Genomic DNA, 230,686 nt, shown 5'->3' with positions numbered 1-230,686 from the left:
CAAGGATGGCGATGATGCGCGCATCCCGGTTATTGCGGTGAGCGGTACCAATGGCAAGACCACCACTGTGCGCCTGATCGCCAATATTCTGGGTTATCAAGGCCTGCGTGTCGGTATGACCAGCACTGATGGAGTTTACATCAATGGTCAGCGCATCGATACCGGGGATTGCAGTGGTCCGAAGAGTGCAAAAAAAGTGCTGCTGCACCCTGACGTTGATGCCGCCGTGTTCGAAACAGCGCGTGGCGGTTTGTTGCGCGAAGGACTGGGATTCGATCGCTGCGGTGTCGCGGTGGTCACCAACATCGGCATGGGCGATCATCTCGGTCTCTCGTATGTTAATACGGTGGAGGATCTAACCGCTGTCAAAAGAATCATTGTGCAAAACGTTACGCCCGGGACCGGAGTCGCCGTACTCAATGCGGCCGACCCACTTGTGGCGGGAATGGCAGTCCATTGCCCCGGGTCAGTAACTTTTTTTGCCCGCAACCCCGACAATCCGGTCATCGCGAAGCATCGCGCCCAAGGTAAGCGCGTCATCTACCTTGACGGCGACTCGATTGTTGCGTCGGACGCTGACGCCGAACAGCGGATACCGCTGGGTGGAGTTCCGCTCACGCAAAATGGCGCTATCGCATTTCAGATCGATAATGTGATGGCTGCCGCAGGAGCGGGGTGGGCACTGGGTCTTGATTGGGAAATCATTCGTGCCGGTTTGGCTACTTTTGTCAGTGACATGCAAACCGCGCCGGGGCGTTTTAATCTCTTCAACCACCGTGGCGCCACGCTGATTGCCGATTATGGTCATAATGCCGATGCCATCCAGGCATTAGTGCACGCGATTGACAATATGCCAGCTAAACGACGGTCAGTCGTCATTAGCGGGGCCGGCGACCGGCGCGATGACGATATTCGCCAACAGACCAAGATTCTCGGTGACGCTTTTGATGAGGTGGTGCTTTATCAGGACCAGTGCCAGCGAGGACGCGCCGATGGAGAAGTGCTTGGCCTGTTGCGGCAAGGCCTGGAGAATGCGAAACGCACGCGTGATGTCAAGGAAATCCGGGGTGAGTTCGTAGCCATCGATACCGCTTTCGCCAACCTGAAAGCGGGCGAACTGTGCCTTATTCTTGTCGATCAGGTAGAGGAAGCGCTCGGATACATCAATGAGCGGGTTGTCGCGGGCTAAATATCGCTTAATTTTTCCCTGTGGGTGTGTACCACCCACCTTGATTGCAATTTACCGGTGTTAATCTAAACTGATGGTGTGCCGGATGCATGTGTGTTGCACCTGGGGTGTATCTCGCGCTAACCAACAAGGAGAAACGTCATGGCAGGAGATAGTATTTATCGCATAACGGAAATAGTGGGAACCAGCAAGATATCCTGGGAAGATGCAGCCAAGAATGCCGTCAAGGCCGCGTCAAAAACCCTAAGAGATTTGCGGGTTGCCGAAATAGTAAAGCTTGATATGGTAATTGAGGATGGTAAAGTGACTGCGTATCGCGCCAGAGTGAATCTGTCTTTCAAGTACGAAACCAGCAGTAAAAAAACCGGTAAATAGCTGGACCGGCAATAATCCGGAATAAAAAAGGCGCGGATTACGCGCCTTTTTTATTCCTTGCTTCCTTTTTACAAAGCGATGGTCGCTTCTTCTTCAAACTCAAGTTTCACTTTGCTGTCGGCGTCTATATCTACAGTCACTCTGCCGCCGTTGGCAAGACGTCCGAACAGCAATTCATCCGCCAAGGCGCTGCGTATGGTGTCCTGGATGAGCCGTGCCATGGGGCGGGCGCCCATGAGGGGATCAACGCCATTCCTGGCGAGATACTCTCTTAAGGCATCGGTGAATATCGCCTCCACCTTCTTCTCATGCAACTGCGTTTCAAGTTGCATCAGGAACTTGTCCACTACGCGCAGAATCACGTCCCGGTCCAGAGCAGCGAAGGAAATGATCGCATCCAGCCGGTTGCGGAATTCCGGCGTAAACATGCGCTTGATATCCATCATCTCGTCACCCGCCTGCGTCGACTTGGTGAAGCCTATCGAGGCTTTACTAAGCGATTCGGCACCGGCATTGGTGGTCATGACAATGACCACGTTGCGGAAGTCCGCCTTGCGGCCATTATTGTCCGTCAAAGTACCGTGGTCCATTACTTGCAGCAGAATATTGAAAATATCCGGGTGAGCCTTTTCAATTTCATCCAGCAACAATACCGAGTAGGGCTGCTTGATAATGGCCTCGGTGAGCAGTCCGCCCTGGTCGAACCCCACATATCCAGGCGGCGCGCCAATCAGGCGTGACACCGCATGCCGCTCCATGTATTCAGACATGTCGAAACGATGCAGATGAATGCCTAATGCATAAGCGAGCTGCCGTGCCACCTCGGTTTTGCCGACACCGGTGGGGCCGGAGAAAAGGAACGAACCGACGGGTTTTTGCGGATTACCCAGGCCGCTCCGCGCCATTTTGATGGCCGTCGTCAATGCGTTGATGGCTTTATCTTGACCGAACACGACGGCCTTCAGGTCGCGATCCAGCGTCTTCAGCGTATTGCGGTCATCGCTGGAAACATTTTGCGGCGGAATGCGTGCAATCTTGGCGATGATATCCTCGATTTCATGCTTGCTGATCACTTTGCGCTGCCGTGATTTCGGCAGGATACGCTGTGCCGCGCCGGCCTCATCGATCACGTCTATTGCCTTATCAGGCAGATGACGATCATTGATGAAGCGTGCCGCCAATTCCGCGGCGGTGGTGAGCGCAATGGCGGTATATTTGACGCCATGATGGGCTTCGTAACGAGGTTTCAGGCCCCGCAGAATGGCCACGGTTTCTTCCACGCTCGGCTCATGCACATCGATTTTCTGAAAGCGACGGGATAGAGCGTGATCCTTTTCGAAGATCCCCCGATATTCGCTATAAGTGGTGGCTCCGATGCATTTCAGTTGACCGGTATTAAGTATTGGTTTGAGGAGGTTGGAGGCATCCAGCGTCCCTCCGGAAGCCGCCCCCGCACCGATCAGCGTGTGTATCTCATCAATGAAGAGAATGGCATTGGAACTGTCGAGCAACTGTTTCAGTACCGCTTTCAAGCGTTGCTCGAAATCCCCGCGATATTTGGTACCGGCAAGTAGCGCACCCATATCCAGAGCGTACACTTGGTGGTGTGCAAGCACATCGGGAACGTCATTTTCTATGATCCGGCGTGCCAGTCCCTCGGCGATAGCAGTTTTGCCCACTCCCGCCTCACCTACCAACAAGGGATTGTTCTTGCGGCGGCGGCACAGAGTCTGTATCAGACGCTCCAATTCCTTCTCGCGTCCGATCAACGGATCGATCTTGCCGGCGAGAGCCTGGGTGTTCAGATTCACGGCGTAGCTTTCCAGCGCACCACCCGCCCCCAATTCCTGTTCGGTATCGCCTTCACTTTCGGTTTTGGCGCTACTACCTTGAGGTACTTTGCTAATGCCATGCGAAATATAATTCACCACGTCGAGCCGCGTCACACCCTTCTGGTGCAGAAAATAAACTGCGTGAGAATCCTTCTCGCCGAATATGGCTACCAGTACATTGGCGCCGGTGACTTCCTTCTTTCCTGAAGACTGAACGTGCAGGATCGCGCGCTGGATGACGCGCTGGAAACCGAGGGTAGGTTGGGTGTCCACTTCACCGCTGCCACTCACTGTTGGCGTATTCTCGGTAACATGTTCCGCCAGCAGTCTGCGCAAATCATCGATGTCGACCGAACAAGCACGCAACACTTCGGCGGCGGTGGGATTGTCGAGCATGGCCAGCAACAAATGCTCCACCGTAATGAATTCGTGCCGCTTCTGCCGCGACTCGACAAACGCCATATGTAAACTGACTTCCAGCTCTTGAGCAATCATTTCATGTCTCCTCCATCACGCACCGTAGCGGATGTTGATGCTGCCTTGCAAATGTGACCACCTGCTCAACCTTGGTGATAGCGACATCATTGGGATAAACCCCGCAGACTCCTGCGCCGTCTATATGAACTTTGAGCATAATTTGTGTCGCCTGTTCTCGATTCATGGAAAAAAAAGTCTGCAACACAACCACCACAAAATCCATCGGCGTGAAATCATCATTCAGCAGTATCACTTTAAACATGGGTGGTGGCTTGAGTCTACTCTTTTCAACTTCGAGTACAACATCCCCATGATCTCTGGTTGCCATATCATGATTTCCTATCTTGTTAGCTTATCAGTTAGAGTGCAACTATAACCGAATGTGCTTCTACTAATATATTTGATGATTACACCGAAATATTCAAGTACCTTGAGAAAATTATTCTATTGCAATTCGATAAAATAAGTGTATGACTACTTGACTTGAACAACGGATTTGCGTAAAACGGCTCTTGGCGTTTGGCTTCAAGTTCTCTGCAGTACCGGTTACAGCCGTTTTGCGGTCTTGAAACTCAAACAGTGTTCGGGTTTCCGGCCCGGTTTTTTTATAGGAAGCAATAATGGCAACAGGTACAGTGAAATGGTTCAACGATTCCAAGGGTTTTGGTTTCATTACCCCGGATGATGGTAGCGAGGATTTATTTGCCCATTTCTCCGCAATCAATATGTCCGGGTTCAAAACGCTCAAGGAAGGTCAGAAAGTGAGCTTTGAAGTCACACAGGGTCCAAAGGGCAAACAAGCTTCAAACATTCAGTCTGCCTAGTGATCTCCTGCTGACGCGTAATATCGTGATCAGCTTGTAATTACAGGATTATACAAAACCCCTTGCCAGCTAAAGCGGCAAGGGGTTTTTTTCAACCCGGATAATCCATTAGTATTAGTACGTGAAATGATGGCAACCAGTTTGGCTGGTTGGAGATTCCATAGCGGGTCTGGGGATGCCCGGCAAGCGGCGAAATGGCCGCAAACTGGCCCCCCGCACCTGGGTGGGCGCGCGGAGCCGCTCATGGATTATCCGGGTTGAGACATGGATATGAAGAAAATATCAAGTCATTCTGTCAATCAATGCCTCGCCGAATGCCGAACATGAGACTTTTTGCGCATCGGACATTTGACGGGCAAAGTCATAAGTCACGATTTTATCCTGGATGGTTTTCTCCATTGCATGGACTACCAGATCAGCGGACTCGCCCCAGCCTATGTGCCGCAACATCATTTCCGCCGACAAGATGAGTGATCCCGGATTAACCTGATCCTTGCCGGCATACTTTGGCGCGGTGCCATGAGTTGCCTCGAACATCGCAATCGAGTCACTGAGGTTTGCACCCGGCGCTATGCCGATGCCCCCCACCTGTGCCGCCAACGCATCGGAAATATAATCACCGTTCAGATTCAGTGTGGCAATCACGTCGTATTCCTCCGGGCGCAACAGGATCTGTTGCAGAAAAGCATCCGCGATGACGTCCTTGATGACGATCCCGCCCTTGTCTCCGGGCAATTTCATCCATGGCCCGCCATCCAGCAGGCTTGCTCCGAACTCCCTCGCTGCCAAGGCGTAGCCCCAATTCTTGAATGCGCCTTCGGTAAATTTCATGATGTTGCCCTTGTGCACCAGAGTCACCGAGCGGCGCTTGTTATCTATCGCGTACTGTATTGCCTTACGCACCAAGCGTTCGGTGCCTTCGCTGGATACCGGTTTGATGCCGATGGCCGATGTTTGGGGGAAGCGTATCTTGGTGACACCCATGTCCGTTAATAAAAAATTGATGACCTTTTTCGCATCTTCCGATTCGGCTCCCCATTCAATACCGGCGTAAATATCTTCCGAATTCTCGCGAAAAATCACCATATCGGTTTTTTCCGGATTTTTTAGCGGGCTGGGTACGCCCTGAAAATAGCGCACAGGACGCAGGCACACATAGAGATCAAGTTTCTGGCGCAAGGCCACATTAATGGAACGGATGCCTCCACCGACCGGAGTGGTGAGCGGTCCCTTGATGGAAACCACATAGTCCCGTGCCGCCTCCAACGTCTCATCGGGCAGCCACACGTTTTCGCCGTATACATGGTTCGATTTCTCGCCGGCATAAATTTCCATCCAGGAAATTTTGCGCTTGCCGTCATAAGCCCGGTTCACCGCCGAATCCACCACTTTTTTCATTACTGGCGTAATGTCTATCCCGATCCCATCACCTTCGATGAATGGAATAACGGGGTTATCCGGCACACTCAAAGAGAAATCTGCGTTGACCCGGATTTTTTCGCCTTCCGCCGGCGTCTTGATGTGCTGGTACATGGTATCTCCGATAATTAATGATGAGTGAAAGTTGCGCGAGCAAAAACATGCAAACCGACCATTTTACTCGTGTTTTGGAAGGAAGCGCTAACGTGTATGGTGCAGTTTGAAGCTGTTCGCCTGAAAATCCGCGTCGCCATAGCGAATATAGCAAAGTGGGTGGTGGATTCGGGATCATGCATTCATCCCTGCAAATGGAGCTCCGCTCAGATTTTTTGCTTGCCTTCATCATTATTTCTTTCTGCCGGTCAGTGACGATAGAATGTGGGCTGGGGCGTAAACCCGCTTCGTTTTTTTAACAACATGAAGTTACCCGAGAACTTATGATTTGGAAGCCCAATGTCACGGTGGCGGCAGTCGTCGAGCGAGATGGAAAATACTTGCTGGTCGAGGAGCAAACCAGTAATGGGGTATTGTTCAATCAACCAGCGGGACATCTCGAGCCGGACGAATCCATCATGCAGGGCGCTGTCCGGGAAACTCTGGAGGAAACAGGTTATACTTTCGCCCCGCAATGGGTACTGGGTATTTATCGCTGGCACTCACGTTCCGACAATGTTACCTATCTGCGCTTTGCTTTTGCGGGTTCCGTCACCGACCATGATCCCGGTCGTCCGCTGGATGCGGGAATATTGCGCGCCGGATGGTTTCGCGTTGATGAGATCCGTGAAATGACCGATCGTCATCGCAGTCCGCTGGTGATGAGGTGTATCGAAGATCATTTGGCGGGTAAGCGCTACTCTCTGGATATCCTTACTCATTACGATTAAACCCAGATAATCGATTAGGACGCGAGATGATGGTGAAGCAGGTTGCGAGACAGGTTTGCCGGTTGGGGGAAGTCCATAGCCTGGTCGATGGACGCCGAACAAGTGGCGGAAATGGCCGCAAACCGACTGCCAGCACTCGCGTAGGCCCGGAGAGCCGCCTAATGGATTATCTGGGTTAAACCTGGATTCATCAGAACCAATGAGTAAACAGCGTGTGGTGATTGGTATGTCGGGCGGAGTGGATTCATCCGTCGCGGCGTTGTTGTTAAAACAACAAGGATACGATGTGATCGGCCTCTTCATGAAGAACTGGGAGGATGATGACACCGACGGTTATTGTTCATCCCGGCAGGATTTGATCGATGCCGCCTCGGTGGCGGACGTCATCGGAATTCCTTTGGAAGCGGTGAATTTCTCGGCCGAATACAAGGAACGTGTATTCAGTCAGTTTCTTACCGAATACAAAGCTGGGCGTACACCCAATCCGGATGTGCTGTGTAACGCCGAAATCAAGTTCAAGGCGTTTCTCGACCACGCGCTCGGGCTCGGCGCGGAGCATATTGCTACCGGTCATTATGCGCAAATACGCGAAATAGACGGGTCGTTCCAGTTGCTGAAAGGTGAGGATGGAACAAAGGATCAGAGTTATTTTCTCTATCGCTTGAACCAGCAACAACTCTCCAGAACACTGTTTCCGATTGGCCACCTTTATAAACGCGATGTACGTAAAATCGCCCGGGATCACGGATTGCCGAATTTTTCCAAGAAAGACAGCACCGGAATCTGTTTTATTGGGGAAAGGCCTTTTCGGGAATTTCTCAACCGTTACGTTCCGCACGAACCGGGAGAAATACAAACACCGGACGGTACCCTTTTGGGGAAGCATGTTGGGCTGATGTATTACACCATCGGCCAACGGCAGGGATTGGGCATTGGCGGCATAAGGGACGGCGATGGCGAGCCCTGGTTCGTTTCAGCCAAGGATATGGAGCGGAATATCTTGATTGTGGTACAGGGCCATGATCATCCGGATTTATTCCGCCCCGCGCTCAATGCTATTGACCTGACATGGATAAGCGGCCACGAGCCGCATTGCAACTGGGTTTATGCCGCCAAGACGCGTTATCGTCAACCGGATGCACCTTGTGCGATTGCGCATATCGGGCTGGACCAATGCAAAATTGAATTTGCCCAGCCGCAGTGGGCGGTGACGCCGGGACAGTCAGTGGTCGTTTACGAGAGCAAGGTATGTCTTGGAGGCGGGGTGATTTCGGATGAGTAGTTCGTTTTCAACCCGAATAAGCCATTAGGGGATGCCAGATGATGGCGAGGTGGGTTGCGAGACAGTGGTGCCGGTTGGGAGAAGTCCATGCTTTGGGTGATGGACGCCGGGCAAGATAATCCGGGTTCAACGCCTGCTGCTCATTCCTTTGGCGTCGTTTCCGTAAATGGCGTCCGCTTTTCCAGCCTGCCGAAGAGTTCCGCAAGATTGGGCGATGTATCGCGCCATTCAATTTCCGGAAAACGAAAAGCCAGATATCCCAGCATGCAGCCCAGCGCGATATCGGCCAGGGTGTAGGTATTGCCATCGCACCATTTTTTGTCACCCAAGTCCCGAGCGGCCCCTTCCAGGCCCTGGGTAACCTTCGTCAGTTGGCGCGAGATCCATTCCGCGCTTTGTTCGGTGGCAGGTCGTTTGCGTTCAAGGAATACGGTGGCGGCAGCGTCGCAGATACCGTCCGCCAACGCCTCCCAGCGTTTTACCATAATACGGTGCCGGTTTGATTCGGGAATCAGACGGGATACCGGATTGACGCTGTCAAGGTATTCGACGATCACACGTGAATCGAATAAAGTGGAGCCATCATCCAAGATGAGTATCGGTATTTTTCCAAGAGGATTGTGATTCGGCACATGACTGTCCGCATTCCATGGGCTATCCACCACAAAGTCGTAACCAATGCGCTTTTCCGCCAGAACAATACGCACCTTGCGCACATAAGGGCTCGTAAGTGATCCGATAAGCTTCATGACATCCCTTGGCGGCAATTTTATTCAGGTGCGTATTATATCGGCTTTCCATATCACATGGCGTAGCTGGGACGCTATGTTAAAATGCAGCGGCGGACGGTGAAATTCAAGGGACTCGTCGCGTTTATGTATCATGGTGCTAAACAGAAGGGTGAGTGGCCAACCGCCGCATTCAGGATAATATGAAACAGTCTTTTCTCACCGCACTCTCCCCCCTGGATGGACGCTATCACGGTAAGGTTGCAGATTTGCGACCTTATTTCAGTGAACTTGCGCTGATTCGATACCGCGTTGAGTTGGAAATCGAATGGCTCAAAGCATTAAGCCATGCCCCCGGCATTGCTGAAGTACCGGTTTTTTCCGCCGCTACGATTGCGCAACTCGACAGTCTTGTGGCTGATTTTTCCGAGGCTGACGGAGAAGCTGTCAAACTTATCGAAGCACGTACCAACCATGACGTCAAAGCCGTTGAATACTGGCTCAGGGAGCGTCTGGCGGAGAATACCGAGGTCGCGAGGATTGCGGAATTCATCCATTTTGCCTGCACTTCGGAGGACATTAACAATCTCTCTCATGGATTGATGCTGATGCACAGCCGTGACCGGGTGATGCTTCCAGCATTGGAGAATATCGTTGCCCAACTTATCCGGATGGCACATGAACTGTCTGACCTACCCATGCTTTCCCGCACGCATGGCCAACCCGCCACACCTACAACGACAGGCAAGGAACTTGCCAATGCCGCTCATCGTCTGCGGCGTGGGCGTGAACGGCTTGCCAAGGTGGCTATTCTTGGAAAAATCAATGGTGCAGTGGGTAATTACAATGCCCATCTGGCAGCTTATCCGGATTTTGATTGGGAAAACTTCGCGCGCGATTTTGTAGAGAGGCTGGGTCTGGAATTCAATCCTTATACCACCCAGATTGAACCGCATGATGCCATGACCGAACTGTTTGATGCTTATGCCAGAATCAACACCATATTGCTGGACTTTAACCGTGACGTGTGGGGATATATTTCATTAGGCTACTTCAAGCAGAAGACTCGGGAAGGTGAAGTGGGCTCATCAACCATGCCGCATAAGGTCAATCCGATCGATTTTGAAAATTCGGAAGGTAATCTTGGCATTGCCAATGCGCTGCTACGGCATTTGAGCGAGAAGCTGCCGGTATCCCGGTGGCAGCGCGATTTGACAGACTCCACCGTGCTTCGCAATATGGGTGTGGCATTGGGACATACGTTGCTGGCCTATGATTCTTGCGGCAAAGGTCTGGGCAAGCTGGAGGTCAATCCGGAGTGCCTCATGAAAGACCTGGAGGATGCCTGGGAGGTGTTGGCGGAGCCGATCCAGACGGTAATGCGCCGCCATGGGGTGCACAATTCTTATGAGCAGTTGAAGGAATTGACGCGAGGCAAAGATGGCATCAACAAGGATACCCTGCATAAGTTTATCCAAGGACTTGCCATTCCCGAAGCCGAAAAAAAACGCCTGCGGAAAATGACGCCGCAAAACTATATTGGTAATGCAGCCATACTAGCCCGAAGAATCGAGAATTAGAGAGTTCTGTCTGTTGTCATGCCCCGCTGATTTTACTCCAAGGGTTTTCAAGCTACCCATATTGCGCCGGCATCACCATACAAGCAAGGTTGGCTGTCGGACTGCGATCATGATCTTGAAATTGGAAAAACAATCCCGATATAGCTTAAATTGAAAGGAGAGGAGAGATTATGGCAGATACACAAAAACCCAACCCGGACCAGCCGGAATTGACTATTGCCACGGACCAGGCGAGCGGAGAGGCGAATGAAAACACGATAGCGGAACCCGCGGTGGAAACGATGCCGAGTCTGGAACAATTACTGAAGAAAGCCGAACTCGATGCGCAGGAACATCATGATGCGTGGCTGCGAGCCAAGGCGGATGCCGAAAATATACGGAAGCGTGCCCAGATTGACGTTACCAATGCTCATAAATATGCCATCGAAAATTTCTCCACGGAATTGCTGGCGGTAATGGATAGCCTGGAGGCGGCGCTTGCGGTGGAAAATGCAACGGTTGAGAATTTCAAAAGCGGCATGGAACTGACACTCAAGCAACTTACCACCGTTTTTGAAAGATTCAACGTCAAAGTGATCAATCCGGCGGGTGAGAAATTTGATCCGCATCTGCATCAGGCCATGTGTATGGTGGACTCTAAGCTTGCCCCCAATACGGTCGTGCAAGTAATGCAAAAAGGCTACGTTTTGAATGACAGGGTGATCCGGCCGGCGCTGGTATCGGTTTCGAAGACCAAATAGAAGACTTGAAATTCCGGGCTGAATCCCCATTTCACGCATTAGCGATTATTCTGCACCAACTACTACAAGGATCAAATCATGGCAAAAATTATCGGCATAGATCTCGGTACCACCAACTCATGTGTGGCTGTCATGGAAAATGGCAAGCCAAAGGTGATAGAGAACTCGGAAGGGGCGCGCACTACACCTTCAATCGTCGCCTATACGGAAGAAGGTGAGATTCTGGTGGGCGCTTCCGCCAAGCGTCAGGCGGTCACCAATCCAAAGAATACATTGTTTGCGGTGAAACGGTTGATTGGACGTCGTTTTAACGAGGACATGGTGCAAAGGGACATCAAAATGGTGCCCTACAGTATCATCAAGGCCGACAATAATGATGCCTGGGTAGAGGTGCGCGGCAAAAAAGTCGCGCCGCCGGAAATTTCCGCACAAGTGCTGAAGAAAATGAAAAAGACCGCAGAGGATTATCTGGGTGAAACGGTAAACGAAGCGGTCATCACTGTTCCCGCCTATTTCAACGATTCACAGCGCCAGGCGACCAAGGACGCGGGACGCATCGCCGGACTCGAAGTCAAGCGCATTATCAATGAGCCAACCGCGGCAGCCCTGGCTTTTGGCATGGATAAAAAAGAGGGTGACCGCAAGGTGGCGGTATATGACTTGGGTGGAGGTACGTTCGACATTTCCATTATCGAGATTGCGGAAGTGGAGGGCGAGCACCAGTTTGAAGTGCTGGCCACCAACGGTGATACCTTCCTTGGCGGTGAGGATTTCGACTCGCGCATCATCGAGTATCTTGTGGATGAGTTCAAAAAGGAAAGCGGCATAGACTTGAAAAAAGACATGCTAGCCCTGCAGCGCCTAAAAGATTCGGCGGAAAAGGCCAAAATCGAACTCTCTTCCAGCCAACAGACCGAAGTCAACCTGCCCTATATCACGGCGGATGCATCCGGCCCCAAACATCTGGCAGTGAGGATCACCCGGGCCAAGCTGGAGAGCCTTGTGGAAGAATTGATTGAGCGCACCGTGGAGCCCTGCCGCATCGCTATTAAGGATGCCGGCGTGAAGATTTCCGATATTGAGGATGTCATTCTGGTGGGTGGGCAAACCCGCATGCCCAAAGTGCAGGATAAAGTCAAAGAAATTTTCGGCAAGGAACCTCGTAAGGATGTGAATCCGGACGAAGCGGTTGCCGTGGGTGCAGCCATTCAGGGTGGCGTACTGCAGGGCGAGGTGAAGGACGTGCTGTTGCTGGATGTTACGCCATTGTCGCTGGGTATTGAAACGCTGGGTGGCGTAATGACCAAGCTCATTCAGAAGAACACGACTATCCCGACCAAGGCCCAGCAGGTATTTTCAACCGCCGAGGAAAATCAGACCGCCGTGACCATCCATGTACTGCAGGGTGAGCGGGAGCTGGCGTCCGGCAACAAGAGTCTGGGTCAATTCAATCTGAGCGACATTCCTCCCGCACCGCGCGGTATGCCGCAAATCGAAGTGGCATTCGATATTGACTCGAATGGCATACTCCACGTATCGGCCAAGGATAAGGCCACCGGCAAGGAAAATAAAATCAAGATCCAGGCAAGCTCAGGTCTGTCGGATGACGAGGTACAGCGCATGGTCAAGGATGCCGAAGCGCACGCCGCAGATGACCATAAGGCGCTCGAACTCGTGACCGCCCGCAACCAGTGCGACGCAATGATCCACTCGGTGAAAAAGACGTTGAAAGAACATGGCGACAAACTGGACGGCGAGGAGAAATCCAAGATCGAAGGGGCGCTGAAGGATGCGGAAGAAGCGATGAAATCCGACAGCAAGGACACTATTGAAGCCAAGACCCAGGCCCTGGCCGAGGTTTCGCATAAACTTGCGGAGAAAATGTATTCCCAAGAACAGGCCCAGCAAGCTCAACCTGGTGCGGAATCAGCGCCCCATGGGGGTGGGGGCGGCGGCGAGAAACCTGTGGAGGGTGAAGTGGTAGATGCCGAGTTCGAGGAAGTGAAAAACAAGAAATAAAGAGATACTGTACGTCCAGGCGCAGGGGCCGCGAAGAGAGATGAGCGTAACTCTTCTGCGTTCCCTGCGCTTGGCATTTATCGGAAGAAAGCAGTGCAAGTGAAACATGCCATAACATAGATTTCTGCTCTCTCAATTTTCAAGAAAACCTATATGAGCAAACGCGACTACTATGAAGTGCTGGGCCTTAACCGTGACGCCAGCGAAGATGAAATAAAGAAGGCTTATCGCAAGCTGGCGATGAAGTACCATCCGGATCGTAATCCGGATAACCCGAAATCGGACGAGCATTTCAAGGAAGCCAAGGAAGCCTATGAGATACTTTCCGATCCCCGGAAACGCGCAGCATACGACCAGCATGGTCATGCCGGCGTGGATCCGAGCATGGCTGGCGGCGGAGCTCAAGGATTTGCCGATGCGTTTGGCGATATCTTCGGCGATATCTTCGGCGGACGCGGCGGACACGCTAATGTCTATCGCGGTGCCGATCTGCGCTACAACCTGGAAATCTCGCTCGAACAGGCGGCGCGCGGAACGGAAACCAAGATTCGCATTCCCACCATGGAAGTTTGCGGGGCCTGCCATGGCAATGGCGCTAAGCCCGGCACCTCGCCCACTATGTGTCCGACCTGTAATGGGCATGGCCAGGTAAGAATGCAACAGGGATTTTTCTCCATCCAGCAAACATGCCCCAAATGCCATGGCAGCGGCAAGTTTATTTCGAACCCTTGCGTTACATGCAATGGTGCCGGACGCGTCAAACAACACAAAACGCTGTCGGTAAAGATTCCAGTGGGGGTGGATGAAGGCGATCGCATTCGTTTATCTGGAGAAGGCGAAGCCGGCGTCAACAATGGTCCACCGGGGGATTTGTATGTGGTTATCCATCTATCGCCACATTCCGTTTTCCAACGAGACCATAACGATTTGCATTGCGAAATGCCAATAAGTTTTACCACCGCTGCGCTGGGTGGCGAGATCGAGATCCCGACACTGGATGGCCACGCCAAAATCAAAGTACCGGCGGAAACCCAAAGCGGAAAGATCTTCCGCTTGCGTGGCAAGGGGATCAAAGGGGTGCGCAGCAGTACCCAAGGGGATTTATTGTGCCATGTGGTGGTTGAGACTCCGGTCAAGCTCACCACGCGTCAAAAAGAGCTATTGCAGGAACTGGAAGCGATTACCCAGGGAGATCATTCTCGTCATAGCCCCCGCGCCAAATCCTGGATGGATAAGGTGCGCGAGTTCTTTGCAGAGTAAGGCCTTCCGGTTGCAAGGAAACAGCTCGGATCCGCCAGTCGCGTGATGACCGGCTGCACTTTCCCCCTCTCGTAAATGACGTTTATACGGGAAGGAAATTCGCCAGCCAATTAGAGTTCGTCAGCTGTATGACGTCAGTGAAGTCACCCGAGGGCATGAACCATCACAGGTCTGCCCCATAGCGCTGATATCGTCGTGCGAGCCTGTTCTAGTGGCGCACTGGAGAAGAATCGTTCGTATCCTGCCTGGCTTTGTAGCGAAGTTGTACGATGGAAACCGAGCCGTCGTACGAGTTCACACGCTACTGCATCCGCTGAATCGATTATCGCAACATTCGGGCCAACGATTTCTCCGATGATCTGCCTGAGAAATAAATAGTGAGTGCACCCAAGTACAATCGTATCTGCCCCGGCTTCGAGAAGCGGTGAGATATACCGTAAAAGAAGCGATCGTGTGGTGTCGCTCGTGAGTTCGGTTCGCTCGACTTGTTCAACCAAGCCGGGGCATGACTGCAACAGAATCTGGGCATCATTACCGTAGCGTGCGCAGAGGCGTGCCACATTGGGACTTGCGAGCGTTTGGCTCGTGGCAAGCACGCCGACAACCCCAGACCTTGTACGACCCGATGCCGGCCGGATGGCGGGCTCCATCGCCACTATCGGAACAGGGCACCATGCCCGAAGCTTCTCAATGGCTACGACGGTCACCGTGTTGCAGGCGACAACGATCGCCTTAACGCCGGAGGCAAGCAGAAACTTGGTAATTTCTGTAGCTCTGTCTTCGATAAAGGCGGCATGCCGGTCGCCATATGGCGCATTGCCAGAATCTGCCACGTACGACAAATGCTCTGCCGGAAGTTCGCGCCGAATGCTCAGAAGGACGGATAGGCCTCCAACGCCGGAGTCAAAGACACCTATGGGGGCTTCGTTAGGGGGTATTCTCATGTCAAGTGCAGGCTCGGGGTGGCTGATCGACGGCTACCACTCGCCGCGCAATACTTTCTCTGCCCAGAATAGTCCGGAAACACTTTTATTATCCGTGATTTTCCCCGACTTCACCCATTCCAATGCCGTGGGCAGCGACAGCGTGAATACTTCCAGATGTTCGCCTTCATCAAGGTTCTCGCCTTGAAAGCTGAGTCCTTGGGCAAGATAATAAATTAACTTCTCATCGGAATACCCGATACACGGATGCAAGGTGGTGAGATACCGCCAACTTTCCGCGGTGTAGCCGGTTTCTTCCAGCAGCTCACGTTGCGCGCACGAGGGCGGATCTTCGCCGGGATCGATTTTTCCGGCAGGCAGCTCGAAAAAATCCTGATGCAGCGGATAGCGATGCTGACGCTCCAACACCAGTTCGCCATTGTCGAGCAGCGGAATGATGACGACCGCACCAGGATGGGTGATGTATTCGCGCACTCTCACTTTCCCGTCAGGTAGGCGAGCTTGATCCTGGTAAACGTGCAAAAGGTTCCCATCAAATACTTTCCGACTGCTGACCAATGTTTCGGTGAGATCCAGGGGGGGCGGTTTGGACATGAAGGTAGAGGACTCCAAAAAGTGGATCGTATAAGCGATCCACATTACGCTGAGGAGGAAAAGGAAAGCCAGCTCATCTAAAATGCTATCGTTGCATCGTAGACCGGGAATTATACAGCCCCCTATTGATCCGGCGAACAAACAATATAAGCGCATGCCGGTGGAAGCCGGTATCTAGTGGCGTTCAAAGCATGCCATTGCTGGTTTGGACTGGATTTAGGGTCAAGCCCGAATGACGAGATTCATGGTATTTTCTGGCGGGATCAATAAGTACGGCCACTCACTTGCTTTTGTGCGTTTTTGTTGTCAGCCGCGCTGCAGGGAACCAGGCACTAAAACAGCTACCTTTGCCGGGTTCGCTGACAATTTCCAACTTCGCCTGGTGACAAGTCAGAACATGCTTGACGATGGCAAGTCCCAGGCCAGTGCCACCGGTTTCACGTGAGCGGCCGCGATCCACGCGATAGAAGCGTTCCGTCAGGCGCGGGATATGCTCTGGCTCGATGCCGATGCCACTGTCCTGCACAGAGAAAACGCCTTGTCCGTCACGAATCTGCCAGTTCAATGTGATATTCCCGCCATCGGCGGTGTAGCGTATGGCATTACTGACAAGATTACTGAAAGCACTCCGCAAGTCGTCCATGCTACCCAGCAGCTTCGCTTCGGTATCGAGTTTGAGGCTGATCCGGTGGCGTCCCGTGCTCAGAGATTTCGCTTCATGAGAGAGCTCGCGCAACATTTCGGAGAGGTTGATATTGTCCTCCCGTACCAGATTTTCCGAATCTTCCAGCCGTGACAGCGTCAGCAAGTCTTCTACCAGGCGCTGCATGCGCCGGGTCTGATCGGTCATCAGCGAGAGCGCCAATTTAGTTGTTCCGGCGTCGGAACCGCCGTCTTCCGAGAGTGTTTCAAGGAATCCGCCAATGACTGTCAATGGGGTACGCAACTCATGTGAGACATTGGCGACAAAATCCCGCCGCATGGTATGGACTCTTTCAAGACGAGTAACATCACGGCTGATGAGCAATTTCTGTTTGTCGCCATACGGCACGAACTGTAGGGAGAGAATCAACCCCTGATTCCGGGATTGCTTGATGATCAGCGGTTCGTTGTAATTATGAGCATCCAGGTATTCGGCAAACTGGGTCTGGCGCACTAAATGGGTGATGGGCTGACCGGCATCGAGACTGGCGTCTATGCCCAGATGCTTTTCGGCTACCGGATTGCACCATTCGATACGGTCGATCTCATCCAGAATTATCACGCCTTCCGGCATAGCGGAGGTGGCGCGCCGCAGGCGCTCCAGCGCGGAGCTGAGTTGCTGATGATTTTTGTGCTGTTCACGCATGAGGCGTGCCAGGCGCGCAAACACGTCTCCCCATTTTCCCGAACCATCAGGCAATGGAACAGATGTAGATTCTTCGGTTTGCAGCCATCGGTCCAGGATAATCAAATGCCGCCGGTAATGAATGACCAGCAACAACAGGCCAACGCTACAAATGATCAATGTTGTGACCGCGCCGAGCGTAGCCCAAACTATGCCGGTCACAGCAGCAATAACGATGAATGTGGTAAGGCGCCCCCAGAAACCGGACACGAGTTATTTGGAAGAATGAAATTGACTCATTATATTCCCAGATAATCCATTACGATGCGAGATAATGGCGAAGCAGGCGGATAGACGGTCTTGCCGGTTGAGAGAAGTCCATCGCATGTCTATGGAAGCCGGGCAAAGCGGTGAATAGCCGCATGATGGGATGGACTATCTGCGTTCATATTATCCCCATGCTTGCCGCCGGCCCGGCGGACAGGCGATAGCCCGATCCTCGCACGGTCTGCACCAGCCCATCCTTGCTGACGTTTTCCAGGGCTTTTCGCAATCTGCGGATATGCACGTCCACGGTGCGGTCCTCCACAAATACATGGTCTCCCCATACCTGGTCGAGCAGGTGCGAGCGTGTATGCACCCGTTCGGAGTGGGTCATAAGGAAATGCAGCAAACGAAATTCGGTTGGCCCAAGCACCACTTCTTTATCACCTGCGGTTACGCGATGCGTTGCGGAGTCAAGGCGCAATCCGCCGATCTCAACAAGATCGTCTGCCGCTTCCGGTGCGCGCCGCCGCAGTACCGCTTTGATCCGTGCGAGCAATTCACGCGGCGAAAAAGGCTTGGTGATGTAATCGTCGGCACCAATTTCCAGTCCCGCTACCTTGTCACTTTCCTCGGCACGCGCGGTAAGCATGATAATAGGGATAGTCTTGGTGCGCGTTACACGCCGCAACACCCGTGCGAACTCGACACCGCTCATTCCCGGTAGCATCCAGTCAAGCAACACCAGGTCGGGTAAAGCATCGTTCACTATCTCCATGGCCTGTTCCGCGTTTCTTGCACCAAAAACGACATGCCGGGCTTGCCTCAAACTATACGAGATCAACTCCTGAATCGCGGGTTCATCTTCCACCACCAGTATGGTTGCCGCCATATGTTTTCCTTTATCGGTTATATTCCCTTCGATATTGCGATGATATGTAAGCAATATTGCGGTTTCGTGACATATTGTTGAATCAGGGGGCGACTCCTTCCATCATAATAGTTGAGTTCCACGCAGTCTTAGGGCTCATTTTTGGCTCTTAGTTCTCCAAAACCAGAATTACCCGGTAATCATTGACATTGGTCCGGGTCGGTCCCGTGAGTATCAGATCGTCAAGCAATTCGAAGAAAGTATATGCATCATGGCTGGCAAGCAAGGCTCGCGCGTTGATGCCGATTTGTTCCGCGCGCTGTATCGAATCCGATGCCATGATGGCGCCAGCGTTGTTTTCCGAACCGTCTATGCCGTCGGTATCGCAGGCGAGGGCGTGAATTCCCGCTACTCCATTGAGTTCAACGGCAAGCGACAGCAAGAATTCCGTGTTACGGCCCCCGCGCCCGCCAGGATTCATTCCGATGAGGCCATCCCGTTCACCATCGCCATTTTGCCTTAACGTAACCGTTGTCTCTCCCCCCGAGATTAGCGCCACCGGCGGCTTCCATGGCTGGCCATATCGACGGATATCCTTTACGAGCCCCGCGAAGACTTTGGCCACATCGTGTGCCTCGCCGGTTATGGTCTCACCCAGAATTACGGCGGGAATATCTTGATCATGAAAATATTTTGCCGCTGCCAGCAGCGAATCATGGGCGGTAGCGATCACCCGGTTTTCTACATTTCTGAAAACGGCGTCACCCGGTTTCGGTGTCTCGCCACGCTTGCCCTTTGCGCCTGTCAGCAATATTTCCCACACTGCGGCGGGCGCATTGATCCGGTAGCGTTTGAGTATCTCCAATGCGTCCGGGTAGGTGGAGGGGTCAGGCGCACATGGGCCGGAAGCGACATGTGTTGGATCATCCCCCGTCACGTCCGATATTATCAATGCCAATACCGGGGCACGGCATGAAGCGGCAAGTTTTCCGCCTTGAATAGCGGAGAGATGCTTGCGCACGGTATTGATTTCCTGAATCGAAGCGCCACTGCGCAGCAATCCCCGGGTGACATTTCTGAGGTCATTCAGCGATACGTCCGCCTCCGGCAGTGATAATAGGCTTGAGCCGCCGCCGCTCACCAGGCATAGCAGAAAATCATCCACGCCGAGTTTTTTCACTTCCGACAGGATATCCCGCGCAGCTTCCTCACCCTGTGCGTCCGGAAGCGGATGTCCCGCTTCGATCACCTTGATTCTTTCAAGCGGTAAGCCATGGCCATAACGGGTAAGGACAACACCATTCAGTACCGCATTCTTTGGCCAATGGTTCTCTACCGCCAATGCCATTGCCGCGGCGGCTTTTCCGACCCCGGCAACGAAAGTAGATCCCTTGGGTAACTTTGGTATGGGTACATGCCGCGGTACGATATGCAGCGGGTCAGCGGCAGCGATGGCGGCATTGAAACTATTGAGTAGAAGTTCGCGGGATTCCATTGCGGGGTTCCATTTCGCTGCTTTTGCCATGCTTTCCGCTCAGGAACCCGATAATAAGCCGAGCACGCTTTTCAAGTAATGGCCGGTAAAGCTGTTCTCGTTCATTGCTATTTTCTCCGGCGCACCTTCGGCGATGATCTGGCCGCCGCCTTCACCACCCTCCGGACCGAGGTCGATTACCCAGTCGGCAGTCTTGATCACATCCAGGTTGTGTTCAATTACCACCACGGTGTTGCCGTGGTCGCGTAGCCGGTGCAACACTTTCAGTAGCATGTCGATGTCCTGGAAATGAAGGCCGGTAGTGGGTTCGTCCAGGATGTAGAGCGTGCGGCCGGTATCGCGTTTGGAGAGTTCCAGCGAAAGTTTTACCCGTTGGGCTTCTCCGCCGGAGAGCGTAGTAGCGGATTGCCCCAGGGTAATGTAGCCTAGACCCACATCCAGCAGCGTTTGCAGCTTTCGAGCCACCACTGGCACAGCGCTAAAAAATTCATGTGCCTGTTCCACCGTCAGTTGCAGAATTTCGTTGATATTTTTTCCCTTGTATTGGATTTCCAGGGTTTCGCGGTTATAGCGCTTGCCATGGCAGACGTCGCATGACACATATATATCCGGAAGGAAATGCATTTCAACCTTGATCATGCCGTCGCCCTGACAGGCTTCGCAGCGTCCGCCCTTGACGTTGAACGAAAATCGTCCAGGACCATAGCCGCGTTCGCGCGCCTGGGGTACGCCCGAGAATAGTTCGCGAATGGGGGTGAACAGGCCGGTATAAGTGGCCGGATTGGAACGTGGCGTCCGTCCTATGGGGCTTTGGTCCATGTTGATGACTTTGTCGAAGAACGCCAGGCCATCCAGGCTCTGATGCGGAGCAGGTTCCGTGCTGCTGCCGTAAAGGTAACGTGCCGTTGCGAGGTAGAGCGTTTCATTGATAAGAGTGGATTTACCCGAGCCGGAAACCCCGGTGATACAAACAAACAATCCCACCGGCAGATTGAGGTTGACGTTTTTCAGATTGTTGCCGGATGCGCCCTCGATTCTGAGCCAGCGATCACTTTTTGGTTGGGTGCGTTTTTCCGGCAGCGCGATAGCGAGTTGACCGGAAAGATATTTCCCGGTCAGGGAGGCGGTACTTCGCCGAATGGCTGCCGGTGTGCCTTGCGCGATGACCGATCCCCCATGCTCGCCTGCGCCGGGACCCATGTCCACCACATGATCGGCGGAGAGTATGGCGTCCTGGTCATGCTCCACTACAATTACGCTGTTGCCAAGATCGCGCAGATTCTTGAGTGTCTCCAGCAATCGGCTATTGTCGCGCTGGTGCAGGCCAATGGAAGGTTCATCCAGCACATACATTACGCCAGTCAGTCCGGAGCCGATCTGGCTGGCGAGCCGAATACGCTGGGATTCTCCGCCGGACAAGGTGTCCGCGGAGCGATCCAGCGACAAGTAGTCCAGGCCTACGTTGTTGAGGAATAGCATACGGCTGGAAATTTCCCTGACGATTCTCTCCGCAATGGCATACTTTTGTCCTGTCAGCTCCATCTGATCGAAAAAAACCATGGCCTGTTTCAGAGGCAGCGCGTTAATTTCGAAAATAGCCTGGCCTCCCACCTGCACATGACGGGCCTCCCTTCGCAGACGGGTGCCCGCACATTCTGGGCAAGTCTGGGAATTCAGGTATTTTGCCAGCTCCTCGCGCACGGTCTGCGATTCGGTCTCCTTATAGCGCCGTTCCAGGTTGGGAATAATGCCTTCGAAGGTATGCGTCCGCTGGGTTCGGGCGCCACTTTCATTCAGATACGAAAACGCGATTTTTTCCCTGCCTGATCCTTTCAGGATGATGTCCTGAATATTTTCAGGCAATTGTTCGAAAGGTATCTCCAGGTCAAAATCATAGTGCTTGGCCAGACTCGTCAGCAACTGGTAATAAAACTGGTTGCGCCGATCCCAGCCTTTGATCGTGCCGGAAGCCAGCGATAAATGAGGAAAGGCGACGATGCGCTTGGGATCGAAGAATGTAATTTTCCCCAGGCCGTCACACTTTGGGCAGGCGCCCATCGGATTATTGAAGGAAAACAACCGTGGCTCAAGTTCGGGCAGCGAATAACTGCAAACGGGGCAACTGAACTTGGCGGAAAACAGATGCTCGTTGCCGGAATCCATTTCCACCGCCAAAGCGCGTCCATCGGCATGGCGCAGGGCGGTTTCAAATGACTCGGCCAACCGCTGCTTGGCATCGGGAGAAACTTTGAGCCTGTCCACCACCACTTCAATCGTGTGTTTTTTATTTTTCTGCAATTTTGGCAGCGCATCGATTTCATGTATCTTACCGTCGATGCGCAGCCGCACGAAACCCTGTGCACGCAACTCATCGATCAAATCCAGTTGCTCACCCTTGCGTCCAACCACCAGCGGCGCGAGTATCATCAGCCGGGTATCGGGCGGCAGCTTCAGAACGTGATCGACCATTTGTGAAACACTTTGCGCGATCAGCGTGATGCCGTGGTCAGGGCACTGGGGATCGCCCACGCGTGCAAATAGCAGGCGCATGTAATCATGTATTTCCGTGACGGTGCCGACGGTGGAACGCGGATTATGCGATGTCGCTTTTTGCTCGATGGCAATAGCGGGGGAAAGACCCTCGATCAGATCGACATCGGGTTTTTCCATCAATTGCAGGAATTGCCGCGCATATGCCGAGAGCGATTCCACGTAGCGCCGCTGACCTTCCGCATAGAGCGTGTCAAAGGCGAGTGAGGATTTGCCCGAACCGGACAAACCGGTGATGACGATCAGCTTGTTTCGCGGCAGATCAAGATTGATGTTTTTGAGGTTGTGCGTGCGTGCACCGCGAATTTTTATGAGTTCCATGGGCTACTGAGTGCGGTCAAACCTGTTAATATACTCAAGTTTCCCGCGTTTTCCCAATCTGATTCATGTCCGTATCATCACCCCCCGAAAAAATGTCGCCGATAGAGGTGCGCGCTACCGCCGGTTTGGCCGGTATCTATGGGTTGCGCATGTTTGGCATGTTCATCATTCTGCCCGTATTCGCGTTTTACGCCGAGCATTTGCCGGGCGGAAGCAACTATACGCTGGTCGGCATCGCTCTTGGCGCCTATGGGTTGACCCAGGCGATACTGCAAATACCTTTCGGCTGGTTGTCCGACCGGATCGGGCGCAAGCCGGTTATTTACATTGGTCTCATTCTGTTCGCCGCAGGCAGTTTCGTGGCCGCATCCGCCGCTGATATTTATTGGGTAATTTTTGGCCGCATCATTCAGGGTGCGGGAGCGATTTCTGCCGCGGTAATGGCGCTTGCCGCCGATCTTACCCGCGAAGAGCATCGCACCAAAGCGATGGCCGCGATTGGCATGACCATCGGTACGACCTTTGCGCTATCGTTGATCGTCGCACCGGCACTCAATCGTTTGATCGGCGTTCCCGGAATTTTCGCCATGACCGGGGTGCTGGCACTGCTGGCGATGGCGGTGGTGTATAAGATCATTCCCAATCCGCTCATCAGCCGTTTCCACTCGGATACCGAAGCATCGTCCGGACGTTTTGGTAACGTGCTGCATAATCCTGAATTGCTGCGCCTGGATTTCGGCGTATTTGCCCTGCACGCGGTGTTGATGGCGCTGTGGCTGGTGGTGCCGCTGTCGCTGCGCAAATCGGGGCTGGCGGTGGATTCTCACTGGCAGATATATTTTCCGGTATTGCTCTTTTCCATGGTTCTGATCGTTCCGGCGATCATCTATGCGGAAAAGAAAGCAAAACTCAAACCGGTTTTTGTCACTGCGGTGGCTGTATTGCTGGCAAGCCAGGTATTACTGGCGTTCACGTTCGAATCCCTATGGGGGACGGCGACGGCGCTGCTGGTTTTCTTTGCCGCGTTCAATCTGTTGGAAGCAACCTTACCCTCGCTTATTTCCAAGATAGCGCCGGTTGGCGCGAAGGGCACAGCCATCGGCGTCTATAGCAGTGTTCAATTTCTCGGCGCGTTTACCGGCGCAACCGCTGGCGGCTATTTATTTGAGCATCATGGCAGCTCCGCGCTGTTTGCATTTTGTGGCATCCTTCTGACGTTATGGCTGTTGTTTGCCGCCACCATGAAAGCGCCTGCCGCCGTACGTACCAGAATGTACCACGTGGAAGAAATGGAACCCGGCAAGGCCAGCGGGCTGTCGCGCCAGTTGGCGGCACTCCCCGGTGTGCATGAGGCGCTGGTGCTGGCAAGCGAAGGCGTGGCTTACCTGAAAGTGGATATGCGAGGCTTTGATGAAAAAGGGGTTGTTCAACTACTTGGGGGGGAAGCGTAAATGGCATCAGTCAACAAGGTCATACTCATCGGCAATCTCGGCAAAGACCCCGAGACCCGCTACATGCCAAATGGCGACGCGGTGACCAACATCACTTTGGCAACGACGGAAACCTGGAAAGACAAAAACGGTGAAAAGCAGGAAAAAACCGAATGGCATCGCGTTACGTTTTACCGCAAACTGGCAGAAATTGCCGGTGAATACCTGAAGAAGGGCCGTCCAGTATATGTCGAGGGGCGGCTGGAAACCCGTAAATGGACCGACAAGGCGGGCGCCGAACGCTATACCACCGAGATCATCGCCAGCGACATGAAAATGCTGGGCAGCAAACCGGGCAGCGGCAGCTACGAGGGGGGCGATAGGGACGAAAGCAGTTTTGCGCCGAGTACATCCGGCAGCAATAAACCTGCCCCAAGAAGCAGCACGGGGTTCGATGACATGGATGACGATATTCCGTTTTGATGTGATGCAATCGCGTGCCGTGTAGGGTTATGAGAAAACTTTTGTTTCTTATTGTCATGTTGTTCGCGCTTGCCGGGCCGGTCTACGCGGCTGTCAACATCAATACCGCCACTCAGGGCGAGCTGGAAACCCTTCAGGGAATCGGTCCGGCCAAAGCCAAGGCTATCGTCGATTATCGCAAGAAGAATGGTCTTTTCAAATCACCGGCTGACCTGGAAAAGGTCAATGGCATTGGCCCCGCCACCATGAAGAAACTTCGCAAGGATATTACGGTTGGCGGTGCCTCTATGGTCAAGAAGGAAAGTAAAGCTGCCGCCAAGTAATGAAGACCTGGCATTGGCAGAATAGGTAGAGGCGTTACGCTGTAACCCATCAATCGCCGATGGGTTGCGCTTTGCTTCACTAGCTTCGTCATTCCCGCTTTCGCGGGAATGACAGGGTAAAGGGGAAGTAGGTGTAGGGCAATGTGGCTGCATAAAAAATATCGTTGACAGCGAACAGAGTATCTACGAGAAACGGACACTCCGGCGTTTTTAGTCGTTACGTTTTATGTGTTTTGTAATGGGCCTTCTAGCGGCGCATATGCGATAATCCGGCACGATCTTTACGAATTCTCTGCGAATTGGACATGTACAAAACCATAGAAGACTTTGTCGGCAATACGCCCCTGGTGAAACTTAAACGCCTGCCGGGGAAAACCAGTAATGTCATCCTCGCCAAGCTGGAAGGGAATAATCCCGCAGGCTCGGTGAAAGATCGCCCCGCGTTATCGATGATCAGGCATGCGCAGGCGCGCGGGGAGATCAGGCCCGGAGATACGCTGATAGAAGCCACCAGCGGCAATACCGGCATTGCGCTGGCGATGGCGGCGGCAATCATGGGCTATCCTCTGATACTGGTGATGCCGGAGCACTTGAGCGTGGAGCGGCGGCAATCGATGAAGGCGTTCGGTGCGGAAATCGTGTTGACCTCAAAAGAGGGCAGCATGGAAGAAGCGCGGGACGTGGCTGAGCGGATGCGTGACGAGGGGCGCGGAATCATCCTGGATCAGTTTGCCAACCCCGATAATCCACGGGCACATTACGAAGACACCGCTCCCGAGATCTGGCGCGATACCGGAGGGGGAATTACCCATCTGGTGAGCAGCATGGGTACGACCGGTACGATCATGGGTTGCTCCGAATATTTCAAGGAAAGAAATCCGGAGATTCAGATCATCGGCGTACAGCCGGAAGAAGGCGCACAGATTCCGGGCATCCGGAAATGGCCGGAAGCCTATCTGCCAAAAATCTACGATGCCAATCGGGTAGATTGCATTATTCTGGTTTCCCAGGCTGAGGCCGAGGAAATGACCCGGCGGTTGGCGCGCGAGGAAGGGATTTTTGCCGGAATTTCGTCGGGAGGTGCTTTGGCGGCAGCACTCAAGATTTCCGCCGAAGTGCATAATGCGGTGATCGTTTCCATCGTTTGCGATCGCGGCGATCGCTACCTTTCCACGGGGGTTTTCCCGGCCTGAGTTACCAGTTCAGCGGCGGGGGAACCCTCCGTCATTTCTTTTGCGCTAATGGCCTGTCAGACTTGAGGATCGAAGTTTTTGCAGCCGATTTCCTTTGAGCCTACAGGCTGCTTGACTAGGCGCTACGCAGTGTGTGTTTGGCTGGACGATAATGGTTAAGCTGCTCGTCAAAATATTGTCAGCACTCTTCATCGCCATTTCTTCCGCCTACGCTGCGCCTCTCATTACCCTTTCTGTTGATGATGTTCATAGCCCTCTTTTAGATGCAAAGGGGATAAAGGCCAGCCTTACCGGCCCGCGGGCATCATTGCTTGAGATAACGTTGGGTGAAATTACGGTGCAGGGAAAGATCTGGCGTAATTTACGTTTTTCCTGTCATGCATTTCAGTTTTCCGGGGACCTGATCAGCTGCGATGATGGAGTATTGCGGCTATCCAAGTCAGCGCCGATACCCGCAACCTTTCATTATTCTTCTCGCGATAAAACGCTGGATGTAAAAATTCAGATGACTTCCGGTGAAGCCAGCGAAGGTTGGCGGTTTTCTGCCCACTGGGGAGGCGCGGCGTGGGAAGGCGTGCTGACCGTTACCAACGGACAAGTGACACGCATTGCCGAATTGCTGCCGGATAAAGAAAGAGAAATGCTTGCATCCGCCAACGGGAAAATCAATGGTATGGCCAAGTTGCGCGGCAATGCCGGCGGACTAGCTAATATAGAGGCCAATTTCGCAGTGGATGGATTGGCGTTTAGCGACGTTAGCGGTTTGCATGCGGGCGAGAATATCAGTGGGGAAATCACCGCCAAAGCTGAGCGTCAGAATCGCCAGCCGGGAAATTTATGGGAATGGCAGGCCGATATGACATGGCCGCTGGGGGAAATATTCTGGCAACCGATTTATTTTACAGGCCAAGGTCATCGCTTGCATGTCAGCGGCAGCCTGGATGACGATATCATTCGTCTGCTCAAGGGGAATCTCATGCTCGCGGGTATCGGCGAGGCGGATTTGTCGGGCGTGGTCGATCGATCCAGCAACACGCTGCGCGATCTTGATTTGCGTGCCGACAACCTGGAATTGTCCGCGTTATTCAGCCAAGTGCTGAAACCTTTTCTGGAGAATACTTCCCTTACCGGGTTAAAAGCAGCAGGGTATGCCGGAATTTACCTGCGCTACCGCAATGGCGCCAGCGAGTTACTCACTCTCAATTTGCGCGACGTGTCGGTGGAAGACGAACGCGAGCGCTTCACGTTTCGTGGCGTGAACGCCAACGTTCCCTGGCAGGCGCGAGGAGTGTCGGCAGCCGATATCAGTATCCGGAGCAGCCAGTTATTGCGGATACCACTAGGGGAATTCCGTATCCCGCTGGAAATTAACGGACAAGATCTCGCCATCTCGCGGATGACCATTCCGGTACTGGACGGCGAGTTCACCCTGGAGAATTTTCGCGCATCGAGGCAGGCGCAGGACTGGCACTGGCAATTCAGCGGCGGACTCTCGCCCGTGTCCATGCAGAAGTTGACAGAAGCGCTGAAAAGCCGCCCGATGCACGGTACGCTATCCGGGACGATTCCCAAAGTGAGTTACACGGGCCACACTCTCGAAATGGAGGGCGCTCTACTTTTCAAGGTATTCGATGGCACGGTGGAATTGAGAAACTTGATGGTGCTGGACCCAATGGGCCGGGCGCCGTCGCTGGTGGCAGATCTGGATATGCGCAATCTCGATCTCGATCTGCTGACCGGCGTGTTTTCATTCGGTAATATGCAAGGCCGCATTGATGTGGCGGTGCATGGCCTTGAGCTTTTTGACTGGAAACCAACAAAGTTTGACGCCAGCGTCATGAGCAGCCCCGGCAACTATCCGCGCCGTATCAGTCAGGCCGCTGTACAGAATATCTCTTCTCTGGGGGGATCGGGGGCGGCAGCCGCGATTCAGCGCAGTTTCCTGCACATTTTTGAGGAGTTCGGCTATTCAAAGATCGGCTGGAGCTGTTCATTGCGCAACGGAATTTGCCATATGGGCGGGATAGCGTCCGAGCATCCGGCGCAAGGTTATGTCATCGTCAAAGGCTGGGGAATTCCGGCGATCACGGTGATAGGCTATAATCGCAACGTCGACTGGTGGGAGCTGATTAACCGCCTGCAGCGGATCACTCAAGAAAACGTTAAGCCTATCTTTCAGTAGGGACGATATGAAAAACATCTTTTTTCGCGCAGGCTTGCTGACATTGACGGGTACATTGCTGTCGGGATGTGTCACCATTAATATTTATTTCCCCGCGGCCGCGGCCGAAAAAGCGGCGGACAAGATCATTGAGGAAGTGTGGCAGATCAAAAAACCCGAAGAGGGCGGGCAGGGTACGGATAAACCCGCTGTTTCCCCACCCCCTGTGCAACCATAGCAACCGCTTGCAAGCGTCACATTAAAGGTGAATCCCATGCGCAACTCAGTTTCCCGTTTGATATTGCTGGTGATATTGCTCTCGGCATCGTTTGCCGGCTACACGGCGGCCGATATCGAGATCAATACGCCGGCGATTGCGGCCCTCAAACAAAGCATGCAGCAACGGCACGGTCAATTGGAGCCTTACTATGCAAGGGGCGCAGTGGGACTTACGCGCGACGGACTTATCGCCATGCGGGATGCCAACGCGCTGCCATTGTCGGCACGCCAGCCGGTCAATGCCTTGATTGCGTCTGAGAACCAGGATAGAAATGCGCTTTATCGCGAAATAGCCCGTGCCAATAATCATCCCGAGTGGGAGGGGGACATCCGCTCCACTTTTGGTCAGCGCTGGATCGAATTAGCCAGGCCGGGGTGGTGGTATGAGGGGGCGGGCGGTGCCTGGGTCAGAAAATAAAGCCTGCGACTCATAATTGGCAAATTCAAAAAATCCGCCTGGGATTCCTTTAACGTGACACCGGTACTGGTTTTCGATATCGAGACGGTTCCCGATACAGAGGGATTGCGCAAGCTTCACGATCTTGGCCCGGAGCTTACCGCCGCCGATATCGCCGACATGGCGTTTCAATCGCGCCGCCAGGTCGTGGGAAATGATTTCCTGCAATTGCACATACAGAAGATTGTCGCCATCTCGTGTGCGCTGCGCGACAAGAATGATTTTCGTGTATGGTCGCTGGGAAGTGCGGCAGATCCCGAAGCGGAACTCATTCGCCGGTTCTTTGAAGGCATCGATAAATACAGTCCGCAACTGGTTTCCTGGAACGGCGGTGGGTTCGACCTGCCAGTACTTCATTACCGCAGCCTGATTCATGGATTGCAGGCACGGCGTTACTGGGAAATGGGCGATGATGACCGCGAGTTCAAGTGGAACAACTACCTCAGCCGCTACCATACGCGCCATCTCGATTTGATGGATTTACTTGCGCTGTATCAGCCGCGCGCCAATGCGCCGCTGGATGAATTGGCGAAGCTGATGGGTTTTCCCGGGAAGTTCGGCATGGATGGCTCTCAGGTCTGGAGCGCCTTCCAGAACGGAGAAATCGCCGCTATCCGCAACTACTGTGAGACCGATGTGGTGAATACCTATCTCGTCTTTTTGCGCTTCCAGCTTATGCGCGGTATTTTCGACGACGAGCATTATCAGCGTGAATGCGAGCTGGTGCGCTTCACCTTAAGCAAGTCTGCCGAACCTCATTGGCACGAATTCCTCGGTCAGTGGCCGTAGCGGCAACGACGACGCTTATTCCCTCACCTTACCCCGTTCAACTTCCAGATTTAGGATGATTGCTCCCGTCACCATCGAATCCCTGGATCAGGAAGGCCGTGGGGTTACGCACGCGGGAGGTAAAGTCATCTTTATTGAAGGCGCGTTGCCCGGTGAAGTGGTTACGTACAGCCCCTATCGCAAGAAATCCAGCTTCGAGATGGCGCAGGTAGGCCAGGTTCTCAAGCCGGGCTATGCGCGAGTAACGCCTCAATGCAGGCACTTCGGAATATGCGGCGGATGCAGCCTGCAACACATGGATGCACGCACCCAGGTGGCGGCGAAACAGCGTGTTCTGGAAGACAACCTCAAGCATATCGGCAAGGTCGAGCCTGAATTAATCCTGCCTGCTGTACATGGGACAGCCTGGGGTTACCGCTACCGCGCCCGGCTGTCAGTGCGCTACGTTGCCAAGAAAGGCGGAGTTCTCGTCGGCTTTCATGAGAAGCGCAGCAGCTTTGTCGCCGACATGCTAGCTTGCGAAGTCATGCCGCTGCGTATTTCCAAGCTCATCCTGCCGCTGCGGGAACTAGTGGGAAGTCTATCGATCCTCGACCGTATCCCGCAGATCGAGGTCTCGTTGGGGGAGGATGTGGATGTGCTGGTATTGCGTATCCTGGAATCGCTTACTTCCCAGGACGAAGCGTTACTCAAGGCTTTTGCCGACCAACATCACATTCAGTTTTTCCTGCAACCTGAAGGCAGCCCGCAGACAGCTTCTCCGTTTTATCCGGAAAATGCCCCGGAGCTGAATTACACCCTGCCGGAGTTCGATATTGTCATGCCGTTTCACCCGACCGAGTTTACCCAAGTCAATCCCGCCATGAACCGGATACTGGTGCGGCGTGCGCTGAACCTGCTCGACCCGCGGCCGGGAGAACGCATTGCGGATTTATTCTGCGGATTGGGAAATTTCACTCTGCCAATCGCGCGGCGTGGCGCGCATGTGGCGGGTTACGAAGGCAGCGTAGCCATGGTGAAGCGGGCGGAAAAGAATGCTAAGCGCAACGGACTTTTACGGAATACGCAATTTATTGAAGCCAACCTGTTTGAAATCGACGAAGCCTGGATGCGAGGCCAGGGATATTTTGACAAAATGCTGGTCGATCCACCGCGCGAGGGTGCAATCGCCGCGGTCAATGCCTTAGGTGAGGGAAGATCCATGCCCCCGCGCATCGTTTATGTATCCTGCAACCCGGCCACGCTGGCCCGCGATGCAGGCGTGCTGGTGCATAGGAAAGGATACCTGTTGAAGGCCGCAGGCGTGGTGAATATGTTTCCGCACACCGCACATGTCGAATCCATTGCCCTGTTTGAAAAAGCCGCCGTTTAGGAAGGATGATCCGAGAAATGGCGGGGCGCAAAAAAAGGGCGGCTGTAACAGCCACCCTTTTTGTTAGAGATTACCCAGATCGTCAGTCTCGTTCACCTGAGAATGCCAGCAACAGATGCAGCAGGCTGGTGAACAGATTATAGAGGCTAAGGTAGATACCCATCGTCGCCATCACGTAGTTGGTTTCTCCACCGTTAACGATACGGCTTACATCAAACAGAATGAAGCCAGAGAATAGCAGCACCGCAACAGCCGAGATGGCGAGCGAAGCTGCCGGCATGGCGAAGAACAGATTGGCGATGGACGCGATGATCAGCAGCACCAATCCCACAAACAGGAAGTTCTGCATGAAGCCGAAATCCTTTTTGGTCACTGTCGCGATCCCCGCCAGGGTGAAGAAGATCATTCCCGTTCCGGCGGCCGCGGTTCCCACCAGTTGCGCGCCATTCTTGAAATGAAGCGCATATTGCAGCATCGGTCCCAGCCACCAGCCCGCAACGAATGTAAACAGAAACAACAGCACAATCCCCATCATGCTATTGCGAGTGGCACTCACCCCAAACAACAGGCCCATCATCACGGCCAGCATCACCAGCGGCCCCATGATCGGCGCTTGCGCAAGGAATGAGAAATTGGTGCTCATCCCGATCATTGCGCCGAACATCGTCGGAATCATGGTCAGGCCGAGCATCCAGTAGGTATTGCGCAGGACCTTGTTACGAACAACAGCAACTCCGGTATGCGCAGTCGAGCCGGAATATCTCAGTTCAGGTTGCATGACGTCTCCTTGGTTGACGAACTTATACATGCATAAGACTACGCATGTTTATGGAAAGTTGCAATCAATATCAACATTCAAATAAGGGTCTTGCTGGCAAAACCGGCGTCAAAACGGTATGATTCTCCGCCCGGGAGTATAGAGGAAGGGAGGCGTGGCCGAGCGGTTTAAGGCAGCAGTCTTGAAAACTGCCGTAGGGGCAACTCTACCGTGAGTTCGAATCTCACCGCCTCCGCCAAAGATATTGTATATATCTATGTTTATAAAGTAATATTTATTATATTAGCTTTTGATACCCACGTTCTAACCCACGCGGCTTCCTCGTTTAATTCTCCCGCTGTAACTTGATCATCTAATTTCGAAAGTTGCCTCCAGCGGTGCCAGTCCCACGGCGGGACCTCTGGCGTTCGCCCAATATACTTTTGATTCGGGCCAACCCACCAGGGTTTCTTCATAATGATAGGGATGCAGCGAATGACTGAGTTGCGTGGTGATGGCATTTGGCAAGCGCTCGATGTTGCCTTCGAGGGTTCGCAAATACGTAACATGTTTGCCCATTTTCAAGTTCTCCTGTGGTTGCGTTTACGAAAGTACCTAAGAGGTGCCGCACCTTACTGGTGTACCCGTAAGACGATCATGGATAACTTTAGTTCACAAATAATTCACAATTTATTTATATTATCTTGACACCGATGTTCTCTTACGACGGCGATGCTCACTGTTGAACATTGGATGGGCGGACACCGCCTCCGCCACATACCAGATATAAGAATAAGACGCTGAAAATCAGCGGTTCCGTTGACTCACATTTATTTTGTGTGCTGTTGCCTGCATGTTTCGTCCAGCGACTACTCCCAACCAGATCAGACTGCCAGAAGCGGCTAGGTGATGAGAGAATCAAAAGGACAAATCAACACAAGACTTGCACAGTCACTTATTAAGAAGCAATCTAGTATCTAGAAATCTTTAAGCAGCTTTTCTTTTTACAAGACTTGCGAAACGGTTCGCCTGGTTCCCGACAACTTTCAATAAACGGCTTGGTGAATCTTTACTAAAGCGTTCAATATTTTTCATGCCATCAACAATACTGCAAGTACCGGAAGGAATAAAATCGGGGCTCAAGTAACTTGTAAGCACAAATCTGGCTATATTTTTGAATTCTGCCAAGTCTGGTTCTCGGCCATACATTTTGCCTTCTTCCATGAGCTTGAAGCTATTGATGACAAAGCCCTTGTAAGGCCCAAAGATATGAGAAAGGTCAGTTGTGCGCACAGCTTTAGCCGTGTTACCAAGCTCTTCATCAATATCTTCTGGTAGATGTTCGCCCATCTTTGTAAACATTATGCAGGTTTGAATGTCTCGAATACGTGATTCTTCAAACCCGTAATTTTGCAGGAGGACCTCCATTATATGGGCTGAATACCCCTCTTTACTGCCATACTTTTCCCAGATATCCGGCGTTATGAGGTCATGCGGGAAACCAGCGTCATGACCCATGTATGCAATCTTGGCCATGAAAGAATTGATTGGGTTGCCTTTGGCCTTTTCCTGCTCACAAAGGTTGTCGATGATATCAAGACCGTGCTCAATATGTTCATCCCAGTTGTGATAGGGTAAACGCGGCTCATAAAAGGACTTTAAATCACTCGAGAGCAGCTCCAAAAAGCCAGCTTCGTCTTGACGTTCATTATTTAATATAACGAATCCCATACAACTTGATTATACTCGCGTGTTGCCTCATAACCGGAGTGACCTAGCTTTACAATTGGCGATTCTATCTGATGCACAATGAATGGGAAATCAGAACAAAAGTCTAGAATTTGTCTATATCCTAAATTTCATATATACGACCTTTCTAGACATCTTCGGCGGAGGAATTCATGTTGCGCATTGGAATGGTAGTCGTTCCCGAATTTCAGATAATGTACTTCGCCGCCATATCCGAGTTGTCATTCGGCGGCGGCGCGGTGAACCAGGTCAATGTTCATTTGTTCATAGAGACTATGCCATTCGGGGGTGTGGGGCAGTCAGGCATGGGCCACTATTACGGTAAATATGGATTCGACCAGTTGACACACGCCAAGTCCATGCTGATTTCGCCACCGGATGTCGCCATCGATCATCTCTTTCTGCCTTATACGGAAGAAAAGGTTAAGGCATTGTCCATGTGGTTTGACTATTGAATAAGCTAGAAAATGAGGTAACAACAATGTCCCTTCCTCAGGACACACCCCCTATCCGTTATCTGGACGATATGAAAGTAGGGTTGCGCTTCACTGGAGAATCGCGTGTCGTGCAGGAACGGGAGATCATTGCGTTCGCCAGGCAATTCGATCCCCAACCCTTCCATATTGACGCCGGCCTGGCGAGTCAAACCTTGTTCGGCGGCCTGATCGCCAGCGGCTGGCACACTGCAGCCATGACGATGCGGTTGCTGCTTGACGCCTTCCCCATAGGGAACGGTACGATTGGTCTTGGCGGCGAAGCGGCGTGGCCCAATCCGGTGCGCGCCAATGACACCCTTCACATCGAAGGCGAAGTCACTGCCGTCGCACCTTCACGGTCTTATGATGATCGTGGCATTGTCACGGTCTGCACTGAAACCAAAAACCAAAATGGTGAAGTCGTACAGACCCTGACAGCCAATCTTCTTGTTTTTCGCCGCAAAAGTAACTCTGTATAAAATTATTTCTGAGCGCCGTGCCTGTCTGCTTGTGGAGCTATCACGTACAGTATTGCGCTATGTGCCCAAGGTGCGCCTGGAGAATGAACAATAGCAAGCCAGATTGGAATGATTGGGCTCGCAGCTGAGCGAGTTTGCTACATTTATGAAAAATTATCTGGAGAGTAATATCATACGGCGCGTGATGGTAGGCACTGATCGCTCCGAAACTGCCGACCGGGCTGTCCAGTGGGCCGCCGGGTTCGCCGACCGCTATGACGCAGAGCTGTTCGTGGTACAGGTGGTGGTGCCGCAGTATCCGTCCGCCATGGAATTCGGCGAAGCCGAACAAACGCGCGCTGCGGCTGCCAATAATGAACTGGCGCACTTCGCGCAGCAGATCGCCGGGGACCGCGCTCATGCCCAGGTTGTCATTGATGCTGATCCGGCATTGGCGATCGTCCGCGCCGCTGAGCAGGAGGCGGTCGATGTCCTTGTGGTCGGCAATTTTGGCATGGCGGGTCGAAAAGAGTTTTTGCTCGGTAACATACCGAACCGTATCAGTCACAGCGCCCACTGCACCGTGATTATTGTAAACACCGCGCACTCTATCGGTGGGCATGCCTCGGACTCGGTGCGAGCTGACCTATCCAAGGGTGAAGTCCCGCCTTTTGAGCCTCGACTGGTAGCACGTGCTACGCATATCGCAGCCGTGATGGCGAAACATGGCCTCACAAAGCTGTTCGGCCAATCCAACGAACCGGATACGTCCATCCGCCGTCAGCAGGCCAAGCGCTTACGTGCCGCCTTGGAAGAGCTGGGCCCGATATTCTCGAAACTCGGGCAAATGTTGTCAACTCGCCCGGATCTCCTTCCAGTCGAATACATTGAGGAGCTTGCCCTGTTGCAGTCCCGCGTGCCGCCAATGACCGAGAGTGAGGTCGTCCGGGTTTCCGAACAGGAATTGGGAGTCCCATGGGAGGATGTATTCAAGTCGATCGACCCGAAGCCGCTTGCCGCCGGCACAATCGCTCAGGTCCATCGTGCGACACTCGAAAGCGGTGATCGGGTCGTAGTCAAGGTTCAGCGACCCACCGCTCGTGCTGATATCGAACAGGATCTCGCCCTGCTCGAGGTATTTGCGGAGAAAGTCGGAAAGCGTCCTGCGCTCAACCAGGTGATCGATATGGAGGCAGTGTTCAAACACCTTTCCACCTCGCTCCATCGTGAACTTGACTTTCGTCAGGAGGCCGACAACATCGAGCGGATGCAGGCGGTGCTCGCAGACTATGATCGCCTTGCCGTTCCCAGCGTACACCGGGATCTGTCCACGTCCAGATTATTGGTGATGGAAGAGATCCAGGGCATACCGATCAGGCAGGCGCCAGCTGGTCCAGAGCGCATTCAGGCCGCTCGTCAATTGTTGGAGAGCTACTACAAACAGATTATCGTCGATGGCTTCTTTCATGCCGATCCCCACCCAGGCAATCTGATGTGGTGGAAGGACCGCATTTATTTTCTCGATTTCGGAATGGTTGGCGCGGTAGGAGCCGACCTCCGTGAGCATCTCCTGTTAATGTTGATGGCTCTGTGGCAGGAAGATGCCGGGTTTCTCACTGATGTCACATTGATGATGACGAGCGCCATCAATAGCAGCGATCTCGACGTGGCCCGATTCCAGAGCGAGATCGGGGAAGTGATGGCAAAATATCGCGCTGCCTCGCTTGCCGAGATGCAGATCGGGCCGCTTATGCAAGAAATGAGCGCGGTCTCGTTACGGCACGGGGTGCCGCTACCGTCTTCGCTCACGCTCGCAACCAAGGCACTCGCGCAGGTACAGCTGGCGACTGCCGAGCTTGATCCAGCACTCGATCCTTACGACGTGGCAGGCAAGTACTTGATGCGTTTGATGGTCAAACGCATGGGTACCGCGCTCAACCCAAAGACATTGGTGTATCAATCGCAGAAATTGAAGGTACGGGCTCTGCGCGTGGTCGAGGCGGCCGAAAACCTCGTCGGTGTCCGACCTGGCAGCCCAAAGCCTGTGGTGAACTTCCGGGCCATTTCACTGGAGGATATAGTGCGTCATACGGGACGACGGCTGGCGCTCGGCTTGACCGCTGCGGCAAGTGTCCTGGCTAGCGGACTCACGGTCACGTCGACGGTTGTGGCCGAGTGGGTACCGTTAACATTCGGGATCGTCGCAGCTCTGCTGACCCTGGGCCTGGTTATCGATCTGCTGCGAGGGCGTTGAGGGTAAAAATGATTTACGATGGAGGGCTGTTCAGCGCCGAAGATTTTGTGCCGCTTCGCTTGATCGAACGTAGCACGGCTTTCTCGATCAGGAAGGCGATGATCCCCATTGCCATACCTATGAGTCGACGTTCCATTTTTCGAGTGAAAGGCCCTTTAGGAATCGTATGCATGGAAGCATTGTTCATCATGGGTCTATTATCGATTAAAGGATTACGATCCGCAACGAGTAATTCCCTGCGTTTGACGCAGATAATCCTGCCATGAAGGGCCGGAATATCCACCATCCACGTTGCCATGATGAATGATCGTGTATCAGAATGGCTGGATAACCTTGGTCTTGGTATATATCGCGAGTCGTTTCAGCACAATGCGATCACTTGGGATGTCCTGCCCGAGCTGAATGATGGCGATCTGGAGGCGCTGGGTGTCTTGCTGGGACATCGGAAAAAAATCTTGCGCGCGATCGCTCAATTGTCACAGGGCGCTGAAGTTATGGGCCCGAGGCCTATACCTGTTGGCGTCATTCCGGAAGAACAGCCATTCCCTCCCGAAAGAGATCAAGCAGAACGTCGCCAGTTGACGGTGATGTTTTGTGATCTTGTGGATTCGACAGCACTGTCTAGCCGGTTGGACCCTGAAGACCTCCAGGATGTGATCCGACGGTTCCTGGACGCCTGTAGCCAGGCGATTGATCGGTTCAATGGCTATATCGCAAAATACATGGGGGATGGAATGCTGGTTTATTTCGGGTACCCCCACGCCCACGAAAACGATGCGGAACGAGCGGTACATGCTGGACTGGCTATTCTGGATGCAGTGAGGGGGTTTAATCGAGACAATCCCCATCTGCAGTTTGGTATTGCTGCACGAACCGGGATCGCTACCGGACAAGTCGTGGTCGGCGAACTAATGGGGCAGGACACTGCCAAGGAACGGTCAGTGTTCGGTGAAACCCCAAATCTCGCTGCCCGCCTCCAGGCACTGGCAGAACCCAATCAATTGATCATTGATTCGGCGACGAAACGGCTTGTCGGAAATGAATTCGAGCTTCTGGATCTTGGCGCCTTATCGCTGAAAGGGTTCGGCACACCTATCCAAGCCTGGCAGGTTCTGAGTATCAGGCTGTCGGCCAGCCGGTTTGAGTCCTATCGATCCAGCCACTTAGCCAAATTCGTGGGTAGAGAACAGGAGATCTCACTCCTGTTGGGTCGCTGGCGCGAGGCCCTCGAGGGCGAAGGACAGGTCGTGCTCCTATCCGGTGAGGCCGGCATCGGAAAATCGAGAATCGCCCGTAGTGTGTGTGACCGCCTCGAAGATGAACGATATCAGACGATTCAATTTCAGTGTTCACCGTACCATACCAATACGGTGCTCTATCCGGCCATAAATTTTCTGCGGCAGGCAGCGGGACTCGCAAGTCATGACAGTGCCCAGGCACAGCTGAACAAGCTCGATGCCATGGCTATCGAAAGCGGAATCGACAGCCAGGAAACGGTGTCATTATTGGCAGATCTGCTCTCGATCCAGGGAGATCATCGGTACCCGCTGCTCAATGTGTCATCCGAAAAACGCAAGGACATGACGCTGGAAGCACTCGTGCACCATCTACAAAGATTAGCCGCTCGCTGCCCATTGTTGTTCACCGTGGAAGATGCCCATTGGCTTGATCCAACGACACAGGAACTCATGACGCGAATCATTGGCCGCATCCGGCAGATGCGCGTGTTGTTGTTGATCACCTCTCGACCCGACTTCAAGCCGGTGTGGTCGGAATATAGTTATGTGACGTCCCTGATGCTCAGTCGGCTTTCACGCCGGCATAGCGCTGAACTCGTTGCGACGATGACAGGAGGAAAAGCGCTTCCGCCCGAGGTGCAGCAGGCGATTCTGGCTAAGGCCGATGGCATACCACTCTATATCGAAACGTTGACGGAAAATGTGCTGGGATCCGGGCTGCTGGTCGAGGGAAACGATGCATTTATCTTGAAGGGCCCATTAAGGGGATTGCCCATTCCGGACAGTCTGCAAGCGTTGCTCATGGAACGGGTGGACCGGTTGGGGTCGGCCAAGGAAATTGTTCAAACCGGTGCAGCAATAGGGCGTGAATTCACCTACGAGTTGCTGCGGGCCACTGTCGAAGTGCCGGACAGCGAGTTGAGGAATGCACTCGACCTGTTCGTCGCTTCCGGGCTCGTTCTTCAAGAGGGCGAGATACCTCTTGCGACATATTACTTCAAGCACGCGCTCGTCCAGGAAGCGGCCTACAGCACGCTGCCCAGGAAGCCCCGGCGAGTACTTCATGCCCGCATTGCCAAGGCCCTGGAGAGCCAGTTCTCCGAGCGGGTAAACATGGAACCGGAGCTCCTGGCTTATCACTTTGAACAGGCAGGATTGACGGGTCCGGCAGTTGATTATTGGCATCGTGCGGCTCGTCGCGATGCGGAACGATCGGCCAATATCGAAGCGCTCAATCATTTTAACAGGGCGTTGGATTTGCTCAAGGAACTGCCGCAAAGCCCGGAGCGGAATGCCTTGGAGCTGGAGCTCCTGCTTGCACGCGGAGCCCCACTGCTGTCCGTCAAGGGCTATGCATCCGACGAAATGGAACAGAATTGTCGAAGAGCGAAGGATTTGTTACAGGAACACAGCGGTTCCGTGGATCAGTTTATAGCCATTAGAGGGTTATGGGTATTTCATCTGGTCAGAGGGCACCTCGCCAATGCGCGCGGCCTGGCCGAAGATCTCCTTGTGCTGGCTCACCGTGAGCAAAGCCCGGATCTGCTGATTGAAGCTCACCTTGCTTTGGGTGTGACCTGTCTCTTTCTTGGCCGGTTTGACGAGGCCAGAACCCATTTGTCCGCCACAAAATCTCTTGATGATCCGAATCGACAGCGTTCACAGGGTTTTTTCTTCCAAGATCCCGGAATATCCGCGAGGTCTTTCCTGGCCAGGACATTCTGGATATTAGGTGAAATTGAGCACGTTGAACCGCTGGCGCTGGAGGCCATTGGTTTGGCGAGGGCGTTGGAACACCCATTCACCATGGTTTTTGCCTTAACGTCCCTCTCCTGGATCTATGCCGGCGCCCGCAACGCGAAGAGAACGCTGGAGCTCACCGATGAAGCAATTGCGGTTTCAACACAATACTCATTTGAATTGGGGTTGGCGTGGGCGACAGCCTCTCAAGGCTGGGCATTGACCGAAAGTGGGCAAAAGGAAGGCCTCGCCAAGTTGATTGACGGGCTTTCCGCCACCCGGGCCACAGGTGCAAATACCAACAATACGTTTATGTTGGCGTTGCTGGCAGAAGTGTATTTACGTAGGGATAGAATTGACGAAGGCTTAACCACAATCGAGGAAGCGCAGAAACTTGCTGTCGCCGTGGAAGAATTGTTTTGGCAAGCGGAATTGTTTCGACTGAAAGGCGAACTGCTGCTGAAACAGTCCGACGAATCGGTCCAGGAAGCGGAAGCGTGTTTGCGTACAGCCTTAAAGATCGCGCAGGATCAGCATGCAACAATGTTTGAACTCCGCGCCGCCACGAGCCTGGCCAAACTTTGGGGAAAACTCAATAAAGCGGATGATGCCAAACGCATCTTAAATGCTGTATGTTCCAGATTCAATGAACGCGTCGACAACCTCGACTTGATTGAAGCAAAAACAGTCCTTGAACAGCTTGGTGCATGAAGTCGTCGCTGTTGTAATCCGCCCCACTTAGACGAGTCAAAATCTGATTTGAGGCGGTCGATGCGTTGCTGTACTGGCGCACATTTTTCCTGGAAGGCATCGCGACTACCCGGTTTTGGCAGTACGTCAAAGAGGCTGCGTAGCAATTTTCGCCGCTTCGCCTAAACTGAATCTTGCACAGGTCTTTTCCTGACTGGCAATCAACGGCGGTGCTTGCGTCACTGAATTACCCAACTTATGCGGAGGGTCGATGAGTGATACCATGTACCATGCCCTCTTCCAACTCGATAATAAAGGTTGAGATGAAGCTCTTAATGATGACGGCAGCGTTAGTTCTTTCCGGCTGCGCAAACCTCACGGAAGTGAAAGAAGAACGGGAAACATTATTTGCTGGTGAGATAAAGGGAGATTACTCGGCTCTCGCTCACTGCGTCGCCGCTAAGATGCAGACCGATGAACGGAAGGACATCAGCGCTCTGCAATATAGCGTCCGGGTTTATCCTGATATAGGGAAATCAGAGGTCTTGGGGGCGTACGTTAATAATAAATATCATGGCGCGGCCTATGCATTCCATCTCGAATTGAAGAAAGCTGCGCCGAACGTTTCAGATGCCCTTCTCAAGGGCGGCAAGTATGAGGGTGTCGAGGCACTGAAAACCCTGCATACCTGCTCGACAGCATGAGCGGTTAAGAATTTCACGCTGCAGAGGAATTTGCCCGATGTGGCACTGGCGATCCCCATGTTGCCCACGCCAGCGGGAAAATGCCAGCAAGGTGGTGGCCTGATGAGCGATGCTATTCTGGTTATTAACGCTGGCTCTTCCAGCATCAAGTTCTCCTTGTTCCTGGAGCGCGGCGAGTCGCTCGAATTGTTCCTCGGTGGACAACTGGAAGAGCTGTATAACACGCCCCGGTTCAAGGCCAAGGATACGGCCGGTGCAATCGTCGGTGAAAAGCAGTGGGCGCGAGGCCAACCGCTTGGCCACGATGGCGCGATCGCTTATTTGGCGGACTTCCTGCGCGGGCATCTCGTGGAGCATCATCTGGCCGCCGTGGGGCACCGTATTGTGCATGGCGGTGTCGACTATACTGCCCCGGTGCGCCTGACGGCCGAGATCGTTGGGCATCTGGAACAATTGATTCCGCTGGCACCGTTGCACCAGCCCCATAACCTGACTCCGATCCGCTTGCTGATGGCCACCCGTCCGGAACTGCTTCAGGTGGCCTGCTTTGATACCGCCTTCCATTGCACTCAACCGGCAGTGGCGCAAGCCTTCGCGCTCCCTTTCGAGATTACCGGAAGGGGCGTGCGCCGCTATGGATTTCACGGGCTTTCCTACGAGTACATTGCTTCTGTTCTGCCGGAGTACGATCCCAGCGTTGCACTGGGACGTGTCATTGTGCTGCATCTGGGCAACGGCGCCAGCATGTGTGCTGTCGAGGACGGCAAAAGCATGGCCAGTACCATGGGATTCACTGCCGTCGATGGGTTGCCCATGGGTACACGTTGCGGCAGTCTTGATCCGGGTGTGGTTCTCTATTTGATGGATGAACTGAAGATGGATGCCCGGGCGATCGAGAAACTGCTCTACCAGCAGTCCGGGTTGCTCGGGGTTTCGGGTTTGTCCAGCGATATGCGCACCCTGATGGATTCTGCCGACCCGAGGGCGAAGTTTGCGGTGGAATTGTTTGTCTACCGCGTTGGCCGGGAGTTAGGGTCACTTGCGGCATCCCTGAGCGGACTCGATGCATTGGTGTTCACCGCCGGTATCGGCGAGCACGCTGCGCCAATCCGGGAGAGGATTTGCCAAGCTGCCGCCTGGTTTGGCCTGGCGTTGGATCCCGTCGCCAACGCCGCTGGCGGCCCACGCATCAGCAAGGCGGAGAGTCGGATTCCGGTCTGGGTTATCCCGGCCAACGAAGAATTGATGATCGCCCGGCATACCCGGCGCATTCTGAAGTCCATCTCTCCAGGAGAATCGCAATGATGCTGACCCCGCCGCTCATTGCCCAAGCATAAAAGCTGGTCGTTGCAGCACCAACAAAAACTCCATTGCTTAACCAGTCTCAAGTTTTACTGTTTCGACACGATGTCTTTACGCTCGATAATAGCGATTCATTAATGAGAATGAGGAGGAGTTGCCATGACTCAATCAGCCCGGATTCCCAATCCGTTGGGTGCCGAAGAGTTGCGCTTGATCAACGCCTGGTGGAGAGCATGCAATTACCTCTCCGTCGGGATGATTTATCTGCGCGACAATCCATTGCTCAAGGAACCCCTCAAGGTTGAGCACGTCAAGCATCGGCTGCTCGGGCATTGGGGAGCGAGCCCGGCGTTGTCCTTTACTTGGGTGCATCTCAATCGAATCATCAAGCGCGACAATCTGGATGTAATTTTCGTAGCCGGTCCTGGCCATGGTGCGCCGGGCGTGCTTGGTCCGACCTACCTGGAGGGCACCTATTCCGAGGTCTATCCTGACAAGAGCCAGGATATCGAGGGGTTACGGAAGTTTCTCAAACAATTCTCTTTCCCCGGACACATTGGCTCTCACGTTACTCCTGAGACTCCCGGTTCCATTCATGAGGGCGGTGAACTGGGATATAGCCTTTCGCATGCCTATGGCGCCTGCCTGGACAATCCAGACCTTATCGTTGCCTGCGTGGTGGGGGATGGAGAAGCCGAAACCGGGCCGCTTGCGACTTCCTGGCACTCCAATAAATTCGTCAATCCTATCCGTGATGGGGCGGTACTGCCAATATTGAACCTGAATGGCTACAAGATCGCCAATCCGACCCTCCTTGCGCGCATCAGCCGCGAGGAGCTCGATGCCTTGTTTCGCGGCTATGGTTACACTCCTTACTATGTCGAGGGCGACGACCCCGCGGACATGCATCAGAAAATGGCGGCTACTTTGGAACAAGCCATCGCCGATATTCGCGCCATCCAGAAAACGGCCCGGGACAGCGGCAAGGCGGAGCGTCCGCGCTGGCCGATGATCGTGCTGCGTTCGCCGAAGGGCTGGACCGGGCCGAAAGAGATCAATGGCCACAAACTGGAAGGAAGCTGGCGTTCCCACCAAGTGCCATTCTCGGATGTGCGTGAGAATCCAAAGAGCTTCAAGATGCTCGAGGATTGGCTGAAGAGCTACAAACCAGAAGAATTGTTTGATGCCGATGGACGTTTCTTGCCTGAATTGCGGGAACTGGCACCCAAGGGTCAGTTGCGCATGAGTGCAAACCTGCATGCCAATGGTGGTTTGCTACGCAAGGAACTTAAACTGCCCAACTTCCGCGACTATGCCGTCGGAGTGCCTCAAGCAGGCAAGGTGCTTTATGAAAATACCCGGCCGTTGGGCGAGTTCCTGCGCGATGTGATGCGGGACAACATGACTAATTTCCGCCTGTTTGGTCCCGACGAGACTGCCTCCAACCGCCTGCAGGCCATGTACAAAGTCTCGAAGAAAGTCTGGATGGCGGATCTGTTGCCGGAGGATGCCGATGGTAGCGAGCTGTCACGCGATGGCCGTGTGATGGAGATGCTTTCCGAGCATACCCTGATCGGCTGGCTCGAAGGCTACCTGCTGACCGGGCGTCACGGCTTCTTCCATACCTACGAAGCATTCGCCCATGTGGTGGACTCCATGTTCAACCAGTACGCCAAGTGGCTGGATATTTCGAAGAACCATGTCCCCTGGCGGGCCTCCGTGGCTTCGCAAAACATTCTCCTGTCCTCCACGGTCTGGCGGCAGGACCACAACGGCTTCTCCCACCAGGATCCGGGCTTCATCGACCTGGTAACCAACAAAAGCCCCACCGTTACGTGCATCTATCTGCCGCCCGATGCCAACACGCTGTTGGCGGTGGCGAATCAATGCCTGCGTTCGAGCGACTGCATCAATGTTATCGTCGCCGACAAACAGAAGCACCTGCAGTTCAGTAACATTGATGAAGCCATTGTGCATTGCGCCAAAGGCATCGGTATTTGGAGACACGCAAGCAACGACCAGGGCGTTGAACCGGATGTAGTGATGGCCTCCTGTGGCGATGTGGCAACTCAGGAGGCACTGGCGGCAACTGCCATCCTACGCGAGCATCTGCCGGACTTGAAGGTGCGCTTTGTCAATGTGGTTGATTTGTACAAGATGCAACCGGCGAGCGAGCATCCGCATGGTTCGACAGAGCGGGAATTCGATAGTTTGTTTACCACCGGCAAGCCGGTGATATTCAACTTCCACGGTTATCCGTGGTTGATACACAAGCTGGCCTATCGTTTCAAGAATCATGAAAATCTGCATGTCCGAGGTTACAAGGAGCGGGGCAACATCAATACGCCGTTGGAACTGGCGATTCTTAATCAGGCTGACCGTTTTACCCTGGTTATCGATGTCATCGATCGCGTGCCGACCCTTTCCGCCAGGGCTGCACATCTGAAAGAACAAATGAAGGACGAGATTATCCAGAACCTGGCATATGCCCATGAGCATGGCGCCGATAATGAAGTGATCAGCAACTGGGTCTGGCCATACTGAATGCAGTATTCTTACCTAAATTGGATACACTCATCATGAAAGCGAAATTTCTCCGAAGTTTTCTGGAAATGGGGCGAATAAGTCCGCGCTGCCCGTCACGGATTCTGATATCCACCTCGGGATGCTGACGCCGGCGCTCATGCCGATAACGACGTCCTTCAGCGCACCTGGCGGATCATGAAACTTGGCAGCAGGGAGCGCAGCTCCTCATGCGTCCGTGCGCAAACCGGCATCGAGATCGATCCCGGCCGGGTGCTTGATACCCAGGTGAAGCGTATCCAGGCTGCTAGAAATTGATCTTGGAGCCGACTACCTCATATACTTTGCTGCTAAATTCGGTGGCGTCATGAACAACATTTCCTTCCGCTTCATCGTGAATCTTCCCTGTTTTGGAGACGATTGCTCCGATCTTATGTGCGTTTCTCCATAGGGCGCCACATATGGGATCGTTGAGGATATTTCTCTTTTGCGCGATATGCGTAGCCAGCCCACTGAGAAACTTATCGTCAGCTCCGGCATAATAGCCCCCCGCGGTGCATATCTTGTAATTCTTCTCGGCGGCTATACCGGGGCTTGAAAAAGCAGCGAAAAACATAAGCGAAAACCATTTTATTCTCATGAGGATTCCTTCTAGTGTTTTGAATAACCGGAGGGCAAAGACGGCTTTTCGATGGCCAACTCGATGCCCCTATTAGAGCTGATCCAAGAAGGATATAGTTCCAAAGTATCCCGTATATTTTCTAAATTACTGTGCATCCAGCGGCAAGAAGTTCATGCGGCTATTCGAAAAGGATGCCTGCGTTTCAGAAATAAGGCTTCTTGGACGGTTGCAGCATGCGCTTTTTGTCGAAAGATGCAATACTTTCCCAATGGTTACCGCCACATTTCGCTTCTATGAAGAACTGAACGATTTTCTGGCGCCTGAACGGCAAAGGCAGGAGTTTGCCTGCCCCTGTTCAGAGTCGGCGACAACCAAGCATATGATCGAGGCGCTCGGCGTGCCTCATACCGAGGTTGAATTGGTGCTGGTCAACGGCGAGTCCGTGGGCTTCGACCGGTTGTTGAACGACGGCGATCGTGTAGCCATCTTTCCCCGGTTCGAGATGCTTGATATTACCCCCTTGCTGCGTGTGCGCGATCAACCTATGCGGGTGACGCGCTTTGTTGCTGATGCGCACCTGGGCGGGCTGGCGCACCTGCTGCGCATGGCTGGTTTCGATACACTCTACGACAATAACTTTCAGGATAGCGAAATCGAGATCATCGTCGCGCGGGACGAGCGCATTTTACTCACGCGCGATCGGGAACTGCTCAAGCGCCGTTCAATAACACATGGCTGCTACGTACGCGCGTTGAGATCGACACAACAGCTCTACGAGATATTCGATCGGCTGGATCTGGCGCGCAGCGCGCAGCCATTTACCTTGTGCCTGACTTGCAACGCACCGTTGCGCGCTGTCGCCAAAGCGGAAGTGCTGACGCGGCTTCCGCCCGCCGTGCGCGATCGTTTCGATCACTTCAGCACCTGCGACATTTGCCAACGCGTATTCTGGGAAGGCTCGCACTGGCGGCGGATGCGTGCGCTGCTGGATGGGATTATGCTGTCAAGCTAGCATCCATCGTCACATAACTAATTACCCAACAAGAAGGAGCAAACCATGTCAAGTGTCGGTTACCATGAGCCCATTGAGGAATTGTCCAATGAAACAAGGGATATGCACCGAGCAATCGTCTCGTTGATGGAAGAGCTGGAGGCTGTGGATTGGTACAACCAGCGTGTGGACGCATGCAAAGATGAGGAACTCAAGGCAATTCTTGCTCACAATCGCGATGAGGAGAAGGAACACGCATCCATGGTGCTCGAGTGGATTCGACGCAAGGATTCAGTCTTTTCCACTCAACTGAAGAGCTTCCTGTTCACCGATAAACCCATTACTCATAAGTAGGCGTTGCTGGCCGAGTGTGCTTATGCGAGCTGGATGGCGATAGGTGACGAGCCATCCCTCGGTGCTCAATACATCGCGTAGAACCGGTCACTGATGATTTTTCCATCTTTCCAGTGCTGAACAGCGACCTGGTCGAACTTCTTGTGCCCGAAGTCCTTATGCTTATATTCATAATGCCACTCGGTCATTGTGACGTCATCACCCACAGCGGTGGCTTTGATCTCTGACTTAAGCCAGGCCTCAACTCCTTCAAAAAGATCCGACTCCCGGTCTTTGGCTTTCTGAAGGCCTGTCGCCACCACGTCATTCTTTTCGATCACTATGCAATCAGGATGATAGTACTTGTCCATGGATTCCAGGATCTCGCCCTTCAGAATCATATTGTTCAAGTCGTCCAGCTTCTCTTTCAAGGTCATTTTTTCCTCCATTCAGGTTGGATGGTCGTTTGATTGGATGAGCCGTCATGAACTAACCCAGCGTAGCAGACCGCTCATGATAGCAATAGTGGCTCCCGTGAAATTTATCTCCTTGTGCGCCGGATAATGGATGCCTCATGAGTCGTGGATGTACCAAAGTCCAATTGTTTTCGTTATCCAAATTGATACGATGCCAACATGAAGTTTCAATTTCCCCAAGATGTTTATATATAAATTCGCGCTGATATTCAAATCGCCATTTATTGTGAGCCATGAAAAAAAATACCGAAGCCCAACGACGCCATAAAGCTTATCTTCGTGCCAAAAACGCCCTGCGCGATCAGCATCAGGATGATTATACCTTGATGCTTGAACGCCACGCACAGCAGCTGGATACACTATGGGCGGACTATAACCTTGCTGTAAAGAAGCTGGCTGAAGCACATAACAAGGCCATTAAATCCAAGATTGTGCCGATGACCAAAGGGCGGGCATTAAACGTCGAGCCGGAAGAACAGGCCGTTTATTCAACCTGAATCCGGCGGTCGGCCGCTTATTTCTGTTAAGCGGTGGCCGGATTTGAGTTCAAGACTTGTTCTCCAGCCATCGCCGCCGTGCTTCACGCGCACTGGTAAAAATGCGTTCCACCGCCTCGCTATCATCGCGCGCCAGCATCTCACGCAAAGCTGCCAGCTCCTTCTGATAAGCATCGATTTGCCTGGATAGCGCTTCGCGATTGGCAAGGCATATGTCGCGCCACATTTCCGGGGAACTGCCGGCGATGCGGGTAAAATCGCGGAATCCGCTGCCGGCAAAACGCAGTGGATCGTCCGGATGCAGCGGTTCATCCGGATCATGCTCGGTGCTGAATGAGACATGGTTCATCAGCAGAAATGCCAGCACATGGGGAAGATGGCTCACGGCAGCGAGGATTTTATCGTGCTGGGCGGCGTTCATTTGCGAGACGTGTGCGCCGCAAGCCTGCCATAATTCCGTTACTTGTCTCACCGCGTCGGCGCTGGTTTCATCCAGTGGAGTCAGCACCACATTCTTGCCGCGGTACAAATCGGCATCGGCGGCGCCCGCTCCGCTCAGCTCGGCCCCCGCAATCGGGTGGGCGGGCACAAAATTTTTCAGATATCCGGCCAAATGAGAATATGCTGACCTGACGACATCCTGTTTGGTACTGCCGGCGTCGGTGACGATTGTGCCGGGTTCAAGATATGGGGAGATTTGCGCCATGATGCCGCCGAGCTGTCCAACCGGTGTGGCGAGCAGTATGACATCCGCGTGCTTCAACGCTGATGGAAGGTCATCGGCGATTTCGTCGATCGCGCCCCGCTCGAGGGCCCGCTGCATATTTTCCCGGCTGCGGCCTACGCCAACAATATGCTTAACTTTGCCCGCCTTGCGGAGCGCGAGCGCAAATGAGCCGCCGATCAGGCCCACGCCGATAATCACCAGTTTATTGATCATGACATTCAGCCGGCGTTCAAAGTGTCTGGGCTGGATTCCGGGTCAAGCCCGGAATGACGAAACTCATAGTAGTTTCCCGCCAAATATACGCTACAGGCTACGTCCAATGACGCCTGCTATTCCTTTCAGCGAGCCCATGAGAGATTCGAATTCCTGCGGATTCAATGCCTGGTCGGCGTCGCACCAGGCCTCGCACGGGTTGGGATGCATCTCCACCAGCAGGCCGTCGGCACCGGCCGCAATGGCCGCGCGCGCCAGCGCGGGAACCATCCAAGCTTTGCCCCCGGCATGGGAGGGATCGACGATAACCGGTAAATGGGTTTCTTTTTTCAGCACCGGAATGCACGTCACATCCAGTACGTTGCGATAGGCTGTTTCGAAGGTGCGGATGCCGCGCTCACAGAAAATGATATTGTGATTGCCGCCCGCGGCGATGTATTCCGCCGCCATCAGCCACTCGGAAATCGTCGCCGACATGCCGCGCTTGAGTATCACCGGCTTGTTGATGCGCCCCACTTCCTTCAGTAGTTCGAAATTCTGCATGCTGCGGGTGCCGATCTGGATCACGTCTACATCGTACTTGAGAAATGTGTCAAGCATGCGTGCATCCATCAGTTCGGTGACGATGCGCAGATTGTATTTATCCGCTGCGTTGCGGAACATTTTCAACCCTTCTTCGCCGCTACCCTGGAAGGTATATGGACTCGTACGGGGCTTGAAGGCGCCGCCACGCATCAGCCGGCAGCCGGCAGTATAGACATGCTCCGCCGCCAAATCCATCTGTTCCTGCGTTTCCACCGAGCAGGGGCCGCCGATAACCTGCACCTGATTGCCGCCAATCAGCACTCCACCCACATCTATTACCGAATCATGCTTGTGCGATTCGCGCGATACAATCTTGTACTGCTTGACAATATGCATGGAATATTCGACCCCGCTCAGGGAATCGAACATTTCCGGATCAAGCTTGCGCTCATCGCCGATTGCGCCAATCACGGTGCGTTCTGTGCCGCGCGAAACGTTCGCATCGAGACCGAAACTTCTAATTTTATTGACCACCGTATCGATTTGTTCGTCGGTGGCGCCACTGTTCATAATGATGATCAAGCTGATTCTCCGATTGCTATTTCAAGTGATTTCAAAAATTTCTGGTTTTCCGATTCGAGGCCGATGGTGACGCGAAGGTGCTCAGGCATTTCATAGATACCGATGGGGCGCACGATCACACCCTGCCTCAGGAGGCTTTCGTTTACCGCCTTGACATCGTTCTTGTTCAGGCGAAAGCTCAGGAAATTGCCGTAGGATGGAATATATTCAATGCCAAGTTGTCGCAGTCCGGTAGTGATTTGCAGCATTCCCGCCTGATTGAGCGCATAAGTGCGCTTCACAAATTCCACGTCCTCCAGCGCGGCGACCGCGCCCGCGAGAGCAATACTGTTTACGTTGAATGGCTGGCGTACACGATTCATCAAGCCGCTCACATCCGGGTGCGCCAGCCCGAAGCCAACGCGTATGCCTGCCATGCCATAAGCTTTGGAAAAAGTGCGGGTAATGAGTAGATTGGGGAAGCGTTTCAGCCATGCAATGCTATCAGCCTTGACAGTGGAGGGTAAATATTCGTTGTAAGCTTCATCCAGCACTACCAGTACGTCCGGGGATACCCGTTCCAGAAAACGCAAAAGCGCTGAGGCAGCCAGCAACGTACCCGTCGGATTATTAGGGTTGGCGATAAATACGATACGTGTCTCGGGCGTGACCGCATCCAGCATGGCGTCGAGGTCGTGGCCATACTTTTTGGCGCGAACCGCTATGCCCGTTGCGCCGACCGCCTGCGTCACCAGCGGATAGACTGCAAAGGCGTGTTGCGAATAGATCGCAGCCGCGCCTGGTTTCAGGAATACTCGCGCCGCCAGTTCCAGAACATCATTGGAGCCGTTACCCAGTACAATTTGCTCACTGGTCACGCCGTACCGTTTCGACAATGCCGCTTTCAACTCGAAACCGCTGCCATCCGGATAAAGCGCCATCTCATCCAGGGCCTTGATCATTGCCTCCAGGGCTAATGGACTTGTGCCCAGAGGATTTTCGTTAGATGCAAGCTTGATGATGGTGCGTTCGTCCATGCCCATCTCCCGCGCCAGTTCGGAAATTGGCTTGCCAGGTTGATAGGGGCTGATGGCGCGGATGTATTCAGGGGCAAGATCGCAGAGATTCATAAAGTTAGGTCCATGAATTACAAAGACACAGAAAAACGTGAGGAAAACGAAATATGGTGCGAGAGGGTTTTATCGGATTGCTGTCCGAATAAGAAACAATATTTGGAAAATGCGGTCACACCGCCGGGTAAGAACCGAGTATTTTCAAGAATGCGGCTCTCTCCCGCAATTCCTGCAATGCCTTCGCAATTTTTGAATCTTGCTGGTGGCCTTCGATATCCACAAAAAATACGTATTCCCATAGACTGGCGCGGGAAGGCCGGGATTCCAGGCGGCTCATGCTTACGCCATGCTCGGCCAGCGGAGCCAGCAATTCATGTATTGCGCCGGGACGATTCTTGGCCGACATGACCAGCGACGTTTTGTCCTTGCCGGAGGCGGCGACTTCCTGCGCGCCAATTACCAGAAAGCGTGTCGTGTTGTTGGGATCATCCTCGATATTTTCAGCACAGATGGTTAATCCAAATACTTCTCCGGCTTTTTTGCCGGCTACCGCTGCCGCGTTTTCATCTGCCGCGGCCAATCTTGCCGCGTCCGCATTGCTCGCCGCGTTGATCCGCGCTGCTTCCGGCAAATGGGGCAGATGGGCGTTAAGCCATTCATGACACTGAGAGAATGACTGGGGATGCGAGTAAATTTTTTCTACGCGCGCGAGATCGGTTTGCAGCGCGAGCAGATGCTGATGTATTGGCAGTTTTATCTCTCCGCACACTTTTAGCGGAGTATGCAGCAGCAGATCCAGTGACCTGCCAACCGCGCCCTCAGTGGAGTTTTCCACCGGTACAACTCCATAACCGGCCGCTCCCGCCTCCACCTTGCGGAATACGTCATCTATCGAGTTGCATGCCAAGGTCGTGACCGTGCTGCCGAAGCGTTTTAATGCGGCTTCTTCCGAAAAGGTTCCTTGAGGGCCAAGGTATGCAATAGTCATGGGCTCTTCCAGGGATCGGCACAGCGACATGATTTCGGTGAATAACCGTGCAATATGTTCGTTCGTCAGCGGTCCCGGATTCAATTCGCATAGCCGTGCCAATACCTGGGCCTCGCGCTCGGGGCGGTATGCCATGCCGTTCTTGATTTTCCCGATCTCGCGCGCAAGGCCGGCGCGCGCGCTCATCAATTTGAGCAGCTCGCTGTCAATCGCATCGATCTTGTCGCGCAGTTGTTTGAGTTGGCCGGTCATCAATCTATTTATTCGGCGAGGATCAAGTGATAGAAAAGGTCTCTGTGGATCGTGGTGCTAGTCGACAAGTGAACGACAAACAAGCGGTCAACGGCTGGATTCAGGTTCAAGGATGCGTTCTCATTCCGCTATTCAGCCAATATCGGCAGGTAGCGCACCATTAACACGCCGTGGATGGCCGCGATCTCATCTATTGTTTTTTGCGGCACCGGGCTATCCACATCAACCAGGGTATAGGCCATTTCCCCCCGCGATTTATTGCCCATATTGTGAATATTAAGACCCGCCTGGGCCATGCTGGTGGAAATCTGCCCGACCATGTTGGGTACGTTGGAATTGGCCACGGCCAGCCGGTAAGGAGATTCGCGCTCCATCGTGATATTGGGGAAGTTGACCGCGTTGGTGATGTTGCCGTTTTCCAGATAATCCATCGTTTGCTTCACCACCATTACCGCGCAATTCTCTTCCGCTTCCAAGGTCGAAGCGCCTAGATGCGGCAGCGTGATGACGGCCGGGTGACGCTGAAATCTTTCGCTGGGGAAGTCACAAACATAATATTTGATTCTGCCGGATTCGATTCCCATGAGAACCGCATTCTCGTCGATGATTCCGTCGCGTGAGAAATTGAGCAGAATCGCACCCTTCTTCATGCTTTGCACGACTTCCTGATTAATCAGGCCGCGTGTCGTATCCAGCAAAGGCACGTGCAAGGTTATGAAATCGCTGTGGCGCAGAAGGTCTTCGATGCTTTGGGCACGCTTGACTTCCGAAGACAGATTCCAGGCCGCATCCACGGTTATATTCGGATCGTAGCCCATCACTTTCATGCCGAGCCGAAGCGCCGCATCCGCAACCAGCCGTCCTATCGCGCCCAGGCCAATGATGCCCAGCGTGCGTCCCGGCAACTCGATTCCGGCGAATTGCTTTTTGCTGTCTTCCGCCAGCTTGTGCAGGGTGGCGTTGTCGCCCTGTAGACCCTCGGTAAAGTGAATCGCCGGGATCAGGTTACGCGACGCGATCAGCAAACCGGCCAGTACCAGTTCCTTCACGGCATTGGCGTTTGCGCCGGGTGCGTTGAATACCGGCACGCCCCGCAGATTCATGCTTTTCACAGGAACGTTATTCGTACCCGCGCCCGCCCGGCCTATTGCTTTTACACTGGCTGGAATATCCATTTGCAGCATGTTATGCGAACGTACCAGGATCGCATCCGGATCGGTTAAATCGTGGCCAACCACGTAGTGACTTGCGGCAAAATGCTTCAGGCCCAGCGGTGAAATCTGGTTAAGCGTCAGTATCTGGAAAACCTTATTGGCGCGTTCAGGCATGATGGCTTGCAAATTCCTTCATGAATTCCACCAGAACCGCCACACCTTCGAGCGGCATGGCGTTATATATCGAAGCGCGCATCCCCCCCACCGAGCGATGCCCCTTCAACTGGATCAGACCCCGTGACTTGGCCTGTTTCAGGAATGCCTCATCCAGCGCGGCATCCTTCAACGTAAAAGGTACGTTCATGCGCGAGCGATCGGATTTGGCTACGGGGCAATGATAGAAATCGGTAGTGTCGAGAAAGTCATACAGTAGTTTGGCCTTGGCGATGTTGATCTTCTCCATCGCTGGCAATCCACCTTTTTTCTTCAACCATTCCAGCACCAGGCCGGCGATATACATAGGGTAGGTGGGCGGCGTGTTATACATGGAGTCGTTATCAGCGTGGATTTTGTAGTCGAACATGGTCGGGGTTCCGGCCAGGGGTGAGCCTAGCAAGTCTTCGCGCACGATAACGACGGTGAGTCCCGCCGGGCCGAAATTCTTTTGCGCACCGGCATAAATCAATCCGAACTTGGTGATATCCAGCGGGCGCGACATGAAGGTGGAGGAAATATCCGCTACCAGCGGCACATCAGCGTTCAGATAGGCCAAGTCCGGAATCCAGTTGAATTCGACCCCGCCGATGGTTTCATTGGGTGTGTAATGCAGATAGGCGGCATCCGGATCGATATTCCATGTGTCCTGTGGCGGCACATACGTGAAGTTCGCATCTTCGGATGAGGCCGCGATATCAACAGTGCAGTATCGCTTCGCTTCCTTGATGGCTTTCTTGGACCATTCACCGGTATTGACATAGCTGGCGCCTTTTTTACCGCGCAGCAGATTCATTGGCACCATGGTGAACTGACTGGAAGCGCCGCCGGATAGAAAAAGAACCTTGTAATTGCCCGGGATGCCTATCAATTCCCGCAAATCAGCGTCGACTTTCGCGGCAATTGACATGAATTCCTTGCCGCGATGGCTCATTTCCATTACCGACATGCCGCTGCCATGCCAGTCGAGCATTTCGTCACGCGCCTGTTGCAGCACTTCCACCGGCAGTACCGCGGGGCCCGCGCTGAAGTTAAATATATGTTCCATGAATCCCTTTCCCTATCTCTACACCTGCAAGACGTTTCAATCTTGAGATCATCTTAATTCCGGATCGCACGGCAGCCTACTATCAGATCACTTGCCCCGCTCCGGGCGCGAGAAGAAATTTTAGCAGGTTATTTGGATAGGCAAGTATTACAGCGAAGCGCGCCGGCAGGCGATCATGAATCAAGGCTCGGCCGGATTAAAAGAGCGATCCGTTATCCTCATCGGTTTCTACCACTCTTTCCAGTCCGGCCAGTTTTTCTCCATCATCAAGGTTAATCAATGTCACCCCCTGGGTGGCGCGGCTCATTTCACGAACTTCCTTGACGCGTGTACGGATCAATACGCCGCCGGTGGTGATCAGCATAATTTCATCATCCTCTCTCACCAGCCTCGCCGCAACAACCTTGCCATTCCGCAGGCTGGTCTTGATTGCGATCATGCCCTGGCTGCCGCGGCCGTGGCGGGTATATTCACTTATGGGCGTGCGTTTGCCGTAGCCATTTTCCGTGGCGGTCAGGACAGCCAGCTCCTCACTTTCGGCAACCAGCAGGGAGATAACCTTTTGCCCCTTGCCCAGTTTCATCCCCCGTACGCCCCGCGCGCCGCGTCCCATTGCGCGGACATCATTTTCATCGAAACGTACCGCCTTTCCACCATCGGAAAACAGCATGACATCATGCTTGCCTTCAGTCAGCCCGACCCCGATCAGATAATCGTCCTCGTCCAGCCCAACCGCAATGATGCCGCTGGCGCGGGGACGGGAAAATTCCGACAAGGGCGTTTTCTTCACGGTGCCGAAGGAAGTAGCCATGAATATATAGCGGTTCTCGTCGAACTCCTTTACCGGAAGAATGGCGTTGATTTTCTCGCCTTCCTCCAATTGCACCAGATTGACGATGGGTTTGCCGCGTGAGGCGCGTCCGCCCTGTGGTACCGTGTAGACCTTGATCCAATACACACGTCCTCGACTGGAGAAGCATAGGATATAGTCGTGGGTGTTGGCAATGAACAAGTTGTCGATGAAGTCGTCTTCTTTGGTGCCGGTTGCCTGCTTCCCGCGCCCTCCGCGTTTTTGCGCGCGGTAATCATCGAGCGGCTGCGACTTGATGTAGCCGCTATGCGATAGTGTCACCACCACATCCGCCGATGCGATCAGGTCTTCCATACTCAAATCCTGGGTATTGGTGACGATTTCGCTGCGGCGTTTGTCGCCAAACTGCTGCTTCATGGCGGCAAGTTCATCGGTGATGATGGTCGTGATACGTTCGGGCTTGGAGAGGATGTCGAGGAAATCGGCGATCTTGTCCATTACATCCTTGTATTCACTGACGATCTTGTCCTGCTCCAGTCCGGTCAGCCGCTGGAGGCGCAGCTCCAGTATGGCTTGCGCTTGAGCATCGGAGAGGCGATAGCCATTTCCGGACAAGCCGAATTCAGCCGCCAGGCCGTCGGGACGGAATGCCTTCGTATCAACCGAAGCACGGGCAAGCATTTCCTCCACCAGTCTGGAACGCCAGAGTTTCGACATCAATGCTTCTTTCGCCACCGCGGGAGTAAGCGCAGCCTTGATCAGGGCGATCACCTCATCCACGTTGGAAAGCGCCACCGCCAAGCCTTCCAGCAAATGGCCGCGCTCGCGCGCCTTCTTCAATTCAAATACCGTGCGCCTCGTCACCACTTCGCGGCGATGGCGCAAGAATGCATCCAGCATCTGCTTCAAATTCAGCAGCCTGGGTTGTCCATCCAGCAGGGCCACCATGTTCATGCCAAAGGTGTCCTGCATCTGTGTTTCTTTATACAGATTATTCAGCACTACTTCAGGCACTTCTCCGCGGCGGAGTTCGATTACCACGCGCATGCCGGATTTATCCGATTCGTCACGCAGATCGGAAATGCCTTCGATTTTCTTGTCGCGTACCAGTTCACCGATACGGATCAGCAAATTAGCCTTGTTTACCTGATACGGCAATTCATCGATGACGATGCTCTGGCGGCTGCCTTTTTCCATATCCTCGAAGTGAGTGCGCGCACGCATCACGACCCGGCCGCGTCCGGTCTGGTAACCCTCTTTGACGCCGGCGACGCCGTAGATAATGCCGGCGGTGGGAAAATCCGGTGCCGGGATGATCTCGATCAGTTCCTCGATGGTGGTACCCGGGTTTCTCAGCAGCGCGAGGCAGGCTTCCACCACTTCATTCAGATTATGCGGTGGAATGTTGGTCGCCATGCCTACGGCAATGCCGGAGGAGCCGTTAATGAGCAGGTTGGGGATTTTCGCGGGCAGAATCAGCGGTTCTTTTTCCGATCCGTCGTAATTCGGACCAAAATCCACCGTTTCCTTGTCGAGGTCAGCCAATAGCTCATGGGCGATGCGCGACATGCGGATTTCGGTATAGCGCATGGCCGCCGCGTTATCGCCATCCACCGATCCGAAATTGCCTTGCCCGTCCACCAGCATGTAACGCAAGGAAAAGTTCTGCGCCATGCGCACGATCGTGTCATATACGGCGGTATCGCCATGAGGGTGGTACTTGCCGATCACATCCCCGACGATACGTGCGGATTTCTTGTACGGGCGGTTCCAGTCATTGGAGAGTTCATGCATGGCGAATAGCACCCGCCGGTGCACAGGCTTCAAGCCATCGCGCACGTCCGGTAATGCACGCCCCACAATCACGCTCATGGCGTAATCAAGATAGGAGCGGCGCATCTCCTCTTCGAGGCTAATCGGCAGGGTTTCTTTCGCGAATTGATCCATTGTTATATTTCTCTATCAGAGACAATAAGTTACGATACGAATTCTGCCTCAGATACCAATACATAAAAACCGTTGATTTTAGCATGCCAGTCGTATTGAAGTCACTGGGGCATTCGAGTATTCATGCCGTCTGCAACAACATGATTTGACAAGGACAGATATATGACTAGATAATTGAACCGAGAATGTGCAATAATGTGCCATTGTCAAATAATGGCTTCGTTTGTATTTGCCTGAAATCAGGGATGGGCTCTGCTAGTATTTGCATGAATTAGGGATGATTTGATTTTGAATTGAAGTTTTTCTGAAAAAGGGGCGATAGCATGAAAAATATAGTAGCGAAAAAACTCTTGCTTGGAGCAGTTGTTCTGCCAGTGCTGTTTTCGGGAACCGCCATGGCGCAAGAGCAACCTGAAGCTTACGCAAGTGATGGCCGTGGTTCAGTGGCCAGAGATTCTTCCGGCGACTGTTGGCGCTCGGGCTATTGGACGCCTGCCATGGCGATATACGAATGCGATCCTGATCTGTTTCCAGAACCCGAGAAAAAAGCTGAAGCGCCTGCTCCTGTGGCTCCCGCGCCCGCTCCCGCTGCTGTAACGGAACCTGAGAAAGTGTCTTTGTCCGCTGATGAACTATTCGATTTCAATAAGGCCGTCCTGAAACCCGGGGGCAAGCAAGCTCTGGATGACCTCGTAAGCAAACTTGGGGGTATCAAATACGACACGATCGTTGCTATTGGTTATGCTGATCGTATTGGCTCCGATGACTACAACAAGAAACTCTCGCTGCGTCGCGCTGAAGCTGTCAAGGCATACCTGGTGAAAGAAAAAGGTATTCCCGCCGACAAAATCTTTACTGATGGCAAAGGCGAAGCCAATCCGGTAACCGGCGATACATGCAAGGGTACCAAGGCAACCAAAGCATTGATTGAATGCCTGCAACCTGACCGTCGCGTTGAAGTTGAAGTCGCTGGTACGCGGGAAACAGTGCAATAATCAAAAGATTCAAGCGTAAAAAATTAAAACCCTGCCGTCGTGCAGGGTTTTTTTTTGGTACGCTTGCTGGTCTGGATATCTCAATGAAGGCAGTACAAACTGGACTGCAATGCTATTAACCAAACGCCATTATTCATGCCGCTTACAATGGTTCTCCGGGCCGGTCTGGTGAAATATCCGGGTTAATGATGGACTATCCCCTAAAAATCGATACATTGCTGGAAGCACGCTGGATAATTCCCGTGGAGCCTCCTGGTGCGGTGTTGCACGATCATGCGATTGCGATCGATAAAGGGCTGATTCAGGCGATTTTGCCCATTGCTGAAGCCCAGACGCGATTTGCGCCCGGTGAACGCATCGTTCTTCGTCATCACGCGCTGATCCCGGGTCTGGTCAACCTCCATATTCATGCCGCCATGTCGCTGATGCGTGGCATGGCGGATGACCTGCCGTTGATGGAATGGCTCCACAACCATATATGGCCTGCTGAAACACGTCACGTTGATGCGGGATTTGTCTTCGATGGAACACGGCTGGCCTGCGCCGAGATGCTGCGCGGCGGAATCACCTGCTTCAACGACATGTATTTCTTCCCTGAGGCATCGATTCAGGCGGCGCTGGCATCCGGCATGCGCTCCGCCATGGGTATGATCATCATCGACTTTCCTACCGCCTATGCAAGCGACGCCGATGATTATCTAGCCAAAGGCCTGGCTTTGCGCGACAGATACAATCACCATCCGCTACTTTCATTCTGCTTTGCACCGCATGCGCCTTACACCGTAAGTGACAGGGTTTTTGCCAATGTCCTGACCTATGCCGAACAGCTTGATCTGCCCATCCATGTTCATTTGCACGAAACCGATGACGAAATAAGGAATAGTTTGAAAACCACCGGGGTGCGCCCGATAGAGCGTTTACATAAACTTGGCTTGCTGGGTCCCAATCTGATTGCCGTGCATATGGTCCATCTCAACAGTGACGAAATCGGACTGATGGCGCAGCAAGGCTGCTCCGTGGCACATTGCCCTTCTTCCAACCTGAAACTTGCCAGCGGGCTCGCGCCCATTGCTTCGATGCTGGAGAAAGGCATCAACATTGGCCTGGGAACGGATGGGGCTGCCAGCAATAACCGTCTCGACATGTTCGAGGAAATGCGGTTTGCCGCGCTGCTCGCCAAAGGCCAGAGCGGCAGGGCAGATACGCTGCCCGCATGGCAGGCGCTGCAAATGGCGACGCTCAACGGCGCCAAGGCACTAGGGCTGGGTGCGCTCACCGGGTCGCTGGTTGCGGGCAAAGCGGCCGACATTGCCGCGGTAGATTTCTCCAGTCTCGAACTGGCACCCTGTTATGACCCTGTTTCACATCTTGTCTATGCCGCCGGGCGCGAACATGTGAGTCATACGTGGGTAAATGGTAAAATGCTGTTGAATGATGGAGAATTGACTATGCTGAATGAGCAGGAACTATTGCTCAGGGCGCAATTCTGGCGGGAACGGATGACGGATGGGGTGCAGTTAAATGATCCTGAATCCGGTAATTGACCGCTCATATTGGATCTAGCATCATGATTTACAGTGATTCTTGCTACGGTTACCGGATTTAGGATGATAAAAGAAACGGAAGAAAAAAGCGTAAATGTTGACCCGCTGGAGTTGGAGAAATTCAACCAGTTGGCGCACCGCTGGTGGGACCCCAACAGTGAATTCAAGCCACTGCATGAAATTAATCCACTGCGGCTGGACTATATCGACCGGTTTGCCGGCTTGTCGGGCAAAACCGTGCTGGATGTAGGCTGTGGTGGCGGTATCCTGTCGGAAAGCATGGCGGAACGCGGTGCGCACGTGACGGGGATCGATCTCGGCGACAAACCCCTGAAAGTGGCAAAGCTGCATCTGTTGGAAACCGGCAAGAAAGTGAGTTACCGCAAGATGGCGGTGGAAGATCTTGCCCGGGAGCAGCCTCATCATTACGACGTGATTACCTGTATGGAAATGCTGGAACATGTGCCCAGTCCGGCAAGCATCGTGCGAAGTTGCGCTGAACTCGCCAAGCCGGGTGGCTGGATTTTCTTCTCAACCATCAACCGCAACCCGAAGTCATACCTGTTTGCCGTGATCGGTGCCGAATACGTATTGAACCTGCTGCCGCGAGGCACGCATGACTATGCAAAATTCATCAAACCCTCCGAGCTCGCCCGCATGGCTCGTGACGCCGGCCTCAATGTGGAAGATATCATCGGCATGACTTACAATCCCATCACCAAAGTCTACGCGCTGGAGGCGGATTCCGACGTGAACTACATCATGGCATACCGTGCCTGAAATCGTAAGTGCGGTGAAATAAGGCCATAAACCGGGAAACATAACCCAGTCCATTCAAATTCCTATTCATCCGGTGAAAGAAAATCCTGTAATTTCGTCATTCCGGGTTTGATCCGGAATCCAGCCAGAACGAGGATGGCATGCATGCCTTGCCCCATCACTCCCAAAGTAGCCATGACTCATGATTAGAGCTGTTCTCTTCGATCTCGACGGCACCCTCGCCAACACTGCCCCCGATCTGGGTCATGCTCTCAACCGGCAGCGCATCGCGCGTGGCCTCCCAGCCTTGCCAATAGCGCTCATCCGTACCGAAGCCTCAGCCGGGGCGCGCGGGCTGCTTGGGCTTGGGTTCAATATCAAGCCGGGTGATCCCAGTTATGATGCCATGCGCAGCGAGTTCCTCGATTTTTATGCTGAGCGCCTGTGCGATGAGACCCATTTGTTTCCAGGCGTGGCCGAACTGCTTGACCAGCTTGAGGCTCGCGGGCTTCCGTGGGGGATCGTGACCAATAAACCTGCGCGCTTCACGCTGCCGTTGATGCGGGAGCTGGGCTTAAACAACCGCGCCGCATGTATTGTCAGCGGCGGCGACACCCTGCACTCCAAACCGCATCCGGAGCCGCTGCTGACAGCTAGCGGCATGATGGCCATCGCGCCCGCCGAATGCGTCTACCTGGGTGACGATTTACGCGACGTGCAGGCAAGCCTGGCCGCTGGGATGGAGCCGGTCATCGCAAGGTATGGCTACCTGGGAAATGGGCATCCTCCTGAATCCTGGGGTGCAAGATATCTCATCGATCATCCCCAGGAGCTGCTGGGTTATCTCTAGTCTCCTGCAGATAAATCGTAGGGCGTAATAAGCGAAGTGCATTACGCCGCATGAGAATTCTTTACCGGCTGCACGCCTGATTTTGGCGGCGAATCAATAGAGAGTTCCCACATTTCTGTTATAGTATGGTTGGTAGTCAGGCTCGCAGTTCAGCGTTGAACTCTTCCGTCTCACTACTATCTAATAAGTTTAATACAGAATGCCGGGGGCGACCTGGCTTCGACGTGGGTTGCAAAGCAGCGCAGGGCATACCGAGGACCAGTCACCTCGTAAATACATCTGGAAAACCATAGTCGCAAACGACGAACGTTACGCTCTAGCCGCTTAAATCCGGCTGGACTCCGCACCGGTGGGCCTCAACGCCGGGTCTGGCAACAGACAGCGGAGCCATTAACGAGGATCGCGCTCCGCAGGGTTACTTTACAGAGCGTTAAACAATAGGTGACTCGCCTGTCATCAGCCCGCCGGTTGGCGGATGCCGGGTTAAACTAAATAACATGGCTAAGTATGTAGAACTGTCTGTAGAGGACTTGCGGACGCGGGTTCGATTCCCGCCGCCTCCACCAATTAAGCATCCTAAGTTGTCCAAAGAAATCCAGAAAACCCGCATGAATAGACGATTGCGGGTTTTTTGTTGTCTAACTCCACGCTCTAATATGATTATTACAATCTGACGGTAACTTGACGGTAACAGCAATATTATCAGAGAGAGTTCCCGTCATGATGCTGGCCATACAGCGGATGGCAAATAGCAAGACCTGACCCCATGATGTGCGTTGTCGCGGGCAATACGCGCCTTGTATTTGCGCTTTCTGTCGCGTTTGCAGGCGCTTTGGCTGAGATTGCAGGGGAAGATTCAGGAGGCTTTCATTTGCGCGGCGCTTCATCCTCTGGCATACCCACTGCATTGACGGTCTTGGGGATTCTCGCGCGAATAGCCGCTGTGTGGGGTAGGAGGCTGAACTTCAGCCGTTGTAAAAATCGATGCATGGAAAGGCAGAGCACAGACATTTCCGGACCACTCGACAAAAATCTCTATTTCGCTTTGAGTTTCGCCCCGTAGGCGTCGATTACAGCGACTATTCGCTCGAGGAGTGGCGCGAAGTTCTTAAAGTCGATAACATTCGCATTCTTTGCTACAACTTCATGTGCAAAGGTGGCCTTGCCATAATGCTTTGATCCATCGTAATTATTTTCTTTGCTGAATGTTCTGCCATTCACCACTGTTGCCAACGTTGGCGCATCAAAAAAATCTTCGATAGCTGTTTTTGACAAGCCTGGCAATTGAGGAGTTGGCACCACGTAGAGATTGCCAGTAACATGAATAGATGAAGCTTTTTTGTTCGGCTTTGGCTTCTTTGTAATTCCAGCTATTGCACCATAAACTGAGTCTGCTCCACCGTCGTTGTCGATAAGTACGATAACGGGATGTTTTGGTGCGGGCGCTCTAAATCTCGTTCCCAAATCCTCATGATAGTTCTTTAGCAGCTTGCATATTCCCCCCACCCCTCCCGTCAGCTGAGTTATCTCGCTAGTTCTTCTATCCGCATATTTTAGAAACCCAACCATCGGCTTAGGGGGCGCGCCAGCGGCGACAATCTTGGGATAGAGGGCGGCAAGACTTTTGATGGCGCAACGCAAATATACATTGTCCGTGACACCTTCGCAGACTATAAGAGGCTGATTTAAGGCATAAAATTTATCGAAGTAAAGAACCCTTCTGAACAACTTGATCCGCCCTAGAGTAGGATCAGGCTCCAGCCCATTTTCCACCCAGAGCTTCCGGTTAAATTGGTCAACTTGATCGATGTATGAGAGCATTCCAATTAACTGCTTTGGCTTGCCTTTCGACCTGTAGACCTGTTCTACTCCGCTGTCATCCAATTTTTTATAGATGAACTCAAAATTGCCTGTATTAAAAAGAGCATTCGCCATCGAGCGAACAGTGTAGCGATAAGTTGCGGTGACGTTTACTTTCCGATTAACGGTTAGGCCAGTGACCTCTTGGCGCGAATCTTGAAGCTGCATCCTTGTTTTTTTATCGTTAAAACTGAACCCGCTCCTTTGGACAATTCGCAGAAGTTGACGACCAAGCTCCCAAGTGTGATTACCAGACTTGTATGCGATTTTTTCAGGAAAGCTTGAATTATTTGTGCTGAAAGTCAGATCGTCTGCATATCGCGTATAAGTCACGCCTTCACTCGCCGCAAGTTGAGCGAGAGGAATGTCCATAGTGTGACCGATGAGATTGGACATCACCGGCGAACAAGGACTCCCTTGAGGCAGTTTATTCTCATAGCAAGCAATTTGTGCGATTCCTGTTGCAACGCTTTCATGCAGCTTAAAATTTTTGTCCTTTATGAAGAAGCCCCGGACGCGACCAAAATTCAAGCTACCAAAGAAATCATGCAAGTCGACGTTGAAGACGAAGCGTCGCGCCGTATGCGCTCGCCCATTAGTCATTATTGAATGATGGCGCTTAAAGCCATGTGCGATACCCCAGTGTTTTTCATCTTCGACGTGCCCATGCGACGCTTTGATCTCGTCAGCGCATTTTTGAAGAAGTACAGATAGGCGATATTGAAGCAGTTTGAGATCGCGCTCAGGAGCGTGAATTTCACGCATCCCGCCGTGTCTCTTTGGGATATCAAATTTTTTGTAAAGCTTTGATTTCGGTTTTTTGAACAATAGATACGAAAGCATCCCAAACTGAATATTTAGCAGCTTGGCCAGTTGGCGGAGCGATGTCGCATCTTGCAATTGTTTCAGATTCGACATACTTCAGAAGAAGGCTAGGGAGTAGGATTCACGGATACTCCTATGCGTTACACCAGGCGAACTGCGAGTATTACAGAGGGATACCGAGGAGCATATCCTGGAACATTTGTTTCACATACCATGATACATGGCAAAAAATCTATCCGTGAATCCGCATCGATTTTAACATAACATTTTACCGCGGCCTACGCATGAGTTAGGATACCTTGGATTGCCGTGTATTAAAGCGATTGTTAAAGATGAGCATCAACTTTTCTACATACATTCTCGATCGGCACATAGCTCCCGGTGTCTCTACCTTTATCCAGGCCGACATTCCAGACATGTCGACCTGGGCAAAGGAATCCCCATACTGGATCGCTAATTTCTTCCTGAACTCCGCATTTACGGGATCGTTTGCGCCGCAGATGAACGCTTACGCATACAACTTCTTGCGTCGCGCACAGTACGCTTTCTCTGAATACAACCTTGCCCGCCAAAGCACATATGATTTCCTCTGCAAGGATGGCGCCGCGCCAATGCGGTATGCAGAAGCGCTTTTTCATTGGGAATGTTTTCTTGGTCAAGCCTGGCATGCCTTCGCTTTGCTTGCGGCCGCCTGGGAGGGGACAGTATTTAGAAAGAATGACGGCTCAGTTGAAGAGCGACTCAACGCTCTGTATAACCAGATGAAACATGTTGAGTCTAGGATTGAAAATGGGCAAATGTTGGCTAACGCTACAGTACCAGTCTGGCTGGAAAACGAGGGCCTAAGAAGCACTGATACTACTATGACGTACGCTGAAGCCGCGGAAATACTTAAGGAACTCGCAAAGTACGCCGACATTCTTATGAATCCGAAGACTGCCAAAACCGCGCTCCAGGAACTCGACGGCTAGCTCATTTCCAATACAATAGGAAGGACATGGCAGTATCAATAATCTCATTAGTTCCAGAAGCCAAAAATTTATTAGCCTTAGAGCCAGAAGAGGTAGCTGGAGTCATTCTCACTTACATACACTCCCTTAGTCAGTCGGAAAAAACTCAGCTTAATAGACATAATTTTGGTCTTCGCCACACCTACGAGGAGTACCCAGAATCGTATCATGAGAAAATTGCCGAAGTTCTCATGGAAGGGTGGCTGTGGCTAGAGCGAGAAGGATTTATTGCACCTAAAGCGGGTGACTGGTACTTTCTCACCCGCCGCGGCGCAAAAGCCACTCAACCCGATAGCATAGACGCCTACATCAAATCAAATCTCTTACCAAAAAAGCAACTTCACCCCTTAATTTCACAGAAAGTTTGGGCTACTTTTTTACGCGGTGACTATGATACGGCAGTTTTTCAAACCTTCAAGGAAGTAGAAGTATCCGTAAGAAGTGCAGGAGGATTCAAGCCAGAAGAAGTTGGTACCGACTTAATGCGAAAGGCATTTGCTCCTCCGAATGGACCCTTGTCAGATAAAGATTCCCCAAAAGCAGAACAAGAAGCATTAGCTCATCTATTCGCGGGAGCAATAGGGTCGTATAAAAACCCTCATAGTCATCGGGCTGTTTCGATAGAAGCCGAGGAAGCCGTTGAAATGATAATGCTGGGAAGTCATCTACTAAAAATAGTTGATTCGAGAAAGATGAAAATTAATCTTGACCCATAATGACATGCAGCACCAAAAGTGGCGCTAGAGAGGGGACCGTTTCTGGTAAGAATAGTTGACACCACTATATATCAATATATCGGACATCATGCCAATTCCGCATCACGTTATGTCATCGGTATCCAATGACCGCTAATGGCACTATCAGCCACCGCCTCCTTCTCGCATTTCTCACTGTGGCAAAAGTAGCAAACCTATCCTTAGTGTCACATTGAGAATTCATTAAATCAAAACATGGTCCAATATTTTCCTCGGAGATCAAGTCGAAGTTTCCATAGGTAGGACCAATAACATGGCGGTTACTTTGACGGTAACTGTACTTCTTCGAACGAACACAACCCAGTATTAACGGGCATTTCAGAGGATTATTCAATTGACGCCGCCCAATTGATGATTCAAGGAAGTCCAAAGAAGGCCAAAAACCGAGTTAAAACAGGGTTTTTGGCCTTTTTCTTGTTCAAAGCGAACTGGAACAATCTACCCGGCGCCTCCAGCGTGCAGACCTTTTGCGATTCAGGCGAGCCGTTAAACTAACTGCGTACAAGTAATTAAGCTATAACTTATTTTCTTTCATCTTCCACAAATGATTTCAATCTGGACAATGCCTCATCCCATTGCTCCGATACAAATCTCAAGTACTCCTCAATATCTTTGAATGGCCGCAAGTCTAAATGATACAACTGCTCGCGGCCATTCCGAGTCGAGTGTGCCAAGCCAACCCCTTCCAATACCCGTAAGTGTTTTGTAACAGCTTGCCGGGTTATTTTTGAGCCTTCTGCTAATTGTGAGATTGAATGTGAACGACCACTCGTAAGCCTAGAAACTAAAGACAATCTGGTTTCGTCGCCCAGCGCTGCGAAGACCGACGCATAGTTTTGTAATTTCGCGATGTCGTTTTCAGCGTTTCTAGGAAACATATCGTTCAATGCGTTTCATTTGTTCAGTCCATCCGCCATCATTCATACGAAAAGCGGCTTCTCTACGATTACTAGGAATCTTATCGAAACCGGATTCAGTGACTGTAAGAAGTGTACCGCCAGGAATTTGTTTCAACTTAAACTCTACAAGCGTTGGAATTTCTTTAGAGTAGTCGTAGCCTATATCAATTGCATATGGATGCCATGTGTAAGAAAAATAATGCTCGGGTTCAATTTTTTGTACCGAAATCTTAAACTTAAGCGGTCCATTTTCAAGGTTATGTAAGTTTTCTTCCGACTCTTCTCCGTTATTCGCCGCACGCGCAGCTTTGAGGCAAGCAGGGTTAGTGATGTTTCCCTCTGATTCCTTTCCTTCAATAAAGGGATTTTGCAGATTAACCCCAAACCATTCTCCGAACTTTTTATAGTCAGTCAAAGCATGCCAGACTTTAGAAATTGGAGCGTTCAATTCAATATGTTTTTCAATGTAATTACTCATAAACATCTCCTTGTAACTTTAAAGGGCAACCCATAAGTTGCATATTATAGGTTATGCATGTAAAATGCAACCTAAAAGTTGCGTTATATTGTTTTTAAAAAAACAGGAGATAAACATGAAAAATCCGGTTGTTTCGCACGACGAATGGTTGAAAGCACGTATTGAATTGCTTGCCGCCGAAAAGGAATTCACGCATCAACGTGATCTACTGACGCAACGCCGAATGGCATTGCCTTGGGAACGTGTGGAAAAATCTTATCAATTTGAGGGGTCGCATGGGACTCTTTCACTTGCTGATCTTTTTGATGGACGTTCCCAGTTGATTATTTATCACTTCATGTTAGCTCCCGATTGGGAGGAAGGATGTAAATCATGTTCTTTCTGGGCCGATAATTTCAATGGAATTCCGATCCATCTCAATCACCGCGATGTAACATTTACCGCTGTTTCACGCGCACCATTAGCGGAGATTATCGCTTACAAGGAACGTATGAATTGGAGTTTTCCATGGGTTTCATCATATGGGAGCGATTTCAATTTCGATTATCGCGTGTCGTTTACACCCGAAGAGATTGCCGAAGGTAAGGCATATTATAACTACGCGATTCGACCCAATACATCGTCGGAAAAAGAAGGAATCAGCGTGTTCTATAAAAACGAAAAGAGCGAGATGTTCCACACATATTCCTGTTATTCTCGTGGCATCGACATGCTTAATGGCGCCTACCAATTTCTCGACCTCGTTCCCAAAGGACGCGATGAGGATAACTTCAAGTTTCCGATGGAATGGGTACGCCGGCGCGATCAATATTAAAGTACTATAAATGGATAACCGCATAGCCTAAAGCTTAGTGGCGAAGTAATCCGAAGGAATTCGCCATTCATATAGATATTGGCTACTTTACGTAGATACTTAATATAAAATTCTTAAATTCAGAAAATCAATCTATGAAAACCACGTGAAGAAGTATGTATTTAGCATCTGATGTTCATTCCCGATTGTTGCCATTTTCTTTTTGTAGTTTTTTATTTTAAGGGGGAAAATCTTCCCCCTGCTGCAACCGCTGCATAGCTACGTTTTCCGGCACCTCCATCAATGGGGGTATCCCGTATCTGCATTACTTTATTAATTCCTCCATTAATTCATATAAATCTATGACTGGAGTTGACGGAACTATTCAATAGACGTCGCTCCAATGAAATGTCCTAAGTACCAAAGAAATCCATAAAACTCGCATGAATAAACGCTTGCAGGTTTTGTTGTCCCATCACGTCCAAACATAGTTATTAACTTGACGGCAACAGCAACATTATCAGAGGAATTATCGTCATAACACTGGGCATGCAGCTCATGGCAATAACAAAACCTGACCTCGTGTATGTGTTGTCGATTATTTCTATTTTTAGCTTGGGCACTTCGCCACTTTCATACCGCTACACAGCGCCAAGCCAGGAATCAGGCAGGAATTTCTCCAGTCCAACCTTCAAGGCCGAGGATTGGCCAATCCAGAAAGACGTTTGGCATCATCCGGGTTTTGTGAGGAGAACTGGAACCAGTCGGTTCTGGTTCTCCGGTTCGTCACATAGTCTCGGTCCCGTTCTTCCGGGGTTTTTAGCGCATTGAGTTTGTCATACGCTCCCCTTGAAGCATCTACTATAGGCTTCCATTCTTTCAGGGCTCCCGGAACGATGGTGAAGCCAGAAACATTTAAAAAGACTTCATTATTTTTTGGAAACTTGATATTGGGAAGGGTTTCCCATCCGATGGACCAGCAAATGGGCTCTTTATTTAGTATCTTCCCTTCACTCGATTCCATTTTTGCCACAAACCAGGGAAGTTCGCAGACATCGCTATGCGTATTGGTAAGGTAGAAATAATTGGGTTTAACGTCGCCTTCATTGACAAACAAGGCATACCAAATGTTGGTGGCATGGGCCGAGCCGCATACCAAGGTTAACAAGAGTAGAAGATATTTCATGATAATCTCTTAAGTGGATTACATGGCCGGAAAGATTGGCTCAAATCAGTCCTTGCACCGGCGGTTTTTTTTGCTGTGCGGCAACGCTCCGATTGCGCGGACAGAGGTTATATTATATTCCCATGTCACCAAAACTATGGCCATCTGAGGATAAGAAGCGCAGGATACCCAGCGAGTAGTCCGTTCAGTCTATATCGCCTGCCAATCATTACTCTATACTGAATTTAGCTAGTCAGTGGGAGATCCTCTCTTGAGAAACGTAATAGAGAAATTCCTGCCGCAGGGACCAACGATGTCAAGTGTCCAGAATTCTAGCTCCTGAAAATGATCTGTGTTGAACGCTTGAGCGGGTCAGATTAAACAGGCAGGTATGTTGAATTCTTACCCTTTGGAGGTTCATGATGGAACTCAACAAGGCTGCATCTATTATACTCATTGGCGTAATCCTTTCTTCGCCTGCTTATGCCGAGCGTTTCGTTTTTGGTAGCAGCGGTTTCGAAGGTGATAGCAATGACAGCCCTGACAATGGGTTGAATATCACGACTACGGCCGGGAATTTTTTTGTCGCCACATCCTCAAGCGGCTGGTGGAACAGTGAAGGCGCTCACAAACAAATCAATACCAATTACATTGCTGGTGTGGCCCGAGGGTGCTGTGGTAGTGACGCCAATTTCAATAATTTCTTTACCTTTGACCTTTCGAATGTAACGGGCTCGGTTCTTTCCGCTTCGCTGACCCTGAATTCCTGGGATATTGTTGGCCCTGGCCCTCTGGATTATTCTCTGTTTGACATCACTTCACCATTGCCTGAAGTGCGCGCAACTGCAACTGGAAACGACCTGAGCATATACAACGACCTGATGTCTGGCTCTATTTATGGCTCATTTTCATATACCGAAGCTGACGAAAACAAACTCCGTTCAATAGTATTGAACAGTATCGGTATCAGCGCATTGAACGGTGCATTGGGAGGCGAATTTGGAATTGGCGGTTCGGTAGCACCCATTCCGGAGCCCGAGACCTATGCCATGCTACTGGCGGGCTTGGGTTTAATTGGCTGGGTGGCATACCGCCGCAAGTCCGCTTAACCTGAATCCGATATTGAACCACAAAGAGGCTGGATCTCTTTGTGGTTTTTCTGTTTCTGTAATCAATAGGGTCAGACTCGATTGATTAGTTGCCTCTGTTCAAAACAAAGTGACCGTGATCCTTGTAGGGCGGTTCAACCACCGACTACGCAAAGTGCTGGGATTTAGAACTCTTTATGAGGTATCCTTCGAAGTGCCGGTGAGCTATACCCAGCAACCAAGCCACCAGTTCTTGCGCGTCGGACTTGAATCCGCGCCATATTGATGATTTTTAAAGAGGAAGAGTTTAATGAGTTCTAAATATATTGCATTTGTCATTGTTCTTAGTGGTACCTTGATTAGTTGTGGTGGTGGCGGTGGCGGGGGACCTGAAGCAAATTCAACAAACTGTTCTGGCGCAGGAATGCAATCGATACTTCCAACTTTCGCCAACGAAGCCGACCGGCAAGCATTTATTGATAAATGCCAATCTTTGGCAGGAAAATAAAGCTTGAGATAAGCTGTCGGGCTGGGGACAGTTGTTATCATCGGATAAAGCACCAAATTGTGAGTTTTTTCCCCAGTCGATAGACGATCACGGCACGTTCCTGCTCGCGGATCAGCCTAGAATTCCAGCGGATAAGTTTCTTGGTCTTCATTGGATGCTCCCGACTGTTCATGGTAACAGTCGGAACTATCCGTTGGAATCAGGCTATCTTGGCCCACAACATACCACACCGCCTTCCAAGCCTTGTCCCATGTGGAGTTGCACAAGAAGTATCGGGCTGGCCGTGTTGCAAACGTTGGTCGCAGATTGAAAACCCGAAGTCAGGATATTCACGTAAAAAAATACCCGGTTCGGACTCATTAATCCACCCGAAGGTATTACGATACATGCATTCTCCATCCTTTGGTTTCGCTGTCCATGACCATGCAAACGAGCATAACTACGGCAGATAATTCACCCATCCGATTGGTGATTCACGGCGGCGCCGGTACCATCAAGCGCAACAAGCTGAAAATGGAACACGAGCGGGCTTATATGCAGGCGCTTGCGCAATCGCTGACCGCTGGCTATGCAGTGCTTGAAGCCGGCGGCAGCAGTATCGATGCCGTCACTGCGGCAATTGTAGTGATGGAGGATTCACCCTTGTTCAATGCTGGCAGAGGTTCAGTGTTCAGCCATGCTGGCCGCAATGAACTGGACGCGTCCATCATGGATGGTTCCACGCGCATGGCTGGCGCAGTTGCCGCGGTTACCACGATCCGCAACCCGATCCGTGCGGCGCACGCTGTGATGACGAAAAGCGCGCACGTGATGCTCATGGGCCATGGTGCCGAAATCTTTGCCGCCGAACAGGGTCTGGAGATCGTCGATCCCTCCTATTTCTACACACAGTATCGCTGGGATCAGTTGCAAAAAGCTATCGCTAAAGAACAGGTACTGCGCGATCACGATGTTGGGCCGGGTACACCAACGCTTAGCAAGGATGAAAAGCGCGGAACGGTCGGTGCTGTGGCACTGGATCGCTACGGCAATCTTGCTGCCGGTACATCGACTGGCGGGCTCACGAACAAACGTTTTGGGCGAGTGGGGGATTCGCCCATCATCGGCGCCGGAACCTACGCGGATAATCGCTCGGTTGCTGTATCCGCGACTGGTACCGGAGAAATTTTCATCCGCACTGCCGCCGCGTTCAATACGGCAGCACAGGTGCGTTTGCTACACACACCCATTGCCGATGCAGCCGATAACACGCTTGCGGAAATCGCCGCCATTGGCGGCGATGGCGGTTTGATCGTGTTGGATGCTCAAGGCAATTATGCGCTGCGTTTCAACACCGGCGGCATGTACCGCGGCACCATTGGCAGCGATGGCATCGCGTGGGCAGGTGTTTTTCCGGAGCCTGAAAAACCCGTTATAAATTCCCTTGCATCTTCCTCATGAGAATTGCATCAGGCTCCAGTTGCGGTACACTGGGGCGGGCTTCAGCAAAACCCTGGCGTTCATCGCCGTGGTGTGGAATTTTGGTAAAGGAGATCAAGAAATGAAAGAAGAAGAGAAGGACAAGGAGCCTGAGGATGGCAATGATGGCCTGGAAACAGGAAAGGTAGGCCGATTTCTATTTTGGACGCTTGTGTTTTCTCTTGTGGGAACGGTCGTAGTATCCGCTACAGGATTTCGCTTGGTGTTATAAGGCGAGATTGATCGTCAGAATATAGAACCCTTGCCGCAAATTGGTCAGCCCGCAGACAAAACATAATCCTTATCGGCACGGAAGCAGGCCTGGCAGCTGTCGCGCCGGCTGACATGCAGGAATGGGAAAAGCAAGGCAGGTGCGAATTACACGACTATACCCATTCAGGATGTTCTCTGCTTGACGAACAACGTTGCTGCAGATGCAAAGAGTGCAGCAAAGTCGTTCCATGTGTTCCGTCCATGAATACATCTTGATCATCGATCGCCAGGATCGTCTCCCCCTAAGCGTTTCCATTGAAAAACAACTCTCCGAACGATCCACCGCAAGCACTTGGATAACGTACTCCTCCTGATGGCGTCTCGCCAGTTGCGCAGGTAAAGAATGTTGACGCCCCCGGTCAGCCAACGGAAGTTTGGATCTCTGCCCGGTTTCCCGGACATGCCTGTGAGCGTACGAATAGCCGTCACGCTCCAAGGGAGCATGACAAGAGTGTCGCGCATATTTTTCCACATACGGTTCCCTTTCCGGAAACTATAATGGCGCAGTACTTCTTGGAATACTTCCGGGTACATTGGGTTTGGGCTGGCGCAATTCGGCGTATCAACTTTCCTGGTATTTCTCATGAGATGGGCTATATTGAAATTAACAAGCTCATACCGGGCTTTCGATGCTGGGAATGCATATTTGCGAGGGAGGAAAAATGGCGGAGCAACGTGAAACCTATAAGGGCCGGGAGGTTGTCCTTCGAACCGGAGCAGAAGCCTCTACCGCGAGAGCCACCGCAGGGATCAGTGAGGCCGAAGCCGGTGCGGACGGGTCCGAGCTGTACATCGATGGAGAGCGAATCTTCACCGTGCGCGATGCGGGCGGAGCATATATTGCATCTGGCTTCGCCTTCGACCCCCAACCTTCGCCGGCTGATTTAGCCAAGAAGATTATCGATTACAGAGAAGCGGGGGATTAACATGGGAATCCGAAAAAATCAGTCCAGCCTGACAACCTCCGAAAAAGCGGCGTTCGTCGCAGCGGTGAAAGCGCTGAAGGCAAATGGCGACTACGACGTATTCGTCGCTCAGCATCGCGCCGCCTTTATGGCCAGCCCCAATGATCCCGCGCATCGCGGCCCAGCTTTTTTGCCGTGGCACCGGGAGTATCTCCGCCGCTTTGAGCTCGCGCTCCAGCAGATCGACCCAAGTGTCTCCATCCCCTATTGGGACTGGACAGTCGACAGGACGGCCGGAGCCTCGCTTTGGGCTGCGAACTTCATGGGTGGCAATGGAGCGGGCGCCAGCCGGCAGGTTACCACCGGTCCCTTTGCCTTCTCGACCGGAGAATGGACTCTTACGGTCCTTGATCCGGGCGACACCATCACTTTTCTTACGCGCGCATTTGGCGCAATGGGATCACTGCCGACGCAGTCGGCAGTGGACGCCGCCAAGAATGTGGTTCCCTATGATTCATCACCGTGGAACTCAAATAGCAGCACGAGCACAAGTTTTCGCAACCGGCTGGAAGCGGTAATTCACAACCCGGGACATATGTGGGTGGGTGGGTCGATGATGGCCATGTCGTCTCCCAATGACCCCGTGTTCTGGCTGCACCATTGCAATATCGACCGGCTGTGGGCCGAATGGCAGAGGGAAAACCCTACGGAAAATTACTTGCCGCCCAGCGGCACTCCCGGAGTTGTGGCAGGTCATGGCCTGGATGATCCGATGCCCCCCTGGGACAATGAAACGTCGCCGCCAACTCCCAGGAGCGTTCTCGATCATCATGCGCTCGATTACACTTATGATAATGAGGAGGCGGTATCTCCGGAGGCCGTTCCACTTACTATCGATGCGCCCGCTGCTTCCGCTTCGATAGGCCAGGCGGGAGAGGTTGATGCATATAGTTTTGTGGTGTCCGCGGCGGGTAGTTATGTCGTTGAAACTCAGGGCTCGACGGATGTCGTAGTGGGGCTGTACGGCCCCAACGATATGGCGGTACTTATTACCGAAGACGATGATAGCGGAGCGGCGACGAATTCACGGATTGAAAGAAACTTGTCGGCCGGTACTTATTATGTGCGGGTGCGGCACTACAGCGGCACATCAGTCGGAAATTATAGTATCTCGGTGAGGGGATCGGCAGCACAACCCATTATCCCAACCATTCAGGTGAACGGTCCCGCAGTACAGGGAACGATCGCTGCTGCAAATGAGAGGGATATGTATACGTTCACAGTCACTAGCCCCGGCACCCATACCATCGAGACTGCCGGCAACACCGACTGCTTCCTGACATTATTGGGTCCCGGTAACCAGACCACATTAATCGCCCAGGATGATGATAGCGGTCCCGGAACCAACTCGAGGATTGCCGCCAATCTCGCGCCTGGCGTATATTTTGCCCAGATCAGGCATTACAGCCCAAGCGGCACAGGCCCCTACAGCATTTCGGTCAGAACCTGATACCGCATTTTGAGTATCCTGGATAAAACCTATCCGCTTTGCATCATGGCCGCGCGAACGTTGACTCTTCTTGCCTGTCTATTTGTATTCGTTTTGTTCCCGCCGTATGCGCTAGCCGCGGTGGACTGCGCAACACTACCTCGCTGGGTTACCCTCGATAACGGCTTGCAAATGAATCAGAAGCATGTTTTTTGCGGGGAATGGACAGATAGCCGTCCAAAGGGTTTTCATTCGCGCCCCGGTGGCGTCAATCCGGCAACGGTCCAGGATTTTACGGTACAGGATTTACCCAATTCAGCGGGAATATATACTGGCAGATGGTCACATAATAATAATCCCAATAGAAGTAAATTTTCTTCGATGTTTCCCGACAGTTGTTCAAGCGAGCAGGTTCTCAATTCCATTTCCCATGCATCGGCGCATCCGGATCGTAGTTGCCCGGCAGGCTCTCCCGGCTGGGTAAGATGTGGCAAAAATCGGCCGGCTCATGTCACCGAGAGGGAGCTGTCCGGCTATTGCAGCAGCAAGGAGGAGTTTTTCCTGATTGGCTTTGCCGCGTCTGGAAACAACAAAATCAACACAGCGTTTCCCATACGCCAATGAATGGCAATGGCTTTGATTGGCCGGGCCGTCTCGGTGGTAATCCCGCTCACGATCTCGTAATCGCTTACCTTACCATCGACATACAAAAAAATGCCCAATGGGCGGAAGAATTGTTGCAGAAAACCCGGGAAGTCAAATCAGGGCAGATTTCTTCATGGGAACGGATAGGCAACGCGTATTGGCTGCGCTTGTTTCCTGATCATGTGGAAATCGAGGAAGATTATACGGAGGAAACCGGGGAAGCCATCAAAATTGCCATCAATGATTTTGAAGCTGCGGCCGCAGCGTGGCAAGAATTTGTGAGGCAGCATACGTAAACCCATATGAGGCAGACATGGACGGGCACCATGCCCGGCAAATGATTGCTGTTACCCATTGATTATCTGAGTGAAAATGGGAATCGTCCATTATTTGCGGCCTTTGCCGCTTGAAATTGTAAGGCATCGTTGGTTGTCCTCATCCAGGATTGCTACCCTGCTTGCCCATGTCGATAACCCTCCGTGCGCTCGGTCCTCTTGACGTCCTTCTTGGCAACGCGCTGATACCCGGCAGCAAATGCTCGAAGCTTGGTCTATATTGATATCCATGGATTTCTTGATCAAGTGTTGGGCGGGACCCAAACAGATGAGCCGATACGATTGAGGAGGAAGCATGAAATTTGTTACTGCTATCATCAAACCCTTCAAGCTCGGAGAAGTGCGAGAGGCGCTGTCCGCCATTGGTGTGCAGGGCCTTACAGTCACCGAGGTTAAGGGCTTCGGCCGACAGAAGGGGCACACCGAGCTTTACCGTGGTGCCGAGTACGTCATTGACTTTGTGCCCAAGGTAAAGATCGAGGCCGCCGTACGAAGCGAGCTTCTCGTGCAGACGATCGAGGCCATCAGTAAGGCCGCCAATACCGGCAAGATCGGCGACGGCAAGATTTTTGTATTCGACCTGGAACAGGTCATCCGCATTCGCACCGGAGAAACCGATGCAAGCGCGCTTTAACAGGCAATGAAACTGTTTTCCGATCGGTTTTTTGACACAAGCGGCACACCATCCAGATTTACCACAGAATCGTCCCATTGCATGTAGATAAGCGGTTTGAGGGAATCTGATTCTCACTCCACCCCGTCATGGGAGCATGCGTCATGAAAACCAGCATGAAGCGTCTACTGAGTGTACTTTTAATGGGAGCAACGCTGTTTGGCAGCGGTGCAGTTCACGCTGAAGACAAGTCTGCCAAGGAGGCTCCTGTCGCTGCGGCTACGCAGGCAGATCTCCAGGCCTCGACTACCGAGCCCTCCATTATCACCAACGCACAGATCAATGCCGGCGATACCGCCTGGTTGATGACTTCCACCGCGCTGGTGCTGATGATGACGGTGCCGGGTTTGGCTCTGTTCTATAGCGGGATGGTACGAAGAAAGAATGTGCTGTCCACGCTGATGCAGAGCTTTGCGATTACGTGCCTGGTCACCATCCTTTGGTGGGCTGTTGGCTACAGTCTTGCCTTCACGCCGGGAGACAGCCCGTATCTTGGGGGCTTCAGCCGGTTATTCATGGACGGCGTTGTCTATATGAAGGATGTGGCAGCGGTCGCTGCCACCGGGGACGCACCCGCTGTGGCGGCGGTCGCCGGCAGAGTCTCAGTAAGTCATCTGGCCACGACCATTCCCGAGAGCGTTTACGCGATGTTTCAGCTTACCTTCGCCATCATCACGCCTGCCCTGATCTGCGGGGCCTTTGCCGAACGTATGAAGTTCTCCGCGATGCTTTGGTTCATGGGAATCTGGTCCATTGTCGTGTATGCGCCGGTTGCGCACTGGGTGTGGGAGCCGAGCGGTTGGCTCGCCTCCCGGGGTATACTCGATTTCGCAGGGGGCACGGTGGTGCACATCAATGCCGGCATTGCCGCACTTGCCTGCACCCTGGCGCTGGGCAAGCGCGTGGGCTTCAATAAGGAACCGATGGCCCCGCATAACCTGACGCTTACCGTGATTGGAGCATCACTGCTATGGGTGGGCTGGTTTGGATTCAATGCAGGCTCGGCGGTCGCGGCCGACGGGCGTGCCGGGATGGCCATGGCAGCTACTCAGATTGCCAGTGCCGCCGCCGCCCTGGGTTGGATGTTCACCGAATGGATCGTCAAGGGCAAGCCCAGCGTACTTGGCATCGCTTCCGGGGCCGTGGCCGGCTTGGTAGCGATCACGCCGGCATCGGGATTCGTCGCTCCCTCCGCCGCTGTCATTATTGGTGTTGTCGCCGGAGTCATCTGCTTTCTGGCGGCGACTTCGGTCAAGAGGGCGCTGGGCTATGACGATTCGCTCGATGCCTTTGGCGTGCACTGCGTTGGTGGGATTGTCGGTGCCCTGCTTACCGGCGTATTCGCGAGTACTGCCATCGGCGGCGGGCAACCGGGCAGTATCCTCACCCAGTCGATCGGGGTGGGCATCACCATTATCTACAGTTTCATCATGAGCTATGTCATTCTGAAGATCATTGATCTCGCGATGGGTTTGCGCGTTGGTGAGGAAGCGGAGCGGCAAGGCCTGGATGTGGCGCTCCACGGCGAGAGCATCGAGAATTCGTAGGGTATGTCAGCGATGGCGGGATTCGAGTTGTATGCTCTTGCGTCACCATCCCCATGACTATCGCTCTCCAATCCGAACTTCGCGCACCGCAATCGCCGCTGCGCGCCGCGATCACCGATGCCTACCGGCGCGACGAGGCGCAAAGCGTTAGTGAGCTGATGAGGCAGATCGATCTGCCGCGTGCGAGCCAGTACCAGGCGCGGGAACGCGCACGCAAGCTGGTAGCCACGGTGCGTGGCAAGCGCGCCCGCGCCAGCGGGGTTGACGCGTTGATGAACGAATTCTCGTTGTCGAGCCAGGAAGGCATTGCGCTGATGTGTCTGGCCGAAGCGCTTCTGCGTATCCCGGACCCTGAAACTGCCGGCCGCCTGATACGCGACAAGGTCAGCAGGGGCGACTGGGGTTCACATCTTGGGAAGAGCCCGTCGCTATTCGTGAATGCGGCTGCCTGGGGCCTGCTGATCACTGGCAGGCTGGTGTCGACCCATAGCGAAGATGGGCTGGCGTCCGCACTGACGCATCTGGCCGCAAAAGGCGGGGAGCCGCTGATTCGCAAGGGCATGGACCTTGCGATGCGTATGCTGGGTCAGCAGTTCGTGGCCGGTGAGACGATTCAGGAAGCCCTCGATCGCAGCCGCGAACACCAAGCGCGCGGCTACCGCTACTCCTATGACATGCTGGGTGAGGCCGCCATCACGATGGCCGAGGCCGATCGCTACTATGCGTCCTATGAGGCCGCGATCCACGCCATTGGCAGGGCGAGCGCCGGCGCCGGAATCTACGCCGGGCCTGGGATCTCGGTCAAGCTTTCCGCGTTGCATCCGCGCTACATGCATGCCCAGCGCGCGCGCGTTGTCGCCGAGCTGCTGCCGCGGCTGAAGTCGCTGCTACTGTTGGCGAAACGCCATGACATCGGGCTGGATATCGACGCCGAGGAAGCTGACCGCCTCGAGCTCTCGCTCGATCTGCTGGAAGCGCTCGCGTTCGACTCCGATCTGGCCGGCTGGAACGGCATCGGCTTCGTTGTCCAGGCCTATCAGAAGCGCTGTGCGTTCGTGATCGATTGGATCGTCGACCTTGCGCGCCGCAGCGGCCACCGCATCATGGTCCGGCTGGTCAAGGGCGCGTATTGGGATGTGGAAATCAAGCGTGCACAGGTCGACGGGCTGGAAGGCTATCCGGTCTATACGCGCAAGGTGCATACCGATGTCGCCTATCTTGCCTGCGCGCAAAGGTTGCTGCGCGCGCCGGACGCGGTATACCCGCAGTTTGCGACGCATAATGCCTATACGCTGTCAGCGGTCTATCAGATGGCGCAGGAGGCGTGGGTTGACGACTATGAATTCCAGTGCCTGCACGGAATGGGCGAGACCTTATATGATCAAGTGATTGGCGCGGATCAACTTGCCAAGCCGTGCCGGATCTATGCGCCGGTCGGCAGCCACGAGACATTGCTTGCCTATTTGGTGCGGCGCCTGCTCGAGAACGGCGCAAACTCGTCATTCGTCAACCGCATTCTCAACGAGAACGTGAGCGTGGACGAGCTGGTCGCCGATCCGGTCGCCCAGGTCGAACATGATGGTCCAATGCCGCATCCGGCGATTCCGTTGCCGCGCGACTTGTACGGCCAAGGGCGCAGGAATTCATCCGGCATCGATTTCAGCAACGAGCACGTGCTCGCCAAATTGAGTGCCGAGTTGACCGTGCTGGCAGGCCGGGATTGGCGGGCCATGCCGATGCTCGCCAGTGGCGATCGCACCGATGGTGAACAGCTACCCGTTTCCAATCCTGCCGATCGCGCGGATCGTGTCGGCACCGTGATCGAGGCGAGTGAAGGCGACATCGAAGCGGCGCTTGCAGCCGCGCAGGCGTTTGCGCCCGAATGGCAGGCGGTACCGCTGGAGTTCCGTGCAACGCTGCTCGAATGCGCAGGCGACGCACTTGAGAGGCACCGCGCGGCACTAGTCGGGCTCGCGGTGCGCGAGGCTGGCAAGTCGCTGCCGAATGCGCTCGCGGAGGTGCGCGAGGCGGTTGACTACTGCCGTTATTATGCGCAGCAGATGCGCAGCCAGTTCGCGAATGGCAACCAGCCAGGGGCGCTCGGGCCGGTGGCTTGCATCAGCCCATGGAATTTTCCGCTTGCGATCTTCGTCGGCCAGGTAAGCGCCGCGCTCGCCGCCGGCAACCCGGTGCTCGCGAAACCAGCCGGGCAGACGCCGCTGATCGCGGCAACCGCGGTAAGATTATTGCATGAGGCCGGTATTCCGCGCGCGGCACTGCAATTCTTGCCTGGAGGCGGTAAGTCGGTGGGTGAGCAGCTCACCGGCGACCCGCGCGTGCGCGGCGTTATCTTCACCGGCTCGACCGAGGTTGCCCAGATCATCCATCGCAAGCTTGCCAAGCGCTCGCAGGATGAGGAAATCCCCCTGATCGCCGAAACGGGGGGGCAGAATGCCATGGTGGTCGATTCATCGGCGCTGCCTGCACAGGTAGTGCAGGACATCCTGGTATCCGCTTTCGACAGCGCCGGCCAGCGCTGCTCGTCGCTGCGCGTGCTGTGCTTGCAGGAAGATATCGCCGGCCGTGTCCTGGAGATGCTGAAGGGTGCGATGCAGGAACTTGCGCTCGGCAACCCTGGGCGGCTGGCCACCGACGTCGGCCCGGTGATCGATGCCGGCGCGCGGCGTACATTGCTCAATCACATCGAGAAGATGCGCGGGGCCGGTCACGCGGTGTTCCAACTGCCACTGCCGCCCGTTTGTGTGAGCGGCACATTTGTCCCGCCGACCCTGATCGAGATCGGTGGCATCCATCAGCTGGAGCGAGAGGTGTTCGGTCCGGTGCTGCACGTGGTGCGCTTTGCACGCGACCAGCTGGACGAACTGGTCAGTTGCATCAACGCGAGCGGTTACGGCCTCACGTTCGGCGTGCACAGCCGGATAGACGAGACCATCGATTTCGTTGCCGCTCGCGTACATGCCGGCAACATCTACGTGAATCGCAACATGGTCGGGGCGGTGGTAGGGGTTCAGCCATTCGGCGGCGAGGGTAAATCCGGCACTGGCCCCAAGGCGGGCGGCCCCTTATACCTGCATCGCCTGCTGCGGCAAGCAGCAATGTCGCTTGCGCGCATGGGCGGTGTTCGCAAAAAGGATGAACCTGGGGAATCGGATGCGCTGGCGGCGCTGCAAGCACTTGCCGGCTGGGCGCGGCAGAACGGTCGCTCCGCATTCGCCAAACGTTGCACAGACTATGCGATATGCACGCCGCTGATGCATCGTATTCCGCTGCCGGGACCGACGGGGGAGAGCAACATGCTCGTGTTTGCGCCACGCGGCGAGGTTGCCTGCATTGCGAATGACGAGACCGCGCTGCTTGAGCAGATTGCCGCCGTGCTTGCAACGGGCAACCGCGTGTTGCTCGCGGATGAACCGATGCCGCGCGCGCTGGCCGCTATGCTGCCCCCACCAGTGTGCGAACAGTTGCGGGTTGAGCGCGGCTGGATGCGCGAGCCCATTGCCGCAGCACTCTACACGGGGCCAGCGGACGACGCCTATCAGCTACGCGGCGACCTCGCTGCGCGCGACGGTGCCCGGGTGCCGCTGATCGCAACCGATGGCTGCGATATTCCGCTATATCGGCTGGCCACCGAGCGCGTGGTGAGCGTGAATATGACTGCCGGCGGCGGCAATGCGAGCCTGATGACACTTGGTGCTTGAGCGCGGCGCGCATCAATGAGCATCGGAGAAGGGCGGGTAACTGAAAAGTAGCCATAACCGGCTTGGAGAGATCAGCGCTTCACCTTCCTTGTCACGAATGAAAAACGAGCATCGTTGCAATCAGGCTGTGACGGGATAATGGGAAATCCGCCGGGCGGCAAGATAACTCAACAGGATAGCCGGAATGAGCAGCCCGAGAAGAGTGCGCATCAAACGTGAATTCAGGTCGGAAAGTGGTTGCGGCTGGTATTGGAAACGAGGAAAATTATTGTAGTCTTCCGGTGTCAACGCAATATTTTTCAATGCCCTGGGTATAAAAAACCCCTGCCAATCAGTGTAAAACCGGTCAACCTGTTCCATAAAGAGTTGGTAACGGCTATTTCCAGTTCCTGCTATATCGTTCAACCCCCCCTGCATTACAATCGCGGGAGATGAGAAACCCAGCCAGTCTACGATGCGTTGCTGACGCATCAGTTGATCGTTATGCTGTGTCATGAGCTTCTCAGTCAAGCGGGCTGCGGTCTGTTGCACAAGAATTCTCTTGCGAGCAGTACCCAGGTCTTTTTTGTTCAGAACGCCATCACTGCCTGACATGGCGGAATGCTCCTCCTCGTAGCGAGCTACTGAAGCGTCATACTCCTTGCTGACATCTGTCTGTATGGCGCGCAAGCTGTTGATCATCTCTACTCTGGATGGAACTGGATACGCCACGTTCACGGCGACGCTAAGTAATGTTGGCACGATCAGTGAAAATCCTACCCATAGGCCTATCAGAACCAGCACATTATGTTCCGAGCTTTTGCCCCAAATGGAAACCACGGCGGTAACGGAAAACCAGAACAAGGCATAAGCGATGGCAAGTCCGACCCACCATGCGAGACGTACTGCAACATCGGTCGAAAATGACTGAAAAGTGTTCTCGAAAACAACAAATCCGACGGTTATCGTCGCCAGCGGCAGAATAAGCAACGCGGCCCTGCATGCAAGCTTGGCAAGAAGCACGATGCTTAGCTGGATAGGATTCGCCATGAGTATTGCCAGCGTACCTTGTTCGCGCTCGCCTGAAAGGGTGTTGTAGGACAACGCGATAATGAGCAATGGCAAGAGATAAACCATGAAAAATGCCAGATCGAAATGGCCGATGAGGAGATTGCCCGGATTCTCGATCTCCTCGTTGAAAGTAAACGTTTCCTTGCTGTCAGCGGATATCAAGATATAGGAAGGATTCAAGTCACTTTGACCGATAGCGGTCGAGGCAAGGGGGCCGGGAGGAAGAACCGCATAGGTGGCTGCATGGCGGTTTCCGATCCACAGGGGATTTGCCGGATTCCGGAAAGCGCTTGAGGCGATATACTCGCCTTTCTGCATTGCAACCAGCTTCTGGAGATTATCCTTCAATCTCAGCTGTTCCTCTTTTCCTGCTGCCTCCGTCGCATACCGCTGCTTCTCAACGGATGTCTTGCCGTTGACGAGGCCATACCCAGCGGCCAATGACAGCATGACCAAAATACTCCCGATCACCCTCTCCGCTTTGAAACTATGCCACTCGTGGCGAAAAACCTCGCGGAATGGAAAGAATGAGGACATGCGGGTTTCCGGCGTGCTCATACTGGCGACAAGCGGCGTGCGGCAAATATTGCGAGTGTTCCCATCACAAATGCCCAAGTTGCCAGTATCAGGAAATTGAAGTTTTGCCGGTCCCACACCCAGCGGGTACCGGGAATTTGATAGGTGAATGCCGGTATCTTTGCCCACAGCTCCGGGGCAGCTTTATACTCCTTGTCGCCATACTTCCGGTTTCTTACCAGATCGTCGCTCGTCATGTCCTGGATATGACGACGGTAAGTTTCCGCGGCGCGTGCGAAATCGTTATGGTGTTCGATATCCGCACCTGCCAGCCCCATCGAGATAGGTTGCATGGCCATCAACGGAAACACAAATCCCGCGAACGAACGTATCCTTTCCTGTTGCGCATAACTGTCCCACAACTTACCGTAGGCCCTGTCAAAAATACGGTAGCCGCGCATATCGTCCTCCTGTAGCGCCAATCCATCGAAATCCACGGGAAGCTCCTCAACTTTCGACACACCATACTGCTTCAATACATCATCGCGAAATTTGAGATAGGCAGGATGAGTATCGTCATGCCCGAAGGTAGCTTTGCGTGCCTCGGTGAGGGCAGTCTGAAATTCCACCGCGCTAGGTGTCGGGCTTGCGCCACGCGCAAGGTCGATCATCAGGCGCGGCACGACAAAACTGTTCAGCACCCAGAAAGCGAGCAATAACACCAGGGCCTTGCGGGAGGATTTCGCTAGGGCCGAGATACCGAGCGACAATGCGGTAAACCCCGCATGGTAAATCGCATAGCCCGCCATCATGAGGATCACGCGCTCGCGTATGTTATCGATGCTGACATGGTGCTCGGATGAAGGAAGCAGCATTATCAGGCTTCCCATTGCCAACGGCAGCATCAATGCACAGAGAGCAAGCGCGCTCGCCAGGGCTTTTCCGGCCAGCAACTGCAACGGGTGTACGCCAACGCTCAGCAATTGGCGCAGCGTACCGCGTTCCCGCTCCCCCGTAAAAGCGGAGAATGTCAGCAGGATGATTATCAGGGGCGCCAATACTTGCAATATGAAGGCAACGGATAGCTCGCCAAACCGCTGTAGCGATGTTGCATCGCGAGCCGGGCGGAACTTGAATTCATTCTGCTTGTGGGCCTCCATCCAGACGCTTACGCCCACAAACGGCGTAATACCAGGATCGACAAACAATAATGGACTGGAAGGCTTGAATGCATACTGCCCAAAATGGGCTGCACTATGCGGATTCTTTTCGCCTTGACCGAGCCACTGAGCGTACGAAACATCTTGCGCTGCGGCCCGTTCCACCCGTGTGTGCTGCATCTGCTGCCATCCCATCAGAAACGCGCCCAGCATCAGCAGTAAAAACGTTCCGGCCATCCAGGTGAGTCTCCTGTCGCGCAACAGCTCCAGGAACTCTTTCCTGGCCACGACCGCAATGACGCCGCCTCGGAGGACCGTCCCGGAGCGGACCCCAGCGTGTGGTTGAACTAGGTTACTCATGCCAATTGCCTGCTCCCGGAAATCTCCAGGTATATTCGTTCCAGATCCGTGGAATCCACGTCGGCTGTGGCGAGGGTAGATATCAGTTTTCCGCTGCGCATGATGCCTACGCGTGTTCCAGTTTGCTTGGCAAGAAAAAGATCGTGCGTGGTCATCAGGATAGCGATATTCTGGTGTTTCAATTTCTGGAGCAGGGAAGCAAATTCGTTTGCTGCCTGCGGATCGAGACCCGACGTGGGTTCATCGAGTAACAGCGCTCTCGCATTCTTGGCCATCGCAATCGCAATTCCCACCTTTTGGCGCATTCCCTTGGAATAGCCTCCGACGCGCTTGAATGCCACTTCTCGCGCCAGTCCCGCGTGATCCAGAAGTTCCAGCAATTCGTCGTCAGGCCGCTTCACTCCAAGTGCGAGCGCCGTAAAGTAGGAGATATTCTCAAGGCCGGATAAACTGCCATACAACATCACGGTTTCCGGGATATAGGCTATTTGCCGTTTGGCCTCAAGCGGATTCCTGGTGACGTCGATGTTGTCCACGAGAGCTCGTCCGCTGGACGGCCGGACGAAATTTAGAAACAGGTTGATGGTGGTGGTCTTGCCTGCTCCGTTTCCGCCCAACAAGCAAAAGATTTCTCCACCCGCCACGGTAAGATTCAACCGGTCCAACGCCAGTACGCCGTTATAGTGCTTGGTGAGATCCTGAGCGTGAAGCAATGTAGCTCTCCTTTGAAGACGAATTGGATTAAAATTTGAACGAAATTCCACCTAGCACCGTAAGGGGGGCCGCCGGATTATAGGTCCTCGAACCGCTTGTGATGCCGGCGGAAGATGCATAGCGTTCGTCCGTCAGGTTGAATACTTGGACGAAGTAACGCTGCCGCATATTCCAGGGTTGCGACTTTGGCTCGTAGCTCGCTATCAAATCCACCGTCTCGTATCCGTCATAATATGCTTGGGCTGCCGTGGCCGTTGGCAGGTTGATCGCATAACGGCCAAAGATCCTGCCTATGGCAGTAATCGACAAGCCTGGCATGGGTCGTACCGTACCGGTAAAAGTGGCCATGAATTTGGGTACCCCCGTGACGTTGGCACCCAGCAGGAAAGGCTGGGTGGGGAGGGCTTCGGTAACTCTCGAGTTGAATCTGGAAATCGCGGCTGTGGCTTCAAACCAGTCTGCCGGCATGAACCGGATTTCAGCCTCGGTGCCGATGCGCTTGGTTTTTCCGACATTGACATAATCGAGTAAGGCAGGGTTTGGCAGCGCCACCTCGTTCTTGCTCTCTATCTGGTAATGGGCGACATCGATCATCAACATCGATCCCGGCGTAAGCGTGAAACCCAGCTCGAGCTGTCTGAACGTGGTGGGCTGGACACGGATGCCGGCCGTGAATTTCGCCGCGTCGCTCGGTAGTGCAAAACCATCGGCCACGCTGAGCCGCGCTTCCAGGAGCCCCGGCCAAAGCGTGGAGCGGAAGCCGAACTTGGGGGTAGTAATGTCGAAATCCTCCATCTTGCCGCACTGGGCGCTGGCGCCTGTGCGTGTTTCGAGGCCGCGCCGGTCGCACCCCCCGTCGATAAGATCTTTGCGGATGCCGAAGGACGGCCTGAAATAGGGGCTAAGTACCCACTCGGTCTGGGCAAACAATGAAATATAATTGGTTTTGAGATTCCGGTTAAGGGTTCCGCTGCCGCCGTTGATCCCCGCAGTCAGGGTGGTGGGCGTGAACTGGCCATTATTCAGGGCATCGGCATACTTGTATAAGGTTTTTTCTTCATAGCGTTCCGCGCCTAGAACCCAAGTCAGTGGTTTTGACAGAAAGTTGTGCTTTCCGTTGACGTTGAGCCCGAATCCCAGCACATCGCGGTCGTAATCTTCCTGCCGTTGCTGCCAGGTAGTGGCATTGGTCAGCCGGGTAAAGGAACGGCGGAATGTCTGCGTGGTGGCGTAGCCAAAAAGCGCGGCTGTTATCTGCGGCGTGAACGCGTGGGAAAGGTCCCCTCTTATGGTATAAAGATCCTTGTCAGTGCTATCGTTCTGGACATTTGGATTTTTTGCGAAAAAGAAGTTGCGGTTGCTGCGATTATCGTATTGTTCCTGGGAGATCACGGAAGCGGTATTCGCCTCGCCGACGTGCGCCCGGCCTGCAATGGTGAAGCGCGTCTTGTCGGTAAAGCTATAGCCGGCGCTGAGCGATCCGGTATGACGCTCGTTATCCGATTGAGGACGAAAGCCGTCGCTGCGGAAGCTTTGCACCGCTGCATTCAAATCCACCCCATATAGATTGCCCCCCGCCGCCGCCTGCAAATCCACGGTTCCGAACGAACCACCGCGCAAATCCAGTTCGGCATATTTGCCGGATCGGCGGGTTTCCAGCGCCACCACCCCGGCCCGGTTGAAATTTCCATACAAGGCCGATACCGGGCCCTTGAAAATTCTCATGGCATTGATCTCCAGTGGAATGATCACGCTCATATCGGCGTAGCCGTCGGCATGGCTTGAGGCTTCATTCAATGGAATGCCATCGACGACGAAGCCTATATCACCACCGTGGCCGCCACCTGAAAAACCACGCAGGTTAATGGAGCTGGCAACGCTGCCATAACCTAGGCTTCGTACTTCCATGCCTGCGGTTTCACGGAAAAGCTGCTCCAAATTGGAAACCTGACGCTCCGCAATGAAATCCTTGTCGAACACATGCACGCTGAAAGGCTGATTCTTACTGATGGTAAGGGTCTGGCCCTTTATGACGAGGGGTTCGAGCCTGACGACCTTCAGATCATTGGCGGCCACCTGGAAAGGAGCTAAAGGCTGTGTCGAGGTTTCTGGCGCTTTCTCGATGTTCTTTTCAACATCATTTATTTTTTTGGGCTGCTGCGCTAGAGCAGGCAGGACGGAGAGGACCAAGGTCGCTACCATACACCTCGGCAGAATGAATTCTTGTCTCATGGTTTTCCCTCTTATATCCGGTCGACGGAGCCCAGTTATTGTTATCTTTATATTATTAAGAAGTATGATTATTTAATCATACGTATGAAATTTATCACAAAAACTTCACATGTCTGTCGGATAAAGCTGCGATATGAGGTAGGTGAAAATGAATGCCTTGTAAGGAATTCCCTACATGACTGGATTCATCTGGATTTTCGCGTTACGGTGGGCAGCAGGAAGAAGAGCAAATTAATATCCTGGGCAGGCCATGATTAAGAATTAAGTCTTATGATGCGGTAAAACATATTCTGAATCAGAAAAAGATGGCAATTGTCTAATTAAAATAGACGCTAACTTCATCGTGAAACACTTGCCGAAGGAATTTGAGCTAGAAAAGTTGCCCAGCACTATGGAAACAGTTGCGGATTGAGCAAGGCACGCATCAATGAGTCTCAAAGAGAGAAAGGACTGATACGTAAGTCGCCATTCGGCTTGGAGAAATCAGCTTTCACGCATCTTATTTGAGAAATCAGACGCGACAGCCAAACTGACAACATCGCCTGCCTGTTAGAGCGCGGGATTGTTTCCTGTTATTCTATGGATATAATTGACAGCGCTACATCGTTTCGCTGCGCTCGATGCGACCATTGTCCGGACTTTACCAAGGAAAGATATTAAATCCATGAAAAGCGTTTTGTTGATCCTTCCCTTTCTCGCGGGTTGTGCATCGATGCTGGCTGACGGTACGCCCACTACGGCGGATGACGGTTCAAGGATTTACTCCATTACAAGTTTATATGACGGAGAGTCGGGATCAAGAGAGCAGGCCATCAGATCCATGAACATCGATGCCACAAATCTGTGCATGACGGGATATACGCTTATCTCTGAAGAAGTTCGTCCAATCATGGGTCCAACTGGAGGGGTCACGTCCTCACGCCTCATTTGGGAAATCAAATGCGACAAAAAACCGGAAGAAACATCTTCCTAGCAGCTGTCGGGCTTAAAGGAAATCGGCTGCAAAAAGCATCTGGCCGGTCCCTATTTCACCGCTTTTTAGGCTAATAGAAATAGCTATTAGCCTCCAAAATCCTCAGAATCTCTCCTCGTCCAGTCACTTTCTTGCTGCAATTCTTTAAATCCGGCAGGTGCCGGCAGCCGTAAGCGCGTGTTTGGGTCCCGTGCGGTAGCGCACTGAAAGGACGGGGAATGTTTTGTATTATTCCTACACAGCACCATTGCTGGACAGATGAAAGGAACTCACCATGAATTATCCTGCAACAGCAAGAAACGAAGCGCCGCGATCCTTATGGCTCATTATCCAATCGGGTGTCAGCGCGCTAAGTATGATTCTTTTTATGTACGGTTCAGCTCAGGCACAGACCGGGCCCATGGATAGTCCTCCAATTGGACAATCCGGAGCCGAACAATATAAGCCGGGGAAGACTCCCACGGGGCAGGAGTATGGTGTCATTAAAAAGGGTGAACCTCACAAAAGCGAAGCTGCCAAGAAAAAATCGGATGGTTCAAGCGAGAAGCAGGAAACGAAGCCTGGCAGCGAGTCCATCATTGATCGTGACAAAAGAGAAAGTCACGAAGGGTCCGGTCCTGATCCGCTTGGTCGGTATTAGTATTGTTGGCTAAGTGGCTGCGGGAATTTTTCCGCAATCCGATCCGAGTAATGCGATTGCATACAACTTTCGAGTTCTTCCGGACTTTCTCAGGTCTCCGGAATACAGGGTACAGGGTTGCCGCGGTTTTACTCAATTGACGAGTAGATACGGAAGCCACAGCCACGGTTCCAGCACGCTCCGTCATGAAAAACGGCGTGGATCTTTGCAACCAGGTTTTTCCCCCATTTATATTTCCCGATTGGTAGATTGGAGTCTGGCGATAATAGTGTCTCTTGCTTTCCGCTAAATTCCCGCCGCTTCCCCAGCAAGCAATACGTCTCCCTTCAGGAGTTTCGTATGAATATCAAGCAAGTTTGGAGTCTGATCAAAGCTGCTTTTTCATCCTGGCTCGATGATTATGCACCTAGCATGGGAGCCGCCCTGGCTTACTACACCATGTTTTCTATAGCGCCGCTTTTATTGATCGTGATTTCAACAGCAGGTCTCGTCTTCGGCGAAGAAGCCGTGCGAGGGGAAATCTTTGGTCAATTGCAAGGCTTGATGGGCGATCGCGGCGCGGAGGCAGTGCAGGGCCTCCTGGAGAGTGTGAGCAAGCCGGAAGAGGGCATCGCCGGCACGCTCTTCGGAACCGTCTTACTGCTGATCGGTGCAACAACGGTATTTGGCGAACTGCAAAATGCGTTCGACCGCATTTGGCGTGTTCCAAGTAAAAGTAAGGATGAGGGAGTGTGGCGGCTGGTCCGCTCGCGGCTGCTATCCTTTGGAATAATACTGGGAATAGGTTTTCTGATGATGGTATCGCTCGTGTTCGGTGCTGCGATGGCTGCATTGGGAAAATGGTGGGGACCTTATTTTGCAAGTCTAGAAATATTGGTGACCGCGCTGAATTTCTTGGTCAGCTTTGCCTTAACGACGGTCATGTTTGCAATGCTTTATAAATTTATGCCGCGGGTCAAGATTCATTGGGAGGATGTTTGGGCTGGCGCAGCCGTTACCGCATTATTATTTACAGTGGGAAAGCTTCTCATCGGCATCTATATCGGGAAGAGTGCCATTAGCTCGGGATTTGGCGCAGCGGGTTCGCTGGTGGTTGTACTGGTATGGGTATATTACTCCGCCCAGATCTTTTTACTGGGAGCTGAATTTACCTGGATTTATGCGCGTATGCACGGGTCAAGAAAAGAATCGCCGCCATCTAAAATGCCAGGGCAAAAGGTCGGGTGAAAGCGGAGGTAAAGTAGCAGGAACATAGTGGCGCGGCCGGGGAATTCCCTGCCACAGGGAAGCAGCTGGAGGGACAATATTGCAGGCGGGCATCTATCCCGCCAGCAGTCTATCTTATCGTGGCAAGGGCGTCCCTGGCGGTATTCTGGAAGCCTCTTCCGGACTAATTCTGCCGTCGCGATCTATGTCGGCGGCTTCTCTGTTTGTCTGGTTCAGCTTGTCTCTCACGGGATCGCTACCGGTCATTGGACCGGCATTTGGATAATTGGGCTGTGGTGGCCGGGCGCCACTTTGCCCCGCGGGGGGCTGGCCAACAATGGAACCGCTCTGACCTGACGGAGGCTGGCCAATTATGGATCTGTTCTGCCCTGGAGCGGGCTGTCCTCCGACGAGCTGGGCATGAGTTGAGCCCGTTATTATGAGAATCAGTGCACCGGCAAATGCCAGTGATCGGGCCGGTAAGATTGAAGAGGGTTTCATGACGGTTTCTCCTTGGAGATGCAGAATTGCTATATGCTACGTAAGCACCTCGAGGATATCAGTGCGGAAACCCACTCAAGCGGAGATAAAGCCGCTATTTCTTAAATTGCCCTTATTCCGCTCTTCTTAGAAGGCGCTTTCCTGACTAGGGTTGCCGCAGCGGTTGGAGGTATCTGTTTCAATATACGTTTCGTAAATCGCTTGGGTTTGCGGTCGTAAAGTTTTTTCCCCAAACCGAACGCTTTTTTTTGTAGTTTTGTTCGACGCTGGTCAATTAATGCATGCAGTGTTTTTATCACCTCGGAATTAACGGGCACATAAGCGCCCCTGGCAATTTCCTGTGAAAGCATAACAAGGTCGTGATCGTTTCCCAGGTGGTCAGCCAATTGATCCATCCGTTTCAAGATTTTTACTATACCGCCCCTCTCTGAAGGATGAAGGCCCTCCATCGCATTCAGCAAATATTTCACCTGTTTTCGCCATTCATGGAGCGCTTCTGGCGTTCGGACCGTGTCAGCTTCGGCATGTGCTTTGCGGCCCTTCTGATAGATATGCCGTAATCCTGTCTCGATGGCTGCGGAATCAATGGATGAAAATTTCTCTTTTTTCGCCAGGGCGGTGCAGTCTTTAAGCAGCCGGATACAGTTCTTCAGTTCGGTTGGCGTGTGTAGAAAATGGCGTCGCGCCCTTGTCAGATTTGCGTGCAATATTTTCTGAAGGGGAGCAATTTTCACGCTTTTCAGCTTATCGCCATACCGCTCATGCAGCGAATCGAAGGCATCAATCAATGATTTGGCATCGCGGAACGGCGACAGGAAGCGGCCTGCATCCCTGAGCCCGGAGTTTTCCGTTTGATAGGTGCGCTTGCTCATCCCGTTTTGCAATAGACGCAGTGCCGCGCGTGCTTTTTTCAAGGCCTTGCGTGCATCGTGAATTGACTCGTCCGAAATAGGCTGCGGCGCCTTCATATGCTCCAAGGCTTCATCGATGGCCGCGTGCAGCATTCCGTAAGCTGGATTAACCGCTGTCATGGAGCGAGTGATCTGCATAGCCTTCATCGCTTGCGTTCACGCTTGTAGCGCCCGACGGCATCGGTCACCGCTTCTTCCGCTTCTTTTGGACCGCCGTGCTTGACGAGTTTGTATTTGCGCCCCTGCGCCTGATTGTACGAAACAAAGAAATGTACTATCTCGGTTAACAATGTGCCGGGCAAATCATCAATGCGTGCATACGAGGCTGGATTCACAGGCGTCACGGGTACGGCGAGGAGCCGATCATTGCGAAACGTCTTTTTCTTCTCGGTCTGCTCCCCGGATACCGTGCCGATCAACTTGCCGGTCACAAGACATCCCGGGAAGCTCGGCGCGTCACTGATCACAAGCACATCAAGTGCGTCGCCATCTTCCGCAAGCGTCATGGGAATTGAGCCAAAATCAAACGGGAAGAATGCCCCAGCCGGCAGAATCCGACTCAAGCGAAAGCAGCGCGTTTTGGCGTCATACTTGAATTTGTTGCGACTGCCTTTTGGCGTATCGATAATGATGTTGACCAGGCCCGGCCCGGCTCTGGGGATGAGATTATCCAACGGCTCCCTCATCTTTAGCGCTCCTTTAAAATTCATTTATCCATCAACATACTAAAATACTGGCGAGAATCATGGGCTAATGGCCGGTGGGACTTACAGGAAATGGGCTGCAAAAAGCGGGTGCAGAAGCATCGAGCCCCCGGTCCATACTTTGCCGCTTTTCTAGCCAATTGACCTTCAAAATTTATCATGCTCGCGCTGTCAATTTTTTAGCCTCGATTCTTAAGTCCACAGACTACTAGGCAATTGTTTTACCCCCGGCAGCAGCGGGAGATTGCCGCGACTCCTGGTTATCGCGCCGTAATACGCTGATTTCGCCATCTTCTTCAAGATGAGCAATTTTTATTTCATCGAGATTTTCGATACCTTGCTCTCGCAACTTGGACTTCAATTCGTCCATGGTGATCAATTCCCGCCTCATGGCTTTTCGCTGCATCTTGCCATCCCGTACAAGAACCTGCGGTGGCGGTTGCACCCAACGACGAACAGTGGGGAAATGAAAGCTCATCCAATCCAGAACATAATTCCATCCCGCAATGGTGGCAACGAGTATGCAGCCATCCGTGATGGAATCATAACCCCCCGACATGCCGTTGCTGGCCGCATCCGCGATGAGAACCAGCAACAGTATGTCCGCAACGGCGATAGCCCCGATGTCGCGGCGAAGCAGGAATCTGAAAAGTAAGAATATGAACCAATAAATAACCGTTCCTCGCACGACGATCTCGGCAGGACTGACTGAAAAGCTAAAAAGGCGAGCCCAATCCATCATCCTGCGTCCCGTAGTGGCCTCACCTGGAAGGTGAGCGTCAGATAATACGAAATATCATTACTAAACATACACTAATCTGTTAAATGAGCGCTCAACCACCGAATTCAGGATGATGTGTTGGTTTACTGGTAGTCTCAACACATTGCGTATGGCCGGGCACGCGGCTCTCGCTTCCAGGTGCCTCAATCCGAGCTGACATGATCCCTGGCCAAGCGAATGCCGGAGAATTGCCATCGGGTTCCGGCGGGGAAAAAATTGCGAAAACTGGAACGGATGCGCTCCCGCGGGGTGACGCATGAACCGCCACGCAACACGTACTGGTTCACCATGGATCTGCTGTTGTATTCCCCCACGGCCTTGTCCCAGACGGCCGATATCGGCCCCTCGGTATTTGCCTTTGCCGGACTGTAACCCGGATATGCGGAATAACTCGACTGCGTCCACTCCCATGCGTCCCCGTAAAACTGAACCCATTCCGCGATCTCAGGCATGGCTGGATGGAAGTTTCCTTTTTCGGCGAAATTTCCGTCAATTCGCTGCCGGGAAGCTGCACCTTCCCACTCGGCTTCCGTGGGTAACCGCGCGCCTGCCCATCGCGCGTAGGCATCGGCTTCATAATAGGAAACATGAATGACGGGTTGGCCGGGATGCAGCGGCAATACGCCGTTCAGGGTAAATTCTTGCCACTCGGCACCTTCGCGCAGCCAATAGAGGGGATGGCTGTATTGATTCGCCTGAAGCCAATCCCATCCTTCCGATAGCCATAACGTCGGGTCTTCATAGCCCCCCGCTTCTATAAAGCAGAGGTAATCACCGTTGGTGACAAGCCGCGAGGCCAATTGATAGGGCTGAAGATATTCCTTATGCCGAGGGGATTCGTTGTCGTAACAGAATCCTTCGCCAGCGTGACCTATCTCCCGTATTCCTTCCTCGAAGTCGTGCCATTTCAGCGTAGTGGCTGGGCTGGTGGATTGCATTCCCGACATTTGATAGCATGGTTTTAGAGGATTCTGTGAAAGCAGATGCTTGATATCGGTGAGAATGAGCTCCTGATGCTGCTGTTCGTGATTAAGACCCAAAACCGCCAGCATGGGAAGCATTTCATCTTTCTTGGGAGGTAAATTCAAAAGCCTATGCATGCGTTGATCCACGTTACGGCGGTAATCCAGAATCATGGAAAGAGGAGGCCGCGTAAATAGCCCCCGCTTGGGATCAGGATGCGTTACTCCATGGCCATTGTAAGAACTGAACATCGCGCGAAACGCCTCGTGAAACGGCTTGAATGGCACTTCATAAGGCTCAAGAACAAAAGTCTCAAAGAACCAGGTGGTGTGACCCAGATGCCATTTGACAGGGCTGGCATCCGGCATCGATTGGACGCAGCAGTCTTCCATGGACAGAGGCGCAATCAATGCCATGGTCCGCTCACGGATGCCCGCATACTTCAGCGCGCTTGGAGCGGGCATCACCTGGGGATTCCGGCGAACTGGAGCGAGTGTCATTACGTTACCCGGTCCAATTGCACCGCTTTTAGCGGCTGTGTCGCCGGTCCATGGAGAACCTGGCCACTCACGCTAAATCTCGATCCATGGCAGGGACAGTCCCAAGACTTCTCCGCGGCGTTCCACGAAACAACACATCCCAGGTGTGTACAGGCGGCCGACAGGGGATAAAGTTTGCCGTTGTCATCACGGTAGATCGCTATCTTCTTTTCCCCTTCACGCAGTATCGCGCCTTCCCCGGGGGGAATTTGCCGAGGGGAGTCAATATCTCCACTTTTCACCCAATCCCCATATTGGGCCAACGTGTTACCCAATTCTTTGAGAAATTCAGGCATGCCGTGGGTGGCTTTTCGCGCCGGGTCATAGATATCCAGCCAGGAATTGGTCCTCCCCATGATTAAATCAGTGATGAGTATTGCACCTATGGTGCAGTGGGTCATGCCATTGCCGGAATCTCCCGTGATGATGTAAACATTCTTGTCATCCATTGGATTGCGGCCCATATACCCGACGCCATCCGCCGGTTCCATGACTTGTCCCGACCATTTGAAAACGACTGGTCCCGCCATTGGGTAATGCTGGCGTACCCATTTTTCGATTTCATCATAACGATGCTGGGGGTGCTCATCCTGTCCTACCTTGTGGTCGGCTCCGCCGACGACCAGAATTTCATATTCGGCTTTTTCATCGGGTGTGGTCAACCGGATGTAGTAATAGGGATCCCCGTTGTCCCACAGCAAAATACGCGGCACCGACCCTTTGGGTACGCGGATTCCCAAAACGTAGGTGCGATAGCTGGCTTGTTTGGTATGCATGACCACACGGTCGTTAAACGGCGTATGCGTTGCCACTACAACCGCGTGGGCTGAAATTGCTCCATGTTCGGTCGTAACTGTCAAGATATCGTCATGACTACCGATATCCAGCGCGCGTGTCCGGGCATAAATAACTCCTCTGTTGCGCCGGAAGGCTTCGGCAAGCCCATAGAGATATTTGAGTGGATGAAATTGTGCTTGATTCGGGAATTCCAGACACGTGCCGGTATTAAAGCTCAAATCCGGCACACGTTCTTTCTTGTGGACTTCTATGCCGATCCGGCGCGCCGCATCGAATTCCTTATCCAGATCGGCGTAGCCCTCAAGGGTCAAGGAAAATAGATAGCCGTTCACCCGCTCGAATCCGCAATCTATCTTTTCGTTCTCGACAATTGATTCGACCAGCGCTATGCACCGCTGGAAACTTTCCCCCACCAGCCGCGCTTTGTTTACCCCAAAGGCATCTTCAATAACAAAATACCGGTTATCCGGAGGAAAAAAATGAGCGGTGGTTCGTCCCGTTTCTCCGCCGCCTATTTGCCCGGCGTCTAGGAGAACCACGTTCTTGCCTTCACGGGATAACAAGTAAGCCGTCGTGAGTCCGGCGATACCTCCCCCGATCACACAAACGTGGGTTTTGAGTTTTTCTCGCAAGACGGGAAATTGCGGTGGCAAAGCCGTGGTCATCCAGACCGATTCTGACCCATTGGAAAGATTATCCATTTTGAGATCCTCTTATGACAAATAATGGGCAGTGAAAAATGATTCTCTGGCACAAACGGAAATAAAGCGATGGGTAGCGGCGCGTGCATACCCCTATGCCACGTAGTTAACCCAAATGCGGTAGTTGAGTGCCCATTTAATAAACCAGTGTCATGATAAATAACATGTTTCGCGTTATTTGACCCCTGCCTTCCAGCGTAGGGCCGCCACCGGAATTAATTTAAAGAATAAAGGGCGGGATAAACAAATTCCGTGCGATAACGCACATTCAGCATCTTCCAGTTTCTATGAGGGTAGGCACTTTATGAGCGGGGTAGAGTGAGTCGATCAGCACCCGTATTTCGACTTTTGCGCCGCTTATGGGATGCGCGGAATAACGATCCACCCAAACCACTGCAGCCAATCCAAGTGCGAAAGTTCCATAAACCATAAGCAAGGAACGTTTCGACAGACGATGCTCGAAGCTGGGCGTCAACCGTTTTTGAAATAACATGAAAATCGACCACATAAGCAGTGGCGGTAGTCACGAAAGAATCCTTGTTTCCAGTCGCATGCTCCCGGGCAAATCCCGCAATTCACTGGAAATTCTTTTCTGTGCGCTGTCGCACAGCCTGGAAAGCAGAGACAGGATATCTTTATCGGATGAATCATCAATGCGTACTTCACGATTCTTGCGTCGCGCTTCTTCTGATCGACGTAATTAATGATCTGGAATTTGAGAAGGGAGAAAGACTCGTTGAATACGCTTTGCCCATGGCCCGGAATATCGCGCACCTTAAAGTCGAGGCAAAAACGCGTGGGATTCCGTGCTTGTACGTGAATGATAATTTTGGCCAATGGCAGTCGGATTTCAAACACTTGGTAAAGCGTTGCACAAAGCGCGGCGGGCGCGGAGCACTCATCGTCCGAGAGCTCTTACCTCAACGTGACGATTATTTTGTACTCAAACCCAGACATTCCGGTTTTTTCCAGACGCCGCTGGGTCTCCTGCTCCAGAATTTGCACGCCAAGAAATTGATTCTGTGCGGCCTTACCACTGATTCCTGCGTTTTATTTACCGCCAACGACGGATACTTGCGGGGTCTGGAAATTATTGTTCCATCGGATTGCTGTGCCGCCTTGGGCAAAGGCAGGCATATGGATGCGCTCGGACAAATGCGAAGGACATTAAAGGCAAATACAGCGGCATCGATTCAGATTGATCTTGCGCAGCTGCTGAAATAGTAAGCCCGGGAATCAAGAAGCGCGACCTGAACTATCCAACATTCCAGCGATCTGAGATAAAGACATGGCTATTCAGCAAAGTAAAAATCCACCCCGGCCCCAAACCAAGGGTGGCGTGAAGAAGAAAGAAAAGGTAATGCGTCAAAAGCCGCTCTCTCCAATACAGGAGAAGGAGGAATTATTGCTGCCGCACGACCGGGACGAGACGACCGGTTCGTCAAGTACCGCTTCAGCCACAATGCATCAGGAATCGCGGGACACGGTAAAGCAAGCTGTGGCAGACATTGAGCGTGGAGTGAGGGATACCGAGCGTCGCGGCATACCGTCGGATGTACCTCCCGGAACCAGCAAGAAGTAGGAATAAGCCGCAATTACGCCGGGATCTTTGGCGACTACGGCTGTGCTTGCGGAGGCTGGACAAGCGCTGCCTGGTTCACCGTTTTTTTTGCAACAAACGCGGATGTGCGGGCTTATTTATTTCATACATAATTTCTTGACTAAACGTTAGTTTCCCTTTAAATTGCCGTATCCCTTCTCTCCGGAAATTTTCTAAAAGGATTTTCAACTGTGACTGGTCTTATTGACTTACCGTGGTGGGGTTATATCGTAGTTATTCTGGCTCTCACTCATATCACTATTGCCAGCATCACAATATATCTTCATCGTCATCAGGCTCACCGTTCTCTAGAGTTGCATCCGCTGCCCAGCCATTTTTTCCGTTTCTGGCTATGGCTCACCACCGGCATGGTCACCAAGGAATGGACAGCAATACACCGTAAGCATCACGCCAAGTGCGAAACCGCTGACGATCCTCATAGTCCGCAAGTCCTTGGCATCAATAAAGTGCTGAGAGAAGGATCTGAGCTCTACCGGAAAGAAGCGAAGAATCTGGAAACTCTGGAAAGATACGGTCACGGTACGCCGGATGACTGGCTGGAGCACAATGTCTACTCTGGTCAAAGCCGCAAGGGTGTCGCGCTGATGCTGATCATCAACCTCATTCTGTTCGGAACCATGGGGCTTACGATCTGGGCGATACAGATGGCCTGGGCGCCGATCATGGCTGCCGGTATCATCAACGGAATTGGCCACTTCTGGGGGTATCGCACTTTCCAGGCAGAGGATGCCAGCCGCAATATTGTTCCCTGGGGTATCCTCATCGGCGGGGAGGAATTGCATAATAATCATCACGCTTATGCGACTTCCGCACGCCTCTCCAATAAATGGTACGAGTTTGACATCGGCTGGATGTACATATGTATCCTGGAATCGATGGGATTGGCTCAGGTGAAGAAAGTTGCTCCCAAACTGCGCCTTGATGCGGCCAAGACACAATGCGATCTCGATACACTGCAAGCGGTCATTTCTCATCGTTATGAAGTTCTCGCAAAGTATGCCCAATCGCTCAAGCACACGCTGGCCAAGGAAGTTGACCACCTGAAGGAAGCGGCTACGCATCTTGGCGTAGATCGGCCCACGCTTAAACGCTGGATACTTGCCGACTCCAAAACGCTGCATGAAGATGAGCGCGCCAAGCTGAGTCTGGTGCTGAGCAAAACCACGACGCTTGACAAGGTCTATACAATGCGTGAAGAGCTGATGGCGGTATGGCAACGCTCAACGACATCCAAGGATGAGCTGGTCAAGCAATTGGAGGACTGGTGTCACCGCGCCGAGGAAAGCGGCATCGAGGTGCTGCAAAACTTCTCCCGCAGGTTACGTTGCTACGCTTGAGAAACCAAGCAAGCAGGTGTTGATCCAATAAAAAACCCGCCACTGGCGGGTTTTTTATTGGAACTCAGAGCTTTTTACTGTAGGCATTATTAGCACGACCGCCAAGTCCCGCTGGTCATGAACACCCTACTTGAGTTTGATTTCCTTGTATTTGACGTGCTTGCGCGCTACCGGATCAAATTTAAGAATTTCCAGCTTCTCCGGCGTGGTGCGCTTATTCTTGGTGGTGGTGTAGAAATGGCCGGTACCAGCCGAAGATTCGAGTTTTATTTTTTCCCGCATGATGATGTCCTTAGATGCCGAAGCCTGAGCAGCGCTTCATGATGTTTTTAGATGCTGTCACCGCGTGCGCGCATATCGGCCAGCACCGTGTCAATACCGTTCTTGTCTATCGTCCGCAGTGCTACGGTAGACAAGCGTAGGCTGATCCAGCGATTCTCACTTTCCACCCAGAACCGGCGGCGCTGCAAGTTGGGTAGAAAGCGCCGCTTAGTCTTGTTGTTAGCATGGGAAACATGGTGGCCGGTCATCGGTTTCTTGCCGGTTACTTCACATACTCGTGCCATGATGAGCCACTCCAGAATTCGAGAAACGCCTATTATATCCCGATTTTTAGGATTTTCTCAAATCAAATCAATCCCCGCTCCGCGAATGACATGGCTGTTCCGCCACCAATGATAAAATGATCCAGGACTTTTACGTCCACCAGCGCAAGCGCTTGCTTGAGCGATTGGGTCAGTATCTCATCGGCCTGACTTGGTTCCGCTACGCCGGAAGGATGGTTGTGAGCAAAGATAATAGCGGCAGCATTATGGTGTAATGCCCGCTTCACCACCTCTCGCGGGTATACGCTGGTCTGGGTGAGCGTGCCATTGAACAGCTCCTCGGTTGCGACAGTGCGGTTCTGTGAGTCGAGAAAAATACCAATGAAGATTTCGTGTTTTCTGCCCTCGAGGCGGAGACGCAAATAGTCGCGCACCGCTGCTGGCGAGCTCATGGTATCGCCAGCTTTCAGTTTTTCTTCCAGAGCGCGCCGCGCCATTTCCAGCACCGCCTGTAGCTGGGCATATTTGGCTGGCCCCATTCCATGCACCTGACAAAAAATGCCTTGATTCGCGGCGAACAAACCTGTCAAACCACCAAAGTGCTTGAGTAGTTCACGCGCCAGATCCACCGCGCTTTTTCCCCTAATACCGGTTCGCAGGAATATCGCCAGAAGTTCGGCATCGGAAAGATTCGCTGCTCCGCTCTTCAGGAGCTTCTCGCGTGGGCGTTCCGATTCGGGCCAGTCTGGAATTGCCATGATGTCTCGATAACGACAGAAATAAGGCGAAGTTGAGGGGGAAAACGATCTTCTTGAAGAGGACGCCATTCCCTTTAATGAAGCGTCCCTTTTAGGTTAAACTTCTTTTTCTCCATCGAAACAGGCTCCATCCCCGCAATTATGACCGATGCTTCCTTATTCAATACCAGGCGCCTGCTGCTGGGGCTGACCGGCGGAGTGGCCGCATATAAAGCAGCTGAGCTCGCACGCTTTTTGATACAGGATGGCGTGGATGTGCAAACGGTAATGACCGAGTCAGCCTGTCATTTCGTGGGCACCGCCACGCTACAGGCGTTAACCGGTAAACCGGTATTCACGGATCTCTGGGACACCGGCATTGCCAGCAGCATGGCTCATATCGATCTTTCGCGCAACGTTGATGCCATTCTCGTCGCTCCCGCCAGTGCAGATTTTATCGCCAAGCTTGCCCATGGATCTGCCGATGATCTACTCTCGACATTATGCCTCGCGCGCGATTGCCCGTTGCTGATTGCCCCCGCCATGAATCGGCAAATGTGGGAAAATCCCGCGACTCAGCGTAATATCGTAGCGCTAGAGCGCGACGGGGTAACGATACTCGGTCCCGCCAGTGGCGTCCAGGCTTGTGGCGAGACCGGCATGGGCCGCATGCTGGAGGCATTTGAGCTTGCTGAAACGATATGTGCTTTTTTTCAGCCGAAACTGCTGCAAGGCAAGCGCGTGCTCGTTACCGCGGGACCCACCTATGAAGCCATTGACGCGGTAAGAGGCATTACCAATTTAAGCTCGGGAAAAATGGGTTACGCGGTAGCCCGCGCGGCACTCGAGGCGGGAGCGGAAGTCACGCTCATCTCCGGTCCCGTTTGCCTGGACGCTCCCATGACGGCCAGGCTCGTCAATGTGGTGAGCGCACGGGATATGCTGGCGGCGGTAAAAAAAGAGATCTCCCGTATCGATATCTTTGTCAGTGTCGCGGCGGTGGCGGATTACCGTGCCATCAGTACGAATAAACAGAAAACAAAAAAAACGGAGCACAGCATCACGCTGGAATTCATATCTAACCCTGATATCCTGGAGTATGTCGCAACCCTGTCCCGACCTCCTTTTTGCGTGGGCTTTGCGGCAGAGACTGAAAATCTCGAAAGAAATGCCGAAGCCAAGCGGCGCAAGAAGAAACTGCCGCTACTCGCCGCCAATCTGGCTCAGGATACCATCGGTTCGGATGAAAGTACGTTGACTCTGTTCGATAACGAGGGCAAGAATGATCTGCCGAAAGCACCGAAAATTGAGCAAGCGCGACGGTTGATTAAACATATTGCATCGTTATACGAGAAACAAACCAAAAAAATAAATCCGGACACGCTGACATGACAAAAATTGACATCAAAATTCTCGATCCACGTTTGAAAAATCAATTGCCGGCTTATGCGACCTCCGGCTCCGCAGGCCTGGACTTGCGGGCATGCATTGATCATGTAATGACCATTGTACCCGGGGAGGCCAATCTTATCCCTACCGGCATCGCCGTCCATCTCTCCGATCCTGGGCTTGCCGCGATGGTGCTTCCGCGTTCCGGGCTGGGTCACAAGCATGGTATTGTCCTGGGAAATCTGGTTGGTCTGATCGATTCGGATTACCAAGGGCAAATATTCGTATCCTGCTGGAATCGCGGACATAGCCCTTTTCCGCTGAACCCGCTGGAGCGGATCGCGCAACTCGTAGTAGTGCCAGTGGTGCAGGTGGACTTTAATGTGGTCGATGACTTTGAGCAGAGTCACCGGGGCGAGAATGGTTTTGGCAGTACCGGCAAACATTGAACCAACTTCGGTTGCAAGCCATGGCCCATCCACACTTCTTGTGCTACTTGACCTCTAATTTCCCGGAGAAACTTTCTACCGCCGCTCGATTAAGGTTCATGCGCATTCTTGCAATTTTCTTCCTTTTGCCGGCGCCGCTTCGGGCCGAGATGCCGGTAAGCCAGCTCAGGATTTCAGGTCATGCTATTTCCGCGGAGGTTGCGCACACGAACGATACTCGTTCACGGGGGCTGATGTTTCGACGATCAATGGGTGAAAATAACGGGATGTTGTTTGTGTTTTCCTATACCGGCCGGCAGAGTATGTGGATGATGAATACGGATATTCCGTTGAGCGTCGCTTTTCTCGACGAAGACGGGGTGATTCTTAACCTTGCAGATATGGTACCCAACACTAAAACACCCCATAGTTCCGCTGGTGCGGCAAAATATGCATTGGAAATGAATCGTGGCTGGTTCAAGACAAGAAATATCACAGCCGGCGTACGAGTTACGGGGCTCGAAAAGGTGCCGGCGGCGGAGTGACGAGACTCGTCCTTATCGCATTCCCGGTAGCATTCCCTTCATCCCTCGCAGCATTTTCGCCATACCGCCTTTATTCATCATTTTCATCATTTTCTGCGTTTGTTCGAATTGCGCCAGCAGACGGTTTACTTCCTGGACCGTGACGCCCGCACCCGTGGCGATGCGCCGCTTGCGCGAGGCCTTCAGAATTTCCGGTTTGAGGCGTTCTTGGGGCGTCATGGCATCAATGATGCCCTCGGTCCGCCCCATGACCTTGTCGTCCATCTTTACCTTCTGAGCGGCCTGGGTCAATTGTGCAGGCAGTTTATCCATCATGGCGCTCATGCCGCCCATATTTCTCATTTGTTGAAACTGCATTTTAAAATCGTTCAAATCGAAGCCTTTACCCGATTTTATCTTTTTGGCCAGTTTCTCAGCCTCTTGTTGATCCACGCCCCGCTGGGCTTCCTCAATCAACCCCAGCACGTCTCCCATCCCAAGGATGCGTGAAGCCATGCGATCTGGATGAAATGCCTCCAACCCGGTCATTTTTTCCGCTACGCCGGCAAATTTAATCGGCTTGCCGGTGACCTGAAGCACGGACAACGCGGCTCCGCCCCGGGAATCGCCATCAAGCTTGGTGAGGATGACGCCCGTCAAAGGCAGCGCCTCGGCAAATGCCTTTGCCGTATTGACCGCGTCCTGTCCTTGCATTGCATCCACCACGAAGAGGGTTTCGATAGGTTTCAGCAGCGCTTCCAGCTTTCTGATTTCCTCCATCATTGCCTCGTCGATAGCCAATCGCCCGGCGGTGTCCACAATCATCACATCATGGAAGTGTCTGCGGGCGAAATCCAGGGCGGCGGAGGCAATTTCTTTGGGTTGCTGCCCGGTTTGAACCGGAAAGAAGTCCGCGCCGGTTTGCTTTGCCAGCAGTTCCAGTTGCTGAATGGCGGCGGGACGATACGTATCGCAGGAAACCAGCAGTACTTTTTTCCTTTTCTGCTCCATCAGCCATTTCGCGAGTTTGCCGCTGCTGGTCGTCTTGCCGGCACCTTGCAGTCCCGCCATGAGGATAACCGCGGGCGGTACGGCCGCCAGGTTGATATCGGTTTTCTCCCCCCCCATGATGGCGATCAATTCCTGATGCACCACACCCACCAGCGCCTGGCCCGGTGAAAGGCTGCTCATCACTTCCTTGCCAACCGCTTTTTCCTTGACGCGTGCGATAAATTCCTTGACCACCGGTAAAGCCACGTCGGCTTCCAGTAGCGCCATGCGTACCTCACGCAAAGCGTCCTGAATATTGGCCTCAGTCAGCCGCGCTTCGCCCCGCAGGGTTTTGATAACAACGGAAAGCCGATTGGTGAGATTGTCAAACATGCTAAATGCCCCTCAAGAAAAATTGGTGTAGACTAGCCAGAATTCCGCTTTAGTCCGCAATATCAATGTCCGTTATTCTAGCCTATCTTGTTGCTTGTCTGCTTTATGGTCTGATTGGTTGGCATTTCTGGCGCACCCGATGGAATGCCCCCGCACGATTGCCCGGCGACGTTGTTGTGGGGGCGGGATGGGAACGTTATGCCATTCTCGCGCCCTTGCTGCTGCATGGCTATACGCTTTATCAGTCTGTATTCTCGGGCGCCGGATTGAATTTTGGCGTGGGTAGCGCGGTTTCATCCATCGTGTGGCTTACCGCCACGATTTATTGGTTGTCCGGTTTCTTCTACCGTCTGGAAGGATTGCAAACCCTGGTGGCGCCTGTCGCGGCGGTGGCGGTACTGCTACCCCTGGCGTTTCCTTCGTTGCGACCCCTGGCCAATACTGAATTACCCGCTTTCAAGGCGCATATTTCCATCGCCATGCTCGCTTACAGCCTGCTTACCATCGCCGCGCTCCACGCATTGCTGATGGCGGTGGTGGAACGCCGGCTGCATCATCCTTCCATGCCATCGGTGCTGACCAATTTGCCCCCGCTTCTTACGATGGAGAAATTGTTGTTCCGCGTTATCTGGGTGGGGTTCATACTGCTCACGCTGACGCTCCTCAGTGGCATCGTTTTCTCGGAGGAAGTGTTTGGTCAACCGCTCAAATTCACTCACAAGACCCTGTTCGGCATCATTTCCTGGGGTGTTTTCGCCGCACTGCTAACGGGCAGGCAGCTCTATGGCTGGCGCGGACGCATCGCAATCCGCTGGACACTGACTGGATTTGTTATTCTATTGCTGGCCTATCTCGGTAGTAAATTTGTACTGGAAGTAATACTTCAGCGCTAGCAGCCTGCCAGACTTGAACAATCGAAGCGAGAAAGTGATGGAATGAGGGCAGATTTTGACGATTTTAAGCGCCAATAAGTTATTTTATTGACTGAAAAAGCGACGAACTATGGACCGGCCAGATGCTTTAGGATCGGCTTTTGCAACCGGCTTTCTTTAAGTCCCGCAGGTTGCTAGGCACGCCGTGCGCCGGAAAACGGGTTCAAATGGATCCCACGATCGTCAGAAATTTCCGGCAGTCAGTGCTTTCCAATTCTGAATTTTTTCTACTTGCATAGAGGCGTTCTTTGGAAGACATGCCGTTGTATGTGCTACTGGTTGCACTGGTTGTTTTATTGGTCCTATCCGCATTTTTTTCACTTTCTGAAACCAGCATGATGGCTATCAACCGTTATCGGTTGAAGCATCTCGCCAAAGAGGGACATCACGGCGCCCGCCTCACCTCCCAACTATTGCTGAATACCGATAGGCTCCTGGGCGTGATTCTGCTTGGCAATAATTTGTTGAATGCCGCCGCTGCGACCCTGGTGGCGGTGATTATTTCGAATTTCTTCGGGCATAACGATCTGGCCCTGTTTATCGGAACGATATGTGTGACCTTCGCTATTCTGGTGTTCAGCGAAATTACCCCTAAGGTGATCGCCGCTGCCTATCCGGAGCGCATCGCGCTGGCTTCGAGTTATGTGCTGACACCGCTGCTGAAAGTTTTCTATCCCGTGGTATGGTTCGTCAACTTGTTCGTGCAGGCGCTGCTCACCCTTTTGCGCCTGAAACCCCGGGAGGATAGCGCCACACAGAAAATCAACCTGGAAGAGCTCAAAACTCTGGTATTGGAAGCGGGACACTTCATCCGTAAAAAACATCAAAGCATGCTGCTCAATCTGTTCGACCTTGAAACCGTCACTGTCGACGACGTCATGGTGCCGCGTGGCCAGATCGAAGCGATAGATCTGGATGCCGACGATGAAACCATTCATAATCAGTTATTAACCTGCCATCACACTCGTCTGCCGGTCTACCGGGGAACCCTGGACAACGTGACCGGCATCATTCATGTGCGCAAGGTGCTGAATCATATGAGAAGCGGCGAGGTCACTGCCGCGATACTGCAGAAAATCATGCGTGAGCCTTATTTTATTCCATCCGGCACGCCCCTGTTTTCGCAACTGCAATTATTCCAGGAGAATCGCGAACGGGTTGGCCTCATCGTGGACGAATACGGCGAATGGATGGGACTGGTGGCACTAGAGGATATCGTCGAAGAAATCATCGGCGAATTTACCACACACGCCCCAACGCAAGCGGGCATATTGGTGAAGCAGGAGGAGGATGGTAGCGTAATCGTGGAAGGCAGCAGTCTTCTGCGGGATCTTAATCGCAAACTTGGGCTGAGATTGCCGCTCGGTGGCCCCAAAACCCTTAATGGCCTCATTCTCGAGTATTTTCAGGATATTCCCGAAGCCGGCACGAGCCTGAAAATTGCGGGTTATCCGATGGAAATCGTCCAGACTCAGGATCGGGTGGTCAAGGTGGTTCGAATCTTTCCCAGTTTGGCGTCAACCGTAGGCTCTGCAGAGCCGGTCACGGATTAGCAACCCTGTATGCCGCATCTTGATGTCATTTAATTACCTATTGCAGCATTCCCCGGTTTTTTTCATTTCTCTTTGCTCCATCGCCGGTTTGTTGGCGGGCAGTTTCTTGAATGTCGTCATTTACCGGCTGCCAAAAATGATGGAGCGGGAATGGCGGCGCCAGTGTGCCGACTTGCGCGGGGAACCGGTCGAGAGGCAGCCGCCCTTCAATATTGTGATACCGCGTTCCGCCTGTCCTCATTGTGGACATAAAATAACCGCCCTGGAGAATATCCCGGTGGTGAGTTATGTGTTTTTAAGAGGACGCTGTTCTCAATGCCACGCACCCATTGCAACGCGTTATCCAGTTGTTGAAGTTCTGACCGGCCTGATCAGCGGCTTTATTGCCTGGTATTTCGGGTATGGCTTTGCTGCTTTCGCGGCGCTGGTCTTTGTCTGGACAATGATAGCACTGGCATTTATCGACATGGATACGCAGTTGCTGCCGGATGATATTACACTACCCCTGCTGTGGGGGGGGTTGCTGATCAATCTGGGCGATGGTTTCACCGATATTCGTTCCGCGATTATCGGTGCCGTTGCCGGTTACCTCGCACTGTGGTTGGTATACTGGTGCTACAGACTCCTTACCGGCAGGGAAGGCATGGGGTACGGTGATTTCAAATTACTTGCTGCGATCGGCGCATGGCTTGGGTGGCAAATGCTGCCGCTGGTGATCCTGTTTTCCTCTTTGACGGGAGCCGTAGCCGGTGTCGGACTGATGGTGATCGCAAAGCACGAGCGCCACGTTCCAATCCCATTCGGGCCGTATCTGGTCGGCGGCAGCTTTGTTGCCTTGTTCTGGGGAAATCAGATTAATCGTGCCTACCTTGATTTATTTTAAGCTATGTCCTTGAAAATCGGATTAACCGGCGGAATCGGAAGTGGCAAAACTACCGTGGCGAAATTTTTTGCCGCGCTGGGCGCCGATGTGGTTGATACCGATGTGATCGCGCATGAACTCACCCAGCCACAGGGTGCCGCTATTTCGACTATCCGAGAAATTTTTACGGAGAAGTTTATTACGGCGGAGGGTGCACTAAATCGAAAAGAAATGCGGGCACTGGTATTCTCCGACGAAAGCTCGCGGCGAAAGCTTGAGGCGATCCTTCATCCCCTTATCCGTATTGAAGTCGCTCGCCGTGCCGCATTCTTCACCGCTCCCTACGGAATAATCGTTGTGCCGCTTTTGCTTGAAACAGGCGGCTACCGTGGAATGATCGAGCGTATCCTAGTCGTGGATTGCAACGAACAAGACCAGATCACCCGTGCAATGGCCCGCACGGGCCTGGATGAACAGACTGCGCGGGCCATTGCAGCCACCCAGCTCCCACGTCAGGAACGGTTGCGGCGAGCGGATGATGTGATTGCCAATGATGTGGACATGTCGCATCTGCGGCAACAGGTGGATGCGTTGCACAAAAAGTATCTGGCTTTGACGAACAAAGACTGATTTTCCCGGGATTATTTCCTTTCATCGCGAAGCCATTTTAATGCCAAATTTTATTGTAAAATTCTGTTTTATAGGGCAATATTACATATCCCGTCTCGCACCAGTCCCGTCTTCCGGCTCACTATCGTGATTTGCTACGAACATCCGCTTAATGAACGCATTCGCACCTTGCTGCGGCTTGAGGACTTGTTTGACAAGGTGGCGTTCTTTTCCGCCAGGGACGAAGCCATTGAACACCACTCCGCACTTGTTACCCTATTTGAAATACTCGACGTAACGAGCCGCGCCGATATGAAATCGGAATTATTGCAAGAACTTGAGCGGCAAAAACAGGCATTGGAAACCCTGCGCAAAAGCCCGGATATTTCAGAGGGCGCGTTGAATGAGGTGTTGAGTAATATCCAGGCAGCATCTCAGAGCATGCTCAATATGGCAGGCAAAATCGGGGAACACATGCGCGAGGATGAATGGCTGATGAGTATCAAGCAGCGGATGGGAATACCCGGCGGGGCATGTGAATTCGATCTTCCATCTTATCACTATTGGTTGCATCTGGACCCGCTCCTGCGTCGCAACGATCTCAAGGAGTGGCTTGAGCCGCTGCTGCCGCTGGAGGAGGGCATCAACATTGTTTTGAACCTGCTCAGGCGCAGCGGCAAAACTTTCCCGCATACCGCCCGCCGTGGCGTATTCCAGCAAATGGGATCCGGACGGGTAGCGCATATGCTCTGCCTGAAGGTAGATGAGAGTCTGCCTTGCGTTCCTGAAATCAGCGCCAACAAGTATGCGCTTAATATTCGTTTTGTCATTTCCGGTTCGAGGCAAAAAACCAAAATATACGAAGATGATGTAGCGTTTGAGCTGACCTTTTGTAATTTATAAGATCTGCCGGGGTAGTCATCAACAATGCCGCCAGATGCGGAGGGTGATGCCTATTTCTATGATAAGTTGATTCCGCACTATTTTCTGATGCAATGCCAAATTTCTTTGCACTAATTCCGGCAGCGGGCTCCGGCTCCCGGATGGGAGACAAGCTTCCCAAACAGTATCTGTCATTGGCTGGCAAGCCGATGATTTATCATGCTTTAAGAAGGTTGTGTCATTCGCCGAGGATCAGTTGCGTATTTGTAGTCATTGCCTCAGGGGATGGGGAGTGGCTGCGGTATGACTGGTCTGAATTCTCAGGCAAGCTGGTTGTGCTCGAATGCGGAGGCGAAACTCGTGCCGAAAGTGTGCTTAATGGTCTGAAAGCGTCACAGGGCATTTCGTCCATTGGTGATGATGACTGGGTATTGGTACACGATGCGGCGCGGCCCTGCTTGAGCGAAAAGCAGCTCGACAAATTGATGGATGAGCTGGCTGAAGATGGGGTAGGCGGTTTACTCGCGGTGCCAGTTGCGGATACATTGAAGCGCAGTGATACCCATGGCCGGGTTGAGCACACAGAATCCCGGGAGAATCTATGGCAGGCGCAAACACCACAGATGTTTCGTTATAAATTGCTCAGGGAGGCCTTGAGCGGGGTGGGTGGCGTGACCATGACCGACGATGCCGGGGCGATCGAGGCGCTGGGTTTGCGCCCCAAGCTGGTCCTGAGCGATGCACGCAATCTGAAAGTTACTTATCCTCAGGATCTTGCCTTGGCGGAGCTGATCCTCGGAAATCCCTGAATGGCCATGCCACCGGCATGACTGATGCGGGACTACTTGCCCACTGGGCCAATAAGAGATGAAAAGAGAGAGAAAAGAGTAAGTATGGTTAGAATTGGACAGGGTTTTGATGTGCACCAGCTGGTCGAAGGCCGTAAACTTATCATCGGCGGCGTGACCATTCCCTACGAAAAAGGTCTGTTTGGGCATTCCGATGCCGACGTGTTACTGCATGCGATCTGCGACGCGTTGCTGGGGGCAGCGGCGTTGGGCGATATCGGCCGGCACTTTTCGGATACCGATCCACGTTATAAGAACATCGATAGCCGCGTGCTATTGCAAAATGTTTCCCGCTTGCTGGCGGAGCATCATTACAGGGTAATGAATATAGATGCCACAATCATAGCGCAGGCACCAAAAATGGCGCCGCATATTCCCGCTATGGTGACCCACATCGCACAGGATCTTCGCATGCGGACCGGCGATGTCAACGTCAAGGCCAAAACCGCTGAGCATCTGGGTCCTATTGGCAGAGGCGAGGGAATAGAGGCGGAGGTGGTATGCCTCATCACCCGCATGGATGATGCGGACCACTGAGGGGAATCCGGGTATCAAAACAGAAACACTCCGAGTTTTCTTTGCAATATGGCCGGATGATGGGGTGCGGAAGCAACTGGCAGGTTTGGCGGAGCAACTGCGAGAGGCGGCACTCTGTAGCGGGCGGGAAACCAAAGCAGAGAATATTCATCTTACACTGGTGTTTGTGGGGGAAGTGGATGCCAGCAAGCTGGGTGCGCTGTGCCGGGTGGCCGACGAAATTAAGGATTCCAGTGCGTGCGCATTTGATTTTGCCTTGGAAAAAATTCGCCACTGGAAACGCAACCGCATCGTTTATGCGTCAACAGTCGAGATTCCCCAGGGACTTATAAATCTGGTGAGCACTTTAACGGATGCGCTGTCCGCTGCTGGATTTTCGTTGGAGCAGCGCGCTTATAAACCCCATGTGACGTTAATGAGGGATGCTTTGTGCCAATCGTTACCCGAATTGGCGGAGCCCATAACCTGGCGGGTACGTGAGTGGATGCTGGTTAAATCGGAACAGACCGGCGACGGACCGGTTTATACACCGATGGGCCGCTGGCCGTTGAAAAGCTAGGAAACCTTGGAATAAGTCCTCTCTTGGTATGCTCTGTTAATCCATTTATTCTTTGTACGCGCATTGCCGGCAATCCGAGGACTTATTCAGCGGTTCTTTAGAATGGTGGCGGTATCAGAGATAAATACAGCTTTCCAGATGCCTGGTCAGGTTCTTTTCGCTGGCTCTGGTGTAATCCTTTTCGAAAGTGTCGCTTACCAGGGTACGCACATGGCTTCCCAGGCTCCCGTTGACGAGTCCAATAAATGGGGCTGATACCACTAGAATCAGACGCTGATAACTGTTGGTTGTACGCCCTTGCTCCAGTTCCCGCGCTAACTGAAGGGCAAAGTTCTGGGCCTGATTTTGTTTTGGATCCGTGGCGGGGATGTAGGCGCCCCGGCCATTGCCGTGACTTTTGTTGTGTCCGGGGCGGTCGGAAACCAGATCTTGTCCTTTTTCCCTGCTGGCATCATGCTTGAATTCTTTGAGCTTTTGCAGCCCTTTATTGGGTCCGTAATTTGCATAGAGATAGGCTGCGCTTGCGTTTGCAACGAGTATCCACGTGATGCTCATGACTCCTCCCTGAGATGATGTTAAAGTAACATTGCCGTAATAATGGACAATGTATTCTCGACATAAGTTTCTGCCGGAAAGGGTGTTGTTTCGGCCCTATTATAATCCTTCCTACTCATTCGATTCAGCTCCTTTGAAAATTCTCGCTCTTGATACTTCTACCGAGTACTGTTCGATTGCAGTCTTGCTGGATGGCGAAATACTCAGCCGGGAGGTTCTCGCGAAACAGCGGCATTCGGAACTGATTTTGCCGATGCTGAGGCAGATGCTGGGCGAAGCCGGGCTGACGCTGGCTCAATTGGATGGTATTGCCTTTGGTGCTGGACCAGGCTCTTTCACAGGTTTGCGCATTGCTTGCGGAGTGGCGCAAGGGTTGGCTTTTGGCGCGGATCTGCCGGTAATGGGTATATGCACATTGGAAGCAATGGCGGCGGCGGCGGGAGGAGATAATGTAATTGCGGCGCTCGATGCGCGCATGAGTGAGATTTATCATGCCGCCTATACAAAAATGGCCGATGAGTGGCAACCGGTTAGGGAGCCAACGCTATGTTCGCCACAGCAGGCGCCATTAGTGCGCGGAAGCGGCTGGATTGGTTGCGGCAGCGGTTTTTCCATATATGGCGAGGCGTTACGCAGCCGCTATGACGATTGTATCCATCGCATCATTGGCGATCTCCGGCCTCATGCGAGCTACATGATTCAACTGGCTGTGCCGAGATTTGCGAAGGGACTGGGTATTGATCCCGCTGATGCCGCGCCACTTTATGTGCGTAATAAAGTGGCTTTGAAGGAAAAGGAACGATGAGCGCTCAATTGCAGGAAATGCCCCAAATCAGGCGAATGTTTATGTCAGACCTGGACGAGGTTGTGGCAATCGAACGGGAAGTTTTTCTTTTCCCCTGGACGCGCGGCAATTTCGGTGATTCGATCGACTCCGGCTATCACTGCATGGTGCTGGAGCAGAATGGACATCTTTTTGGCTATGGTGTAATGATTATTGGACCCGAAGAAGCCCATTTACTGACGCTTAGCGTCGCCGCGGGCTCACAACGGAAGGGTTGGGGCGAGAGATTGCTGCGGCATTTTATCTGCATTGCCAGGGACCAGCGCGCGCGCTCGATGTTTCTGGATGTGCGAGAGTCCAATCGTGTGGCCGCTCGCCTGTATGAGCGGATGGGATTCAGGCAAATCGGCAAACGCCGGGATTACTATCCCGCGATGGGCGGACGTGAGGACTCCATAGTCATGGAGCTGATGTTGTGACTGCGGATGCCCGCTCCAGGCGTGCAAGGCGCAACGAAATACTCAAGGAGCTGGGTTTGACACCATTGTGGCGTGCTAGAACTTCCGGGGAAGATTCTGCTGCGCAGGTCGAGTTCAGCGAACAGGCTGTCAGCCACCCTGCCGACGCGGCGGAAGAGCGGCGTTCGAAAATCCTGCGGATGGGCTGGGATGAGCTTAAGACAAGCGTTGAGGGTTGCGTTGCGTGTCCGCTATGCCGGTCTCGTTCCCGCACGGTGTTTGGCGTGGGCGCCAAAAATGCCGACTGGCTATGCATAGGCGAAGGGCCGGGTGCCGAGGAGGACGCCAAGGGGGAGCCCTTCGTCGGGCCTTCCGGGAAATTATTGGATAATATGCTGGCGGCAATCAATCTGACGCGCGGCCGGGATGTTTATATCGCCAATATCGTGAAATGCCGTCCACCGGGCAACAGAAACCCCCATCCCGATGAGGCAGGGCAGTGCGCGCCTTATCTTGAGCGGCAAATCGAGTTGATCAAACCCAAGCTCATCATTGCGCTGGGAAAAGTCGCTGCGCAGAATCTGCTGCATACCGATGCGGCCATTGCCAGTTTGCGCGGGAGACTGCACGAGCATTCCGGCATTCCCGTTATCGTCACGTACCATCCAGCCTATCTGTTGCGAACGCTTGCGGACAAGGCGAAAGCTTGGGAAGATTTATGCTTTGCCAGAAGTATCATGCAAGGTTTGGAAAGCGCCCGCAGTGGGTGATTCCCGATTCCCTTGCAATTTGAGGTTTAACCCCAACATATCGTAAAGGGTCCCGGAATAGTTCCGTTTATGGGTCAAGCTGCTGGCAAACCCGGGGAACTTGATCGTAGATTCCTCAAATCAAATTCTTTCAGGAAGAATGCCATGCATAATTTGCTGTTGTCGCTGACGTTGCTCCTTACTCTTACCTTAAGTGGCTGTGGCTACAATACCTTGCAGTCCACCGATGAACAGATCAGGGCCGGCTGGTCGGAAGTTCTGAACCAGTATCAGCGCCGTGCCGATCTGGTTCCCAACCTTGTAAACGTGGTGAAGGGTTTTGCCGCACAGGAGAAAGATGTATTGTTGGGTGTGACCAATGCCCGCTCCAAAGTGGGTAGCATCCAGGCTACACCAGAGCTGATCAACGATCCGGAAGCATTAGCCAAATTTCAAAGTGCTCAGGGGGAATTGTCGAGCGCGCTGTCGCGTTTGCTGGTGGTGGCGGAGAATTATCCGCAACTTAAATCGGATGCTAATTTCCGTGAATTGCAGGCACAACTGGAAGGTACCGAAAACCGTATCACGGTGGCCCGCAACCGTTACATCAAGGCGGTCCAGGAATACAACGTGGTGGTGCGCTCATTTCCCAGCAATCTTACGGCAATGGTTTTCGGCTACCAGGTGAAGCCCGGCTTTGCCGTGGAGAATGAGAAAGAAATTTCCTCCGCCCCCAAGGTGGATTTCAGCACACCATCGCCAGCGAAATAGTGCCATTATCCTGAACCCAACAGTTGATCGCTCATCTTTCAGTTTTGCGCAATGATCCGCTAAGAGATTTGGGATTATGATTCGAGCTTGGGGAAGAGTTCTCACGTTAATTGTCTTGCTTCTTGCCGCCTCTTTATCGGCGGCGGAAGTAGCGGTTCCGCCTCTCAAGTCCCGTGTCACCGATCTGACCGGCACACTCACCGTGAATCAAACCGCGCGATTGGAACAGAAGCTGGCTGCGTTGGAGGCAGAGAGGGGGAGCCAGATCGCAGTGCTGATCATTCCCACTACGCATCCTGAAACTGTCGAGCAGTATTCGATTCGTGTTGCCGAGGCCTGGAAGCTTGGCCGCAAAGGCGTGGATGACGGCATTCTGCTGGTCATTGCGAAGCATGACAAAGCGTTGCGGATCGAGGTAGGCTATGGACTGGAGGGTGCGCTGCCGGATGCCGTGGCGAAGCGTATCATCGAAGAAATAATGCTTCCCAGGCTCCGACAGGGAGATTTCGCGGGGGGTATCGACGCGGGAATCGAGAAAATAACAGGGGTAATTGCAGGAGAATCGTTACCCCCGCCGCAATCCCGGCACGGCAATGGCGCTCCGGCGGGAATGGGCGGTGTTCTGGACAATATTTTCTTTATTCTTGTAGGACTTGTCGTAGCCGGCAGAATACTGCAATCCATGTTTGGACGTTTCATCGCCGCCGCCATAATGAGTGCAGCGGGAGGGTTCCTCGGCTGGCTCATTTTTTCTTCGATAATCGCTGCCTTGGTCATCGCTTTCCTCGCGTTCTTGATGAGCCTGTTTGGTAACGCGGGTGGGGGAATTGCCAGAGGAGGGCGGGGTGGCTGGCCTCCGGGCGGCGGATTTGGCGGGATGGGCGGCGGAGGCGGGTTTGGGGGTGGAGGCGGCTTTGGAGGAGGAGGGGGTGGATTTGGCGGTGGTGGCGCATCGGGGAGGTGGTAAATGAATTTCGCACGCATACTGCGGCATTTGCTTACGGGTCGTGCGGTGGTACGGCGTCTATTTTCGCATGCTTCCCTGGCAGCCATCGAACAAGCCATCAAGCGGTCGGAAATCGGCCATGAGGGCGAAGTCTGCTTTGCGGTGGAAGCAGCGTTGGATACCTTGCCCCTGCTTAGAGATCAGTCGGCGAGGGAGCGGGCGGTGGAGTTGTTTTCCCAACTCCGTGTGTGGGATACTGAACATAACAACGGTGTGCTGGTTTACCTGCTGCTGGCGGACCGCGACGTTGAGATCATTGCCGACCGAGGTATTAATGTCAAAGTCAGTGCTGAAGAGTGGGAAAAAATCTGCCGCGAAATGGAAACGGCTTTTCGTCAGGGTCATTTTGAATCAGGGGTGGTCGCTGGAATCGGCGCCGTAGGCAGCCACCTGCGAACGCATTTCCGGGCAGAGAAAGGACCGGAAGGAAGGGAAAATGAACTGCCCGATACACCGGTTATTTTGTAGCAGTATTTGGGTTAATGTCCCTTGTGAGCCCCGATCAGATGGAGCGAGTCTTCAATGCTCTGGTTATGCAGATGCCACTGACGTATCAGGGCCATGATCACCGCTACAAATAGACCGAACAGAATAATAACGGTGTAAACATGCACGTTGAAGCTTACCAGTACCGCATACACCGCCAGCATGGCGAGAATACTTAGGTTTTCATTGAAATTCTGGACCGCAATGGAGTGACCAGCCCCCATCAGGATGTGCCCGCGGTGCTGCAGCAGGGCGTTCATTGGGACCACAAAAAATCCCGCCAGTCCGCCTATCAGCATGAGAAGCACGATTGCAATCCACAGGTCACGCGCCAGAATCATGGCCATCACCACGACACCCATGGCGATCCCAAGGGGGATAACTTTCACGGACTGCCGCAGCGACACCAGCCGCGCCGCAACCACCGCACCTATCGCGATTCCCACGGCGACCACGCCTTGCAATTGTGCCGCTTTATTTAACGGATAGCCAAGTGCCGCGTCGGCCCATTTCAATACGATAAATTGCAGCGTTGCACCCGCGCCCCAGAACAAGGTGGTGACGGCGAGTGAAATCTGCCCGAGCTTGTCTGTCCATAGCAATTTCATACAGTGTCCAAACTCGTGCACCAGGAATATCGGATTCTTCTTGAGGATGCGGTGATCCACACCGGTGTTGGGTATGTATAGATTGAAGATGGCCGCGGTACTATAAAAAACGGCGACTAGTAGAATACCTGCTTCAGGTATGGTATCCACGCCGGTATCGATGAAGGGGAAGTCGAATCCTAGAAATATGGCGGAGATTGCAGGTGTTATCAATAGTCCGCCCAATACCGTGCCCAGCACAATGGAAGCTACGGTGAGTCCTTCGATCCAGCCATTGGCAATGACCAGCTTCTCGGGAGGAAGCAATTCGGTCAGTATCCCGTATTTTGCGGGGGAATATGCGGCGGCACCCAGCCCCACGATTGCATAGGCGGCGAGGGCAAAATACTGATGCGAAGCCAGGAAAAGCAGACTGCAGCCAACGATCTTGATTGAATTGCTAATGAGCATCACCCGTCCCTTGGGCATGGAATCGGCAAAAGCACCAACGAAAGGAGCGAGAATTACATAGAATAAAACGAATACAAACTTGAGCATCGGGGTGAGATATGCGGGCGCATGCAGTTCTATCAGAAGTGCAATGGCAATGACCAGCAGCGCATTGTCCGCGAGCGAAGAAAAGAACTGCGCTGCCATGATGGTATAAAATCCGCGTTTCACCCTACTCTCCCTCCCAAAACTTTCTCGTTGTTAGGCGTGAGATTATACAATGGTCATCCAGGCTTATTTTGGGGAAAAAGTTTATACCATGAAACCGTTTACGCAACCAATTGAAACCCACTGTTTCAGGATGATTAAATTTCCCTTGTATTCTGAAAACTGATGTCGCGTCCTATCCAGGCGCTGATCGATCTCGCCGCAATCGAACATAATCTATCTGTAGTTCGCCGTTATGCTCCTCGTTCGCGTGTCATGGCGGTCATCAAGGCTGATGCATATGGTCATGGGCTGCTGCGCGCGGCCGATGCGCTGAAGCGCGCGGAGGGCTTCGCGATGCTCGAGATTGACGCTGCCGTTCGTTTGCGGGAAGCGGGCTATCGCCAAACTATTCTGCTGCTCGAAGGCTTCTTTTCCATAGAGGAGCTGGCATGGATCGAACAATACCATTTAAGCACCGTAGTCCATCATCATGAGCAGCTGGCGATGTTATCAGCATACAGGCCGCGCGGCAGCCTGAATGTATTTCTGAAGCTTAATACCGGTATGAACCGCTTGGGCTTCACGCTTGATCAATTCCCCGCTGCGCTGGAAACATTGAAAGCCAATCCCGCTGTTGGCCAGATTACGCTCATGACCCATTTTGCCCGCGCGGATGAGTCCGGCGGAAAGGAGAGCGTTGCCGCGCAGTTACAACGCTTCAATGCTGTTGCCGAAGCGCGGAATCTGCCGCGCTCGCTGGCCAACTCCGCCGCTATCCTGCGTTATCCCGAAACGCATGCCGATTGGGTGCGGCCCGGTATCATGCTTTATGGAGCTTCGCCATTCCCCGATAAAACCGCTGGGGAACTGGATTTGCATCCGGCAATGACAATATCGAGCAAAATTATTGCCGTGCAAACCCTTAAGTCTGGAGAGGGAGTGGGGTATGGCCACATGTTTTGTGCCGACCGGCCGATGCGTACCGGTATTGTAGCCGGCGGCTATGCCGACGGCTACCCACGCCACGCCCCCGCCGGTACTCCGGTGCTGGTGCACGGCAGGCGTGCCCGGCTCATCGGGCGCGTATCCATGGATATGCTGAATGTGGATTTGAGTGGAATTGAAGATGCTGGCGTAGGCAGTCGGGTAACGCTCTGGGGAAAGGGGCTGCCCGTGGATGAGGTAGCCGAGTCGGCGGGTACGGTGAGTTATGAGTTGCTGTGCGCCCTGGCGTCGCGCATGCAAATAGTAACGTAGTAGCGTAACAAAAAAAGGCGGTCTGACCGACCGCCTTTTTTCCGGACTCCGAATTTAGAGCTATTCGATTTTCGCCTTGGCGCGGAGGTCGCCAACAAAAGTTGCAAACTGCCGTTGTAATACCCGCTGTGCCAGATTTTGCTTTATTTCTTCGAATGGCGGAATTTTCAATGGCCGTATGTCATCCAGGCGGATGACGTGCCAGCCAAAGGGAGTTTTCACGGGTTGCTCGGTAAGCTGACCCTTAGTCATTTTCGTCAAGGCTTCGGCAAAGGGTTGGACATAGCTGGCGGCGGGACTCCAGTCGAGCTCGCCACCTTTAGCTTTGCTGCCGGAATCAATAGATTTTTCCTGCGCAATCTTGTCAAACTTGCCGCCTTTCTTGATACGCGCGATGATATCCTTTGCTTCCGCCTCGGTAGCCACCAGGATGTGATGGGCCTTGTATTCTTTGTCGCCCATCTGGGTTTTCAGTGATTCATATTCTTGCTTCAGTTCTTCGTCGCTGACCGGGTGGCTCTTCACATAATCGATTTGATATGCCCTCACCAATGCGGTCAGACGGGCAATTTCAAGTTGAGAAACGAAATCCGGGTCTTTATCAAGACCTTTCTTTAATGCTTCCTGGGCTATGACTTCCTCGGTTATGAGATCCTCACGCAAGGTCTTCCTGGTTTCGGGACTATCGGCTTGACCTTGGGCGGCACGCGCCTTCACTATAAATTCAAGACGCGATTGGGGAATGGATACGCCATTTACCTTGGCCATGGGTGAGTTGGATTGGGCCTGAACAGCCGTTACGGCAATCAAACCGGAAATGCCAAGCACCGTCAGTTGAGCGAATTTCATAACACGCATAGGGTTTTCCTTGTCAGTGGATTGAATCGAATCAAATTTCTTCTGGAGTATACGCTTTTACGCTCAGCGCGTGAATATCCTTATGCATCATCTCTTTCAACACGGTATAGACCAAGCGGTGCCGGGCCAGAGTGGATTTGCCGAGAAATTCGCGTGAGACAATAGTGAGCAAGTAATGTCCGCCACCACTTTTAGCACCCTCATGTCCCGCATGCCTGGCGCTCTCATCCAGGATCTGAATCTGCTGCGGGTTAAGAACAGCCAGCTTTTGTCTGATTAACTCGATGGTGCTTACCATGCCTATGGCAAAACTTTCTTGAATGGCTTGACCGTCAGCTTTGCATATACACCCGACGTGGCATAAGGATCGGTTTCCGCCCAGGTGCGCGCTGCTTCGAGTGATTCGAATTCCGCTACGATGAGGCTGCCCGAGAACCCGGCGGGGCCGGGGTCGGGGCTATCAATCGCCGGGTATGGTCCCGCCAGAACAAGACGCCCCTCCCGCCGCAACTCATTGAGGCGTTCCAGGTGTGCGGTACGTACCAGCAATCGTTTTTCCAGGCTATCCGGAATATCTTCACCGCTTATCGCATAGAGCATCATGCTTCTTTATCCTCTTTGTCTTCCATATACTTTCCCAGCATCAATCCTTGTGCTACGACAAATACAAGCATCAGCCCCATGAATCCGAACAGCTTGAAATTGACCCAGGTTTCAGTGGAATAATTAAAAGCCACATAGAGATTGGCCCCACCCATCAATGCAAAAAATGCTGCCCAACTGGCATTGAGGCGGGCCCATATGGGTTCCGGAAGTGCAATTTGCTCTTTCATCATGACACGTATCAAATTCTTCTTGAAAACTGCGTGGGCCAGCAGCAGCGCACCCGCGAACAGCCAGTAGAGCACGGACGGTTTCCATTTGATGAATGTTTCATCCTGCAATATCAATGTCGCGCTGCCGAAGATCACGATGATAACGAGGCTTACCCAAAGCATGGTTTCAACCTTGCGATGGCGAAACCACACCCAGCCGATTTGTGCAAAAGTGGCGACAATGGCTACAGCAGTGGCGGCGTAGATTCCATAGATCTTGAAAGTGATAAAAAACAGAATAACCGGAAAGAGATCAAAAAGAAACTTCATAAAAATGTCGATACGGTTTACGGTTGATGATGAAACGATTATGTCGGTTAATGCTGCAAAAGGCTATTCAATTTCATGAATAACGCCCGATATGACAGATTAAAATAACTGTAATTCTATCTGGTGATAGTCGACCGCCTACTTAATAGATCAGAGTTAAGACTAATAGATCAGTGTTAAGATTGATAGCGATATTTCGGATTATTTGATCTCGCTTTTCAAGTGAGGCCGCTACGGGTGAATTGTACGGTTTTTGTGGTACATGCTTGTATTGCAACGCCTGGAATGGAACGATCATTCCGCGTCGTTGCACCTTGCCCTGCACTCAAAATACCGTATTCCGCCCAGCTACCGGATTTAGAATGATTGAACTGTTCCGCATTAGCCCGATTGCGGGGTTGTTTTTCACCTCTCCAGGTTTGTAATTCCGCCGCAGGTTTGGACATTGCCGTCCGGCAAGCCAATTAATGCTATTTCAGCAAACGTTTCAATGTAGATGTACTGGCGCAACTTCTCCTTCATCGGGAAATTCGGCATGTACCACTTCACCCTCCGGATTTGGAAACAACGGTGCGCCGCACTCCTCGCAATATTCCAGAAGGAAACGATTATCCAGCACTGTCGTATGCGTGATACCGCATTCCCTCAGCGTCGTTTCGATTTGCGTCACGGTGTCGCTGTTTTCGTCTTCGTCGCCCACGAGCGCCCAGACGATGCCATAGAGGACTTCATCGCGATCTTTGAGCATAAAGCTTATACGGTATTCTTCCAGCCATTGGTCGTAAAAGGGCGCGACCACCGCACGCAACCTGTTTGCGGAAACATTCAACGTTGATTGCAGAAAATCGATGGTGGCATGCGTGGAATAGGGCCGGGCAAGGCGATCCGCCATGCGCCATGCCGAAAAAAAGCCATCGGGTATTAATAGTTCGAACGCGCAACCTTGAAATAGCGGCCGAAGGGCTTCGGTACCATGAGTCTGCCATGCAAGCAGTATCTCCTGCTTGGAAAACTTTACACCAGGCGAATTGGCGTCGGTACTCTTGTCCATGCCGGCTCTTTCGGCTTCCTGCCACCGGAACATGGGTTTTCCTTGCTGAACCGCAATCGCACCAAGGAGGTAACGGGTATCGGACAGAAAACGCCCCGTTTCAGCCAGTTGGCGTGGATTCATATGCAGATCCCGTTCTCCCGCCATTGTGGCCGTCCACAGCTTGCTGGCAAGTTCATGCGTGAGGTGATAGCCGCGTGGAAGCTGGTCGGGGCTGAACAGGCAATCCGCCAACACGAATTGCACCTCTTTCGCCAGTACATGGGCCTGCAACTGCTCCCGGAGATTGGCAAGCACCGGCTCGGATATCAGGCCGGAAGGAATTGAGAAACGCGACCAGGTCAGCACAGGTGCTGCAAACATCAGCACGTCATGACCAACGCCTTCCCGCATCAATGTGCTGCATTCGATCGCTGCTTCGATGGCATAAATGAATTCGCCGTAACCTACAGCATTGGAGTCATAAAGTTGATCCAGCGCCGCTTCGAGGTTTTGATCGTCGCCGGTGCGTAATTGTGCGTTTATCTTTGCCGCAAGCCGATTCTCCCAGAACGCATCCTCAATGCGGCTGCCGGAAGCAGCAAGTCCCGATGCCAATCTGGAAAGCTCCTGAACCACGCGTGGGGATTTTGTGCGATGCGGAACGCGGGGTTTTTTCATGAAAAGATGTGCGAAAAAGTTGAAAAGATATTTTAACCCAAATCCAGGAGCGGGAAGGAGTAGAGTCCATTTCTAAGGAAGGAGGGGCGACGGGCTCGCACGCGAACGGCTCTTTGCCGAACTTATCGTACAATATAATATAGTTGCTAAGCGAGAATGCGACGGGGTGCGGGTAGATTTTTAGCGATTTTGAAGCCGGTTGCCGGCTGAAGGATTCAGGGCTGTCCGTTCTGCATACGCGACCCAAAGGTTTTCCAGCCGTGCTGTTATCCGTTGCCAGTTTCGCAACCGGATAGCCATCGTTACTACGCCACGTCGAGAGAAGAGATAATCCAAGTTATTTCAGGGCATCTCAGGAACCCCATTCTCATTCGCGCAATAGACTATCCGGTATTTGTAGCCAGTAAATTCCTAGCTGGCAAGTTTTGCGCCAAGTACATCCACATGCTCGATCTGTGGGGCTTCGGCGAATAGATCGGCCGCATTGGCCATCAATGCCGCAGCGATGGGGCCAGCCAAATGCGCTGATCGTCCGGCATCGTCGGTGAATGCGTCGAAAATACCGAAAGTCGAAGGGCCTAACTGTAGCGCGAACCAGACCGGTGTGGTAGTTTCCGCATTCGCCAGTGCAAGTCCCTGCTCGAGAAAACGGATGACATCCGCTTCTTTTCCTGGTTTGGCTTGTAATCGTACCAACAACGCAACTTTTACCATGATAGTTTCCTCCTTTTGAAGTTGAGCGACGAGGAGTAGACTTTAGAGAGGTCATAAGGTTTTGCCTAGTGGCAAGATTGACAAATTTGATATAATTCTCGCCATGCGTATCCACGTTCTCGCGCTTGATGAAGTGTTTGACATCGGCTTATCGACTATTCTCGATACCCTGAGCGTTGCGAATGACCTCGCGGGCGCCAACAATGCTTTTTCAACCCATTTCGAGATAACCATTATTGGTGTACGCCGCCACGTGCGGACCAGTCAGGGATTATCGGTGCCTGTGGTACCGGCCAGCCGATGCGCGTACCCGGACGCCGTATTGATTCCCGCACTCGGGGCAAAAATGCCTGAAACGCTGCGAGCGGCGCTTCAGCGCCGAGATGTGGCGGATGCCGGCAAGCTTTTGCGGCAGTGGTCTGACAGTGGTGTTCTGGTGGGGGCCGCATGCACTGGAACATTTGTTCTCGCAAACACTTTGCTTCTCAATGGGCAGAGCGCTACTACCTCATGGTGGCTTGCCCCCATGTTTCGAGAGCTTTATCCACTTGTAAGGCTGGAAGAGTCCCGCATGGTAGTAAACTCGTCCCGTTTTGTCACCGCCGGTGCCGCGCTTGCGCATATCGATCTCGCACTATGGCTTGTGAGGCGCAGCAGTCCGGCGCTCGCGGCATTAACAGCCCGCTTTCTCGTAATCGAACCACGCCCATCGCAGGCAATTTTTGCGATTCCCGACCATCTCGCGCATGAGGACCCTCTCGTTGAACGGTTCGAGCAGTGGGCGCGACTGAGATTAGCCGATGGCTTCTCACTCAGCGATGCAGCCAGCGCGGCGGGTACGAGCGAGAGAACGCTTTCCCGTCGCCTGCGGGCCGTACTGGGTAAAACTCCGCTTTCCTATTTTCAGGATCTTCGGGTCGAGCGTGCATTACATCTTTTGAGGACGAGCAGCGACAGCATTGATCTGATCGCAGCTCAGGTCGGTTATGCTGATGGCGCAACATTGCGTACTCTTCTGCGACGCAGGATTGGCCGCGCCGTGAGCGAGCTGCGCATATCCTGTTGATCACTCCGGCGATGAATGTTCAGGCGGGTGTGCCATTAAATTATCCTTGCCGGGGGTTCACCGGTACAGCACCGTTAACAAGCGGCACCAGCGGTGGATGAGAGGATGCTGCCAATCACCACTGTTGCCAGCAGATGTCGCACTTCCGCACCCGTGCGGGTGGCCAGGGTCATTGGAATGAATGAGCACTGACTGCAGCTGCGCAACCGCGTTGGGAGAACAAGGGTGGCCGAAACTATTCTAGGGGCTGAACCCGTTGTCAGGCTGGGCTTTTTTTTCGCGATCCTCGCCGCTGTCGGTCTGCTGGAAGCGTGGGTGCCGCGGCGTAAGCGGAGTTTTCCGCGGCTCAAGCGCTGGCCGAGCAATCTCGGCATTGCGGCGCTGAATACACTGGTGCTCCGAATCGTATTCCCAACAGCCGCCATCGGCGTTGCATTGTTGGGCGAAGAGGGCGGCTGGGGCCTGTTGAATGTTTTCGTCCTTCCAGAATGGATGACGGTGTTGATTGCTGTGGTGGTCCTCGACTTTGCCATTTACCTTCAGCATGTGTTATTCCACGCTGTACCCTCGCTCTGGCGGTTGCATCGGATGCATCATGCCGACCTCGATTTTGATGTGACCACTGGAGTACGTTTTCATCCGATCGAGATCGTACTCTCCATGGGCATCAAGCTGATGGTCGTAACCGCTCTCGGAGCGCCAGCGCTTGCAGTGCTGATTTTTGAGGTATTACTCAATGCAACCTCGTTGTTCAATCATGGCAATGTGCGCATCCCCCCACTCTTCGACAGAGTTCTGCGCTGGCTGGTGGTAACGCCTGACATGCACCGCGTCCACCATTCCTGGCACCCTAACGAGACAAACTCCAACTTCGGATTCAATCTGCCTTGGTGGGATCGGTTGCTGGGCACTTATAAAGACCAGCCCCGAGATGGCCATGAAGGGATGACCATTGGCATCAATCTGTTCCGTGAGCCGGCTTGGGAGCGGCTCGATCGCATGCTGATCCAGCCTTTCGTCGGCCCTGCCAATAGCTATCCCATCAACGGACGCGAGGTGGACCGGGTGTCTACCGAAGAATCCTCGGCAAAAGCCACGGAGGAACAGCACTGATCAGCATCCGGTGGTGACGTGCAGGCCAGGTTGCAGGCCAGCACTGCCCAAAGTACGACATGGATATTGTCATTACTATAGTATCTTCGTTGTTTCAGGACTTACCGATGTATCCTTATTCGAAGCATCTCGTCCATGAACCAGCCGGTACAGTACCGGCAATACCAGCAGCGTCAGTGCGGTGGAGGAAAGAATGCCGCCTATCACTACTGTTGCGAGCGGGCGTTGCACCTCCGCCCCCGTACTTGTGGCCAAGGCCATGGGGATGAAGCCGATTGCCGCTACCAATGCCGTCATCAGTACCGGCCGCAGCCGGGTGAGCGTGCCGGTTTGAATGGCGTCATCGAGCGTTAATCCTTTCTCCCGAAGATCACGGATAAATGCCAGCATCACCAAGCCATTCAACACTGCTACTCCCGATAGCGCGATAAATCCTACCGCGGCGGAAATAGAGAGGGGAATGTCGCGCAACCACAATGCCACAACCCCGCCGCTGAGGGCAAACGGAACGCCGGTAAACATCAGCAATCCGTCCCGGAAATTGCCGAACATCGTATAAAGCAGAACGAGAATCAGTCCCAGAGCGAGCGGAATGACAATCTTGAGGCGTTGTGCGGCGGAAATCAGCTGCTCAAATTGCCCTCCCCATGTTACCCAGTATCCGGAGGGAATTTGCACTTCTTCCGCGATGAGTGTTTCCGCTTCGTTGACGAAGGAACCAAGATCCCGGCCGCGCACGTTCGCGGTGACCACCACCCTGCGTTTGCCATTTTCGCGGCTTACCTGATTGGGAGCTTGGACAATTTCCAGATCAGCCACCTCGCTTAACAGGACATAACCAAAAACATTCGGAGCAGCTGCCGTGTTGCCCATGCTCGTATCGGGCAGTCGGATCGGCAAACGTCCCAGTGTCTCGATGTCGCCGCGCAGGGACTCGGGGAGCCGCACCTGTAACTCGAAACGGCGGTCACCCTCGTAAATAGTACCGGCGATTCTTCCACCAATACCGATGGTGATGGCGTCTTGCACATCCACTGCGTTCAGGCCATAGCGCGCCATCCTGGCGCGATCCATTTGTACGGAAAGTACCGGAAGTCCCGTAATCTGTTCGATTCGTACATCCGCGGCACCCGGGACGGTAGCGAGAATTTTCTCGATCTGCTCCGCTAAGGCGAGCAACGTATCCATGTCATCACCGAACACCTTTACCGCCACATCCGTGCGCACACCTGACAGCAGTTCGTTGAAGCGCATCTGTATTGGCTGGGTGAACTCGTAGTTGTTACCGGGTATCTGCCGCACAGCCTGTTCCATTGCAGCCACCAGCTCCGGCTTGGTATGGTGCGGCCCCGGCCATTCCGATTCTGGCTTAAGAATGACGAAGATATCCGCCACGCTTGGCGGCATGGGGTCTGTTGCAATCTGGGCGACGCCAATCTTGGAGAAGGTTCTGTCCACCTCTGGGAATGCCTTGATCTTTTTTTCCACTTCGTTCTGCATCTCGATGGACGTGGTCAGATTTGTGCCGACAATGCGTATCGCATGGAGCGCGATATCCCCCTCGTTCAGGCTGGGTACAAACTCGCTGCCCATGCGGGTCGTCAGCAGGCCGGACAGCACCACAATCACCACGGCAAGCGTGACGGTCAGCGCCTTGTTGCGCATGGCGGCGCCAAGTGCGGGCACGTAAACTTTTTTGGCCCATGTCACGGCGGAACTTTCTTTTTCCGCGACCTTCCCCGATAGAAAGAGCGCAATCGCGGCCGGAACAAACGTCACGGACAGAATCATCGCCCCCAGTAGCGCGATCACCACGGTGAAAGCCATGGGATGAAACATTTTTCCTTCCACTCCCGAGAGCGCGAAGATGGGGAGGTAGACCACCATGATAATCAGCTCCCCATAAATCAATACCTTCCGCGCTTCCCTGGATGCGTCGAAGACTACTGAAAAACGCTCAGCGGAGGTTAATTCCCGCCCCAGCCTTGCCTGCTCATGGGCGAGCCGCCGGATGCTGTTTTCAATAATGACGATGGCGCCATCCACGATGATGCCAAAATCGAGTGCCCCCAGGCTCATCAGGTTGGCGCTGACATGATTGGCGACCATGCCGCTGAAAGTGAACAGCATGGAAAGCGGGATGACCAGCGCGGCAATGAGCGCTGCGCGCAAATTACCCAGAAACAGGAACAACACCACGATGACCAGCGTGGCGCCTTCGAATAGATTGGTGGCAACGGTTCGAATGGATTTGTCGACCAGGCTGGTGCGATCATATACGGCAGTGGCCACCACCCCCTCGGGCAAGGTACGATTAATCTCCGTTAATTTGTCAGCGACGGCCCTGGACACGGCACGGCTGTTTTCACCGATCAGCATGTGTGCGGTGCCCAGTATGACTTCTTCGCCATTCTGCGTGGCGGCGCCGTTGCGCAGTTCCTTGCCGATAATTACGTCTGCAACATCCTTGACGCGTATGGGCACCCCTTGGCGATTCCCCAGAATGATGTCGGCAATCTCGTCCAGGTTCGTCACTTGTCCGGGTACCCGGACCAGATATTGCTCACCGCTTTTTTCGATGTAACCGGCACCGACATTCAGATTGTTGCGTTCTAGAGCGAGGACGACCTCTTGCAGTGTCAGACCGAACGAGAGCAGTTTCTCGGGATAAGGCGTCACGTGATATTGCTTAACGTAACCGCCGATCGCATTGATTTCGGTGACGCCTCTCACCATGCGTAGTTGGGGCCGGATGATCCAGTCTTGGATTTCACGCAGATCCGTGATGGTATACGCCGTGCCATCAGGCTTCTTCGCGTCTTCCGCGGCATCGACGGTCCACATGAAGATTTCCCCCAGGCCGGTGGAAATTGGGCCCATTGTGGGCACAATTCCGGCAGGCAGGCTACCCTGTGCTTCCTGAATCCGCTGATCCACCAATTGCCGGGCGAAATAAATATCCGTGCCGTCATCGAAAATGACAGTTACCTGGGACAGTCCGTAGCGCGAGATGGAGCGGGTGTGGTGGAGATGGGGAAGGCCGGCCATAACCGTTTCGATTGGAAAGGTTACGCGCTGCTCGGCTTCCACCGGCGAATAACCGGGCGCCTGTGTATTGATTTGCACTTGCACATTGGTAATATCCGGAACCGCGTCGATGGGCAGCCTGTGGTAACTGTAAACCCCCAATCCAGCCATCGCCAGCACCGCGCCCAGGACGAATCCGGGGCGCTGTATGGATATGCGTAAAATACGTTCTATCATGGTCTTCTCTTCGATGGACGCTTCATTGACGGGGATCTTTCGGATAGCCAGCATGATTCTCAATGATCATGGGATGCGCCGGCCTTGCCGAGTTCGGCTTTGATAGCAAAGCTGTTTCCTGCCGCGTACTGTTCCCCGGCGGAAAGTCCGTGGACCACTTCAACCAGTCTGCCATCACTGCGCCCCAGTTTTAGGGGGCGCGCTTCGAAGTATTGCCCGTAGCGGCCGAATACCACTGACCAATCATGCAATGTCTGTATCGCCTCCACGGAGACGGCAACCGGCACCTCAATTTCCTCCGTCACGAGCTCCGCAGTGACAAACATGCCGGGGCGCCATTGTCCATCCGGGTTATCGAGCACCACCCGTGCGGTGGCACTGCGAGTCTGTGCGCCGATAAGCGTGCTGATGTAGGAGATAGTGCCTTCGCCCTCGACATCAATTGCGGTTGCTCTGACAAGGGCCTTCTCCCCGAGCTTAAGCTTATCCAGATCTTTCGCATAAACTGTAATTTGTGCCCATACGGTCGATACATCGGCTATGGTAAAGATGGGCGCATCCTCTTTAAGCGTCTGGCCTTGGGCTATCGCTTTGGCAGTGATGAGTCCGGAAATCGGGGCGCGGATCTCATATCGGGCCAGGTCACCTCTTTGGCGAGTCGCCCCGGAGGGGACTCCAAGCGTGCGCAGTTTGACTAAAGCGAGATCCGAGGCGATGGCAGCTTCAGTCATGGCCTGCTGCGCTGCCAGATAGTCTTGTTTGGCGGAGATCTTTTCCTCCCACAGCTGCTTCTCTCGTTCAAAGGTAATCTGCGCCAAGGACAAGCGTTTTTGCGCTGCGAGGAACTGTGCGCGCATTTCAGCCAGTATTTGGCTATCGATGACAGCAAGGACCTCTCCTTCCTTTACGTGCTGGCCATGATGGCGATGGACAGAAGTCACTATCCCTGGTACACGCGGCACGACTTGGACGATGGTATGCTCGTCAAACCCGATCTCGCCTGGCAACTTGAGTGTGGGTCTGATCGTGGCTGGACTGGCAGTGCGTATTTCCACACCAATACCCTTCAGCACTTCATCAGGCATTTCCACGCGCGCCTCGATCTGGCTGTAACCCCAGCGAAAAGTTCTACTCTTGTGTTCGGCGGCAATTGCCATATCGAAAGAGTGAGGCTCCTCCACCACTTGGTCGCCGAGCAGATAGCCGGCCTCGGGTTTGAAACTAAATACCTGCGCCGGGGCACCGAGACGCGATAGTGTGACGGTGACTCTGGCGGCGGCGGGAGGAAGTGGCTTGCCATTTTCATAGAGGTAGAGCCGCAACTGGGGCGGTACCCCTTTCTCGAAGATAGTAATCTCTACGCCAAACCCGTCGGTAGTGAATAGTTTTCCCCCTTTAGGGCCTTTGCTTGGCTCACGCTCCATATTTTTATCCGCTGTTGGCGTATCCTCGGCTTCAGCATGTCCGTGCGCATGGCTGGATGAGTGAGCTTCGTCATGATCGTCGTGCGGCGCATGGGACGAGTCAGCCTTATCATGACCACTGTGCGTCGTTGCTGGTGGGGCAGCTTTATCCCAGGTAAGAATGAGCCCCCCCAGCACAACTCCAATTGTGATAACAATGATTATTAATATTGTTTGGCCTTTATTCCCTTTATTCACAATCCGCTCCTGAGATCGATATCCGCAGCATTGCCATTAATGACAGGAGGATTCAATACGCCATCGATGGGAGCTGCAATCAACCGTTCAATTTCGTTGACCAAGCGCTGATAATTTGCAAGCGCACGCACATATAAGATCTGGTTCTGAAATAGGGTACGCTGTCCGTCCAGCACTTCCAGAAAACCGAACCTGCCTAGCTCGTAGCCTTTGTTGGTGACTTCGAAGGCATTTCTCGCCTTGGGCAGTATGTTGTCTCGCAATATGCGAATTTCATTCTGTGCAGCCGATAAAGCTTCATAAGCCTGGGTCAGCTCGGTTTTGAGCCGCAACTCGGTGGCCATCTGTTCATCCATTGCCTTATCCATGCGTTCATGGGCTTCGCGCAGGTTGCCCTGATTACGGTCGAATATCTGTAGCGGTATGGAAATGCCAGCCACAGCGGTCGTACCTCCAGTTTGCGAGTGGTTCAGGACCCCGGCGACAACGGTGAGATTGGGTATGCGCCGAGTTTGTTCTACTTCCAGTAGTGCTTTACGCTGCTCTATATTTTTGATGGCGCGCAGCGCCATGGGACTGGCGAGTGCGCGTTCCGCAAGCACTTCAAAACTCGGTAGGGTAACTAATAATTCAAGGTTTCCCAGCGCCCTGTTAAATTGCGGAGCAGAACTGCCCCACAGCAGAGCCAGCCGTTTGCGCGCTGTTGCCAGATCGCGCTGTGCTTGTACCAGGGCGATTTCCGTGGCCGAGAACGCGACTTCGACCTTGGTCTCTTCAATGGGCGGCACTTTGCCGGCCTGAACGCGCTTGGCAACCGTGTTAACCACTCTCTGCGCCAACTGCTGGCTTTCTTCCGCGAGCCGTAACTGTTCTTGTCCCGCAAGCACGTCGGTAAACACGTTTGCCACTTGAGCAATAAGTTCCACTCGCCTGGTTTCGTAGGCTTGACCCGCTAGCTCCTCGCCAAGCGATGCCGCTTTAACCCGTGCGGCACGTTTTCCACCGAGCTCAATCAATTGATTGATCCGAATCGTTGTGTCTTGCTGTTCCACTTCCTTGATGGGCGTACCCGGGGCGTTATTCACCTTCTGAAGATTCCCAGCATTCTCAGCCATAATGATCACGTCGGGATTCGGCAGCAGCCCGGCCTGTAGCGTCGCGCCCTTTAGGGCACGAATTTCTTTGGCGAAAGCTGCCAGCTCGGGGTTACGCAACAATGCGATACGCGCGGCACTGCGCAAAGTGAGGTCGCTCTTTTCTTCCGGCAGCGATGAAAGAGAATAATCGGGGTCACCGGCTGGCAGTGCGCCGGAAAAAGTATTGCCCGCGGTTGCTACAGACGTGCAGCAGATTGCCAAAATAAGCAATCCAGATGGCATCAGATACCGGCATATCGTGAACAATATGCTGAAGTTCATGGAAATTCTCCCCATGTGTGAAGTGACCGAGCTGATCGCTACGCAATCAGCGGCACGGATGGCATTACGCATGTGCGCAGCGGTTACTACACGTGAAAATGCATCAAGCTTGTTAAGGGTTGCATTCCTGACATAGCTTGAGACGATCTAGTCGGTCAAAGCGGCGTGTGAGGGACGGCCCCGGTAGGACACCAGCCTGTCGGACTTAAAGAATCGAAGCGAAAATGCGGCTGGGTGAGGATGAATTTTGACGATTTTGACGACCGATAGTTATTCTATCGGTCGAAAAAACGGCGAAATATAGACCGGCCAGACGCTTCTGCAGCCGATTTCCGTTAAGTCCGAAAGGCTGCTAGCTTGTGAGGGTGTTTCGAGGAGGATGGAGCGGGGAATCCGGAATGGATTCGGGAACGGTGACAGAAATAAATGTCATCAAGACTTCCGCCCCGGCAGAAGCAGGTACTAATGGAGGCATCGTCAAGAAAAAGGGCTGATATTGCCCAGCCGCATGGAGGCACAGATGAGTGGCTGCATCCAGATGCCCCTCATCCCTGAAAACGCTCTCTTGATGTGCCTTAAGATGCGCCGCCGGATCGAGGGAGAGTACGTGGTGCTCATGATCCAGTTCGTGGGCAAATACTTCACCATTAAACGCCCAGCCAAATGCATTCGTCAGCATGCTGACGAACAATAAAAGCATGACAGAATAGGTATGGCGGCGTTTGGTCATAGCGTTCAGATTGTATACCCCTATAAAGGGTACTGACAAATTTGTTTTTCTATAAGATATCCTGAGCAGGGCATTGTTGGATCGTTTGGATCACCAGAAAATAATCAAATGCTTCGCCATATGCGGCCGTAATTGGATGGAATAGTTAGCCTGCGCTCCTGCCCCCCATCGACAGAAAAGTTGTCTTGCCCGTGCAACTGCTCGTTATAGCCACCGGCGCGCATAAAAACGAATGGCACAGTCTGTTCGATCCCGGTGAAATTTACTGCCACAAGGCTTACCGCAGCAGCGGCCTCGCGCTGGAACAGCAGAATGCCACGCGATAGGTAACGCTCGTAGTCGTTGTAGAAATAATGGCTGCCACGACGCAGTTCAGTGCAATTCTTGCGCAGGTTTATCAGCGCGCGGGTCAGCCTGACCAAGTTTTTACCCGCCGTGTCGTAGAAATAATCCCAGCGCAGCGGCCGCAGCAGTAACACCCGGCCAAGGCCGGTATCGGGCAAAAAGTAGTTCTCGCCGAATTCCTGGCCCTGCCATAGCATGGGAATGCCTTTGGCCGCCAGCAACGCAATCAAATAGGGCTGGAGCCGATACCATTGCTTACGGTTGCCTTCCGCAAATAGCAAATTCCAGTCGCGCTGATCCAGGCCAAACTCACATAGAAAACGGCTGTGATCGTGGTTCTCGATATATTGCAGCGGCGCCTTGGCTATTGTTTCGCCGTTGTGAGTGGTGCGTTCGATATAGCCAAGCGCACCGAGACGCTGGCCCAGATTCTCGATCGCACCTGCGGCGCCGCGAGCGCAAGCCACCGCGGCTCCATAAGTGGCATTCTGCCAGGTGGCATTGCTGTAGCTTTGTTCAAGGATTTGTTCCGGAGCTTCCAGTTGCTCGGCGATCTGGATCAATCGCGGGCCTTCCGGCGCATCGAACCGGGTCAAACTGGCGATCGAGGTTTTGACGTATTCATAGGTGTGGAAGGCCAGATTGGCATAACCCACACCCAGCGCGCCATCCCAATAGTTCGGTACACAATCGTAGCGGAAGCCATCGATATGATAAGTATTCAGCCAGTGGAGATTGACGCTGAAAAAGAAATCGCGGGTCAGCGTGCGGTTGAAATCAGTGCTGACACCGAAATAGTTCTCAGCAAACCACCCCATAAACGGATTTTCCTGGTACTGGAGCCGCCGGTAGAGGTCGGCGTAAGGGAAATCCTCGCCGGTATGACCATAAACCGCGTCAACAATCACCGCCAGTCCGCGCTGGTGCGCCGCGTCGACGAAGCGCTGGAAATCCTCGCGCCGCCCAAAGCGTTCATCGACTCCAAAATAGCCTAGCGGCAGATAACCCCAGTCAACCTCCAGCGAGACATTGTTGACGGGCATTACCGACAGCGCATTCACACCGAGATCGGCAAGGTAGTCGAGCCGGTCGATGGCACCTTGCAAGCCGGTCCCAAATTCCGCGAGGTTCAGCTCATAAAGAATCAAGTCGTTTAGCGCGGGTGTTTTCCAACCCGTTTCGCCGGCACTCCAGGAATAGGGGATGTAGCCGAGCGTAAAGGCCGAGAGTTTGCCGATGGCATACTCGCGCGCGTAAGGATCGACAATCCAGTCCAATGCGCCGACATTCGGATTGTGCAGCTCGAAGCGGTACACATGCCGGCCAGGCGCGCCGAAATGCGAGCTTGGCTGTGAGTCGTGAGTCGTGTTGAAATCGACGGTTACCGACCAGATATCGCCATAATCAGCATTGACATCATGCCGCAGTTCAAACGCTAGCGGTTGAGTCGCCTGGATGAACTGGTCGCGCTCGTGAATGATTTTCACGAATAGCCGATTGCCGTTTGCCGCCGAAACCCATGGCAGCAATATGCCGAAATTTACCACACCAGGCGTGGATTCGCGGGGGCCGAGCTGATTCAGAGGAAGGTTGTTCATAAGTTGATTCCCTTCATGAGTTGGCGTTTTTAGCTGTTTGACAGCTTATCCCAGCGCCGGATGGATCAGGGGCTTTCGCCTCTTTCGCCACCTTGCGGTCCCCAGAATACTACCCATGTTCCGAAATCGCTGGAGAAATTCTTAAACTGGTGTTCCACATTAGCCGCCACAAAAAGACAATCACCTGCCTTGAACGGATGCGAATTTCCGCCAATGATGAGTTCCCCCGTTCCTCTATGGATGAAATAGATTTCATCCTGCTCATGCGGGGTTTGCGGGTCATGGCCGGCAGGCGCGTAATACTCCACTGACATGGTGCCATGGGCAAGAGCGACGGCGAAGCGCTCGCCCATGGGCCACTCCGCCGTGACGGGACCGGGGATGCGGGAAAGTACTTCTTCGACGGTTGCCTTGGTTTTCAATATAGGCTTTTAAGGTAAGGAAAGGGGTAGGGACCTTTGTCGCGTGGCTTAGGTTGGCTGGTCATTTAGCAAGGCATTCGATTGTATGAGGTCTGAGCCGGACGTGCAACGTCGGGCGTGTGTCCAGGTAACATTATGGTTTGTCGCGATACATTACCACCGTAAAGCGGACCCCGCGCTCGTCGCGCGTGGCGTCGAGATCAAAGGGATAGGCATTGTTGGCATCGAGCTTACTGGCCACTGCGTCAGCATCAAGATCGGCGTACCACGCCCATTTAACGCTGCTCGACTGCTCAGCAACCGCAGCGAACCGCCGCTGGCCGTCCTCGGCATAGGCGCGCACACGCAGTAAATTTGCGCCAAGTTCTGTGAGCCTAACATCGAGTTCGTGCGCCGTGACATGGGTGAGAAACCACGAGGGTCCGGATCGCTCCTCCAGAATCACGGCGTATTTGCGGGCGCCATCCGTGACATACGTGACGAAGTCAGCAATGTTCTGGTGGTCATCGAGGAGGAGCTTGCGCACGCTGGTTTCATCCAGATCGACATATAGATTAGACAGCGGCTCCGGCACTTTTTGCAAAACCAATGAAAATCGTGGCTGCGACCCGCTGGCATCGACAGTGATGGCAACTGGCCGAGCACCGGTTTCGCGCAACCGGGTCTCGACCGCGGCGGCGTCGAGATCGAGCGCGTAACTGCACTCGGGTCCGGGGTCTTTGAACACCAACGCAGCGAAGCGTCGATGACTACCTGTGCCATAGCTCGACAAACGCATTAGATGCATGCCCGGTGCCACTATGCCGCCGATTTGATCCGACTCAATGTCGTGTGACCAGTACCAAGTCTCGGGTGGTTTTCCTATAGTCATGTTTTCTCCTGCAGCCCTGAGGGAAGAACGATTGCCCAGGTTTATCTGACAAATGAAAATCGAATATACGCAACCATGCGGGGAAGGCTGATGATCGCCGCTTGGGTGGTATCGGTACTTCGCATGAAATTCCTGTTTCGTTGAATTCAATGACCTTATTATGCCATTTTCATGGATTGGACAGGGTTTTTCAACATCCTGTTAAGTCCGGCGGGCTGCTAGTCATCGGTCACAGGTTCATTTACGGAGCTGTCCGGTAATTTCTGGAAACTCCCTGAAAGCGCGGCAAGAAATTGGCTACGGGCAGTCAGGAACTTATAAAGCGGGAAAGCGAGAGTGCCAAAGAACAGCCCCAGAAGCAGGCCGGCAAATGGCGCTAAAAGGATAACAAGAACTGCTTTGCCAATGCCGCTGCTCTGAAAGGTATAAAAGGCATTGAAAGGCGAAAACAACGTATTGGCACAACAAAATGCCAGTGAATTGAATTTGATAAAGGAAATGAAGTCCAGCTGTACGAGGTATTTGCTCATTTTACCCTCCAGCGATTAATTGGGCGGGTTCCCGCCGTGGTACGACCACCCGAGTTTGATTGTATGAAATCCGTACGCGGCACACAATGGTCATATACCCAGCATGTAGAGCGCGAGAATTGTTGGCTGCTGGGCGAACCGGTATGGTGGCTGAGCCCTTCAATCTGTATCCCATGACAAAAAAATATTTGGAATCAAAGCGCTAACTTAAGAATGAGCGATGATTGCGGGAACTCCTATTTCTCGTCGGCATCACAAAGAATTTGACTGCTCAGCAAAGATCCACTCAAGTTGACGTTTGGGTGACCCATGCTAGACTGAGACAACGGTGTGTGAGATTCCTATCTTTCAATGCAACGTTTTTCCACGCCACTCTTCTTGAAGGAAGTCTTCAGTATAGCGCAGAGCCAGGCATTGATCTGTGCGACAGATCCAGGAATTGTTTCTTACCGGAGAGAATTGCCATGGAACAAATTGCCGCAACCAGATTCGACCTGCCCGATGGGGTGATTGCGCTGGTGCCCATGCGCAATGTCGTATTGTTTCCGCATGTACTGATGCCCATTACCGTTGGCCGCGTAAAGTCGATCGCCGCTGTTGAGCACGCGCTTCGGTCCAGTGCCCCGGTCGGCATTGTGCTGCAGAAGGATGCCGCTATCGATGATCCGGGCATCGATGCGCTATGCCCCATCGGTACGGTGGCTAATGTCGTGCGGCATATTGCTTCGGTCGACGGGTTACGCCATGCCGTATGCCAGGGGATTGAGCGTTTTCGCATTGAGGAACTGGTGGAGGGCTACCCATTCCTGGCAGCACGTGTGCAGCGTATCGATGAGTCGGAGCTGGTGTCTACCCAGGCCGAGGCGCTTGCCATGCAACTGCGTGAACGCGCGGTCGAAATCCTGTCATTGCTGCCTGGTGTTCCCGCCGAGCTTGCGCATGCACTCCAGGCAACGCGTGCTCCGTCGCATCTGGCGGATATCACGGCCAGCCTGCTCGATACGGAAGTGAGCGAGAAACAGATGCTGCTCGAGACCATGCGCACCGAGGAGAGATTGCAAAAGGTGTTGCAGATCCTGTCGCGCCGCATCGAAGTGCTCAGGTTGTCGCAGGAGATCGGTGAGCGTACGAAGGAACAACTGGAGGATCGCGAACGCAAGTTTCTTTTACGTGAACAATTGAAGACCATCCAGAAGGAACTCGGAGAGAGTGATGGCAACGATCAGGAAATTGAGCAGCTTGGTGAGGCGATAACCAACGCCGGCATGCCGGATGAGATTGAAGCGCAGGCACGAAAAGAATTGCAGCGGCTGCAACGTATGCCGAGCGCATCGAGTGAGTATTCCATGCTCCATACTTATCTGGAATGGATGTCTGAACTGCCCTGGCGGCTGCCGGCCGATCCGCCTATCGACTTGAATGCCGCACGTCAAATTCTCGAGGCCGACCACTTCGGACTCGATCGTGTCAAACAGCGCATTGTCGAATTCCTGGCGGTACAAAAGCTCAAGCCTCAGGGACGTGCACCAATTCTATGTTTCGTCGGACCGCCGGGGGTCGGCAAGACCTCCCTCGGCCAGAGCATCGCGCGCGCATTGCAGCGAACTTTCGTCCGCGTATCGCTGGGCGGGGTGCACGACGAAGCTGAAATGCGCGGTCACCGCCGCACTTATATTGGCGCTATGCCGGGCAATATCGTGCAAAGTTTGCGCAAAGCCGGTGCACGCAATTGTGTGATGATGCTTGATGAGGTCGACAAGATGTCGGCCAGCCTCCACGGCGATCCATCGGCGGCTCTGCTTGAAGTGCTGGATCCAGAACAAAATTCGACTTTTCGCGACAATTATCTTGGCGTACCGTTTGATTTGAGCCGCGTTGTCTTCATTGCCACGGCGAATGTGATCGATCATGTACCGCCCCCGGTACGCGACCGCATGGAGATTATCGATCTGCCGGGCTATACCCGCGAGGAAAAGCTTCAGATTGCGCTACGCTACCTGGTGCGCCGTCAACGCGAGGCGAATGGTTTGAGCGAAGCGCAGTGCGAACTGACAGCCGCAGCGCTGGATAGCATCATTGCCAATTACACTCATGAGGCCGGGGTGCGCCAGTTCGAACGGGAAATTGGGCGCGTAATGCGCCGCGCGGCCATGCGCATCGCCGACGATGAACGTCTCCATGTACGGGTTGATGCCGCGGATCTGGACGCTATCCTCGGACCTGCGAAATTCGAGCATGAAATCGGACTGCGTACCAGTCTTCCGGGAGTGGCCACCGGTTTGGCCTGGACGCCGGTGGGCGGTGACATCCTTTTCATCGAAGCAACGCGGGTAGCCGGCAGAGGGCAACTGCTTCTGACCGGGCAGCTGGGTGATGTAATGAAGGAGAGCGCCCAGGCGGCCCTTACCCTGTTAAAGGCGCATGCAAACGAACTCAATATTCCTGCGGCAATGTTCGACGGTATTGACGTACATGTGCACGTGCCGGCAGGCGCCATCCCAAAGGATGGTCCCAGTGCCGGAGTCGCCATGTTTGTGGCGCTCACGTCACTTTTTACCGATCGGCCTGTGCATCACGACGTGGCGATGACGGGTGAAATCAGTTTGCGGGGATTGGTATTACCCGTGGGTGGCATCAAGGAGAAGGTGCTTGCCGCGCAACGCGCCGGCCTGCGCAGGGTGTTGTTGCCGGCCCGCAACCAGAAAGATCTGAGCGAGGTACCCGAAGCGACGCGATCCGTCTTACAGTTCATTTTCCTGGAAACCGCGGCTGATGCGATCCAGGCGTCGCTCGGCGAGCGGTCCCCCCGTCTTCTTGAGTCAGCATTCAAGCTTGTCTAGAGGACCGGCCGGATAATCTTGCGCTGCATTCGAAGTCCCGGTATTTTTGGATGAGATCAGCCTATGTCAAGTCCGACGTCGAACGTTGACGCGTAGCCTTGCGCAGTCTGTACGAGGGTAAGCACCAACTGGCTTCCACCCATCCAGAAAATGGCGTCCCCCTTGTTTCCCCGGCCGCGCGGCCCTCTTCTCGCATACGGCTGCTGCGCATAGACGAGATCCGAAAGCGAGTCATCGAAGTAGAGCTGCGAGGTGAATTCATAGGCCCGCATATGCTTCGGATCGGTACGGATCTTGAAGTGTATATGAGGTGTCCTGCCCGGATACCAGCCAGGATAAATCGTGAGGAAACGCACGCTGCCATTGGTATCCGTTACCTGAGAGCCACGCAGGAACTTTTTCCCGAGAGTATTAAAATTACTATCCACGACATCCGAATATACTCCGTCGGCATCACAGTGCCAGATATCCACCGTAGCACCTGCGAGCGGCCTGCAATGGGCTTTATCTACTGAGGAAACGCGAATCTCGAGCGTAAGTGGCAGCCCTTCTTTCACAGACCCATCGGCGGGGTCGGACCGGATATCTGAGCGAGCCAGATGCTCTTCAACAAAATAGGGGCCTTCAGTCTGCTGGGGGGTGACGATACAAGAAAGTGTCTTCCCATTTACTTCCCTGGTGCCGGCGCCGCGAGACGAGCACCCGGCAAGCATATTTATTCCCGTTGCCCCGAGAAGGGTCAGCATTTTTCGTCGACTTAACAGCCATTCCCTGTAATCATCAGCGCTCATGCCTCTCTCCATAAATTTTTGGTCAGCGGCAAAACCACTCACCTTCAATGGATTTCGCTAACGCCCCGCGCTTTCCGCATCTATCTGTCGCAAACAAACGGGCGTGGTTGGATCTTTGAATTTAGAGGCCGAAAAATCAAAATAATTCCAACTACACGCCAGAGCCAGGTTGTATTTTATTTCAGGTATCACGGCTGTTGGCACAGAGCCTGCTCAACAGGTTGTTTTTCACCGCCGGCCATTCATGCTGAAGTATAGAATAAACAACCGTATCACGGATTGAGCCATCGGACATTCTTTGGTGGTTGCGTAAAATTCCGTCTTGTTTTGCACCTAGCCTTTCAATTGACGTTCGGGAGATCTGATTGAAATAATGAGTTCTGAATTCCACCGCGATAGCATTTTTCTGCTCAAAGATATATTGAAGCAACAGGAACTTGCTTTCACTATTCACGCCCGTCTTACAGACTGATTTCGCGTACCAGGTATAGCCCAGCATTGGCCTTTGGTTTAACTCGTCAACGTTATAAAAACGGGTAGTGCCAACAATCCTGTCTGTTTTATTGAGTCTGACAGCAAACGCGATATTTCCTTTCGCTGCGTCTTCAACAGCGTGCCTCACATAGCTTTCCATTTGCTCCGGTGAGGGTACCTTCGCAAACCAGAGTTTCCAGAGCTCTCCATCCGATACCGCAGCTTTTAACGGTTCGACGTCATTAATCCCGAGAGGCGCGAGTGTCACAATCGCCCCCTTCAACTCCACGGGTTCAAGCCAGCTCATTTCTTCTTGCGTTCATGTTTTGCTATTGATTATCGAGAGGGTGCCACAAATTTCGCTATTCCGTATTGGGACACGAAATTCAGCCGGAACCACGTGTGTTACACGCCGGATCAATAAAATGCGTTGCGTCGAATCGAATCTTAAAACATCGGCTTCTTTTTGGCTGAATTATAGCGCTTGACCCCGCCCATAATTTCTGCCTTGGCTTCTTTGACGCCAGCCCAGCCATTTATTTTGACCCATTTGCCGGCTTCAAGATCTTTGTAGTGCGCAAAGAAATGTGCGATTTGTGAGCGCACCAGTTCCGGTAAATCATCGTAGGATTTTTTTTTGCGGTAGAGACCGCACAGCTTGTCGATAGGTACCGCCAATACCTTGGCATCCTCGCCGGCCTCATCGGTCATTTTCAACATGCCCAGCGACCTGCAGCGCACTACCACGCCGGAAATGAGGGGAACCGGCGATATCACCAGCACATCCACCGGATCTCCATCTTTCGATAGCGTGTGAGGAATATAGCCGTAGTTGCACGGATAGTGCATTGACGTGGACATGAAGCGATCCACAAACATCGCACCGGTTTCCTTATCGACCTCGTACTTGATGGGGTCGGCGTTCATGGGGATTTCTATGATGACGTTGAAATCGCTGGGCACGTCGCGGCCAGAATTTACCCGGTCGAGATTCATTTGTATTCTTGCTCCTGGTAACTGAAAATCAACTATTATAACGGTGAGTCCGCGCGATTAAACAATTTCTAGCCATGCGTATGTTGTTTAGCTTAGGCATTGTGGCTGCGATCGCATACGGTGCGCTGGCACTGGTGATATTTATTGCCCAGCCGGGCCTTATCTATTATCCGGAATCCGGGCGAAATATTATCGCCGCTCCTGATTATGTAGGGCTCGCCTACGAGCCCGTGGAAATTTCTACGACCGACGGCGAAACTCTGCATGGCTGGTTTGTGCCGGCCCCTGCTGCGAAAGGAACCATACTGTTCTTTCACGGTAACGCCGGCAACATTTCGCATCGCCTGGAATATCTGCTGATGTTTTATCGGCTCGGTTACAACACATTCATTTTTGATTATCGCGGCTACGGCCAGAGCAGTGGCTCGCCCTCGGAATCCGGTACTTTTCTCGATGCCCAGGCAGCATGGCGTTATCTCACCGAAGCAAAAGGTACTCCATCTGCCCACATTGTGCTGTTTGGTGAATCGCTCGGCGGCGCGGTGGCGGCATGGCTTGCGATGAGCGAAAAGCCGGGGGCGCTGGTGCTCGCATCGGTATTTACCTCGGTACCCGACATGGCGGCAAAAATTTATCCCTTTCTGCCAGTACGTCTGCTGTCCCGTTTCAACTACAACACGATTGAGTACTTGCGGTCTGTTGCCTGCCCGGTGTTTGTCGCGCATAGTTCGCAGGATGATATTGTGCCGTTCGCGCATGGCCAGGCGTTATATCAGGCCGCACCGGAGCCGAAGCAGTTCCTGGAGCTGCAGGGCGGTCACAACAGCGGTTTCATTTTCATGCGGGAAGAATGGATAGAAGCGTTGGGTAGGTTTATGGATACACAGCTAAAGCAATAACTTTACTATGAAGGAGACTAGTCAGGACCATGTTTGATAAATTGAATTTACTTGGGAACAAGCCATGCTGGTAATCGCTCACCGGGGTGTTCACGCCGCGGTCCCCGAAAATACCCTGGCAGCTTTTGAAGCAGCGGTGGCGCTGGGTGTAAATGGCATCGAAACCGATGTGCGCATCAGTCTCGATGGCTTGCCGGTGCTGATTCATGATCGTGTGATCTCGGGACAAGCCGTGGACAGCCTTACCCGCCGAGACATCGAGCAGGCCGCAGGACATGAGGTGCCCACACTGGATGAAGCGTTGGAGCAATTCTCCGGTATCTTGTGGAATATCGAGATCAAGACGGCGAAGGCATTATCCTCGGTTATCAAAGTGCTCGAAAAACATCAAGCCGGTCACCGTATTATTGTCACCTCCTTCCGTCACGACCTGATTGCGATCTGCGCATCATCCCTTATGGTTAATTGCGGCCTGTTGGTAGCGCATCGGCCGCAAACGCTTACCTCCTTGCTGGCCGACTTTGATTGCGAGGGCAATCCCCGAGTCAATCATATTGTGTGGGATTATGAAGTTCTGGATGATAATCTGTTGAAGCAGGCGATTGCGGACGGTTTTCGTAATTTTGTTTATGGGCCGATGACAAAAATGGAGCACGACTACTGCCGCGAACTCGGTGTAGATGGCGTGATTACGGACTATCCCCTTTTGGCGCAAAACGCGTAGGCCGCATTGAGGAAAACAAGCATTTCAGCTTGGCAAAAAGAGATACGGAAGAAAGCCAATAGTTATCGCGGAAGCGAGGGCTTACTTGACAATTTTGATTCTTTGGCCGGGCACTGGCTCACCATCAGGATATTGGCCGTTAAGTAAGCGCAAGTAATTTTCCGCATTCACGCCCAAGGGAGAGTTCCGTGCCAACTCGGCGTAGCTCAAGCCCTTCCTCGCCATGATGGTTTTGATCTCCAGCGATTTAATGGATTTTCGCTCCGCATCGGTGAGTGCGCGGAAACTCTCAATCGCATTGGAGATCGCCGTCCGGTAACGGTCGAATATGGCGGGAGAGTTGCCTCTGCCCGCCAGAAGGTATGCCTTGCTGTCATGGTAAATCACGCCTGCCTTGAATGGCTCTCCATTCTGGGTGGTAGCGGTCACAACCGCGACAGGCAAGCCATTGTTGGTCATCGATAGAATCTGATCGGGAGATTCAAGGCGAAAGCGTTCGCGGGCAAGATCGGCCGGGGAACCGCGGGGAGCGCCGAAAAGACTCAATACCATCAGTGCGTCGCCGTCGGGGCTGGTCGCCACCACTTCATCCGGCTGATTGCGTATACGCCACTCGGGCGGAAACGACAGCATGAAGCCCATGTCCTTGTGTCGAAACGTATTTCCCCGCACGATCCCTTGATTGGCAGCATCGCCAAAAACCATACCGTCGGTTTGGCGCAAGAATTCCGCACGGCGATCATCCGTGCCGGCCGGCTCGATGTATTGGTTCGCTTCACCCACCACCTCCTGCAGGCGCGTGTCGTTGTCGGGGTGGGTAGCGAAAATACCATGATAACGGCGCGGTTCCCGGCCTTCCTGCTTGGCGACTTCAATGTCGAATAGCTCCTGATTCTTCAGCACACCGATAACCTTGATCATTGCCTGCGGGTCATAGCCGCTCCGCGCAAGGTACTCGGCGCCCAGACGGTCCGCCTCCAGCTCATGGCTGCGACCATATCCCGAAAGGAGGACACTCCCGGTAAATCCTAGAAGACTTTGAAGGCTTTGTGCCAGTTGTCCACCTAGTTGCGGCATGAATACCCCCGCCACGAGACCACCAATGGTGGCAGCGGCATTGGTGGCAGCGGCGGCGCTATATTGCCGTACGCTGTGACGTGCCGTGACGTGGCCAATCTCGTGTCCCAATACGGCGGCAAGTTCGGCTTCGGAGTTCAGATACGCCAGAATACCGCGCGTGACATAAATATAACCGCCTGGTAGGGCAAAAGCGTTTACCTGAGGGCTGTCGACGACGGTGAAATGGTATTCGAGCTGTGGCCGGTGGCTTTTTTTTGCAAGTTTTTGCCCGACCGCATTCACATAATTTTGGAGGCTTGGCAGATCGTAACTATCATATTTCTTCTGAATCTCCGCCGCCGCCTGCCGCCCTTTATTCATTTCATCGGCTTCCGACATGAGAGTGAAGTTCCGGTTGCCGGTAACCGGATTTACCGCGCAGCCGGTAAATAGACACGCCATGCAGAATGCAACGATGAATTTAAGTATGGACGAGATCCTCATGGCGACATTAACGATTGATATACGAAAAGGTTGCAGGAAATAAAAAAGGGCAGCTTGAAGCTGCCCTTGGTTACCCGGTTCCCTTTCTACCGTAACGGCCCATACCGATCGAGATAGTGTTAAGCCGTTGTCTGCTTTTCCGCCTTCTTGCCGTATTTCTGGCGGAATTTTTCTACCCGTCCGGCGGTGTCAACGATTTTTTGCTTACCGGTATAGAACGGATGGCAGACCGAACATACTTCTATATGCAAGGGCTTGCCCATGGTGGAGCGGGTCTGGAACGTGTTGCCGCAACTGCAGGTCACGGTGATTTCCTGATAATCTGGATGAATTTCTGCTTTCATGGTGTGTGTCCTTGATCTATACCCGTCCGGCAGGCTGCGAAACGGAAAGGCGCATATTATCCTTTAATCCGGAAGGGGTTGCAACAATGCGGTTGTTATGCGGGGATAAGTGGCGGGCCTTGAATCAGAAATACGAAACTATTGGCGCCCGGTGCCTGAATGATGCAGAGACAAAAGTCCATTTCGTTATGGCATCTATACTCGTCGCATTGAATCGAAGAAATCCGCATTATTTTTTGTGGCCTTGATCTTGTCGAGCAAAAATTCCATTGCATCCATGTCATCCATCGGATAGAGCAGCTTACGCAGCACCCAGATTTTCTGCAACACATCCGGCTTGATAAGCAATTCTTCTTTACGGGTGCCGGAGCGGTTGACGTTGATCGCCGGGTAGGTCCGTTTTTCCGCCATGCGCCGGTCGAGGTGGATTTCCATGTTGCCGGTGCCCTTGAATTCCTCGTAGATCACATCATCCATGCGCGAACCGGTGTCGACCAACGCGGTGGCGATGATGGTGAGGGAGCCGCCTTCTTCGATATTGCGTGCAGCGCCAAAAAAACGCTTGGGACGCTGCAATGCATTGGCGTCCACACCGCCCGTCAGCACCTTGCCGGAGGCGGGCACCACCGTGTTGTATGCGCGTGCCAGGCGCGTGATCGAGTCCAGCAGTATCACTACATCCTTCTTGTGCTCCACCAGCCGCTTGGCTTTTTCGATGACCATGTCGGCGACTTGCACATGGCGCACCGCAGGCTCGTCAAAAGTGGAGGAGACCACTTCGCCTCTGACCGAACGTATCATCTCGGTCACTTCTTCGGGGCGCTCGTCTATCAGCAACACCATCAGCATTACGTCGGGATGGTTGGCGGCGATCGCGTGAGCGATGTGTTGCAGCATAACCGTTTTCCCAGATTTGGGACTGGCCACTAATAGGCCGCGCTGCCCCTTGCCAATGGGGGCAATGAGATCAATGATGCGACTGGTGACGTTTTCCTCAGCTTTGATATCGCGTTCGAGCAGCAGCCGTTGGGTGGGAAAAAGCGGGGTGAGGTTTTCAAACAGAATTTTATGCTTGGAATTTTCCGGTGGCTCATTGTTAACCTTGTCCACCTTTACCAGCGCGAAGTAGCGTTCGCCATCCTTTGGAGTGCGTATTTCGCCCTCTATCGAATCTCCGGTATGTAGGTTGAAGCGCCTGATTTGACTGGGGGAAACATAGATGTCATCCGGACCCGCCAAATAGGAAGTGTCTGGCGATCGCAGGAATCCGAATCCGTCCTGCAAGACTTCCAGCGTACCTTCGCCAAAAATACTCTCTCCCTTTCGTGCCTGATTCTTTAAAAGTGCGAAAATCAGATCCTGTTTTCGCAGACGATTGGCACCGTCTATTTCATTGGCAATAGCCATCTCTACCAGTTCGGTGACATGAAAGTTCTTGAGGTCGGATAAGTGCATGGACGGAATCGTGGGTGAAAAAACAGGGGACGTAAAGCGTCAGAAAACGTTGGGGGAAGGCGATGCGGCAGAGAAAGAATTAAAAGCGGGGGTCCAATCGGGTTCCGCTTTGCTTACTTTAGGAAAACAACAAACACAAGAGTAGCCGGTTTAAATATGACTGTCAATAAAAGCGGTCAGTTGCGATTTTGATAGCGCGCCAACCTTGGTTGCCTCAATGTTGCCATTCTTAAATAGCATGAGCGTAGGGATACCTCGAATACCGTATTTTGGCGGTGTGGCCTGATTTTCGTCGATATTGAGTTTTGCCACCTTGAGGCGCTCCCCATATTCTTTCGCGACTTCGTCCAGAATAGGTGCGATCATTTTGCATGGGCCACACCATTCCGCCCAGTAATCAACTAGTACGGGCACGGTTGATTGCAATACCTCGGATTCAAATGTTCCATCGGAGACGTAATGGATATGCTGGCTCATGGAGTTCTCGTTGAAAAATTAATATATTCGGCTAATGCCGTGCGGCAAGGGGATATCGGTGCTATACGTCTGGATCGCTCGAGATAGATCTATAAGATAACGGAACACGGAAAAATTACCCATCCTTATATATGCCTATGCTAGCGAAAAAATGCATGAAAGGGAAGTGTAACATTATAACCAGATTATGATCACCGATACGCGATACAGAGAAATATTCCTGCACCGCGGGTGCCCTCTCCGCGACATTCATCACATCTGCCCCGAAGTGCGTACAGGAAAAATGATCCCGCTGGTGCATCCGGCCGTGGCATACAGCATATTCCGCATAATTCCACTGCAACATCAGGCGACTTTTTATCCACCGGTTTTTCCCCATGAATCCCGCAACGTTACCGCACGGTTGAACACCGGTTTGCCCGGAACTGTGTCCTCGCGGTCGGCGACGAAGTAACCGTGACGTTCGAATTGAAAGCGGTCTTCCGGCTGCGTCTGATTGAGGAAAGGTTCCACGTACGCGGTGATGGTTTTCTTGGAATGCAAGTTGAGAGACGCCTTGTAATCGTTGCCGCCGGTATCGGGATGGGCGTGCGTAAAAAGACGATCATAAAGCCGTACTTCGGCCTGCTGCGCGTGTCTCGCCGACAGCCAGTGAATGTTACCTTTAACTTTGCGTTTTTCCGCTCCCTCCGTACCGCTTTTGGTATCGGCATCATAGGTGCAGTGAATTTCCATGATTTCTCCGCTGGCATTTTTCAAGACGCCTATACATTTAATGATATAAGCATAGCGTAACCGTACTTCGGCACCGGGGGAAAGGCGAAAATAGCCTTTGGAGGGAATCTCCATGAAATCGCTGGCTTCGATATAAATAATTTTCGATAGCGGCACGACGCGCTTTCCCCAATCCGGTTTTTGCGGATGGTTGGGAGCAAGGCATTCCTCCTCGCTGTTTTCCGGATAATTGTCGATAACGACCTTTAGCGGGTCCAGGATGGCGATGCGCCGAGGAGCGCGTTCATTCAGGTCTTCGCGCAGGCAGTCCTCCAGCACGCCCATTTCTATCCATGAGTCGGCTTTGCTGACACCAATGCGCTCCGCAAACAGCCGTATGGACTCGGGCGTGTAGCCTCGACGCCGCACGCCAGCCAACGTATTCATGCGCGGATCGTCCCAGCCATCGACGAAACCATTCTCGACCAGTTCGATCAGTTTTCGCTTGCTCATTACCGCATAGGTGAGATTCAGCCGTGCAAACTCGATTTGTTGCGGATGACATGGAACGACATCTTTTAACTGGTCCAGCACCCAGTCGTAGAGGGGACGGTGATCCTCGAATTCCAGCGTGCAAAGCGAATGAGTAATTTTCTCCAGCGCATCGGAAATGCAATGCGTGTAATCATACATCGGGTAGATACACCATTTATTGCCGGTGCGGTGATGATGAGCGCGGCGGATTCGGTAGATCACCGGGTCGCGCAGATTGATGTTGGGAGAGGACATGTCGATTTTGGCGCGCAAAACGTGAGCGCCATCAGCGAATTCCCCTGCTTTCATGCGGCGGAACAAGTCGAGGTTCTCCGCAATAGTACGGTCGCGGTAGGGGCTGTTCTGTCCGGTCTCGGTCAGACTACCGCGGAACGCGCGTATTTCCTCGGCAGTAAGGCTATCCACGTAAGCTTGCCCTTGATTGATGAGGTATTCTGCAAACTCGTAAAGTTTGTCGAAATAATCGGAGGCATAGTAGAGGTGCTTGCCCCAATCGAAACCGAGCCATCGGATCGAATCAAGTATTGAATCAACATATTCTTGCTCTTCTTTCTCGGGATTGGTGTCATCGAAGCGCAGGTGGCATGCGCCATTATAATCATGCGCGAGACCAAAATTGAGGCAGATGCTTTTAGCATGTCCGATGTGCAGGTAGCCATTCGGTTCGGGGGGGAAACGGGTTTCCACTCGTCCATTCCATTTGCCGGCGCGATTGTCTTCTTCAATGATGTTGCGGATGAAGTTGGAAACAGGCGGCGCGGTGGGGATAGTTGCGGAATTATCTTTCAAGTCAGCCTCTCGGGATATCATTCTTATACGTCAGGCAAACTATTATAGTGGCAATCGTATTCAGGGGTTCCCTGAATACGTCTTTCATTGTACTTCGAGTTGGCAAACTTTTCGCCAAGCTCAGGAAACGACTCAAGAATTTATTCGAAAAAGAGGATCATCCTATAAGCCGCAATAACACAAGCGAGGATATTTACACTACACTGACCGTCATGAAGCCCCTTACTTTTTCCATTCTGCGGCTGTTGAGCGATGGTGAATTCCATTCCGGCGTAATCCTTGCCCAAAGATTGAATGTCTCGCGCGCCAGTATCTCCAATGCGCTTCGCGACCTGGAGGCGGTTGGCGTGGCCATGCACACGGTGCATGGGCGCGGTTACCGTCTGTCGGACCCGGTGCATTGGCTGGAGCGGGACACTATCCTCAAATATCTTGGCGAGGAAGCGCGCAATTTTCATCTGGAAATACTGGATACCGCCGAATCCACCAGTAGTCTATTATTGCAAAAAGCTGCAATGGCATTGAATTCCGGCAATGCAGGTATTCATGTGATCGCAGCCGAACTGCAAACCCGCGGGCGAGGGCGGCGAGGGCGGCAATGGCATTCCGGCCTGGGTGACGGTCTTACTTTTTCTCTGCTATGGCGGTTCCAGCAAGGCGCGAGCTTTCTGTCGGGCTTGAGTCTTGCGGTCGGCGTCGCTATCGTACGCGCGCTAAGATCGGTAGGGATTAAGGATGCCGTACTTAAGTGGCCGAATGATGTGATGGTTAGCTTCTGTAAGCTGGCGGGAACGCTGATCGAATTGCAGGGGGATATGTTCGGTCCCACCGTTGCGGTGATCGGCGTCGGCATGAACCTGAAATTGCCGGAGAGCATACAGGCTCGCATAGACCAGGGCGCAACAGATGTCTTTACCATCACCGGTGAAATGCCTGATCGCAATGAATTGCTGGCTGTACTGTTGATTGAGCTTACAACGATGTTAAGGGAATTCGAGTATCGAGGCTTTGCGCCGTTCCAGAAAGAATGGGTGGATCACCACGTATGTGAAAACAAGCCTGTCATACTGAGTCTACCCGATGGCTCGAGCCAGGAGGGTGTGGTACATGGCATAGCGGCTGACGGATCGTTGCTGCTACAGACTACGGCAGGAATTCATGGTTACAGTAGCGGTGAGATCACGCTATGCAGGATGGTATAACATAGTTTCAGCGGTTGATCGCTTATTGTTCCGCTCAATACTGTGACTCATAAAGACTTTCGAGACCTTCTTCGCCACGTGCCTTTCACCTTTATGGTGAGTTCGCTACAACTACCGGATTTAGAATGACAGACTCTTCACCTCTTCTGTTGATGGTTGATTCGGGTAACACCCACGTCAAATGGGGGTTGCATGATGGAAGCAGCTGGCTCGAGCAGGGGATCGCAGCGCACACCAGGAAGGCGCTATTGGATCAGGAGTGGCAAGAACTGCGGGAACCCGCGCATATCCTCGTATCCAACGTCGCTGGTACGGATGCAAAGGCGGATTTGTCCGAGCTATTTGCCCGCTGGAAGATAGAGCCACAGTGGGTCACCGCGGTTGCCTACCAATGCGGCGTGCGCAATTACTACGCAGACCCTGCACAGCTTGGCAGCGACCGCTGGGCAGCACTGGTTGCGGCGTGGGAATTACAGCGGCAGGGTTGTCTGGTGGTGGATGCCGGCACTGCCATGACCGTTGACGCGCTTTCCGATACGGGAGAGTTTCTCGGCGGTATCATCACCCCCGGTGTTGATATGATGCAAACGACGCTGATAGAACATACCGCATCGCTAAAATCCGGTGAGGGACAGTTTTGCGATTATCCTGATAGCACCGCCGACGCCATATTCTGTGGTGCGATGCATGCGCTTGCAGGGGCGGTGGAGCGCATGGCTGCATTACTCACTACTACTCTCGGCCATGTGCCTGACTGTATCCTTTGTGGCGGTGCGGCGCAGCGGTTGCAACCCCGACTTAATCTGAATGTCAGAATAGTAGATAATCTGGTGCTGGAAGGCCTGGTATTGATTGCCCGAGAGAATATGGAGAATACTGTGGTAAGCGCCATAAAATTGGATTCTTGAGTATAACCAGCCAGGCATTCATTTCTTTGCATCTCAGCCACCTGGAATATATGTCTGTTTTTCAGCACACAACTTTCTATACGACGGTTAATCAGTTGCGGCAGTTGCCGCCGCCGGATGGCGTGGAGATAGCCTTCGCCGGACGCTCCAATGCGGGTAAATCCAGCGCCATCAATTCACTCACTAACCGTGCGCGTCTCGCTTTCGTCAGCAAAACGCCGGGACGTACCCAGCACATCAATTTTTTTGAACTGGGAAGCGGTCGTTTTCTGGTTGATCTTCCCGGCTACGGTTATGCTAAAGTCCCTCTCGAAATTCGCCAGCATTGGGAGCATTTGCTCAGCACTTACCTCCAGACTCGCGAATCTCTTCATGGCATGGTACTGATCATGGACGTGCGGCATCCCTTGACCCCGCTTGACCGGCAAATGCTGAGCTGGTTCGCGTCAACGGGAAAACCGGTACATGTGCTGCTTACCAAGTCAGACAAGCTGAGCAGGCAGCAGGCCGCGAAAATACTCAAGGACGTACTGTTGTTCTTGCGCGAAACGTATCCGCAATGTAGCGTACAATTATTTTCCAGTATGACCCGGGAAGGGGTTGAAGAGGCGGCTGCCTTGCTGGGCACGTGGTTTGGGTTGGATACGGATCTGATTCAGAAATTAAATGCTGAGCAAAGCCAGCAAACAAAAATAAAAAACCCCCGGTTAAAGGGGAATAAAACCGGGGGCAAACTACCTTAATAGGGATTAAGGTACCCGCTCAGGGAGGAAAAGCGGGAGACAATTAAACACCGTCTGCTAGTAAGATAAAAATTTTGTGTACAAGTTCCCCATATTTAAATTTTTATCTAATTTATTCTTTTTTTAGGTTGATCATGTCAATTTTTACCCAGTTTCCACAGAAAAGGATGCGGCGCATGCGGCGCGACGAGTTCTCCCGCCGTTTGATGCGGGAGAATCGTTTGTACTCGGATGATCTTATTTATCCGGTATTTGTACTGGATGGAAAAAAACAAGAAGAAACGGTAGTTTCAATGCCGGGAGTAATGCGGCAGAGCCTGGATCTGCTCATGTATCGGGCGGAAAAATGCCTGCAACTCGGTATACCCGCGATGGCTATTTTTCCCGTTATCGGGCCTGGTCTGAAGAGTCTTACCGCCGCCGAGGCGCTCAATCCAATGGGACTCGTACCCCGCATCGTAAGCGAATTGAAGAAGCGCTTCCCCGAACTTGGGGTCATCACCGACGTGGCACTCGATCCCTATACCAGTCATGGTCAGGACGGATTGATTGACGCCAATGGCTATGTAATGAACGAAGAAACTGTGACGGTATTGGCACAGCAGGCGCTGATGCATGCTCAAGCCGGCGCGGACGTGGTCGCGCCATCGGACATGATGGATGGGCGCATTGGCGCGATCCGATCCGCGCTTGAAAGCGGAAAGTGCATTCACACCCGTATTCTCGCTTACTCCGCGAAATATGCGTCCAGCTTCTATGGCCCGTTTCGCGACGCGGTAGGTTCGGCCGCCAACCTGGGTACGGGAAACAAGTATACTTATCAGATGGACCCGGCCAATTCAGACGAGGCGCTATGGGAAGTAGAGCTGGATTTGGAAGAAGGAGCGGATATGGTGATGGTAAAACCCGGCTTGCCCTATCTCGATATTGTCCGGCGAGTCAAGGAGCGGTTCGGCGCACCCACTTTTGTTTACCAGGTCAGCGGAGAATATGCCATGCTCAAAGCCGCTGCGCAAAACGGCTGGCTGGATGAAAAAGCGTGCGTTCTGGAATCCATGCTGGCGTTCAAGCGAGCAGGGGCGGATGGCATCCTGACCTACTATGCGATGGATGTGGCGGGATGGCTTAAGCAGGAAGAGTAAATTTTCGGGAAAACAGGCAATTGGAGGCGTGCCGCAATGCTTGGGTTTAATGAGCGAGGAATTCTTTTATAACGTCCTCGGCAGACTTGATCGCTTCATCCACCCCATTCACGCTATCCTCTTCCGGTGGTAACTGCTCCTCCAGAAAATACTCCGTCATCGTACCTTTCGCTTCTCTCAATCCAGTCGCGGGATTGATTTTAGCTGTCGTAATGCCTGGCGGAGGTGTATAAGCCGCCACTGGAACGCCTTTTAACGCCTTGGCCATATAATTCATCCAGATGGGCAAAGCGGCGTGGCTCCCCGTTTCTTTATTACCCAACGGCCTGGGCGTGTCGAAGCCAATCCAGGCAATCGCGACCAAATCCGCCTGATAACCACAAAACCACGCGTCGACGTGATTATTGGTAGTGCCTGTTTTCCCTGCGAGATCGGTGCGGCTCAATTGTTTTGCCTTGGTCGCAGTGCCTCGCTGGATCACATCCTGCATCATGCTGGTCATAAGAAAAGCGTTGCGTGGATCGATGATCTGTTTCGCTTTTTCCGCCGCCAACGCTGGTTGCGATTGCTCCAGTACGTTGCCTTTCACATCCTCGATGCGCTTAATGAAATAGGGAGACACGCGAAAACCCCCATTGGCGAATGCCGCATACCCCACCGCCATTTGCATCGGCGTGACCGATCCGGCGCCCAATGCCATCGGCAAATAGGGAGGATGCTGTTTGGGATCGAAGCCAAAGCGGGCAACGTAATCCTGCGCATACTGGACGCCGATTGCCTGGAGAATGCGAATCGATACCAGGTTCTTGGATTTGGCAAGCGCTTCACGCATGCGTAATGGACCTTCGAAATTGCCGTCGAAATTTCTCGGCTCCCAATCTTCGCTTCCTGTTTCCGCAGCGGTAAAAAAGAGCGGCGCATCATTGATGACGGTCGCGGGCGTAAAGCCCTTCTCGAGGGAGGCGGAATAAACGAAGGGTTTGAAACTGGAACCTGGCTGGCGCCAGGCCTGCGTGACGTGGTTGAATTGATTTCGATTGAAGTCAAATCCGCCCACCATGGCGAGAATCGCCCCGTCTCTTGAATTTATCGATACCAGCGAAGCCTCGACCTGGGGAAGTTGCACAATTTGCCATGCACCTTTTTCGTTCTTCGATATACGGATTAGCGACCCTCGGCGGATATGCTGTTGATTGGAGCCAGCCTTGCTGGTTGTGAGAAATTTTTGTGCAAACTTGAGGCCATCACCGGTGATTTCGACGATCTCTCCGCCTCTGCGATATGCCTTGACCAATTTGGGGTCGGCGGCCAGCGCCACGGCAGCATGAATATCACCGCTGTCGAATACCTCCTGGAGCGCGTCTTCCAGTATTTCCTCTCGGTCGGAGCCATTTTTGGTTAGATCAATAATTCCCTCAGGGCCGCGGTAGCCGTGACGCCTGTCATAATCCAGCACGCCCTGACGCACCGCCTTGCCGGCTGCTTCCTGATCCAGTTTTTTTACCGTTGTATAGACCCGGTAACCTTTGGTATAGGCATCCTCCTGATAACGTTCATACACCGTCTGGCGCGCCATTTCGGCGATGTAGTCGGCGCGCATGGTGAATTCCTGCGATTCACGCTTGACGTGCATCGGTTGTTTTTCCGCTTCCTTGAATTCCTCATTGGAGATATAGCCCAAGTCGTGCATGCGCCGCAGTACATAAAGTTGGCGCGCTTTGGCGCGCTTGATGTTAACTACCGGGTTGAAGCGTGAGGGTGCTTTGGGAAGACCCGCAAGCATGGCCGCTTCAGCGAGGTTGATGTCATTCAGGGTTTTGCCATAATAGACCTGTGCCGCCGCGGCGAACCCATAGGCGCGTTGCCCGAGATAAATCTGGTTGAAATAAAGCTCAAGGATTTCATCCTTGCTCAAACTGTGTTCGATCTTGAATGCAAGTAAAGCCTCACTGAATTTTCGGGTCAGTGTTTTTTCCTTGGTCAGGAAAAAATTCCGCGCGACTTGCATGGTAATGGTGCTGGCGCCCTGGCGTACGCCGCCGGACGCGAAATTGGAATAGGCGGCGCGCAATATACCGATGTAATCCACCCCGCCATGCTGGTAAAACCGGTCATCCTCGGCAGCCAGGATCGCCTTCTTAAGACGTTCTGGAGCCGTACTGATTTTAATCACCTGACGACGCTCTTCGCCGAATTCTCCAATCAGGAGGCCCTCGTCACTGTAGACTCGTAAAGGAATTTTCGGACGGTAATCGGTTAATGCCTCAAGCGAGGGTAGTGTGGGGATGGTGACCAGCGCCGCAAAACCCACTAATAGAACACCAAGCAGACTCACCGCAAACAATGCGGCGATCGCATAAACCCACCAGCGGGTTAGCATGTGGGCTGAACGTTGAAGAGGAGGGTCAAAATGAACATCCGTAATTATTCAAGGTAATCTACTAGGCGACTCTCTGTGCCAGCCTATCGTGCTGGCGGTCAGTTTGCGGCCATTTCGCTGCTTGCCCGGCGTCCATGGACCCAGCTATGGATTTCTCCCAAGCGGCAAAGCTGTCTCGCAACCTGCCTTGCCGTTATCCGATCTCCTAATGGATTATTATCTGGATTAGAAGAAGCCGATTTCAATCCTGAATGCAAGTAGCGAGATGAAGTATAAGGGTTGAATGCGGTCAGTGGAATTGAAATCCTATTTTCCGTTGTACCCTGCTCTTAACGCCCTTCACAATAAACGGATGCAATTATAAAGTAATCGCTAAAGATAATGCGTCACATATGATTTTGATCGCTAAAAGTTTAAACTCCGGTCTATGTTGATTGCTTATGACATCAGGAAAATACGGTAGGGTTTTTAGTGAGGGCGACCAGTACGATATAAATAAATACGAGCTGAGCGGCGATCCACGCGGAAATTTTTGCTTTGCGGGTTTTTCCGAATCTCAACGCCATCATGCCGAGACCGATATAAAGCAGCAGGCCCATGATTTTGGCGGTGAGCCATGAGTTATTCACCGGGTCCTGGTCAATCATGATAGCCAGCGCAATGGCGCTGGTCAGCAGTACTGTATCCACTATGTGCGGCGTGATTTTTACCCAGCGCTGTTGCAGCGCCTCCGATCCCCGCATCATCCACACGCCACGCAAGGAAAACAGCAGATAGCTGATAACGATGCTGGTGACATGAATCATTTTTAATGCCGCGTAGCTCATATTGCCCAAAATCCGCCGGCAGACCACTCATTTGTCAATTTAACGCAAGGACTCACAATGATTTTTTGCCTCACTTGACTCTCACTTCTGAATCCGGTCTCCAGATTCAGGATTAATCTTCACGCAGCATCCAGCCATGGCTACCCGCCACCGCTCCCGCCACAGCGATGAGGCTCAAGCTTAGCATTACCCAATGCATACGCCGCATCCGCGCGAAAGTCTTTTCCGAGTCATGCTCCGACGTACTTTTTATCTGTCGGCGCAGTACAAAAGGTTCCACCACAAATAGCATCAAGGTAAACATTAGCCACACCAGAACCATGGCGTGCATCCACCAGAAACGCAGTTCTGCGAAACGGCTCCATGCGTTGAGTATATGCACCATGTAAAAACCGCTCAAGCCGACGAGCAACGTGGTGAAACGCGCCTGAGGCGCGAAGCGGCTTTCGACACGGCTGAAAAATTCCGTTCGCTCGGCTGCCGATCTCATTTGTGCCATGGCGGGAATCAATACGGTGGTGACCATTGCTACACCTCCGATCCACAACACCACACCCAGCACATGGAGCACTCTGGCAAATGCAAATTCATCCATAAAGGTAATCTTCCTATTTTGCTCGTTTGTTCCGAGTACCGTGCTGACAATGACATGCTCCCGCCTTGGACCGTGGTTCATCCACGGAATTCAATGCGACGATTGCCATACCAGCAGGTAGCTGTCCGGCCCGGTTACCCTTGATTAACCAGCTCAATCCAGCGCATCGGCTTTGAATGCGTCACAGCCCGCGAGATCGGATTCGCCGCAGGGGGGAAGCTGCGCCGCCAGATCGCGCAAGGCGGTGCGTAGGCCCTCTTCGAGAACCGGGTGATAAAACGGCAGTCGCAGCATATCCTGTACCGTCAGCGAACGATCAATTGCCAGCGCCAACAGATGCGCCATATGCTCGCCGGCGGGTGCGCACATTTCAGCACCGAGCAGCCGGCCGCTTTCCGGTTCCGCATAGAGATGCATGATGCCTTTGTTGCGCTGACCGGCCCGGGCACGACCCTGGTGTTCGAAGCGCACTTCGCCCAACAATGTCTTTTTGTCATCGAGCGCCCGGAAGCTGCTGCCGACTGTCGCAATACCGGGATCGGCAAAGACTATCGCCAGCGGTGTCCGGCGTGTAAAACAAATCGGGACGGAGCGGGTGGCATTGATCCCGGCGATGTGTCCTCCATCAGCCGCCTCGTGCAACAGCGGTATCTGTTGATTGGCGTCACCGGCCATGAAAACCGGCAGATCGGCCACTTGCATGGTGTGCGGATCAACCGGCGGCAAGCCCTGTTCGTTCAGTTCGACGCCCAGCGTCTCAAGCCCGATGCCGTTGATGTTTGGGCGCCGGCCCAAAGCGACAAGCACTTGGTCGACGATGACTTCCCTAGTCCCGGATCTCACTCGCACACCTTCATTTATAGCATCCAGATCAGCTTTCTCACCCAGATACAAAGGGAATTCACGTCCCAAAAGCTCTCGCGCAACAGTATTGATTTGCGGATCACTCAAACCGGCAATGGCGCTGTTTTCACCAAATGCCGTTACGTCCACACCAAGCCGGGAAAGTGCCTGGGCCATCTCAACGCCGATGGGACCCAAGCCGACTACCGCCATACGTGAAGGCAGGGATTCCTGTTCGAATAAGGTATCCGTGGTCAGTAATTGTTTGCCCAGCGTGCGCCAGGAAGCCGGCACAACCGGGCGAGAACCCGTGGCGATGATGATATTACGTGCACGGAGCTCCCTTCCATTTACCTCCAGTCTGCCAATGCCAAGCAGACGCGCACGGCCGGAAATGGCGCGCTTGCCCAGAGTATCGGTAGTTTTTAAGGTACTGGCGACAAAATCATCGCGCAGCCGGCGTACGCGTCGTAGTGCGGCGGCGATATCGAGTGTGAGACCGCCACCGCCCCGGATACCGAATTCCTCGAAAGTGCCGCGATGGTGAAAAGCATTTGCCGCCTCGATGAGCAGCTTGGAAGGCATGCAACCCACCCGGGCGCAGATTGTTCCCCAAGGCCCGTCGTTGATAAGGACAAAATTATGCGTGCGCTTTCTTACCTCCCGCAGGGCAGCGAGCCCGGCAGTGCCGCCTCCGACAATAATGACATCGAATATTTCACTCATGGCGATTTCCCCGGTGTGAGCTTTTTACTTCGAAGGGTTTGATCCTGGTTTCCAGAAATTCATACGAATTTCTGTCAAGTATAAAGGCCAAGTTATCAGCCGATCAGGCCGGGATTAGTTCCTGCTGCTATTCCCTAGTGTGCCGCCGCTATTCGATTTTGCCAACGGCAGCGGTATTCGGCTCAACGATAGGATTAGCGGCGGGTACATCGTTACCTTCCATTCTTGTCGTTTCCGGCGCCTGTGGTTTGGGCTTGGGCCGTGAGGCGAGCCACTCACGGGAAATCTTTTGAGCCTGCGCAAGTTGTTTGGCGCTGAGAGATCTCATAACCTCATCCCGGATCATCACGGCCTGCTGAATACCGGCTGCGGCAGCAAGATTCAGCCACATGTAGCTCTGTATCGGATCAATAGCGAGACCATGACCAGTGCGATAAATCAGGCCCAGCTCATATTGCGCAAGCGCATAGCCTTGTTCCGCGGCTAATTTAAGCCATTTGGCGGCTTCTGCGAAATCTTGCAACGCGCCATTTCCGGTGAGATATAACAAACCAAGTTTGTATTGTGCATCGCTATCTCCTTTTTCCGCACTTTCTTGATACGACTGCACTCTGAGATAGTGATCATCCGCAAGCTTCTGTGCATTGGATATTGTTGGCCGTGCCTCAGGGGCTATATTTGCGGTGTCAGAGGACCTGCCTTTGTCGGCATTTTTCGCGTCCGGGTACAATAGGGGATCGCGATAAGATCTAGCAGCTTCAGAAACGGCCGGTTGCTCCGATCCGGTCTCCGTTGCGACGTATCCATCCGACATATTGGCTAATATGATCAGCCAAACCGCGCCAATAAACAGTCCGCTTATAGCCAGCGTTGCTCCCGCTGCGAGATAGGCGCTGGGATTTCTCACCCAAAAGCGTTCTTTGCAATCGCTGCAGCGCATGGGTCGGAGAAACAGCGTTCTCAAGGTTCGCTCACCTGGCCGCACACGAGAGCTGTGCGTCTTTTCACTTCCGCACTTAATGCATTTCGCGTACATAATGTCTCTTGTTGTTCTGCTGCTCCGTCCGAAAATGGCAAGTATGGTTTAACTTTTCCGCACAGTCTAAGTATTGCCCTGCCGGGCGTCAACCCGACAGTGGACGTGGATACTTCGAACGTTGTCGGACGCTCCTGCTTCCCGGGATTCTCTCGATATCTCTCCAAGTAAAAATCAGGGATTTGAGCTTATGAGGTCAGCGCTAGCCGCTGTGACGCGATATCGATTAGATTCCGGCGCCGCCGTCGAATACCTCATTGCGTATCTGCGCCTGTGAAATGTTGCTGCCAGGGGGAACGCTGCGTGTGAGCCAGACGTTGCCGCCAATGGTTGAGCCACGGCCAATGGTAATGCGGCCAAGAATGGTAGCGCCCGCGTAGATGACGACATCATCTTCGACAATCGGGTGCCGTACGTTGCCCTTTACCAGCGCGCCATTTTCATCCACCGGAAAGCGCTTGGCGCCGAGAGTCACCGCCTGATATAGCCGCACATGTTCGCCTATGATGGCGGTTTCACCGATAACGACGCCGGTGCCATGGTCAATAAAAAAACTGCCGCTAATGCGCGCACCCGGGTGGATCTCGATGCCGGTCGCGGAATGGGCGATTTCGGAAATCATGCGGGCAATCAATGGCGCTCCCAGGGAATGCAATTCATGGGCGAGCCGGTAATACGTGATAGCGGTAAATCCGGGATAGCAGACCAGTATTTCGTCGATGCTTCGCGCAGCGGGATCTCCCTCATAAGCTGCCTGAATATCGCTCTCCAGCAAACTGCGTATATGCGGTAATCTTTTGGCAAATGCCTGGATAATGGCGGCGGCCTGCTCGCGATCCGTATTGCTTGTGGCGTCAAGGCCGGATACAAAGCGCAGTTCACGGCGCACTTGCACCAGCAAATCCCGAAGTGTCACATCCAGCATGTGACCCACATAAAAATCGACGCTCTGATTAGTGAGTTCCGGTAAACCCAGTCGGTGGGGAAAAAGCACGGCACTCAATCCATCCGCGATACCCACCAGTACCTTGCGGGAAGGAAGCTTTGGCGGCCTATCCCGTCTCTGTCGATTTTCCAATGATTCCAAACGCAAGGTGCGCAACTCGGCAACAACCGTGTCAATTTCCAAACCCGTTCCTTTCATGATGAATGCTCTGTTTTTTGAACTTTGCCGTTTAGGCCGTCAATCCTTGTGTGTCGAATACGTCTTCAAAAAGGATGGAGCTCAGGTAACGTTCCCCGGAATCCGGCAGGATAACGACGATCGTTTTATCCGCATTTTCCGGGCGACGGGCATAACGTGCCGCAACTGCTACAGCAGCGCCGCATGAAACTCCGGAAATAATGCCTTCCTCACGCGCAAGGCGGCGCGCATAGCGTAAGGCCTCCTCATTACTGACCTGCTCGATTTCATCCACCAGTGAGAGATCCATATTTTCAGGCACAAAACCTGCCCCGATTCCGGGAATCTTATGTGGGCCGGGTTTTAGTGGCTCACCGGCGCGTTGCTGGGTGAGCACCGGGCTGGCGGATGGCTCGACCGCGACCGAAATAATTGCTTTTCCCTGCGTTTTTTTGATATAGCGCGAAACGCCGGTTATGGTGCCGCCTGTGCCTACACCGGAAACAAAAATATCAATGGCCCCATCGGTGTCGTTCCAGATTTCCGGTCCCGTGGTACGCTCATGGATGGCTGGATTAGCGGGGTTGGTGAATTGCTGTAGCAATACGAACCGGCCAGGATCGGAAGCGGCAATTTCCTCGGCTTTTGCTACCGCACCTTTCATGCCGCGCGCACCTTCCGTCAGAATCAACTTTGCGCCATAAGCGGCAAGCAGCTTGCGGCGTTCCAGGCTCATGGTTTCCGGCATGGTCAGGGTCAGAGGCAGGCCGCGTGCGGCGGCAACGAATGCCAGAGCAATACCGGTATTGCCGCTGGTGGGTTCTACCAGTTCTTTTCCCGGACCAAGCAGTCCACGCGATTCCGCGTCTTCGATCATTGCCGTTCCAATGCGGCATTTGACGGAATAGGCCGGGTTACGCCCTTCAATCTTGGCCAGCACGGTCGCCGGAGCGCCATCAGTAACGCGATTAAGCCGTACCAGTGGCGTGTGTCCGATGGATTCCGAGTTATCTTTGAACCAATGTGGCATTTTTGAAACTTCCTCTAGTACAGATTGCCGCGCTCAGTCATTCCCCTGAGTATGAGAGGGACATGGGAAACTAGGCTGGCTCATCAACGTGCCGGAGATTCCGGATGCCGGAAGAATATCCGCCCAGGCCAGTAGAAGGTGATATACAAACGAATAGCGGTGGAATCTTATCTATGATAAGAGAATTTCTTCGTGGTTGAGACCGGTTAGTGGGATATGATCACCAACTATTTTGCCCTTGCGGGGTTGAGCGGTCAATATCAGTTATGAATCCGCTGGTTTTATGAAGAAGGGTACCGAAAAAGGGAAAACAGGGGGAAACATTCCGGAGTTGATTATAATAGCAAATTTTTCCGTCAAGTTTCTGTCGTCCTTTGGCATGCTTTCCGGCCAACATGACGACGTTCAAAGTGGTTGGCGCGAATCATGTCCGGATGCTGGGAACCGAGCGTGAATCTGCATTGATATACAAGGGATTTCAAGGGGGGAAGTGATAAATGTCAAACACAGAATTTTTGCGCGGTAGATGATCTTATCTGCCAGGCATGATGTAAAGTTTCTCGATCTTCCCGCGATCAAGGCCGTTGAAGGTGTGGTGCGCCTGCCCGGCTCCAAGAGCATTTCCAACCGTATTCTGCTGCTTGCTGCGCTGGCGGATGGCGTAACCACTATACGTAACCTGCTTGCCTCCGATGATACGGCGCGGATGCTGGATGCGCTCGAGGCCTTAGGCGTGGCCATCGTTCCGATCGATGGGAACGATTATCGTGTCCGGGGTATCGGTGGACAATTTCCCTTGCGTTTTCCCGTAGATGAAGCGGACTTGTTTCTGGGTAATGCAGGCACGGTTTTCCGCCCATTGACTGCCGTACTGGCGCTGTCACAGGGACGCTACCGACTATCGGGCGTATCGCGCATGCATGAGCGGCCCATCGGAGATCTGGTGGATGCGCTACGTCAGGTGGGCGCGGATATCACCTATCTTGGCAAAGAAGGTTTTCCGCCGCTGCAAATTCAACCCGCCCATATCCGGGGTAACGCGATAACCGTTAAAGGTGATGTATCCAGCCAGTTCCTCACCGGGTTGCTGATAGCATTGCCCTTGTCGGCGCCAGCCGGGGGTGAAGCACTGGCGATAACGGTGATGGGGCAGCTGATTTCGCGGCCTTATGTCGACCTGACCATTGCTTTGATGGATCGTTTCGGCGTGCATGTTGAAAATGAGGGATGGCGTCAATTTGCACTGCCCGGGGGACAGCGCTATTGCAGTCCGGGTGAGATATTCGTCGAAGGGGATGCATCCTCCGCTTCCTATTTTCTTGCCGCTGGCGCTATCGGTGGTGGTCCGGTAAGGGTGGAGGGAATAGGACAGGACAGTCTTCAGGGGGATGTCCATTTTGCTGAAGCACTGGAAAAAATGGGAGCCTGCGTCAGGAGGGGAGATAACTGGATCGAAGCCGGCACATCCAAATCCGGTTACCTGCGAGCGATCGACCTTGATTGTAATCATATTCCCGATGCCGCCATGACGCTAGCGGTGGCGGCGTTATTCGCCAAGGGTACCACCACGCTCCGAAATATCGCCAGTTGGCGGGTAAAGGAAACCGACCGGCTCGTGGCGATGGCGAAGGAATTACACAAGTTGGGCGCCATAGTGGAGGAGGGGCCGGATTTCCTGCGTATCACGCCGCCGCCGGGTGGAAGTCTTGCCGTGCATGCGGCTATTGATACCTATGACGACCATCGCATGGCCATGTGCTTCTCGTTGGCGTCATTGGGGGTGCCGGTGCGGATAAACGACCCGGCCTGTGTGACCAAGACATTTCCCGATTATTTTGAAAAATTCACGGCGATAACCAAGGCCTGACTTGGTCCCCAAAAATGGATCCAAATCCAGCGGGCGACCGCTCATTTAACAGATCAGTGTTACGCGTAATAACAATATTGAGGTTTTTTCATGAGTATTAACGATATTCCGGTTATTGCGATTGATGGTCCTTCCGCCTCCGGCAAGGGTACGGTTGCGCAACGCGTGGCGGTGGAGCTGGGGTTTCATTATCTCGACAGCGGCGCACTCTATCGCCTGGTGGCACTATCGGCAATGCGGATGGAAATTGATTTCGAGGATGAACTGGCTCTGAGCGACATTGCCACCCGGCTTGATGTTATTTTTGAAGACGCGGGAATCCGGTTGGGGAACGAAGATGTTACCGACGCTATTCGCGCGGAGGCATGCAGTAATGCCGCATCCAGAATTGCTGCCTATCCACGGGTCAGAGCGGCGCTTTTGGAGCGGCAACGCGCGTTTCAACAGTTTCCCGGCCTGGTGGCGGATGGGCGCGATATGGGTTCAGTAGTATTTCCCGATGCCGCTCTCAAGATATTTCTTACCGCAAGCGCGGAAACACGCGCACAACGCCGGTATAAACAGTTGATGGAAAAAGGGATAGATGCTAATATTGCCACCCTTTTACAGGATATACGAGAGCGTGACGCACGCGACAGCAGTCGAAGCGTGGCGCCCTTGCAACAGGGAGCGGGTGCAAGTTTATTGGACACGACTTCACTTGATATCGGACAAGCGGTAGATGGCGTACTACGGCGCTACGCTGAAATTTGCGCAAAAAAGTGTCTTTAAGATTTCAGGCGCAACCCGTGCTCCTTGTCCGGCAAATAATGCTGGATAGTTTGGGGTTTAGCCGGCCCAGAAAATGGAACGAGCTGGCAAGTAAGGCGCGAACAAAAAGTGGATGCGGTGACATCCCGAGACAGGCCCCCATTTTGAGGGGGTGATTAATGGATATGGCGGCAAAATTCAGATATTTTTTAGTGTATTGAAGGATAGTTTCAGACAGTTGCTTACCCGGTGCTGCCGCGTCAACCCTTGAGCAAAAGAGGGTGGATTTTGCATTCAGGCAGTTATTATTAACCTACTAGCCCCGTCAGGGTTTATTTGGACGGGATCTCAAATCAGGTATTTTTTATAATGACCATTGCTTCCCCCGCTACAGAGTCCCCCGAAAGTTTTGCGGCACTTTTTGAAGAAAGTCTTTCCCGCCAGGAGATGCGGGTCGGTGAAGTCATCACCGCCGAAGTCGTTCGGGTTGATTACAACATCGTTGTGGTGAACGCCGGCCTCAAATCGGAGAGTTTTATCCCAGTCGAAGAATTCAAGAATGACAAAGGTGAAATCGAAGCCAAGCCCGGCGATTTCGTCAGTGTTGCGATCGAAGCGCTTGAAGATGGCTATGGTGAGACACGTTTGTCGCGCGATAAGGCAAAACGCCTGACGGCTTGGCATGACCTGGAAGCCGCCATGGAAAGCGGCGCTATTGTGTGCGGCCTGGTGAGCGGTAAAGTCAAGGGTGGCCTGACCGCCATGATTAACGGAATCCGCGCCTTTTTGCCGGGGTCGCTGGTGGATATCCGGCCGGTCAAGGACACCACGCCGTACGAAAACAAGGAAATGGAATTCAAGGTCATCAAGCTCGACCGCAAGCGGAATAATGTGGTGGTGTCGCGTCGCGCGGTTCTGGAAGAGAGCCAGGGCGCGGATCGCCAGTCATTGCTTGCAAATCTGGCGGAGGGTGCGGTGGTCAAGGGCGTGGTCAAGAATATCACCGATTATGGTGCGTTCGTCGACTTGGGCGGTATAGATGGCCTGCTGCATATCACGGATCTTGCATGGCGGCGGGTGAAACATCCTTCCGAAGTCATCAATGTCGGCGATGAAGTCACCGCCAAGGTGCTCAAGTTTGATCAGGAGAAAAATCGCGTTTCCCTGGGTATGAAACAGTTGAGCGAAGATCCATGGGTAGGTCTCTCCCGGCGTTATCCACAACATACCCGTCTGTTCGGCAAAGTCAGCAATCTGACGGATTATGGTGCATTTGTTGAAATCGAGCAGGGCATTGAAGGGCTGGTGCACGTTTCAGAAATGGATTGGACCAACAAGAATGTGTATCCGTCCAAAGTGGTGCAGCTAGGTGACGAAGTCGAAGTGATGATTCTGGAAATCGACGAGGAACGCAGACGTATCTCGCTCGGCATGAAGCAATGCAAGGTTAATCCCTGGGATGACTTTGCCATGAATCATCAGAAAGGCGACAAGGTGCGCGGGCAGATCAAATCCATTACGGATTTCGGAGTGTTCATCGGGTTGCAGGGCGGCATAGATGGATTGGTGCATTTGTCCGATCTTTCGTGGAATCAGCCAGGTGAAGAAGCGGTGCGTAATTACAAGAAAGGCGATGAAGTTGAAGCGATGGTGCTGTCCATTGATGTCGAGCGGGAACGCATTTCACTGGGGATCAAGCAGATGGAGGGTGATCCATTCAACAGCTTTGTCTCGGTGAATGACAAGAACAGTATCGTCAAAGGCACGGTCAAGTCAATTGACGCCAAGGGTGCGGTGATAGCCCTGGAGAATGATGTGGAAGGTTACCTGCGTGCATCGGAAATATCGCGTGACCGGGTTGAGGATATTCGCACGCACCTGAAGGAAGGCGATACGGTCGAGGCGATGATTATCAATGTTGACCGCAAGAATCGTGGTATTAATCTTTCCATCAAGGCCAAAGATATGTCTGAGGAATCCGACGCCATGCAGAAAGTTACGAGCGACAGCGCTGCCAATGCCGGAACCACCAGCCTGGGGGCGCTGCTTAAAGCCAAGATGGATGTCAAAAATACTGAACAATAGGAATTGCCAATGACAAAGTCTGAATTGATCTCAAAGCTTGCAGCCCGTTACCCCCAGTTGGTGGCGAAGGATGCCGAGCTTGCAGTCAAGGTGATACTTGATGCCATGGCCAAGAGTTTGTCACAGGGGCAGCGCATTGAAATTCGCGGATTTGGCAGTTTCGATCTGAATTACCGTCCGCCGCGTATCGGCCGCAATCCAAAATCCGGAGAAAAAGTGCGAGTTCCGGAGAAGTATGTCCCTCATTTCAAGGCAGGAAAGGAAATGCGTGAGCGGGTCGACCGCAAGGACTAAAAAAATCGTAGAGATTTATAATGGCGGCAGATCGCAAGATCTTGCCGCTTTTTTTAGACTTGCGGCGGGGGTGGTCCCAGCTTTTTTTATATGCCGCATAATGGGTTCGTTAAAGGACTGCAATGGGCGATCGACTGCCGGATTAGGATTATGCGTTATCTGATAGGGCTCTTACGCATTGTTCTATTTGTGTTGCTGCTCGGCTTCGCCGTGAGGAATGCTGAAACCGTAACACTACGTTATTATTTTGGCTACGAATGGCAGACGTCACTGGTACTGGTAATACTATTAGTTTTTACGCTTGGAGTGGCAATCGGTATCCTGTCCTGTCTCGGCAAAATATCCAGACAAGGACGGACAATTGCCGCATTCAGGAAAAAATATCCTCCACTGGATCAGCATGGATAGCCACGGAACGTTTGTTAGCGACTCATTAAGTAACGGCGCTGATTGTGTGCGTGATCCCCGCATTATTGTTGCGCTGGATTTTCCTGATGCAAAACAGGCACTGGCCCTTACGGACCGGCTTGAACCGGGATCGTGCAGGGTAAAGGTAGGCAAGGAGCTTTTTACCGCCGCCGGACCGCAAGTGGTGGAGAAGCTGATGGGGAAAGGTTTTGAGATTTTTCTCGATCTGAAATTCCACGATATTCCCAGCACTGTGATGAAGGCGTGCAAGGCAGCAGCGGGTCTGGGTGTGTGGATGATGAACGTCCACGCGTTGGGTGGAAGAAAAATGCTGCTTGCCGCCCGCCAGGCTGTACCCACGGGAACGGCTAAAGTCATCGCGGTGACTTTGCTTACCAGCATGGAGCATAATGATCTGAAGGAGATCGGCCTGAATGGAGATCCGCAGGATGCCGTACAGCGACTGGCGCTCCTGGCAAATGATTGCGGACTGGATGGGGTCGTATGTTCCGCCCAGGAAGCGCCGCGGCTCAAGCAAATCATAGGCGGGAATTTTTGCCTGGTCACACCAGGTATCCGCCCTATCGATGCTTCAATGGATGAGCAGAAACGGGTAACAACGCCGCGGCAGGCGATCGACAACGGCGCGGATTACCTGGTTATCGGCAGGCCCATCACACAGGCGGCGGACCCGGTATCCATATTACGTCGATTGAATAATGAAATAGCGGGACGGGCCGAATAATCGGGCTGTAATGCCGTCGGCTGCCAAGCCTCCCGGCAGATTCCCGGATTTCAAAGAGACCTCCCTTCTCTGGGAAAGAGGTTTTTAGTTTGCTCGCTCTCGATTGCGTAATTTTCCATAGTATCGGGTAGTTAGCGGGGTGGCGTTTGCATTTCATATTGACCCATCATTCTGTTGAGCGTAGAGTTAACAAGGGATGTTTGGAATTCGATCTTATCAATTCCGAGCGTATACCCATTCACTCTTGCTGGAGGACAATATCATGCCCGATTACCACGTCCTACCGGCACAGCGCCTGACGGGCGCTGTGCGAGTAGCCCGCCCCATTACGCCTAAATCTGTAACGCTTGCATCGCCTGCCCTTGATGTGATGACCGATTTGCGGCAAATCCATGCCGCGGTAATCGAATCGCACCAGACGATGGAGTCGGCTAACGCATATATGATACAGCGCGGTATACGTTCCCTGCTGGTATTAAACCAGGACCAGGTTCTCAATGGCTTAATCACCGCAACCGATATTCTTGGTGAGAAGCCCCTCCGCTTTATTCAGGAGCGGAGTATGAAGCATAATGAGATCCTGGTTTCCGATATCATGACTCCGCTTGACCGGCTGGAAGCTATTCCCATTGAAAAAATCCATCATGCCAGGGTGGGAGATATTATTGCCAGCTTGCTTGATACCGGCCGACAACACACCCTGGTAATAGAGAACGACGCTGACGGCAAGCCGGCGGTGTGCGGCATTTTTTCCCTGACACAAATCGAGAAGCAACTGGGTACCGCCATTCCATCCACGGAAGTTGCCAAAACATTTACTGAGATCGAGACCACATTGATGCATTGATGGCGAGTGAGCATAGCGTTAGCAGCGCTGAAGGTGTGGCCACCCGGTCAGAAAGAATCAAGATTAATAAGCGAATGCCGACAGGCATCCGGTGACCGTGGTTGGTCCGGATTTAGTGCAGATTCCGGCTATTTTGGGGGATTTCCGAGTAAATAATTCTGCAGGATTTCACCCAGAGGTTTTCCGGGTGCAAGGCTCAATCCACCCGACGAGATAAGTTCTCATTCTCGCCTTCTTGTCATGCATAGTGACAAATTTAAAGTTGTCTCTAGAGACGGTACGGTTTTGTTCAAGCAGATGAGCCCTCCAGCCGGCGCTCAATGCACACCCCTAGTTTCTTAACTCCGCGTATCGCGCTGAGTTTCGCCACGCTGACCTTGACCCACGGCGATTTAAATTCCTTCAGGATGATTTGAGCGATGTGCTCAGCCAACGCCTCCAACAGAGAAAAATGTTTTTGTGAAAGCGTTTCGTTGATGCGTTGGACAATAAAGGCATAATCCAGCGCGTCCTCGAAATTGTCTGTTTGACAGGCCTGGCTCGTAGGCATCGCAACTTCCAGGTCGAGCTGGATGGTTTGCGCAATATTGCGTTCCCATGGATAAATGCCAATCAACGTTTTGACCTTGAGTTCCTGCAGAAAAATGATGTCCATTATGGGGGAGCCTCTGAATAAGTCCTTTGCTGGCATGGCGGCGACTTTGCGGGATGGGATGCCACAGCAACAAGGGAGGCGACGATGCGGATGGCGATCCCCTTCACTGGGAGCTTGGCAAAACAGATCGCCCGCAAAACGACCGTCCCATCGCTCAGTGGGCAAATGAGCGGTAAAATCGGGCGCCATCGCGTTACACCCTTGGCACCATAGACCGAGCGATGACCTGCGTTGTGTGCCTTGTGATCATCCCGATTTTAACAGCAACGCGCTCCACGGAGGACTTATTCAGAGGTTCCTGAGTTAAAGCGGTTCCGGGATATGTCGTGGAAGCTGGTTTTTCACGTAAAATCAGCGCAGGATTTTATTCTATTTGCAAAGATGACGCTAATAACATGACGTGGATGGTTCTCATACTGCTGGCTTATTTGCTGGGATCCATCTCCTTTGGCGTGTTGGCGAGCTGGTTGTTTCATTTGCCTGATCCCCGTCTGTATGGCTCGAAGAACCCAGGGGCAACCAATGTCTTGCGCAGCGGAAAGAAAACAGCAGCGGTATTCACGTTGCTGGGCGATGCCGGTAAAGGCTGGGTGGCGGTGGTCTTGGCGCAACATTTCATGCCTGCGTTGGGGGGAGACGATAAAGCGATTGCCGCGGTAGCGCTGGCAGTATTCCTGGGTCATATATTCCCGATATTCCTGGGGTTCAAGGGGGGGAAAGGCGTGGCGACGGCCGTTGGTGTATTGCTGGGACTTAATCCATGGATGGGGCTATTGGCGGTCGCTATCTGGATTATGGTTGCGGCGATCTGGCGTATGTCATCCCTGGCTGCGTTAGTGGCCGCAGGGCTTGCTCCATTTTATGCGCTATTTTTTCTTGGTTTCGACTCAGGTACTTTTGTCGTTCTGGCCATGTCCTTGCTGATCATCTGGCGACACAAGTCGAATATCGCTAGCCTGATTGCGGGCAAGGAAACGCGCATCGGCAAGCGCAGCATACCCTGACCCGATATTGAGGGCTAAGCATCCGGCGGCATTTTTTGAACTTCCAGATCCCATCGAGCCCTTATCGTAAAGATATCCGCCGGCTCCCAATCCCGGAGTGCTGGCGACTGCAAGCGCATTGCCCCCGCGAACGCGATCATGGCACCGTTATCCGTGCAAAACTCGAGTTCGGGGAAAAAAACCTTGGCGCCTATTTTCTCGGCTTTGTGACAGAGTTTTTTACGCAATTGACGGTTAGCGCCTACGCCGCCCGCGACCACCAACTGAGTCAAGCCGGTTTTTACCAGTGCCGCCAGTGATTTTTCCGTCAGCACATCCACCACGGCTTCCTGAAAAGCCAAGGCAATGCGGCCCGTGGTTTGCTCGGTAATTTCGTGTTTATTTATCAGAGTCAGCACGGCGGTCTTCAGGCCGCTGAAACTGAAATTGAGATCGCCGCTGTGGAGCATGGGACGGGGGAGTCTGTATTGCCCTTGTTGCCCCGAGCTGGAGAATTCATCGGCGAGTTTTGATAATGCCGGTCCACCGGGATAACCCAGTCCCAGCAATTTTGCGGTTTTATCAAAAGCTTCTCCCGCGGCGTCATCCACGGTTTCGCCCAGGAGCGTGTATTGTCCAAGGCCGCTCACTTCCATCAGCTGCGTATGGCCACCCGACACCAGCAGCGCCACAAACGGAAAATCAGGCGCGGGGGTGGATAAAAGCGGAGACAGGAGATGTCCTTCAAGGTGATGAATGCCCAGTACCGGGATTTTCAGGGCGAACCCCAGGGCGGTTGCGATACTTGCCCCCACCAGCAAGGCTCCAGCCAGTCCCGGTCCACGGGTGTAGGCGATCGCATCGAGGTTCCGTAGATCGAGACTGGCAGCCGCCAAGGCTTGTCTGATAAGGGGCAGCACTCGCCGGATATGGTCGCGCGAGGCAAGCTCCGGCACAACGCCGCCATACTCGCCGTGCATTGCCGTTTGTGAATAAAGCGCATGGCTCAGTAGACCGCGCTCCGTGTGATAGAGCGCAATGCCGGTTTCGTCGCAGGAAGTTTCAATGCCAAGTACAAGCAAGGGAGTGTCTGAGAAATTAGTCTTTTACAACGGAATTATGTACTGTTATATAATGGCGAGCTTCCCATCCCGGATGTTTCATAAATTCGCGTAATGATTGCGCGGGATTTGTTTTGTAGGGAGCGTTTGGAAAAGAGCGGCGTGGTTATTCATACACGCGGCACGCGACTGAACAAAATTTCCATATGAAATAAGAAGCCAGCGACGCGCATTAATTTATGAAACATCCGGGATGGAGTTGCGCCATTTATTCAATTATTAACATATTAAGGAAGGAACCGCATCTTCATGACCACCATTAAAGTCAAGGAAAACGAGCCGTTTGAAGTCGCCATGCGTCGTTTCAAGCGTACCATAGAAAAAACCGGTTTACTCACCGAATTACGTGCAAGAGAATTCTACGAAAAGCCTACCGCCGAACGCAAGCGCAAGCTAGCCGCTGCGGTTAAGCGCACCTACAAGCGCCTGCGCAGTCAGCTACTCCCACCGAAACTTTATTAGTTAAAGTTAGTCAAAAAGAATTATCCACAGATCCTGCAGCGCCAACATGGATTTGATCCCGTGCAATAAAGGATTCTATAAACCTACCAATTGTTAACGTATGGTTCATGTTGGCCCGATGATTGAATTGACCATGGTTGATGCGATGTGCGATTTAATCGACGGGTTCCTGGCAAGTAAAGACAAATAATTTTCATTGTGAATCTGAAGCAGCAAATCACTGAAGACATGAAAGCCGCGATGCGCGCGGGTGACAACAGGCGGCGCGATGCTATCCGGTTGCTGCAGGCCGCGATCAAGCAGCGCGAAGTGGATGAGCGCATTGTGCTGGATGACGCCGCGGTCGTTGCAGTAATAGAAAAAATGCTCAAGCAACGCAGTGATTCCATTACACAATACGAAGCCGCGAATCGTCATGATTTAGCCGATGCGGAGAAATACGAAGTCGGCGTACTACGGGTTTATATGCCTGAAGCATTAAGCGACGCCGAGGTGGAGGGTGCCGTCACCGAGGCGATTATGGCCTCTGCCGCGAAAGGGCAGCAGGATATGGGACGTGTAATGGCGATGCTCAAGCCCAAACTTTCCGGACGGGCAGATATGGGCAAGGTATCCGCGTTGGTCAGAACAAAGCTCCTTAGCTGATATTCTGGTGTTTGTCTTCGCGGGATAGTCAATGAGGTCCCGGTTGCGGATGTGCGGTAGGGAACGTGTTCTCTTGCATTTTCAGAAAGCATCCTATAATGAAATCGCGTGATCAGCTTTTACTGATTTGCACGCTGTCTAAGATATTATGGTTTATCCGCTATAGATGATCTCACAATCATTCATTCAGGATTTGCTTAGCCGCGTGGATATCGTAGATGTCATCGAACGTGACGTGCCGCTCAGGAAAGCCGGCGCAAATTACACCGCCTGCTGCCCATTTCACAGTGAAAAAACACCATCATTTACAGTAACGCCCACCAAGCAGTTTTATCACTGTTTTGGTTGTGGTGCACACGGTAGCGCCATCGGTTTTCTCATGGAATATGGTGGCATGAGCTTTGTCGAGGCGGTTGGCGATCTCGCAGCACGCGCCGGAATCCAAGTTCCTGTTCAGGAGGCCGAATCCCTTCGCCGTACCCCTGGAGCCGGGTCTTCGTCCGGTGAAGTATCGGACAAGACCCAGCGGCCAGAAGGTTCTTTCCAGGATTTGCTTGAGACAATGAAGGCTGCCGCGCAGTTCTACCGGGAACAGCTCAAGCATTCGGAAGGGGCTATTGCTTATCTGAAAAAGCGCGGTTTGACAGGCGAAACAGCTGCCCGTTTTGCCATTGGCTATGCCCCGGCCGGTTGGCGAAACCTGGACTCGGTATTTCCCGATTATGCGGCCAAGGCGCGGGCAAATCTGCTGGTCGAGGCCGGGTTGATCATCAAGAGCGATGATGGCAAACACTATGATCGCTTCCGCGACCGTATCATGTTTCCTATTCTTGACCTCAAGGGAAGAATCGTCGGTTTTGGCGGGCGGGTGCTGGAACAGGGTGAACCCAAATATCTCAATTCTCCCGAAACGCCTCTGTTCCAGAAAGGCCGGGAACTCTACAATCTGTTCGCCGCGCGCAGGTCGATTCGCGAGGCGGGACGGGTGATCGTGGTGGAAGGATATATGGATGTGGTGGCACTTTCGCAGCATGGCATCGGATATGCCGTAGCCGCCTTGGGCACCGCCACCACCTCGTTTCACATACAAAAGCTTTTGCGCCAGACCGATAATGTGGTGTTTTGCTTCGATGGTGATGGTGCCGGCAGGAAAGCAGCATGGCGTGCACTGGAAGAGAGTCTGGCGCAGCTTGTCGATGGTAAGAGCATCGGTTTTCTCTTTCTGCCCGAAGGTGAAGATCCCGACAGCTATGTCCGCAATTTCGGCAGGGAAGCATTTGAGGAATTGATCAAACAGGCATTACCCCTGTCAGTTTTTCTGTTCAGGGAATTGTCGGCACGTGCCGACCTGACGACGAGCGAAGGCCGTGCCAAACTGGTGCAGGATGCGAAGCCTTTGCTGACACGGGTCGCAGCACCAGGCTTGGCGTTGATGCTGTTAAAGCAATTGGCGGAAATCAGTGGCGCCACCCAGAGAGAGTTGGAGGATTTATTGAAAATCAGGCGTGTCTCGCCTTCTCAATTCCGTGAAAGAGCGCCACGGCCACAACCTGCCTCGCCATACCGCTGGTTGATACAAATACTCTTGTATGATCCCGGTTATGTCCGGAAGCTGGATAGAGCACTGCTCATGGAAATCCGGGAACATGCTGAGGAAATAGCAGCGCTTACGGCATTGGTTGAATTTATCGATACGCACCCCTATCTTGGAAAAGACACGGCAATACCTTCGGCGATCACATATTTTCACGATAGTCCTCATCGTGCGCTGCTGCATAAAGCCGAGAGCGAGACGCTTGCGTGGGACAGCAATATCGATCTGGAAGCGGAATTTGGGGGCGCGCTGGCGCGTTTGCGGGAAATGCAACGTAAGCAACGCATGACAAGGTTGCATAACAAGCCTCTGAGCATGCTTACCCCTGAGGAAAGACAGGAGCTCCAGCGATTGGCCATGCCTTGAGAGCAATAACCGAACAGCATTCATAAAATATTGATATAATCGAAAAATTTTTAGGTCTCAACCAGCCATACTATTTTTGGGAATCGACATGGTAAAAGCGAAAACGCAAGCCAAGGTGCCGGTAAGAACAAAATCGAAAGGTGAAGCGTCGGGAGCCGCATCTGTGGGTCGTCCCGCCGGTAAGGTCAAGATGGCGAGAAAAAAGGAAACAAGCCAATCCGTTACAGAGCCGCTGAAATCGGCAAAATCACCGATCAAGGTGACTGCAGAAGCGTTGGAGGAAAAAATTACGACGGCTGCAAAATTATCCACTAAAGCGTCGGGCCGCGTGACGGAGATCGAAAGAGCCGTCCTTGCGGTCACGGAACCCAATTTGCTTACCGCGAAAATAGCCAGGGCCAAGGCGATAAAGGAAGGCAAGAATCAGGCGAAAGATGTGGAGAAAACTCCACTCGCGCCACAAGACATTGAGGCGCGGCGCATGCGCTTGAAGAACCTCATCGTGCAGGGCAAGGAGCGCGGCTACCTGACTTATGCCGAGATCAATGATCATCTTCCCGATGATATGCTGGATGCTGAGCAGATAGAAAACATCATCAGCATGATCAATGATGTGGGTATCTCTGTTTATGATGAGGCGCCTGACGCGGAAACGCTGCTGATGTCCGAGACTGCGCCGACGGTAGCCGACGAGGATGTGGTAGAAGAAGCCGAGGCGGCGCTTTCCACTGTGGATTCCGAGTTTGGCCGCACCACCGATCCGGTACGCATGTATATGCGGGAAATGGGTTCGGTGGAATTGCTCACGCGCGAGAGTGAAATCGAAATCGCAAAGCGTATCGAGGATGGATTGAAGCATATGATCCAGGCAATTTCCGCCTGCCCGACCACCATAGCCGGAATACTCGATCTTGCCGACAAGGTGGCGCGAGACGAAATGCGCATTGACGAACTGGTGGATGGATTGTTGGATCCGAATGATCCGGAAATGGTCAGCGAAGAAATCTCCGATGAAACACTAGAGCAGGAACTGGGTGCGGAGAATACGGAAGATGAGGATATCGCAGCAATAGCAAGCGCCAATCTACTCAAGTTGAAGAACGATGCGCTGGAGCGTTTTGGAGTGATCCAGCAGGCGTATATCGAAATGCAGAAAGCGCTGGCAAAAAAAGGATCGGCCAACAAGGCATACAAAGACATACAGGAGAATATTTCAGCCGAGCTCATGGCCATTCGCTTCTCCGCGAAAATGGTTGAGAGGCTCTGCGACACTCAGCGTGGCCTAGTGGATGAAATGCGCGGCTATGAGCGCAAAATCATGGAGCTCTGTGTGACCAAGGCGGGCATGCCGCGTAATCATTTCATCAAAGGCTTTCCAGGTAACGAGAGCAATTTCGACTGGGTGGCGCAGGAAGTCGCGGTTGGAAAGCCGTATAGCCAGACACTGGGACGCTACCAGCCGGCTATCCTCGAACAGCAGGAGAACCTGCTGACGCTGCAAAAGCGAGTCGGCATCCCGCTTAAAGACCTCAAGGAAATCAACCGGCGGATGTCCACCGGCGAGGCCAAGGCACGCCGTGCCAAACGCGAAATGACCGAAGCCAATTTGCGGCTGGTGATTTCCATTGCCAAAAAATATACCAACCGCGGACTGCAATTCCTTGACCTCATACAGGAAGGCAATATCGGACTCATGAAAGCGGTGGATAAATTTGAATATCGGCGGGGTTACAAGTTTTCGACTTACGCCACCTGGTGGATTCGCCAGGCCATTACCCGCTCCATCGCCGATCAGGCACGCACCATCCGTATCCCAGTGCACATGATCGAGACCATCAACAAGATGAATCGTATTTCGCGCCAGATTCTGCAGGAAACCGGGCAGGAGCCGGAACCGGCGCTATTGGCGCAAAAAATGGAAATGCCGGAAGAAAAAATCCGCAAGATCCTCAAGATTTCCAAGGAACCAATCTCCATGGAGACGCCCATCGGGGATGACGAAGATTCCCATCTAGGTGATTTTATCGAGGACTCGGCCACCATGGCACCCGCGGACGCCGCGGTTTACGCCAGCCTGCGGGATGTCACCAAGGATATACTGGACTCTTTGACGCCACGTGAAGCAAAAGTGCTGCGTATGCGTTTTGGCATCGAAATGAATACCGATCACACGCTGGAGGAGGTGGGTAAACAATTCGACGTGACTCGTGAACGCATTCGGCAGATAGAAGCGAAAGCACTGCGTAAATTGCGTCATCCTTCGCGTTCTGAACGTCTGCGGAGTTTTCTGGATACCGAAGGCTGATCGGCTTTCGGTATTTATTTCCATTTTAGTGCCTAAATAGGGTCTGTAGCTCAGTTGGTTAGAGCAGGGGACTCATAATCCCTTGGTCGCTGGTTCGAGTCCAGCCAGACCCACCATAAGAACAAGGAGTTACGGGATATCCGGCAACTCCTTTTTTGTTTTCTAAAATGTAACCGATTTGTACCGAGAAATCTCAGCAAGAGAGACACAGCAAGGAAATGTAATCAAGCTTCGAAAAGCGTCCTTATAGCTTCCTATTTAGACAATAGGATGACGGACCCCAGGCACCTTCAAAGAGAGACTGTCATAGGCGGCGACACCGTTACCTTAAAAATAGATCAAGAAATCATCGTGATATGCAAGACCAAGTTTTCTTGGAGAGGGAAAAATATCGCGGTGAAATTCACGGATACTGCGACCGGCCCGTTGCACACCAGAGCTTCAATGTGGGAAAGGGAATGAAAAAGCCCGGCGAGAAAGGAGATAACTGCCGGGCTGAGGGCTTCTACATGGGAATGAACATAGGCGCCATTAAAGATCGGCATCGTGAATACTATCTCATAAAAGTGTGTCGTTCTTGTGAACGCGTGCCGTTGGGTTAGGCAATAAAAACTGGCTGAAGCGGGTCTGAAATGAAGCGGCGCTTTACATTGCGCTGTAGCGCTTTGCGGGAAGGAGATGGACACATCCCTCTATTTAAGCGAGCGGCACTTTCTGTTGCTGTTGGTAGTCATGCTAAGGGCCAGAGCAGTTTTTTTTGCCCGTTGACATCTTTACGCCAGGCTTCTTCTGTTTCGGCATGACAAACTTTTTCATAAAATTCCGTCAGCTCCTCATTCATGCGAATTGGCGCCACTAGCTTCACAAACCTTTCAGCATGAAGCTGGGTCCTAAAAGCTAAACCGTCATAGCGAACAACCGATGCCGCTTGCGAGGCAACCATAGGAATATCAGCTGTGCATCGTGAAGCAATTAGTCATGCCAATATCTGAAAGGGAAATATTGATTGCCTTGGTTTCCTAGACCCAGACATCCTCTCTCACTCGCTAGTGCGAACTCCTCTACGCTGGCGCTCCGTTGCGTCTTGCCCTGAAGCCGACCAGCCCCAATCCGGCCAGCATCAGGACGTAGGATGCAGGCTCCGGGATAACGCCGGTAACGAGTACCTGTCCCCGGTTATTGATCTCGATAGCATAGAGTGAACGATACCCATCTGGCAAATCACCATAGGACGAGAGATCGGTTGCATCCGCGCCGTTGGGGCCTGTGATGAAGGCGTAGCTACCAGGGGCTGGGCCCAATTCGTATTCTCCCACTATCTGCCCGGCATCGTTGATGCCATAGGCTATGGTCGAAGAACTGTTGATACCAGTCCAATACTCGTTGGGACCTTCCATGAAAACGGTATAAAAAGGAAAACCAGGTTCCTTCTCGTAAGCTCCCACCACCTGCCCGGTGGCGTTGATATCATAGGCTTTTGGGTGGCGCTGGGGAATATCCACTAACTCAGTCATTCCCACCCCATCCGGGCCCGTGATAAAAACACTACCGTACGAGGCTCCCACCACCTGCCCAGCAGCATTGATTGCTGTCGCCTCGCTGGAATATCCACCAGCCAGGGTACCAAGATTTTTCATCCCAACACCATTAGGGCCTGTCATGAAAGCATGTGTGCTATTGTCCTCCATCGAGGCCCATCCCACTACCTGCCCGGAATCATTGATGTCATAGGCTCGGCTCTGAGATCCACCCAGAGTGCCGAGATCAGTCATCCCTACGCCATTAGGTCCAGTGATGAAGGCGTGCATGGCACCATCTGCGGTAGTGGACATCCCCACCACCTGCCCGGAGTTATTGATACCGTAGGCTTCGCTGGAATATCCACCCAACGTACCAAGATTGGTCATCCCCACGCCGTCTGGGCCCGTAATGAAAGCGTAGGTACCCTTTGCAGAGGTTACGGAGCCCGCAACCTGCCCGGCATCGTTGATATCTTTACCGACGGTATTAACTCCCGAGTTACGGATATAGGTTACTTTGCCGCCAGGATTGACAATGGCTGATGAGTCGTAGTCGGCGAAGGCTGGGGACGCTAAACCGAGGCCAACGTCGAGGGTCGCTGCCAGGACAAAGGTGGAAGTTTCAAAAATGCGGTTGATTTTCACGAGGAATGCCTCCAATAAACGATCGAGATAGGCTTAGGCAGGTTAGTGCAGGCACATTTGATAATCAGAAACACATCGCGGGCGAGATCGAGCCTTTGTTTTAACAAGCAAGTAAGATATTTCTACAACATCCCTATAACAATGATTTCTATGTCTGTAAATCTTCCGATCGGACTATAGTAAGCCTACTGGCTCCTCGACAATTTATTGATATATCTGAAAACTGGTGCCAACAGACCTTGTAGATTTTAATATCCGTGTTTGACGCACAGCTAAAGCCCGCTAATGATGCAGCGGCAAGGATTAATGCTTTATCTCGCGTATTCCGGTTACAACATTGCGCAATACGTTGACAAGATTTTCCATCCCCATTGTGAGTATCAATAATTGCTCATCGTTCGGATCACCTGCCTTAAGCATTGCCGAGGCGCTATTTAGCGAAATCTCGCCATGCTTTATCTGGTATCGGGCAACAATCAAGGCAAGCAATCGCATGCACTCCGCCAGCTGCTCCCTAGTCGCCTGTCCAATCAGCAAGTCCGCCTGAATGGAATATTGTTCAAATGCCTCTAATTGTTGAGCCACAAAAACTCCTTTATGACGATAACCCAGGCTGCCTGCCTTTGGTTACGTCCTACACGTTGTACCATTATGTTTAGTCCGGTTTCCGCCCAACACATTCCAAAATTCTATGCAGCAATACCGCTTCTGGTGGATCGACTGCAATCGAGGTAAACCCCAACAGCCATTTCTGTCCCGCAATATGACGGGAAACCCTTTCACAAACCAGATTGGTTACATCATTGAACATGCCAGTGTAGAAATAAATGCAATGGAACATGGTGCCCATGATGGAGAGGGTGGGGTTGGCCGGGTGGGATCATGAATCTTGAGGGTTCGGCCAGCTTCCCGACCCGGAATTCGCACGGCGTCTAGTTCCGATGGATAGGCTTCGTCGCTGCATAGTCCATTGGGCGAGTCCAGCTTTACCGGCACGGTACCGACGATGGAACCGTACAGTTCAGTGTCAACAATCACCCACGGGGCCGTCAGCGCGTGATGTGCGGTGTAACCCTGTTTCCGATATGGTGCGCCTACCAGCCAATTCAATGGGGGGAGGAATCTGCCAATGTGCACGGTATAGGGATCGAAGGTGGCCTTTATGATTCAGCATTCTCGGGATTGCGGGAAAACGGAGATATTCGACCGTTAAGGTTTACTGTCTATCGTCGTTTTCAGTCGGCCAATCCTTACATCATCCAACTCGATTTACCGTTCCATTGTTCCCCCAATTCTGTATTCAATAATGTCGAACTTAGAACCGCTTCCCTGCCAGAAGAACGATAAAGCTTCCAATTTGATGCTGGCTGCGACTTCGTAGAATACATCACCGTTCTTACACCGGATATCCACCAGCATTTCCTTGGATACCGGGCAGCACGCGCCATCGTGTTTAATCCATTCGCCAGAGATAGCATAACCGGCTGAGCCGACCCCAAAGTTTTCTATTATGATGATGGGTTTATTCGGAATATAAACGGTGGCTTTATCATAGCCTTGATCAATACTGTCAGTACATTGGGGAAACACTGAATCTATCCTAATGGAAACCCCGGTTATGCTCTAGGTAAAACCATTGGGAAATTTAAATTTTGGATACGACAAGATGGCATAGACGCTTCGAAAAAATGCAGCCACCTCAGGATCTCGGTTTGGATAGCATTGAGTGATTCGACCGTTATCGCATGATCCGAGCTTATAATCGAAATATCGAGCGTATCGATGCTGTTTTCCGGCGTTCGAATGCGCGGGCCATCCAGGCCACGACTAATCGGACGGTTCTCAGCCGATTCGGACGAAGTTGATGCCACGCCTAGCTCGCGGGAAAGAGTATCGTCCAGCCCTTCTCGTAATGCCAATCGCATGGCTATCCTGCCACACTCCAGAATATCAGTCTGATGTAACTCAAAGCTCCACTCAATGTTTATTGTTCTCATTAATCTGCTCCTGCTTATGACATCGGGCTCTAGAGAAGCGGGGGTGTCATATAATATCGGAGCTAAAATCCGGGTAGCATCGAATTTGTCATGCTGAACTTCGATCTTGTGAGCCCGAATTGATGCGCTGGGGAAACGTACCAAGCTACATGTACATTTCCTCGCATGTTGTAGAAAATTAACCTTGAGCAATCTGTTATTGATTAGATTATCTATTGATAATAAGTTATTATTAGTATGAAGTTAAGGATAGATGAGACCAGATGGTGATTTTCTCAACGCCCCGCTATAAATTTGTCATTGGCGAGGCTTTCTTATCGAAATCAATCCGAGGAGTGGAGAAATGAACAAGATAGTTGGAGCTGTGGACTATTTCGGCATGATGGCGTCAACGCTGTGCCTGCTGCATTGCCTGGGGACACCATTATTCTTGTCACTGTTCCCATTGCTCGGGTTGGTGCGGCAGAATGAAGTGCTTCATTGGTATATGGTTGTGCTGGTGACGTTACTGGTCCTGCTCGCATTGATCCCTGGATTCGTCACGCACCGTCGGTGGCTCGTTCTCATGTTGGGTGGGTTCGGTCTGGCTTGCGTTAGCGTGGCGCTGTTGGTGATCGGGCCAAGCTATGGGGAAACCGCGGAGACCATGTTGGCGGTAATCGGTGGAGCGCATCTTTTCGCTGCACATTTCAAGAATCGTGTTTTTTGCCGGAGTTGCGCGGTGCCAAGCGATCAAGGGATTTAGTCAGTTTAAATATGCAACTCTGTTGCAATAGATATTGCAAATGAAAACTGAATTCGTGCCGGTATCGGGGCTGGCGTTGCTGTTCATACTTGGTTTGCGGCATGGTCTCGATCCCGATCCCGATCATATTGCCATGATCGACTGTTTGGCTTATCGCAGCCCGGCAGAACGGCCGAGGGTCGCGCCCTGGATCGGCACGTTGTTCGCGCTGGGACATGGCTTGACGGCGACCCTGATTGCCGTCGTGCTTAGTTCGGTCGCCGGCAATCTGTCAACTCCCATTTCATTTAGCGCCTTGGTAGAGTGGTTGCCAATCGTCTTATTGCTCGTTGTCGGCACACTCAATTTGTACGGTTTGCTCGGCCAGCGGGATTATCATGCCACCGGTTGGAAAACGAGATTTGTCCCAGAACGGCTGCGCAGTAGTTTTCATCCATTGTCTCCCGGAATTCAAACCCGGGTCGAATCCCGGCGATCAGATTTTGGAGATGCAATGGCATCAGGGGGATGATGTAGCTGAATAGCTGTAAAATTTTACAGGTATAAATAACATCTTCGGGGGTACATAATTTAGAACCGATCATTCACATGAAATATCTAGAAACTTGACCATCAAATGGCGCTTGATCTATATCCTTTCCTTCCTGGTAGTCTTCCTGCTGGGGGTTGAGATACTTGGCTTGTTCGGCATGAGCAACGCGATCGGTGGCCTAAAAACCGTTTATCATGATCGTGCCATTCCGCTCAAGCAAATGGCGGATATCGAATCACTCCTGCTTCAGAATCGACTCGCCATCACTTCGGCCTTGCTTGCGCCGACACCAGAGGCCATTCAAAACAAAACCGCAGCAGTAGAGCGAGATATCGAGGAGATGACTCGAATCTGGCAAGATTACCTTAAAACCTATCTCACCCCGGAAGAAGAATCGCTGGCCGCGAAATTCAGCGAAGATCGCGACGAATTTATTACGGAAGGCATCCAAGCAGCAGTAAAGGCTTTACGTGCAAACGAGACCGAGGATGCATACCGCATCCTCATGGAGAAGATTCATCCACTCTATCAGTCGGTCGATACGAGTATTAAAGCCCTCTTTAAACTGCAAGTGGATGAGGTCAAGAGGGAATATGACGGCCAGCAGGACCGTTACGAAACTATACTTGACATTTTGGTGATTTCGGTAGTCGTTGCGCTAGCGTTGGCTGTGCTCATTAGCATTATGCTCAGAGACTCAGTTTTTCAGCCTTTGGAAAAGGTAGTGAAAATTTCTCGAGATATTGCCGCAGGAAATTTTTTGCAGAAAATCGAAGTCCAGTCGAAGGATGAAGTTGGGCAGCTTATGCAAGCGCTGAAGGAAATGCGGGATAGTTTGGTAGATACCATCGATCAGGTACGCGATAGCGAGGCTCATACCCGTGCCTTGCTGAGCAATCTGATCGATGGAGTCGCATCGATCGACGAACAGGGGCTCATCAAAAGCTTCAACCCCGCCGCGGAACATATTTTTGGTTATTTGGAAAGAGAGGTCATCGGTCAAAATATTAACCTGCTGTTAGCAAGGCAGGGGAGCGGAGGTCAAAATGCTGACCATCTTTCGAATTACCTTGCGACGATAAAATCCCCCGCGCTCGGAAGGACTCATGAAGTAACCGGTATCCGTAAAAATGGAACATCCTTCCCCATGGACCTTGCAATTGTCGAGATTCACGGAGGGAACCACCGCATGTATGTCGCAATCTTCCGAGATATCACCGAACAAATGCTGGCACAAGAATCCATGCGGCTGGCAGCCATGGTCTATGAAAATACTACAGAAGCGATAATGGTGGCCGATACTAATGACAACATCATTAGTATCAACCCTGCTTTTACCCGCGTTACAGGCTATACACCCGATGACATCATGGGAAAGAATATCAATGTTCTCAATACCGGCCTTCACAATGCGGCTTTTTTTGAAGCCATACAAACTTCACTGAGAACTACTGGCTACTGGGAAGGAGAAATGACAGGCCGGCGCAAGGATATGCAGACCTTTGTTGAGTGGCGCAAGGTGAACGCCATCTATGACAAGGATGGGAGGATAACCCGATGGGTGGCACTGTTCTCGGATATCACGAAGAGAAAAGAGGCTGACGTACTTATATGGCAGCAAGCTAACTTTGATACCCTCACCGGTTTGCCAAATCGGCATATGTTTCGCAACCGTCTGGAACAGGAAATCCGAAAGACTAATCGCTCCGGTTCTTCGATAGCATTGATTCTACTCGATCTCGACTGCTTCAAAGAAGTTAACGATATTTATGGGCACAAAATTGGTGATCTCTTACTCAAGGATGCCGCGCAACGCCTGAATCGTTGCGTGCGCGAAATTGACACTGTGGCACGGCTTGGGGGGGACGAATTCATTCTTATTCTGGGAGGGGTGAACAATCCCATAAGTATTAACCGAGTTGTACGGGACATTTTGCGCAAGATGGCTGATCCATTCCAGCTAGGGGATGAGGTGGCTTATGTATCGGCAAGCATTGGCATCACGTTTTATCCCCAAGACGCCGATGACATGGAGGTGTTGTTGAGTAATGCTGATCAGGCTATGTATGCTGCCAAGAATCAGGGTCGAAACTGTTTCAGCTATTTTACCCGAGCTTTACAGGAAGCTGCGCAAACCCGTATGCGGCTGGCTAGCGACTTACGCGGCGCTCTCGCGGGCGGACAGTTTCAATTGTACTACCAGCCGATAGTGAATCTGGCAAGCGGCTATATTCATAAGGCGGAAGCGTTAGTGCGCTGGCACCATCCAAAACTTGGCCTGGTAAATCCTGCGGTTTTTATTTCCATTGCCGAAGAAACAAGAATGATTGTCGATATTGGCGATTGGGTGTTTCGGACCGCTATGCAGCAAACGAAGAACTGGCGTACGCTGCACTGCGCCGAGTTCCAGATGAGTGTCAATACGTCGCCCGTGCAATTTCGCAAGGATGTCGACCTTCACAAAATATGGTCCGAGTTTTTGCAGGAGTTGGAGTTACCGGGACAAAGCGTTGCGATCGAGATTACCGAAGGATTACTGATGGATGCCAGTACTGCCGTTACGCTCCAGCTGCTTGCCTTTAAAAACGCGGGCATTCAGGTCTCTATGGATGATTTCGGAACGGGTTATTCCTCCCTGGGCTATCTCAAGAGATTTGATATCGACTACCTCAAGATAGACCAGTCCTTCGTACGGAGCCTGGCACCCGATTCCAATGATTTGGCATTATGCGAAGCCATCATTGTAATGGCGCATAAACTCGATTTAAAAGTTATCGCCGAAGGGGTCGAGACAGCAGACCAGCGCGATCTGCTTACCCTAGCTGGGTGCGACTATGGGCAAGGCAATCTGTTCTCAAAGCCGGTACCCGCTGACGAGTTCGAGAAGCTGCACTGGCCTACTTGATAGTTGGCTTGTGCCTTTTGTCACAAGACCACGGTGGCGATAAGCCGCGCTACGAGCAGCGCGATGCTCGGCTTGAGGTGTAGCTCATCGGGCCGGCCTCATGCAGCTGACGTCGCCCTCCGGACAATTTGTCAACCTGGTGAGTTCCTCCGTGCGAGCGGGTTCATTCTTTACTCCTCCGGGGGTTGAATCACGATTGACAGTTTTCGGTCCGATCAAAAAGGATGGGACCGGCTCAGTCTTTTAGCGGCATAATAAACTACCTATTGTTACCTGACAGAACTTACCTTCCACAGCGTAACTTGAATCTGGCCAGAGCCTTACCGCATGCCCTATATCCTCGCCCTCGATGCCGGCACGACCAGTGTGCGTGCCATTGTCTTCGATTACGAAGGGCAGATATGCGCCACCGCACAAAAGGAAATACGCCAGATTTTCCCGCAGCCGGGCTGGGTCGAACATGACCCGCAGGAGATTTGGCTTGCTCAAATAGCGGTCGCCGTGGAAGTGCTGGATCGCGCGCGTATTGAGCCACGCGACGTTGTTGGCGCCGGTATTGCCAATCAGCGTGAAACCAGCATTGTGTGGGATCGTGAAACCGGCAACCCCATATACAACGCCATCGTCTGGCAGGATCGCCGCACTGCCGGGATGTGCGATGAGCTGCACGCCGCGGGTCACGATGGAACGATTCAGGAGCTCACCGGATTGATCCTCGATCCGTATTTCTCCGCGACAAAGATTGCCTGGATTCTCGATCATGTCCCCGATGCGCGTACACAGGCCGAAGCGGGTAAACTCATCTGCGGCACGGTGGAAACGTGGCTCATCTGGAAACTGACCGATGGGAAGGCGCATGTCACCGATGTGAGCAACGCGTCGCGGACGATGTTGTTCAATCTCCACACCGGCGCGTGGGACAGGCAATTGCTCCAACTTTTCCGCATCCCTGAGAACATGCTGCCAGAAGTGCGCCCTTCGAGCGAAGTATATGGCGAAATCAGCGCCTTACCCGGTCTTGCGCATATAGCTATCGCGGGCGCGGCGGGTGACCAGCAGGCGGCTCTTTTCGGGCAGCTATGTGCACAGCCCGGACTGGCGAAGAACACCTACGGTACCGGTTGTTTCCTGTTACAGAATATCGGCACCAGGCCTGCCGCATCAAAGCAGCGCCTGCTCACGACGGTGGCATGGAAAATCGGCGAGAAGCAGGAATTTGCACTGGAAGGAAGTGTCTTCATCGGTGGCGCGATCGTGCAGTGGCTGCGGGATGGGCTGCAAATCGTGCGCTCCGCGCAGGAGGCGGATATGCTTGCGGCGTCGGTACCGGATAGCGGTGGCGTGGTTCTTGTGCCGGCCTTCGCCGGATTGGGCGCGCCGCATTGGGATGCCTATGCGCGCGGGTTGATAATCGGCCTCACCGGTGACACCCATGCTGCGCATATCGCCCGCGCCGCACTGGAGGGCGTAGCCTTCCAGGTCGCGGATCTGGTCGACGCCATGCATGCGGATACCGGTAAGCCATTTACGGAGCTGCGTGTCGATGGTGGCGCGTCACGCAGCGAACCGATGATGCAATTCCAGGCGGATCTGCTCGGTGTACCCGTGGTGCGCCCCGCCGTGGTCGAGACGACCGCGCTGGGCGCCGCTTATCTCGCCGGACTCGCAGTCGGCTTTTGGCAAAACACTGACTCGATCGCCACGCATTGGCGGATCGAGAGGGTCTTCGAACCTAAGATGCCGGGTGCACGCGCGGCCGAACTCCGCAGCCGCTGGAACGATGCGCTTGAGCGCGCGAAAGGTTGGGAGCCGAAAGAAAAAACCATGAAGCCAGCAAAGCGCATATAAATACCATCATGAAAAATAGGGCCAAGCATAATTATTGTTTTAGAATCGATACTTTCAAACTGTCTGCCTGACGGGAGACGCTTTCAGCCTGTCCAGTCAAATCTATGCGTATCTCCATCGTTCGAGCATTGTTGTTCTTCTTATTATCGATATCACCTGCCATTCTCCTTGCCCAACAGGTAACGACATGCGCTAATCCCTCGGGTCATGCATATTTTGCACATATGGGTGTTCTGGAAAAGGCGGACAGTGAGTGGAAGATAGATACCGTACCGAAAGGAGCTTTTACTTTGCGAAAGCACGGAAGGGATGATTTTGACATTATTTTCGTGGATTCTACAGAGCGGAATCATTCGACGGCAGATGATGGCGCAAAGGTATTTCCGCTCCGCCGTAGCGAAACAGAGGCAGCCTTTCTGGTTCATTTCCATGATGCTGGAGAGTCTCAAATTTTTTCATTTTTTAAAGACAAGAATGGTGAGGCCAGGTTTTCTATTCTTGTCAGCAAAGGTGGTCCGTCCATATACAAGAGTAGCGTGATGGTGGGTGATTGCACCCCTATCGACTTTAAACTCATCAATGAAGGTGATAGCCATTGAGCTATGATTTTGTTGTGATCCCGAGCATGATTGCCCGACTGGGAATGGGGCTCGGCGGAGCGTCGCTGGTCAAGATTCACCGATGATCGCAGCAAGCCGGCGGGTTGTTGCGCATGGGCTGGAATAAATAAACCTAATGGATGGAAATCGCAGTGCGATATCCGTTTGTATCAACCCCTGGTATCAATAAATTTTCCCGTGCCAATAGGCTAAATATGAGGCCACTACTTCTGTCGGTAATGTCGTATAGTTTATTACGTTATACTTCATTTTCCGAATCGCCGGAGAGATCATGAAAATCCACGAATATCAGGCTAAGAAGATTTTGCGCGAGTTCGGTGTCACCACGCCCCAAGGCATCGCCTGCTTCAGCGTGGAGGAGGCGATGGATGCCGCCGGAAAACTGGGTGGCGGCGTATGGGTGGTCAAAGCGCAGATCCATGCGGGCGGGCGTGGCAAGGGCGGCGGCGTGAAAGTGGCGAAATCACTCGATGAAGTGAAACAATTTGCCGGGAAAATACTGGGAATGACGCTTATTACGCATCAGACCGGTTCGCAGGGCCAGGTTGTCCGGCGGCTCCTTATAGAGCAGGGCGCTGAGATCAGGCAGGAGTTTTACGTTGGCCTGGTGGTGGACCGTGGCAGCCGGCGCGTATGTTTGATGGCAAGTTCGGAGGGCGGCATGGATATTGAGGAAGTCGCCGCCAGGACGCCGGAGAAAATTCATAAGATATTTATCGATCCCATCACCGGGCTAAGTGCGTACGATGCTGATGACATTGTCCGCAAGGCCGGTTTCCCGGAATCCGTCGCCGAGGAAGCGCGGACCGTTCTGCAGGGCTTGTACCGAACCTTTGATAGCACCGATGCGTCGTTGGTCGAAATCAATCCGTTGATACTCACCGCTGACGATCATGTCGTTGCGCTCGACGCAAAAATGAATTTTGACGACAACGCGCTGTTCCGTCATCCGGAAATTGCTGCTCTGCGTGACCTTGACGAGGAAGATCCGGCAGAGATCGAGGCGTCCCAATATGATCTCTCCTATATTTCGCTGGACGGCAACATCGGTTGTCTGGTTAACGGTGCGGGCCTGGCGATGGCAACCATGGATATCATCAAGCTCTACGGCGGAAACCCCGCCAACTTTCTCGATGTGGGCGGGGGCGCTACTACCGAGAAGGTAACGGAGGCGTTCAAGCTGATGCTGCGTAACCCAAAATTACAAGCCATACTGGTCAATATATTCGGCGGCATCATGAAGTGTGACGTGATTGCCGAGGGTGTGGTTGCGGCGGCGCGTGAAGTGAAGCTAAGCGTCCCGCTGGTAGTGCGCCTTGAAGGCACCAATGTGGATCTGGGCAAAAGGATCCTTGCCGAATCCGGTCTGCCGATCATTTCAGCAGGCAATATGGCGGATGCCGCGCAGAAGGCAGTGAAGGCAGCCGGACCGGCAAAGGCGTCGACAACGGAAGGGGGCATATAGTCATGGCAATCCTGATCAACCGGAATACCCGGGTCATGACGCAGGGCATTACAGGCAAGACGGGGCAATTTCACACCCGCATGTGCCGCGATTATGCCGATGGAAAGAATTGCTTTGTTGCCGGGGTTAACCCGAAGAAAGCGGGTGAGGATTTAGAGGGCATCCCGGTTTACGCTACCGTGCGAGAAGCAAAACAGGCGACCGGTGCTACGGTCTCGGTGATCTATGTGCCGCCGCCATTTGCCGCCGCCGCAATCGACGAAGCGGTAGATGCGGAACTGGATCTGGTGGTTTGCATTACCGAGGGTATTCCGGTTCGCGACATGCTGCGCACCTGCCACAAGATGCGGGAGCGGAAAACCCGGCTGATCGGCCCCAATTGTCCCGGCATTATCACACCCGACGAAATCAAGATTGGTATCATGCCTGGCTATATCCACAAGAAGGGTCGTATCGGCGTAGTGTCGCGCTCCGGCACCCTGACATACGAAGCGGTGGCGCAATTGATGGAGCAGGGACTGGGACAATCCACCTGCATCGGCATTGGCGGCGACCCCGTGAATGGATTAAAGCATCTGGATGTGATGAAATTATTCAATGACGACGACGAAACGGATGCGGTTTTAATGGTGGGTGAAATCGGTGGCTCGGATGAAGAGGATTGCGCCCGCTGGGTCAGGGACAATATGAAGAAGCCGGTGGTGGGCTTCATCGCAGGTGTAACCGCGCCGCCGGGCAGGCGCATGGGGCACGCGGGAGCAGTCATCTCCGGGGGCAAAGGCACGGCACAGGAAAAGCTCGCCGTAATGGAAGCTTGCGGGATCAAGACAACACACAATCCGGCGGAAATGGGCAAGTTACTAAAATCGGTATTGCTGAAACCGGGATGACAAAGACAATCGTGGCGCTTTCGCAATGACCCTATTTTCTTTAATTTTTGCTCTCCTGCTGGAGCAGTGGCGCCCCAGCGGAGATCGAAACCGTGTTATTTTGCTGTTCCTCTCCTATGCCGATGCGCTGGAGCGCTACTTCAATACCGGCGTGCGCCATCACGGCATTGCCGCCTGGGTTGCGGCGGTGGTTCCGGTACTGATCGTTACGGGATGGATCTATTATTTCTTGTATAACCTCAGTCCGCTGCTGGCTTGCGGTTGGAACGTGGCAATACTCTATTTCACCATGGGATTTCGCCAGTTCGGTGACACCTTCGCTGAAATCAAGGAGGCGCTCAAGAATGGGGATCTGCTTCTGGCCCGCAAGTTGTTGAGGGAATGGCGCGGCACGCCTGAGGATGAGCCCAGTAGTCAGGAAATCGCCCGGATCACTATCGAATTGGGATTGATTCATTCGCATCGCTATGTATTCGCAATAATCGTTTGCTTTGTTGTTCTGCCAGGACCGCTGGGTCCGGTGCTGTATCGTCTCGCAGAATTATTGAGTGAGCGATGGGGTAGCCGGGAGCCGCAAGCCCCGGACGCATTTGGTCATTTTGCGGTCAAAGCGTTCGACGCCATAGACTGGATACCTGCAAGATCAACCGCTGTGAGCTTCGCCATTGCCGGCAATTTTGAGGATGCGGTTTATTGCTGGCGTGCACAAGCCGCTTCATGGATCGATCACGCCCAAGGCATTATTCTTGCCAGTGGCGCAGGCGCGCTCGGGGTTCGTCTGGGTGATTCGTTGCGGGAAGAGGGGGGACAATACTATCGCCCGGAATTAGGTGTGGGCGAGGAAGCCGACATGGATTTCCTGCAAAGTACCGTCGGCTTGATTTGGCGTACCCTGGTGTTGTGGCTTTTGCTACTTTTGTTACTTGAGATTGCAAGTTGGGTGGGATGATGAAAAAGACTAACGTATTGGACTTAGGCCCTGCCTGACGCAATTATAAAGCTCTCTTAAACCACCTGCGGGATTTTCTATGCCAGAACCATTACTAATCGCCAAATCAGACCATACTATTGAGCTGTTACCCGGTTTTGCCAATCGACATGGGCTGATCACAGGCGCGACCGGCACCGGAAAAACCGTTACGCTGCAGGTATTGACCGAACGATTTTCATCCATTGGCGTACCGGTATTTATGGCCGACATCAAGGGCGATCTGTCGGGTCTCGCCGCACCAGGCACAAGTTCATCAAAAATGAAAGACCGGTTGACGCATCTCAAACTTGACGAGCCGAAGTGGACGGCATGTCCGGTAACGTTCTGGGATATATACGGAAAATCAGGACATCCGGTACGCGCAACGATATCCGACATGGGGCCGCTGCTCCTCGGGCGGTTATTCAACCTGAACGACACCCAACAAGGTGTGCTGGCGCTGGTATTCAAGATTGCGGATGATAACGGCCTGTTGCTGCTTGATCTGAAAGACCTGCGCGCGATGTTGCAATTTATCGGCGATAACGCGAAGAAGTTCACCGTTGAATACGGCAATATCTCCGCAGCCTCGATCGGAGCGATCCAACGCTCGCTGCTTGCGGTCGAACAGCAGGGAGGCAGCCATTTTTTTGGCGAAGCAATGCTTGATATCAGCGATCTGATGCAGACTGATAGTCGGGGTTGGGGTATGATCAATATTCTCGCCGCTGATAAGCTCATGAATTCGCCGAAGTTGTATTCGACATTCTTGCTGTGGATACTGTCCGAGCTATTCGAGCATCTGCCAGAAGTCGGTGATCTCGAGAAGCCGAAGCTGGTATTCTTTTTCGATGAAGCCCATCTCCTATTCAACGAAGCGCCCCGCCCACTACTGGAGAAAATCGAACAAGTGGTGCGATTGATACGTTCCAAAGGGGTTGGCGTATATTTTGTGACACAGAATCCGCTTGACGTTCCAGAAAGTGTTTTAGGTCAGCTTGGCAACCGTGTACAACATGCATTGCGCGCGTTCACGCCACGCGACCAGAAAGCGGTCAGGTCCGCGGCGCAAACCATGCGCGCCAACCCTGATTTCGACACCGAGAAAGCCATCACGGAACTCTCGGTCGGCGAGGCCCTTGTGTCGTTACTGGATGAAAAGGGTCGCCCCTGCATCGTGGAACGGGCGTTTATTTTACCGCCAGCTTCGAGAATAGGTCCGCTTACCGATGCGGAACGAGCGGCCATGATCAAATCGTCTGTCATTTTTGGACATTATGAGGAGATGGTGGATCGCGAATCGGCTTATGAAATAATCAAAAGCCGCGCCGCAACCAGGCAGAATACCGAGAGTGATACGGCGACGCCGCAGGCGGAGACCGCCACGGGTGATGGCATGATGGATATGCTGGGGGGTATGCTGCTTGGCAAAACCGGACCTCGCGGAGGGCGTCATCCAGGTATTCTCGATGCGGCTGCCAAGAGCGCGGCACGTTCGATCGGCTCGCAGGTTGGTCGCGAGATCTTCCGGGGGGTTTTAGGAGGCATCTTCGGGGGTGGGCGCAGGCGTTGACAGGTTCACCCCCGCAGTAATTAGTAGTAATTTATTTCGTGGGACAGCATTGATTGAGATAGGCTGACCGCTGGCTTATTATGGCGAATTACAGGAGAATTCCAGGCAGGCGGAGGAGAAGGCGATGCGTTTAACCGGGATAATTTTTTTGGTTTTTACAATTGCGGGCTGTGCGACGACAACGACAGGACAGGGTCAGCGTCCTTCGGGACCGCTGCCGCCAAGTACACGGCCTGCCTATAATCTTACCGGCTATTCACCCGCCTTCAAGGATGGCTATATTGACGGCTGCGAAACCGCCAAGAAAACTTCCTACGGATTAAAGAACGAACGCCGCTTTGCTGCTGACAGTCAATATCGAATGGGTTGGAACGACGGATTTAGCGTATGTCGCGGTAAACCGTAACGGGGATATTCGAGGAGAGTGCAGGTAACGTGTTCCACGTGGGTGGGATATAATAACGTTTTTTTGCGGCTTGCCATGAAACGTTTATTCTCGCTATTACTATGCTGTTTAGCGCTTCCCGTGGTTGCCCAGCAACCCAGGTCCGATGTGACGCCGCAACCTCCCCTATCAGTAGCCGCCAAATCCTATATTCTCGCCGACTTTCAGAGCGGTCAAACTTTAGCCAGCTTGAATAGATACGAGCGCGTGGAACCCGCGTCGCTTACCAAGCTGATGACAGCCCATGTCGTCTTTTCAGCCCTTCTGCAGAAACGGATCACTTTGACGCAAACCGTGATGGTGTCCGACCGTGCCTGGCGCGCGCAAGGGTCCCGCATGTTCATTGAACCCAACAGACCGGTGACGGTTGATGAATTAATGCGCGGCATGATCGTACAGTCCGGTAATGATGCCTGCATAGCGCTGGCGGAAGCTGTCGCCGGTTCAGAGGATGCCTTCGTGCAGATGATGAACAAGGAAGCGGCCCGGTTGGGGATGAAGAACACACGCTTCGCCAATTCTACCGGACTCCCGCATCCGGAGCATTATACTACCGCTCATGATCTCGCTTTACTGGCGGCAGCCATGATTCGTGATTTTCCGGAATATTATCCGCTTTATTCGTTACGGGAATATACATACAACAAGATCACGCAGCCCAATCGCAACCGTCTGTTGTGGCTGGACCCCAACGTCGATGGCCTCAAGACAGGTCATACTGAAGCCGCCGGTTATTGCCTTATTTCATCCGCCAAACGCGGCGACCGGCGGTTGATTTCGGTGGTGATGGGGACCGTCTCCGATAATACGCGTACCATCGAAAGCCAGCGTCTGTTGAACTACGGGTTCCAGTTTTACGATACCGTCCACCTGTATAAAAAGGAACGTGAAGTGACAGCCATCCAGCTATGGAAAGGCTCGCAGGACAAGCTCAAGACGGGATTCGGGCATGACGTTTATTTCTCGCTCCAGAAAGGCCAGGCCGATAAGCTGAAGGCAAGCATGGAATACAAGCAGCCTTTGATTGCTCCCATCAGTGCGGGACAAAAAGTAGGGGTGGTGAAGTTCACGCTTAATGACAAGCTTATGGCGGAGTATCCGCTAGTGGCGTTGGAAACCGTGAGTGCGGCAAATTTTTTTGGTCGTGCCTGGGATAGCATACGGCTGTTGTTCAATTAGCGAAATTAGCACGCATGCGTCCCATTACCGATTTTATTCTCAAGGGCCATCATGATTTATCTCAACGGTGATTTTATGCCTATCGAGGAAGCCCGCATTCCGGTGCTGGATAGGGGTTTTATCTTTGGTGACGGCGTGTACGAAGTGATCCCCGTATATTCCCGCAAGCCTTTTCGTCTGGCTGAGCACCTGCTCCGCTTGCAGCACAGCCTGGATGGTATTCGCTTGTCAAATCCGCACTCCGACAAGAAATGGAGCGAGTTATTGGAACAAATAATCGCTGGCAACGAGAGCGACGACCAATCTTTATACTTGCACGTTACTCGTGGCGTGGCCAGGCGCGAGCATGCCTTTCCGAAGGGTGTCATGCCAACGGTATTCATCATGAGTAATCCCCTGCTGGCGCCGCCGGAAGAGTTGCTTGCTACTGGCGTTGCCGCCATCACGGCCAACGACAATCGATGGCTACGCTGCGATATCAAGGCAATTTCGTTGCTGCCCAATGTGTTATTACGGCAAATGGCGACTGATGTGGGTGCAATAGAAACAGTGCTGCTGCGGGAAGGCTTTATGACCGAGGGCGCGGCCAGCAATATTTTTGTGATAAAAGAAGGAATATTGCTGGCTCCGCCAAAGAATCATTTGATGTTGCCGGGAATTACCTATGATGTTGTGCTTGAACTTGCGGCCGCCAATGAGATCCCCCACGAAGTGAGGGAAGTGTCCGAATACGAAGTGCGTACCGCCGAGGAAATCCTGCTGACATCTTCAACCAAAGAAATCATGCCCATCACTCGTCTCGACGACAAGCCGGTGGGGGACGGTAAACCGGGAACAATGTTCACGCTGCTGCACCAACTCTACCAGAATTACAAGAGTACCGTAATGCGGGGCAATGCCAATGTTTCAGCATTTTAAATGTGACCCTAACGTTCTCCGTTCATGGAAAGCACCGTGGAATCCTCCTTAATCGAATATCCCTGCGATTTTCCCATCAAGATAATGGGGCGCGTGGATGGTTTACCGGTGAAGCCGGTCGTTGACCGGAAATGTGAGGCTACTCCATCTTATGCCCTGGATGATGCTGTTACCGCTATTTCGGCGGATGATGGGAGGCAAGATTTTATCCAAGTGGTGCTGATGATTGTGAAACGCCATGCCCCGGATTTCGATGAAGCAGGTCTGGAGGTTAAATTCAGCAGAAAGAATACGTATCTGAGTCTAACCTGCACAATTCGTGCCGTTTCCCGTGAGCAACTGGATGCGTTATATCAAGAACTGTGCGATCACCCGATGGTGGTCATGGCACTTTGAGCATTGCGCGAACCTGAACCTTCAATAACTTACGGATAGGCTTCCCGGATATGGTGGCTGTGAATCATAACGTTAAACAAATAAATGAGTGGCCGGCCCAGATTCTGGGTTCAAGCGCTAAAGTCAGGCATCTCGGCTTGGCGGACTATCTTCCCACCTGGCAAGCGATGAAAGATTTCACGGCATCCCGCACCGAGAATACACCGGATGAAATCTGGCTATTGCAGCATCCGCCGGTTTATACTCAAGGCATAGCAGGCAAGCCGGAACATTTGCTGTATAACAACGGCATTGTTGTCGTTCGGACAGATCGTGGCGGACAAATTACGTACCACGGTCCCGGTCAAATTGTCGCCTATCTTTTGCTCGACATGCGCCGCCTTAAGCTCGGTGTGCGCGGCTTGGTCAGGAAAATGGAAGAGGCCGTGGTAGACTTGCTATGGGATTATCGAATTGTTGCAGAAGGTTGCGTGGAGGCGCCGGGTGTGTATGTGGAGGGCGCGAAGATCGCGGCATTGGGGTTGAAAATAAAAAATGGCTATTGTTACCATGGCTTGGCTTTCAATGTAGACATGGATCTGAGTCCGTTCGCCGCAATTAATCCTTGCGGTTACGCAGGCTTGCAGGTAACGCAAAGCAAAGATCTCGGAGTAGCCGCCGGACTGGATAAACTGAGCGAAAAACTTGCCGGCAAGCTGCAAATAGGACTGGGGATTTGAAGAATTCAACAAAAATATTTGATAACGCCAAGTTAAAGAGCTAATTCGCAAGATACGGTACTCGCAAATACGGATTTTTGGCTATACCCCTTATCGAGGAATGAGATCATTTTGTCATGACAATTGAAACCCGCCAGAAAGGCGCGGCTAAAACCGCCCGCAACCCCATCAAAATTGTGCCGCAATCTCAAAGTGAGGTATTGCGTAAGCCATCATGGATTCGTGTGCGCTCTTCCAATAGTCAGGGGTTTCATGAGGTCAAGCGAATTTTGCGGGAGCAGAAACTGCATACTGTTTGCGAAGAGGCCTCCTGCCCCAATATCGGCGAGTGTTTTGGTAAAGGCACCGCTACCTTCATGATTCTGGGCGATCTTTGCACCCGCCGTTGTCCTTTCTGCGATGTGGCGCATGGCAAACCCTCGCCGCCGGATGCAGAGGAACCTTTGCATCTCGCGCAATCCATTGCCGCGATGAAGCTGAAATACGTCGTCATAACCAGTGTTGACCGCGATGATTTGCGTGACGGCGGCGCACAGCATTTCGTGGATTGCATCCGTGAAGTCCGTGCCCATTCGCCGCGGACAAAAATTGAAATTCTTGTACCGGATTTTCGTGGCAGACTGGAAGTTGCATTGGACAAATTATTCGCCTGCCCGCCTGACGTCTTGAATCATAACCTTGAAACGGTACCCCGACTCTATAAGCAGTGCCGCCCCGGCGCGGATTACATGCATTCGCTCAAGTTGTTGAAAGACTTCAAGGCGCATTTCCCGGAAATCCCCACTAAATCCGGATTAATGCTGGGTCTTGGGGAAACCGATGAGGAAATTCTTGAGGTGATGCGTGATTTACGCCGCCATGATGTCGAGATGCTCACAATTGGACAATACCTGCAGCCCAGCATCGGTCATTTACCCGTATTGCGCTACGTACCGCCGGAAGGGTTCAACGAATTCGAGCGTGCGGCAATAGAAATGGGTTATAGCAACGCTGCCTGTGGTCCGATGGTGCGCTCCAGTTATCATGCCGATCAGCAGGCGCACGAAGCGGGCATAGCATAGTCATTCATAAACGGATAAGGATCTCAAGGATAATCGACCAAGGCGCTCAACGGGAGTTGCATCCATGCGTACCATTACTGCTATCTTTGTCTGGTGTCTGGTTTCCATGCCTGCCTTTGCTGCGGGAATCGACGCGCTATCCGATGAAGAGGCGGTCGAGGGCCTGAAGCAAGCACTTACTCAGAGTGTTAACGCGGCGGTGGACAGACTGGGTGTTGCGAACGGATTTCTTGAGAACCCCAAAGTTAAAATTTCCTTACCCAGCGCGCTACAAAAAGTGGAAGGCGTTATGCGCACTTTAGGAGCAAGTAAGCACGCTGACGGTTTGATCGTGACCATGAATCGCGTAGCGGAAGTGACGGCCGCTGATGCCAGGGCGCTGATGGTGGATGCGGTGGAAAAAATGCCTGTAGAGAACGCCAAGAAGATTCTTGCCAGTGGTGGCGATGCCGCCACGCAGTACTTTCGTACCGCTACTTCGGAGGAGCTTGCCCAAGAATTTCCGGCCATTGTGAAAAACGCAACAAGCCAGGTGGATCTGGCCAAGAAATATAATGATTTCGTTCGGAAAGGCGGGAAGTTTGGCGTGGTAGCGGAAAAATATGCAAACATTGAGGGGTACGTTGCACAAAAAACGCTGGACGGCATCTATCTGATGATGGCGGAAGAGGAAGCCATCATTCGTCAAGATCCAATGGGTCAGGATAGCAAGGTTCTGCAAAAAGTATTTGGATCATTGAAATGAAGAAGCCATCAAGGTTAAGGATTCTGCGACGATTCTTTCGTTTCATCCGGTAATTTCTCCGCAAGCCAGTTAATCAGATTTTCGATCAGTTTGTCGCTCGCTTCGCTCAGGGCGCGCACGGCGCCCGCAGCGGTGGCATCCGGTGCTGCTTCCTCCACACCGAAGCTACGCTGTGCCAGCAACGAACGCGTGCTGCGCTGGATGAGACTGGCGCGCAACTTGATTACAGCGCGGCTTTGGTGGGGCGTATCGAATGCTTGCGTGAACTCTTCCAGTTCGAGGCGCAATGCATAGTCCGCCCGCACACCGTCATTGGCGCCGACCACTCCGTCATTATTGACGCCGGCGATGCGATCCTTGATCCGCTGCGTGAGCAAGGTCGCTGGCGCCGCCGCCCAGCGGCTGCTTGCATAGGTATATGATCGCGCGCGGTCGTGATATAGCAGACGATACTGGATTGCCGGGTTATCCAGCCAAGCAGGGGACGTTGCCGCCACCAACAAGCTTGCCGATAGACGTGGTCCGCTGGATGACGGATCGGCGGCGCTGGATGCAGCGGATGGCCGCTCCAGGCCAAAATCATATATTGCCGTGGGTATCTGAGTGCGGGGGGCTGCGCATCCAGCGAGCAATATCATTGCAAGAATTGGAACTAGCAATTTTCTCATTTGGAAATTCCCTGAGGTGATGGGGGTGATACAAAACCATCTTCTCCCGGACCCGGCGGCGGTGGCGATTTGCCGAACAGTAAACTTCGGGGTTGTTCTTCGAGTTGCATAAGAAAGCGATCAATGCTGCGGGAATTACGAGTGATGCCTTCAGTTGCTTCCCGCAGTTTATGCATGGTGTCGGTCAGTTCTCCGGCTGTATGAGACAAGCTGTCGACTGGGCCATCCCGCTGGTTAATTTTCGTCGTGATCTGGTTAAGATCAATTATCAGTTGATCGGTATGCTTCAGTACCGAACTCGCATCGGCTGCGAGACCAGGCAAGGATTTGAGTCCGGGTTCCAGTTGGCTGACGGTGCTGCGCAAACGGCCTGTTAGACCCGCTGTGTTCTCCAGAATGTGTGAAAATCGCGCCTGGTTCTGATCGCTAAGCAGCAGATTCAAACGCTCCGTCAATCCGTTTGCATTGCTGAGCAGGCGTTGCCCCGACTCGGCTATACTATCCAGCGCGGAGGGACGAAAGGGAATCTGCGCGGGATTGTCCGCGTCAGTTGCCAATCGTTCAGCTTGCTTGCCGTCGTCGTTCAACTGCACGAATGCAAGGCCTGTCAAGCCCTGATAGCCAAGCTGCGCGTATACATTTTTGGTCAGTGCCAGGTCTCGATCCACGGCAATGCGGATTAAAATCAAATGCGGATTATCCGCATCCAGACGGATATTCTCTACTTTACCGACGCTCACTCCACGATAACGCACCACCGCCTGCGGGTTGAGTCCGTTAACGGGGAATTCCGATACCAGCAGATACTTGTCACGCGTGACGGCACCTCCGCTGAACCACATGGCAACCGCCGCGACAGCCGCACTCAGAAAAATTACAAACAAACCCGCCGTAAGGGCATGGGCACGGTTTTCCATAACAACTCCCTATAAAACGTCGCTGGTGCTTTCGAGCGCATCGCCGGTGCATCCCAACGCTTTCCGGCCACGCTCGCCGCGGAAAAAGTTTTTTATGAAGGGATGATCCGTACCCACAACCTCCCGCAGACTACCCAGCGCCACGATGCGCTGGTCCGCCAGGACGGCCACGCGATCGGAAAGTGCCACCAGTGTATCCAGATCATGCGTCGCCATGACAATTGTAAGCGTCAACTCGGTACGCATTGTCCGGATCAGCTCGACAAACCCTTCACTCAATTCCGGATCCAGCCCGGCGGTAGGTTCATCCAGGAACAGCAGTTCCGGATCCAGGGCTATGGCTCGCGCCAGCGCGATGCGTTTGATCATGCCGCCGGAAAGCTCTGCGGGCATCTTGCTCGCATGACGTGTTTCGATATCCACCATCTTAAGTTTGAGCATGACCAGATCACGTATCATGCCCTCGTCCAGCGTGCGCAACTCGCGCATCGGCAGCGCGATATTGTCATAGACTGATAGGGCGCTGAATAACGCGCCTTTTTGAAACAACACTCCGCAGCGGTTGCGCATGGATTGCAATTTTTCACGGTCATGGCCATGCAGGGGCTCGCCACAAACCCGAACAACGCCTTCGGCCGGCATCTCCAAACCCAGCATCTGCCGCATCAAGGCGGTCTTGCCGCTGCCGGAGCCTCCTACCAGGGCGAGCACTTCCCCGCGATGAATGCAAAGATTAATGTCTTCGTGCACTACGTGGCTGCCGAAGCGGGTATGCAACCCTTCGATCTCGATAACGCATGCTTCATTCGTCATTAGATCCCCTTACTTTAATCCCACATTGGAAAAAACAATGGCGAAAATCGCATCGATGATAATCACGACGGTGATCGCGGTCACGACCGAATTTGTGGTGCCCTCGCCCAGACTCTCGGTATTGGATTTGATTCTCAAGCCGAAATGGCAGGAAATCAACGCGATCACCATCCCGCATACCACGCCCTTGCCCAGCCCCAGCCACAGATTGGCAACCGGTACCACGTCCGGCAGCTTATTCAGAAAAAACTGATGGCTCAGTCCCAGCTGAATTTCGGCAACAACCATTCCTCCCACCAGCGCGACGGCGCTGGTCCATAACACGACTAGCGGCATCGCTATACCGAGTGCCATGACTTTCGGCAAGATCAGCCGCAGACTATGAGGTATCCCCATTACAGTCAACGCATCGAGCTCTTCGGTTACCCTCATCACCCCCAGCTGCGCGGTCATTGAGGAACCGGAACGTCCGGCCACCAATATCGCGGCAAGCATAGGGCCGAGTTCACGGATAATACTGACGCCCAGAATATTTATGATGAATATATCGGCACCAAATGTCTGCAGCTGACGGGAGGACAGAAAACTCAGTACGACCCCGATGAGAAATCCGACCAGCGCGGTGATACCCAGCGCCTGTGCGCCGGTACGGTACAGATTCGCTGAAATTTCACGCCATGGAATACGAGCCGGGTGACTTGTCAGGTATATTACATCCAGCAGTATCTGACCAATCAGTAAGACGAGGCCGGTCAAATGCTCCCACAGCAAAAAGACAGCTTTCCCCAGATTTGTGATGGGCCACAGAAAATCAGGGGGAATAGGGGTGGGCGGAGCCGGGGCCTCCTTCATGCGGGTGAATAACCTCTCGTGCTCCGGCCGCAACAGCAAATGGGAAGGACGGTGCGAGCCCCATGCCCGCCATAGCAGTACTGCCCCGGCGTCATCCATTTGCTCGATCCCGGTCAGATCCCACTGCAATTCGGTATCGGCCGCATATGCAGCCAGTTCGGCGGGCAGCGTATGCAGCCGCTGCCCAAGAGCGGACAGCGTGTATTTGCCGGCAAGCATCAACCGGGGCATGCCATCCTCGCCGGTTACATGCTGCAATACGGTTGAATTGCCTTGATTTTCCGGCATCATGGTTGGTCCGGTCAAATTAACGATACATAATACGGCAATCGGGTTTTTGTAGTTCACTTCACCCGCTTTCCGCCAGATCCTCTAGTGAAGGCGCTTTATCCGCTCGAATAGGATCCGGGCGTTCCAACGGCGCCAAATCATCATCCAGGTATTTCGTAGTAGAACCCATTCAAGGTTTTCGGGTCAAGCATTGCCTACCTCAAGACCTGATGATAAGAATCAGCGCCGCGCCACACCGTGCCTGACCCAATTCAGCATATTCAATTCGCCGCAACTTATGCATGAGTTGATCTCACCGCCACTATAGCTTTTTTCCATAAAACGTTCATTCCGGACCTCAGCTAATACCGCCCCGCGCGAGTGTCGGAACTTTTTACATCCTTTGTCTTTGTTATTCCCAAGTATATAGATAGGTGTCTGTTATATATTAATTATTAATAACTGGCATAAGATTTGCTTATAAGCTAGTAGGGTAATTATAAAAAGCTTCAACGCGACTTACTAAGGGGATTGTAGGGAGCGGTAACCCCGATCCGATTTTTTTGGACTCAGGGAAAAGAAACAGGGAGTATGGAAGGGGCAACAATAATAATAATGCAGGAAGAATAATAATAACAATAGCAAAATCAGGATCGGGGTAATTTTCCAAACATGAAATGTTACCCTGACCCTGATTATTTTTTACCCGCATAAACTCACCGGCAGCCGTTTTAGCCTTCTTTGCTGCGTCAAATACCGCTGACGTTTTGTACCGCCTAATGCTGATGATGAGTATGGGAAGGATGCATCTCCGGTTGAGCGGTTGGCTCCTTGACGCGAATCTGATAACCGGCATGACAGGTATTGCACTTTTTCATGGAGTCGCTCAATTGCCGTAGCGTGTGCTTGGGATCTTTCAGGGATTCCGCGTCAATGGCGATCTGGTCGAAATCCTTATGTACCGACATGCCAAGCTGCATGAACTCTTTCGGCAGTATCGCCTTGAGATGATCTTCCGCCTTGTGGACCATGCCCATGCCCAGCGACCCTGCATAACGTGCTACCGCCGCCATATCTTCCCTTAACAGCGCATCCAGAATATTCTGCGTTCCGGTTAGCAGGGCCCGCATTTCAGTCAGCACATGATCCCGCTGCATTTCGTTAATGTTCAGGATTTGACGTTTATCGATTTCATTCGCCGCCACTGTTGTCGTGATGGCGATAAAGGTCAGGGCGATAGCAAGGATTGTTTTCATCTAAGCTCCTGTTTCAAGTTTTTTTAAAGTGGACACTGCATAGCCGTAGGCTTATTCGCCACCTGATCGAGTGGCGCAGGCATGCTCGGCTGGATCAATCAAGCGACAGTACTGGGTTCTGTGGCTAGTGCCCTTGCCCACAAATCGTGCGCATCGGAGCCAGTGATTTGGACCTCGACAAATTCGCCGGGTTTTATTGATTTTGCGCTATCGATGTAAACCATACCATCGATGTCGGGCGCGTCGGCGCTGCTGCGAGCGATAGCCTTATTATTCTGAATTTCATCCACCAGCACAGTCATACACTTACCGATTTTCCGGGTGAGTCGCGCGGTACTGATTTCTTCCTGCACCGCCATGAAGCGGGCACGGCGCTCCTCCTTGATCTCTTCGGGGATGTGATCGGGAAGCGTATTTGCAGCGGCACCCTCCACCGGCGAATAGGCGAAGCAGCCGACGCGATCCAGTTGCGCTTCCCGCAGGAATTCCAGAAGCGCTTCAAACTCCGCTTCCGTCTCTCCGGGAAAACCAACAATGAAAGTGCTGCGCAGCGTTATATCGGGACAAACCTCCCGCCATTTCTTGATGCGCGCCAGATTGTTTTCCGAACTGGCCGGGCGTTTCATCGCTTTCAGGATGCGCGGGCTGGCATGCTGAAATGGCACGTCGAGATAAGGCAGGATTTTTCCTTCGGCCATCAGTGGAATCACTTCATCCACGTGTGGATATGGATAAACATAGTGTAATCGCACCCACACGCCGAATTCGCCCAAGGCGCGCACCAGCTCGGTCATACGGGTTTTGAGCGGCCTGCCTTGCCAGAAGCCGGTGCGATATTTCACATCGACGCCATAAGCGCTGGTGTCCTGAGAAATGATAAGCAGTTCCTTGACACCGGCGTTAACCAGATTTTCCGCCTCCTGCATGACTTGATTAACGGGGCGACTGACCAGGTCGCCACGCATGGAGGGGATGATGCAGAAAGTGCAACGATGATTGCAGCCTTCGGAGATCTTGACATAGGCATAATGCCTGGGTGTGAGGCGTATTCCCTGAGGAGGGATCAGACTGGTATAGGGATCGTGTGGTTGCGGCAGATGCATGTGTACCGCCGCCATGACCTCCGGCAAGGCATGCGGACCGGTGACCGCCAGCACCTGTGGATGCGCTTGTTTGACCACCTCGCCACCGCCTTTGGCGCCGAGACACCCCGTGACGATGACCTTGCCATTCTCCGCCAGTGCTTCGCCAATGGCATCGAGGGATTCTTCCACTGCGCTGTCGATGAAGCCGCAGGTGTTAATAACTACCAAGTCCGCATCCTGGTAGGTGGAGGAGATGTCGTAGCCTTCGGCACGCAACTGGGTGAGAATCTGCTCGGAATCCACCAGCGCTTTGGGGCAACCGAGCGAGACAAACCCGATTTTGGGAGATAAGGATTTGAGAGAGGGCATGGGTACTTAAAGTATTTGCTATGGGATAAATAAAGTATCGGAACGAAGGCCGTTCAGCGTATGAAACCTTCGATCGATTCAAGCGGGAGATGGAGCTGGTGGTTCGATGGTTCAGGCATGATGGGAGAAAAGGTTGCCGGCCAGCCAGATGGAACTGATGCCGAGGGTGATAAGTGCAACTTGTTGTATGGTGGCATCGATTTCGGGGCGTTTGTGCAGGCCGGGAATCAAATCGGACATTGCCACATAGATCATGCTGGCCGCAGCCAATCCCAGCAGCGAAGGGAGAAGATGATTCATGTCTTGCAGCATGAAGTAGGTCAGCATGGCGCCGGTCAGCGTGGCAAAGCTGGATAACAGGTTAAAGAGCAGCGCTTGCCGCCGGGTATAGCCAGAATTGAGCAGAATCAGAAAATCCCCGGCCTCCTGCGGAATTTCATGCGCAATAATCGCGATGGCGGTAACGATACCCAGTTGTATGTCCGCCATGAATGCGGCCGCGATGAGTATGCCATCGACGAAATTATGAAACGTATCGCCCAGCATGATCAACATGCCGCTGCGGCCATGATCGTGATCGTTCGCCGGTGCGGCCACCACGTCGGCATTACCATGCAGTGGGTCGTGGACCTCGCATTCTTCCAGGTGGCAGTGGCGCCACAGCACCAGTTTCTCCAGAATGAAAAATAACAGAATGCCAAACAGCACGGTGGCGGTCATTTGGGCGGGATCTTTTGAGATCTCGAGGGCTTCCGGCAATGCGTTGAGGAATGCGGCTCCCAGCAGCGCCCCAATCGCATATGAAACCAGTATTTGTACCCACGAGGCGCGGGTGTTGAGCGTTAGCGCGGCGGCGAACAAGACGCTTAATATGCCGCCAAACAAAGTGGTGGCAATGATCCAAGTGAGAATAGACATTAGCGCCGATTTTTAGGAAATGCGGAATTATACGCTTTTGCAGGATGCAAAACCGAGGCAAAGGAACGATGTTGGCAGAGCTTTGCTGACTTATATGTCATCTGTCCAGCCAGATCAATCCCGCCATTCGTCCGGTATTCCCGTCCCGGCGATAGGAAAAAAATCTTTCCGGATCACTAAAGGTACATTCGCCTCCGCCGTAAACTTCAGTAACCCCCGCTTCCGCCAATCGCTGCCGTGCCAGCAGAAAAAGATCGGCGAGCCATTTTCCGCCGTGGGCGCGGTGTGGCAGGAAAGCAATAGCAGATATCTTGTCGTGTTCGATAAATGCCTGACGCACTTCCTCGCCGACCTCAAAATGGCTGGGGCCGATTGCCGGTCCGAGCCATGCCATGATCCGGATGTCTATTCCCCCTGTCGGGCTTATCCGCGATAGCGTGCGTTCTATAACGCCGCCAGCCATGCCTCTCCAGCCCGCATGAATCACGCCGGCCACGGTGCCCGCGTGGTCGCAAAATAGTATGGGCAGGCAATCGGCGACAAGTACCGCGCAGACGTTGCCGGCACACCGGCTGAATGCGGCGTCGCCGTCACATGGGGCTGAACAATCATATTGGTCGATTCTGACAGGTGTCGTGCCGTGCACCTGTTTTAGCCACCGGGGCTCGGCCGGTAGAATTCGGCGCAGCAGCGCGCGGTTTTGTTCGACGATTTTTGGGTCATCGCCAACATGGTCTCCCAGGTTGAAGCTGGCATATGGTCCGCTGCTGGTGCCGCCATTCCGCGTGGTAAACAGTGCCTTGACATTGCCGGGTGCAGGCCAGCCGGGCGTAATCCAATCATTCATACCAGCGAGTTGGCGGGCGAGGAACTCTGTTCCCTATGTTGCCGCAGCACCAGCAAGAGATTATTCATATCCTCGGGCACGACCGCCTCCCACGTCATCTTCTTGCCATGCTGCGGGTGGGATAATTCCAGCCTTTGCGCATGCAGCGCTTGTCTCGAAAAACCGGCAATCAGCTGTCCTGTTTCCCCTGCGACCTTCTTCGGTTTGCCGCCATAAACCGGATCGCCCACCAGCGGGTGACCGATGGAGTGCATATGTACACGGATCTGATGAGTCCGGCCCGTTTCAAGACTGCACTGAAGCAGGGTGCACCCATCGAATTTTTCCATCACGCGATAGTGGGTGCGCGCCTCCTTGCCGCTCATGGTTACCGCCATTTTCGTACGTTGTACCGGGTGACGCCCCACCGGCGCGTCGATCCATCCCTCGACGGAAACATGTCCCAGTACCAGCGCCAGATAATCACGCTTCACGCTACGTTCTTGCAGTTGCCGCACCAAACTGGTTTGCGCTGTCAGGGTTTTTGCCACTACCAGCAGGCCGCTGGTTTCTTTGTCGAGCCGATGAACGATGCCCGCGCGTGGTATGGCGCTCAGTTGCGCCGCATGGTGAAGGAGCGCGTTCAGCAGGGTGCCCCGCCAGTTCCCACTGCCGGGGTGTACAACCAATCCTGCCGGTTTGTTGACAACCATGAGCACATCATCTTCGTAAACAATATCAAGCGCGATGGCTTCAGCGGCATAAGCGGCTTCGATGCGATCACTTATGGGCTGTTGGATCTGTATCTTCTCTCCACCCCACAATTTTTGCTTGGGAATGGCTCCCCCCTCATCCACGCTAATGCGTTTCTCCAATATCCATGCCTGTAGCCGGCTACGGGACCAATCGGGCAGCAGGCGCGCCAGCGCCTGGTCCAGCCGCATTCCCGCGTAATCCGGGGGGATGGTCAATTTAATGGCTCTTTCAGCCGATTCAGACGATATGGGCTTTGCGCTATAATGGTTATATTCGTCCCTATTTTCAGGTGAGTTTGCCATGTCGCGTAGTGTAGCTTTATTTCTGGTGTTGCTGCTATCAGCGTGTGGTCTGTTGCCGAAGCAAAACAGCCCGGAGGATTCCAAGAACTGGTCTGCCAGCAAGTTCTATTCCGAGGCGAAATCGGAGATGTCCAGCGGAAATTACTCGGCCGCCATTAAACTGTTCGAGCAGCTGGAAGCCCGTTATCCTTATGGACGCTACGCACAGCAGGCGCAGCTTGAAATTGGTTATGCCCATTACAAAGACGGGGAACAGGCCACCGCTATCGCCGCCGCCGATCGCTTCATCAAGCTGCACCCGAATCATGCGAATGTGGATTATGCATACTATCTCAAGGGACTAGCGAATTTTAATGATGACCTGGGCCTGATGGGTATCGTATCGGAAAAGATTCTCAACCAGGATATGAGCGAGCGCGATCCAAAGGCCTCACGTGAGTCGTTTGAGAATTTCAGGGAGCTGGTGACCCGTTTTCCCGATAGCAAATATACGCCCGATGCGGTACAACGCATGAAGCACCTGTATAACGTGGTGGCGCTAAACGAAGTGCAGGTGGCGCGTTATTACATGAGGCGAGGCGGCTATGTTGCAGCCCTCAATCGTGCGCAATTTACCCTCAAGGAATACCCACAGACTCCGGCCACGGAAGAAGCGATATTCATCATGATAAAGGCCTACGATGCGCTGGGCATGGCCGACTTGCGTGATGATGCGGCGCGTGTCATGACAAAAAATTTCCCTAACAGCCGATTTTTCCCGGATTCGACCGCAGCGAGCGGCGATTCCTGGTGGAAATTCTGGTAGCGTGGGCCCGGCCTGTCGGAGGATCGGCTGCAAAATCATCTGACCGAGCCATATTTCGCTGTCTTCGGCCAATAACTATTGGCCTTCAAATCTGTCTTCGCCCAGTTGCTGTTTCGCTTCAACTCCGCAAATCTGACAGGTTGCTAGACAGTTTTCGGATTCAACGTGATGGAGTGCCCGCTGCCTTTCCCGATGGATTGCTTGTGCGCGGTTTCATCCTGCAAGCGGATTGCCATAACATCGCAAGTGGCATGATGCAGGACACTGTTTGCCGTTGATCCCAGCAATAAAGCGAGGCCGTGGCGTCCATGCGAGCCGACAATAATTAAATCGACGTGTTCCTGCGCCGCAATTCGCACGATTTCCTGCCCGGGTACCCCCCAGACCATCCAGCGACAGGCTCGGTCGACATTCAACTGGTCACCGATCTGCATCAACCTGGATTTTTCCGCTTCCAGCAGTTCATATGAGGAATCGTGGTACAGCGGAATAATTGTGCCATAGGCGGTATCCGGCATCGGAATATTATCCAATACATGAATAATGCTCAGTTTTGCATGAAAAACATTTGCCAAGTGCCTTGCTTTCTGGATGACATGATCGCCAGGGGTCGGAAGATCCACCGCCAGTAGAATATGCTGATAGCTATCCATTGGGTCAATATAAAGTTTCAGGGGCGTCCATCAGCAATGGTCGGCTGTGATTTAAACATCGTGCGTAATACTTTCCATACATTCTCCACGATTTTTTGTTGTGCGTGCCCATTCGGATGTATTCCATCCGCCTGAAAGAATTCACGCTTGTCGCCAAAACCATCCAACAGGAAGGGTACCAGTTTGAGCTGATGGCGTTTTGCCAGTTGTGCATAAATATCCTGAAACTTTTGCGTGTATGCTATGCCATAATTGGGCGGCAGTTGCATCCCCGCCAACAGCACCGTTGCGTTATTTCGCTGGCAGGCTTCAATAATGGCTTCGAGGTTATCACGAATAGATTCGATGGATGCGCCGCGCAACCCGTCATTGCCGCCGAGTTCGAGAATGACGATGTCCGGGCGATGGGTTTTGAGCGCCTGTTCAATGCGATTGCGTCCGCCCATCGCGGTTTCACCGCTGATGCTGTTGTTGATCAGGTGAATCTGCGATTGCGTTTGGAGCCGCTTCTTCAGCAGACTGACCCATCCAGCCTCCTGCGGCAAGCCATAGCCAGCGGACAAGCTGTCGCCGAATACCATAATAGTAGTGGTTGCGGGTGTGGCTGCGGCGCCGGGCACGGCTGTGGCGCCAGAGTTGGCGGAGATAAAAGTGAATAGTGTATAGAGGATAATCAGGAAATATTTCATGACAGATAACCTTGTTGAAAAGTCTATTGTGCAAGCAATAGCCTTGACCAAACGAGTCAGCACTGGCGACGAACAGCTTACCATTCTGGAGGACATTAACCTTAAAGTAAATGCGGGCGATTCCGTTGCCGTGGTGGGTGCATCGGGTTCGGGTAAGTCGACATTGCTGGGACTGCTGGCAGGATTAGATACTCCCACGAGCGGCAAGGTTCATCTTGACGGGGAAGATATTTTTTTATTGGACGAAGATGCGCGGGCAGCATTGCGCGGACGCATATTGGGTTTCGTATTTCAGTCATTCCAATTGTTGCCTGCGTTGACCGCGGTTGAGAACGTAATGTTACCGCTGGAACTCGCCGGTGCAAACAATGCCAGCAGTGCCGCACTGGAGTTGCTTGAACGGGTCGGACTGGGGGAGCGCCTGAAGCATTATCCCAAGCAATTATCCGGGGGCGAGCAACAGCGCGTCGCCATTGCGCGCGCATTTGTCACGCAACCGCAATTGTTGCTCGCCGATGAACCCACCGGCAATCTGGATTCCGCCACAGGCGCGCAAATCATAGAACTCATGTTTGAGCTGAACCGCGAGCGGGGAACGACATTGGTCCTGGTCACGCATGACGAGGCAATCTCCAGCCGCTGCGCATGGCGGATACGGCTGGCGGGGGGGAAGGTTGTAAATTGACTGGCTTAACGGAAGGCATGTCCCAAACAGAACCGGGTACCAGGCGGCGTACGTGGGTCACGATGGCGGGTATTCTGTTCGTTGTGCTGATTACAGCCACCTGGGTCTGGCGCCACCAAAGTGGGGTGGCGGATGCGAGGAGCAGAGGGGATAGAGGCGACAGGGCAATTCATGTCGTCACCGCTTTGGTTACCCGAAGCGATGTGGCAGTCAGACTCACGGCAAATGGCACGGTGTCTGCGCAGCAGACGGTAGCGGTAAGGCCGCAGCTCAGCGCCATGATTAGATCCGTGCACATCAAGGAAGGGCAATTTGTGCAAAAAGGCGAGAAGTTATTCACGCTTGATGCGCGTACCGAAGATGCCAATCTCAGCAGGACGGAGGGGCAACTGGCCAAATCCCGGGCTGATCTGAGGAATGCCGAGCGTAACCTTGAGCGCCAGCGCGAATTGTTTCGGCAAAACTTTATTTCACAGGCAGCGCTTGAGGTGGCTGAGAATCAGGTGGAGGGCCTCAGCGCCCAGCTTTTGGTGGATCAGGCGACGGTACAGGCCAATCGCGTCGCTCGCGGGTTCAGCGAAATCACCGCGCCCATTGCCGGGCGCACGGGTGCCATCCCGGTGTACCAGGGCAGCCTGGTGCAGCCGAATGATGCCTTGGTAAGTATCACGCAGATCGATCCGATCAATGTCAGCTTTACCTTGCCGGAGCGCGAATTTGTCCCTTTGCAGCAAGCGCTGGCCGAAGGTGAAGTGGCTGTCAATGTGCTGCTGGATGCGGCCGGAAAACAAACCCGCAAAGGGAAGCTGGTTTTTGTTGATAATGCGGTAGACACGGCAAGCGGCACAATTGGTCTCAAAGCGGAATTTCCCAATGCGGATAGGCATCTCTGGCCGGGCATGTTCGTCACCGTGACGCTTGCACCCCGTATGCTGGCAGGCGCGCTCATGGTACCGGTGCAGGCAGTGCAGAATGGTCCGGAGCGGAAGTTCGTTTATGTAATTGGGGAGAATGGTCAAGCGAATCCTCTCACCGTCGAGGTACGCTGGATTCAGGACGGGTTTGCCGTTATAGAGGGAGAAGGCGTCGCGCCGGGTATGCGGGTTGTTGTCGAGGGCGCGCAGAATCTCAGGCCGGGCAGCGGCGTCGCGGAGGTCAAGCCTAGGAGCGGCGAGGCTGGAGTTGGCGGCTAGATGAGCGAATCAGCGGATCGGCGATGAATCTCTCCGAATTGTGTATCCGCCGGCCAGTAATGACGGTGCTGCTATCGGCCTCCGCCATTATCGCGGGGATCATTGCCTACGGTGGCTTACCGATCGCCGCGCTGCCAAGTTACGACTCGCCCACCATTACGGTAACTGCGGCGCTTCCGGGTGCAAGTCCCGAGACGATGGCTTCATCGGTGGCCACCCAGCTTGAGCGCCAATTCTCCACTATTTCCGGTCTTTCGGTCATCAGTTCGACCAGCACGCTGGGCAATACCACGATTACACTGGAATTTGACCAGGATCGGGATATCGACAGCGCTTCCATCGATGTGCAGGCGGCGTTGCTGCGCGCCCAGCGCTCGTTGCCCATCGAAATGACGGTACCCCCATCCTACCGCAAGATCAACCCCGCTGACGCTCCCATTATTCATCTCGCCTTGACGTCACCCTCGATGTCGCTGTCGGATTTGAACAGCTTCGCCGAAGATCTCATTTCTCCGACGTTGTCGACGATAACCGGCGTGGCACAGGTCCAGATCAATGGCCAGAAAAAATATGCCGTCCGTGTGCATGTGAGCGCGGAAGCACTTGCGGTGCGTAACTTGACGCTGGATGATGTTGCGGATGCGCTGCGCACCGCCAATGCGAATTCGCCGATTGGCACGCTCGAAGGCCCACGCCAAAGCCTGACCATCCAGGCCAATCGCCAGCTCAGTGATGCCGCCGAATTTGCGAAACTGATTATCGCGACCTCTCCCAGCGGCAATCCGGTACGACTCTCTGAGGTGGCGGAGGTTGAAAACAGCGTGGAATCCGTCAAAACCGCAAGCTGGCTTAACGGCGAACGCGCGATCACGCTTTCCGTGCAACGCCAGCCAGGCGCAAATACCGTGGCCACGGTCGATGCTATCAAGAAGGTCATTCCGGAATTGATAGCACAGATGCCGTCATCTGTTCAGCTCAAGCTGACCAGTGATCGTTCGGTTTCAATTCGAGAATCCATCCATGATGTGCAGGTTACGCTGGGAATAACCATCGTCCTCGTCTTGCTTGTGATTTTCCTGTTCCTCCGCAAGGCTTCTGCTACCTTGATTCCGGCACTGTCATTACCGATTTCGCTGTTGGGAACAGTGGCGCTGATGCGGATCTTCGATTACAGCCTGGACAATATTTCATTGCTCGCCATCACGCTCGCGGTCGGGTTGGTGGTGGACGATGCCATCGTGATGCTCGAGAACATCGTACGCCACATCGAGAAGGGTATGCCGCCGCTGCAAGCCGCCTTGCAGGGATCCCGGGAAGTAAGTTTCACCATCATCTCAATTTCCCTCTCCCTGGTTGCCGTTTTCATTCCAATTTTTTTCATGCCCGGCGTGATCGGATTGCTTTTTCATGAATTTGCCGCCGTCGTGGGGATCGCCGTCCTGATGTCGGCTGTTGTATCGCTTACATTGGTTCCGGTGATGACTAGCCGCTATGTTGCCGGGCACGAAAGCGAAGCGCGCAGCCTGAAATGGACGGAATGGTTCGAGCGCGGATTTGCTAAGCTACTGAAGCTCTATGAGCGCATACTCGATTTAGGGCTCCATCATCATCGTATCGTGCTGGGTATCGCTTTCGGAACGTTCCTTGCCACGGCGCTATTGTTCGTGGTCGTGCCCAAAGGTTTTTTTCCGACCGAGGATATTGGTCAAGCCCTGATTACGGTAGAGGCTGTGGAAGATATTTCGTTCCCGGCCATGACCGAGCTGCTGCTGCAAACCGACCGCGTCATACGTGCCAATCCCGCGGTCGATGTACTGATTGTCAACGCTACCGACAGCAATAGCGCCCGGCTATTCATGACACTCAAGCCACGCAGCGAGCGCCCACCCCTTGATAAGATTATCGAGAGCCTACGCCGGGACGTAAGTACCATTCCCGGCGTAAATGTGTTCATAAACCCTATTCAAAATCTCAGGCTTGGCGGCCGTACCAGCAAGAGCCGCTATCAATATGTCATGCGCAGCGTGCGTGCCGGCGAGCTGCGCGCGGCGGCGGACAGTCTCATGTCACGCATGCGTGAAGACGCCATTTTTCGCGATGTTACCAGCGACTCTCAACTGAAAGGGTTGCAGGCGATGCTGGATATCGATCGCGATAAGGTCAACCTGCTGGGCGTGCAAATGGCCGATATCCGTTCCGCGCTTTATAGCGCCTTCGGCGAGCGCCAGGTATCCACAATTTATACTTCAACCGACAAATATCAGGTTATTCTGCAGGTTGCCGCCGAAGATCGTATTGATGAAAGCGCTTTCAATAAAATCCATTTGCGTGCCAAGAATGGAGTGCTGGTCCCGCTCTCGAGCGTGGCATCGGTCAAACGCGAGGTGGGGCCGGTCGCGATCAATCATGCGGGGCAACTGGAAGCCTTGACCCTCTCGTTCAACCTTGCTCCCGGTGCGGCGCTGGGGGATGCTTCGGCCCGTATCGACCAATTCAAGCGCGAGTTGAATCTTCCGGAAAGTGTTTTGACCAGCTATGCAGGTGACGCTGCAGCGTTCCAGTCTTCGCAAGCGAGCCAGGTGATATTGATCGTTGCCGCGCTGCTGGTAATCTATGTGCTGCTTGGCGTGCTGTATGAGAGCTATATCCATCCTCTCACCATCCTTTCCGGGTTGCCTTCGGCGGCGGTAGGCGCGTTGGCGATGTTGTGGTTATTCAATCTGGAGTTATCCATTATCGCCATGATCGGCATCCTGATGCTGATCGGTATCGTCAAGAAGAATGCCATCATGATGATCGACTTCGCGCTCGACGCGCAGCGCAATGCTGGCATGTCGCAGCGTGAAGCGATCCGAACCGCCTGCCTGCTGCGTTTTCGCCCTATCATGATGACCACGCTGGCGGCCCTGATGGGGGCGCTGCCCATTGCGCTTGGATTGGGTGCGGGCGCCGAGTTGCGCCAGCCGCTGGGTCTCGCCGTGGTCGGGGGGCTGTTGTTCTCGCAGATCATCACGCTGTTCATTACGCCAGTGATCTATCTTTATCTGGATCGCTTTTCCGGCAACGGACCGCTCAAATTTGAAACGGATCGGGAATCCTGGCAGCGGCAGGAATTGCCGTAAGATAATTTGTGCGCCGATAGCGAAACCTGCAGTTAATTTCCAAAATCATTTACGATGATTTTGCCTCCCGAAATAACAAGATCGGGATACTCCAGAATTTTCAGATTCTGGGAAGGGTCGCCTCTCACCGCAATAATATCGGCCGGCGCACCGGGTTGTAAGGTGCCCAGCAGCGGCCAATTCAGGTGCTGACCCGCTTTGGATGTTGCAGCGCGCAAGACATCGATCAACCCCATTTTTGCCATTTGCCTCATATAGATCAACTCCTGCGCATCGATTCCCCTGGGAATGTCCGGATGGGCAATTTCAGCCCCATACAATAATTCTCCGCCCAGCGCTGCCCAGACGGCTGCATTGTGGGCAACGCCCGAACATTTGGACAGGGTATCCAGCGTAGTGACTATTTTTACATCCTGCTCCACTGCTTTTTTCAATAACGACTCGGGAATGGCGTCGCAAGGCATATGAGCCCATTCGTCGATGCCCGCATTGATGGCAATGCGCGCCCCTGCTGCTTCGGCAATATGCGCCGTTACCTTGCGATTATGCTTATGTGCTTCATCCACAATCGCTTTCACGACATTTTCTGATAATAGCGGCCATGTTTGCTTCGAAGCATCATGGGCAGGCTTGGGATGTGCAGGCGCATGCTCGCTCCGTTGATCATGATGACCGTGGCCATGACCAGAATCATGGCCATGATCATGACCGGACGACCAGGGAGCGCCTGCTTCGCCCCCGGGTTCCAGGGCGACCTTGATCACGACTGCGCCGCCGTTTATAAGATCACGGACAGTCTCCCGCGCTTCTTTTTCGGTGGAAACCTCCGTTGCGATATTTGTTTTTCCCAGCATCGGGATGGGATAACCATTCGGTGCCGTAATAATCGGTCCGGAGGTTAATACGCGCAGGCTGCCGTTTCCGCCGTATGGCTTGTGTACCGGTCCGCCCACGTCCCGAATCGTCGTAATGCCATGTTTCAGAACGGTGCCGGCCGGAATATTCTGGAATGAGAGGTGGGCATGCAACTCGATAAAACCGGGTAGTATGGTCGCATCACCCAGATCGATGACGTTGGCATTGCTGGGCTTGAATGATTCGCGTGCATCGATTTTAGCCACTTGCCCGTTTATCACCAGCACCGAAGTATTCGTTCTCACGTTATTGCCGTCGAAAACCCGCGCGGCATGCAGGAGGATAGCTTCATGCCCGGATTCCTGAGCGATCACAAAGGAGGAAGTTAGCATTGCCGGAATCAAACATAGGCAGGCAGTGAACCGGCTGATCAATCCGAGAGGTGTACATTTCATCATTTCAACTCCTTCATTTATGGATGTTTCGGAATTTGGCTATCGTGGTTGATAAATATTATTAACAGTGGTTTGGCTGGATGACATCAACAAGAATGGAGAGCGCCGCCATGAGAAAATAGCTGCCCCAGGCTGACTCGACCAGTTCGTCCTTCCCGTGATTGGTTTTGTAGCAGCAGCCCCAGAATATTCCCGGAGCAGCCCCATCTTTATTTTTCTGATGACTGCTATTTCTCTGAACCCCGCTGAAGTATTGGCTGTGAATGATCGCAGTAATTTGTCGATGGGCATGAATACGCCATTGATCCCCATCGGGCATCAGGTCAGCGAGGGAAAGCATTGCCAGCGAGGCGATCACGGTGGATGAAGGGTCGCAAAGCCCCAACGGGTCGCTCAATCGGCTGGGTGGCAAGGAACCGGGACGCGAACGTCTCCAATATTCACAAGCGGAATGAGACTGAGTCAAGTAAGGTTCCCCCCATTGTGCCGCAGCCCGGCTCAATCCCAGCATGGCCCAGGCCTGGCCGCGAGACCATATGCCAGCGTGATCAGCGGTTCGAAAGCTGCCTTGGCTAAAGCAGGCGTCCGGATAAAATGCGCCGTCGTCGCGGCGGCATGCAGTCAATAGGGTATCCGCATGGCAACGTGAGATTTGATGATAAACGCGATGTTCACTGCGGTTGAAAAGCTGGATCAGGGCGGCAAGCGTGTCTATCGTAATTCGTCGATTCCCTTCCTTTCCGCCACCCATGCCGGTACCAAGGGGAATACAGTTTATTTCCGGGTCATAGGAACCCGCAATTGCGGCAATGGATTCTTTCGTGAGCTCGCGTGCGGCGATGTTGCCAAACCAGATATCGCCAAGTGATGCGCCGTGCCAAAAAATCAGGCTGCGGTTAATGGAAGTGACGCTGACTTTTTGGGATAAGCGCTGACAGATATCCGACGCTTTGCGTAGATCCAATGCTGATCCCGTTATGCGTGATCGCAGCCACCACCATCCGCTCCAGAATCCCCCCGTCCAGGAACCTCCGGGGGAAATGACCCACTCATCTGAAATTCCTGGCGAATAGAGTGGGAAGCCATCTGCGCAACGGGAATCAATGGCATCCATGCGATGAATCATCAGCGCAAGTGCATTTGTCATCTCCTCCCGGCTCAACAGTTGTGCATTGGTGTTGCAGGATTCCCGTTCCAACCGGTGCATAAGTAATCCCTTTTCAAAAAATAAAGTTGAAATCCACGTAGACCATGTCGGCATCCTTTTTTTCGCTGTAAATATTCTGAGTGACGCTGCCCCCGAACGCATGTCCATAATAGAATCTCCATGACAATTCCTTGGTAAGCGTATGCGTGAAACTGATGTCCACCAGTTGACCTACATCGCCTTTGCCATTTGAAGGCTTTCCTGAATAGCCGAATGCGCCCGAGCTCGACGTCGGTCCTAATCCACCGTAGAACAAATCGGCCGAATTGGCGAGTGACAGATGATGCAGGTCAATGGTTACCCGGGTTTGTGGAGTGGGTGATACGATCATCTGGATGAAGGCATCTTGCAGATTCATCAGGTTGTAGAATGGGAACTTGGCGTAGCCACGACCATTGGGAAGCACTGAGAAGAAAGTTTTGTGCTTGCCGTCTCTTGCGTCATCGTCTCCTGAACTTAGAAAATAGAGTGCGCGCAGCCATGGCTTGAAAGAAAGTTTGGTCCATTGGTAACCCGCCTCGGCAGCGATAGCCCAAGCCTGATGATCCTGGTTGGTCCAATCGCCGAACTGATAAGCTCCCCACAATAAGGCGTCGACGCTGCCCGCGTTCAGTTGATGAAGAGTCAGCAAGTGAGCGCCTATGGTATGAATATTCAGATTCTGGCTATCAAGCCGGGGTCGATCAGCGGCGGGACGGTTGTCCACCACCTGAGTGTTGCGCTTGTCATCGTAATTGATATAGAAGAGCCGGCCCTCGGTTCCCGGCAGCAGTGCATCCTTCTTGCTGGTGAGTGCCGCGTAAAACAGATTGATGTCGCTGATTTCATTTTGTCCCTGGACAGTAAACCCACCCTGGGTTGGGCGCATGCCATTCGCCGTGATATTGAAAGCTGGCCGGTCATAAGCAGCGTGAAAGCCATCGAAGCTTCGCCCTACATGGACAATATTCGACGCCACGAGGCGCTGCGCGACACGCGCCCTTTTGAGCCCGTCGAACTTGTCATTGCCGGTTCTGTATTCCATCCCATCCATGAACTCGAATCGACCGATCTTCAGGGTTGTTCCAGGCAGGCCCAGCGAATTGAATTTAAAGTTGAGATAAGCCTGTTTTAGAAAAATATTACTGGCATTCGTGGACTGATTCGCCAGGAAATAGGCTGCACCCAATCCCAAAGGACCGCCGGGCGACGCAACCGCATCATTGGGGAGGCCATATAAACCAACATATTGGGCTTGTGCGTAACCATCGACGTATGAAGTCGTGAGCAATGCACCGAGTCTGCCGCGCAGCGCCCATAAATCGTATGAATTGTTATTATTCATCGCTGGACCGGGCCGAAAATAATTCCACGCCTCATAGCTGCCATAAAATTCGCCGGTAATGCGCAGGTAGGGGTTGATCTGGCCCAGGAATTTAGGTTCTTCAGCCGCCGGTGTGCTGCTGATTGGCAGTATTGACCCCATAACAATCCATGGAATTAACAGTTTTAGTCGCATACTGTATGGATCGGTTTGTTTATTTATGGGCATGTGCTTAAATTCGCCAGCTTCTTCAATTTTTTTCGCGTTTAAAAAATGCAAAGTCGGAAAAATCCGCGATCAGAGAAATCATGGAATTAATTTCTTCCAGGGATGGGGTGCCCATCGCATGCTGGCATGGCGGCGCAGGGGAGCCCCTGCTGCTTGTGCACGGCACCGCTGGCGATCACTTCGCCTGGGCACCGGTATTGGCCGCGCTCGAACGTCACTTCGACGTATGGACCTTTGATCGAAGGGGACGTGGCCACAGTGGCGACACCCATCGCTATGCACTCGAACGAGAGTGCGAAGATATCGTTGCAGTCATTGATGCCATAGGGGGTACCGTACATCTTCTCGGACATTCCTTTGGGGGGCTCTGTGCCCTGGAAGCTGCAAGCCTGACTTCAAACATCGGCGGACTTGTGCTCTATGAACCGCCCATGTCGCTGGCTGGCAGCGGTTGGTCGGCGGAGCTCGGTACATCCATGCAAACGCTGCTGGATGCGGGAAACCGGGAAGAAGCGCTGCTGCTCTTTTTTCGAGACATCGTCAAAACACCCTCACATGAGATTGCCGCCATGCAGACTGGATTGCACTGGCAAGGACGAATTGCCGCGGCGCATACCATTTACCGCGAATTGCAGAGCATTGACCGCTACGTCTTTGAACCTTCCCGGTTTCATGCCTTGCGAATTCCTGTTTTGCTTCTGCTTGGCGGCGATAGTCCCTCACGCCGTCATCGTATTGCCGAGACGCTTCACCAGGCGCTGGCTGGCAGCCAGATCAAGATCCTCCCGGGACAGCAGCATAGTGCGATGAGGACCGCTCCCGGTTTATTCGTTCATGAAGTTGTAAAGTTTTTAAATGTCCATGGTCTTCGTACGCTGAGCGGCGGGAACCATCAGGGTTGATGTCCGTATCTTGCGCCGGCGCGTGGATGCCAGTGCCAATGACATGATGCAGGCACATAGAAGCACACCAATCAGTGCACTCCAGCCCAGCAGGCCTTCGGAATGGTTCGACAAGGCGCCATACAGCGGCGGGCCCAGCGCAAAGCCGCCGAAAAAGGCAACCGAAACAAAGCCGGATGCGGCGGTCACCGGACCAAAGGCCGGATCTCGTATCAACATGCTCATGGCTATTGCGTTGGTGCCTACCGCGGTGAGCCCCATGCCTATTGCGCCGGCCCATAGCCGCCAGTGAGTTTCGGGACTCGCCTGCATCGTTGCCGCTATCGTGCAAGCTGCAATCGCTATCAGTACAAGCAGAAGCAGTGATTCCTCCTTGAGTTTCGCTCCTATCGGGGTCAACACTATCCTGGAGATGATTCCCATCACCCCAAAAACCGCGATCAAGGTGCCAGCCAGGGAGAACGGCATGCCTTGCCGGATAGCAAAGCTCGGCAGGAATGTGACGAAAGCAGAGAGCGATATCCCGACACAGAACTGAATGCCCATCAGCCGCAGCAATAGCGAATTTGGGCGCGAAAACATGAAACCCTTGACTGGTCCGCCATGTTTTCCGGGAGTGAACAAAGGCGTCGAGATGGCGAATAATAGGGCGACCGGAACAATCATGCCCAATGCGACGCGCCAACCATACTGAAATGCGATACCGGGGAGTATCAGGCCGGCGAAGAGGGCCGCTACCTGAACGCCGGATTGCTTCAACCCCACGACTTTGGCCTTCTTATCAGGCGGAACCTGCTGCGCGATCAGCAAATTTGTGACAGGGTTCGCAAGTGCCTGGGCGATACCGCAAATAGCGGTGGCTGCGACCAAACCATAAAAATTCTTGACTGTTGCCATCAGCGCGAAAGCCAGCGCGATGGCGGAGAAAAGCACCATCAATGCATAACGTGAACCCATGCGATCCACGATGGCGCCCGCCCAGAGTGACAAGATGGCTGCCAAGCCGAATGAACTCATTACCAGGTAGCCCAGTAATGCGGGCTCAAAGCGCAAGTCGCGGCCAAGGAGCGGCCCAAGGGTGCTGGTGGCATATAAAATCAGCATGGGCAAGGCCATGGCAAACACCAGGACAACCCGGAAGCCGATGGCGACAACCGTCGTGGACCGAGGGCCGGGGGTCATTATCGGCATTGTCCGTACCCTCTGCCCATGAGCGGATTTTGACGCCGGTACCATGATGCAGGCGAGTAAAAGCACGCCGTCAATACATTGCACCCAGGCAAGTTACGGTAAATATCTGAAAAGTTCGCAAGAATTGAATCAGTCAAAGTGATAGACGTCCTCTTCTTTATAGAAGTCGATGAGCCGGCGGCCCACCGAACTGATAAGCGACTCATCCGAACCATCCAGGATGCGTGACGTGCGCGCTATTCTGTAGATACCGGAAAGCGGGGTAAGATCGCTGATGCCTTCGGCACCATACAGTTGTACCGCGGAGTCCGAGGTGATGCACAAAGCCTGGGATGCCGCCATTTTGGCGACGTTGATCTCGATATCGCTTGGGCGCTGGGCATCGACACCCCTTGCGGCTGCGCGGATGAGTGCGCGCGCGCTTGCAATAGCCTGATATGCCTTGGCAATATGCTGGCGTACCAGCTGCTTCTCTGGCAGACGGGCGGATCTTCCGCGGCCGGAATTAATTCGGGCGCCCATCAAATCGAAACATCGCTGCGCCAATCCCACCCAATTCATTGAGCGAAGCAGACGGCCGATTCCCAGTCGCCGGCCCATCAGATCCATACCGCTGCCGCGGGCACCCAACAGATTATGCGCCGGGACCCGTACCTCGCTAAAAGATATCTCGCCCTGACCCAGGGCGCGGCCCATCACGGTAATTTGACGTTCAACCTTGAATCCAGGTGCATCCGTCGGGACGATAATCATGGAAAGGGCCTTGCCGGGTGCTGTGTTTTCTTCGGCCGTGCGCGCTAGGACAGTGACAAAAGTCGCCCGATCCGTATTGCCGACAAACCATTTCCTGCCGTTGATAATCCAGCCGCCGTTTGACAGATATGCAGATGTCGTTATCAGGGCGGGAAATGACCCACCATGTTCCGGCTCCGTCATGCCGTAGCTTGGAACAGATTTTCCAACCACCATGGGTTGTAGGAAGTCCCGGCGGATTTCATCGGTGCCAAATCTCAGCAGCATATGCGCGTCAAGTGCGGAGTGGCTGCCAAGGATTGCGGGGGAAAATTCCGAGCGCCCCTCCTGTTCAGCAACGATCAGGTAGTCTTCCAGAGAAGCTATTTTTCCACCGTGGGAGGGTGGATAAAATAAACCCCATAGTCCCGTACTCCGGGCTTTTTCGGCCAATTCCGATTGCAGGTGGAATGATGAGTTTCCATCTTGAGCCAGCTGCGATTCGTGGGGAATGATGATTTCATCGACAAACTTTCTCACTTCGTTCGCAAGAGCTCTGGCCAGCTTCGTGTGCGCTGATTTCTCGCGTATTTCTGGCATCAGTGCGCCCATTGAGCAAGATCGGGTTCAGTCGCGCGCTGGACAAATTCGATTTCCGCGGTCAACTGTTTCTTATCGATTTTTCCCGCCGGACTGAGTGGCAGTTGCCGGTAGTAGCGTAAATATTCAGGAAGCTTATTTGTTTCCAGGCCCTGTTCACGCAAGTAGCGGGTGAATTGGGAGAGCGATGGACGCTCGACTTCGTCTCGTAATACCAGGCAGAGACAAACGCGATGTCCCAGGTCGGGATCGGCAACGGGTACACAGGCAGCGCTGACAACAGCTGGATGGGAGGCCGCGATATTCTCGATTTGGGCGGGACTGATATTGACCCCGCCACGAATAATGATGTCTTTTTTACGGCCGGATAGCACCAGATATCCATCACTATCGATAAGGCCGAGGTCTCCGGTATAGACCCAGCCTTCCTCGTCCCGGTATAGCGCATCCAGCTCTGGTGCATTAACATATTGCATAGGGCTTATCGGGCCTCTGGCGGTAATTTCACCAATGCAACCTTGCGGCACCTCCTGTTTCTGATCATCGACTATCCGGATGGAACAGACGTCCGGATTAGGCCGGCCCGCTTTACGAAAAATAGTTTCCAGATCGTCATCGAGGGTGGTGTGGCAGTTAACACCGTCCGCGGATCCGTATAAGCTGATAAAACCACATCCGAATGCGTCGGTACATCGGCGGATTGAGGCCTCATCGATTTTCGCGCCGCCACTGATAATGGCAATCAGACTGGAGGTATCGATCTTGGATAATTCCGGGTCCGCGGCGATGCGTTGAAACATGGTGGGGACGCCAAAGATATAGGCCGGCTTCAGCTCCGCGATAGTTCGAATGGCAGCCGCGACATCGAATTGCGGCAGAACGATAACCGATCCGCCGAGCCAGGATAAAATACCGAATGTTGCGGTTGAACCAAATGCCGTGCCAAGCGGCATTAAGTAAAACCCCCTGAAAGTGCTTCCATCAGGATGTATTCGTTGCAGAAAACGCCCCCGTCCGCCAGCCAGCGCGTTGTGGGAATAGGCAACCCATTTCGGTTCGGATTCGGTCCCGGATGAAATCAGGAGGCGAACGGGGGACTCGGGAGAAACTTCCGGTAATTGACTCAATTCAATTGGCTCGGCTTGAAACAGGTCGTCCATTGTGTGCCAGCCGTTGCGGCTTATTCCATCAACAACGAGAATACGGAGTGACAACAAAGTCGGCCGTATCGATTCAATCATTTCGCATAGATTGGCCCCGGCGTATTCCTGCTCGACAACAATTAAACGCGCATCACACCGTCTCAGCAAAGACTGGGTATCAAGGCGCCCGCGCCCTGGGGGAAAAGGCGCCACGATTGCGCCCAGCGCGGCCGCCGCGAGATCGATTGCACAGCTATGCCAGCTGTTGGGGAGCTGGTACGCGACAACGTCTCCGGAAACAACTCCCAGCGCTTTGAGACTGCCAGCCAGGCGATGGATCTTGTCCAACAGCTCTATGTAAGTGATGGTTTGATCAAGGGATATAACCGCCGGACTGTCGGGGTGCCGCCGCACATGCTCGCAAAATAATTCATATACGGATTTACCAGGGTAAATTCCATTTTGGGCCCACTGTTGGCGAATTTCAGCGGGAACCCTATCTATGACGCCCGAATGATTCATTTGAAACTCCAGGGAGAATTAACTCTTGTATAAGGGCCGGGACTCAGGCCAGGTTGCAGATGTGCTGTGGTCTGCAAGTCAGCGAGGTCTTCAATAACAACGGCTGAAGGTATGCGTGCCTGTTCAAAGATATCGGCCCACTCATACGCCGTTCTTGACAGGAATATGTCGCTCAGGCATTGCTCAAGATCATCTTGGACATCGATGGCGACTTCCAGCACTTCGGTCAATCGCACCAGCGCCCCCACGTCACAGCACTCGATCGCAATTTTCCCCTGCTTGGTGTCATAGACATTGTCGATAACGCTTTTAGGGAGGGCGCCGGGGCCCGGCAAACTGTATAAGTTCTGAAAATCATCCGCACACAAAAGTGTTGACGCGCTCATCAGCGATGAGGTGACTTTCCCGCCCGCACTATTCATGCATCGATTGAGCAGTGCAAGTGTGATCCCCTGTGCCGCGACGACGCCCCCAAGTACATCAAGTACCGTAAATAATGATCCGCCAAGCGTGCCGGAAGCCTCGGCGATTCTTTTGGCGACGCCGGAGTAGGCTTGGGTCATGAAATCCGTGCCGGGCATCGGGCTTGAAGGGGAATGGGCGGCGCTGTCAGTGGCCCAACCGGCGGCGTAGGCATAAATCATGGAAGGGTTGATCGTAGCCAAGTCATCATGGTCAAGATTTAACAGCACCGCTTTACCGGGTGCCCAGTTATGCAGAAATACGTCGGCATGACGTGCCAATTCCTTGATTTCCGCTTGCCCGGCGGGAGATTTGATATCCACTTCCCGGACGGTTTTAAGCCGGTTGAGCGCATCGAATCGTGCGGAGCAGCCCTCGGCCATCGGTGGCATACCCCGCAGCGGATCCCCACCCGGAGGTTCTATCCTGATAACCGTTGCTCCCAGAAGCGCGAGCAGGTGTCCCGCAAGAGGGCCTTGAATCCGCCGGCAGGATTCGATGATGGTAAGTCCGCTTAGCGGCAGGTCATTGGTGACATGAGTTGACGCCCTGTCGTTGGGGCTAGCCTCGAAAACGAATTCCCATGGACCCTGAAGCCATACGTGTTTGCTGTCGTCGTCTTTGGCCCGGTCGTCGATTGAGCGCACCGGGCAAATAGCCATGCCGGCACGAATGCATATTTGTGAAATATGGGAGTAAGAAAGTTTCGATATTGCGCTAGCTAGTTCCTCAGGCAGGGGGGATATAGCTTTGGCATATCGATGCAAAAAAGCCATCCATCCCCTGCCGGCTACGGTCGAACTCACGCCGATCTCGGTCCAGAATCTTTGCCACGGTCCGGCATCAAGTGTTTCGAGTTCAAAGATGACGCCATCCGATGAAACAAAGGGAAGACAAGCCGGCCGCGAAATACGGTCTGGCAATAGTGTTTCGGGAGACTCTGAGGCGGTAGCTCCCGCTATATACTGTCCCACACTCAACAGGGCTGCGGATGCCATCGAAACACTGCTGTTGGATACCGAAAGGCCCCGTAGTTGACCGATCGAGGCAGCCGCTCCCCCTTGGAGCGCCAATGCGGCCGTCAAGGTTGAGACGTAATTCAATCCCAGGGGGCGGGATCTGCCGCTGGCGCGTCCATGCACCGACATGAGTCCGCATGCCGCCTGCATGATATTTTCAGTCACAGAAGCCTGCCGGGAGGTGTCATCCCATCTCGTCACGCCGCACATGATGGGGGTGGTATGAGGAGTCTTGAATTCGAACGAAAGTGCGGCATTGTCCGCCGAATTCGCATTGGGCATGATTTTCATGCCCAATGCGGTAGACTGGTAAATCAGCGAAGATGCAATGGCGGCAAAATCAGGCGGCGAGTTTTTTAATGCCCCCGTCATCATACAGCCGGTTAATATACGATTCATGCTCATATTTTTAACGTATGGAAATGATTCAAGCCTAAATCCAGTGATCGCTCATTCGTAACTCTAATTATCGGATTTAGGTCAAATCCGCTTATCCTCCCGCAACGGCAGGCAGAATGGTTAACGAGTCGCCGTCTCTCAGGCTTGTTGAGAGACCGTTGACGAAACGGATGTCATCATCATTCACGTATATATTGATGAAACGGTGCGCTTTTCCGTCGGTGATCAGCTTTTCCTTGACACCGGGATACTGTCGTTCCATCTGCTCAATGGCTTCAAGAACATTGAATCCGGCAATTTCAATACGTTTATGATTGTTGGTGAGCGGCCGGAGTATGGTTGGGATATTTACGGTGATCGGCATATTTGTTCCTTTGGAAATTTATTTTTAAGAGAAACCAGAAGTCGTGGATAAGATAAAGCTCGCGATGGAATCTGGGTTTCTTAAGCCACCATTGCCAACTCCCACTCTGTTTTATATGATTCCAGCATTCTTACCCGTTCTTCGGTTACCATCCCGTCCGCGATGCGGAAACTGCGAATCTCTTCTCCATGTCTGGCATCCGTGGGAATAATGACGTAATGAGAGCGGGGCTCGGTCGCGTACTTGACGTCGGTACGGCTCGGATAGGCTTGCGTACCGGTGTGCGAGTGGTAGATGACGACCGGCTCTTCACCTCGCGCCTCCATCGTTCTCCAGACCTGCAACTGCTGTTGCGGGTCGAACTCAAAAAATGTCTCTGAGCAGGCTACATTCCGCATTGGGATCAGACGTAACGGAAGATTGGATCCTTCGGGGCCGGCGATGACACCACAGGTTTCGATGGGATGATCTTTGCGTGCTTGAGCAACCATTGCCTCAACAAGCTTAGCGTGTATGGTCAGCATAATTTTTTCGACTCCTGACGATATGTTGATAAAGATGAAAAGAATTCTCTGCCCTGCCAAAAAAAGCATTGTTAAAAATCCGGTGAATGTAGGGTAGCCGGGGAATGTGCCGTGTAAAGCAAGACCGCGGTGGAAAAGTAGACGTCTACGATGAAAAAATGGAAACGGTAATATTGCTTTCGCATTTCGACTAATAACGCGGTAAAGAGCGATCAACGTCTCTAATCCACGCCAAAATTCCGCCATCCAGACTTTTAACGTTCGTAAATCCTTGCTTTCGCATCTCAAAGAGAACATCTTTGGAGCGGGCACCCATTTTGCAATGAAGCACGATGAAATCCTCTTTATTGAATTGGGATAAGATGTCCTCGGACATTATTTTATTTTTGGGGATATGGTTGGCGCCTTCGATATGAACAATGTTCCATTCCTCGATTCCACGCACATCGATCAGTCGCAAATTCGTCCCGCTTTCCCGCATTTCTTTTAGCTCCAATGCGCTGATTACCGGAGCATCCGTTTTATGATCGATTGCCGCCGGCCTTTGTCCGCAAAATTCCTGATAATCGATCAATCCGGTTACAGGCGTTCTCATGGGTGACCGCCGTATCGGAATAAATCGATATGTCATATCCAGCGCATCGTAGACAGCAAGCCGGCCAAGCAGGGTTTCACCTAGACCGGTGATCAATTTAATAGCCTCCGTTGCCATGATTGCGCCGATCGAAGCACAGAGAATGCCTAATACCCCGCCTTCCGCGCATGAGGGTGCCATTTCGGATGGCGGCGGTTCGGGGTATAGATCACGATAGTTCAAACCGCCTCCACCCGGCGCATCTTCCCAAAAGACGGAAGCCTGCCCTTCGAAACGGAAGATGGATCCCCAGACATAAGGCTTTCCGGCAAGTACACAGGCATCGTTGACAAGATAACGCGTGGAGAAATTATCGGTTCCATCCACAATCAGGTCATAACCCGAGATTATTTCTACGGCATTGGCTGCCTCAAGGCGTTCATTATGAAGCTGTACCTGAACATAGGGATTTAACTCGTTGACAGAGTCTTTCGCGCTCTTGGATTTGAATCTGCCAATATCCGATTGTCCGTGAATGATTTGTCTTTGCAGATTGGATTCATCGACAATATCGAAGTCGATGATTCCCAAAGTCCCCACCCCGGCTGCCGCGAGATACAAGAGCACTGGGGATCCCAGACCCCCGGCGCCTATCACCAGGACTCTACTGTTCTTGAGGCGCTGTTGCCCTTCCAGGCCCACGTCGGGAATCAACAGATGACGGCTGTAGCGCGAAATTTCATCGTTAGTCAGGTCTTCAGAAGGGTGTACTAGGGGTGGTAGCTGCATCAAAAACCTCCATGTTTAAAACAAAATTCGTCATCAATATTTATCGGCTTCAACAGAGATCCGTTACTTGCATCTGGCTTTGCCATGCTCTCGTATTCAGAAGCTTGCCGATAAGCCAATTTGACCCCAGCGTCCCGGCATGGGATACCCTGGGCGATAGGCATAGTTGGCATCCAAAAGATTTTCCATGGCCACGAAAATTTCGCCTCGTTTGCCCAGCATCGGTACTCGGTGAGAGACACGTGCATTCATGATCACAAATGAATCAACTTCCTCGGTATTGATGGCTCCCGCCGCGCGTGGACGGCTCAGCGCCAAAATACTTGATTGATACTGCGTATCGACTGTCAGGCGGATGGGTCCCATCTGCCCATTTATACCCGCTGTGACAGCCCGTTTCGGTGTATAGGGTAAATTGTCGATGCTGGGGTCAAGCAAGGTCAGGCCGCCAAATACTGTCCAATTAGGAGTAATATTTTGTCTGATCGCAATTTCGGCACCCCGCATCACATAGGTACCCAGGTTCACAAATTGGGGAGGGGGCGGAACATTGGGCGGAAAACCAAAGATGTAGCGGTTTTTTACCTGATCGATAAACACACTGATATCGATCTGCGTTGATTCCACGGGGGTCAGCTTCACTCCGACCTCGGCGTGATTGAGCTCTTCCGCGGAAAGTTGCTTCCAGCTTTGTCCCAACGGAGGGATCAGGGAGGAGAGGACCGGAGCTTCCAGCCCCGGATAGTTGATGCCGCGCGACACATTGCCAAATACCGTAATTCTCTCGGATATCAGAGACAGGCCGGCGTGTGGCGAGGTTCTGGTTCGAAATTCGCTGTGGTCGTATACGCGCATACCGGCTGCCGGCACGAGTGCCCAGCCTTGGCCTAGATCGATCGTCTGGCTCAGTGCAATGTAGGGTGACGTAACGCGAAAAGTCGGCGAATTAAAGCTGCCCTGCGGCGCTGGCGCCACGCGATTGAATCGCGAATCACCCGACACCCAGTCACTGTCCAGTCCGGCAACAATAGCACCCCCTCTCCACAGGGAAAACTCTTCTTTCCAGCGAACGCCGGTCATCTGGAAATTATTGAACTGATTCCCTTCCAATCCCGATTGGTGCAGCCAGTTGCCTTCCCCCCTGTTGTGGTAAACACGAAGGCTGCCACGCCAGTTGCCGTGATGATGCGATGCAAAAACGGAGACCATTCCCGCCTGGGTATAATATTGCGGCGCCACAGCGGGTGCCGGGAGACGATTGTCCCCAGGGTCGCGCGCCAGGTTGTTGACGTAAAGAAAGCTTGTGCCAATCGACCAGTTGGCATTCAGCCGCAAGCCAATGCGTCCCATTACATTATTCAGTTCGCCGCTTGCGTTGGGCCGATGACCATTCGACTGGGCGTGGCCTTGTGCCAGCATGAAATCTACGTTACCCCGGCGGCCGACCACGTCCACTTGTTCGATAAAGGTGCTAAAGTAGCCCCCGGATATTCTTCCGTTGGCTTGCACACCGTCTTCGGTTGCGCGCTTGGTTTCCAGATTGATCGAGGCGAAGTTGTTGCCATTGATTTGCGGCTGCGGACTTTTATAGACAGTGATGGACTGCATGCCATTGACTGGCAACAAGTCGAGCAATGGGTGATTCCACACCCCCATGTAAAATGGAACGCCATCAATGTAAGTCTTGATTTCGCTGCCCGGACGGCTTACGCCCATTCCGCGAATATAGACAGCGCCGCCCTGATCGCCACCAAAGCCGCCAACAGGGTTGTAGCGCGATATTTGCACCCCGGGGGTGCGGCGCAGCGCCGAGGCTAGATCGAATGCGTTCTGATCGCGCAATTGACTTTCGGTGACCACTGCGGATGTGCTCGAAAACGGGTCGACGCGAACTTGATCAATAATCGGATTGGCCGTCACGACAACCGGAGAGAGCTTGGTACCCTGAGATGGAGTTGTACTCTGTGCCATTGAAAACCCTGAAAAAATCATTGTTACGGCGGTGGATGTTGCGGTTACTAGGATTCTTTTTCTTTTCATTTTTCTTATTCTCATTTGAATTGCCGGTGCCGGCGAAGACAAAACCAGAGCGTGCCAGTGTCATATATTTTTATGCAAGCCTTATGACAAGTACTCAGAATGTTATTACAAACGCTCATATGCCTGCTGGTGGAAAATATAAGCCAAATCGTTGAAATTAGGAATGTGGCATATTGTCACATGCGGCAAGTTGTCGCATGTGTCATATTGCCGCACCTGTTTAATAATAATAGCTATGTGGATTGAAGCTTAGGAAGTCCTTGGATAAGCCCTTCGTGGAGTGCGCGTTTGACAGCTGAGCCGGGAAAGCCGGTAACGAATTCAAGGGCTCGCTAAATGGGGTAGGGTAAAAAAATAGTAAAACCGATATATGATAAATGGATAAATGGCGGAATTTTTGAGCAACCCGTATCAGAACGGCATCTGTATCTATAGAATGTCCTTATGAACCTCATTAAGCTTTCCTTTCGGATGCTTCGCCGTGATTGGCGTGCGGGCGAATTGCGCGTACTGGCTTTTGCGCTGGTAATCGCCGTGGGCGGCATGACCACGGTGGGGTTTTTCGCCGACCGGGTGCAATTGGCGCTTTCCCGCCAGGGCAATCAGCTGCTTGGCGCGGATCTGATAATTTTTGCCGACCATCCCCTGTCGCCGCATTATGCGGCTGAAGCGAGCCGGCACGGACTGACTGTTTCCACCGCGATTAAGTTTCCCAGCATGGCCGCGAAGGGGGAGACCAGTCTGTTGACCGAGATCAAGGCGGTTACCGCTGGTTATCCCCTGCGAGGCGAGCTGCGCATCAGCGAGGATTTTAGCGATGGATCATCCCCCCGGCCTACGCATATCGCCAATGCAATTCCCGCACCCGGATCGGCGTGGGTGGATGAAAAACTCATGATTCGTCTTGGGCTCAATCGGGGCGATACGATTGAGCTGGGCGCGGCGCACTTTACTGTTACCGCACTGATAACGCAGGAGCCGGACTACTCGATTGGTTTCATAAATTTGCGGCCGCGTGTATTGATCAACAAGGTTGATCTGCCCGCGACCGGCTTGGTGCAGCAGGGGAGCCGGGTTGGCTATCGTCTTCTGGTTTCGGGGGAAGACAGTGT

Annotated in this window: 215 protein-coding genes, 2 tRNA genes, 1 other RNA gene and 2 pseudogenes (2 of these 220 only partly in view); 120 read left to right on the top strand and 100 right to left on the bottom strand. The window is 53.0% G+C overall.

What is annotated here, in order from left to right:
* Window positions 1-1,189, top strand: partial view of a cyanophycin synthetase gene (gene cphA / locus SQ11_RS03990; RefSeq protein WP_041512816.1) — the 3' portion only. 1,382 nt of this gene lie to the left of the window's left edge; only the last 1,189 of its 2,571 coding nucleotides appear in the window; the start codon falls outside the window, past its left edge; the stop codon is at window positions 1,187-1,189.
* A 141-nt stretch (window positions 1,190-1,330) separates the two neighbouring features.
* Window positions 1,331-1,564 carry a dodecin family protein gene (locus SQ11_RS03985; protein ID WP_041512815.1) on the top strand — a complete coding sequence of 78 codons (234 nt, stop codon included), beginning with the start codon at window positions 1,331-1,333 and terminating at the stop codon, window positions 1,562-1,564.
* Between the two features lie 68 nt (window positions 1,565-1,632).
* Here SQ11_RS03985 and clpA read toward each other — a convergent pair whose 3' ends face one another.
* The gene (clpA, locus tag SQ11_RS03980) at window positions 1,633-3,891 is read right to left on the bottom strand and encodes an ATP-dependent Clp protease ATP-binding subunit ClpA (protein WP_041512814.1); all 2,259 of its coding nucleotides are present in this window, start codon (window positions 3,889-3,891) and stop codon (window positions 1,633-1,635) included.
* Between the two features lies 1 nt (window position 3,892).
* Window positions 3,893-4,201, bottom strand: coding sequence for an ATP-dependent Clp protease adapter ClpS (clpS, locus tag SQ11_RS03975; RefSeq protein WP_041512813.1), 309 nt, complete (start codon window positions 4,199-4,201; stop codon window positions 3,893-3,895).
* A 292-nt stretch (window positions 4,202-4,493) separates the two neighbouring features.
* On the opposite strand from clpS, the gene SQ11_RS03970 reads away from it, so the two are divergent.
* Window positions 4,494-4,697, top strand: a complete 204-nt coding sequence (locus SQ11_RS03970; protein ID WP_004174375.1) for a cold-shock protein — start codon at window positions 4,494-4,496, stop codon at window positions 4,695-4,697.
* A 282-nt stretch (window positions 4,698-4,979) separates the two neighbouring features.
* Here SQ11_RS03970 and icd read toward each other — a convergent pair whose 3' ends face one another.
* Window positions 4,980-6,230 carry an NADP-dependent isocitrate dehydrogenase gene (gene icd / locus SQ11_RS03965; protein ID WP_041512812.1) on the bottom strand — a complete coding sequence of 417 codons (1,251 nt, stop codon included), beginning with the start codon at window positions 6,228-6,230 and terminating at the stop codon, window positions 4,980-4,982.
* Between the two features lie 323 nt (window positions 6,231-6,553).
* On the opposite strand from icd, the gene SQ11_RS03960 reads away from it, so the two are divergent.
* A complete protein-coding gene (locus SQ11_RS03960) occupies window positions 6,554-7,000 on the top strand; it encodes an NUDIX hydrolase (RefSeq protein WP_041512811.1) in 447 nt (148 codons plus the stop codon).
* Window positions 7,001-7,199: 199 nt separating this feature from the next.
* A complete protein-coding gene (gene mnmA, locus SQ11_RS03955; protein ID WP_041512810.1) occupies window positions 7,200-8,282 on the top strand; it encodes a tRNA 2-thiouridine(34) synthase MnmA in 1,083 nt (360 codons plus the stop codon).
* 140 nt (window positions 8,283-8,422) lie between these two features.
* Here the strand turns inward: mnmA and SQ11_RS03950 are convergent, their stop codons facing one another.
* Window positions 8,423-9,031, bottom strand: coding sequence for a glutathione S-transferase (locus SQ11_RS03950; RefSeq protein WP_041512809.1), 609 nt, complete (start codon window positions 9,029-9,031; stop codon window positions 8,423-8,425).
* Window positions 9,032-9,213: 182 nt separating this feature from the next.
* On the opposite strand from SQ11_RS03950, the gene purB reads away from it, so the two are divergent.
* The 4 genes from purB (at window position 9,214) to dnaJ (ending at window position 14,609) form a co-directional block, all read left to right on the top strand.
* On the top strand, window positions 9,214-10,590 hold the full coding sequence (gene purB, locus SQ11_RS03945) for an adenylosuccinate lyase (RefSeq protein WP_041512808.1): 1,377 nt from the start codon (window positions 9,214-9,216) through the stop codon (window positions 10,588-10,590).
* Window positions 10,591-10,760: 170 nt separating this feature from the next.
* Window positions 10,761-11,330, top strand: coding sequence for a nucleotide exchange factor GrpE (gene grpE / locus SQ11_RS03940; RefSeq protein WP_041512807.1), 570 nt, complete (start codon window positions 10,761-10,763; stop codon window positions 11,328-11,330).
* Between the two features lie 78 nt (window positions 11,331-11,408).
* Complete coding sequence (gene dnaK / locus SQ11_RS03935; protein WP_041512806.1) at window positions 11,409-13,349, top strand: molecular chaperone DnaK; 1,941 nt, start codon at window positions 11,409-11,411, stop codon at window positions 13,347-13,349.
* Window positions 13,350-13,502: 153 nt separating this feature from the next.
* Entirely contained in the window at window positions 13,503-14,609 is a 1,107-nt protein-coding gene (gene dnaJ, locus SQ11_RS03930) for a molecular chaperone DnaJ (RefSeq protein WP_041512805.1), read from the top strand.
* A 143-nt stretch (window positions 14,610-14,752) separates the two neighbouring features.
* Here dnaJ and murI read toward each other — a convergent pair whose 3' ends face one another.
* The 6 genes from murI to uvrA all read right to left on the bottom strand — a co-directional run bounded on the left by murI (window position 14,753) and on the right by uvrA (window position 22,975).
* Window positions 14,753-15,553 carry a glutamate racemase gene (gene murI / locus SQ11_RS03925; protein ID WP_041512804.1) on the bottom strand — a complete coding sequence of 267 codons (801 nt, stop codon included), beginning with the start codon at window positions 15,551-15,553 and terminating at the stop codon, window positions 14,753-14,755.
* A gap of 33 nt (window positions 15,554-15,586) precedes the next feature.
* Window positions 15,587-16,147 (bottom strand): NUDIX domain-containing protein, encoded by a 561-nt coding sequence (locus SQ11_RS03920; RefSeq protein WP_041512803.1) that lies wholly within the window; start codon window positions 16,145-16,147, stop codon window positions 15,587-15,589.
* Between the two features lie 280 nt (window positions 16,148-16,427).
* Window positions 16,428-17,744 (bottom strand): phosphate regulon sensor histidine kinase PhoR, encoded by a 1,317-nt coding sequence (gene phoR / locus SQ11_RS03915; protein ID WP_041512802.1) that lies wholly within the window; start codon window positions 17,742-17,744, stop codon window positions 16,428-16,430.
* A 175-nt stretch (window positions 17,745-17,919) separates the two neighbouring features.
* Window positions 17,920-18,630, bottom strand: coding sequence for a phosphate regulon transcriptional regulator PhoB (phoB, locus tag SQ11_RS03910; RefSeq protein WP_041512801.1), 711 nt, complete (start codon window positions 18,628-18,630; stop codon window positions 17,920-17,922).
* Between the two features lie 148 nt (window positions 18,631-18,778).
* Window positions 18,779-20,104, bottom strand: a complete 1,326-nt coding sequence (locus tag SQ11_RS03905; RefSeq protein WP_041512900.1) for a glycerate kinase — start codon at window positions 20,102-20,104, stop codon at window positions 18,779-18,781.
* 39 nt (window positions 20,105-20,143) lie between these two features.
* Window positions 20,144-22,975: an excinuclease ABC subunit UvrA gene (gene uvrA / locus SQ11_RS03900; RefSeq protein WP_041512800.1), complete on the bottom strand. Its 2,832-nt coding sequence runs from the start codon at window positions 22,973-22,975 to the stop codon at window positions 20,144-20,146.
* 65 nt (window positions 22,976-23,040) lie between these two features.
* Here uvrA and SQ11_RS03895 point away from each other — a divergent pair, with 65 nt between their 5' ends.
* The 9 genes from SQ11_RS03895 (at window position 23,041) to rlmD (ending at window position 31,462) form a co-directional block, all read left to right on the top strand.
* On the top strand, window positions 23,041-24,426 hold the full coding sequence (locus SQ11_RS03895; RefSeq protein ID WP_232297880.1) for an MFS transporter: 1,386 nt from the start codon (window positions 23,041-23,043) through the stop codon (window positions 24,424-24,426).
* Window positions 24,427-24,888, top strand: a complete 462-nt coding sequence (gene ssb / locus SQ11_RS03890; RefSeq protein ID WP_041512798.1) for a single-stranded DNA-binding protein — start codon at window positions 24,427-24,429, stop codon at window positions 24,886-24,888.
* Window positions 24,889-24,917: 29 nt separating this feature from the next.
* Window positions 24,918-25,211 carry a ComEA family DNA-binding protein gene (locus tag SQ11_RS03885; protein ID WP_041512797.1) on the top strand — a complete coding sequence of 98 codons (294 nt, stop codon included), beginning with the start codon at window positions 24,918-24,920 and terminating at the stop codon, window positions 25,209-25,211.
* Window positions 25,212-25,516: 305 nt separating this feature from the next.
* The gene (gene cysM, locus SQ11_RS03880) at window positions 25,517-26,404 is read left to right on the top strand and encodes a cysteine synthase CysM (protein WP_041512796.1); all 888 of its coding nucleotides are present in this window, start codon (window positions 25,517-25,519) and stop codon (window positions 26,402-26,404) included.
* 151 nt (window positions 26,405-26,555) lie between these two features.
* Complete coding sequence (locus SQ11_RS03875; protein WP_041512795.1) at window positions 26,556-28,586, top strand: hypothetical protein; 2,031 nt, start codon at window positions 26,556-26,558, stop codon at window positions 28,584-28,586.
* 7 nt (window positions 28,587-28,593) lie between these two features.
* Window positions 28,594-28,803: a hypothetical protein gene (locus tag SQ11_RS03870; RefSeq protein WP_041512794.1), complete on the top strand. Its 210-nt coding sequence runs from the start codon at window positions 28,594-28,596 to the stop codon at window positions 28,801-28,803.
* A gap of 36 nt (window positions 28,804-28,839) precedes the next feature.
* The gene (locus SQ11_RS03865; protein WP_041512793.1) at window positions 28,840-29,262 is read left to right on the top strand and encodes a YdbL family protein; all 423 of its coding nucleotides are present in this window, start codon (window positions 28,840-28,842) and stop codon (window positions 29,260-29,262) included.
* A gap of 54 nt (window positions 29,263-29,316) precedes the next feature.
* Window positions 29,317-30,090, top strand: coding sequence for a 3'-5' exonuclease (locus SQ11_RS03860; RefSeq protein WP_041512792.1), 774 nt, complete (start codon window positions 29,317-29,319; stop codon window positions 30,088-30,090).
* A gap of 55 nt (window positions 30,091-30,145) precedes the next feature.
* Window positions 30,146-31,462, top strand: coding sequence for a 23S rRNA (uracil(1939)-C(5))-methyltransferase RlmD (rlmD, locus tag SQ11_RS03855; RefSeq protein ID WP_041512791.1), 1,317 nt, complete (start codon window positions 30,146-30,148; stop codon window positions 31,460-31,462).
* 82 nt (window positions 31,463-31,544) lie between these two features.
* On the opposite strand, the gene SQ11_RS03850 is transcribed toward rlmD, so the two are convergent.
* A complete protein-coding gene (locus SQ11_RS03850) occupies window positions 31,545-32,240 on the bottom strand; it encodes a Bax inhibitor-1/YccA family protein (RefSeq protein WP_041512790.1) in 696 nt (231 codons plus the stop codon).
* A gap of 148 nt (window positions 32,241-32,388) precedes the next feature.
* Here SQ11_RS03850 and SQ11_RS03845 point away from each other — a divergent pair.
* Window positions 32,389-32,478: transfer RNA gene (locus SQ11_RS03845), tRNA-Ser, on the top strand.
* A 110-nt stretch (window positions 32,479-32,588) separates the two neighbouring features.
* On the opposite strand, the gene SQ11_RS03840 is transcribed toward SQ11_RS03845, so the two are convergent.
* Entirely contained in the window at window positions 32,589-32,798 is a 210-nt protein-coding gene (locus tag SQ11_RS03840) for a hypothetical protein (RefSeq protein ID WP_041512789.1), read from the bottom strand.
* A gap of 408 nt (window positions 32,799-33,206) precedes the next feature.
* On the bottom strand, window positions 33,207-33,950 hold the full coding sequence (locus SQ11_RS03835) for a hypothetical protein (RefSeq protein ID WP_041512788.1): 744 nt from the start codon (window positions 33,948-33,950) through the stop codon (window positions 33,207-33,209).
* A gap of 170 nt (window positions 33,951-34,120) precedes the next feature.
* Between SQ11_RS03835 and SQ11_RS03830 the strand changes: the two genes are divergently transcribed.
* From SQ11_RS03830 to SQ11_RS03820, 3 genes are all read left to right on the top strand, one after another.
* Window positions 34,121-34,423, top strand: a complete 303-nt coding sequence (locus tag SQ11_RS03830; protein WP_041512787.1) for an aldehyde dehydrogenase family protein — start codon at window positions 34,121-34,123, stop codon at window positions 34,421-34,423.
* Window positions 34,424-34,449: 26 nt separating this feature from the next.
* A complete protein-coding gene (locus tag SQ11_RS03825) occupies window positions 34,450-34,923 on the top strand; it encodes a MaoC family dehydratase (RefSeq protein WP_041512786.1) in 474 nt (157 codons plus the stop codon).
* A 145-nt stretch (window positions 34,924-35,068) separates the two neighbouring features.
* The gene (locus SQ11_RS03820) at window positions 35,069-37,156 is read left to right on the top strand and encodes an AarF/UbiB family protein (RefSeq protein ID WP_041512899.1); all 2,088 of its coding nucleotides are present in this window, start codon (window positions 35,069-35,071) and stop codon (window positions 37,154-37,156) included.
* A gap of 13 nt (window positions 37,157-37,169) precedes the next feature.
* Here the strand turns inward: SQ11_RS03820 and SQ11_RS03815 are convergent, their stop codons facing one another.
* Window positions 37,170-37,454, bottom strand: a complete 285-nt coding sequence (locus SQ11_RS03815; protein ID WP_156972400.1) for a hypothetical protein — start codon at window positions 37,452-37,454, stop codon at window positions 37,170-37,172.
* Here SQ11_RS03815 and SQ11_RS03810 point away from each other — a divergent pair.
* The 4 genes from SQ11_RS03810 to SQ11_RS03795 all read left to right on the top strand — a co-directional run bounded on the left by SQ11_RS03810 (window position 37,453) and on the right by SQ11_RS03795 (window position 45,374).
* Entirely contained in the window at window positions 37,453-40,845 is a 3,393-nt protein-coding gene (locus SQ11_RS03810) for an adenylate/guanylate cyclase domain-containing protein (RefSeq protein WP_052493962.1), read from the top strand. The genes SQ11_RS03815 and SQ11_RS03810 overlap by 2 nt on opposite strands.
* 314 nt (window positions 40,846-41,159) lie before the next feature.
* Window positions 41,160-41,528 carry a hypothetical protein gene (locus SQ11_RS03805; RefSeq protein ID WP_156972399.1) on the top strand — a complete coding sequence of 123 codons (369 nt, stop codon included), beginning with the start codon at window positions 41,160-41,162 and terminating at the stop codon, window positions 41,526-41,528.
* Window positions 41,529-41,567: 39 nt separating this feature from the next.
* Window positions 41,568-42,833 carry an acetate/propionate family kinase gene (locus SQ11_RS03800; protein ID WP_232297879.1) on the top strand — a complete coding sequence of 422 codons (1,266 nt, stop codon included), beginning with the start codon at window positions 41,568-41,570 and terminating at the stop codon, window positions 42,831-42,833.
* Between the two features lie 156 nt (window positions 42,834-42,989).
* On the top strand, window positions 42,990-45,374 hold the full coding sequence (locus tag SQ11_RS03795; protein WP_041512783.1) for a phosphoketolase: 2,385 nt from the start codon (window positions 42,990-42,992) through the stop codon (window positions 45,372-45,374).
* A 286-nt stretch (window positions 45,375-45,660) separates the two neighbouring features.
* Here SQ11_RS03795 and SQ11_RS03790 read toward each other — a convergent pair whose 3' ends face one another.
* Entirely contained in the window at window positions 45,661-45,993 is a 333-nt protein-coding gene (locus SQ11_RS03790; RefSeq protein ID WP_232297878.1) for a hypothetical protein, read from the bottom strand.
* 154 nt (window positions 45,994-46,147) lie between these two features.
* Here SQ11_RS03790 and SQ11_RS03785 point away from each other — a divergent pair, with 154 nt between their 5' ends.
* Together SQ11_RS03785 and SQ11_RS03780 are read left to right on the top strand one after the other, a co-directional pair.
* Window positions 46,148-46,987 (top strand): Mut7-C RNAse domain-containing protein, encoded by an 840-nt coding sequence (locus tag SQ11_RS03785; protein ID WP_232297877.1) that lies wholly within the window; start codon window positions 46,148-46,150, stop codon window positions 46,985-46,987.
* Between the two features lie 45 nt (window positions 46,988-47,032).
* Window positions 47,033-47,320, top strand: coding sequence for an encapsulin-associated ferritin-like protein (locus SQ11_RS03780; RefSeq protein WP_041512782.1), 288 nt, complete (start codon window positions 47,033-47,035; stop codon window positions 47,318-47,320).
* A 65-nt stretch (window positions 47,321-47,385) separates the two neighbouring features.
* On the opposite strand, the gene SQ11_RS03775 is transcribed toward SQ11_RS03780, so the two are convergent.
* Window positions 47,386-47,736 (bottom strand): SnoaL-like domain-containing protein, encoded by a 351-nt coding sequence (locus SQ11_RS03775; RefSeq protein ID WP_041512781.1) that lies wholly within the window; start codon window positions 47,734-47,736, stop codon window positions 47,386-47,388.
* Window positions 47,737-48,008: 272 nt separating this feature from the next.
* Here SQ11_RS03775 and SQ11_RS03770 point away from each other — a divergent pair, with 272 nt between their 5' ends.
* A complete protein-coding gene (locus SQ11_RS03770; protein WP_041512780.1) occupies window positions 48,009-48,272 on the top strand; it encodes a hypothetical protein in 264 nt (87 codons plus the stop codon).
* A gap of 49 nt (window positions 48,273-48,321) precedes the next feature.
* Here the strand turns inward: SQ11_RS03770 and SQ11_RS03765 are convergent, their stop codons facing one another.
* The 7 genes from SQ11_RS03765 to gyrA all read right to left on the bottom strand — a co-directional run bounded on the left by SQ11_RS03765 (window position 48,322) and on the right by gyrA (window position 57,784).
* A complete protein-coding gene (locus SQ11_RS03765) occupies window positions 48,322-49,212 on the bottom strand; it encodes a prephenate dehydrogenase/arogenate dehydrogenase family protein (protein ID WP_041512779.1) in 891 nt (296 codons plus the stop codon).
* 90 nt (window positions 49,213-49,302) lie between these two features.
* Window positions 49,303-50,319, bottom strand: coding sequence for a 3-deoxy-7-phosphoheptulonate synthase (gene aroF, locus SQ11_RS03760; protein WP_041512778.1), 1,017 nt, complete (start codon window positions 50,317-50,319; stop codon window positions 49,303-49,305).
* Window positions 50,316-51,428: a histidinol-phosphate transaminase gene (gene hisC, locus SQ11_RS03755; RefSeq protein WP_041512777.1), complete on the bottom strand. Its 1,113-nt coding sequence runs from the start codon at window positions 51,426-51,428 to the stop codon at window positions 50,316-50,318. Before hisC ends, aroF begins: the two co-directional genes overlap by 4 nt.
* 115 nt (window positions 51,429-51,543) lie before the next feature.
* Entirely contained in the window at window positions 51,544-52,611 is a 1,068-nt protein-coding gene (gene pheA / locus SQ11_RS03750) for a prephenate dehydratase (protein WP_041512776.1), read from the bottom strand.
* A 128-nt stretch (window positions 52,612-52,739) separates the two neighbouring features.
* Window positions 52,740-53,939 (bottom strand): 3-phosphoglycerate dehydrogenase family protein, encoded by a 1,200-nt coding sequence (locus SQ11_RS03745; protein WP_041512775.1) that lies wholly within the window; start codon window positions 53,937-53,939, stop codon window positions 52,740-52,742.
* Window positions 53,932-55,026 (bottom strand): 3-phosphoserine/phosphohydroxythreonine transaminase, encoded by a 1,095-nt coding sequence (serC, locus tag SQ11_RS03740; RefSeq protein ID WP_041512774.1) that lies wholly within the window; start codon window positions 55,024-55,026, stop codon window positions 53,932-53,934. Before serC ends, SQ11_RS03745 begins: the two co-directional genes overlap by 8 nt.
* Window positions 55,027-55,222: 196 nt before the next feature.
* Window positions 55,223-57,784, bottom strand: coding sequence for a DNA gyrase subunit A (gene gyrA, locus SQ11_RS03735; RefSeq protein ID WP_041512773.1), 2,562 nt, complete (start codon window positions 57,782-57,784; stop codon window positions 55,223-55,225).
* Between the two features lie 323 nt (window positions 57,785-58,107).
* Here gyrA and SQ11_RS03730 point away from each other — a divergent pair, with 323 nt between their 5' ends.
* The 6 genes from SQ11_RS03730 (at window position 58,108) to SQ11_RS16680 (ending at window position 62,995) form a co-directional block, all read left to right on the top strand.
* On the top strand, window positions 58,108-58,779 hold the full coding sequence (locus SQ11_RS03730) for an OmpA family protein (RefSeq protein WP_041512772.1): 672 nt from the start codon (window positions 58,108-58,110) through the stop codon (window positions 58,777-58,779).
* Between the two features lie 188 nt (window positions 58,780-58,967).
* Entirely contained in the window at window positions 58,968-60,323 is a 1,356-nt protein-coding gene (locus tag SQ11_RS03725) for a TRZ/ATZ family hydrolase (RefSeq protein WP_084226722.1), read from the top strand.
* 63 nt (window positions 60,324-60,386) lie between these two features.
* Window positions 60,387-61,103 carry a bifunctional 2-polyprenyl-6-hydroxyphenol methylase/3-demethylubiquinol 3-O-methyltransferase UbiG gene (gene ubiG / locus SQ11_RS03720; protein ID WP_041512770.1) on the top strand — a complete coding sequence of 239 codons (717 nt, stop codon included), beginning with the start codon at window positions 60,387-60,389 and terminating at the stop codon, window positions 61,101-61,103.
* 181 nt (window positions 61,104-61,284) lie between these two features.
* On the top strand, window positions 61,285-61,932 hold the full coding sequence (locus SQ11_RS03715) for an HAD-IA family hydrolase (RefSeq protein ID WP_041512769.1): 648 nt from the start codon (window positions 61,285-61,287) through the stop codon (window positions 61,930-61,932).
* Between the two features lie 204 nt (window positions 61,933-62,136).
* Window positions 62,137-62,498, top strand: a transfer-messenger RNA (tmRNA) gene (gene ssrA, locus SQ11_RS16685).
* A gap of 200 nt (window positions 62,499-62,698) precedes the next feature.
* Entirely contained in the window at window positions 62,699-62,995 is a 297-nt protein-coding gene (locus SQ11_RS16680; protein ID WP_084226712.1) for a DUF927 domain-containing protein, read from the top strand.
* Here the strand turns inward: SQ11_RS16680 and SQ11_RS03710 are convergent.
* Window positions 62,968-64,710, bottom strand: coding sequence for a retron Ec67 family RNA-directed DNA polymerase/endonuclease (locus tag SQ11_RS03710; RefSeq protein WP_041512768.1), 1,743 nt, complete (start codon window positions 64,708-64,710; stop codon window positions 62,968-62,970). The genes SQ11_RS16680 and SQ11_RS03710 overlap by 28 nt on opposite strands.
* 239 nt (window positions 64,711-64,949) lie before the next feature.
* Here SQ11_RS03710 and SQ11_RS03705 point away from each other — a divergent pair, with 239 nt between their 5' ends.
* A complete protein-coding gene (locus tag SQ11_RS03705) occupies window positions 64,950-65,588 on the top strand; it encodes a hypothetical protein (protein ID WP_041512767.1) in 639 nt (212 codons plus the stop codon).
* A gap of 26 nt (window positions 65,589-65,614) precedes the next feature.
* On the top strand, window positions 65,615-66,343 hold the full coding sequence (locus tag SQ11_RS03700; protein WP_041512766.1) for a TIGR02391 family protein: 729 nt from the start codon (window positions 65,615-65,617) through the stop codon (window positions 66,341-66,343).
* A gap of 560 nt (window positions 66,344-66,903) precedes the next feature.
* Here the strand turns inward: SQ11_RS03700 and SQ11_RS03695 are convergent.
* Together SQ11_RS03695 and SQ11_RS03690 are read right to left on the bottom strand one after the other, a co-directional pair.
* A complete protein-coding gene (locus tag SQ11_RS03695; protein ID WP_041512765.1) occupies window positions 66,904-67,260 on the bottom strand; it encodes a helix-turn-helix transcriptional regulator in 357 nt (118 codons plus the stop codon).
* On the bottom strand, window positions 67,250-67,759 hold the full coding sequence (locus tag SQ11_RS03690; protein WP_041512764.1) for an SRPBCC family protein: 510 nt from the start codon (window positions 67,757-67,759) through the stop codon (window positions 67,250-67,252). The genes SQ11_RS03695 and SQ11_RS03690 overlap by 11 nt, the downstream gene beginning before the upstream one ends.
* Window positions 67,760-67,874: 115 nt before the next feature.
* Between SQ11_RS03690 and SQ11_RS03685 the strand changes: the two genes are divergently transcribed.
* On the top strand, window positions 67,875-68,573 hold the full coding sequence (locus SQ11_RS03685) for a thioredoxin family protein (RefSeq protein WP_041512763.1): 699 nt from the start codon (window positions 67,875-67,877) through the stop codon (window positions 68,571-68,573).
* A 670-nt stretch (window positions 68,574-69,243) separates the two neighbouring features.
* Here the strand turns inward: SQ11_RS03685 and SQ11_RS03680 are convergent.
* Complete coding sequence (locus tag SQ11_RS03680) at window positions 69,244-69,738, bottom strand: hypothetical protein (protein WP_041512762.1); 495 nt, start codon at window positions 69,736-69,738, stop codon at window positions 69,244-69,246.
* Between the two features lie 398 nt (window positions 69,739-70,136).
* Here SQ11_RS03680 and SQ11_RS17475 point away from each other — a divergent pair, with 398 nt between their 5' ends.
* The 11 genes and pseudogenes from SQ11_RS17475 (at window position 70,137) to putA (ending at window position 82,357) form a co-directional block, all read left to right on the top strand.
* Window positions 70,137-70,826, top strand: a complete 690-nt coding sequence (locus SQ11_RS17475) for an FxDxF family PEP-CTERM protein (RefSeq protein ID WP_198140785.1) — start codon at window positions 70,137-70,139, stop codon at window positions 70,824-70,826.
* Between the two features lie 289 nt (window positions 70,827-71,115).
* Window positions 71,116-71,313 carry a hypothetical protein gene (locus SQ11_RS16675; protein WP_084226711.1) on the top strand — a complete coding sequence of 66 codons (198 nt, stop codon included), beginning with the start codon at window positions 71,116-71,118 and terminating at the stop codon, window positions 71,311-71,313.
* 423 nt (window positions 71,314-71,736) lie between these two features.
* On the top strand, window positions 71,737-72,753 hold the full coding sequence (locus tag SQ11_RS03670; protein ID WP_198140784.1) for an isoaspartyl peptidase/L-asparaginase family protein: 1,017 nt from the start codon (window positions 71,737-71,739) through the stop codon (window positions 72,751-72,753).
* Window positions 72,754-72,853: 100 nt separating this feature from the next.
* The gene (locus SQ11_RS17150; RefSeq protein WP_156972397.1) at window positions 72,854-73,003 is read left to right on the top strand and encodes a hypothetical protein; all 150 of its coding nucleotides are present in this window, start codon (window positions 72,854-72,856) and stop codon (window positions 73,001-73,003) included.
* Between the two features lie 703 nt (window positions 73,004-73,706).
* Window positions 73,707-73,970 carry a hypothetical protein gene (locus SQ11_RS03655; protein ID WP_041512758.1) on the top strand — a complete coding sequence of 88 codons (264 nt, stop codon included), beginning with the start codon at window positions 73,707-73,709 and terminating at the stop codon, window positions 73,968-73,970.
* A 1-nt stretch (window position 73,971) separates the two neighbouring features.
* Window positions 73,972-75,459, top strand: a complete 1,488-nt coding sequence (locus tag SQ11_RS03650) for a DVUA0089 family protein (protein ID WP_041512757.1) — start codon at window positions 73,972-73,974, stop codon at window positions 75,457-75,459.
* Between the two features lie 45 nt (window positions 75,460-75,504).
* Window positions 75,505-75,888, top strand: a pseudogene (locus SQ11_RS18200) (EndoU domain-containing protein); the annotation flags it as partial.
* Window positions 75,889-75,893: 5 nt separating this feature from the next.
* Window positions 75,894-76,379 carry a YacL family protein gene (locus tag SQ11_RS03640; protein ID WP_232297876.1) on the top strand — a complete coding sequence of 162 codons (486 nt, stop codon included), beginning with the start codon at window positions 75,894-75,896 and terminating at the stop codon, window positions 76,377-76,379.
* A 334-nt stretch (window positions 76,380-76,713) separates the two neighbouring features.
* Window positions 76,714-77,052, top strand: coding sequence for a P-II family nitrogen regulator (locus tag SQ11_RS03635; protein WP_041512755.1), 339 nt, complete (start codon window positions 76,714-76,716; stop codon window positions 77,050-77,052).
* Window positions 77,053-77,195: 143 nt separating this feature from the next.
* Window positions 77,196-78,638, top strand: a complete 1,443-nt coding sequence (locus SQ11_RS03630) for an ammonium transporter (protein WP_269746025.1) — start codon at window positions 77,196-77,198, stop codon at window positions 78,636-78,638.
* Between the two features lie 53 nt (window positions 78,639-78,691).
* Entirely contained in the window at window positions 78,692-82,357 is a 3,666-nt protein-coding gene (gene putA, locus SQ11_RS03625; protein WP_041512754.1) for a trifunctional transcriptional regulator/proline dehydrogenase/L-glutamate gamma-semialdehyde dehydrogenase, read from the top strand.
* Between the two features lie 120 nt (window positions 82,358-82,477).
* Here putA and SQ11_RS03620 read toward each other — a convergent pair whose 3' ends face one another.
* The 4 genes from SQ11_RS03620 to SQ11_RS03605 are packed head-to-tail and all read right to left on the bottom strand — an operon-like array spanning window position 82,478 to window position 88,389.
* Complete coding sequence (locus tag SQ11_RS03620) at window positions 82,478-83,944, bottom strand: DUF3526 domain-containing protein (RefSeq protein ID WP_041512753.1); 1,467 nt, start codon at window positions 83,942-83,944, stop codon at window positions 82,478-82,480.
* A 17-nt stretch (window positions 83,945-83,961) separates the two neighbouring features.
* Window positions 83,962-85,443: a DUF3526 domain-containing protein gene (locus SQ11_RS03615; protein ID WP_084226709.1), complete on the bottom strand. Its 1,482-nt coding sequence runs from the start codon at window positions 85,441-85,443 to the stop codon at window positions 83,962-83,964.
* Complete coding sequence (locus SQ11_RS03610) at window positions 85,440-86,156, bottom strand: ABC transporter ATP-binding protein (protein ID WP_041512752.1); 717 nt, start codon at window positions 86,154-86,156, stop codon at window positions 85,440-85,442. The genes SQ11_RS03615 and SQ11_RS03610 overlap by 4 nt, the downstream gene beginning before the upstream one ends.
* A gap of 28 nt (window positions 86,157-86,184) precedes the next feature.
* Window positions 86,185-88,389, bottom strand: a complete 2,205-nt coding sequence (locus tag SQ11_RS03605; protein ID WP_084226708.1) for a TonB-dependent receptor — start codon at window positions 88,387-88,389, stop codon at window positions 86,185-86,187.
* Between the two features lie 664 nt (window positions 88,390-89,053).
* Here SQ11_RS03605 and SQ11_RS03600 point away from each other — a divergent pair.
* The 3 genes from SQ11_RS03600 (at window position 89,054) to SQ11_RS03590 (ending at window position 91,229) form a co-directional block, all read left to right on the top strand.
* The gene (locus tag SQ11_RS03600; RefSeq protein ID WP_156972395.1) at window positions 89,054-89,362 is read left to right on the top strand and encodes a hypothetical protein; all 309 of its coding nucleotides are present in this window, start codon (window positions 89,054-89,056) and stop codon (window positions 89,360-89,362) included.
* A 274-nt stretch (window positions 89,363-89,636) separates the two neighbouring features.
* Window positions 89,637-90,002 carry a hypothetical protein gene (locus SQ11_RS03595; RefSeq protein WP_041512750.1) on the top strand — a complete coding sequence of 122 codons (366 nt, stop codon included), beginning with the start codon at window positions 89,637-89,639 and terminating at the stop codon, window positions 90,000-90,002.
* Window positions 90,003-90,341: 339 nt separating this feature from the next.
* Window positions 90,342-91,229, top strand: a complete 888-nt coding sequence (locus SQ11_RS03590; protein ID WP_041512749.1) for a YihY/virulence factor BrkB family protein — start codon at window positions 90,342-90,344, stop codon at window positions 91,227-91,229.
* A gap of 581 nt (window positions 91,230-91,810) precedes the next feature.
* Here the strand turns inward: SQ11_RS03590 and SQ11_RS03580 are convergent.
* From SQ11_RS03580 to SQ11_RS03560, 5 genes are all read right to left on the bottom strand, one after another.
* Window positions 91,811-92,767, bottom strand: coding sequence for a CHAD domain-containing protein (locus tag SQ11_RS03580; RefSeq protein ID WP_041512747.1), 957 nt, complete (start codon window positions 92,765-92,767; stop codon window positions 91,811-91,813).
* The gene (locus SQ11_RS03575; protein ID WP_198140783.1) at window positions 92,764-93,306 is read right to left on the bottom strand and encodes an inorganic diphosphatase; all 543 of its coding nucleotides are present in this window, start codon (window positions 93,304-93,306) and stop codon (window positions 92,764-92,766) included. Before SQ11_RS03575 ends, SQ11_RS03580 begins: the two co-directional genes overlap by 4 nt.
* Before the next feature lie 226 nt (window positions 93,307-93,532).
* Window positions 93,533-94,066: a DUF421 domain-containing protein gene (locus tag SQ11_RS03570; protein ID WP_041512746.1), complete on the bottom strand. Its 534-nt coding sequence runs from the start codon at window positions 94,064-94,066 to the stop codon at window positions 93,533-93,535.
* 182 nt (window positions 94,067-94,248) lie between these two features.
* Window positions 94,249-95,568 carry an ergothioneine biosynthesis protein EgtB gene (gene egtB, locus SQ11_RS03565; protein ID WP_041512745.1) on the bottom strand — a complete coding sequence of 440 codons (1,320 nt, stop codon included), beginning with the start codon at window positions 95,566-95,568 and terminating at the stop codon, window positions 94,249-94,251.
* Complete coding sequence (locus SQ11_RS03560) at window positions 95,568-97,106, bottom strand: FAD-dependent oxidoreductase (RefSeq protein WP_041512744.1); 1,539 nt, start codon at window positions 97,104-97,106, stop codon at window positions 95,568-95,570. The genes egtB and SQ11_RS03560 overlap by 1 nt, the downstream gene beginning before the upstream one ends.
* Window positions 97,107-97,748: 642 nt before the next feature.
* Here SQ11_RS03560 and SQ11_RS03550 point away from each other — a divergent pair.
* The 3 genes from SQ11_RS03550 (at window position 97,749) to SQ11_RS03540 (ending at window position 100,064) form a co-directional block, all read left to right on the top strand.
* A complete protein-coding gene (locus SQ11_RS03550; RefSeq protein WP_041512742.1) occupies window positions 97,749-98,330 on the top strand; it encodes a cysteine hydrolase family protein in 582 nt (193 codons plus the stop codon).
* 64 nt (window positions 98,331-98,394) lie between these two features.
* Complete coding sequence (locus SQ11_RS03545) at window positions 98,395-98,688, top strand: hypothetical protein (protein ID WP_041512741.1); 294 nt, start codon at window positions 98,395-98,397, stop codon at window positions 98,686-98,688.
* A 209-nt stretch (window positions 98,689-98,897) separates the two neighbouring features.
* Window positions 98,898-100,064, top strand: a complete 1,167-nt coding sequence (locus tag SQ11_RS03540) for a fatty acid desaturase (RefSeq protein ID WP_041512740.1) — start codon at window positions 98,898-98,900, stop codon at window positions 100,062-100,064.
* A 126-nt stretch (window positions 100,065-100,190) separates the two neighbouring features.
* On the opposite strand, the gene rpmG is transcribed toward SQ11_RS03540, so the two are convergent.
* The 3 genes from rpmG to radC all read right to left on the bottom strand — a co-directional run bounded on the left by rpmG (window position 100,191) and on the right by radC (window position 101,367).
* Window positions 100,191-100,346, bottom strand: a complete 156-nt coding sequence (rpmG, locus tag SQ11_RS03535) for a 50S ribosomal protein L33 (RefSeq protein WP_004176237.1) — start codon at window positions 100,344-100,346, stop codon at window positions 100,191-100,193.
* 47 nt (window positions 100,347-100,393) lie between these two features.
* Window positions 100,394-100,630, bottom strand: coding sequence for a 50S ribosomal protein L28 (rpmB, locus tag SQ11_RS03530; RefSeq protein WP_041512739.1), 237 nt, complete (start codon window positions 100,628-100,630; stop codon window positions 100,394-100,396).
* Between the two features lie 62 nt (window positions 100,631-100,692).
* Window positions 100,693-101,367 carry a DNA repair protein RadC gene (gene radC, locus SQ11_RS03525; protein ID WP_041512738.1) on the bottom strand — a complete coding sequence of 225 codons (675 nt, stop codon included), beginning with the start codon at window positions 101,365-101,367 and terminating at the stop codon, window positions 100,693-100,695.
* Window positions 101,368-101,508: 141 nt separating this feature from the next.
* On the opposite strand from radC, the gene coaBC reads away from it, so the two are divergent.
* The 3 genes from coaBC (at window position 101,509) to SQ11_RS03510 (ending at window position 103,708) form a co-directional block, all read left to right on the top strand.
* Window positions 101,509-102,738 carry a bifunctional phosphopantothenoylcysteine decarboxylase/phosphopantothenate--cysteine ligase CoaBC gene (gene coaBC, locus SQ11_RS03520; RefSeq protein ID WP_041512737.1) on the top strand — a complete coding sequence of 410 codons (1,230 nt, stop codon included), beginning with the start codon at window positions 101,509-101,511 and terminating at the stop codon, window positions 102,736-102,738.
* On the top strand, window positions 102,735-103,184 hold the full coding sequence (gene dut / locus SQ11_RS03515) for a dUTP diphosphatase (protein WP_041512736.1): 450 nt from the start codon (window positions 102,735-102,737) through the stop codon (window positions 103,182-103,184). The genes coaBC and dut overlap by 4 nt, the downstream gene beginning before the upstream one ends.
* 98 nt (window positions 103,185-103,282) lie before the next feature.
* Window positions 103,283-103,708: a DUF192 domain-containing protein gene (locus SQ11_RS03510; protein WP_041512735.1), complete on the top strand. Its 426-nt coding sequence runs from the start codon at window positions 103,283-103,285 to the stop codon at window positions 103,706-103,708.
* Between the two features lie 12 nt (window positions 103,709-103,720).
* On the opposite strand, the gene ffh is transcribed toward SQ11_RS03510, so the two are convergent.
* Complete coding sequence (gene ffh / locus SQ11_RS03505) at window positions 103,721-105,070, bottom strand: signal recognition particle protein (RefSeq protein WP_041512734.1); 1,350 nt, start codon at window positions 105,068-105,070, stop codon at window positions 103,721-103,723.
* A 65-nt stretch (window positions 105,071-105,135) separates the two neighbouring features.
* On the opposite strand from ffh, the gene SQ11_RS03500 reads away from it, so the two are divergent.
* The 10 genes and pseudogenes from SQ11_RS03500 (at window position 105,136) to thpR (ending at window position 111,852) form a co-directional block, all read left to right on the top strand.
* Window positions 105,136-105,963, top strand: coding sequence for an inner membrane protein YpjD (locus SQ11_RS03500; RefSeq protein WP_041512733.1), 828 nt, complete (start codon window positions 105,136-105,138; stop codon window positions 105,961-105,963).
* A 296-nt stretch (window positions 105,964-106,259) separates the two neighbouring features.
* Window positions 106,260-107,555, top strand: coding sequence for an HlyC/CorC family transporter (locus SQ11_RS03495; protein WP_198140782.1), 1,296 nt, complete (start codon window positions 106,260-106,262; stop codon window positions 107,553-107,555).
* Between the two features lie 22 nt (window positions 107,556-107,577).
* Window positions 107,578-107,940: pseudogene (locus SQ11_RS18195) on the top strand (A24 family peptidase); the annotation flags it as partial.
* The gene (locus tag SQ11_RS18190; protein ID WP_368730362.1) at window positions 107,939-108,001 is read left to right on the top strand and encodes a hypothetical protein; all 63 of its coding nucleotides are present in this window, start codon (window positions 107,939-107,941) and stop codon (window positions 107,999-108,001) included. The pseudogene SQ11_RS18195 and the gene SQ11_RS18190, both read left to right, overlap by 2 nt.
* Window positions 107,980-108,438 carry an A24 family peptidase gene (locus tag SQ11_RS18185; RefSeq protein ID WP_368730361.1) on the top strand — a complete coding sequence of 153 codons (459 nt, stop codon included), beginning with the start codon at window positions 107,980-107,982 and terminating at the stop codon, window positions 108,436-108,438. Before SQ11_RS18190 ends, SQ11_RS18185 begins: the two co-directional genes overlap by 22 nt.
* A gap of 3 nt (window positions 108,439-108,441) precedes the next feature.
* The gene (coaE, locus tag SQ11_RS03485) at window positions 108,442-109,047 is read left to right on the top strand and encodes a dephospho-CoA kinase (protein WP_041512730.1); all 606 of its coding nucleotides are present in this window, start codon (window positions 108,442-108,444) and stop codon (window positions 109,045-109,047) included.
* Between the two features lie 126 nt (window positions 109,048-109,173).
* The gene (gene zapD / locus SQ11_RS03480) at window positions 109,174-109,929 is read left to right on the top strand and encodes a cell division protein ZapD (RefSeq protein ID WP_041512729.1); all 756 of its coding nucleotides are present in this window, start codon (window positions 109,174-109,176) and stop codon (window positions 109,927-109,929) included.
* A gap of 92 nt (window positions 109,930-110,021) precedes the next feature.
* Window positions 110,022-110,717 (top strand): 2-C-methyl-D-erythritol 4-phosphate cytidylyltransferase, encoded by a 696-nt coding sequence (gene ispD, locus SQ11_RS03475; RefSeq protein WP_041512728.1) that lies wholly within the window; start codon window positions 110,022-110,024, stop codon window positions 110,715-110,717.
* A gap of 84 nt (window positions 110,718-110,801) precedes the next feature.
* Window positions 110,802-111,293: a 2-C-methyl-D-erythritol 2,4-cyclodiphosphate synthase gene (ispF, locus tag SQ11_RS03470; protein WP_041512727.1), complete on the top strand. Its 492-nt coding sequence runs from the start codon at window positions 110,802-110,804 to the stop codon at window positions 111,291-111,293.
* Window positions 111,277-111,852, top strand: coding sequence for an RNA 2',3'-cyclic phosphodiesterase (gene thpR / locus SQ11_RS03465; RefSeq protein WP_306463961.1), 576 nt, complete (start codon window positions 111,277-111,279; stop codon window positions 111,850-111,852). Before ispF ends, thpR begins: the two co-directional genes overlap by 17 nt.
* A 114-nt stretch (window positions 111,853-111,966) precedes the next feature.
* Here thpR and SQ11_RS03460 read toward each other — a convergent pair whose 3' ends face one another.
* Window positions 111,967-112,407, bottom strand: coding sequence for a host attachment protein (locus SQ11_RS03460; RefSeq protein ID WP_041512726.1), 441 nt, complete (start codon window positions 112,405-112,407; stop codon window positions 111,967-111,969).
* A 133-nt stretch (window positions 112,408-112,540) separates the two neighbouring features.
* Here SQ11_RS03460 and tsaB point away from each other — a divergent pair, with 133 nt between their 5' ends.
* The 6 genes from tsaB to SQ11_RS03430 all read left to right on the top strand — a co-directional run bounded on the left by tsaB (window position 112,541) and on the right by SQ11_RS03430 (window position 116,643).
* Window positions 112,541-113,212 (top strand): tRNA (adenosine(37)-N6)-threonylcarbamoyltransferase complex dimerization subunit type 1 TsaB, encoded by a 672-nt coding sequence (gene tsaB, locus SQ11_RS03455; protein ID WP_041512887.1) that lies wholly within the window; start codon window positions 112,541-112,543, stop codon window positions 113,210-113,212.
* A 41-nt stretch (window positions 113,213-113,253) separates the two neighbouring features.
* A complete protein-coding gene (gene rimI, locus SQ11_RS03450; protein WP_306463960.1) occupies window positions 113,254-113,670 on the top strand; it encodes a ribosomal protein S18-alanine N-acetyltransferase in 417 nt (138 codons plus the stop codon).
* The gene (locus SQ11_RS03445; RefSeq protein ID WP_041512724.1) at window positions 113,667-114,419 is read left to right on the top strand and encodes a uracil-DNA glycosylase family protein; all 753 of its coding nucleotides are present in this window, start codon (window positions 113,667-113,669) and stop codon (window positions 114,417-114,419) included. The genes rimI and SQ11_RS03445 overlap by 4 nt, the downstream gene beginning before the upstream one ends.
* A gap of 144 nt (window positions 114,420-114,563) precedes the next feature.
* Window positions 114,564-115,169 carry a LemA family protein gene (locus tag SQ11_RS03440; protein ID WP_041512886.1) on the top strand — a complete coding sequence of 202 codons (606 nt, stop codon included), beginning with the start codon at window positions 114,564-114,566 and terminating at the stop codon, window positions 115,167-115,169.
* 76 nt (window positions 115,170-115,245) lie between these two features.
* Window positions 115,246-116,136 (top strand): YgcG family protein, encoded by an 891-nt coding sequence (locus SQ11_RS03435; RefSeq protein WP_041512723.1) that lies wholly within the window; start codon window positions 115,246-115,248, stop codon window positions 116,134-116,136.
* Window positions 116,137-116,643, top strand: coding sequence for a TPM domain-containing protein (locus tag SQ11_RS03430; RefSeq protein WP_041512722.1), 507 nt, complete (start codon window positions 116,137-116,139; stop codon window positions 116,641-116,643). It abuts the gene before it with no gap.
* 11 nt (window positions 116,644-116,654) lie between these two features.
* On the opposite strand, the gene lplT is transcribed toward SQ11_RS03430, so the two are convergent.
* Window positions 116,655-117,929: a lysophospholipid transporter LplT gene (gene lplT / locus SQ11_RS03425; RefSeq protein ID WP_041512721.1), complete on the bottom strand. Its 1,275-nt coding sequence runs from the start codon at window positions 117,927-117,929 to the stop codon at window positions 116,655-116,657.
* Window positions 117,930-118,091: 162 nt separating this feature from the next.
* Here lplT and alr point away from each other — a divergent pair, with 162 nt between their 5' ends.
* Window positions 118,092-119,165 (top strand): alanine racemase, encoded by a 1,074-nt coding sequence (gene alr / locus SQ11_RS03420; protein WP_041512720.1) that lies wholly within the window; start codon window positions 118,092-118,094, stop codon window positions 119,163-119,165.
* A gap of 60 nt (window positions 119,166-119,225) precedes the next feature.
* On the opposite strand, the gene SQ11_RS03415 is transcribed toward alr, so the two are convergent.
* From SQ11_RS03415 to SQ11_RS03390, 6 genes are all read right to left on the bottom strand, one after another.
* Entirely contained in the window at window positions 119,226-120,023 is a 798-nt protein-coding gene (locus tag SQ11_RS03415; RefSeq protein WP_041512719.1) for a peptidyl-prolyl cis-trans isomerase, read from the bottom strand.
* Between the two features lie 31 nt (window positions 120,024-120,054).
* On the bottom strand, window positions 120,055-120,321 hold the full coding sequence (locus SQ11_RS03410; protein WP_041512718.1) for a BolA family transcriptional regulator: 267 nt from the start codon (window positions 120,319-120,321) through the stop codon (window positions 120,055-120,057).
* Between the two features lie 2 nt (window positions 120,322-120,323).
* Window positions 120,324-120,623, bottom strand: coding sequence for a YciI family protein (locus tag SQ11_RS03405; protein ID WP_041512885.1), 300 nt, complete (start codon window positions 120,621-120,623; stop codon window positions 120,324-120,326).
* A complete protein-coding gene (locus tag SQ11_RS03400) occupies window positions 120,623-121,168 on the bottom strand; it encodes a septation protein A (RefSeq protein WP_041512717.1) in 546 nt (181 codons plus the stop codon). Before SQ11_RS03400 ends, SQ11_RS03405 begins: the two co-directional genes overlap by 1 nt.
* Before the next feature lie 487 nt (window positions 121,169-121,655).
* Window positions 121,656-122,879: a DUF2863 family protein gene (locus SQ11_RS03395; RefSeq protein ID WP_041512716.1), complete on the bottom strand. Its 1,224-nt coding sequence runs from the start codon at window positions 122,877-122,879 to the stop codon at window positions 121,656-121,658.
* 411 nt (window positions 122,880-123,290) lie between these two features.
* Window positions 123,291-123,593, bottom strand: a complete 303-nt coding sequence (locus tag SQ11_RS03390; protein WP_041512715.1) for a putative quinol monooxygenase — start codon at window positions 123,591-123,593, stop codon at window positions 123,291-123,293.
* Window positions 123,594-123,696: 103 nt separating this feature from the next.
* Between SQ11_RS03390 and SQ11_RS03385 the strand changes: the two genes are divergently transcribed.
* Together SQ11_RS03385 and SQ11_RS03380 are read left to right on the top strand one after the other, a co-directional pair.
* Window positions 123,697-124,659, top strand: a complete 963-nt coding sequence (locus SQ11_RS03385; protein ID WP_041512884.1) for a GlxA family transcriptional regulator — start codon at window positions 123,697-123,699, stop codon at window positions 124,657-124,659.
* Window positions 124,660-124,884: 225 nt separating this feature from the next.
* The gene (locus tag SQ11_RS03380) at window positions 124,885-125,772 is read left to right on the top strand and encodes a sterol desaturase family protein (RefSeq protein ID WP_041512714.1); all 888 of its coding nucleotides are present in this window, start codon (window positions 124,885-124,887) and stop codon (window positions 125,770-125,772) included.
* A 75-nt stretch (window positions 125,773-125,847) separates the two neighbouring features.
* Here the strand turns inward: SQ11_RS03380 and SQ11_RS03375 are convergent, their stop codons facing one another.
* The 8 genes from SQ11_RS03375 to SQ11_RS03340 all read right to left on the bottom strand — a co-directional run bounded on the left by SQ11_RS03375 (window position 125,848) and on the right by SQ11_RS03340 (window position 136,611).
* Window positions 125,848-129,036 (bottom strand): efflux RND transporter permease subunit, encoded by a 3,189-nt coding sequence (locus SQ11_RS03375; protein WP_041512883.1) that lies wholly within the window; start codon window positions 129,034-129,036, stop codon window positions 125,848-125,850.
* A gap of 59 nt (window positions 129,037-129,095) precedes the next feature.
* Complete coding sequence (locus tag SQ11_RS03370; RefSeq protein WP_041512713.1) at window positions 129,096-130,697, bottom strand: efflux RND transporter periplasmic adaptor subunit; 1,602 nt, start codon at window positions 130,695-130,697, stop codon at window positions 129,096-129,098.
* A complete protein-coding gene (locus tag SQ11_RS03365; protein ID WP_052493956.1) occupies window positions 130,694-132,115 on the bottom strand; it encodes a TolC family protein in 1,422 nt (473 codons plus the stop codon). Before SQ11_RS03365 ends, SQ11_RS03370 begins: the two co-directional genes overlap by 4 nt.
* Before the next feature lie 352 nt (window positions 132,116-132,467).
* Window positions 132,468-132,845: a hypothetical protein gene (locus tag SQ11_RS03360; RefSeq protein WP_041512712.1), complete on the bottom strand. Its 378-nt coding sequence runs from the start codon at window positions 132,843-132,845 to the stop codon at window positions 132,468-132,470.
* A gap of 104 nt (window positions 132,846-132,949) precedes the next feature.
* On the bottom strand, window positions 132,950-134,788 hold the full coding sequence (locus SQ11_RS03355) for an alpha-amylase family glycosyl hydrolase (RefSeq protein ID WP_041512711.1): 1,839 nt from the start codon (window positions 134,786-134,788) through the stop codon (window positions 132,950-132,952).
* Between the two features lie 65 nt (window positions 134,789-134,853).
* The gene (locus SQ11_RS03350) at window positions 134,854-135,210 is read right to left on the bottom strand and encodes a cupin domain-containing protein (RefSeq protein WP_041512710.1); all 357 of its coding nucleotides are present in this window, start codon (window positions 135,208-135,210) and stop codon (window positions 134,854-134,856) included.
* A 133-nt stretch (window positions 135,211-135,343) separates the two neighbouring features.
* Entirely contained in the window at window positions 135,344-136,081 is a 738-nt protein-coding gene (locus tag SQ11_RS03345) for a hypothetical protein (protein ID WP_041512709.1), read from the bottom strand.
* Between the two features lie 218 nt (window positions 136,082-136,299).
* Entirely contained in the window at window positions 136,300-136,611 is a 312-nt protein-coding gene (locus tag SQ11_RS03340; RefSeq protein WP_041512708.1) for a hypothetical protein, read from the bottom strand.
* Between the two features lie 464 nt (window positions 136,612-137,075).
* Between SQ11_RS03340 and lon the strand changes: the two genes are divergently transcribed.
* Entirely contained in the window at window positions 137,076-139,451 is a 2,376-nt protein-coding gene (lon, locus tag SQ11_RS03335) for an endopeptidase La (RefSeq protein ID WP_041512707.1), read from the top strand.
* A 56-nt stretch (window positions 139,452-139,507) separates the two neighbouring features.
* On the opposite strand, the gene SQ11_RS03330 is transcribed toward lon, so the two are convergent.
* From SQ11_RS03330 to ppa, 3 genes are all read right to left on the bottom strand, one after another.
* Window positions 139,508-140,242 carry an intradiol ring-cleavage dioxygenase gene (locus tag SQ11_RS03330; RefSeq protein WP_041512706.1) on the bottom strand — a complete coding sequence of 245 codons (735 nt, stop codon included), beginning with the start codon at window positions 140,240-140,242 and terminating at the stop codon, window positions 139,508-139,510.
* 181 nt (window positions 140,243-140,423) lie between these two features.
* Window positions 140,424-141,023 carry a GNAT family N-acetyltransferase gene (locus SQ11_RS03325; protein WP_041512705.1) on the bottom strand — a complete coding sequence of 200 codons (600 nt, stop codon included), beginning with the start codon at window positions 141,021-141,023 and terminating at the stop codon, window positions 140,424-140,426.
* 140 nt (window positions 141,024-141,163) lie between these two features.
* Window positions 141,164-141,712 carry an inorganic diphosphatase gene (ppa, locus tag SQ11_RS03320; protein WP_041512704.1) on the bottom strand — a complete coding sequence of 183 codons (549 nt, stop codon included), beginning with the start codon at window positions 141,710-141,712 and terminating at the stop codon, window positions 141,164-141,166.
* Window positions 141,713-141,813: 101 nt separating this feature from the next.
* Between ppa and SQ11_RS03315 the strand changes: the two genes are divergently transcribed.
* The gene (locus SQ11_RS03315; protein WP_232297874.1) at window positions 141,814-142,611 is read left to right on the top strand and encodes an alpha/beta hydrolase; all 798 of its coding nucleotides are present in this window, start codon (window positions 141,814-141,816) and stop codon (window positions 142,609-142,611) included.
* A 64-nt stretch (window positions 142,612-142,675) separates the two neighbouring features.
* A complete protein-coding gene (locus tag SQ11_RS03310; RefSeq protein WP_041512702.1) occupies window positions 142,676-143,335 on the top strand; it encodes a glycerophosphodiester phosphodiesterase in 660 nt (219 codons plus the stop codon).
* 81 nt (window positions 143,336-143,416) lie between these two features.
* Here SQ11_RS03310 and SQ11_RS03305 read toward each other — a convergent pair whose 3' ends face one another.
* From SQ11_RS03305 to rho, 3 genes are all read right to left on the bottom strand, one after another.
* The gene (locus SQ11_RS03305; RefSeq protein ID WP_232297873.1) at window positions 143,417-144,856 is read right to left on the bottom strand and encodes a M48 family metalloprotease; all 1,440 of its coding nucleotides are present in this window, start codon (window positions 144,854-144,856) and stop codon (window positions 143,417-143,419) included.
* A 161-nt stretch (window positions 144,857-145,017) separates the two neighbouring features.
* A complete protein-coding gene (rpmE, locus tag SQ11_RS03300) occupies window positions 145,018-145,242 on the bottom strand; it encodes a 50S ribosomal protein L31 (RefSeq protein WP_041512700.1) in 225 nt (74 codons plus the stop codon).
* 195 nt (window positions 145,243-145,437) lie between these two features.
* Window positions 145,438-146,697 (bottom strand): transcription termination factor Rho, encoded by a 1,260-nt coding sequence (gene rho, locus SQ11_RS03295; RefSeq protein ID WP_041512699.1) that lies wholly within the window; start codon window positions 146,695-146,697, stop codon window positions 145,438-145,440.
* On the opposite strand from rho, the gene SQ11_RS17145 reads away from it, so the two are divergent.
* Window positions 146,696-146,842: a hypothetical protein gene (locus SQ11_RS17145; RefSeq protein ID WP_156972394.1), complete on the top strand. Its 147-nt coding sequence runs from the start codon at window positions 146,696-146,698 to the stop codon at window positions 146,840-146,842. The genes rho and SQ11_RS17145 overlap by 2 nt on opposite strands.
* Window positions 146,843-146,847: 5 nt before the next feature.
* On the opposite strand, the gene trxA is transcribed toward SQ11_RS17145, so the two are convergent.
* Both trxA and SQ11_RS03280 read right to left on the bottom strand, forming a co-directional pair.
* On the bottom strand, window positions 146,848-147,174 hold the full coding sequence (trxA, locus tag SQ11_RS03290; RefSeq protein ID WP_041512698.1) for a thioredoxin TrxA: 327 nt from the start codon (window positions 147,172-147,174) through the stop codon (window positions 146,848-146,850).
* 357 nt (window positions 147,175-147,531) lie between these two features.
* Window positions 147,532-149,232 carry a glutamine--tRNA ligase/YqeY domain fusion protein gene (locus SQ11_RS03280; RefSeq protein WP_198140780.1) on the bottom strand — a complete coding sequence of 567 codons (1,701 nt, stop codon included), beginning with the start codon at window positions 149,230-149,232 and terminating at the stop codon, window positions 147,532-147,534.
* Between the two features lie 47 nt (window positions 149,233-149,279).
* On the opposite strand from SQ11_RS03280, the gene SQ11_RS03275 reads away from it, so the two are divergent.
* The 4 genes from SQ11_RS03275 (at window position 149,280) to hemB (ending at window position 153,227) form a co-directional block, all read left to right on the top strand.
* Window positions 149,280-150,434, top strand: coding sequence for a biotin--[acetyl-CoA-carboxylase] ligase (locus tag SQ11_RS03275; RefSeq protein WP_306463959.1), 1,155 nt, complete (start codon window positions 149,280-149,282; stop codon window positions 150,432-150,434).
* 125 nt (window positions 150,435-150,559) lie between these two features.
* Window positions 150,560-151,342: a type III pantothenate kinase gene (locus tag SQ11_RS03270; protein ID WP_052493953.1), complete on the top strand. Its 783-nt coding sequence runs from the start codon at window positions 150,560-150,562 to the stop codon at window positions 151,340-151,342.
* 50 nt (window positions 151,343-151,392) lie between these two features.
* Window positions 151,393-152,085, top strand: coding sequence for a ribosome biogenesis GTP-binding protein YihA/YsxC (gene yihA, locus SQ11_RS03265; protein ID WP_041512878.1), 693 nt, complete (start codon window positions 151,393-151,395; stop codon window positions 152,083-152,085).
* Between the two features lie 134 nt (window positions 152,086-152,219).
* Window positions 152,220-153,227, top strand: coding sequence for a porphobilinogen synthase (gene hemB, locus SQ11_RS03260; RefSeq protein WP_041512696.1), 1,008 nt, complete (start codon window positions 152,220-152,222; stop codon window positions 153,225-153,227).
* 46 nt (window positions 153,228-153,273) lie between these two features.
* On the opposite strand, the gene SQ11_RS03255 is transcribed toward hemB, so the two are convergent.
* The 7 genes from SQ11_RS03255 to cysK form a co-directional block, all read right to left on the bottom strand.
* On the bottom strand, window positions 153,274-155,607 hold the full coding sequence (locus tag SQ11_RS03255; RefSeq protein ID WP_041512695.1) for a penicillin-binding protein 1A: 2,334 nt from the start codon (window positions 155,605-155,607) through the stop codon (window positions 153,274-153,276).
* A gap of 446 nt (window positions 155,608-156,053) precedes the next feature.
* Window positions 156,054-156,434: a SirB2 family protein gene (locus tag SQ11_RS03250; RefSeq protein WP_041512694.1), complete on the bottom strand. Its 381-nt coding sequence runs from the start codon at window positions 156,432-156,434 to the stop codon at window positions 156,054-156,056.
* Between the two features lie 112 nt (window positions 156,435-156,546).
* A complete protein-coding gene (locus SQ11_RS03245) occupies window positions 156,547-157,029 on the bottom strand; it encodes a membrane protein (RefSeq protein WP_041512693.1) in 483 nt (160 codons plus the stop codon).
* 153 nt (window positions 157,030-157,182) lie between these two features.
* Entirely contained in the window at window positions 157,183-158,598 is a 1,416-nt protein-coding gene (locus SQ11_RS03240) for a dihydrolipoyl dehydrogenase (protein ID WP_041512692.1), read from the bottom strand.
* Between the two features lie 148 nt (window positions 158,599-158,746).
* Window positions 158,747-159,505 carry a tetratricopeptide repeat protein gene (locus SQ11_RS03235; protein WP_232297872.1) on the bottom strand — a complete coding sequence of 253 codons (759 nt, stop codon included), beginning with the start codon at window positions 159,503-159,505 and terminating at the stop codon, window positions 158,747-158,749.
* Window positions 159,506-159,860: 355 nt separating this feature from the next.
* Entirely contained in the window at window positions 159,861-160,778 is a 918-nt protein-coding gene (gene epsC, locus SQ11_RS03230) for a serine O-acetyltransferase EpsC (protein WP_041512691.1), read from the bottom strand.
* Window positions 160,779-160,809: 31 nt separating this feature from the next.
* On the bottom strand, window positions 160,810-161,787 hold the full coding sequence (gene cysK, locus SQ11_RS03225; RefSeq protein WP_041512690.1) for a cysteine synthase A: 978 nt from the start codon (window positions 161,785-161,787) through the stop codon (window positions 160,810-160,812).
* Window positions 161,788-162,313: 526 nt separating this feature from the next.
* Here cysK and aroA point away from each other — a divergent pair.
* The 7 genes from aroA to SQ11_RS03190 all read left to right on the top strand — a co-directional run bounded on the left by aroA (window position 162,314) and on the right by SQ11_RS03190 (window position 168,783).
* On the top strand, window positions 162,314-163,654 hold the full coding sequence (gene aroA, locus SQ11_RS17800) for a 3-phosphoshikimate 1-carboxyvinyltransferase (protein WP_041512689.1): 1,341 nt from the start codon (window positions 162,314-162,316) through the stop codon (window positions 163,652-163,654).
* A gap of 90 nt (window positions 163,655-163,744) precedes the next feature.
* The gene (gene cmk, locus SQ11_RS17795; protein ID WP_041512688.1) at window positions 163,745-164,425 is read left to right on the top strand and encodes a (d)CMP kinase; all 681 of its coding nucleotides are present in this window, start codon (window positions 163,745-163,747) and stop codon (window positions 164,423-164,425) included.
* Between the two features lie 348 nt (window positions 164,426-164,773).
* Complete coding sequence (rpsA, locus tag SQ11_RS03210; protein WP_041512687.1) at window positions 164,774-166,489, top strand: 30S ribosomal protein S1; 1,716 nt, start codon at window positions 164,774-164,776, stop codon at window positions 166,487-166,489.
* Between the two features lie 9 nt (window positions 166,490-166,498).
* On the top strand, window positions 166,499-166,783 hold the full coding sequence (locus SQ11_RS03205) for an integration host factor subunit beta (protein WP_041512686.1): 285 nt from the start codon (window positions 166,499-166,501) through the stop codon (window positions 166,781-166,783).
* 150 nt (window positions 166,784-166,933) lie between these two features.
* Window positions 166,934-167,191 carry a lipopolysaccharide assembly LapA domain-containing protein gene (locus SQ11_RS03200; protein ID WP_041512685.1) on the top strand — a complete coding sequence of 86 codons (258 nt, stop codon included), beginning with the start codon at window positions 166,934-166,936 and terminating at the stop codon, window positions 167,189-167,191.
* Window positions 167,192-167,237: 46 nt separating this feature from the next.
* Window positions 167,238-167,936 (top strand): orotidine-5'-phosphate decarboxylase, encoded by a 699-nt coding sequence (pyrF, locus tag SQ11_RS03195; RefSeq protein WP_041512876.1) that lies wholly within the window; start codon window positions 167,238-167,240, stop codon window positions 167,934-167,936.
* Window positions 167,937-168,198: 262 nt separating this feature from the next.
* Window positions 168,199-168,783, top strand: coding sequence for a CBS domain-containing protein (locus SQ11_RS03190; RefSeq protein ID WP_041512684.1), 585 nt, complete (start codon window positions 168,199-168,201; stop codon window positions 168,781-168,783).
* Window positions 168,784-169,072: 289 nt separating this feature from the next.
* Here SQ11_RS03190 and folB read toward each other — a convergent pair whose 3' ends face one another.
* Entirely contained in the window at window positions 169,073-169,438 is a 366-nt protein-coding gene (gene folB, locus SQ11_RS03185) for a dihydroneopterin aldolase (RefSeq protein WP_041512875.1), read from the bottom strand.
* Window positions 169,439-169,833: 395 nt separating this feature from the next.
* Between folB and plsY the strand changes: the two genes are divergently transcribed.
* Window positions 169,834-170,442 carry a glycerol-3-phosphate 1-O-acyltransferase PlsY gene (gene plsY, locus SQ11_RS03180; RefSeq protein ID WP_041512874.1) on the top strand — a complete coding sequence of 203 codons (609 nt, stop codon included), beginning with the start codon at window positions 169,834-169,836 and terminating at the stop codon, window positions 170,440-170,442.
* A 14-nt stretch (window positions 170,443-170,456) separates the two neighbouring features.
* Here the strand turns inward: plsY and tsaD are convergent, their stop codons facing one another.
* The gene (tsaD, locus tag SQ11_RS03175) at window positions 170,457-171,503 is read right to left on the bottom strand and encodes a tRNA (adenosine(37)-N6)-threonylcarbamoyltransferase complex transferase subunit TsaD (RefSeq protein WP_041512683.1); all 1,047 of its coding nucleotides are present in this window, start codon (window positions 171,501-171,503) and stop codon (window positions 170,457-170,459) included.
* A 288-nt stretch (window positions 171,504-171,791) separates the two neighbouring features.
* Here tsaD and rpsU point away from each other — a divergent pair, with 288 nt between their 5' ends.
* From rpsU to SQ11_RS03150, 5 genes are all read left to right on the top strand, one after another.
* Window positions 171,792-172,004 (top strand): 30S ribosomal protein S21, encoded by a 213-nt coding sequence (rpsU, locus tag SQ11_RS03170; RefSeq protein WP_004179462.1) that lies wholly within the window; start codon window positions 171,792-171,794, stop codon window positions 172,002-172,004.
* Between the two features lie 198 nt (window positions 172,005-172,202).
* Complete coding sequence (locus SQ11_RS03165; RefSeq protein WP_041512682.1) at window positions 172,203-172,649, top strand: GatB/YqeY domain-containing protein; 447 nt, start codon at window positions 172,203-172,205, stop codon at window positions 172,647-172,649.
* A gap of 166 nt (window positions 172,650-172,815) precedes the next feature.
* Window positions 172,816-174,609, top strand: a complete 1,794-nt coding sequence (gene dnaG / locus SQ11_RS03160; RefSeq protein ID WP_041512681.1) for a DNA primase — start codon at window positions 172,816-172,818, stop codon at window positions 174,607-174,609.
* Between the two features lie 88 nt (window positions 174,610-174,697).
* The gene (gene rpoD / locus SQ11_RS03155) at window positions 174,698-176,914 is read left to right on the top strand and encodes an RNA polymerase sigma factor RpoD (protein ID WP_198140779.1); all 2,217 of its coding nucleotides are present in this window, start codon (window positions 174,698-174,700) and stop codon (window positions 176,912-176,914) included.
* A gap of 39 nt (window positions 176,915-176,953) precedes the next feature.
* Window positions 176,954-177,030, top strand: a tRNA-Ile gene (locus tag SQ11_RS03150).
* 614 nt (window positions 177,031-177,644) lie between these two features.
* On the opposite strand, the gene SQ11_RS03140 is transcribed toward SQ11_RS03150, so the two are convergent.
* The 5 genes from SQ11_RS03140 to SQ11_RS17465 all read right to left on the bottom strand — a co-directional run bounded on the left by SQ11_RS03140 (window position 177,645) and on the right by SQ11_RS17465 (window position 181,076).
* Window positions 177,645-177,857, bottom strand: a complete 213-nt coding sequence (locus SQ11_RS03140) for a hypothetical protein (protein ID WP_041512679.1) — start codon at window positions 177,855-177,857, stop codon at window positions 177,645-177,647.
* Window positions 177,858-177,975: 118 nt separating this feature from the next.
* Complete coding sequence (locus SQ11_RS16305) at window positions 177,976-179,079, bottom strand: PEP-CTERM sorting domain-containing protein (RefSeq protein ID WP_052493952.1); 1,104 nt, start codon at window positions 179,077-179,079, stop codon at window positions 177,976-177,978.
* A 303-nt stretch (window positions 179,080-179,382) separates the two neighbouring features.
* A complete protein-coding gene (locus SQ11_RS03130) occupies window positions 179,383-179,664 on the bottom strand; it encodes a hypothetical protein (RefSeq protein WP_041512678.1) in 282 nt (93 codons plus the stop codon).
* Window positions 179,665-180,348: 684 nt separating this feature from the next.
* Window positions 180,349-180,669, bottom strand: a complete 321-nt coding sequence (locus tag SQ11_RS03120; RefSeq protein WP_041512676.1) for a hypothetical protein — start codon at window positions 180,667-180,669, stop codon at window positions 180,349-180,351.
* Window positions 180,670-180,695: 26 nt separating this feature from the next.
* Window positions 180,696-181,076 (bottom strand): hypothetical protein, encoded by a 381-nt coding sequence (locus SQ11_RS17465; protein WP_041512675.1) that lies wholly within the window; start codon window positions 181,074-181,076, stop codon window positions 180,696-180,698.
* A gap of 343 nt (window positions 181,077-181,419) precedes the next feature.
* Between SQ11_RS17465 and SQ11_RS03110 the strand changes: the two genes are divergently transcribed.
* From SQ11_RS03110 to SQ11_RS03035, 16 genes are all read left to right on the top strand, one after another.
* Window positions 181,420-181,821, top strand: a complete 402-nt coding sequence (locus tag SQ11_RS03110) for a MerC domain-containing protein (RefSeq protein WP_041512674.1) — start codon at window positions 181,420-181,422, stop codon at window positions 181,819-181,821.
* A 40-nt stretch (window positions 181,822-181,861) separates the two neighbouring features.
* A complete protein-coding gene (locus tag SQ11_RS03105) occupies window positions 181,862-182,332 on the top strand; it encodes a hypothetical protein (protein WP_052493951.1) in 471 nt (156 codons plus the stop codon).
* A 94-nt stretch (window positions 182,333-182,426) separates the two neighbouring features.
* The gene (locus SQ11_RS17790; protein ID WP_052493950.1) at window positions 182,427-185,258 is read left to right on the top strand and encodes an EAL domain-containing protein; all 2,832 of its coding nucleotides are present in this window, start codon (window positions 182,427-182,429) and stop codon (window positions 185,256-185,258) included.
* 327 nt (window positions 185,259-185,585) lie between these two features.
* Window positions 185,586-187,106, top strand: coding sequence for a glycerol kinase GlpK (gene glpK / locus SQ11_RS03095; RefSeq protein ID WP_041512673.1), 1,521 nt, complete (start codon window positions 185,586-185,588; stop codon window positions 187,104-187,106).
* A 104-nt stretch (window positions 187,107-187,210) separates the two neighbouring features.
* Window positions 187,211-187,705 (top strand): hypothetical protein, encoded by a 495-nt coding sequence (locus SQ11_RS03090; protein ID WP_156972393.1) that lies wholly within the window; start codon window positions 187,211-187,213, stop codon window positions 187,703-187,705.
* A 292-nt stretch (window positions 187,706-187,997) separates the two neighbouring features.
* Window positions 187,998-189,191, top strand: coding sequence for an ADP-forming succinate--CoA ligase subunit beta (sucC, locus tag SQ11_RS03085; RefSeq protein WP_041512671.1), 1,194 nt, complete (start codon window positions 187,998-188,000; stop codon window positions 189,189-189,191).
* Window positions 189,192-189,193: 2 nt separating this feature from the next.
* Window positions 189,194-190,081, top strand: coding sequence for a succinate--CoA ligase subunit alpha (gene sucD / locus SQ11_RS03080; protein ID WP_041512670.1), 888 nt, complete (start codon window positions 189,194-189,196; stop codon window positions 190,079-190,081).
* 25 nt (window positions 190,082-190,106) lie between these two features.
* Window positions 190,107-191,030: a CobD/CbiB family protein gene (locus SQ11_RS03075; protein WP_041512669.1), complete on the top strand. Its 924-nt coding sequence runs from the start codon at window positions 190,107-190,109 to the stop codon at window positions 191,028-191,030.
* A 79-nt stretch (window positions 191,031-191,109) separates the two neighbouring features.
* Complete coding sequence (locus SQ11_RS03070; RefSeq protein WP_041512668.1) at window positions 191,110-192,624, top strand: helicase HerA-like C-terminal domain-containing protein; 1,515 nt, start codon at window positions 191,110-191,112, stop codon at window positions 192,622-192,624.
* Window positions 192,625-192,772: 148 nt separating this feature from the next.
* The gene (locus SQ11_RS03065; protein ID WP_232297870.1) at window positions 192,773-193,030 is read left to right on the top strand and encodes a hypothetical protein; all 258 of its coding nucleotides are present in this window, start codon (window positions 192,773-192,775) and stop codon (window positions 193,028-193,030) included.
* Between the two features lie 75 nt (window positions 193,031-193,105).
* Entirely contained in the window at window positions 193,106-194,248 is a 1,143-nt protein-coding gene (locus SQ11_RS03060) for a D-alanyl-D-alanine carboxypeptidase family protein (RefSeq protein ID WP_041512869.1), read from the top strand.
* A gap of 51 nt (window positions 194,249-194,299) precedes the next feature.
* Window positions 194,300-195,166 (top strand): D-amino acid aminotransferase, encoded by an 867-nt coding sequence (locus SQ11_RS03055; protein ID WP_041512666.1) that lies wholly within the window; start codon window positions 194,300-194,302, stop codon window positions 195,164-195,166.
* 24 nt (window positions 195,167-195,190) lie between these two features.
* Window positions 195,191-195,562: a YbeD family protein gene (locus SQ11_RS03050; protein WP_041512665.1), complete on the top strand. Its 372-nt coding sequence runs from the start codon at window positions 195,191-195,193 to the stop codon at window positions 195,560-195,562.
* 80 nt (window positions 195,563-195,642) lie between these two features.
* The gene (gene lipB, locus SQ11_RS03045; RefSeq protein ID WP_269746027.1) at window positions 195,643-196,281 is read left to right on the top strand and encodes a lipoyl(octanoyl) transferase LipB; all 639 of its coding nucleotides are present in this window, start codon (window positions 195,643-195,645) and stop codon (window positions 196,279-196,281) included.
* 116 nt (window positions 196,282-196,397) lie between these two features.
* Window positions 196,398-197,342 (top strand): lipoyl synthase, encoded by a 945-nt coding sequence (gene lipA, locus SQ11_RS03040; protein WP_041512664.1) that lies wholly within the window; start codon window positions 196,398-196,400, stop codon window positions 197,340-197,342.
* Between the two features lie 64 nt (window positions 197,343-197,406).
* Window positions 197,407-198,087 carry a DUF4197 domain-containing protein gene (locus tag SQ11_RS03035; protein WP_041512663.1) on the top strand — a complete coding sequence of 227 codons (681 nt, stop codon included), beginning with the start codon at window positions 197,407-197,409 and terminating at the stop codon, window positions 198,085-198,087.
* A gap of 14 nt (window positions 198,088-198,101) precedes the next feature.
* Here the strand turns inward: SQ11_RS03035 and SQ11_RS03030 are convergent, their stop codons facing one another.
* The 9 genes from SQ11_RS03030 to rluD all read right to left on the bottom strand — a co-directional run bounded on the left by SQ11_RS03030 (window position 198,102) and on the right by rluD (window position 207,038).
* Window positions 198,102-198,755, bottom strand: a complete 654-nt coding sequence (locus SQ11_RS03030; protein WP_041512662.1) for an ABC-type transport auxiliary lipoprotein family protein — start codon at window positions 198,753-198,755, stop codon at window positions 198,102-198,104.
* The gene (locus tag SQ11_RS03025) at window positions 198,752-199,672 is read right to left on the bottom strand and encodes an MlaD family protein (protein WP_041512661.1); all 921 of its coding nucleotides are present in this window, start codon (window positions 199,670-199,672) and stop codon (window positions 198,752-198,754) included. The genes SQ11_RS03030 and SQ11_RS03025 overlap by 4 nt, the downstream gene beginning before the upstream one ends.
* Before the next feature lie 9 nt (window positions 199,673-199,681).
* Window positions 199,682-200,485 (bottom strand): ABC transporter ATP-binding protein, encoded by an 804-nt coding sequence (locus tag SQ11_RS03020; RefSeq protein WP_041512660.1) that lies wholly within the window; start codon window positions 200,483-200,485, stop codon window positions 199,682-199,684.
* Window positions 200,486-200,494: 9 nt separating this feature from the next.
* Window positions 200,495-201,628 carry an ABC transporter permease gene (locus SQ11_RS03015; RefSeq protein WP_084226717.1) on the bottom strand — a complete coding sequence of 378 codons (1,134 nt, stop codon included), beginning with the start codon at window positions 201,626-201,628 and terminating at the stop codon, window positions 200,495-200,497.
* A gap of 755 nt (window positions 201,629-202,383) precedes the next feature.
* Window positions 202,384-202,863, bottom strand: coding sequence for a hypothetical protein (locus SQ11_RS03010; protein WP_052493949.1), 480 nt, complete (start codon window positions 202,861-202,863; stop codon window positions 202,384-202,386).
* Between the two features lie 98 nt (window positions 202,864-202,961).
* Window positions 202,962-204,317 carry a 30S ribosomal protein S12 methylthiotransferase RimO gene (rimO, locus tag SQ11_RS03005; protein ID WP_041512659.1) on the bottom strand — a complete coding sequence of 452 codons (1,356 nt, stop codon included), beginning with the start codon at window positions 204,315-204,317 and terminating at the stop codon, window positions 202,962-202,964.
* Between the two features lie 111 nt (window positions 204,318-204,428).
* Window positions 204,429-205,235, bottom strand: coding sequence for a ZIP family metal transporter (locus tag SQ11_RS03000; RefSeq protein ID WP_041512658.1), 807 nt, complete (start codon window positions 205,233-205,235; stop codon window positions 204,429-204,431).
* Between the two features lie 97 nt (window positions 205,236-205,332).
* Window positions 205,333-206,082, bottom strand: a complete 750-nt coding sequence (pgeF, locus tag SQ11_RS02995; RefSeq protein ID WP_041512657.1) for a peptidoglycan editing factor PgeF — start codon at window positions 206,080-206,082, stop codon at window positions 205,333-205,335.
* Window positions 206,079-207,038 (bottom strand): 23S rRNA pseudouridine(1911/1915/1917) synthase RluD, encoded by a 960-nt coding sequence (gene rluD, locus SQ11_RS02990; protein WP_269746026.1) that lies wholly within the window; start codon window positions 207,036-207,038, stop codon window positions 206,079-206,081. Before rluD ends, pgeF begins: the two co-directional genes overlap by 4 nt.
* A gap of 79 nt (window positions 207,039-207,117) precedes the next feature.
* Between rluD and SQ11_RS02985 the strand changes: the two genes are divergently transcribed.
* Complete coding sequence (locus tag SQ11_RS02985) at window positions 207,118-207,924, top strand: outer membrane protein assembly factor BamD (RefSeq protein ID WP_041512655.1); 807 nt, start codon at window positions 207,118-207,120, stop codon at window positions 207,922-207,924.
* 143 nt (window positions 207,925-208,067) lie between these two features.
* On the opposite strand, the gene SQ11_RS02980 is transcribed toward SQ11_RS02985, so the two are convergent.
* Both SQ11_RS02980 and SQ11_RS02975 read right to left on the bottom strand, forming a co-directional pair.
* The gene (locus SQ11_RS02980; protein WP_041512654.1) at window positions 208,068-208,577 is read right to left on the bottom strand and encodes a universal stress protein; all 510 of its coding nucleotides are present in this window, start codon (window positions 208,575-208,577) and stop codon (window positions 208,068-208,070) included.
* Between the two features lie 17 nt (window positions 208,578-208,594).
* Window positions 208,595-209,266, bottom strand: coding sequence for an arylesterase (locus tag SQ11_RS02975; protein ID WP_041512653.1), 672 nt, complete (start codon window positions 209,264-209,266; stop codon window positions 208,595-208,597).
* Here SQ11_RS02975 and SQ11_RS02970 point away from each other — a divergent pair.
* The 3 genes from SQ11_RS02970 to SQ11_RS02960 are packed head-to-tail and all read left to right on the top strand — an operon-like array spanning window position 209,265 to window position 214,266.
* Window positions 209,265-209,951 carry an ABC transporter ATP-binding protein gene (locus SQ11_RS02970; protein WP_041512652.1) on the top strand — a complete coding sequence of 229 codons (687 nt, stop codon included), beginning with the start codon at window positions 209,265-209,267 and terminating at the stop codon, window positions 209,949-209,951. The two genes, SQ11_RS02975 and SQ11_RS02970, sit on opposite strands and share 2 nt — an antisense overlap.
* A 17-nt stretch (window positions 209,952-209,968) precedes the next feature.
* Window positions 209,969-211,144: an efflux RND transporter periplasmic adaptor subunit gene (locus tag SQ11_RS02965; RefSeq protein WP_232297869.1), complete on the top strand. Its 1,176-nt coding sequence runs from the start codon at window positions 209,969-209,971 to the stop codon at window positions 211,142-211,144.
* Between the two features lie 23 nt (window positions 211,145-211,167).
* A complete protein-coding gene (locus SQ11_RS02960) occupies window positions 211,168-214,266 on the top strand; it encodes an efflux RND transporter permease subunit (protein ID WP_041512650.1) in 3,099 nt (1,032 codons plus the stop codon).
* Between the two features lie 32 nt (window positions 214,267-214,298).
* Here SQ11_RS02960 and SQ11_RS02955 read toward each other — a convergent pair whose 3' ends face one another.
* From SQ11_RS02955 to SQ11_RS02945, 3 genes are all read right to left on the bottom strand, one after another.
* The gene (locus SQ11_RS02955; protein WP_041512649.1) at window positions 214,299-215,579 is read right to left on the bottom strand and encodes an amidohydrolase family protein; all 1,281 of its coding nucleotides are present in this window, start codon (window positions 215,577-215,579) and stop codon (window positions 214,299-214,301) included.
* Between the two features lie 58 nt (window positions 215,580-215,637).
* Window positions 215,638-216,723 (bottom strand): glucuronyl hydrolase, encoded by a 1,086-nt coding sequence (locus tag SQ11_RS02950; protein ID WP_232297868.1) that lies wholly within the window; start codon window positions 216,721-216,723, stop codon window positions 215,638-215,640.
* Between the two features lie 73 nt (window positions 216,724-216,796).
* The gene (locus SQ11_RS02945; protein ID WP_041512865.1) at window positions 216,797-218,248 is read right to left on the bottom strand and encodes an alginate export family protein; all 1,452 of its coding nucleotides are present in this window, start codon (window positions 218,246-218,248) and stop codon (window positions 216,797-216,799) included.
* Window positions 218,249-218,394: 146 nt separating this feature from the next.
* On the opposite strand from SQ11_RS02945, the gene SQ11_RS02940 reads away from it, so the two are divergent.
* Complete coding sequence (locus tag SQ11_RS02940; protein WP_052493948.1) at window positions 218,395-219,216, top strand: alpha/beta fold hydrolase; 822 nt, start codon at window positions 218,395-218,397, stop codon at window positions 219,214-219,216.
* Here the strand turns inward: SQ11_RS02940 and SQ11_RS02935 are convergent.
* From SQ11_RS02935 to SQ11_RS02900, 8 genes are all read right to left on the bottom strand, one after another.
* A complete protein-coding gene (locus tag SQ11_RS02935; protein ID WP_052493947.1) occupies window positions 219,166-220,407 on the bottom strand; it encodes a CynX/NimT family MFS transporter in 1,242 nt (413 codons plus the stop codon). The two genes, SQ11_RS02940 and SQ11_RS02935, sit on opposite strands and share 51 nt — an antisense overlap.
* A gap of 129 nt (window positions 220,408-220,536) precedes the next feature.
* Window positions 220,537-221,739, bottom strand: coding sequence for an acyl-CoA dehydrogenase family protein (locus tag SQ11_RS02930; protein WP_052493973.1), 1,203 nt, complete (start codon window positions 221,737-221,739; stop codon window positions 220,537-220,539).
* Window positions 221,739-223,403: a class I adenylate-forming enzyme family protein gene (locus SQ11_RS02925; RefSeq protein WP_041512647.1), complete on the bottom strand. Its 1,665-nt coding sequence runs from the start codon at window positions 223,401-223,403 to the stop codon at window positions 221,739-221,741. The genes SQ11_RS02930 and SQ11_RS02925 overlap by 1 nt, the downstream gene beginning before the upstream one ends.
* Window positions 223,400-225,283 carry a CoA transferase gene (locus SQ11_RS02920; RefSeq protein WP_156972392.1) on the bottom strand — a complete coding sequence of 628 codons (1,884 nt, stop codon included), beginning with the start codon at window positions 225,281-225,283 and terminating at the stop codon, window positions 223,400-223,402. The genes SQ11_RS02925 and SQ11_RS02920 overlap by 4 nt, the downstream gene beginning before the upstream one ends.
* Window positions 225,284-225,374: 91 nt before the next feature.
* Complete coding sequence (locus SQ11_RS02915; protein ID WP_041512645.1) at window positions 225,375-225,647, bottom strand: MoaD family protein; 273 nt, start codon at window positions 225,645-225,647, stop codon at window positions 225,375-225,377.
* 80 nt (window positions 225,648-225,727) lie between these two features.
* Entirely contained in the window at window positions 225,728-226,171 is a 444-nt protein-coding gene (locus SQ11_RS02910) for a Mov34/MPN/PAD-1 family protein (RefSeq protein ID WP_041512861.1), read from the bottom strand.
* A 190-nt stretch (window positions 226,172-226,361) separates the two neighbouring features.
* On the bottom strand, window positions 226,362-227,534 hold the full coding sequence (gene moeB, locus SQ11_RS02905) for a molybdopterin-synthase adenylyltransferase MoeB (protein WP_041512644.1): 1,173 nt from the start codon (window positions 227,532-227,534) through the stop codon (window positions 226,362-226,364).
* 96 nt (window positions 227,535-227,630) lie between these two features.
* On the bottom strand, window positions 227,631-229,505 hold the full coding sequence (locus tag SQ11_RS02900; RefSeq protein ID WP_052493972.1) for a TonB-dependent receptor: 1,875 nt from the start codon (window positions 229,503-229,505) through the stop codon (window positions 227,631-227,633).
* Window positions 229,506-230,018: 513 nt separating this feature from the next.
* On the opposite strand from SQ11_RS02900, the gene SQ11_RS02895 reads away from it, so the two are divergent.
* Window positions 230,019-230,686 carry the start of an ABC transporter permease gene (locus SQ11_RS02895; RefSeq protein ID WP_041512643.1) on the top strand. 1,837 nt of this gene lie beyond the right edge of the window, so the window shows 668 of its 2,505 coding nt (coding positions 1-668); it begins with the start codon at window positions 230,019-230,021; the stop codon falls past the right edge of the window.

The sequence above is a fragment of the Nitrosospira sp. NpAV genome (genome assembly GCF_000832065.1).
In the GTDB taxonomy this organism is placed as follows: Bacteria; Pseudomonadota; Gammaproteobacteria; order Burkholderiales; family Nitrosomonadaceae; genus Nitrosospira.
This window is presented reverse-complemented; position numbering and strand designations above follow the sequence as displayed.

Excerpts from the sequence above, each read along its gene's own strand:
- rho (WP_041512699.1), bottom strand. The coding sequence starts at position 146,697 with ATGCACTTATCCGACCTCAAGAACTTTCATGTCACCGAACTGGTAGAG.
- SQ11_RS03670 (WP_198140784.1), top strand. The coding sequence starts at position 71,737 with ATGCAAACGAGCATAACTACGGCAGATAATTCACCCATCCGATTGGTG.
- SQ11_RS03055 (WP_041512666.1), top strand. The coding sequence starts at position 194,300 with ATGATTTATCTCAACGGTGATTTTATGCCTATCGAGGAAGCCCGCATT.
- pheA (WP_041512776.1), bottom strand. The coding sequence starts at position 52,611 with ATGACCGGCCAACTCAAACAACTGCGCGACAAGATCGATGCGATTGAC.
- SQ11_RS03960 (WP_041512811.1), top strand. The coding sequence starts at position 6,554 with ATGATTTGGAAGCCCAATGTCACGGTGGCGGCAGTCGTCGAGCGAGAT.
- rpmB (WP_041512739.1), bottom strand. The coding sequence starts at position 100,630 with ATGGCACGAGTATGTGAAGTAACCGGCAAGAAACCGATGACCGGCCAC.
- coaE (WP_041512730.1), top strand. The coding sequence starts at position 108,442 with ATGTCCTTGAAAATCGGATTAACCGGCGGAATCGGAAGTGGCAAAACT.
- SQ11_RS03650 (WP_041512757.1), top strand. The coding sequence starts at position 73,972 with ATGGGAATCCGAAAAAATCAGTCCAGCCTGACAACCTCCGAAAAAGCG.
- SQ11_RS03110 (WP_041512674.1), top strand. The coding sequence starts at position 181,420 with ATGAACAAGATAGTTGGAGCTGTGGACTATTTCGGCATGATGGCGTCA.
- SQ11_RS03615 (WP_084226709.1), bottom strand. The coding sequence starts at position 85,443 with ATGAGTAACCTAGTTCAACCACACGCTGGGGTCCGCTCCGGGACGGTC.
- SQ11_RS03710 (WP_041512768.1), bottom strand. The coding sequence starts at position 64,710 with ATGTCGAATCTGAAACAATTGCAAGATGCGACATCGCTCCGCCAACTG.
- SQ11_RS03020 (WP_041512660.1), bottom strand. The coding sequence starts at position 200,485 with ATGACGAATGAAGCATGCGTTATCGAGATCGAAGGGTTGCATACCCGC.
- SQ11_RS03745 (WP_041512775.1), bottom strand. The coding sequence starts at position 53,939 with ATGCCTGAACGCGCCAATAAGGTTTTCCAGATACTGACGCTTAACCAG.
- SQ11_RS03500 (WP_041512733.1), top strand. The coding sequence starts at position 105,136 with ATGTCCGTTATTCTAGCCTATCTTGTTGCTTGTCTGCTTTATGGTCTG.
- SQ11_RS03600 (WP_156972395.1), top strand. The coding sequence starts at position 89,054 with ATGAAAAGCGTTTTGTTGATCCTTCCCTTTCTCGCGGGTTGTGCATCG.
- pgeF (WP_041512657.1), bottom strand. The coding sequence starts at position 206,082 with ATGAATGATTGGATTACGCCCGGCTGGCCTGCACCCGGCAATGTCAAG.
- SQ11_RS03340 (WP_041512708.1), bottom strand. The coding sequence starts at position 136,611 with ATGAGCAAATACCTCGTACAGCTGGACTTCATTTCCTTTATCAAATTC.
- rpmE (WP_041512700.1), bottom strand. The coding sequence starts at position 145,242 with ATGAAAGCAGAAATTCATCCAGATTATCAGGAAATCACCGTGACCTGC.
- SQ11_RS02930 (WP_052493973.1), bottom strand. The coding sequence starts at position 221,739 with ATGCCAGAAATACGCGAGAAATCAGCGCACACGAAGCTGGCCAGAGCT.
- gyrA (WP_041512773.1), bottom strand. The coding sequence starts at position 57,784 with ATGGATCAATTCGCGAAAGAAACCCTGCCGATTAGCCTCGAAGAGGAG.
- putA (WP_041512754.1), top strand. The coding sequence starts at position 78,692 with ATGACTATCGCTCTCCAATCCGAACTTCGCGCACCGCAATCGCCGCTG.
- ssb (WP_041512798.1), top strand. The coding sequence starts at position 24,427 with ATGGCATCAGTCAACAAGGTCATACTCATCGGCAATCTCGGCAAAGAC.
- SQ11_RS03795 (WP_041512783.1), top strand. The coding sequence starts at position 42,990 with ATGACTCAATCAGCCCGGATTCCCAATCCGTTGGGTGCCGAAGAGTTG.
- SQ11_RS02945 (WP_041512865.1), bottom strand. The coding sequence starts at position 218,248 with ATGGGGTCAATACTGCCAATCAGCAGCACACCGGCGGCTGAAGAACCT.
- SQ11_RS03575 (WP_198140783.1), bottom strand. The coding sequence starts at position 93,306 with ATGAGGGAGCCGTTGGATAATCTCATCCCCAGAGCCGGGCCGGGCCTG.
- SQ11_RS03010 (WP_052493949.1), bottom strand. The coding sequence starts at position 202,863 with ATGAAAACAATCCTTGCTATCGCCCTGACCTTTATCGCCATCACGACA.
- SQ11_RS03140 (WP_041512679.1), bottom strand. The coding sequence starts at position 177,857 with ATGGTTGCCTCGCAAGCGGCATCGGTTGTTCGCTATGACGGTTTAGCT.
- SQ11_RS03090 (WP_156972393.1), top strand. The coding sequence starts at position 187,211 with ATGCGTATCTCCATCGTTCGAGCATTGTTGTTCTTCTTATTATCGATA.
- SQ11_RS03305 (WP_232297873.1), bottom strand. The coding sequence starts at position 144,856 with ATGGCGTGTCTATTTACCGGCTGCGCGGTAAATCCGGTTACCGGCAAC.
- SQ11_RS03695 (WP_041512765.1), bottom strand. The coding sequence starts at position 67,260 with ATGTTTCCTAGAAACGCTGAAAACGACATCGCGAAATTACAAAACTAT.
- folB (WP_041512875.1), bottom strand. The coding sequence starts at position 169,438 with ATGGACATCATTTTTCTGCAGGAACTCAAGGTCAAAACGTTGATTGGC.
- SQ11_RS03570 (WP_041512746.1), bottom strand. The coding sequence starts at position 94,066 with ATGATGGATTGGGCTCGCCTTTTTAGCTTTTCAGTCAGTCCTGCCGAG.
- SQ11_RS03715 (WP_041512769.1), top strand. The coding sequence starts at position 61,285 with ATGATTAGAGCTGTTCTCTTCGATCTCGACGGCACCCTCGCCAACACT.
- hisC (WP_041512777.1), bottom strand. The coding sequence starts at position 51,428 with ATGAATCTCTGCGATCTTGCCCCTGAATACATCCGCGCCATCAGCCCC.
- SQ11_RS03905 (WP_041512900.1), bottom strand. The coding sequence starts at position 20,104 with ATGGAATCCCGCGAACTTCTACTCAATAGTTTCAATGCCGCCATCGCT.
- epsC (WP_041512691.1), bottom strand. The coding sequence starts at position 160,778 with ATGAAAGGAACGGGTTTGGAAATTGACACGGTTGTTGCCGAGTTGCGC.
- SQ11_RS03050 (WP_041512665.1), top strand. The coding sequence starts at position 195,191 with ATGGAAAGCACCGTGGAATCCTCCTTAATCGAATATCCCTGCGATTTT.
- SQ11_RS03865 (WP_041512793.1), top strand. The coding sequence starts at position 28,840 with ATGCGCAACTCAGTTTCCCGTTTGATATTGCTGGTGATATTGCTCTCG.
- SQ11_RS02940 (WP_052493948.1), top strand. The coding sequence starts at position 218,395 with ATGGAATTAATTTCTTCCAGGGATGGGGTGCCCATCGCATGCTGGCAT.
- SQ11_RS03820 (WP_041512899.1), top strand. The coding sequence starts at position 35,069 with ATGAAAAATTATCTGGAGAGTAATATCATACGGCGCGTGATGGTAGGC.
- plsY (WP_041512874.1), top strand. The coding sequence starts at position 169,834 with ATGACGTGGATGGTTCTCATACTGCTGGCTTATTTGCTGGGATCCATC.
- SQ11_RS03395 (WP_041512716.1), bottom strand. The coding sequence starts at position 122,879 with ATGAAAAAACCCCGCGTTCCGCATCGCACAAAATCCCCACGCGTGGTT.
- SQ11_RS03000 (WP_041512658.1), bottom strand. The coding sequence starts at position 205,235 with ATGTCTATTCTCACTTGGATCATTGCCACCACTTTGTTTGGCGGCATA.
- SQ11_RS03885 (WP_041512797.1), top strand. The coding sequence starts at position 24,918 with ATGAGAAAACTTTTGTTTCTTATTGTCATGTTGTTCGCGCTTGCCGGG.
- SQ11_RS03780 (WP_041512782.1), top strand. The coding sequence starts at position 47,033 with ATGTCAAGTGTCGGTTACCATGAGCCCATTGAGGAATTGTCCAATGAA.
- SQ11_RS03330 (WP_041512706.1), bottom strand. The coding sequence starts at position 140,242 with ATGAGCGCTGATGATTACAGGGAATGGCTGTTAAGTCGACGAAAAATG.
- SQ11_RS03870 (WP_041512794.1), top strand. The coding sequence starts at position 28,594 with ATGAAAAACATCTTTTTTCGCGCAGGCTTGCTGACATTGACGGGTACA.
- dut (WP_041512736.1), top strand. The coding sequence starts at position 102,735 with ATGACAAAAATTGACATCAAAATTCTCGATCCACGTTTGAAAAATCAA.
- SQ11_RS03775 (WP_041512781.1), bottom strand. The coding sequence starts at position 47,736 with ATGACCTTGAAAGAGAAGCTGGACGACTTGAACAATATGATTCTGAAG.
- aroA (WP_041512689.1), top strand. The coding sequence starts at position 162,314 with ATGATCTTATCTGCCAGGCATGATGTAAAGTTTCTCGATCTTCCCGCG.
- yihA (WP_041512878.1), top strand. The coding sequence starts at position 151,393 with ATGTCTGTTTTTCAGCACACAACTTTCTATACGACGGTTAATCAGTTG.
- SQ11_RS03245 (WP_041512693.1), bottom strand. The coding sequence starts at position 157,029 with ATGGATGAATTTGCATTTGCCAGAGTGCTCCATGTGCTGGGTGTGGTG.
- SQ11_RS02965 (WP_232297869.1), top strand. The coding sequence starts at position 209,969 with ATGTCCCAAACAGAACCGGGTACCAGGCGGCGTACGTGGGTCACGATG.
- SQ11_RS03655 (WP_041512758.1), top strand. The coding sequence starts at position 73,707 with ATGGCGGAGCAACGTGAAACCTATAAGGGCCGGGAGGTTGTCCTTCGA.
- SQ11_RS03850 (WP_041512790.1), bottom strand. The coding sequence starts at position 32,240 with ATGCAACCTGAACTGAGATATTCCGGCTCGACTGCGCATACCGGAGTT.
- SQ11_RS03390 (WP_041512715.1), bottom strand. The coding sequence starts at position 123,593 with ATGGTAAAAGTTGCGTTGTTGGTACGATTACAAGCCAAACCAGGAAAA.
- SQ11_RS03590 (WP_041512749.1), top strand. The coding sequence starts at position 90,342 with ATGAATATCAAGCAAGTTTGGAGTCTGATCAAAGCTGCTTTTTCATCC.
- SQ11_RS03200 (WP_041512685.1), top strand. The coding sequence starts at position 166,934 with ATGCGTTATCTGATAGGGCTCTTACGCATTGTTCTATTTGTGTTGCTG.
- murI (WP_041512804.1), bottom strand. The coding sequence starts at position 15,553 with ATGAGAATACCCCCTAACGAAGCCCCCATAGGTGTCTTTGACTCCGGC.
- SQ11_RS03725 (WP_084226722.1), top strand. The coding sequence starts at position 58,968 with ATGGACTATCCCCTAAAAATCGATACATTGCTGGAAGCACGCTGGATA.
- SQ11_RS17150 (WP_156972397.1), top strand. The coding sequence starts at position 72,854 with ATGAAAGAAGAAGAGAAGGACAAGGAGCCTGAGGATGGCAATGATGGC.
- SQ11_RS02985 (WP_041512655.1), top strand. The coding sequence starts at position 207,118 with ATGTCGCGTAGTGTAGCTTTATTTCTGGTGTTGCTGCTATCAGCGTGT.
- icd (WP_041512812.1), bottom strand. The coding sequence starts at position 6,230 with ATGTACCAGCACATCAAGACGCCGGCGGAAGGCGAAAAAATCCGGGTC.
- SQ11_RS17475 (WP_198140785.1), top strand. The coding sequence starts at position 70,137 with ATGATGGAACTCAACAAGGCTGCATCTATTATACTCATTGGCGTAATC.
- sucC (WP_041512671.1), top strand. The coding sequence starts at position 187,998 with ATGAAAATCCACGAATATCAGGCTAAGAAGATTTTGCGCGAGTTCGGT.
- SQ11_RS03440 (WP_041512886.1), top strand. The coding sequence starts at position 114,564 with ATGCATAATTTGCTGTTGTCGCTGACGTTGCTCCTTACTCTTACCTTA.
- mnmA (WP_041512810.1), top strand. The coding sequence starts at position 7,200 with ATGAGTAAACAGCGTGTGGTGATTGGTATGTCGGGCGGAGTGGATTCA.
- rimO (WP_041512659.1), bottom strand. The coding sequence starts at position 204,317 with ATGCCCTCTCTCAAATCCTTATCTCCCAAAATCGGGTTTGTCTCGCTC.
- SQ11_RS03680 (WP_041512762.1), bottom strand. The coding sequence starts at position 69,738 with ATGAAATATCTTCTACTCTTGTTAACCTTGGTATGCGGCTCGGCCCAT.
- SQ11_RS03060 (WP_041512869.1), top strand. The coding sequence starts at position 193,106 with ATGAAACGTTTATTCTCGCTATTACTATGCTGTTTAGCGCTTCCCGTG.
- SQ11_RS03550 (WP_041512742.1), top strand. The coding sequence starts at position 97,749 with ATGAATCATCAATGCGTACTTCACGATTCTTGCGTCGCGCTTCTTCTG.
- SQ11_RS03835 (WP_041512788.1), bottom strand. The coding sequence starts at position 33,950 with ATGGGATTCGTTATATTAAATAATGAACGTCAAGACGAAGCTGGCTTT.
- SQ11_RS03415 (WP_041512719.1), bottom strand. The coding sequence starts at position 120,023 with ATGCGTGTTATGAAATTCGCTCAACTGACGGTGCTTGGCATTTCCGGT.
- clpA (WP_041512814.1), bottom strand. The coding sequence starts at position 3,891 with ATGATTGCTCAAGAGCTGGAAGTCAGTTTACATATGGCGTTTGTCGAG.
- hemB (WP_041512696.1), top strand. The coding sequence starts at position 152,220 with ATGTCAATTTTTACCCAGTTTCCACAGAAAAGGATGCGGCGCATGCGG.
- SQ11_RS03580 (WP_041512747.1), bottom strand. The coding sequence starts at position 92,767 with ATGAAGGCTATGCAGATCACTCGCTCCATGACAGCGGTTAATCCAGCT.
- SQ11_RS03765 (WP_041512779.1), bottom strand. The coding sequence starts at position 49,212 with ATGATCAATAAACTGGTGATTATCGGCGTGGGCCTGATCGGCGGCTCA.
- coaBC (WP_041512737.1), top strand. The coding sequence starts at position 101,509 with ATGACCGATGCTTCCTTATTCAATACCAGGCGCCTGCTGCTGGGGCTG.
- SQ11_RS02920 (WP_156972392.1), bottom strand. The coding sequence starts at position 225,283 with ATGAATCGTATATTAACCGGCTGTATGATGACGGGGGCATTAAAAAAC.
- SQ11_RS02955 (WP_041512649.1), bottom strand. The coding sequence starts at position 215,579 with ATGATGAAATGTACACCTCTCGGATTGATCAGCCGGTTCACTGCCTGC.
- SQ11_RS03805 (WP_156972399.1), top strand. The coding sequence starts at position 41,160 with ATGATGACGGCAGCGTTAGTTCTTTCCGGCTGCGCAAACCTCACGGAA.
- cysM (WP_041512796.1), top strand. The coding sequence starts at position 25,517 with ATGTACAAAACCATAGAAGACTTTGTCGGCAATACGCCCCTGGTGAAA.
- SQ11_RS03345 (WP_041512709.1), bottom strand. The coding sequence starts at position 136,081 with ATGACTATAGGAAAACCACCCGAGACTTGGTACTGGTCACACGACATT.
- SQ11_RS03325 (WP_041512705.1), bottom strand. The coding sequence starts at position 141,023 with ATGAGCTGGCTTGAACCCGTGGAGTTGAAGGGGGCGATTGTGACACTC.
- rpsA (WP_041512687.1), top strand. The coding sequence starts at position 164,774 with ATGACCATTGCTTCCCCCGCTACAGAGTCCCCCGAAAGTTTTGCGGCA.
- SQ11_RS03460 (WP_041512726.1), bottom strand. The coding sequence starts at position 112,407 with ATGAGCATCACGTGGATACTCGTTGCAAACGCAAGCGCAGCCTATCTC.
- SQ11_RS03635 (WP_041512755.1), top strand. The coding sequence starts at position 76,714 with ATGAAATTTGTTACTGCTATCATCAAACCCTTCAAGCTCGGAGAAGTG.
- ispD (WP_041512728.1), top strand. The coding sequence starts at position 110,022 with ATGCCAAATTTCTTTGCACTAATTCCGGCAGCGGGCTCCGGCTCCCGG.
- SQ11_RS03030 (WP_041512662.1), bottom strand. The coding sequence starts at position 198,755 with ATGAGAAAATTGCTAGTTCCAATTCTTGCAATGATATTGCTCGCTGGA.
- rpmG (WP_004176237.1), bottom strand. The coding sequence starts at position 100,346 with ATGCGGGAAAAAATAAAACTCGAATCTTCGGCTGGTACCGGCCATTTC.
- egtB (WP_041512745.1), bottom strand. The coding sequence starts at position 95,568 with ATGACACTCGCTCCAGTTCGCCGGAATCCCCAGGTGATGCCCGCTCCA.
- SQ11_RS03825 (WP_041512786.1), top strand. The coding sequence starts at position 34,450 with ATGTCCCTTCCTCAGGACACACCCCCTATCCGTTATCTGGACGATATG.
- purB (WP_041512808.1), top strand. The coding sequence starts at position 9,214 with ATGAAACAGTCTTTTCTCACCGCACTCTCCCCCCTGGATGGACGCTAT.
- SQ11_RS03405 (WP_041512885.1), bottom strand. The coding sequence starts at position 120,623 with ATGCTCTATGCGATAAGCGGTGAAGATATTCCGGATAGCCTGGAAAAA.
- SQ11_RS03375 (WP_041512883.1), bottom strand. The coding sequence starts at position 129,036 with ATGATAGAACGTATTTTACGCATATCCATACAGCGCCCCGGATTCGTC.
- SQ11_RS03205 (WP_041512686.1), top strand. The coding sequence starts at position 166,499 with ATGACAAAGTCTGAATTGATCTCAAAGCTTGCAGCCCGTTACCCCCAG.
- SQ11_RS03790 (WP_232297878.1), bottom strand. The coding sequence starts at position 45,993 with ATGAGAATAAAATGGTTTTCGCTTATGTTTTTCGCTGCTTTTTCAAGC.
- SQ11_RS03310 (WP_041512702.1), top strand. The coding sequence starts at position 142,676 with ATGCTGGTAATCGCTCACCGGGGTGTTCACGCCGCGGTCCCCGAAAAT.
- SQ11_RS17465 (WP_041512675.1), bottom strand. The coding sequence starts at position 181,076 with ATGAGAACAATAAACATTGAGTGGAGCTTTGAGTTACATCAGACTGAT.
- dnaG (WP_041512681.1), top strand. The coding sequence starts at position 172,816 with ATGATCTCACAATCATTCATTCAGGATTTGCTTAGCCGCGTGGATATC.
- SQ11_RS03705 (WP_041512767.1), top strand. The coding sequence starts at position 64,950 with ATGAGCATCAACTTTTCTACATACATTCTCGATCGGCACATAGCTCCC.
- SQ11_RS03250 (WP_041512694.1), bottom strand. The coding sequence starts at position 156,434 with ATGAGCTACGCGGCATTAAAAATGATTCATGTCACCAGCATCGTTATC.
- SQ11_RS02980 (WP_041512654.1), bottom strand. The coding sequence starts at position 208,577 with ATGGATAGCTATCAGCATATTCTACTGGCGGTGGATCTTCCGACCCCT.
- SQ11_RS03545 (WP_041512741.1), top strand. The coding sequence starts at position 98,395 with ATGGCTATTCAGCAAAGTAAAAATCCACCCCGGCCCCAAACCAAGGGT.
- SQ11_RS02975 (WP_041512653.1), bottom strand. The coding sequence starts at position 209,266 with ATGAAATATTTCCTGATTATCCTCTATACACTATTCACTTTTATCTCC.
- SQ11_RS02935 (WP_052493947.1), bottom strand. The coding sequence starts at position 220,407 with ATGCCGATAATGACCCCCGGCCCTCGGTCCACGACGGTTGTCGCCATC.
- rimI (WP_306463960.1), top strand. The coding sequence starts at position 113,254 with ATGTCAGACCTGGACGAGGTTGTGGCAATCGAACGGGAAGTTTTTCTT.
- SQ11_RS16680 (WP_084226712.1), top strand. The coding sequence starts at position 62,699 with ATGATGTGCGTTGTCGCGGGCAATACGCGCCTTGTATTTGCGCTTTCT.
- SQ11_RS03895 (WP_232297880.1), top strand. The coding sequence starts at position 23,041 with ATGTCCGTATCATCACCCCCCGAAAAAATGTCGCCGATAGAGGTGCGC.
- SQ11_RS03255 (WP_041512695.1), bottom strand. The coding sequence starts at position 155,607 with ATGCTAACCCGCTGGTGGGTTTATGCGATCGCCGCATTGTTTGCGGTG.
- SQ11_RS03015 (WP_084226717.1), bottom strand. The coding sequence starts at position 201,628 with ATGATGCCGGAAAATCAAGGCAATTCAACCGTATTGCAGCATGTAACC.
- SQ11_RS03560 (WP_041512744.1), bottom strand. The coding sequence starts at position 97,106 with ATGGATAATCTTTCCAATGGGTCAGAATCGGTCTGGATGACCACGGCT.
- SQ11_RS03270 (WP_052493953.1), top strand. The coding sequence starts at position 150,560 with ATGACAGACTCTTCACCTCTTCTGTTGATGGTTGATTCGGGTAACACC.
- rpsU (WP_004179462.1), top strand. The coding sequence starts at position 171,792 with ATGACCACCATTAAAGTCAAGGAAAACGAGCCGTTTGAAGTCGCCATG.
- SQ11_RS03730 (WP_041512772.1), top strand. The coding sequence starts at position 58,108 with ATGAAAAATATAGTAGCGAAAAAACTCTTGCTTGGAGCAGTTGTTCTG.
- phoB (WP_041512801.1), bottom strand. The coding sequence starts at position 18,630 with ATGGCGGCAACCATACTGGTGGTGGAAGATGAACCCGCGATTCAGGAG.
- SQ11_RS03400 (WP_041512717.1), bottom strand. The coding sequence starts at position 121,168 with ATGAAGTTTCTTTTTGATCTCTTTCCGGTTATTCTGTTTTTTATCACT.
- SQ11_RS03605 (WP_084226708.1), bottom strand. The coding sequence starts at position 88,389 with ATGAGACAAGAATTCATTCTGCCGAGGTGTATGGTAGCGACCTTGGTC.
- SQ11_RS03985 (WP_041512815.1), top strand. The coding sequence starts at position 1,331 with ATGGCAGGAGATAGTATTTATCGCATAACGGAAATAGTGGGAACCAGC.
- alr (WP_041512720.1), top strand. The coding sequence starts at position 118,092 with ATGTCGCGTCCTATCCAGGCGCTGATCGATCTCGCCGCAATCGAACAT.
- thpR (WP_306463961.1), top strand. The coding sequence starts at position 111,277 with ATGATGCGGACCACTGAGGGGAATCCGGGTATCAAAACAGAAACACTC.
- dnaJ (WP_041512805.1), top strand. The coding sequence starts at position 13,503 with ATGAGCAAACGCGACTACTATGAAGTGCTGGGCCTTAACCGTGACGCC.
- SQ11_RS03815 (WP_156972400.1), bottom strand. The coding sequence starts at position 37,454 with ATGGCAACGTGGATGGTGGATATTCCGGCCCTTCATGGCAGGATTATC.
- SQ11_RS03365 (WP_052493956.1), bottom strand. The coding sequence starts at position 132,115 with ATGAACTTCAGCATATTGTTCACGATATGCCGGTATCTGATGCCATCT.
- SQ11_RS03510 (WP_041512735.1), top strand. The coding sequence starts at position 103,283 with ATGCGCATTCTTGCAATTTTCTTCCTTTTGCCGGCGCCGCTTCGGGCC.
- dnaK (WP_041512806.1), top strand. The coding sequence starts at position 11,409 with ATGGCAAAAATTATCGGCATAGATCTCGGTACCACCAACTCATGTGTG.
- ispF (WP_041512727.1), top strand. The coding sequence starts at position 110,802 with ATGGTTAGAATTGGACAGGGTTTTGATGTGCACCAGCTGGTCGAAGGC.
- SQ11_RS02960 (WP_041512650.1), top strand. The coding sequence starts at position 211,168 with ATGAATCTCTCCGAATTGTGTATCCGCCGGCCAGTAATGACGGTGCTG.
- SQ11_RS03075 (WP_041512669.1), top strand. The coding sequence starts at position 190,107 with ATGACCCTATTTTCTTTAATTTTTGCTCTCCTGCTGGAGCAGTGGCGC.
- SQ11_RS03105 (WP_052493951.1), top strand. The coding sequence starts at position 181,862 with ATGAAAACTGAATTCGTGCCGGTATCGGGGCTGGCGTTGCTGTTCATA.
- SQ11_RS03690 (WP_041512764.1), bottom strand. The coding sequence starts at position 67,759 with ATGAGTAATTACATTGAAAAACATATTGAATTGAACGCTCCAATTTCT.
- SQ11_RS17145 (WP_156972394.1), top strand. The coding sequence starts at position 146,696 with ATGGACGGAATCGTGGGTGAAAAAACAGGGGACGTAAAGCGTCAGAAA.
- rpoD (WP_198140779.1), top strand. The coding sequence starts at position 174,698 with ATGGTAAAAGCGAAAACGCAAGCCAAGGTGCCGGTAAGAACAAAATCG.
- SQ11_RS03840 (WP_041512789.1), bottom strand. The coding sequence starts at position 32,798 with ATGGGCAAACATGTTACGTATTTGCGAACCCTCGAAGGCAACATCGAG.
- SQ11_RS03595 (WP_041512750.1), top strand. The coding sequence starts at position 89,637 with ATGAATTATCCTGCAACAGCAAGAAACGAAGCGCCGCGATCCTTATGG.
- SQ11_RS03630 (WP_269746025.1), top strand. The coding sequence starts at position 77,196 with ATGAAAACCAGCATGAAGCGTCTACTGAGTGTACTTTTAATGGGAGCA.
- rlmD (WP_041512791.1), top strand. The coding sequence starts at position 30,146 with ATGATTGCTCCCGTCACCATCGAATCCCTGGATCAGGAAGGCCGTGGG.
- SQ11_RS03970 (WP_004174375.1), top strand. The coding sequence starts at position 4,494 with ATGGCAACAGGTACAGTGAAATGGTTCAACGATTCCAAGGGTTTTGGT.
- SQ11_RS03410 (WP_041512718.1), bottom strand. The coding sequence starts at position 120,321 with ATGGTAAGCACCATCGAGTTAATCAGACAAAAGCTGGCTGTTCTTAAC.
- grpE (WP_041512807.1), top strand. The coding sequence starts at position 10,761 with ATGGCAGATACACAAAAACCCAACCCGGACCAGCCGGAATTGACTATT.
- sucD (WP_041512670.1), top strand. The coding sequence starts at position 189,194 with ATGGCAATCCTGATCAACCGGAATACCCGGGTCATGACGCAGGGCATT.
- ubiG (WP_041512770.1), top strand. The coding sequence starts at position 60,387 with ATGATAAAAGAAACGGAAGAAAAAAGCGTAAATGTTGACCCGCTGGAG.
- lon (WP_041512707.1), top strand. The coding sequence starts at position 137,076 with ATGGAACAAATTGCCGCAACCAGATTCGACCTGCCCGATGGGGTGATT.
- SQ11_RS03700 (WP_041512766.1), top strand. The coding sequence starts at position 65,615 with ATGGCAGTATCAATAATCTCATTAGTTCCAGAAGCCAAAAATTTATTA.
- SQ11_RS02915 (WP_041512645.1), bottom strand. The coding sequence starts at position 225,647 with ATGCCGATCACCGTAAATATCCCAACCATACTCCGGCCGCTCACCAAC.
- ppa (WP_041512704.1), bottom strand. The coding sequence starts at position 141,712 with ATGAATCTCGACCGGGTAAATTCTGGCCGCGACGTGCCCAGCGATTTC.
- SQ11_RS03240 (WP_041512692.1), bottom strand. The coding sequence starts at position 158,598 with ATGAGTGAAATATTCGATGTCATTATTGTCGGAGGCGGCACTGCCGGG.
- SQ11_RS16675 (WP_084226711.1), top strand. The coding sequence starts at position 71,116 with ATGAGTTCTAAATATATTGCATTTGTCATTGTTCTTAGTGGTACCTTG.
- SQ11_RS02970 (WP_041512652.1), top strand. The coding sequence starts at position 209,265 with ATGACAGATAACCTTGTTGAAAAGTCTATTGTGCAAGCAATAGCCTTG.
- ffh (WP_041512734.1), bottom strand. The coding sequence starts at position 105,070 with ATGTTTGACAATCTCACCAATCGGCTTTCCGTTGTTATCAAAACCCTG.
- SQ11_RS03360 (WP_041512712.1), bottom strand. The coding sequence starts at position 132,845 with ATGACCAAACGCCGCCATACCTATTCTGTCATGCTTTTATTGTTCGTC.
- SQ11_RS03435 (WP_041512723.1), top strand. The coding sequence starts at position 115,246 with ATGATTCGAGCTTGGGGAAGAGTTCTCACGTTAATTGTCTTGCTTCTT.
- SQ11_RS03355 (WP_041512711.1), bottom strand. The coding sequence starts at position 134,788 with ATGAACAACCTTCCTCTGAATCAGCTCGGCCCCCGCGAATCCACGCCT.
- SQ11_RS03385 (WP_041512884.1), top strand. The coding sequence starts at position 123,697 with ATGCGTATCCACGTTCTCGCGCTTGATGAAGTGTTTGACATCGGCTTA.
- SQ11_RS03830 (WP_041512787.1), top strand. The coding sequence starts at position 34,121 with ATGTTGCGCATTGGAATGGTAGTCGTTCCCGAATTTCAGATAATGTAC.
- SQ11_RS03875 (WP_041512795.1), top strand. The coding sequence starts at position 26,556 with ATGGTTAAGCTGCTCGTCAAAATATTGTCAGCACTCTTCATCGCCATT.
- SQ11_RS03810 (WP_052493962.1), top strand. The coding sequence starts at position 37,453 with ATGATGAATGATCGTGTATCAGAATGGCTGGATAACCTTGGTCTTGGT.
- SQ11_RS03495 (WP_198140782.1), top strand. The coding sequence starts at position 106,260 with ATGCCGTTGTATGTGCTACTGGTTGCACTGGTTGTTTTATTGGTCCTA.
- SQ11_RS03950 (WP_041512809.1), bottom strand. The coding sequence starts at position 9,031 with ATGAAGCTTATCGGATCACTTACGAGCCCTTATGTGCGCAAGGTGCGT.
- SQ11_RS03785 (WP_232297877.1), top strand. The coding sequence starts at position 46,148 with ATGCGGCTATTCGAAAAGGATGCCTGCGTTTCAGAAATAAGGCTTCTT.
- moeB (WP_041512644.1), bottom strand. The coding sequence starts at position 227,534 with ATGCAGCTACCACCCCTAGTACACCCTTCTGAAGACCTGACTAACGAT.
- SQ11_RS03430 (WP_041512722.1), top strand. The coding sequence starts at position 116,137 with ATGAATTTCGCACGCATACTGCGGCATTTGCTTACGGGTCGTGCGGTG.
- SQ11_RS03070 (WP_041512668.1), top strand. The coding sequence starts at position 191,110 with ATGCCAGAACCATTACTAATCGCCAAATCAGACCATACTATTGAGCTG.
- SQ11_RS02900 (WP_052493972.1), bottom strand. The coding sequence starts at position 229,505 with ATGGCACAGAGTACAACTCCATCTCAGGGTACCAAGCTCTCTCCGGTT.
- radC (WP_041512738.1), bottom strand. The coding sequence starts at position 101,367 with ATGGCAATTCCAGACTGGCCCGAATCGGAACGCCCACGCGAGAAGCTC.
- SQ11_RS03035 (WP_041512663.1), top strand. The coding sequence starts at position 197,407 with ATGCGTACCATTACTGCTATCTTTGTCTGGTGTCTGGTTTCCATGCCT.
- glpK (WP_041512673.1), top strand. The coding sequence starts at position 185,586 with ATGCCCTATATCCTCGCCCTCGATGCCGGCACGACCAGTGTGCGTGCC.
- SQ11_RS02925 (WP_041512647.1), bottom strand. The coding sequence starts at position 223,403 with ATGAATCATTCGGGCGTCATAGATAGGGTTCCCGCTGAAATTCGCCAA.
- serC (WP_041512774.1), bottom strand. The coding sequence starts at position 55,026 with ATGGAACATATATTTAACTTCAGCGCGGGCCCCGCGGTACTGCCGGTG.
- cysK (WP_041512690.1), bottom strand. The coding sequence starts at position 161,787 with ATGCCACATTGGTTCAAAGATAACTCGGAATCCATCGGACACACGCCA.
- cmk (WP_041512688.1), top strand. The coding sequence starts at position 163,745 with ATGAGTATTAACGATATTCCGGTTATTGCGATTGATGGTCCTTCCGCC.
- SQ11_RS03025 (WP_041512661.1), bottom strand. The coding sequence starts at position 199,672 with ATGGAAAACCGTGCCCATGCCCTTACGGCGGGTTTGTTTGTAATTTTT.
- SQ11_RS03685 (WP_041512763.1), top strand. The coding sequence starts at position 67,875 with ATGAAAAATCCGGTTGTTTCGCACGACGAATGGTTGAAAGCACGTATT.
- uvrA (WP_041512800.1), bottom strand. The coding sequence starts at position 22,975 with ATGGAACTCATAAAAATTCGCGGTGCACGCACGCACAACCTCAAAAAC.
- SQ11_RS02950 (WP_232297868.1), bottom strand. The coding sequence starts at position 216,723 with ATGACAAATGCACTTGCGCTGATGATTCATCGCATGGATGCCATTGAT.
- SQ11_RS02910 (WP_041512861.1), bottom strand. The coding sequence starts at position 226,171 with ATGCTGACCATACACGCTAAGCTTGTTGAGGCAATGGTTGCTCAAGCA.
- SQ11_RS03920 (WP_041512803.1), bottom strand. The coding sequence starts at position 16,147 with ATGTCCAAACCGCCCCCCCTGGATCTCACCGAAACATTGGTCAGCAGT.
- SQ11_RS03190 (WP_041512684.1), top strand. The coding sequence starts at position 168,199 with ATGCCCGATTACCACGTCCTACCGGCACAGCGCCTGACGGGCGCTGTG.
- clpS (WP_041512813.1), bottom strand. The coding sequence starts at position 4,201 with ATGGCAACCAGAGATCATGGGGATGTTGTACTCGAAGTTGAAAAGAGT.
- SQ11_RS03620 (WP_041512753.1), bottom strand. The coding sequence starts at position 83,944 with ATGTCCTCATTCTTTCCATTCCGCGAGGTTTTTCGCCACGAGTGGCAT.
- lipA (WP_041512664.1), top strand. The coding sequence starts at position 196,398 with ATGACAATTGAAACCCGCCAGAAAGGCGCGGCTAAAACCGCCCGCAAC.
- trxA (WP_041512698.1), bottom strand. The coding sequence starts at position 147,174 with ATGAGCCAGCATATCCATTACGTCTCCGATGGAACATTTGAATCCGAG.
- SQ11_RS03770 (WP_041512780.1), top strand. The coding sequence starts at position 48,009 with ATGAAAAAAAATACCGAAGCCCAACGACGCCATAAAGCTTATCTTCGT.